This is a genomic window from Streptomyces cadmiisoli, assembly GCF_003261055.1.
GTDB classification, from domain to species: domain Bacteria; phylum Actinomycetota; class Actinomycetes; order Streptomycetales; family Streptomycetaceae; genus Streptomyces; species Streptomyces cadmiisoli.
On record NZ_CP030073.1, the window covers coordinates 7,791,334 to 8,019,508 of the forward strand.

202 protein-coding genes and 2 pseudogenes (2 of these 204 running past the window's edge) are annotated in these 228,175 nt (G+C 72.2%); 90 read left to right on the top strand and 114 right to left on the bottom strand.

Features of this window, described 5'->3' with window-relative positions:
• The 5 genes from DN051_RS34345 to DN051_RS34365 form a co-directional block, all read left to right on the top strand.
• A protein-coding gene (locus tag DN051_RS34345) for a thiolase domain-containing protein (RefSeq protein WP_053761809.1) crosses the window boundary here: on the top strand, positions 1-1,152 show its 3' portion. 15 nt of this gene lie to the left of the window's left edge; the window shows 1,152 of its 1,167 coding nt (coding positions 16-1,167); the start codon falls outside the window, past its left edge; its stop codon occupies positions 1,150-1,152.
• Between the two features lie 82 nt (positions 1,153-1,234).
• A complete protein-coding gene (locus tag DN051_RS34350) occupies positions 1,235-1,477 on the top strand; it encodes a DUF397 domain-containing protein (protein ID WP_053761810.1) in 243 nt (80 codons plus the stop codon).
• Between the two features lie 161 nt (positions 1,478-1,638).
• The gene (locus DN051_RS34355; RefSeq protein ID WP_112440550.1) at positions 1,639-2,544 is read left to right on the top strand and encodes a universal stress protein; all 906 of its coding nucleotides are present in this window, start codon (positions 1,639-1,641) and stop codon (positions 2,542-2,544) included.
• A gap of 172 nt (positions 2,545-2,716) precedes the next feature.
• Positions 2,717-3,316 carry a CGNR zinc finger domain-containing protein gene (locus tag DN051_RS34360; RefSeq protein ID WP_112440552.1) on the top strand — a complete coding sequence of 200 codons (600 nt, stop codon included), beginning with the start codon at positions 2,717-2,719 and terminating at the stop codon, positions 3,314-3,316.
• A 67-nt stretch (positions 3,317-3,383) separates the two neighbouring features.
• The gene (locus tag DN051_RS34365) at positions 3,384-3,881 is read left to right on the top strand and encodes a hypothetical protein (protein WP_053761813.1); all 498 of its coding nucleotides are present in this window, start codon (positions 3,384-3,386) and stop codon (positions 3,879-3,881) included.
• A gap of 114 nt (positions 3,882-3,995) precedes the next feature.
• Here DN051_RS34365 and DN051_RS34370 read toward each other — a convergent pair whose 3' ends face one another.
• Positions 3,996-5,879 carry an N-acetylmuramoyl-L-alanine amidase gene (locus DN051_RS34370; RefSeq protein WP_079001519.1) on the bottom strand — a complete coding sequence of 628 codons (1,884 nt, stop codon included), beginning with the start codon at positions 5,877-5,879 and terminating at the stop codon, positions 3,996-3,998.
• A 335-nt stretch (positions 5,880-6,214) separates the two neighbouring features.
• Positions 6,215-7,393, bottom strand: coding sequence for an aminoglycoside phosphotransferase family protein (locus DN051_RS34375; RefSeq protein WP_112440554.1), 1,179 nt, complete (start codon positions 7,391-7,393; stop codon positions 6,215-6,217).
• A gap of 233 nt (positions 7,394-7,626) precedes the next feature.
• On the opposite strand from DN051_RS34375, the gene DN051_RS34380 reads away from it, so the two are divergent.
• Complete coding sequence (locus DN051_RS34380) at positions 7,627-9,123, top strand: DNA-binding protein NsdB (protein ID WP_053761816.1); 1,497 nt, start codon at positions 7,627-7,629, stop codon at positions 9,121-9,123.
• A gap of 8 nt (positions 9,124-9,131) precedes the next feature.
• Here the strand turns inward: DN051_RS34380 and DN051_RS34385 are convergent, their stop codons facing one another.
• The 4 genes from DN051_RS34385 to DN051_RS34400 all read right to left on the bottom strand — a co-directional run bounded on the left by DN051_RS34385 (position 9,132) and on the right by DN051_RS34400 (position 14,727).
• Entirely contained in the window at positions 9,132-10,580 is a 1,449-nt protein-coding gene (locus DN051_RS34385) for a PP2C family protein-serine/threonine phosphatase (RefSeq protein ID WP_053761817.1), read from the bottom strand.
• A gap of 275 nt (positions 10,581-10,855) precedes the next feature.
• Positions 10,856-11,881, bottom strand: coding sequence for a Gfo/Idh/MocA family protein (locus DN051_RS34390; protein ID WP_112440556.1), 1,026 nt, complete (start codon positions 11,879-11,881; stop codon positions 10,856-10,858).
• A gap of 81 nt (positions 11,882-11,962) precedes the next feature.
• Positions 11,963-13,057, bottom strand: a complete 1,095-nt coding sequence (locus DN051_RS34395) for a baeRF3 domain-containing protein (protein ID WP_053761819.1) — start codon at positions 13,055-13,057, stop codon at positions 11,963-11,965.
• 65 nt (positions 13,058-13,122) lie between these two features.
• Positions 13,123-14,727, bottom strand: a complete 1,605-nt coding sequence (locus DN051_RS34400) for an alpha/beta fold hydrolase (protein ID WP_112440558.1) — start codon at positions 14,725-14,727, stop codon at positions 13,123-13,125.
• 302 nt (positions 14,728-15,029) lie between these two features.
• Between DN051_RS34400 and DN051_RS34405 the strand changes: the two genes are divergently transcribed.
• Complete coding sequence (locus tag DN051_RS34405; RefSeq protein ID WP_112440560.1) at positions 15,030-15,701, top strand: chaplin; 672 nt, start codon at positions 15,030-15,032, stop codon at positions 15,699-15,701.
• A 73-nt stretch (positions 15,702-15,774) separates the two neighbouring features.
• Here the strand turns inward: DN051_RS34405 and DN051_RS34410 are convergent, their stop codons facing one another.
• Together DN051_RS34410 and DN051_RS34415 are read right to left on the bottom strand one after the other, a co-directional pair.
• On the bottom strand, positions 15,775-16,254 hold the full coding sequence (locus tag DN051_RS34410) for a nucleoside deaminase (protein WP_112440562.1): 480 nt from the start codon (positions 16,252-16,254) through the stop codon (positions 15,775-15,777).
• Between the two features lie 102 nt (positions 16,255-16,356).
• Positions 16,357-16,617 carry a GlsB/YeaQ/YmgE family stress response membrane protein gene (locus tag DN051_RS34415; RefSeq protein WP_053761823.1) on the bottom strand — a complete coding sequence of 87 codons (261 nt, stop codon included), beginning with the start codon at positions 16,615-16,617 and terminating at the stop codon, positions 16,357-16,359.
• A gap of 127 nt (positions 16,618-16,744) precedes the next feature.
• On the opposite strand from DN051_RS34415, the gene DN051_RS34420 reads away from it, so the two are divergent.
• Positions 16,745-17,512 (top strand): ArsR/SmtB family transcription factor, encoded by a 768-nt coding sequence (locus tag DN051_RS34420; RefSeq protein WP_112440564.1) that lies wholly within the window; start codon positions 16,745-16,747, stop codon positions 17,510-17,512.
• A 116-nt stretch (positions 17,513-17,628) separates the two neighbouring features.
• On the opposite strand, the gene DN051_RS34425 is transcribed toward DN051_RS34420, so the two are convergent.
• Complete coding sequence (locus DN051_RS34425; RefSeq protein WP_053761825.1) at positions 17,629-18,069, bottom strand: SPW repeat protein; 441 nt, start codon at positions 18,067-18,069, stop codon at positions 17,629-17,631.
• 265 nt (positions 18,070-18,334) lie between these two features.
• On the opposite strand from DN051_RS34425, the gene DN051_RS45950 reads away from it, so the two are divergent.
• On the top strand, positions 18,335-18,502 hold the full coding sequence (locus DN051_RS45950) for a hypothetical protein (RefSeq protein ID WP_199314740.1): 168 nt from the start codon (positions 18,335-18,337) through the stop codon (positions 18,500-18,502).
• A gap of 34 nt (positions 18,503-18,536) precedes the next feature.
• Here the strand turns inward: DN051_RS45950 and DN051_RS34430 are convergent, their stop codons facing one another.
• The 7 genes from DN051_RS34430 to DN051_RS34460 form a co-directional block, all read right to left on the bottom strand.
• A complete protein-coding gene (locus DN051_RS34430) occupies positions 18,537-19,580 on the bottom strand; it encodes an acyl-CoA dehydrogenase family protein (RefSeq protein WP_112440566.1) in 1,044 nt (347 codons plus the stop codon).
• 285 nt (positions 19,581-19,865) lie between these two features.
• Entirely contained in the window at positions 19,866-20,558 is a 693-nt protein-coding gene (gene urtE, locus DN051_RS34435) for an urea ABC transporter ATP-binding subunit UrtE (protein ID WP_053761827.1), read from the bottom strand.
• Complete coding sequence (urtD, locus tag DN051_RS34440; RefSeq protein WP_112440568.1) at positions 20,558-21,331, bottom strand: urea ABC transporter ATP-binding protein UrtD; 774 nt, start codon at positions 21,329-21,331, stop codon at positions 20,558-20,560. The genes urtE and urtD overlap by 1 nt, the downstream gene beginning before the upstream one ends.
• Entirely contained in the window at positions 21,328-22,413 is a 1,086-nt protein-coding gene (urtC, locus tag DN051_RS34445) for an urea ABC transporter permease subunit UrtC (RefSeq protein WP_053761829.1), read from the bottom strand. Before urtC ends, urtD begins: the two co-directional genes overlap by 4 nt.
• A complete protein-coding gene (urtB, locus tag DN051_RS34450; protein ID WP_053761830.1) occupies positions 22,410-23,306 on the bottom strand; it encodes an urea ABC transporter permease subunit UrtB in 897 nt (298 codons plus the stop codon). Before urtB ends, urtC begins: the two co-directional genes overlap by 4 nt.
• An 85-nt stretch (positions 23,307-23,391) precedes the next feature.
• Positions 23,392-24,648, bottom strand: coding sequence for an urea ABC transporter substrate-binding protein (gene urtA / locus DN051_RS34455; protein ID WP_425471688.1), 1,257 nt, complete (start codon positions 24,646-24,648; stop codon positions 23,392-23,394).
• 214 nt (positions 24,649-24,862) lie between these two features.
• The gene (locus DN051_RS34460; protein ID WP_053761832.1) at positions 24,863-25,975 is read right to left on the bottom strand and encodes a substrate-binding domain-containing protein; all 1,113 of its coding nucleotides are present in this window, start codon (positions 25,973-25,975) and stop codon (positions 24,863-24,865) included.
• Positions 25,976-26,236: 261 nt separating this feature from the next.
• On the opposite strand from DN051_RS34460, the gene DN051_RS34465 reads away from it, so the two are divergent.
• The 4 genes from DN051_RS34465 (at position 26,237) to DN051_RS34480 (ending at position 30,866) form a co-directional block, all read left to right on the top strand.
• A complete protein-coding gene (locus tag DN051_RS34465) occupies positions 26,237-26,674 on the top strand; it encodes a MarR family winged helix-turn-helix transcriptional regulator (protein WP_053761833.1) in 438 nt (145 codons plus the stop codon).
• Positions 26,675-26,760: 86 nt separating this feature from the next.
• On the top strand, positions 26,761-28,506 hold the full coding sequence (polX, locus tag DN051_RS34470; protein WP_053761908.1) for a DNA polymerase/3'-5' exonuclease PolX: 1,746 nt from the start codon (positions 26,761-26,763) through the stop codon (positions 28,504-28,506).
• A gap of 204 nt (positions 28,507-28,710) precedes the next feature.
• The gene (locus DN051_RS34475) at positions 28,711-29,421 is read left to right on the top strand and encodes a chitinase (RefSeq protein WP_112440570.1); all 711 of its coding nucleotides are present in this window, start codon (positions 28,711-28,713) and stop codon (positions 29,419-29,421) included.
• A gap of 74 nt (positions 29,422-29,495) precedes the next feature.
• Positions 29,496-30,866 carry a PI-PLC domain-containing protein gene (locus DN051_RS34480; protein WP_112440573.1) on the top strand — a complete coding sequence of 457 codons (1,371 nt, stop codon included), beginning with the start codon at positions 29,496-29,498 and terminating at the stop codon, positions 30,864-30,866.
• A gap of 82 nt (positions 30,867-30,948) precedes the next feature.
• On the opposite strand, the gene DN051_RS34485 is transcribed toward DN051_RS34480, so the two are convergent.
• Positions 30,949-31,638: a sphingomyelin phosphodiesterase gene (locus DN051_RS34485; protein ID WP_484419733.1), complete on the bottom strand. Its 690-nt coding sequence runs from the start codon at positions 31,636-31,638 to the stop codon at positions 30,949-30,951.
• Positions 31,639-31,789: 151 nt separating this feature from the next.
• Between DN051_RS34485 and DN051_RS34490 the strand changes: the two genes are divergently transcribed.
• Positions 31,790-32,182 (top strand): VOC family protein, encoded by a 393-nt coding sequence (locus DN051_RS34490; protein WP_053761836.1) that lies wholly within the window; start codon positions 31,790-31,792, stop codon positions 32,180-32,182.
• A gap of 104 nt (positions 32,183-32,286) precedes the next feature.
• Complete coding sequence (locus tag DN051_RS34495; RefSeq protein WP_053761837.1) at positions 32,287-33,357, top strand: adenosine deaminase; 1,071 nt, start codon at positions 32,287-32,289, stop codon at positions 33,355-33,357.
• On the opposite strand, the gene DN051_RS34500 is transcribed toward DN051_RS34495, so the two are convergent.
• Together DN051_RS34500 and DN051_RS34505 are read right to left on the bottom strand one after the other, a co-directional pair.
• A complete protein-coding gene (locus tag DN051_RS34500) occupies positions 33,339-33,854 on the bottom strand; it encodes a mycothiol transferase (RefSeq protein ID WP_053761838.1) in 516 nt (171 codons plus the stop codon). The two genes, DN051_RS34495 and DN051_RS34500, sit on opposite strands and share 19 nt — an antisense overlap.
• Before the next feature lie 28 nt (positions 33,855-33,882).
• Entirely contained in the window at positions 33,883-34,758 is an 876-nt protein-coding gene (locus DN051_RS34505; RefSeq protein ID WP_053761839.1) for a LysR family transcriptional regulator, read from the bottom strand.
• Positions 34,759-34,884: 126 nt separating this feature from the next.
• Between DN051_RS34505 and mgrA the strand changes: the two genes are divergently transcribed.
• A complete protein-coding gene (gene mgrA, locus DN051_RS34510; RefSeq protein WP_053761840.1) occupies positions 34,885-35,874 on the top strand; it encodes an L-glyceraldehyde 3-phosphate reductase in 990 nt (329 codons plus the stop codon).
• 61 nt (positions 35,875-35,935) lie between these two features.
• Here the strand turns inward: mgrA and DN051_RS34515 are convergent, their stop codons facing one another.
• Positions 35,936-36,223 (bottom strand): DUF1905 domain-containing protein, encoded by a 288-nt coding sequence (locus DN051_RS34515; RefSeq protein ID WP_053761841.1) that lies wholly within the window; start codon positions 36,221-36,223, stop codon positions 35,936-35,938.
• 329 nt (positions 36,224-36,552) lie between these two features.
• Here DN051_RS34515 and DN051_RS34520 point away from each other — a divergent pair, with 329 nt between their 5' ends.
• Both DN051_RS34520 and DN051_RS34525 read left to right on the top strand, forming a co-directional pair.
• Complete coding sequence (locus tag DN051_RS34520; protein ID WP_053761842.1) at positions 36,553-36,963, top strand: hypothetical protein; 411 nt, start codon at positions 36,553-36,555, stop codon at positions 36,961-36,963.
• A 69-nt stretch (positions 36,964-37,032) separates the two neighbouring features.
• The gene (locus tag DN051_RS34525; RefSeq protein ID WP_112440575.1) at positions 37,033-39,366 is read left to right on the top strand and encodes an ABC transporter ATP-binding protein/permease; all 2,334 of its coding nucleotides are present in this window, start codon (positions 37,033-37,035) and stop codon (positions 39,364-39,366) included.
• A gap of 107 nt (positions 39,367-39,473) precedes the next feature.
• Here the strand turns inward: DN051_RS34525 and DN051_RS34530 are convergent, their stop codons facing one another.
• Positions 39,474-40,733 (bottom strand): streptophobe family protein, encoded by a 1,260-nt coding sequence (locus DN051_RS34530; protein ID WP_112440577.1) that lies wholly within the window; start codon positions 40,731-40,733, stop codon positions 39,474-39,476.
• Positions 40,734-40,948: 215 nt separating this feature from the next.
• Here DN051_RS34530 and DN051_RS34535 point away from each other — a divergent pair, with 215 nt between their 5' ends.
• Positions 40,949-41,404, top strand: coding sequence for an ATP-binding protein (locus tag DN051_RS34535; protein ID WP_053761845.1), 456 nt, complete (start codon positions 40,949-40,951; stop codon positions 41,402-41,404).
• Between the two features lie 93 nt (positions 41,405-41,497).
• Here the strand turns inward: DN051_RS34535 and DN051_RS34540 are convergent, their stop codons facing one another.
• Entirely contained in the window at positions 41,498-42,385 is an 888-nt protein-coding gene (locus tag DN051_RS34540) for an RNA polymerase sigma factor SigF (protein ID WP_053761846.1), read from the bottom strand.
• 307 nt (positions 42,386-42,692) lie between these two features.
• Between DN051_RS34540 and DN051_RS34545 the strand changes: the two genes are divergently transcribed.
• Positions 42,693-43,154, top strand: coding sequence for a helix-turn-helix domain-containing protein (locus DN051_RS34545; RefSeq protein WP_112440579.1), 462 nt, complete (start codon positions 42,693-42,695; stop codon positions 43,152-43,154).
• A 34-nt stretch (positions 43,155-43,188) separates the two neighbouring features.
• On the opposite strand, the gene DN051_RS34550 is transcribed toward DN051_RS34545, so the two are convergent.
• The 3 genes from DN051_RS34550 to DN051_RS34560 all read right to left on the bottom strand — a co-directional run bounded on the left by DN051_RS34550 (position 43,189) and on the right by DN051_RS34560 (position 45,777).
• Complete coding sequence (locus DN051_RS34550; RefSeq protein WP_053761848.1) at positions 43,189-43,791, bottom strand: ClpP family protease; 603 nt, start codon at positions 43,789-43,791, stop codon at positions 43,189-43,191.
• A 1-nt stretch (position 43,792) separates the two neighbouring features.
• Positions 43,793-44,446, bottom strand: a complete 654-nt coding sequence (locus DN051_RS34555) for an ATP-dependent Clp protease proteolytic subunit (RefSeq protein WP_112440580.1) — start codon at positions 44,444-44,446, stop codon at positions 43,793-43,795.
• Positions 44,447-44,568: 122 nt separating this feature from the next.
• Entirely contained in the window at positions 44,569-45,777 is a 1,209-nt protein-coding gene (locus tag DN051_RS34560) for an epoxide hydrolase family protein (RefSeq protein WP_112440582.1), read from the bottom strand.
• Between the two features lie 285 nt (positions 45,778-46,062).
• On the opposite strand from DN051_RS34560, the gene DN051_RS34570 reads away from it, so the two are divergent.
• Positions 46,063-46,545 (top strand): VOC family protein, encoded by a 483-nt coding sequence (locus tag DN051_RS34570; RefSeq protein WP_053761851.1) that lies wholly within the window; start codon positions 46,063-46,065, stop codon positions 46,543-46,545.
• Positions 46,546-46,740: 195 nt separating this feature from the next.
• The gene (locus DN051_RS34575; RefSeq protein ID WP_112440586.1) at positions 46,741-47,940 is read left to right on the top strand and encodes an esterase-like activity of phytase family protein; all 1,200 of its coding nucleotides are present in this window, start codon (positions 46,741-46,743) and stop codon (positions 47,938-47,940) included.
• Between the two features lie 46 nt (positions 47,941-47,986).
• Here the strand turns inward: DN051_RS34575 and DN051_RS34580 are convergent, their stop codons facing one another.
• From DN051_RS34580 to DN051_RS34595, 4 genes are all read right to left on the bottom strand, one after another.
• Entirely contained in the window at positions 47,987-48,862 is an 876-nt protein-coding gene (locus tag DN051_RS34580) for a geranyl diphosphate 2-C-methyltransferase (protein WP_112440588.1), read from the bottom strand.
• A 49-nt stretch (positions 48,863-48,911) separates the two neighbouring features.
• A complete protein-coding gene (locus tag DN051_RS34585; protein ID WP_112440590.1) occupies positions 48,912-49,976 on the bottom strand; it encodes a family 2 encapsulin nanocompartment cargo protein terpene cyclase in 1,065 nt (354 codons plus the stop codon).
• An 18-nt stretch (positions 49,977-49,994) separates the two neighbouring features.
• Positions 49,995-51,431 (bottom strand): family 2B encapsulin nanocompartment shell protein, encoded by a 1,437-nt coding sequence (locus DN051_RS34590; protein WP_053761855.1) that lies wholly within the window; start codon positions 51,429-51,431, stop codon positions 49,995-49,997.
• Between the two features lie 241 nt (positions 51,432-51,672).
• Positions 51,673-52,680, bottom strand: a complete 1,008-nt coding sequence (locus DN051_RS34595) for a zinc-binding alcohol dehydrogenase family protein (protein ID WP_199315011.1) — start codon at positions 52,678-52,680, stop codon at positions 51,673-51,675.
• A 157-nt stretch (positions 52,681-52,837) separates the two neighbouring features.
• Between DN051_RS34595 and DN051_RS34600 the strand changes: the two genes are divergently transcribed.
• Together DN051_RS34600 and DN051_RS34605 are read left to right on the top strand one after the other, a co-directional pair.
• Positions 52,838-53,638, top strand: a complete 801-nt coding sequence (locus DN051_RS34600; RefSeq protein ID WP_053761857.1) for a VOC family protein — start codon at positions 52,838-52,840, stop codon at positions 53,636-53,638.
• A gap of 74 nt (positions 53,639-53,712) precedes the next feature.
• Positions 53,713-54,402 carry a ribonuclease H family protein gene (locus tag DN051_RS34605; protein ID WP_112440592.1) on the top strand — a complete coding sequence of 230 codons (690 nt, stop codon included), beginning with the start codon at positions 53,713-53,715 and terminating at the stop codon, positions 54,400-54,402.
• 64 nt (positions 54,403-54,466) lie between these two features.
• On the opposite strand, the gene melC2 is transcribed toward DN051_RS34605, so the two are convergent.
• Both melC2 and melC1 read right to left on the bottom strand, forming a co-directional pair.
• Complete coding sequence (gene melC2 / locus DN051_RS34610) at positions 54,467-55,294, bottom strand: tyrosinase MelC2 (protein WP_112440594.1); 828 nt, start codon at positions 55,292-55,294, stop codon at positions 54,467-54,469.
• A 31-nt stretch (positions 55,295-55,325) separates the two neighbouring features.
• Positions 55,326-55,703 carry an apotyrosinase chaperone MelC1 gene (gene melC1, locus DN051_RS34615; protein ID WP_053761860.1) on the bottom strand — a complete coding sequence of 126 codons (378 nt, stop codon included), beginning with the start codon at positions 55,701-55,703 and terminating at the stop codon, positions 55,326-55,328.
• A 441-nt stretch (positions 55,704-56,144) separates the two neighbouring features.
• On the opposite strand from melC1, the gene DN051_RS34620 reads away from it, so the two are divergent.
• Both DN051_RS34620 and DN051_RS34625 read left to right on the top strand, forming a co-directional pair.
• Positions 56,145-57,128, top strand: coding sequence for an aldo/keto reductase (locus DN051_RS34620; protein WP_112440596.1), 984 nt, complete (start codon positions 56,145-56,147; stop codon positions 57,126-57,128).
• A 128-nt stretch (positions 57,129-57,256) separates the two neighbouring features.
• Positions 57,257-57,754 carry a DUF6328 family protein gene (locus DN051_RS34625; protein ID WP_053761862.1) on the top strand — a complete coding sequence of 166 codons (498 nt, stop codon included), beginning with the start codon at positions 57,257-57,259 and terminating at the stop codon, positions 57,752-57,754.
• 90 nt (positions 57,755-57,844) lie between these two features.
• On the opposite strand, the gene DN051_RS34630 is transcribed toward DN051_RS34625, so the two are convergent.
• The 5 genes from DN051_RS34630 to DN051_RS34650 all read right to left on the bottom strand — a co-directional run bounded on the left by DN051_RS34630 (position 57,845) and on the right by DN051_RS34650 (position 63,604).
• Complete coding sequence (locus DN051_RS34630) at positions 57,845-58,270, bottom strand: SsgA family sporulation/cell division regulator (protein WP_112440598.1); 426 nt, start codon at positions 58,268-58,270, stop codon at positions 57,845-57,847.
• Positions 58,271-58,430: 160 nt separating this feature from the next.
• Positions 58,431-60,032: a serine/threonine protein kinase gene (locus tag DN051_RS34635; RefSeq protein WP_112440600.1), complete on the bottom strand. Its 1,602-nt coding sequence runs from the start codon at positions 60,030-60,032 to the stop codon at positions 58,431-58,433.
• A 116-nt stretch (positions 60,033-60,148) separates the two neighbouring features.
• Positions 60,149-61,108, bottom strand: coding sequence for a threonine/serine dehydratase family protein (locus DN051_RS34640; protein WP_053761864.1), 960 nt, complete (start codon positions 61,106-61,108; stop codon positions 60,149-60,151).
• A gap of 372 nt (positions 61,109-61,480) precedes the next feature.
• Positions 61,481-62,158 carry an AIM24 family protein gene (locus DN051_RS34645; RefSeq protein WP_112440602.1) on the bottom strand — a complete coding sequence of 226 codons (678 nt, stop codon included), beginning with the start codon at positions 62,156-62,158 and terminating at the stop codon, positions 61,481-61,483.
• A 63-nt stretch (positions 62,159-62,221) separates the two neighbouring features.
• Positions 62,222-63,604: a CAP domain-containing protein gene (locus tag DN051_RS34650; RefSeq protein WP_112440604.1), complete on the bottom strand. Its 1,383-nt coding sequence runs from the start codon at positions 63,602-63,604 to the stop codon at positions 62,222-62,224.
• A 222-nt stretch (positions 63,605-63,826) separates the two neighbouring features.
• Here DN051_RS34650 and DN051_RS34655 point away from each other — a divergent pair, with 222 nt between their 5' ends.
• The 4 genes from DN051_RS34655 (at position 63,827) to DN051_RS34670 (ending at position 70,557) form a co-directional block, all read left to right on the top strand.
• Positions 63,827-65,023, top strand: coding sequence for an ROK family transcriptional regulator (locus tag DN051_RS34655; RefSeq protein ID WP_053761867.1), 1,197 nt, complete (start codon positions 63,827-63,829; stop codon positions 65,021-65,023).
• A gap of 23 nt (positions 65,024-65,046) precedes the next feature.
• The gene (locus DN051_RS34660) at positions 65,047-66,903 is read left to right on the top strand and encodes an alpha-galactosidase D (RefSeq protein WP_053761868.1); all 1,857 of its coding nucleotides are present in this window, start codon (positions 65,047-65,049) and stop codon (positions 66,901-66,903) included.
• A 64-nt stretch (positions 66,904-66,967) separates the two neighbouring features.
• The gene (locus DN051_RS34665) at positions 66,968-69,346 is read left to right on the top strand and encodes a glycosyl hydrolase family 95 catalytic domain-containing protein (RefSeq protein ID WP_053761869.1); all 2,379 of its coding nucleotides are present in this window, start codon (positions 66,968-66,970) and stop codon (positions 69,344-69,346) included.
• Positions 69,343-70,557 (top strand): SGNH/GDSL hydrolase family protein, encoded by a 1,215-nt coding sequence (locus DN051_RS34670; RefSeq protein WP_112440606.1) that lies wholly within the window; start codon positions 69,343-69,345, stop codon positions 70,555-70,557. Before DN051_RS34665 ends, DN051_RS34670 begins: the two co-directional genes overlap by 4 nt.
• A gap of 55 nt (positions 70,558-70,612) precedes the next feature.
• Here the strand turns inward: DN051_RS34670 and DN051_RS34675 are convergent, their stop codons facing one another.
• Genes DN051_RS34675 through DN051_RS34685 form a run of 3 tightly spaced genes read right to left on the bottom strand, consistent with a single transcriptional unit; the run spans position 70,613 to position 74,093 of the window.
• On the bottom strand, positions 70,613-70,963 hold the full coding sequence (locus DN051_RS34675) for a UBP-type zinc finger domain-containing protein (protein WP_053761871.1): 351 nt from the start codon (positions 70,961-70,963) through the stop codon (positions 70,613-70,615).
• Positions 70,960-72,420 (bottom strand): ATP-binding protein, encoded by a 1,461-nt coding sequence (locus DN051_RS34680; RefSeq protein ID WP_053761872.1) that lies wholly within the window; start codon positions 72,418-72,420, stop codon positions 70,960-70,962. Before DN051_RS34680 ends, DN051_RS34675 begins: the two co-directional genes overlap by 4 nt.
• Entirely contained in the window at positions 72,417-74,093 is a 1,677-nt protein-coding gene (locus tag DN051_RS34685; RefSeq protein WP_053761873.1) for an NAD(P)/FAD-dependent oxidoreductase, read from the bottom strand. The genes DN051_RS34680 and DN051_RS34685 overlap by 4 nt, the downstream gene beginning before the upstream one ends.
• 246 nt (positions 74,094-74,339) lie before the next feature.
• Between DN051_RS34685 and DN051_RS34690 the strand changes: the two genes are divergently transcribed.
• A complete protein-coding gene (locus DN051_RS34690; protein WP_053761874.1) occupies positions 74,340-75,209 on the top strand; it encodes a universal stress protein in 870 nt (289 codons plus the stop codon).
• 10 nt (positions 75,210-75,219) lie between these two features.
• Here the strand turns inward: DN051_RS34690 and DN051_RS34695 are convergent, their stop codons facing one another.
• From DN051_RS34695 to DN051_RS34705, 3 genes are all read right to left on the bottom strand, one after another.
• A complete protein-coding gene (locus tag DN051_RS34695) occupies positions 75,220-76,455 on the bottom strand; it encodes a DUF4032 domain-containing protein (RefSeq protein ID WP_053761875.1) in 1,236 nt (411 codons plus the stop codon).
• A gap of 9 nt (positions 76,456-76,464) precedes the next feature.
• Complete coding sequence (locus tag DN051_RS34700; protein ID WP_053761876.1) at positions 76,465-77,211, bottom strand: MBL fold metallo-hydrolase; 747 nt, start codon at positions 77,209-77,211, stop codon at positions 76,465-76,467.
• Between the two features lie 227 nt (positions 77,212-77,438).
• Entirely contained in the window at positions 77,439-78,065 is a 627-nt protein-coding gene (locus tag DN051_RS34705) for an alpha-ketoglutarate-dependent dioxygenase AlkB (RefSeq protein ID WP_053761877.1), read from the bottom strand.
• A gap of 145 nt (positions 78,066-78,210) precedes the next feature.
• Here DN051_RS34705 and DN051_RS34710 point away from each other — a divergent pair, with 145 nt between their 5' ends.
• Complete coding sequence (locus tag DN051_RS34710) at positions 78,211-78,849, top strand: TetR/AcrR family transcriptional regulator (RefSeq protein ID WP_053761878.1); 639 nt, start codon at positions 78,211-78,213, stop codon at positions 78,847-78,849.
• A 17-nt stretch (positions 78,850-78,866) separates the two neighbouring features.
• Positions 78,867-80,540, top strand: coding sequence for an FAD-binding dehydrogenase (locus DN051_RS34715; RefSeq protein WP_112440608.1), 1,674 nt, complete (start codon positions 78,867-78,869; stop codon positions 80,538-80,540).
• A gap of 22 nt (positions 80,541-80,562) precedes the next feature.
• Here DN051_RS34715 and DN051_RS34720 read toward each other — a convergent pair whose 3' ends face one another.
• Both DN051_RS34720 and DN051_RS34725 read right to left on the bottom strand, forming a co-directional pair.
• Positions 80,563-80,913, bottom strand: a complete 351-nt coding sequence (locus DN051_RS34720; protein ID WP_053761880.1) for a DUF488 domain-containing protein — start codon at positions 80,911-80,913, stop codon at positions 80,563-80,565.
• A gap of 137 nt (positions 80,914-81,050) precedes the next feature.
• Positions 81,051-81,953 carry a LysR family transcriptional regulator ArgP gene (locus tag DN051_RS34725; RefSeq protein ID WP_112440610.1) on the bottom strand — a complete coding sequence of 301 codons (903 nt, stop codon included), beginning with the start codon at positions 81,951-81,953 and terminating at the stop codon, positions 81,051-81,053.
• Between the two features lie 98 nt (positions 81,954-82,051).
• Between DN051_RS34725 and DN051_RS34730 the strand changes: the two genes are divergently transcribed.
• A complete protein-coding gene (locus DN051_RS34730) occupies positions 82,052-82,672 on the top strand; it encodes a LysE/ArgO family amino acid transporter (protein ID WP_053761882.1) in 621 nt (206 codons plus the stop codon).
• A gap of 79 nt (positions 82,673-82,751) precedes the next feature.
• Positions 82,752-84,044 carry an MFS transporter gene (locus tag DN051_RS34735; protein WP_053761883.1) on the top strand — a complete coding sequence of 431 codons (1,293 nt, stop codon included), beginning with the start codon at positions 82,752-82,754 and terminating at the stop codon, positions 84,042-84,044.
• 16 nt (positions 84,045-84,060) lie between these two features.
• Here DN051_RS34735 and DN051_RS34740 read toward each other — a convergent pair whose 3' ends face one another.
• Both DN051_RS34740 and DN051_RS34745 read right to left on the bottom strand, forming a co-directional pair.
• Positions 84,061-84,519 (bottom strand): cyclic nucleotide-binding domain-containing protein, encoded by a 459-nt coding sequence (locus tag DN051_RS34740; RefSeq protein WP_053761884.1) that lies wholly within the window; start codon positions 84,517-84,519, stop codon positions 84,061-84,063.
• Between the two features lie 388 nt (positions 84,520-84,907).
• A complete protein-coding gene (locus DN051_RS34745; protein WP_112440612.1) occupies positions 84,908-85,129 on the bottom strand; it encodes a hypothetical protein in 222 nt (73 codons plus the stop codon).
• 253 nt (positions 85,130-85,382) lie between these two features.
• Between DN051_RS34745 and DN051_RS34750 the strand changes: the two genes are divergently transcribed.
• Complete coding sequence (locus DN051_RS34750; RefSeq protein WP_112442620.1) at positions 85,383-85,757, top strand: ATP-binding protein; 375 nt, start codon at positions 85,383-85,385, stop codon at positions 85,755-85,757.
• Between the two features lie 183 nt (positions 85,758-85,940).
• On the top strand, positions 85,941-86,795 hold the full coding sequence (locus DN051_RS34755) for a SigB/SigF/SigG family RNA polymerase sigma factor (protein ID WP_112440614.1): 855 nt from the start codon (positions 85,941-85,943) through the stop codon (positions 86,793-86,795).
• Between the two features lie 120 nt (positions 86,796-86,915).
• On the opposite strand, the gene DN051_RS34760 is transcribed toward DN051_RS34755, so the two are convergent.
• On the bottom strand, positions 86,916-88,280 hold the full coding sequence (locus DN051_RS34760; protein ID WP_234388977.1) for an NAD(P)/FAD-dependent oxidoreductase: 1,365 nt from the start codon (positions 88,278-88,280) through the stop codon (positions 86,916-86,918).
• Between the two features lie 328 nt (positions 88,281-88,608).
• Here DN051_RS34760 and DN051_RS34765 point away from each other — a divergent pair, with 328 nt between their 5' ends.
• Both DN051_RS34765 and DN051_RS34770 read left to right on the top strand, forming a co-directional pair.
• Complete coding sequence (locus DN051_RS34765) at positions 88,609-89,211, top strand: hypothetical protein (protein WP_053761888.1); 603 nt, start codon at positions 88,609-88,611, stop codon at positions 89,209-89,211.
• Positions 89,212-89,221: 10 nt separating this feature from the next.
• On the top strand, positions 89,222-89,938 hold the full coding sequence (locus DN051_RS34770) for a fibronectin type III domain-containing protein (RefSeq protein ID WP_112440616.1): 717 nt from the start codon (positions 89,222-89,224) through the stop codon (positions 89,936-89,938).
• Positions 89,939-89,943: 5 nt separating this feature from the next.
• Here DN051_RS34770 and DN051_RS34775 read toward each other — a convergent pair whose 3' ends face one another.
• From DN051_RS34775 to DN051_RS34810, 8 genes are all read right to left on the bottom strand, one after another.
• A complete protein-coding gene (locus DN051_RS34775) occupies positions 89,944-90,378 on the bottom strand; it encodes an ATP-binding protein (protein WP_112440618.1) in 435 nt (144 codons plus the stop codon).
• A gap of 143 nt (positions 90,379-90,521) precedes the next feature.
• Complete coding sequence (locus tag DN051_RS34780) at positions 90,522-92,426, bottom strand: AMP-dependent synthetase/ligase (RefSeq protein ID WP_112440620.1); 1,905 nt, start codon at positions 92,424-92,426, stop codon at positions 90,522-90,524.
• A gap of 133 nt (positions 92,427-92,559) precedes the next feature.
• A complete protein-coding gene (locus DN051_RS34785; RefSeq protein ID WP_053761892.1) occupies positions 92,560-93,648 on the bottom strand; it encodes a glutamate--cysteine ligase 2 in 1,089 nt (362 codons plus the stop codon).
• Positions 93,649-93,756: 108 nt separating this feature from the next.
• Complete coding sequence (gene glgB, locus DN051_RS34790; RefSeq protein WP_053761893.1) at positions 93,757-95,994, bottom strand: 1,4-alpha-glucan branching enzyme; 2,238 nt, start codon at positions 95,992-95,994, stop codon at positions 93,757-93,759.
• Positions 95,995-95,998: 4 nt separating this feature from the next.
• Positions 95,999-97,381, bottom strand: coding sequence for a maltokinase N-terminal cap-like domain-containing protein (locus DN051_RS34795; protein ID WP_053761894.1), 1,383 nt, complete (start codon positions 97,379-97,381; stop codon positions 95,999-96,001).
• 28 nt (positions 97,382-97,409) lie between these two features.
• Entirely contained in the window at positions 97,410-99,128 is a 1,719-nt protein-coding gene (gene treS, locus DN051_RS34800; protein ID WP_112440622.1) for a maltose alpha-D-glucosyltransferase, read from the bottom strand.
• On the bottom strand, positions 99,125-101,122 hold the full coding sequence (locus DN051_RS34805; RefSeq protein ID WP_112440624.1) for an alpha-1,4-glucan--maltose-1-phosphate maltosyltransferase: 1,998 nt from the start codon (positions 101,120-101,122) through the stop codon (positions 99,125-99,127). The genes treS and DN051_RS34805 overlap by 4 nt, the downstream gene beginning before the upstream one ends.
• Positions 101,123-101,191: 69 nt before the next feature.
• Complete coding sequence (locus DN051_RS34810) at positions 101,192-101,488, bottom strand: DUF5133 domain-containing protein (protein WP_053757850.1); 297 nt, start codon at positions 101,486-101,488, stop codon at positions 101,192-101,194.
• A 303-nt stretch (positions 101,489-101,791) separates the two neighbouring features.
• Here DN051_RS34810 and DN051_RS34815 point away from each other — a divergent pair, with 303 nt between their 5' ends.
• A complete protein-coding gene (locus tag DN051_RS34815) occupies positions 101,792-102,304 on the top strand; it encodes a hypothetical protein (protein ID WP_053757851.1) in 513 nt (170 codons plus the stop codon).
• Positions 102,305-102,330: 26 nt separating this feature from the next.
• Positions 102,331-104,448: a glycogen debranching protein GlgX gene (gene glgX / locus DN051_RS34820; RefSeq protein ID WP_420709144.1), complete on the top strand. Its 2,118-nt coding sequence runs from the start codon at positions 102,331-102,333 to the stop codon at positions 104,446-104,448.
• Between the two features lie 21 nt (positions 104,449-104,469).
• On the opposite strand, the gene DN051_RS34825 is transcribed toward glgX, so the two are convergent.
• Entirely contained in the window at positions 104,470-105,273 is an 804-nt protein-coding gene (locus tag DN051_RS34825; protein WP_053757853.1) for a VOC family protein, read from the bottom strand.
• Between the two features lie 128 nt (positions 105,274-105,401).
• Here DN051_RS34825 and DN051_RS34830 point away from each other — a divergent pair, with 128 nt between their 5' ends.
• Entirely contained in the window at positions 105,402-105,734 is a 333-nt protein-coding gene (locus tag DN051_RS34830; RefSeq protein WP_053757854.1) for an ANTAR domain-containing protein, read from the top strand.
• 5 nt (positions 105,735-105,739) lie between these two features.
• Here the strand turns inward: DN051_RS34830 and DN051_RS34835 are convergent, their stop codons facing one another.
• A complete protein-coding gene (locus tag DN051_RS34835; RefSeq protein ID WP_053757855.1) occupies positions 105,740-106,534 on the bottom strand; it encodes a SigB/SigF/SigG family RNA polymerase sigma factor in 795 nt (264 codons plus the stop codon).
• A 270-nt stretch (positions 106,535-106,804) separates the two neighbouring features.
• On the opposite strand from DN051_RS34835, the gene DN051_RS34840 reads away from it, so the two are divergent.
• The 4 genes from DN051_RS34840 to DN051_RS34855 all read left to right on the top strand — a co-directional run bounded on the left by DN051_RS34840 (position 106,805) and on the right by DN051_RS34855 (position 109,625).
• Positions 106,805-107,266 (top strand): MarR family winged helix-turn-helix transcriptional regulator, encoded by a 462-nt coding sequence (locus DN051_RS34840; protein ID WP_053757856.1) that lies wholly within the window; start codon positions 106,805-106,807, stop codon positions 107,264-107,266.
• A complete protein-coding gene (locus tag DN051_RS34845; protein WP_053757857.1) occupies positions 107,263-108,108 on the top strand; it encodes an ABC transporter ATP-binding protein in 846 nt (281 codons plus the stop codon). The genes DN051_RS34840 and DN051_RS34845 overlap by 4 nt, the downstream gene beginning before the upstream one ends.
• Complete coding sequence (locus DN051_RS34850) at positions 108,068-108,925, top strand: ABC transporter permease (RefSeq protein WP_053757858.1); 858 nt, start codon at positions 108,068-108,070, stop codon at positions 108,923-108,925. The genes DN051_RS34845 and DN051_RS34850 overlap by 41 nt, the downstream gene beginning before the upstream one ends.
• 178 nt (positions 108,926-109,103) lie before the next feature.
• Positions 109,104-109,625, top strand: coding sequence for a hypothetical protein (locus DN051_RS34855; protein WP_053757859.1), 522 nt, complete (start codon positions 109,104-109,106; stop codon positions 109,623-109,625).
• Between the two features lie 9 nt (positions 109,626-109,634).
• Here DN051_RS34855 and hemC read toward each other — a convergent pair whose 3' ends face one another.
• The 4 genes from hemC to DN051_RS34875 all read right to left on the bottom strand — a co-directional run bounded on the left by hemC (position 109,635) and on the right by DN051_RS34875 (position 113,354).
• Complete coding sequence (hemC, locus tag DN051_RS34860) at positions 109,635-110,570, bottom strand: hydroxymethylbilane synthase (RefSeq protein ID WP_053757860.1); 936 nt, start codon at positions 110,568-110,570, stop codon at positions 109,635-109,637.
• A gap of 120 nt (positions 110,571-110,690) precedes the next feature.
• The gene (locus DN051_RS34865; protein WP_053757861.1) at positions 110,691-111,467 is read right to left on the bottom strand and encodes an NPP1 family protein; all 777 of its coding nucleotides are present in this window, start codon (positions 111,465-111,467) and stop codon (positions 110,691-110,693) included.
• 142 nt (positions 111,468-111,609) lie between these two features.
• A complete protein-coding gene (locus DN051_RS34870; RefSeq protein ID WP_199314745.1) occupies positions 111,610-112,593 on the bottom strand; it encodes an ATP-dependent DNA ligase in 984 nt (327 codons plus the stop codon).
• 71 nt (positions 112,594-112,664) lie between these two features.
• Positions 112,665-113,354 (bottom strand): response regulator, encoded by a 690-nt coding sequence (locus DN051_RS34875; protein ID WP_112440626.1) that lies wholly within the window; start codon positions 113,352-113,354, stop codon positions 112,665-112,667.
• Between the two features lie 706 nt (positions 113,355-114,060).
• On the opposite strand from DN051_RS34875, the gene DN051_RS34885 reads away from it, so the two are divergent.
• The 4 genes and pseudogenes from DN051_RS34885 to DN051_RS34900 all read left to right on the top strand — a co-directional run bounded on the left by DN051_RS34885 (position 114,061) and on the right by DN051_RS34900 (position 117,449).
• The gene (locus DN051_RS34885; RefSeq protein ID WP_053757863.1) at positions 114,061-114,582 is read left to right on the top strand and encodes a MarR family winged helix-turn-helix transcriptional regulator; all 522 of its coding nucleotides are present in this window, start codon (positions 114,061-114,063) and stop codon (positions 114,580-114,582) included.
• Between the two features lie 198 nt (positions 114,583-114,780).
• On the top strand, positions 114,781-115,251 hold the full coding sequence (locus DN051_RS34890; protein ID WP_112440628.1) for a peroxiredoxin: 471 nt from the start codon (positions 114,781-114,783) through the stop codon (positions 115,249-115,251).
• A gap of 348 nt (positions 115,252-115,599) precedes the next feature.
• A pseudogene (locus DN051_RS34895) lies at positions 115,600-116,322 on the top strand (alpha/beta hydrolase family protein).
• 161 nt (positions 116,323-116,483) lie between these two features.
• The gene (locus tag DN051_RS34900; RefSeq protein ID WP_053757866.1) at positions 116,484-117,449 is read left to right on the top strand and encodes a TauD/TfdA dioxygenase family protein; all 966 of its coding nucleotides are present in this window, start codon (positions 116,484-116,486) and stop codon (positions 117,447-117,449) included.
• 30 nt (positions 117,450-117,479) lie between these two features.
• Here the strand turns inward: DN051_RS34900 and DN051_RS34905 are convergent, their stop codons facing one another.
• From DN051_RS34905 to DN051_RS34920, 4 genes are all read right to left on the bottom strand, one after another.
• A complete protein-coding gene (locus DN051_RS34905; RefSeq protein WP_112440630.1) occupies positions 117,480-118,985 on the bottom strand; it encodes a metallophosphoesterase family protein in 1,506 nt (501 codons plus the stop codon).
• Between the two features lie 100 nt (positions 118,986-119,085).
• Entirely contained in the window at positions 119,086-120,276 is a 1,191-nt protein-coding gene (locus DN051_RS34910; RefSeq protein WP_162625026.1) for a glycoside hydrolase family 64 protein, read from the bottom strand.
• Between the two features lie 176 nt (positions 120,277-120,452).
• Complete coding sequence (locus DN051_RS34915; RefSeq protein ID WP_053757972.1) at positions 120,453-121,208, bottom strand: dienelactone hydrolase family protein; 756 nt, start codon at positions 121,206-121,208, stop codon at positions 120,453-120,455.
• 119 nt (positions 121,209-121,327) lie between these two features.
• Complete coding sequence (locus DN051_RS34920) at positions 121,328-121,948, bottom strand: L-threonylcarbamoyladenylate synthase (protein ID WP_053757868.1); 621 nt, start codon at positions 121,946-121,948, stop codon at positions 121,328-121,330.
• A gap of 262 nt (positions 121,949-122,210) precedes the next feature.
• On the opposite strand from DN051_RS34920, the gene DN051_RS34925 reads away from it, so the two are divergent.
• On the top strand, positions 122,211-123,707 hold the full coding sequence (locus DN051_RS34925; RefSeq protein ID WP_112440634.1) for a helix-turn-helix domain-containing protein: 1,497 nt from the start codon (positions 122,211-122,213) through the stop codon (positions 123,705-123,707).
• A gap of 170 nt (positions 123,708-123,877) precedes the next feature.
• Here the strand turns inward: DN051_RS34925 and DN051_RS47325 are convergent, their stop codons facing one another.
• Positions 123,878-124,126: a hypothetical protein gene (locus DN051_RS47325; protein ID WP_053757870.1), complete on the bottom strand. Its 249-nt coding sequence runs from the start codon at positions 124,124-124,126 to the stop codon at positions 123,878-123,880.
• Positions 124,127-124,438: 312 nt separating this feature from the next.
• On the opposite strand from DN051_RS47325, the gene DN051_RS45240 reads away from it, so the two are divergent.
• Positions 124,439-124,663: a hypothetical protein gene (locus DN051_RS45240; protein WP_159053987.1), complete on the top strand. Its 225-nt coding sequence runs from the start codon at positions 124,439-124,441 to the stop codon at positions 124,661-124,663.
• Between the two features lie 4 nt (positions 124,664-124,667).
• Here the strand turns inward: DN051_RS45240 and DN051_RS34930 are convergent, their stop codons facing one another.
• The 3 genes from DN051_RS34930 to DN051_RS34940 all read right to left on the bottom strand — a co-directional run bounded on the left by DN051_RS34930 (position 124,668) and on the right by DN051_RS34940 (position 130,744).
• A complete protein-coding gene (locus tag DN051_RS34930) occupies positions 124,668-125,135 on the bottom strand; it encodes a hypothetical protein (RefSeq protein WP_053757871.1) in 468 nt (155 codons plus the stop codon).
• 194 nt (positions 125,136-125,329) lie between these two features.
• Positions 125,330-127,933, bottom strand: coding sequence for a SpoIIE family protein phosphatase (locus DN051_RS34935; protein WP_053757872.1), 2,604 nt, complete (start codon positions 127,931-127,933; stop codon positions 125,330-125,332).
• Positions 127,934-128,233: 300 nt separating this feature from the next.
• Positions 128,234-130,744, bottom strand: a complete 2,511-nt coding sequence (locus DN051_RS34940) for a SpoIIE family protein phosphatase (protein WP_112440636.1) — start codon at positions 130,742-130,744, stop codon at positions 128,234-128,236.
• A gap of 295 nt (positions 130,745-131,039) precedes the next feature.
• Here DN051_RS34940 and DN051_RS34945 point away from each other — a divergent pair, with 295 nt between their 5' ends.
• Entirely contained in the window at positions 131,040-132,023 is a 984-nt protein-coding gene (locus DN051_RS34945; protein ID WP_053757874.1) for an alpha/beta fold hydrolase, read from the top strand.
• 11 nt (positions 132,024-132,034) lie between these two features.
• On the opposite strand, the gene DN051_RS34950 is transcribed toward DN051_RS34945, so the two are convergent.
• A complete protein-coding gene (locus DN051_RS34950) occupies positions 132,035-132,721 on the bottom strand; it encodes a lipoprotein (protein ID WP_112440638.1) in 687 nt (228 codons plus the stop codon).
• 150 nt (positions 132,722-132,871) lie between these two features.
• Positions 132,872-133,753, bottom strand: coding sequence for a fructosamine kinase family protein (locus DN051_RS34955; protein ID WP_199314747.1), 882 nt, complete (start codon positions 133,751-133,753; stop codon positions 132,872-132,874).
• A gap of 255 nt (positions 133,754-134,008) precedes the next feature.
• Here DN051_RS34955 and DN051_RS34960 point away from each other — a divergent pair, with 255 nt between their 5' ends.
• The gene (locus tag DN051_RS34960) at positions 134,009-134,644 is read left to right on the top strand and encodes a class I SAM-dependent methyltransferase (RefSeq protein WP_053757876.1); all 636 of its coding nucleotides are present in this window, start codon (positions 134,009-134,011) and stop codon (positions 134,642-134,644) included.
• Between the two features lie 115 nt (positions 134,645-134,759).
• On the opposite strand, the gene DN051_RS34965 is transcribed toward DN051_RS34960, so the two are convergent.
• Both DN051_RS34965 and DN051_RS34970 read right to left on the bottom strand, forming a co-directional pair.
• Positions 134,760-135,755: an aldo/keto reductase gene (locus DN051_RS34965; RefSeq protein WP_053757877.1), complete on the bottom strand. Its 996-nt coding sequence runs from the start codon at positions 135,753-135,755 to the stop codon at positions 134,760-134,762.
• The gene (locus tag DN051_RS34970) at positions 135,742-135,960 is read right to left on the bottom strand and encodes a hypothetical protein (protein WP_159053988.1); all 219 of its coding nucleotides are present in this window, start codon (positions 135,958-135,960) and stop codon (positions 135,742-135,744) included. Before DN051_RS34970 ends, DN051_RS34965 begins: the two co-directional genes overlap by 14 nt.
• A gap of 137 nt (positions 135,961-136,097) precedes the next feature.
• Here DN051_RS34970 and DN051_RS34975 point away from each other — a divergent pair, with 137 nt between their 5' ends.
• On the top strand, positions 136,098-136,271 hold the full coding sequence (locus DN051_RS34975; protein WP_079000647.1) for a CsbD family protein: 174 nt from the start codon (positions 136,098-136,100) through the stop codon (positions 136,269-136,271).
• 124 nt (positions 136,272-136,395) lie between these two features.
• Here DN051_RS34975 and DN051_RS34980 read toward each other — a convergent pair whose 3' ends face one another.
• The 3 genes from DN051_RS34980 to DN051_RS34990 all read right to left on the bottom strand — a co-directional run bounded on the left by DN051_RS34980 (position 136,396) and on the right by DN051_RS34990 (position 141,357).
• Positions 136,396-137,952: an APC family permease gene (locus tag DN051_RS34980; RefSeq protein WP_053757879.1), complete on the bottom strand. Its 1,557-nt coding sequence runs from the start codon at positions 137,950-137,952 to the stop codon at positions 136,396-136,398.
• A gap of 327 nt (positions 137,953-138,279) precedes the next feature.
• Complete coding sequence (locus DN051_RS34985) at positions 138,280-139,653, bottom strand: alpha-lytic protease prodomain-containing protein (RefSeq protein ID WP_053757880.1); 1,374 nt, start codon at positions 139,651-139,653, stop codon at positions 138,280-138,282.
• A gap of 246 nt (positions 139,654-139,899) precedes the next feature.
• Positions 139,900-141,357 carry an alpha/beta hydrolase family protein gene (locus tag DN051_RS34990; RefSeq protein WP_425471690.1) on the bottom strand — a complete coding sequence of 486 codons (1,458 nt, stop codon included), beginning with the start codon at positions 141,355-141,357 and terminating at the stop codon, positions 139,900-139,902.
• A 234-nt stretch (positions 141,358-141,591) separates the two neighbouring features.
• Between DN051_RS34990 and DN051_RS34995 the strand changes: the two genes are divergently transcribed.
• The 3 genes from DN051_RS34995 to DN051_RS35005 all read left to right on the top strand — a co-directional run bounded on the left by DN051_RS34995 (position 141,592) and on the right by DN051_RS35005 (position 145,569).
• Complete coding sequence (locus DN051_RS34995) at positions 141,592-143,331, top strand: tetratricopeptide repeat protein (protein ID WP_162625027.1); 1,740 nt, start codon at positions 141,592-141,594, stop codon at positions 143,329-143,331.
• 98 nt (positions 143,332-143,429) lie between these two features.
• A complete protein-coding gene (locus tag DN051_RS35000; RefSeq protein ID WP_053757882.1) occupies positions 143,430-144,488 on the top strand; it encodes a right-handed parallel beta-helix repeat-containing protein in 1,059 nt (352 codons plus the stop codon).
• A gap of 52 nt (positions 144,489-144,540) precedes the next feature.
• Entirely contained in the window at positions 144,541-145,569 is a 1,029-nt protein-coding gene (locus DN051_RS35005; protein ID WP_053757883.1) for a methyltransferase, read from the top strand.
• A gap of 84 nt (positions 145,570-145,653) precedes the next feature.
• Here the strand turns inward: DN051_RS35005 and DN051_RS35010 are convergent, their stop codons facing one another.
• The 12 genes from DN051_RS35010 to DN051_RS35060 form a co-directional block, all read right to left on the bottom strand.
• On the bottom strand, positions 145,654-145,986 hold the full coding sequence (locus DN051_RS35010; protein ID WP_053757884.1) for a TcmI family type II polyketide cyclase: 333 nt from the start codon (positions 145,984-145,986) through the stop codon (positions 145,654-145,656).
• A 21-nt stretch (positions 145,987-146,007) separates the two neighbouring features.
• A complete protein-coding gene (locus tag DN051_RS35015) occupies positions 146,008-146,487 on the bottom strand; it encodes an SRPBCC family protein (protein ID WP_053757885.1) in 480 nt (159 codons plus the stop codon).
• Between the two features lies 1 nt (position 146,488).
• Positions 146,489-146,746 (bottom strand): acyl carrier protein, encoded by a 258-nt coding sequence (locus DN051_RS35020; protein WP_053757886.1) that lies wholly within the window; start codon positions 146,744-146,746, stop codon positions 146,489-146,491.
• A 29-nt stretch (positions 146,747-146,775) separates the two neighbouring features.
• The gene (locus DN051_RS35025; RefSeq protein WP_112440642.1) at positions 146,776-148,023 is read right to left on the bottom strand and encodes a ketosynthase chain-length factor; all 1,248 of its coding nucleotides are present in this window, start codon (positions 148,021-148,023) and stop codon (positions 146,776-146,778) included.
• The gene (locus tag DN051_RS35030) at positions 148,020-149,288 is read right to left on the bottom strand and encodes a beta-ketoacyl-[acyl-carrier-protein] synthase family protein (protein ID WP_053757888.1); all 1,269 of its coding nucleotides are present in this window, start codon (positions 149,286-149,288) and stop codon (positions 148,020-148,022) included. Before DN051_RS35030 ends, DN051_RS35025 begins: the two co-directional genes overlap by 4 nt.
• Positions 149,285-149,746 (bottom strand): cupin domain-containing protein, encoded by a 462-nt coding sequence (locus DN051_RS35035; protein ID WP_381282424.1) that lies wholly within the window; start codon positions 149,744-149,746, stop codon positions 149,285-149,287. Before DN051_RS35035 ends, DN051_RS35030 begins: the two co-directional genes overlap by 4 nt.
• 67 nt (positions 149,747-149,813) lie before the next feature.
• Entirely contained in the window at positions 149,814-150,971 is a 1,158-nt protein-coding gene (locus tag DN051_RS35040; RefSeq protein WP_053757889.1) for a SchA/CurD-like domain-containing protein, read from the bottom strand.
• A 234-nt stretch (positions 150,972-151,205) separates the two neighbouring features.
• The gene (locus tag DN051_RS35045) at positions 151,206-151,910 is read right to left on the bottom strand and encodes a class F sortase (protein WP_079000651.1); all 705 of its coding nucleotides are present in this window, start codon (positions 151,908-151,910) and stop codon (positions 151,206-151,208) included.
• A gap of 116 nt (positions 151,911-152,026) precedes the next feature.
• A complete protein-coding gene (locus DN051_RS45245; protein WP_053757890.1) occupies positions 152,027-152,545 on the bottom strand; it encodes a hypothetical protein in 519 nt (172 codons plus the stop codon).
• A 317-nt stretch (positions 152,546-152,862) separates the two neighbouring features.
• Positions 152,863-154,515, bottom strand: coding sequence for an FAD-dependent oxidoreductase (locus DN051_RS35050; protein WP_112440644.1), 1,653 nt, complete (start codon positions 154,513-154,515; stop codon positions 152,863-152,865).
• 1,077 nt (positions 154,516-155,592) lie between these two features.
• On the bottom strand, positions 155,593-156,918 hold the full coding sequence (locus tag DN051_RS35055; protein ID WP_112440646.1) for a lipase family protein: 1,326 nt from the start codon (positions 156,916-156,918) through the stop codon (positions 155,593-155,595).
• A gap of 303 nt (positions 156,919-157,221) precedes the next feature.
• Entirely contained in the window at positions 157,222-158,373 is a 1,152-nt protein-coding gene (locus tag DN051_RS35060) for a S1 family peptidase (RefSeq protein ID WP_112440648.1), read from the bottom strand.
• 222 nt (positions 158,374-158,595) lie between these two features.
• Here DN051_RS35060 and DN051_RS35065 point away from each other — a divergent pair, with 222 nt between their 5' ends.
• Positions 158,596-159,141 (top strand): hypothetical protein, encoded by a 546-nt coding sequence (locus DN051_RS35065; RefSeq protein ID WP_053757894.1) that lies wholly within the window; start codon positions 158,596-158,598, stop codon positions 159,139-159,141.
• Positions 159,138-159,710 carry a hypothetical protein gene (locus tag DN051_RS35070; protein WP_112440650.1) on the top strand — a complete coding sequence of 191 codons (573 nt, stop codon included), beginning with the start codon at positions 159,138-159,140 and terminating at the stop codon, positions 159,708-159,710. The genes DN051_RS35065 and DN051_RS35070 overlap by 4 nt, the downstream gene beginning before the upstream one ends.
• A 94-nt stretch (positions 159,711-159,804) precedes the next feature.
• Here the strand turns inward: DN051_RS35070 and DN051_RS35075 are convergent, their stop codons facing one another.
• Positions 159,805-161,694: an ATP-binding cassette domain-containing protein gene (locus tag DN051_RS35075; RefSeq protein ID WP_112440651.1), complete on the bottom strand. Its 1,890-nt coding sequence runs from the start codon at positions 161,692-161,694 to the stop codon at positions 159,805-159,807.
• Positions 161,695-162,101: 407 nt separating this feature from the next.
• Positions 162,102-162,743: a hypothetical protein gene (locus DN051_RS35080; RefSeq protein WP_053757897.1), complete on the bottom strand. Its 642-nt coding sequence runs from the start codon at positions 162,741-162,743 to the stop codon at positions 162,102-162,104.
• A 219-nt stretch (positions 162,744-162,962) separates the two neighbouring features.
• Here DN051_RS35080 and DN051_RS35085 point away from each other — a divergent pair, with 219 nt between their 5' ends.
• The 7 genes from DN051_RS35085 (at position 162,963) to DN051_RS35115 (ending at position 171,781) form a co-directional block, all read left to right on the top strand.
• Positions 162,963-164,345: a diacylglycerol/lipid kinase family protein gene (locus tag DN051_RS35085; protein WP_112442627.1), complete on the top strand. Its 1,383-nt coding sequence runs from the start codon at positions 162,963-162,965 to the stop codon at positions 164,343-164,345.
• 121 nt (positions 164,346-164,466) lie between these two features.
• Entirely contained in the window at positions 164,467-164,643 is a 177-nt protein-coding gene (locus DN051_RS45955) for a hypothetical protein (RefSeq protein WP_107093870.1), read from the top strand.
• 117 nt (positions 164,644-164,760) lie between these two features.
• On the top strand, positions 164,761-165,867 hold the full coding sequence (locus DN051_RS35095) for an acyltransferase family protein (RefSeq protein WP_112440653.1): 1,107 nt from the start codon (positions 164,761-164,763) through the stop codon (positions 165,865-165,867).
• Positions 165,868-166,054: 187 nt separating this feature from the next.
• On the top strand, positions 166,055-166,885 hold the full coding sequence (locus DN051_RS35100; RefSeq protein WP_112442629.1) for a PP2C family protein-serine/threonine phosphatase: 831 nt from the start codon (positions 166,055-166,057) through the stop codon (positions 166,883-166,885).
• 50 nt (positions 166,886-166,935) lie between these two features.
• Positions 166,936-167,949 (top strand): MASE1 domain-containing protein, encoded by a 1,014-nt coding sequence (locus tag DN051_RS35105; RefSeq protein ID WP_199314749.1) that lies wholly within the window; start codon positions 166,936-166,938, stop codon positions 167,947-167,949.
• A 171-nt stretch (positions 167,950-168,120) separates the two neighbouring features.
• Positions 168,121-169,566 carry a glyceraldehyde-3-phosphate dehydrogenase gene (locus DN051_RS35110; protein WP_112440657.1) on the top strand — a complete coding sequence of 482 codons (1,446 nt, stop codon included), beginning with the start codon at positions 168,121-168,123 and terminating at the stop codon, positions 169,564-169,566.
• A gap of 241 nt (positions 169,567-169,807) precedes the next feature.
• Entirely contained in the window at positions 169,808-171,781 is a 1,974-nt protein-coding gene (locus tag DN051_RS35115; protein ID WP_425471797.1) for a DUF1996 domain-containing protein, read from the top strand.
• 71 nt (positions 171,782-171,852) lie between these two features.
• Here the strand turns inward: DN051_RS35115 and DN051_RS35120 are convergent, their stop codons facing one another.
• Positions 171,853-172,368 carry an MOSC domain-containing protein gene (locus DN051_RS35120; RefSeq protein ID WP_112440661.1) on the bottom strand — a complete coding sequence of 172 codons (516 nt, stop codon included), beginning with the start codon at positions 172,366-172,368 and terminating at the stop codon, positions 171,853-171,855.
• 39 nt (positions 172,369-172,407) lie between these two features.
• Positions 172,408-173,124 (bottom strand): TetR/AcrR family transcriptional regulator, encoded by a 717-nt coding sequence (locus tag DN051_RS35125; protein WP_053757904.1) that lies wholly within the window; start codon positions 173,122-173,124, stop codon positions 172,408-172,410.
• Between the two features lie 154 nt (positions 173,125-173,278).
• Here DN051_RS35125 and DN051_RS35130 point away from each other — a divergent pair, with 154 nt between their 5' ends.
• The 3 genes from DN051_RS35130 to pgm all read left to right on the top strand — a co-directional run bounded on the left by DN051_RS35130 (position 173,279) and on the right by pgm (position 176,756).
• A complete protein-coding gene (locus tag DN051_RS35130; protein ID WP_112440663.1) occupies positions 173,279-174,514 on the top strand; it encodes a saccharopine dehydrogenase family protein in 1,236 nt (411 codons plus the stop codon).
• A gap of 75 nt (positions 174,515-174,589) precedes the next feature.
• Positions 174,590-174,976, top strand: a complete 387-nt coding sequence (locus DN051_RS35135; RefSeq protein WP_053757906.1) for a DoxX family protein — start codon at positions 174,590-174,592, stop codon at positions 174,974-174,976.
• A 139-nt stretch (positions 174,977-175,115) separates the two neighbouring features.
• Positions 175,116-176,756 carry a phosphoglucomutase (alpha-D-glucose-1,6-bisphosphate-dependent) gene (gene pgm, locus DN051_RS35140; protein WP_112440665.1) on the top strand — a complete coding sequence of 547 codons (1,641 nt, stop codon included), beginning with the start codon at positions 175,116-175,118 and terminating at the stop codon, positions 176,754-176,756.
• A gap of 65 nt (positions 176,757-176,821) precedes the next feature.
• Here pgm and DN051_RS35145 read toward each other — a convergent pair whose 3' ends face one another.
• From DN051_RS35145 to DN051_RS35160, 4 genes and pseudogenes are all read right to left on the bottom strand, one after another.
• Positions 176,822-177,595 carry a type 1 glutamine amidotransferase gene (locus DN051_RS35145; RefSeq protein WP_246040695.1) on the bottom strand — a complete coding sequence of 258 codons (774 nt, stop codon included), beginning with the start codon at positions 177,593-177,595 and terminating at the stop codon, positions 176,822-176,824.
• A gap of 112 nt (positions 177,596-177,707) precedes the next feature.
• Positions 177,708-180,383 (bottom strand): SpoIIE family protein phosphatase, encoded by a 2,676-nt coding sequence (locus DN051_RS35150; RefSeq protein ID WP_112440667.1) that lies wholly within the window; start codon positions 180,381-180,383, stop codon positions 177,708-177,710.
• 167 nt (positions 180,384-180,550) lie between these two features.
• A pseudogene (locus tag DN051_RS35155) lies at positions 180,551-180,943 on the bottom strand (DUF742 domain-containing protein); the annotation flags it as partial.
• 176 nt (positions 180,944-181,119) lie between these two features.
• The gene (locus DN051_RS35160; protein ID WP_246040696.1) at positions 181,120-181,476 is read right to left on the bottom strand and encodes a hypothetical protein; all 357 of its coding nucleotides are present in this window, start codon (positions 181,474-181,476) and stop codon (positions 181,120-181,122) included.
• Between the two features lie 463 nt (positions 181,477-181,939).
• On the opposite strand from DN051_RS35160, the gene DN051_RS35165 reads away from it, so the two are divergent.
• The 3 genes from DN051_RS35165 to DN051_RS35175 all read left to right on the top strand — a co-directional run bounded on the left by DN051_RS35165 (position 181,940) and on the right by DN051_RS35175 (position 185,228).
• Complete coding sequence (locus tag DN051_RS35165) at positions 181,940-182,617, top strand: flavodoxin family protein (RefSeq protein WP_112442635.1); 678 nt, start codon at positions 181,940-181,942, stop codon at positions 182,615-182,617.
• Between the two features lie 78 nt (positions 182,618-182,695).
• Positions 182,696-184,189, top strand: coding sequence for a HEAT repeat domain-containing protein (locus tag DN051_RS35170; RefSeq protein ID WP_112440669.1), 1,494 nt, complete (start codon positions 182,696-182,698; stop codon positions 184,187-184,189).
• Between the two features lie 172 nt (positions 184,190-184,361).
• Positions 184,362-185,228: an LLM class flavin-dependent oxidoreductase gene (locus DN051_RS35175; RefSeq protein WP_053757911.1), complete on the top strand. Its 867-nt coding sequence runs from the start codon at positions 184,362-184,364 to the stop codon at positions 185,226-185,228.
• 33 nt (positions 185,229-185,261) lie between these two features.
• Here DN051_RS35175 and DN051_RS35180 read toward each other — a convergent pair whose 3' ends face one another.
• A complete protein-coding gene (locus DN051_RS35180) occupies positions 185,262-186,005 on the bottom strand; it encodes a class I SAM-dependent DNA methyltransferase (protein WP_053757912.1) in 744 nt (247 codons plus the stop codon).
• Positions 186,006-186,261: 256 nt separating this feature from the next.
• Here DN051_RS35180 and DN051_RS35185 point away from each other — a divergent pair, with 256 nt between their 5' ends.
• Entirely contained in the window at positions 186,262-187,035 is a 774-nt protein-coding gene (locus DN051_RS35185) for a class E sortase (protein ID WP_112440671.1), read from the top strand.
• Between the two features lie 60 nt (positions 187,036-187,095).
• Here the strand turns inward: DN051_RS35185 and DN051_RS35190 are convergent, their stop codons facing one another.
• Together DN051_RS35190 and DN051_RS35195 are read right to left on the bottom strand one after the other, a co-directional pair.
• Positions 187,096-187,332, bottom strand: coding sequence for a hypothetical protein (locus tag DN051_RS35190; RefSeq protein WP_053757914.1), 237 nt, complete (start codon positions 187,330-187,332; stop codon positions 187,096-187,098).
• Positions 187,329-187,964 carry a ParA family protein gene (locus tag DN051_RS35195; protein ID WP_234388724.1) on the bottom strand — a complete coding sequence of 212 codons (636 nt, stop codon included), beginning with the start codon at positions 187,962-187,964 and terminating at the stop codon, positions 187,329-187,331. Before DN051_RS35195 ends, DN051_RS35190 begins: the two co-directional genes overlap by 4 nt.
• 305 nt (positions 187,965-188,269) lie before the next feature.
• On the opposite strand from DN051_RS35195, the gene DN051_RS35200 reads away from it, so the two are divergent.
• The 3 genes from DN051_RS35200 to DN051_RS35210 all read left to right on the top strand — a co-directional run bounded on the left by DN051_RS35200 (position 188,270) and on the right by DN051_RS35210 (position 191,918).
• Complete coding sequence (locus DN051_RS35200) at positions 188,270-189,766, top strand: APC family permease (RefSeq protein WP_053757915.1); 1,497 nt, start codon at positions 188,270-188,272, stop codon at positions 189,764-189,766.
• Between the two features lie 154 nt (positions 189,767-189,920).
• Positions 189,921-190,337 carry a universal stress protein gene (locus DN051_RS35205; protein ID WP_112440673.1) on the top strand — a complete coding sequence of 139 codons (417 nt, stop codon included), beginning with the start codon at positions 189,921-189,923 and terminating at the stop codon, positions 190,335-190,337.
• Positions 190,338-190,523: 186 nt separating this feature from the next.
• Complete coding sequence (locus tag DN051_RS35210) at positions 190,524-191,918, top strand: FAD-binding oxidoreductase (RefSeq protein ID WP_053757917.1); 1,395 nt, start codon at positions 190,524-190,526, stop codon at positions 191,916-191,918.
• Here DN051_RS35210 and DN051_RS35215 read toward each other — a convergent pair.
• Entirely contained in the window at positions 191,915-192,241 is a 327-nt protein-coding gene (locus tag DN051_RS35215) for an antibiotic biosynthesis monooxygenase family protein (RefSeq protein ID WP_053757982.1), read from the bottom strand. The genes DN051_RS35210 and DN051_RS35215 overlap by 4 nt on opposite strands.
• Positions 192,242-192,385: 144 nt before the next feature.
• Positions 192,386-193,279: a S1 family peptidase gene (locus DN051_RS35220; RefSeq protein ID WP_053757918.1), complete on the bottom strand. Its 894-nt coding sequence runs from the start codon at positions 193,277-193,279 to the stop codon at positions 192,386-192,388.
• Between the two features lie 336 nt (positions 193,280-193,615).
• On the opposite strand from DN051_RS35220, the gene DN051_RS35225 reads away from it, so the two are divergent.
• Both DN051_RS35225 and DN051_RS35230 read left to right on the top strand, forming a co-directional pair.
• Complete coding sequence (locus DN051_RS35225; protein ID WP_053757983.1) at positions 193,616-194,113, top strand: hypothetical protein; 498 nt, start codon at positions 193,616-193,618, stop codon at positions 194,111-194,113.
• A 264-nt stretch (positions 194,114-194,377) separates the two neighbouring features.
• Positions 194,378-194,845 carry a hypothetical protein gene (locus DN051_RS35230; protein WP_053757919.1) on the top strand — a complete coding sequence of 156 codons (468 nt, stop codon included), beginning with the start codon at positions 194,378-194,380 and terminating at the stop codon, positions 194,843-194,845.
• Between the two features lie 24 nt (positions 194,846-194,869).
• Here the strand turns inward: DN051_RS35230 and DN051_RS35235 are convergent, their stop codons facing one another.
• A complete protein-coding gene (locus DN051_RS35235) occupies positions 194,870-195,991 on the bottom strand; it encodes a CapA family protein (RefSeq protein ID WP_112440675.1) in 1,122 nt (373 codons plus the stop codon).
• A gap of 149 nt (positions 195,992-196,140) precedes the next feature.
• Between DN051_RS35235 and DN051_RS35240 the strand changes: the two genes are divergently transcribed.
• From DN051_RS35240 to DN051_RS35250, 3 genes are all read left to right on the top strand, one after another.
• On the top strand, positions 196,141-196,812 hold the full coding sequence (locus DN051_RS35240) for a dienelactone hydrolase family protein (protein ID WP_053757984.1): 672 nt from the start codon (positions 196,141-196,143) through the stop codon (positions 196,810-196,812).
• 127 nt (positions 196,813-196,939) lie between these two features.
• Positions 196,940-197,698: an IclR family transcriptional regulator gene (locus DN051_RS35245; RefSeq protein ID WP_053757921.1), complete on the top strand. Its 759-nt coding sequence runs from the start codon at positions 196,940-196,942 to the stop codon at positions 197,696-197,698.
• Positions 197,699-197,803: 105 nt separating this feature from the next.
• Entirely contained in the window at positions 197,804-198,994 is a 1,191-nt protein-coding gene (locus DN051_RS35250; RefSeq protein ID WP_199314751.1) for a PP2C family protein-serine/threonine phosphatase, read from the top strand.
• A gap of 55 nt (positions 198,995-199,049) precedes the next feature.
• Here DN051_RS35250 and DN051_RS35255 read toward each other — a convergent pair whose 3' ends face one another.
• Positions 199,050-199,496 (bottom strand): ATP-binding protein, encoded by a 447-nt coding sequence (locus DN051_RS35255; RefSeq protein WP_112440677.1) that lies wholly within the window; start codon positions 199,494-199,496, stop codon positions 199,050-199,052.
• Between the two features lie 197 nt (positions 199,497-199,693).
• Between DN051_RS35255 and DN051_RS35260 the strand changes: the two genes are divergently transcribed.
• Together DN051_RS35260 and glpK are read left to right on the top strand one after the other, a co-directional pair.
• Positions 199,694-200,461: an IclR family transcriptional regulator gene (locus DN051_RS35260; protein ID WP_053757923.1), complete on the top strand. Its 768-nt coding sequence runs from the start codon at positions 199,694-199,696 to the stop codon at positions 200,459-200,461.
• A gap of 40 nt (positions 200,462-200,501) precedes the next feature.
• On the top strand, positions 200,502-202,016 hold the full coding sequence (glpK, locus tag DN051_RS35265) for a glycerol kinase GlpK (RefSeq protein ID WP_112440679.1): 1,515 nt from the start codon (positions 200,502-200,504) through the stop codon (positions 202,014-202,016).
• A 133-nt stretch (positions 202,017-202,149) separates the two neighbouring features.
• On the opposite strand, the gene DN051_RS35270 is transcribed toward glpK, so the two are convergent.
• On the bottom strand, positions 202,150-203,301 hold the full coding sequence (locus DN051_RS35270; protein WP_112440681.1) for a glutathione-independent formaldehyde dehydrogenase: 1,152 nt from the start codon (positions 203,299-203,301) through the stop codon (positions 202,150-202,152).
• A gap of 306 nt (positions 203,302-203,607) precedes the next feature.
• A complete protein-coding gene (locus DN051_RS35275) occupies positions 203,608-205,119 on the bottom strand; it encodes an MFS transporter (RefSeq protein WP_425471691.1) in 1,512 nt (503 codons plus the stop codon).
• Between the two features lie 109 nt (positions 205,120-205,228).
• Here DN051_RS35275 and DN051_RS35280 point away from each other — a divergent pair, with 109 nt between their 5' ends.
• The 3 genes from DN051_RS35280 to DN051_RS35290 are packed head-to-tail and all read left to right on the top strand — an operon-like array spanning position 205,229 to position 207,888.
• A complete protein-coding gene (locus DN051_RS35280) occupies positions 205,229-205,543 on the top strand; it encodes a helix-turn-helix domain-containing protein (RefSeq protein WP_079000659.1) in 315 nt (104 codons plus the stop codon).
• Positions 205,540-207,273: a helix-turn-helix domain-containing protein gene (locus DN051_RS35285; RefSeq protein ID WP_112440683.1), complete on the top strand. Its 1,734-nt coding sequence runs from the start codon at positions 205,540-205,542 to the stop codon at positions 207,271-207,273. The genes DN051_RS35280 and DN051_RS35285 overlap by 4 nt, the downstream gene beginning before the upstream one ends.
• Before the next feature lie 39 nt (positions 207,274-207,312).
• Positions 207,313-207,888 (top strand): transcriptional regulator, encoded by a 576-nt coding sequence (locus tag DN051_RS35290; RefSeq protein ID WP_112440685.1) that lies wholly within the window; start codon positions 207,313-207,315, stop codon positions 207,886-207,888.
• Between the two features lie 109 nt (positions 207,889-207,997).
• Here the strand turns inward: DN051_RS35290 and DN051_RS35295 are convergent, their stop codons facing one another.
• The 3 genes from DN051_RS35295 to DN051_RS35305 form a co-directional block, all read right to left on the bottom strand.
• Positions 207,998-208,558, bottom strand: coding sequence for a CGNR zinc finger domain-containing protein (locus DN051_RS35295; protein WP_053757928.1), 561 nt, complete (start codon positions 208,556-208,558; stop codon positions 207,998-208,000).
• A gap of 141 nt (positions 208,559-208,699) precedes the next feature.
• Positions 208,700-208,894, bottom strand: a complete 195-nt coding sequence (locus DN051_RS35300; RefSeq protein ID WP_053757929.1) for a hypothetical protein — start codon at positions 208,892-208,894, stop codon at positions 208,700-208,702.
• Positions 208,895-209,026: 132 nt separating this feature from the next.
• Entirely contained in the window at positions 209,027-210,079 is a 1,053-nt protein-coding gene (locus tag DN051_RS35305; protein ID WP_112440687.1) for an alpha/beta fold hydrolase, read from the bottom strand.
• 376 nt (positions 210,080-210,455) lie between these two features.
• Here DN051_RS35305 and DN051_RS35310 point away from each other — a divergent pair, with 376 nt between their 5' ends.
• The gene (locus tag DN051_RS35310) at positions 210,456-210,701 is read left to right on the top strand and encodes an OsmC family protein (RefSeq protein WP_246040697.1); all 246 of its coding nucleotides are present in this window, start codon (positions 210,456-210,458) and stop codon (positions 210,699-210,701) included.
• Between the two features lie 105 nt (positions 210,702-210,806).
• Here the strand turns inward: DN051_RS35310 and DN051_RS35315 are convergent, their stop codons facing one another.
• The 4 genes from DN051_RS35315 to DN051_RS35330 all read right to left on the bottom strand — a co-directional run bounded on the left by DN051_RS35315 (position 210,807) and on the right by DN051_RS35330 (position 215,607).
• Positions 210,807-211,721, bottom strand: a complete 915-nt coding sequence (locus tag DN051_RS35315; protein WP_053757931.1) for a YceI family protein — start codon at positions 211,719-211,721, stop codon at positions 210,807-210,809.
• Positions 211,722-211,854: 133 nt separating this feature from the next.
• Positions 211,855-212,946 (bottom strand): maleylacetate reductase, encoded by a 1,092-nt coding sequence (locus DN051_RS35320; RefSeq protein WP_112440688.1) that lies wholly within the window; start codon positions 212,944-212,946, stop codon positions 211,855-211,857.
• Positions 212,943-213,812 (bottom strand): intradiol ring-cleavage dioxygenase, encoded by an 870-nt coding sequence (locus tag DN051_RS35325; RefSeq protein ID WP_112440690.1) that lies wholly within the window; start codon positions 213,810-213,812, stop codon positions 212,943-212,945. The genes DN051_RS35320 and DN051_RS35325 overlap by 4 nt, the downstream gene beginning before the upstream one ends.
• 46 nt (positions 213,813-213,858) lie before the next feature.
• A complete protein-coding gene (locus tag DN051_RS35330; protein WP_199314753.1) occupies positions 213,859-215,607 on the bottom strand; it encodes an FAD-dependent oxidoreductase in 1,749 nt (582 codons plus the stop codon).
• Positions 215,608-215,764: 157 nt separating this feature from the next.
• Between DN051_RS35330 and DN051_RS35335 the strand changes: the two genes are divergently transcribed.
• Entirely contained in the window at positions 215,765-217,480 is a 1,716-nt protein-coding gene (locus DN051_RS35335) for a helix-turn-helix domain-containing protein (protein WP_112442639.1), read from the top strand.
• A 55-nt stretch (positions 217,481-217,535) separates the two neighbouring features.
• On the opposite strand, the gene DN051_RS35340 is transcribed toward DN051_RS35335, so the two are convergent.
• The gene (locus DN051_RS35340) at positions 217,536-218,027 is read right to left on the bottom strand and encodes an SRPBCC family protein (RefSeq protein WP_053757935.1); all 492 of its coding nucleotides are present in this window, start codon (positions 218,025-218,027) and stop codon (positions 217,536-217,538) included.
• On the bottom strand, positions 218,024-218,413 hold the full coding sequence (locus tag DN051_RS35345) for an ArsR/SmtB family transcription factor (RefSeq protein WP_053757989.1): 390 nt from the start codon (positions 218,411-218,413) through the stop codon (positions 218,024-218,026). Before DN051_RS35345 ends, DN051_RS35340 begins: the two co-directional genes overlap by 4 nt.
• A 164-nt stretch (positions 218,414-218,577) precedes the next feature.
• Between DN051_RS35345 and DN051_RS35350 the strand changes: the two genes are divergently transcribed.
• On the top strand, positions 218,578-228,175 hold the 5' portion of the coding sequence (locus DN051_RS35350; RefSeq protein WP_112442641.1) for a non-ribosomal peptide synthetase/type I polyketide synthase. The gene runs 3,026 nt beyond the window's last position; the window shows 9,598 of its 12,624 coding nt (coding positions 1-9,598); the start codon lies at positions 218,578-218,580; its stop codon lies beyond the right edge, outside the window.

Consider the following 228,175-nt stretch of genomic DNA (forward strand, 5'->3'; position numbering starts at 1 on the left):
GTGGCCGTCGTCGGAATCGGCCAGACCAAGCACGTGGCCGCCCGCCGGGACGTCTCGATCGCGGGCCTCGTCCGGGAGGCCGCCGTGCGCGCCCTGGCTGACGCCGAGCTGACCTGGGCCGACATCGACGCCGTGGTGATCGGCAAGGCGCCCGACTTCTTCGAGGGCGTCATGATGCCGGAGCTCTACCTCGCCGACGCGCTAGGGGCCGTCGGCAAGCCGATGCTGCGAGTGCACACCGCCGGATCCGTCGGCGGATCCACCGCGCTGGTGGCGGCGAACCTGGTCGCGGCCCGCGTGCACGGCACCGTCCTGACCCTCGCCTTCGAGAAGCAGTCCGAGTCCAACGCCATGTGGGGGCTGTCGCTCCCGATCCCCTTCCAGCAGCCGCTGCTGGCCGGCGCGGGCGGATTCTTCGCGCCGCACGTGCGCGCGTACATGCGGCGCAGCGGAGCGCCCGACGCCGTCGGCTCCCTGGTCGCCTACAAGGACCGGCGCAACGCCCTGAAGAACCCGTACGCCCATCTGCACGAGCACGACATCACCCTGGAGAAGGTCCAGGCCTCGCCGATGCTCTGGGACCCGATCCGCTACTCGGAGACCTGCCCCTCCTCCGACGGCGCCTGCGCCATGGTCCTGACCGACCGCGCCGGGGCGGCCCGCGCGCCCCGGCCGCCCGCCTGGATGCTGGGCGGAGCGATGCGCAGCGAGCCGACCATGTTCGCCGGGAAGGACTTCGTGTCGCCGCGGGCCGGCCGGGACTGCGCCGCCGACGTGTACCGGCAGGCGCACATCGCCGACCCGCGCCGCGACATCGACGCCGTCGAGATGTACGTGCCGTTCTCCTGGTACGAGCCCATGTGGCTGGAGAACCTCGGCTTCGCCGCGGAGGGCGAGGGCTGGAAACTCACCGAGTCCGGTGTGACCGAACTGGACGGTGACCTGCCCGTCAACATGTCGGGCGGAGTGCTGTCGACCAACCCGATCGGCGCCTCCGGCATGATCCGGTTCGCCGAGGCGGCGCTCCAGGTGCGTGGACAGGCCGGGGAGCACCAGGTGGACGGCGCCCGCAGGGCGCTCGGGCACGCCTACGGCGGAGGGTCCCAGTTCTTCGCCATGTGGCTCGTGGGGGACCAGCCCCCGGACGCCTGAAAGGTCCCCCCAACGTGGCCTGTTGGCCTCGGGAACCGATCGCTAGGCTGGCCGCGGACGACGACCCGGGAGGAGCACGGACGTGGCCGAGAGCACCATCCAGCAGCAGCCGCTCATGGGCTGGGACAAGCCGGAACTGGACCTGAGCAATGCCCAGTGGCAGTCCAGCAGTCGCGGGCTGGGGGATGTCCAGATCGCTTTTGTCGAGGGCTTCATCGCCATGCGCAACAGCGGCAGCCCGCAGAGCCCTTCCCTGATCTTCACCCCCGCCGAATGGGGCGCGTTCGTCTCGGGCGCGCGGGAGGGCGAATTCGATCTGACCTGAGCCGGCCCCGGCCCGGCGGCCTGTCCGCCGCCCGGCCGGACCGCTCCGGAGGTGTTCCGCCCGTGTTTCCGGACACGCGGCCCGGTGAACACTCCCCGGGCCGCCGCGCGAGCGCTTCGGCCCAGAGGAGGGACGGGTCGCCGTCCGGAGGTGAGCAAGCCATGGACACCCTGCCGGTCGTCGCGGCGTTCGACGGCTCGGACGACAGCCTGCGTGCCCTCGACTGGGCCGTCGACGCCGCCCGCCGGCGTGCGGCACCGCTGCGGGTCGTCCATGTGCGGCAGTACGCCACCCCGACGGCGCCCGCCGGTGCGAAGGAGGCCGGGCCGCCGGAGCCGGACGACCCGGTGCCGGCGAGGGCGCGGACGCACCTCGCGGAACAGGGCGACGGCACGGCCGTCGAGTACCTGGCGCCGGAAGGCACCCCGAGCGCCGTGCTGTCCGAACTGAGCGGCGGAGCCGAGTTGCTGGTGCTCGGTTCCCGGGGACGCGGCGGTTTCGCCCGGCTGGTGCTCGGCTCCACCGGGCTCGCCGTCGCCCGCGACGCCGGGTGCCCGGTGGTCGTGGTGCCGCGGCCCGGCCGTACGGTCGCCGACGTGCCGCTCCAGGAACCAGGACCCCGCGTGGTCGTCGGCCTCGACGTGGACGGCCCGGACGACGCCCCGCTCGCCTTCGCCGTGGCCGAGGCCGCCCGGCGCGGCGCCCGGCTCCAGGTGATCGCCGCCTGTCCGTGGCCGATGCAGCTGTGGGCGGGAGCCACCGGCGAGCTGCTGCCCACCGGTGTCGACCAGGACGTGGTGGAGGCGGAGACGCGGGCGCTCGCGGACGGCCTGGTGTCCGCGCACCGCCGGCGCCACCCCGGCGTCCGGATCGAGCTGTCCGTGGCGCCGGGCGACGCGGCCGGACTCCTGGTCGCCAACTCCGTGGACGCCGATCTGCTCGTGGTCGGCCGCCACCGCCGCCGACTGCTCGCGCCCGCCCGCATGATCGGCTCGGTCACCCACGCCGTCCTGCTGCACGCGGCGGGCCCGGTGGCCGTCGTACCACCGTCCCCGCCCGAGGAATGACGGGCACCGCCCCGCCGCCCTGCCCGGCGGGGTTCGCCCGACCGCTCCCCGTCCTGCCCGGTGGGGCGCGGCGGGGGTTCGCCCGACCGCTCTTTCATGAGCATGGCGAGGAGCGGCGTAGGCATCACCGGGCACTCCCTAATGGATGGGCCGGGTTCGTATCATTAGCCGCATGCGGGACTCCCTCAGCACGGACACCCGACTGGCCCTGGACCTCGCCCTGACCGTCCGGCACGACGGGCACGGCGGGGTCGCCGACGACCTGACCGATCCGGCGGCGCTGACCGCCTGGGTCCGCGCCCGTCCCGCCGCCGTGCCGTCCGCCGCGGACTTCACCGCCGACGCGGTCACCCTCGGTGCGGTGCGCGACCTGCGTGTCGCCGTCCGCGCGCTGTTCGCCCGCGCGGTGCACCCCGCGGCGCCCAGCTCCGCCGACGCCGGCCGCCTCCCGCCCGCCGCCGAGGCGCTGGCCCGCCTCAACTCCGCCGCCGCCCGCACCCCTTCCGTGCCGGTCCTGACCTGGGGCGACGGCGCCGAACCGAGGGCGCGCCGGCAGCCCGTGGGCGGCGAGGAGGAACTGGTCGCCGTCCTCGCGCAGGCCGTCATCGCCTTCCTCGCGGGCCCCGACCGGCCGCGGCTGCGCGCCTGCCACGCGCCACGCTGCGTCCGCTACTTCCTCAAGGAACACCCCCGCCAGGAGTGGTGCGAACCCTCCTGCGGCAACCGAGCCCGGGTCGCCCGGCACCACGAACGCCACCGCGGGCACGGCTAGGATCCGAACGCCGTATGTGACGCCGCCCACCCGACGCCGACGACCTGCGGGCACGTACCATGTCGGCATGTCGTTCCTCCGCCGCCGCAGCGCCACCCCCGCCGGGCCAGACTTCGACGTGCTGGCCATGGATCCGGGAGACTGGCCCGGCAATCTGGGCGCCGGCCTGCTGCCCGCCCCCGACGGCACCTGCCAGGGCGTCTTCCTGCGCTATGACCTGTTCGGCGGCCGCGGCCCCGCGATGATCATCGGCAATCTGCCGGAGGGCTCACCGGCCCGCGAGGTCGGCGAGGGACAGGTCCCGTTCGAGGTGGCCCAGCTGCTGCTGGCCCTGGAGAACGAGGAGGAGGTGTCGGTCGTCGGTACCGAGGACGTGCCGGTCATGCAGGGCGACAACCTCCTCATCGTGCGCCGCCTGAAGCTCTCCGAGGGCCGGATCTCCTGCGTGCAGTTCGACCGCAGCGACAACGTCCTGGTCACCATCGCCGCCTGGGACCGCCCCATCACCGACGACCTGTACACCCTGCTGAAGCCACTGCCCGCCGAGCTGTTCCAGCAGGGCTGAGGCCCCGGGCCCCGGCTGACGACTCCGGTCCGCCTCGCGACGCCGAGCACGTGCTCTCGTACCCGACGCCGCGAGGCCGCCCCGCGGGCGACGACACGAACGGCCGGCCGGCCCCTACCGCACCGACGACACGGTGACGTCCGCCGCCCGCACGAACGCCACCCGGTGGCCGTACTGGATCTGGTAGTACAGGTCCTCACCCGTCACGACCCGGTGCGCGTCGGTCGCGAAGGTGACCGCGTAGTAGTACTGGCCGGGAAGCTTGTCGCCGACGACGTACCTCTGCCCCTTGGGCAGCTTGTACGACAGCGGAGACACCGCCTGCACGGGCACCCCCGCCGGGTACGCGGACGCCTCGGGATAGGCCCGCCCGTACACGGGAACGCTGTCCAGGCCCTCCTTCGGCGTGATGACGAGCCCCTTCGCGGGCACCGCCGTCGGCGCCTTCTTCGTGTTCTTGAACCAGGCCTTCTGACCCAGGTACCAGATCGCCGTCCAGTCGCCCCGGCGTTCGGCCACCGCGTACTGCTGGCCCGTGGAGACCCGGGAGCCGATGTCGTTGACCCCGGTCGTCGAGTCCCCGCCGCCGGGGCGCAGACCGATGTCCTTGACGAGCGGGTATTCCTCCCCGGGCCCCGTGTACAGCCGGACGGCGCTCGAACCGTGCACCGCGCACGGTGTGCCCGCCGAGGCGCAGCCCGTGAACTCGGGCCGGTTCGTGGCGTAGTGCGGCAGGATCGTCACCACGCCGCTGCCGGGCCGCGCCGTGGGGCCGAACGGACGGCCCAGCAGCGAGAAGTAGTGCCGCCAGTCCCAGTAGGGGCCGGGGTCGGTGTGCATACCGGGGACCGTGGCCGTCGTCGTACCGGGCACGGTGTCGTGGCCGAGGATGTGCTGCCGGTCCAGCGGGATGTCGTACTTCTTCGCGAGGTACTTCACCAGCCGGGCCGACGAGCGGTACATCGCCTCCGTGTACCAGGCGTCCGGCGACGCGAGGAAGCCCTCGTGCTCCAGGCCGATCGACTTGGCGTTGACGAACCAGTTGCCCGCGTGCCACGCCACGTCCTTCGCCTTCACGTGCTGGGCGATGTGGCCGTCCGTGGAGCGCAGGGAGTACTGCCAGGACACGTAGGTGGGGTCCTGCACCATGTCGAGCACGCCCTCCCAGGCGCCCTCGGTGTCGTGCACGACGATGTACTCGATGCTCTGCGACGCCGGCCGCTGCCCCTTGTCGTGGTTGCCGTAGTCGCCCTCGCCGAACTCCTCGTACGGCGCCGGGATCCACTCGCAGGACACGGTCGCCGGGCACTCGGTCCCCGCGGCGGCCGCCCCGCGCAGCCCCGCCCGCGCCAACTGCCCCGTCTCCGGCGCGAGATCCGGGCGGGCGGCCAGCGAGACCCGCTGCCCGGCGTCCGTCAGGCGCTCCTTGCCGGTGCGGATCACGTCGAACACGTCGTCGGCGTAGGTCGCGGCCGTCGCGCTGTCGTCGGCGCCCGAGAAGCGGGCCACCGCTCCGTACCACCGCGCGGGATCGTCGCTCGGCGGCTCGCCCAGCTCCTCCTGCGCGGCGGCCAGCAGCGCGGCGCCGCCCGCCACGTTCGCCGCCGGATCCGTGCGCAACTCCTCGGCGCTCAGGCCGGTCAGCTCGGCGGCCTTCGTCAACGTCTCGAGCCGCACCGGGAGTTCGGTGTCCTGCGAGATCGGCGCGGCGGGGTGCAGCGGCGGGCGGGCGCTGTCGCCCCGGGGGTCCTCCGTGCCCTCGCTGTGGTGCGGTGCGGAGGCCAGAGCGGCGCGGGCGTCGGTGAGGTGCATCGGCCCGTAGCCGCCGGACACGCTCGCCGCGCCGCCGTGCTCGTCCCAACGGGACTGGAGGTAGGAGACGCCGAGGAGCACGCTCTGCGGCACGTCGTAGGCGGCGGCCGCCGCGGCGAACGCCTCCTGCAGCGGAGCGGTGGGCCCGGCCTCGGACGGGGCGGCGCCGAGCAACGGCAGCAGCATCGCCGCCGAGGCCACCGCGCCGGCGGCCCGGCGCGTGCGTTTCGACCCCGGGACACGGCCGGGGTCGATGGCGGATCGTGGCAAAGCAGCCTCCTGTGACGGTCGTGCGCGGTGAGCCGTGCGGGGCCGGGCGTGTCAGTGGTACCGGCTCTCCGACGATCCGTCAATCATGCTGCTCGCTCGATGATTTCCCATGTCAGGGCGGGGTGCGAGGAGTTTCGCGACGCGGGCCCGCGGGCCTGCGGCGCGTCAGTGGCGTACACCAATGGTGCCGTCGGGAAGACGACGACCGCGGTGCGCCCGCCGCTGCGGCGCACCGCGGTCCGTCATCCCCGTCAGCGAGTGCCGACCGCCGCGCGTACGGCCCGGCGGGCCAACTGGCAGTCGTCGTGCAGCCGCCGCAGCAGCAGCCGCTGTTCCTCGCCGGACGGCGCAGCACCCGGGTGGGCCGTTCCCGGTGCCGCCGGGGTCATGTCGTGCATGGAACGCTGCACGGCCGTCTCGTAGGTACGGATCTCCCGGGTCAGCACGAGCATCAGGTTCACCAGGAAGGCGTCCCGCGAGGCCGGGCCCGCGGACTGGGCGATCTGGCTGATGTGCCGCCGCGCCGCGGGCGCGTTGCCGAGCACCGACCACAGCGTCGCAAGGTCGTAGCCGGGCAGGTACCAGCCCGCGTGCTCCCAGTCCACCAGCACCGGTCCCGCCGGGGAGAGCAGGATGTTCGACAGGAGCGCGTCCCCGTGGCAGAACTGGCCCATCCCGTGCCGCCCGGCGGTCTGTGCGATGCCGTGCAGCAGCTTCTGGAGGTCGCCCAGGTCCCGGTCGGTGAGCAGACCCAGCTCGTGGTACCGGGAGATGCGCGCCGCGTAGTCCAGCGGGGCGTCGAACGTGCCCGCCGGCGGGCGCCAGGCGTTCAGCCGGCAGATCGCGCCCAGCGCGGCCCGGATGTCCGTGCGCGGCGGTGCCTCCAGCGGGTGCCGTTGGAGGGCCGCGACCCGCCCCGGCATCCGTTCGATCACGAGTGTGCAGTTGTCCGGATCCGCCGCGATCAGCCGGGGCGCACGCACGGGCGGGCGGTGCCGGACGAACGAGCGGTAAGCAGCTATTTCGTGGCGGATCCGCTCGGCCCAGGCCGGCGATTGGTCCAGTAAGCACTTGGCGACGGCCGTGCTGCGCCCGGTCGTACCGACCAGGAGCACCGACCGTCCGCTGCGCCGCAGCACCTGCACCGGGGCGAACTCCGGACAGATCCGGTGCACCGAGGCGATCGCCGTGCGCAGTTGGGCGCCCTGAGGGCCGGACAAGTCGAGTCTCCCGCTGAGCGGTGGAGTGCCGAGCCCCGCGGGGCGCTGCGTCCGGCCCGCGCCGAGCACGGGTGCCGGCGGGCGCGCCGGGGCGAGATAGGGGCCGCCGCCCGACAGCGGCGCCTCACCCGGTCGCGGGGAGACGGGAGCCGGGGGGTGGGGGCGCAGCGGCCGGGGCGGGGCGGACACGGAAGACGATGCTGCGTACATGGGCGAAACAGATCCCTTCGTGTGCCTGCGACGTCATTGCGCCACCCGGCCCGACCTCCCGGGTGCACCCTGGGGAATGTCCCTCGGCGACCGGGTCGGGGTGGCGCGTTCCTACCTGACACCCGTTGCCCAGTGGCACACCATCTGGCGCACCCTGGCGAACCGTGGCGAATAGTCGCCCGGCAACCGTCACGGGGCTACTGTCAACTCAGCCGAGAACCTGGGGGCTTGACGTGAGCGGTGAACCCAACACCCGCCTGGCGGACCTGTTCGGCCTGACCGGCTGGTCCAAGGGAGAGCTCGCGAGGCTGGTCAACCGGCAGGCGGCGGCCATGGGCCACCCCCAGCTGGCGACCGACACCTCACGGGTGCGGCGGTGGGTCGACATGGGAGAGATCCCGCGCGATCCCGTGCCGCGGGTGCTGGAGGCACTGTTCACCGAGCGTCTCGGCCGTGTCGTGACCATTGAGGACCTCGGTCTGGTCCGGCACGGGCGTACAGGGAAACGGCAGGGCGGCGGGAGCATGGAGCATCCCGACGGCGTGCCGTGGGCGCCCGAACGGACTGCCGCGGTCCTCACCGAATTCACGGGAATGGACCTCATGCTCAACCGACGCGGCTTGGTGGGCGCGGGTGCCGCGCTCGCCGCGGGATCCGCACTCAGCAGCGCCATGTACGAATGGCTGCACACCGATCCGGCCCTGACCGCCGACGCTCCCTCGACCGACAACCCCCTGCACGCCGACCCCGCTGGGTTCGACCGCTACGAGGCCGCCCCCATCGGGTCGCAGGAGATCGAGGAACTGGAACGCTCCGTCGAGGTGTTCCGAGCCTGGGACGCCGCTCGTGGTGGCGGGCTCCAGCGCAAGGCGGTCGTGGGTCAACTCAACGAGGTGGGCGGCATGCTCGCCTACCACCACCCACCCCATCTCCAGCGCCGCCTGTGGGGCGTCGCCGCCAACCTCGCCGTGCTCGCCGGCTGGATGTCCCACGACGTCGGCCTGGAGCCCACGGCCCAGAAGTACTTCGTCATCGCCGCCCATGCCGCGCGTGAGGGCGGTGACCGGCCCAGGGCCGGCGAGGCGCTCTCCCGAGCCGCCCGCCAGATGGTGCACCTGGGACGGCCCGACGACGCGCTCGACCTGATGAAGCTCGCCAAGTCCGGCTCCGGCGACCAGGTGCTGCCCCGCACCCGGGCGATGCTGTACACCATCGAGGCCTGGGCTCAGGCGTCGATGGGCAAGGGCCAGGCCATGCGCCGCACCCTGGGGCGGGCGGAGGACCTGTTCGTCTCCGACAAGGGCGACGTACCGCCGCCGAGTTGGATGCAGACGTTCAAGGAGGAGGACCTGTACGGCATGCAGGCCCTCGCCTACCGGACGCTGGCGGAGTACGAGCCGGACGCGGCCGCGCACGCACAGCACTTCGCGGAGAAGGCGCTGGCGCTGAGGATCGACGGAAGGCAGCGCTCGAAGATCTTCGACTTCCTGTCCATGGCTTCCGCCTGCTTCATCGCGGACGACCCGGAGCAGGCGGACCGGTACGCGCGCCTGGCCCTGATGTCGATGGGATCGAACTCCTCCCACCGCACCTGGGACCGGTTGCGCGAGATGTACCGGCTCACCGCCCAGTACGCCGGATTTCCGAGGATCCAGGAGCTGAGGGAGGAGATCGAACTCGCGCTGCCCAGGACGAAGGGCAACGGTGGCAAGAGCAGCTCACAGGTGTGATGTGGCTGTCATGAGGTGATCCTGGCGATGAGTACGCAGGCGTCGTCCTGACGTGCGGACTCGCCCAACTCCTCCACGACCGTGCGTACGCAGTCGTGCGCGCTGTGCGTCTCGGCGAAGCGCGGGGCGAGGTCGAGGAGGCGGTGCACGGTGGCCGCCCTGCCCGCGCCGTCGGTCCCGCCCGACCCGGCTGAGCCGTGTCCGGGTACCAGCCCGTCGGTGTGCAGCAGGATCAGATCGCCGGCCTCCAGCGTCACCTCGGCCTCGCCGTAGGCGGCGCCCGAGGAGGCGCCGAGCAGGACGCCGTCCGGAGTGTGCAACGTGCGCCCCGTCCCCCTGCGGAACAGCAGCGGGGCGGGGTGTCCTGCTTGGGCCCACACCAGCGTCCGGGTCTCGGGACGGTAGCGGCAGCAGACGGCGCTGCCCAGGGCCGGTTGCACGGTGGTGTCGAGGAGCTGGTTGAGCCAGGCCAGCAACTGGGCGGGCCGGGTGCCCGCCATCGCCATGCCGCGCAGCGCCCCGAGCAGCATCGCCACGCCCGAGGTGAGCGCGTCACCGTGCCCGGTGAGTTCGCCGACGCTCAGCAGGCTCTCGCCGCCCGGAAGCTCGACCGCGTCGTACCAGTCGCCGGCGGCCGGCGTGCCCGTGCCGGACGGCAGACGGGCGCCTGCCAGGTCGAGGGCGGGTGTGCCCTGGAGCGGGAACGGCAGGGTGCTGTGCCAGGGCGCCGCCCCGGCCTCCCGGAGCTCGATCCCGAGCCGCTGCTCGGTCCGCGCGCGGTCCCGGTCGCCGCGCAGCGAGTCCCGGGTCTCGCTCACCGCCCGCTGGCTGCGCCGCAGTTCGCTGACGTCGCGCAGCACGGCCCACATGGAGGCCGTACTGCTGTCGGCGCCGAGCACGGGCTCGCCCATCATGTGCACCGTACGGACCTCGCCGTCGGGGTGCACGATCCGGAACTCGCCGTCGATGCGCTTGGCGTCGACCAGGCAGTCCGTGACCATCGAGGTCAGCTTCGGACGGTCCGCGTCGAGCACCACGGAGGGCAGCTCGTCGAGGGTCAGCGGCGCGGCGGCGGGGTCGCGGCCCAGGATCTCGTACAGCTCTCCGGACCAACTGGCCTCGTCCGTCAGCAGGTTCCACTCCGCGCTGCCGACCCGGCTCAGCAGCGAGCCGTGCGCCGGGGCGGCCGGTGTCGCCGTGCCGGCCGGCGCGGCCGTCGTCGGCGGGCCCTCCCGCAGCTGGGCCAAGTGCGCGTCGAGGTCTTCGAGTTGGTGCAGTGCGAGGTCGTAGAGCGCGCGCTGCCAGCGGTCCTGAGGGGCCGATCCGTCGCCCTGCGCGTCCCGCCGTACGGCGTTCACGTCCCCCTTGAGCCGCCGCGTCTGTGTTATCAGCGCGTCGACCGGGCCGCCTCCTGGCGGCTGGGCCGCTGGGCGGTCCGCGGAGAGATGGGACGGCATGACGTACTCCGATGAGGGGACGGTACGACCTGGGGGGCGGAGGGACCGTTATGACTGTTGCACAGCCCGCGACGCCCCGTAAGGGATTTGGCAACACACGATACGGTGGTGCTTCTGGCATATGCCACAGTCTTCACGGAGTGGTCATGGCGTAGCCGGGGCGTACATCGTCCGCTGCTGCGAGGCGTAGGGCGCGTACGCGATTTGACGGACCGTCGGATGTTTTCCGACGCTGTCATTCGCGTGTTCGACGCGCTGGTGTTCGAGAGGCCATGTTACCGGTGGGCGCCGTCGTACAGCTCGGGGCGCGGTGCCTGTTCGACACTCGTGCGGGCGCCGCTCTCCAGTGCCCGGACGCCGGCTTCTGCCACCACCGAGGCCGCGTATCCGTCCCATGCGCCGGGGCCGGTGACCCGGCCCCGCCGCGTGGCGTCGACCCAGGCCTGGACCTCGCGGTCGTAGGCGTTCGCGAACCGTACGAGATAGTCCTGCGGGACCTCGGAGCGGGCGTCGCCGGCCGTCGTGACGACCATGGAGTGCTCCTCCCCGATCCGCGCGCCGCCCCGCTCGCACACGGCCTCGCAGCGCACCTGGTAACCGAAGCCGCAGTTGACGAACACCTCGACGTCGACGAGGGCGCCGCCGGAGGTCTCGAAGACCACGAACTGCGGGTCGACCAGTCCGGCGGGGGCGTGCGCGGAGGATCCGGGGCGCAGCACGGTCACGGCGGTCAGCTCCTGCCCGAGCAGCCAGCGCGCGGCGTCGATCTCGTGCGAGACCGAGCTGTTGATCAGCATCGCGCTGGTGAAGCCGGGCGGTGAGGAGACGTTGCGGTGGGTGCAGTGCAGCATCAGCGGGCGCCCCAACCGGTCGCCGTCCAGGAGGGACTTCAGCCGCGCGTACTCGGTGTCGTAGCGCCGCATGAAGCCGGTCTGCGTCAGTCGCCGGCCGAGCCGCACCTCCGCCTCGACGACGCGCAGCGCACCCGCCGAGTCGGGCACCAGGGGCTTCTCGCAGAGCACCGGGAGCCCGCGGGCGAAGGCCGCCAGCAGGGCCTCCTCGTGGGCGGGGCCGGGGGAGGCGATCAGTACGGCGTTGACGCCGGGGGCCGCCAGCGCGGCCTCCGCTTCCGCGTGCACCGAGACGCCGTCGATCCCGGCCGTCGCCTCCTTCGCCCGCTCGGTGTCGGGATCGGCGACGGCGGCGACCCTGGCGCCGTTCACCACACGGTCGAGTCGCCGTATGTGGTCGGCTCCCATGTGTCCCGCGCCCAGTACCGCCACACCCAGCAGGTCACCCACGTGCGCACTCCCTCGTCGCCGGCAGTCCCGGCGTAGCGTAGAGGGCCGGGCGCGGGGCGCCGGGAGCGGGGTGCGGGCGGCTCAGTAGCGCAACACGCCTGCGATCCCGTCGGCGTCGCCCAACGTGCCGTCGGGCACGAATCGCACGTCGGCGCCGGTCTCCAGGCACCGTTCGACGATCTCGTCCACGATGTCCTCGCGGGCGTCGAGGTCGTCGCCGGACGCGGGTACGAGGTGGTCGCCGTCGTCGCGCACGGTCACGCGGAAGTTCTCCTCGACGGCGAGCAGCCGCACCCGGGCCTCCCGGGCGTTCTGCCAGACCTCGTCGACCCCGGCCGCGAACTCCTTGCGCCCGCGGGCCGCGACGAGTTCCTTGGCCACGGCTTCGACGGTCCGCAGGGCCTCGTCGTCGAGCACGGGCCGTACCGCCTGCCACACGGCGTCCGGCGTCGCCTGCGCCAGACCGCCGTGCGGTACGTGCACGGCCTGTCTGGTCACGTCGCCGATCTCGTCCAGGCAGGACAGCGCCGCCTGCTCACCGGTCACGTACAGTGGCCGCGGACTCTCGCGCAGCATCGCGCCGATCGCCGTGTCCGCCTCGCGCAGGAAGTGACGGGTGTCCTCGTCCCGGAAGGTGCTCGGCATGTCGCCGATCCGCTCCACCCGCTCCGGGTCGAAGTTGTCGGCGGTCCTGATCAGCGGGAAGACGCCGGTGTGCTGCTCGGTGACGCGGTCCACGCCGCCGTTCCACAGCGTGACGCGGTCGGCGGACACCGACAGCACCCAGAACGGCCGCTCGGACACCTGCGCGGAGACCAGGTTGCGGGTGAGGAAGGTGTCCGAGAGCACCACCCGCTCGGGCACGGAACGGGCCAGCGACCACACCTGGTGCTCGCCGGGCGCCGCGAAGATCACCAGGCCGTCCTCGGTGTGCGTCAGATCGACCTCGCTGAGCGCCAGGTCGAGCTGCGCCTCGACATCGGTACGCCGCTCCCGGGTCACCGCGGGATCGGCCTCCAGCTGCTTCTTGGCCTCGGCCACCACATTGCGCAGCCGGACCCGGTCCTGCGCGTTGTAGGGCTCCCGGCGGTGTGTCGGCGTCAGCACGGACACCGCGGGGTAGGGGCGCGGGCGGCGCAGCTCGGAGAGGGTCGTGGGACTGAGTGCGTGCTCCATGACAGAACCATAGGGCCGATTTACGTATGGGGCATTTGGGGTGATCGCGACATGTCGTGGATCGTTCATCCGTCGTCCTCCGAACCGCAGGAACTGCCGCTCGGCGGCAGGGTCCCGTACAGGAGGAAGGCGTCGACCGTGCGGTGCACGCAGGTGGACGCCGCGTACCCGGTGTGTCCCTCGCCCTTGTTGTCGAGCACCACGGCCGACGGCCCCAGCCGCTTCGCCGTCTGCGTGGTCCAGCGGTAGGGCGTCGCGGGGTCGCCACGTGTGCCGACCAGCAGCATCCCGGGTGTGTCGAGGTCCTTGACCTCGTCGCGGATGTAGTCGGTGCCCTTGGGGCGCCCGTAGCACATGAGCACCTGGGCGAGCCGGTGCCGGCCGAAGATCGGGGAGGCCTCCTCGTAGGCGGCGCGCAGTCTGCCGAGGTTCCGGGTGATCTGCTCGGCCGTGGGGCGGTCGGGATCGTCCGCGCAGTTGATCGCCATGAGCGCCGCGGGGAGGTTGTCGAGCGGGACCTCCTCGTAGTCGACCAGCGTTCCGTCGCCGGTCCGTGTGGTCCTCGGCCGGGGCTCCCGATGGCCGGCGGGCGCCATGCCGCCGGTGGCGAAGGCCTCGATGTGCCGGGTGTCCCCCTCCTCGACCAGTGCGGCGAGGGCGCGCTCCAGCGTCGGCCAGTGGTCCTTGCTGTACAGCGCCTGACTGATCGCCGCCACCAGGTCCTGGCCGGTCAACTCCCCGCTGAAAGCCGTCGGTACGGGTGCCTCGTCCAGGGAGCGGACCAGCCGCTGGACCTCTTCCCGGGCGGCGCGCGTGTCCTGGCCGAGCGGGCAGGACGCGTGCCGTACGCACCAGCGGAGGAAGTCCTCCAGCGCGGCCTGCTGTCCCGCGGCGCCCGCGACACCCTGCTCGCTCAACGGCTCGGTCAGCGTGTCCACGCCGTCCAGTACCAACCGCCCCACCTTGTCGGGGAACTGGGCCGCGTACACCGCGCCGAGACGGGTTCCGTAGGAGAAACCCAGGTAGTTGAGCTTCTTGTCGCCGAGCGCCTCGCGTATGACGTCCAGGTCCCGTGAGGCGTTGACCGTGCCTATGTACGGCAGTACGGGCCCGGAGTTCTCGGCGCACGCGTCGGCGGCGGTGCGCACCTGCCGCAGGGCGGTCTGCGGATCGCGCAGCGTCTCGTCGGTCCCGCCCATGGCCGCGGCGTTCTGGAACAGGCCGTCACCGCAGCTGACGGGGGAGGACCGGCCGACGCCGCGCGGATCGAAGCTCACCACGTCGTAGTTGTCGGTGAGATCCATGAAGTCGTCGCCGCCGTGGGCGAGTTCCACGACGCCCGGCCCGCCCGGACCGCCGAAGTTCAGCACCACCGAGCCGCGCTTGTCACCGGTGGCCCGGTAGCGCGCCAGGGCCAGGTCCAGTGTTCCCTTGCCTGGACGCGCGTAGTCGAGGGGCACGGTGACCTTCCCGCACTGGAGATCCTCGGGGGCGTCCGCCTCCTTGCACGCCGTCCATCTGATCCGCTGGTCGTAGAACCGGGTCAGATCGGGCTCCGCGTCGCGTGCGGAGGCCGTCGTGGGCAACCCGGCGCCCACCAGCGCGAGACCGACCGCTCCGGTGAGCGCACAGCGCCGGGCCATGTGCCGCGGTGACAGCTTGGCCAGCATCGATGCCTCCAGGGGCGCCCCGCTGCGCACCGCAGGACGGCGCCCTCGATCACGATAAGCGGGCACCGCAGGGCACGCCTCCCGGCGAGCGCGACGGGTCGCCGAGCCCTACTCTTCCGCCGTCGCGCCCGCAGCCGGAGCGATCCGTAGCGATACGGCGGGTTCGGACGGTTTTACTGCCAGTTCGACATCTGTGTCGCTCGATGGGGTGAAAGGCGGATAAGCCATAACTCGGATGGTTCACCTGCGTTTTATCCGGTGCGGGTGAGTGCCCGCGACCATGTCTGGAAGGCAGTGAACCTATGAGACGGGTTACCCGGAACAGTGTGATCGGCTTTGTCGCCGCCTCGGGCGCGATGGCTGTGACGCTGCCGGCGCACGCCGCGTTCGCGGCCGGCGGGGGCTCCTCGGCGGACGGCGCCGCGGCCGGCTCTCCCGGTCTGATCTCCGGCAACACGATCCAGCTCCCGGTGAACGTACCGGTGAACGCGTGCGGGAACACCGTGAACGTGGTGGGCCTGTTCAACCCCACGGCGGGCAACCGGTGCGCCAACGAGGGCGGCGCGACCGTCCAGGGCACCGCGCCCGCGGGTGGGACGAGCGGCGGGTCGAGCGCGACGGGCAGCGAGTCGAACTCGCCGGGAGTGCTCTCCGGCAACGGTGTGCAGCTCCCGGTCGACCTCCCGGTCAATGTCACCGGGAACAGCGTGAACGTCGTCGGTGTCGGCAACGGCACCTCGGGAAACGAGTCCGTCAACACGCCGGGCGACCCCGTGCAGCCGGCGCCGCGGCCGGCGCCCTCCACGCCGCCCGAGGCGCTGCCGGAGCCGAGGCCGGCCCCGTACGCCCCGCAGCCCACCGCGCTGGCCGAGACGGGCGCGGACGCCGTCCTGCCCGCCGCCGCGGGTGCCGCGGCACTGCTTCTGGGCGGTGCGATGCTGTACCGGCGCTCCCGCGCACAAGGGGGGCACTGACCAGGGCGCTCTCGCCCCTGCTCCCGGTCCGTGAGCCACGGACGACGCACCACCGGCTCACGGACCGGGGCGGTCATCGGCGCTGATGGAACCGCCGGTGCAGTGCGTGTACCTGATCGGCCAGTTCCGGTACCGGTCCGTCCACCGGCACCCCGGGCGCGATCTCGTTCACGGGCAGTGTGCGCACCGGAGGCGCCGGCACACCCAGCTCGCCGAGCCAGGAGGCGAGCTGCCCGCAGGACGCCACGTACACGATGCGCCCGAGGCCGACCCAGGCGTGGGCGGCGGCGCACATCGGGCAGTGCTCGCCGGAGGTGTACACCGTCGCCGCCGTACGCTCCCGCGGTGTCAGGTGCGCCGCGGCCCAGCGCGCCAGCTCGAACTCCGGGTGGCGGGTGCGGTCACCCGAGGCCACCCGGTTCCGGTCCTCGGCGAGCACCTCGCCGTCCGCGCCGACCAGTACCGACCCGAACGGCTCGTCCCCGGCGTCCAGTGCCGCCGCCGCAAGCTCCACGCAGCGGCGCAGATACGGCAGATCGTCGTCCTGCACCATGAGGCACGGTCCTCCTCCATCCGTGCGGCCATGATGCCCGGGTGGATCGCGGGACGCAGCCCATGTGCGTCGCCCCGGTCCGACGACCCGACCGCCCCCCGGTCAACGGCGCTTGGCCCGGTCCAGTGCGGCGACGCCCAGTGCCGCGAGAGCGATCTGTATGAGCCACTCGACCCAGTCGACGCCCCTGGTGTCGGACACGTCGAGCCCGGCGGCGATCGCGGTGCCGACGAGTGCGGCGGCGATCCCGACGAGGATCGTCCACAGAATGCCGATGCGCTGACGGCCCGGAACGACCAGCCGGCCCAGTACACCGATGATGATGCCGATGACGATGGCACTGATGATGCCCGAGATCTCCATCTCCACCCCTCTTTGTCGGGACCCCCGCTGCTCTCCTTGTGCCCACCGGCGGCGAAGACAGTCCGCGCTTGACATGCAGGTATTTCCCTGCATAACGTCGAGTGTGCGATCAGAGGACGACTCAGGGATGGACCAGGTCTTCAAGGCACTCGCCGACGAGACCCGCAGAAGGCTGCTGGACCGGCTGCACGAGCACAACGGGCAGACGCTCGGCGAGCTGTGCGAACGCATCGACATGACACGTCAGTCGGTGACGCAGCATCTGGCCCTCCTGGAGGCGGCCAACCTGGTCAGCACGGTGCGGCGGGGGCGGGAGAAGCTGCACTACCTCAACCCGGTCCCGCTCCACGAGATGCAGGAGCGGTGGATCGACAAGTTCGAGCGCCCGCGCCTGAGCGCGCTCGGCGCCGTGAAGCGACGAGCCGAGGAAGCCATGACCGACAAGCCCACGTTCGTGTACGTCACGTACATCGCCGGCACGCCCGAGAAGGTGTGGGACGCCCTCACCGATGCCGACCTGACCGCCGCCTACTGGGGCCACAGCAATGTGTCCGACTGGCGCCCGGGATCACGCTGGGAGCACGTCCGCACGGACGGATCCGGCATCGCCGACGTGGTGGGCACCGTCACCGAGAGCGACCGCCCCACCCGGCTGGTGACGACCTGGGCGGCGCCCGAGGACGAGGCGGACGCCGCCAGGCACTCGCGGGTCACCTTCGACATCCAGCCGCACGGCGACATCGTCCGGCTCACCGTCACCCACGAGGATCTCGCCGACGAGGACGAGCGGTCCGATGCGGCCTCCGGCTGGGCCGCCGTGCTGTCCAACCTCAAGTCCCTCCTGGAGACCGGCAGCCCGCTGCCCGAGGAGCCGTGGTCGGTGCCGAACCGCTGAGCACGCCGGCGGTCGAACCGCTGAGCACGCGGACGGCCGGCCCGCGGGACCCGCGGACCGGCCGTTTCCCCGCTTCTTCCCCCGTTCCCCTTTCGCTTTTCCCTTCCCGGCGTCTCCTAGCGCTTCGGGACGCTCTTCGCCGCCGTACCGGCGCACACGAGTCCCAGGATCAGGGCGAGGGCGCCGATGACGATGTTGTTCCACACGACGCCGGCGTCCGGGTTCCGTCCGACGACCCAGGGCGAGATGATCATCCAGACGCCCAGTGCGCACATGGCCCAGCTGAGGCCGTACATGCGTTCCGGGGCCCTGGTGAACCCGAGGGCCAGCAGGCCGATCGCGATGCCGACGATCAGGTTGTGGGGCACGAGGGCGGGCTGACTGGTCGTGTAATGGACGACCCACGGTGATACGGCGCAGTACAGACCGAGCAGGAACACCGGTCCGTCCACGAGCGCCACATCACGGCCGCCGAGCACACGGTCGTAGCGAGCCCGCATTTCGGATGCATCAGGATGGCTGGTTATGTCACCTCTGGTGGGCGAGACGTTGGCCATGGTCGATCTCCTTCTTGCTGTGCTGGCCTGACCGCGTCTGGTGCGGTGTGCGGTGAGCGCCGCGCACGTCCATTTTGCACTTATTTCTCCCTTATGTGTAGTGGTCGGATCGCCGTACGGCGGCGGCTTCACGGACGGTCGGCGCCCGGTCGCGTGGAGTTCGCCCCTTCCCTCACATGAGCGCGGCGATCCAGGGCAGACGGGTCCCAAGAGAGCGGTCCCTGCGAGGACTTGTCGACGAATCGACCGGGAGGTGCCTGCCGCTATGGGAGCGAAGGTGTTGGAGCGGTTTCCGGCCGGGGCTCCGCGGGGCTCGTGGCCGGCCGAGGAGTACGCCGCGACGCTGCGCGCCGAGGGTGAGCCCGCGACGGTCGTGATGGATCTGAAGTCGGACGCGTTCCTCGTGGTGGTGCCGCTCGGCGAGGAGGAGTGACCCCCCGCCCCGGGGCCGGTGCGCAACCCTGGCCCTAGGCGAGCGAGGCGAGGTGGGCCCTGCGTACGTCGTCCGTCTGGCCCTGGACGAGCAGGAACATCCCCTCGCGGGCGAGCCGTTGGGCCCGGCTGCCGAGATCCATGGAACGGCCCCCGCCCGCGACGACCGCCGCGGCCGTGGCCGCGCGCAGCACGTCGTAGGCCCGGGTCTTGAGCGCCAGGCGCTCCTCGATGTGCTCGTGCGGGACCGGGTGGTCGGCGAGGGCGTACGCCCCGCGGCGGACCTCGTCCAGGCGGACGCGCAGCGCCTCCGCGGTCTCCCGCCCGTCCCGGGACCCGGCGACCACGTCGAGCGCCGCGTCCGCCACCCCGAAGACCGCCGGTGACGCGTTGGTGTTCTTGGGCCTGTCCAACCGCGCGAAGTCCTTCCGCGGGAGGCGCAGCACAACGGCTTCCTCCGGGAGCCACAGCCCGTCGAGGGCGAGGGACACCGTGCGCGCCGCGGTCAGCGCCGCGAGCCGCAGGGGCGGCGACGGGCGCAGCCCGGGCTGTTCACGCGCCTCGGCGCAGACGAACACCACCTCGTCCTCGTCGGTCACGCCCGCCAGCACCATCACGTCGTTCAGACCCCAGCCGGTGTACCAGGACACCGTGCCGTCGAACCGCCAGCCGCCGCGGTCCGGAACGGCCCGGACCGGCACCCGGGGGAAGGCGCGCAGATGGGTGTAGGCGATACCGGCGAGGAGTTCCCCGGTGGCCAGCGGGCGCAACAGGCGGTCCCGCACCGGCAGTTCGCTCTCGGTGAGCAGTTTCACCGGCCGGTGGTGCTGCGTCTGCACGAACCAGGTCGAGCAGCACGCCCCCGCCAGGATCTCCTCCGTCTCGCGGAACACCGCCACCGGCGCGGCCGAACCCCCGTACTCCACGGGCGCGCCCAGTCCGAGCAGTCCCGACCGCTTGACCGCCTCCACATGGCTCCCGGGCACCCCCTCCTGGTCCACCTGCTCGGCGTGCGGCACGAGGAGGTCGTCCGCCAGGCGCCGGGCGCGGGCGACGAGCGCGTCTGCTGCGAGGGTCATGGGACCGATTCTCACCCGCTCCGCGTGATCCGGCCGGTCGGTGGGCCGTCGCGGCGCCGGGACTCCGCTCCGCGCGGTGCCTTCAGCCGTCGCACCACCGCGGGCGGGGGAGCGGCAGGGCGGCGGTCGCGGCGCCCGCCCCGCGAGGGATCCCGGCCCTCGCCCGGGACGCGGTGCGGCCGTCCCGGTGCGCGTCCGGCGCGGACCGCGGCGAGCGGGCACCCGCATGCCCGCCGTCCGCGGACCGCCCCGGACGGGCACCGGTCCGCACGCCGGCGCCGGGCCTCATACGCTCAGCGCCTCCCGCACCGAGCGTTCGGCCTCCTGGCCGCCCTCGCCCGCCGAGGTGACCCGGCCGGCCTCCAGCACGTAGTACCTCTGTGCCGCCCGCATCGCGAAGCCGACGTGCTGTTCGACCAGGAGCACCGAGAGCCCGCCGCGGGCGGCCAGGGCCAGGATCGTCTCCTCGATCTCCGCCACGACCGACGGCTGGATGCCCTCGGTCGGCTCGTCGAGCAGCAGCAGCCGCGGCTCGGTGACCAGGGCGCGGGCGATGGCGAGTTGCTGCCGCTGCCCGCCGGACAGCAGCCCGGCCCGGCGGTTCGACAGGGCCCGCAGCGCCGGGAACAGGTCCAGCGCCGCGTCGACCGCCGCCCGTCCGCGCCGGCGGCCGTCCGCGACGAGCTGGAGATTCTCCGCGGTCGTCAGATGCGGGAACGCCTGCTGCCCCTGCGGGACGTACGCCATCCCGCGTGCCACCCGCTCGTGCGGCCTGCGGCGGGTGATGTCCTCGCCGTCCAGCAGGACCGTGCCGCTCGTCGGGGTGAGCAGTCCGACGGCGGCCCGCAGCAGCGTGCTCTTGCCCGCTCCGTTGTGCCCGAGCACCGCGGCCACCCCGTCGGCGGGCACCTCGACGCTCACCCCGTGCAGCACACTGCTGCGCTGGTAGCCGACGCACACCTCGTCGATCCTCAGCATCACACCTCCTGTACGGCGACGTCGGCGGCGGCCTCCCGGGGCGCGTGCCCGAGGTAGACCTCCTGCACCTTCGGGTCGGCCTGCACCTCGGCCACCGTCCCCTCGCTGAGCATCCGGCCCGCGTGCAGCACGCTCACACTGCGGGCGAAGGAGCGCATGAAGTCCATGTCGTGCTCGATGACGACAACGGTCCGCTCCGTGCTGATCCGCTCCAGCAGCTCGCCGGTCGCCAGGCGTTCGTCGTGGCTCATCCCGGCCACCGGCTCGTCGAGCAGCAGCAGCCGTACGTCCTGCACCAGCAGCATGCCGATCTCCAGCCACTGCTTCCGGCCGTGCGCGAGGGTTCCGGCCGGGGAGTCGGCGAGGTCGCCGAGCCCGATCGTCTCCAGCGCGCGGACGACCGGCTCGGGGGTGCTCCTGCGCCGCCGCAGCATGGTCCACGCGCCGCGGCCCGCGCCCGCCGCGATGTCCAGGTTCTGCAGAACCGTCAGCTCCTCGAAGACGGTGGCCGTCTGGAAGGTGCGGCCGATGCCCGAGCGGGAGATGCGGTGCACGCTGCGCCCGAGCAGCTCCGTGCCGTCGAAGCGCACCGAGCCGTGGGCCTTCACCAGACCGGTGACGGCATCGACGAGGGTCGTCTTGCCGGCGCCGTTCGGCCCGATGAGGAACCGCAGGTCCCCGGGCCGCACCTCGAGGTCCACTCCGTCGACGGCGGTGAACCCGTCGAACGCCACCCGCAGCCGACGTATCTCGAGTCCGGCGGGCCCGCTCATGCCGCTTCTCCCGTCGTCAGGGCGGTCGTCCCGCGGCGGTCGGCGCGGCGCCGCCGTACCGTCCCGGCCAGCGAGGCGATGCCGCCGGGCAGGAACGCCAGGGCCACCACGAACAACAGGCCCTGGAAATAGGTCCAGGCGGCCGGGAACTCCTCCGACAGCGCGGTCCGGGCCCAGGCGACGCCGACCGCCCCGAGCACCGCGCCCGCCAGGCTCGCCCGTCCGCCGACGGCGGCGCCGACGACGAACTCGATGGAGGGCACGATGCCGATCATCGCGGGCGAGATGATGCCGACGGCCGGCACGAACAGCGCGCCCGCGAGCCCCGCCATGCCCGCCGCGACGACGTACGCGACCAGCTTGACGTTGGCCGGGTCGTAGCCCAGGAAGCGCACCCGCTCCTCGGAGTCGCGCACCGCCACGAGGAGTTCGCCGTACCGGCTGTGGATCAGTTGGCGGGCGACGACGATCAGGAGCAGCAGTGCGGCGGCGATGATGAAGTAGACGGTTCGCTGGTTGACCGGGTCGTCGAGGTCGTATCCGAAGAAGCCCTGGATGTCGGTGAGCCCGTTGGTGCCGCCCGTGGTGGCCTGCTGGCCGATCAGCCAGAGCGCGAAGGCGGCGGCGAGCGCCTGGCTGAGGATCGCGAAGTACGCCCCCTTGACCCGGCGCCGGAAGACGAAGGAACCGAGGAGCGCCGCGACGGCCATCGGCAGCAGCACGGTCGCGGCCAGCGCGACCACCGGGTTCGCGAACGGCCGCCACCACCAGGGCAGTTCGGTGGCGGTGCCGTACAGCTGCATGAAGTCGGGCAGATTGCCCGGCCCGGCGTCGGCGATCTTCAGATGCATCGCCATGGCGTAGCCGCCGAGCCCGAAGAACACGCCCTGGCCCAGGGTCAGCAGTCCGCCGCGGCCCCAGGCCAGGCAGATGCCGACCGCGACCATCGCGATGCACAGGTACTTGGCGAAGAGGCCCAGCCGGAAGTCGGACAGGGCGAGCGGCGCGACGGCGAACAGCAGGAGCGCGGCGCCCGCCAGGGCGGCCCAGGCGCGTGCGGAGCGCCCTTGCGGAAAGGTCATACGAGACTCCTCGTACGGAGTGTGTACAGCCCCTGGGGGCGCCACTGGAGGAACGCGACGATGGCGACGAGCACCAGCACCTTGGCGACGCTGACCGTGGTGGAGTACTCCAGGACGGACTGGAGGACGCCCAGCACGAACGCGACGATCACGGTGCCCCTGAGCTGCCCGATCCCGCCGACCACGATCACCAGGAAGGCGTCGATGATGACGTTCGTGCCCATCGTCGGGCCGATCGGTCCCACCAGGGTCAGCGCGACGCCGGCGATGCCCGCCAGACCGGAGCCGAGGAAGAAGGCGGTGCGGTCGACGCGGGCGGTGGAGATGCCGGACACCTCGGCGAGGTCCCGGTTCTGCACGACCGCCCGGATCCGGCGGCCGAGCGGCGTCAGCCGCAGGGTCAGGGCGAGGGAGGCGACGGCCGCGACGGCGAGGCCGAGGATGAACAGCCGGCTGTTGGCGACGGTGAGGGGATCCGCACCGCCGATCAGCGTGATGTTCCCGGTGAGCCGTTCGGGGGCCCGGGTCTGCACGTTCGGCGCGCCGAAAACGTCCCGGGCGAGTTGCTGGAGCATCAGGGAGACGCCCCAGGTGACCAAAAGAGTGTCAAGTGGCCGCAGATACAGGCGTCGTATCAGCAGCCACTCCAGAAGTGCCCCGAGGGCACCCGAGACGAGAAAGGCGACGGGCAGCGCGACCAGCAGCGAGATTCCGGCGCCGGCGATGGATTTCTGAAGGACGTAGGTCGTGTATGCGCCCGCCATGATGAACTCGCCGTGGGCCATGTTGATGACGTTCATCTGGCCGAAGGTGAGCGACAGGCCGAGCGCGATGAGCAGCAGGACGGCACCGATGCTGATGCCGGTGAAGGTCTGACCGAGGATCACGGTCATGGGGCGGCTCCGGGAGTCGGTCGCCGCGGGCCCAGCGGGGCCCGCGGCCGGTGACGGCGTCGGTGACGGCGTTGGTGACGGCAGGTCACGACAGGTCGGAGGCCCAGGAGTAGTCCTTGAGATAGGGGTCCGGCTCGATCGGCCCGCCGGAGTCCCAGACCTCCTCGATCAGCCCGTCGGTGCCGATGCGGCCGATGCGGGCCGTCTTGTGGATGTGCTGGGTGGGGCCGTCCACCGTGACCTCGCCCTCGGGCGCGTCGAAGGTGATGCCGTCGGCGGCGGCCTTCACCTTCTCGGGGTCGAAGGAGCCCGCCTTCTCGACCATGGCCTTCCAGAGGTGGACCGAGGTGTAGGCGGCCTCCATCGGGTCGCTGGTCGGCTTGTCCTGGCCGTACCTGGCCTTGTAGGCCTTCACGAACCTGTCGTTCGCGGCGCCCTCGGTGGTCTGGTAGTAGTTCCAGGCCGTCAGCTGGCCGGCCAGGTACTGGGTGCCGATCGACTTGACCTCCTCCTCGGCGATCGACACCGACACCACCGGCATGGACTTCGCGGTCAGACCGGCCGACTTGTACTCCTTGAAGAAGGCCACGTTCGAGTCGCCGTTCAGGGTGTTGAAGACGGCGTCCGCCTTCGACGCCTTCACCTTGTTGGCGATCGTGCTGAACTCCGTGGAGCCGAGCGGCGCGTAGTCCTCGCCGAGGATCGTCATGCCGTTGGCCTCGGCGTACGCCTGGATGATCTTGTTGGCGGTGCGTGGGAAGACGTAGTCGCTGCCGACCAGATAGAGCTTCTTGAGGCCCTTGCCCTTGAGGTAGTCGAGCGCCGGGACGATCTGCTGGTTCGTCGTCGCGCCGGTGTAGAAGATGTACGGCGACTGCTCCAGGCCCTCGTACTGCACGGGGTAGAACAGCAGCGACCTGTTCTTCTCGAAGACGGGCTTGACGGCCTTGCGGCTGGCGGAGGTCCAGCAGCCGAAGGTGGCGGCGACCCGGTCGTTCTGGATGAGTTTCTGCGCCTTCTCGGCGAACGTCGGCCAGTCGGAGGCGCCGTCCTCGCTGATCGGCTGGATCTTCTTGCCGAGCACTCCGCCGGAGGCGTTGATCTCGTCGATGGCCAGGCGCAGCGAGTCGCGGACGGTCACCTCGCTGATCGCCATGGTGCCGGACAGCGAGTTGAGCAGCCCGACCTTGACCGTGTCACCGCTGACGTCGGCCTTCACTGCCTTCTCGGACGAGCCGGCCGCGTCGGTCTTGGCACCGCACGCGGACAACGCCACGACGGCCGCGAACGCGGCGCCGCAGGCCAGGACGCGGCGGCGCGGAAAACTGGAAGCGCTGGACAAATGGACCCCCTCGGGTGTGGAGGACGACAACCTCCTGAAGTGCGGTCCACAGCCTCAAGTCGCGCTGTTTCCAAGGTGTTTCGCGGGACTTTCCCCGAGGCAACAAAAAACGCCCCGGAGCCTTGTGAGGGGGATTCGGAAACCCAATTCACAATTCGCCCGAGGCATTCTAGTTATTTTCTGCGGGAAGTATCTTGGCGTCGGTGCGGAGATGTCAAGGGTGGGGGTCGGGCTGATCGAGTTCGGTGAGCACGTCGAAGTCGCAACCGTCCGCGCGCGCCAGGTAGATGCGCTGCCGCACATGGCTGCCGTGCAGCCGCAGCAGCCCGCGCGGCCCCTCGTACGACACCGTGCCCGCCGTCGCCACGATCGCCGGGACCTCCGGCGTGCCCGCCCCGCCGATGAGCGCGGCCAGCAACAGCACGCCCTCGTAACAGGATTCGCCGAGGCTGCCCGGGGCCGGCGCGTCGACGCCGTAGCGGCCGGCGTACTCGCCGTGGAAGTCGAGCGTGTTCCGGTCGGCGAGCGAGGCGAAGAACCCGGCGGTGCTGTAGAGGTCGGTGGTGGCCGACGGGCCGCTCGCCATCAGCATGTTCTCGTCCATCAGCGTACTCAGCCGCAGGCAGCGGGTGTCCAGTCCCCGGTCCGCGAACGCCCGGTTGAAGCGCACCGCGTCGCTGCCGACCAGCAGCATCAGCACCGCGTCCGTGCCGGACCGCTCGATGCGCCGCAGGACGGGCTCGAAGTCATGGGTGCCCAGCGGGAGATGGACCTCGCCGACCACCGCGGTGCCGGACTCGCGCGCGAACCTGCGGGCCGCCCGGGCCGTGCGCCGCGGCCAGACGTAGTCGTTGCCGACGACGAACCAGCGGCGCACCCGGCGCTCCAGGGCCAGCAGGAGCATGGCGGGGCGCAGTTGGCCGCGCGGTGTCTCGCTGGTCAGGAACACGCCCGTGGTGTGCTCACCGCCCTCGTACAGGGCGGTGTAGACGTACGGCACCCGAGCGGCGATCCTCGGCGCCAGCGCCTGCCGCACCGAGGAGATGTGCCAGCCGGTGACGCCCTGGACGACGCCCAGGTCCACCAGGGCCTCGACGTGGTCCGCGACCTGCCGCGGCGGCCCACCGCCGTCCACCGGCACGAGCCGCAGCTCCCGGCCGAGGATCCCGCCCGCGCGATTGACCCGCTCCGCGGCCAGCAGGGCGCACAGTTCGCAGGCCGGTCCGAAGATCCCCGCCGGACCCTGCATGGGGAACACCAGGGCCACACCGAGCGTCGAGGCATCGGCCGTGAACCACTCGGGAACGAGGGAATCGTGCCGGAACATGGCGTCATGATTTCGGGTCCGACAGGTGAACTCCAGTCCGTCTCATACCATGTACACACCCCCGCGACCGGGACCCGTCCGACGGGTCGGCCCGACTTCGGGACACGGGTCCGGGCCGGGGTGAGCGGGGTGCCGGACGCGTACGGCCGTGGGGCGGCGGGAGTCGACGGGGAGCGTCGGCGGCCTGTCGCGACACGTCGGACGCGCGTTGCGTCTCCCGCGGCCCCGGGAAGATCCGAGAAGACCGGCCCTAGGAGCAGGATGCCCACCCCTTCGCGTCGGCCCCAAGACCTGGTGCAGCTGCTCACCAGGGCCGAGCGGACGGCCGCGCGCCGTCTTCAGGCCGTGCTGGACGACGAGGGCTGCTCGGTGGAGACCTGGCGAGTGCTGGCCCTGCTCTCCGACGGCTCCGGCCACCACATGACGGCGGTGGCCGAGGCGGCCTTCCTGCCGGCCCCGAGCCTGACCAAGCTCGTCGACCACCTCGTCGACCGCAACCTCGTCCACCGGCGGGTCGATCCTCTCGACCGCCGTCGCATCCTCGCCCACCTCACCCCGCGCGGCCAGGAGTACTGGAGGCGGGTCGACCGGGCGGTGCGCGCCGACTGGCCGTCACTGGGCGACGGCGACGAGGAACTGCTGCGCACGCTGCTGGACCGCTTCTCGGCGACCCTGGACGGGACGGCGCACCGCGTCTGACCCCTCTTGCGGCACATGGCCGGCCGTTCGGGGCAGCGGGACGCGGCGGAGCTGAGCGCGGGCCGGACCGCGCCTACCCTGGAGGTGTGGCTCGTGCCAACGACGAGGTCGCCGCGCTGTTCGCCGAGTACGCGGATCTGATCTCGATCACCGGAGGAGACGCGTTCAAGGCGCGCGTGTACGAAAAGGCCGCCCGGGCGATCGGCGGCCACCACGCCGACGTGTCCACCCTCGACGTCAAGGGCCTCCAGCAGATCCCCGGGGTGGGCAGGTCGATAGCGGAGAAGGTCACCGTGTACCTGCGGACCGGCAGCGTCCCGGCCGTGGAGGAGCTGCGGGCGCGCATTCCCGCCGGTGTGCGGCGGCTGACCGCCGTCCCCACCCTCGGCCCGAAGAAGGCGCTCGTGCTCTACGAGGAACTGGGCGTCTCCTCGATCGAGGAACTGACCGACGCCATCCACCAGGAGCGACTGCGGGATCTGAAGGGTTTCGGCCCCAGGACCGAGGAGAACATCCTGCACGGCATCGAGCTCCTTCGGTCCTCCGGGGACCGGGTGCTGATCGACGCCGCCACGGACGTGGCCGAGGGCATCGTCGCGGAGCTGTCCCGGGTCGAGGGCTGCCGCAAGTGCGCGTACGCCGGGTCGCTGCGCCGCGGCCGCGAGACCATCGGCGACATCGACGTCCTGGCCGCCGCGTCGGACTCCGAACCCCTGATGCGCGCGTTCACCGAGCTGCCCGACGTCACGGAGGTCATCGCGCGCGGCCGGACCAAGACGTCGGTGCGGACCACCAAGGGCCTCTCCGTCGACCTGCGGGTCGTACCGCCGGACTCCTGGGGTGCCGCGCTCCAGTACTTCACCGGTTCCAAGTCGCACAACATCCGGACCCGGGAACGGGCCGTGCACCAGGGGCTCAAGCTCTCCGAGTACGGGCTGTTCGACGCCGAGAGCGGCGAACGCGTCGTCTCCCGGACCGAGGAGGAGGTGTACGCCCGGCTCGGGCTGCCGTGGATCGCGCCGGCCCTGCGCGAGGACCGCGGCGAGATCGAGGCCGGGCTGCGCGACGAACTGCCCGAGCTGGTCCAGGAACGCGACATCCGGGGAGACCTGCACACCCACACCGACCTCACCGACGGTCTCGCCCCGCTGGAGGAGATGGCCGCCGCGGCAGCCGAACGCGGTTACGCCTACTACGCGATCACCGATCACGCCCCCAACCTCTTCATGCAGCGGATGACCGACGAGCGGATCCTGGCGCAGCGCGAGCGGGTGCGGGAACTCGACGGCGAGTACGGCCGGCGGGGCCGGCGCGGTGGCATGCGGCTGCTGCACGGCGCGGAACTCAACATCGACGCCGAGGGCGCGGTGGACTGGCCGGACGACTTCCTGGCCGGTTTCGACCTGTGCGTGGCCTCGGTGCACTCCCACTTCAACCAGGACCGCGCGGCCCTCACCCGCCGGCTCGTACGGGCCTGCGAGAACCCGTACGTCCACATCATCGGCCACCCCACCACCCGGCTGATCGGCAGGCGGCCCGGCATCGACGCCGACCTAGACGAGGTCTTCGCCGCCTGCGCGCGCACCGGCACGGCCCTCGAGGTCAACGCCCACCCCGACCGGCTCGACCTGAACGACGAGCACATCCTGCGGGCCAAGCGGCACGGGGTGAAGTTCGCCATCGACACCGACGCCCACTCCGTCCTGCATCTCGCCCACATGCGCTTCGGCGTCGGTACGGCACAGCGCGGGTGGCTCACCGGGGACGACGTGATCAACACGTGGTCCCTCACGCGGCTGCGGCGCTTCCTGAGGAAGACGCCGTCGAGCTGAGCGTTCCCCGAACCGCCCGGGATTCCGGACAGCTTGACTGGTCTACACCCTTGACTGGTACAGACCAACGCGGTTGAGTGTGCCTCCAACCCCCCACCACGGCCGCCCCCACGCCTGGCCGGCAGCACCGGCTCGTGCGCACGAGGACCGGCTCCGCCCTGCCCTCGGCCGGGAGCGGCCGTGCACCGCAAAGGAGCTGATCCTGTGCCGAGGCGCCGTATCGCCGCACTCCTGAGCTCGCTCGCCCTCGCGGGCGCAGCCCTCGCCCTGCAGCCGGCCCCCACCGCTTCCGCCGCCGGATTCGTCGTCAGCGAGGCGCAGTTCAACCAGATGTTCCCGGGCCGCAATTCCTTCTACACCTACGGCGGCCTCACCGCCGCCCTGAGCGCGTACCCCGGCTTCGCCAACACGGGCGGCGACACGGTGAAGAAGCAGGAGGCCGCCGCGTTCCTCGCCAACGTCAGCCACGAGACCGGCGGCCTGGTGCACATCGTGGAGCAGAACCAGGCCAACTACCCGCACTACTGCGACTGGAGCCAGTCCTACGGCTGCCCGGCCGGCCAAGCCGCCTACTACGGGCGCGGTCCCATCCAGCTGAGCTGGAACTTCAACTACAAGGCGGCGGGCGACGCGCTGGGCCTCAACCTGCTGGGCGATCCCTGGATGGTGCAGAACAACGCCTCCGTCGCCTGGAAGACGGGCCTGTGGTACTGGAACACCCAGTCCGGACCGGGCACCATGACCGGCCACAACGCGATGGTGAACGGGGCCGGCTTCGGCCAGACGATCCGCTCCATCAACGGTGCCCTGGAGTGCGACGGCAAGAACCCCGCACAGGTGCAGAGCCGGGTGTCCAACTATCAGCGGTTCACACAGATCCTCGGGGTTTCACCGGGTGGCAACCTCTATTGCTGAGGCCGGTCGGCGGGGCATGGTGGGCTCCGAGATGTCATGCACCTGATGATCTGACCCCGACGGAGGGCAACGCGATGCGCACCCCCCACGCCCTGCTCGCCACGACCGCCGCGCTGGCCGCGGCGGTCGTGGCACCCACGCCCCCGGCCGGGGCCGTGGCGGCGGCCCCGGCCTCCGGAACGTACTACCTCCAGAGCGCCACGACCGGCCTCAACGCGGCCGACGCCCAGGGCGCGATCGAACAGCACAGACCCAAGGGCAACGAGGACCGCCAGCAGTGGAACCTGCGGCCGAGCGGATCGTCGTACGTCCTGGACAGCACCGACGCCGCCGGCAACTGCCTCGGCCGCTCCGGCGACCAGGCGCGCACCGTCCCCTGCGCGAGCGCCGACGCGGCCTGGGACGTCACAGCGACCGGCGGCGACCGGTACACGCTCAAAGCCCCGGGCACCGACCGGCACCTCACGGTGGCCGCCAAGCCGCCGGGCGCCAACCACCCCGCCCAGCTGACGATCGGCACCCCGGGCACCCTCGCCTCCTGGTACCTCACCCCGGTCGACCCGTCCACCGGCCCGATGCCGCCGCAGGATCAGCGCACCCTGGACCAGGTCACCTTCCTCACCTCTCACAACGCCTACGCCAACGGCGTCGACGGAGGCTTCGCCCCGCCGTTCGTGAACCTGGCGCCCAACCAGACGCGCGGCATCAACCAACAACTCGGCGACGGCGTACGCGGATTCATGCTGGACATCCACCAGACGCCGGACGGCGCGATCCTCTGCCACAACAGCTGCACCCTCGTCAGCCGACCGGTCGCCCTGTGGGTCGACCTCCAGCGCATGGTCGATTTCCTGGAGGCCAACCCCGACCAGTTCGTCACCGTCTTCCTGGAGGACTACGTCGACCCGGCCGTACTGCGCGCCGAACTGGCCCGTGTGGACGGCCTGGAGAACGTCCTGTACCGCCCGGACCGGACCGGCGTACGACAGAACGGCTGGCCGCGGCTCGCCGACCTCGTCTCCCGCAACCAGCGACTGCTGATCTTCACCGACCGCAGCCGCTCCTCCGACGAGTCCGCGGGCCTGACCCGGGACAGCTTCGGAGTGATGTACCAGCGGGAGTGGACCGTCGAGAACCACTGGTCCATGGGCTCGGGCCTCGGCTCCTCCGACTGGTCGTGCTACAGCCGCTGGTACGACGCCAACACCAACATCCCGCTGACCCGCACGGAGCCCGGGTTCCGCCCCCTGTTCGTCATGAACCACTTCCGGGACGTCCCCCTCGCCACGACCGCGCGCACGGACAACACCAAACTCGCCGACCGGGCCGACCGCTTCTGCCGGCCGGCCGCCCGCAAGAAGCCCAACTTCCTCGCCGTGGACCGCTACGACCTCGGAGACACCGCCTCCGCCGTGAACAAGCTGAACACCTACACGTATCCGTGACGGTGACGGCCCCCGGCGGGGTACCGCCGGGGGCCGTCCGGCCGGACCGGGGAGGGCGGTCACCGGGTGGCGGCGCCTTCGATCACCGGTCGGTGGCGAATCCCGTCACGGGACAGTGGTCCGACAGGTCCGTACAGGTGTGGTCCGTGCACCAACTCGTGAGCGTCCAGGGCGCGCACCGCTCCGCGACGACCTTGTTGCGCCAGCCCGCCGGGCGCGCGTGGCCCGCCCGGTGCGGGACGTGGTCGAGGTCCTCGCGCGGGCCGTCCGGGTGGCGGTCGCGGGCCACCGAGTTCTCCTCGGTGTCGAAGGAGTAGGGGTGCCCGGTACGCGTGTCGGGCCCGACCAGCCCGCCGTCGGCCAGCATCGCGGCGTACTCCGGACCACGCGAGTCGACGTTCAGATCACCGGAGACCACGACCTGCTCGTCGGCCGGGATCCGCTCGGCGTCCAGGAACGCGTCGATGGCCTTGAACTGCCGGCTGCGCGTCGCGGCGGCCTCACCGGCGCCGCACCCCGGGTCCGTGGACTGCGCGGGGGTGCCGACCACGTGCACATCCGTGCCGCCGACGGCCAGCACGGCGAACGCGACTCCCTTGTCGGACCACCAGTCCGACCCGCAGGCGTCCTCGCAGACGTACTGCTCCTCAAGTCGGGTGACGAAAGGGGGTGCTTCACGGGAAGCGGGCGCCGCCCCCGGGTCGCCGGCCGCGGCAGGAGCCGGCCCCCGCCGCGGCGCTGATGCCCGGGTCCGCGGGGCCGCGCCGGTCACATAGACCGAGGTGCCGCCCCGCCTGGCGACACCGCCGCCCAGGTGTCCCGTGCCCGTGTCTCCGGCCTCCCGGGAGGGGACTGGCGTTCGCCGAGTTTTACGTATAACCTCTCCGGTCAATCAGCTCTCCCAGCTCTCCCGAAAGGCGCCGATGAGACGCATCGCCCTGGTCACCCTCGTCGTCGACGACTACGACGAGGCGATCCGTTTCTACACCGAGGCGCTCGGTTTCCGCCTGGTCGAGGACGCGCCGCGTCCGGACGGTTCGCGCTGGGTCGTCGTCGAGCCCGGGACGGAGGGGACCGGCACCGCCCTGCTGCTGGCCCGCGCCAAGGGTGACGCGCAGCAAGTGCGGGTCGGCGACCAGACCGGTGGGCGCGTCGGCTTCTTCCTGCACACCGACGACTTCGCCCGCGATCACGCCCGGATGTCGGCCGCCGGCGTGACGTTCCTGGAGGAGCCGCGGCACGAGCCGTACGGCACCGTGGCCGTCTTCCAGGATCTGTACGGCAACCGCTGGGACCTGCTCCAGCCCGCCGGCTGACCCTCTTCTCCCGCCGTCCTGTCGTATTCTCCCTTTCTCCCCCTTCTCTGCCATCTCTGTTTTCTCTGCGCCCCGCCGAAACCCCGCCCCAGGAAAGATCCGCCATGACTGCTACGCGCGTAGACCATGAAACGCTCCGCCGGCTGCCCAAGGCCGTGCTGCACGATCACCTGGACGGCGGTCTGCGCCCCGGGACCGTGGTGGAGCTGGCGGACGCGGTCGGCCACACCTTGCCCACCACCGACCCCGCGGCCCTCGCAGCCTGGTACTACGACGCCGCCAACTCCGGCGACCTGGTCCGCTACATCGCCACTTTCGAGCACACCCTGGCCGTCATGCAGAACCGTGAGGGCCTGCTGCGCACCGCCGAGGAGTACGTCCTCGACCTCGCCGAGGACGGCGTCGTCTACGGCGAGGTCCGGTACGCGCCCGAGCTGATGGTCCGCGGCGGGCTCACCCTTCCCGAGGTCGTCGAGACGGTGCAGGAGGGCCTGGCCGCGGGCATGGCGAAGGCGGCGGCGGCCGGGACGCCGGTCCGGGTGGGCACGCTGCTGTGCGGTATGCGGATGTTCGACCGCAGCCGCGAGATCGCCGATCTCGCCGTCGCCTTCCGTGACGCCGGCGTCGTCGGCTTCGACATCGCGGGTGCCGAGGACGGCTTCCCGCCGGCCGGCCACCTCGCCGCGTTCGAGCGCCTGCGCCACGAGAACGTGCCCTTCACCATCCACGCGGGCGAAGCGCACGGGCTGCCGAGCATCCACCAGGCCCTCCAGGTGTGCGGTGCCCAGCGGATCGGCCACGGCGTGCGCATCACCGACGACATCGTGGACGGCAAGCTCGGCCGCCTCGCCGGCTGGGTCCGCGACCGCAGGATCGCGCTGGAGATGTGCCCCACCTCCAACCTCCAGACCGGCGCGGCCACCTCCATCGCCGAGCACCCCATCACGGCCCTGAAGGACCTCGGCTTCCGCGTCACCCTGAACACCGACAACCGGCTGGTGTCGGGCACCACCATGACCCGGGAGATGTCGCTGCTGGTCGAGCAGGCGGGGTGGACGGTCGAGGACCTGCGCACGGTCACCGTGAACGCCGTCAAGAGCGCCTTCGTCCCGTTCGACGAGCGCAACGCCCTCATACGGGACGTGATACTTCCGGGTTACGCCGCGGAGCTCTGAAGCAGCCCCCGGACATAGGCGGCCTGTCCGACGTGCTGGAGATCGTCGGACAGGACGCTCACCAGGCGCACGCCGAGACTGACCGGGGGGTCCCAGCCCTCGTCCACGATGCGTTCGAGGTCCTTGGCGGTCAGCCCGTGCAGGAAGTGGAGCGTCCGCTCGTGCACCGCGTCGTAGTACCCGGTCAGCAGGTCGCCCGAGTCCACCCGCACCTTGGCGACCTCCGCGGAGCTGTGTCCGTACCCGGTGTCCGGTCGCGGCAGGTCCAGTCCGAAGCGCTTGTGCCAGCCCTGCTCCGTCCAGACCTGGTCGAGCCCCGCCGCGTCGGACACATGGTCGTCCTGGACGCGGGTGAGGTGCCAGACCAGCCAGGCGACGGAGTTGGCGTCGGCGGACGGGCGGGCGTCGAGTTCGTCGGCGGTCAGCCCGTCGACGACGGCGTGGACCTCTTCCTGGATGCGGCTGTGGGCGTCGCTGAGGATGTCCTTGGCATGCATACGTCCCACCATCGCGCATCGCCGGGCATCACGCCTCCAGCACGGACATCAGCGCTCGGGCGGCCGGGCTGGTGGCCTGCGGGGGCGGGAGCAGGGCGACCGTCTCGTACACGGCGTCGCCGATGCCCTTGAGGGGGAGGGCGGTGAGCGTGCCGCGCTTGTACTGGAAGTGGTGCGGTACGACGGCGACGCCCAGGTTCTCGTCCACCAGGTCGAGCAGGCTGTGCACGTCGTTCACCTCCAGCGACACGGTCCGCCGTACGCCCGCCGCGGTGAACACGGCGTCGGTGGCGCGCCGCGGACCCCAGTCGGGGTGGAAGTCGACGAAGACCTCGCCGCCCAGTTCCTCGGGCGTGACCGCCGCGCCGGCCACGGCGAGCCGGTGCGTCGGATGGCACAGCACGGTCATCGGCTCGTCGGCCAGCGGAACGCAGCGCAGCTGGTCGGTGCCGTCCTGCGTGCGCACCGCGAAGGCGAGGTCGAGGCGCCCGGCGTCGACCTCCTCCGCCAGCGCCCCGGAGCCCGCCTGGCGCAGCCGGATCTCCACGTCCGGGTGGCGCCGCCGGAACGCGGCCAGCAGCCCGGCGACGTTCACACCGGCGATGCACTGTTCCGTGCCCAGCGCCAGTGTGCCGCGCAGCACGCCCTGTACGGCGGCCACGGCCTCGTGCGCCGAGCGCACCTGCGCGAGAATGCGTTCCGCCTCGCCGAGCAGCGCGCGCCCCGCCTCCGTCAGCGTCACCCGGCGGGTCGTGCGCACGAACAGCGGGGTCTGCAACTCCCGCTCCAGCGCCCGGATCGAGGCCGACAGCCCGGACTGGGACACCATCAGCCGTTCCGCGGCGCGGGTGAAGTGCTGGTCCTCGGCGACCGCGACGAAGTGCTGGAGGTGGCGCAGTTCCATGATTGAGAAGCGTACTCGCTGAATTCCATCGGACTCTTCTGTTGGACTGCTGCCGACAGGCCACGAAAGATGGGGAGCGGATCTTTCCGGATCCCCATCCCCCGGGACAACCCCTCTGGAGTCGCGTTGTACACCGCACACCCCGACCGCTACGCGGACATGCCCTACCGGCGCACCGGACGCAGCGGCCTGAAACTCCCCGCGCTGTCGCTCGGACTGTGGCACAACTTCGGCCCCGACCGGCCGGTGGAGACCCAGCGCGCCATCCTGCGCCGCGCCTTCGACCTCGGGGTCACCCACTTCGACCTGGCCAACAACTACGGCCCGCCGCCCGGTGCCGCCGAGTCCGCGTTCGGCGACGCGCTGCGCGCCGACCTCGCGCCGTACCGCGACGAGCTGGTGATCTCCACCAAGGCCGGCTATCTGATGTGGCCCGGCCCGTACGGCGAGTGGGGCTCCCGCAAGTACCTGCTGTCCTCGCTGGACCAGAGCCTGGGGCGGATGGGGCTGGACTACGTCGACATCTTCTACTCGCACCGCCCCGACCCCTCCACCCCGATGGAGGAGACGATGGGTGCCCTGCACTCGGCCGTCCAGCAGGGCAAGGCGCTCTACGTCGGTGTCTCCAACTACTCTCCCGAGGAGACCCGGGAGGCCGCCCGCATCCTCGGAGAGCTGGGCACCCCGCTGCTGATCCACCAGCCCCGCTACTCGATGCTCGACCGGCGTCCCGAGGAGGGACTGCTGGACGCGCTCGACGAGCTGGAGGTCGGCTCCATCGCGTACTCCCCGCTGGAGCAGGGCCTGCTCACCGCCCGCTACCTCGACGGCATCCCGGAGGGCTCGCGGGCCGCGAGCGACAGCCCGTTCCTGAACTCCGACGCGGTGACCGAGGACCTCGTGGAGCGGCTGCGCGGCCTGAACGACCTCGCCGGGTCGCGCGGCCAGTCCCTGGCCCAGATGGCGCTGGCGTGGGTGCTGCGCGGTGAGCGGGTGACCTCGGCGCTGGTCGGCGCGAGCAGCCCGGAGCAGTTGGAGGACAGCGTTTCGGCGATCCGCAACCTGGACTTCGAGGCGGACGAGCTGGCCAGGATCGAGGAGCTCGTCAAGGCGTGACGCGGTGAGCGGTGCCCGGAGGCGGCTCGGCCCCTCCGGGCACCGCTGTGTCCGGGCGGGCTCAGGGGCCGAGCCGCTCCTCCAGGCGCACGGTCACCGTGTCGCCCTCCTCCTTGCCGATCGCCTTGCGGACCTCGGCCTTGACCGGCAGCTTGTGGGTGCCGTCGCCCAGTGCCATGAAAGAACTCCGGAATGGATGTCCGTCGATCGTCCCGCGGATCTTGACCAGCCCCCGGGTACCGAAGAATGCGACGGATTCGGGCCAGACGAGATAAGTCCAGCCGCCTTTGGCGGTGCTCTTGCGCAGCACGGCCGTGAATTCCGTGTCGAGGTTTCCGGTCGCGGTCATGGCGCCCTCCGTTTGTGGTGATCCCGTGGTGCTCATCGAGAAGACCTGGTAAACCGGGAAAACTCATCGCGGCTGTCCCCCGACCCCATCGCGGCCGCCCGCCGACCCGGCTCCGGCGGGTGATCACAGCCGTCCGGCCTGGGGTCCTCACCCGACGCGTTCCGGCCAATACGCGCGGTGAATATGCCAGGAGACTGGCCGGAAAGACGTGGTGACAGTGTTTCAAGAGTGAAGATACTCGAACCTCAGGGACAGTTTTCAACAACACCGGAGCCGCACCGAAAGCGAGGCACCACCGGCAGGCGAGCAACGCAGCGGGGGAGGCGTACGTGCACGACGAATTCCTGTGCCACGTCACGGCATACGGCACGTGTGACGGTCGGCGTATCGGCGTACCCCTCGGCACCTATCGCGCGCCCACTCTGGCCCTCGCGCTGTGGTGGCTGCGGGACCGGGCCATCTGGATCGCCGAGCGGCTCGACCCGCAACCCGAGGGCGCGCCCTTTCCGCCGAACGCGCTCGTCCCGGTCGGCGACAGCGTGGCCGACGTGCCGGCCCTGCTGCGCGCCTGGTGCGCGGACGTCGGCCAACAGGAACTCGTCGCGGACGAATTGACCAACGGGCGGCTCGTCCGCGTGGCCACCCATGACGACACCACGGAGTACGAACTGCTCGCCGAGTCCGTCGACGCCCTGCGGATGCAGCGCACGGTCCCGCCGCTGGTCGTGCCGGTCGCCTGACACGTGTAGGCGAGGTGTTCCGCAGGGACCAGGCCAGCGTATATGTCACTGAATCGGTAGAATTTCGACATGGTGGAGCGGCCGATCGCGTCGAAGGCGCCCGAGCTCGTCCTGGAGACCGAGACGGGCGCCACCGTGATGAACCCCGAGCGCGACTACAGCGTCGGACGCGATCCGCTCAGCGACATCGTCCTCGACGACGACCGGGTCTCCTGGCACCACGCGGTGCTGCGGCCCGTGGCCGGACAGTGGACACTGGAGGACGAGGACAGCGCCAACGGCACCTACGCGGGCGGCCGGCGCATCCACGAGTTCGGTGTGGGCCCCGGAAGCGTCATCCGGTTCGGCAACCCGACCGACGGCCCGCGCGCCGTCCTCGTCGGCCTCTCCCGGCCGGCCGACCGCCCCTCGGCGGTCTCCCGGCCCGCGCTCACGCACATCTTCCGGCAGCCCACATACGTACGCCCGCTGCCCCACAAGACCATCCGCATCGGCCGCGACGAGGACAACGACCTCGTCGTCGACGACCTGCTCGTCTCGCGCCGGCACGCCGAACTGCGCGCGCACATGGACGGAACCTACGAGATCGTCGACCTCGGCAGTCACAACGGCACCTACCTCAACGGCCAGCTCGTCACCAGCGCCCTGATCGGCACCGGCGACATCGTCGGCGTCGGGCACTCGGACTTCTGTCTCGTCGGCGACGAACTCCAGGCGTACGTCGACACCGGGGAGATCACCCTCGACGTGCAGGACCTCACCGTCGTCGTCGACCAGGGACGCAGGACGCTCCTCGACGACGTGTCCTTCCCGGTGGGGGAGAAATGCCTGCTGGCCGTCGTCGGGCCGAGCGGCGCGGGCAAGTCCACCCTGCTGAACGCCCTGACCGGGCAGCGCCCCGCCGACCACGGCACGGTCCTGTACGACGGGCGCGACCTGTACCACGACTTCGCCGAGCTGCGGTACCGCATCGGGCTCGTCCCGCAGGACGACATCCTGCACACCCAGCTGACCGTCCGCGGCGCCCTGACCTACGCCGCCGAACTGCGTTTCCCGCAGGACACGGCCAAGGCCGAGCGGCTCGCCCGGGTCGACGAGGTGATCGGGGAACTGGGACTGGAGCAGCGGTGCGGGCAGGCGGTCCACAGTCTCTCCGGCGGCCAGCGCAAACGGGTCAGTGTGGCCCTGGAGCTGCTGACCAAGCCCTCACTGCTGTTCCTCGACGAACCGACCTCCGGCCTCGATCCCGGCATGGACCGCTCGGTGATGCACATGCTGCGCGGTCTCGCCGACGACGGCCGGACCGTCATCGTCGTCACGCACAGCGTCCTCAGCCTCGACGTCTGCGACCGGCTCCTGGTCCTCGCGCCCGGCGGCAAGGTCGCCTACTTCGGCCCGCCCGGCGACGCCCTCGCCTTCTTCGGCTTCACCCAGTGGCCGGAGGCCTTCGAGGCGTTCGAGCGGGACCGGGACCGGGACTGGGCGGGGGAGTACCTCGCCTCGCCCTTCCACCGGCACTACATCGCCGACGCGACCGCGCAGCCGCGGCTGGACCGCGACGGCCCGTTCGTCGTCGCCCCGCCACCGAGGCCGCGCGGCTGGGTCGCCCAACTCAGCACGCTGGTCCGCCGCTACACCTCGGTGCTCAGCTCGGACCGCACGTTCCTCGTCGTCATGATCGCGCTGCCCTTCGTGATGGGCGCCATGGCCCGGGCCCTCGCGGGCGGTGAACTCACCCGCCGGTCCGCGCTCAACGCGCTGCTCATCCTCTGCGTCGGCGCCGTGCTCACCGGCTCCGCCAACGCGGTGCGCGAGATCGTCAAGGAACGTGTGATCTACCGGCGTGAGAGAGCCGTCGGCCTGTCCAGATCGGCGTACCTGATGTCCAAGGTGGTCGTTCTGGGCCTGGTCACCGTGGTCCAGTCCGTGGTGCTCACCCTGGTCGCCCTGCTCGGCGTCGACCTGAACGCGCCGGACGGCCGGGGTGTGCTGATGCCGCCCCTGGTCGAGATCACCGTGGCCGTCGCCCTGCTCGCCTTCACCGCGATGATGCTCGGCCTGGTGGTCTCCGCGCTGGTGCGCAAGGAAGAGGTCACGATGCCGCTGCTCGTGCTCCTCGCCATCGTCCAGATGGTCTTCTGCGGCGCGCTGCTGCACCTGGACGGCGTGCCCGGTCTCGAACAGGTCGCCTGGCTGGTGCCCGCCCGATGGGGGCTCGGCGCCATGGCGGCCACCATCGGGCTCGCCCAGGTGTCACCGGGGGAGCTGACCAGTGATCCCCTGTTCCAGCACTCGGTCGGAGTGTGGCTGCTCGACGTCGGCATGCTGGTCGCGCTGTCCGCGGTGTACTGCCTCCTGGTGGGCTGGCTGCTGCGCAGCCGCGAACCCTCCGTGATGCGCTAGCGGACCTGCCCGCGCCGGCGCCCGGCCCCTGCCTGTCGCCCGTCGCCCGTCATGTCTCGCGCCGCCGTGCGGTCCCGCGGGCGACGACCCCGCGTCGCCGAGAAGTCCTAGCCCGCGCCTTTCCGCCGCAACCCTTTCGCGAGCAGCGCCCCGAGAAGACCGGTCACCAGGCCCCACAGCACGGCCAGGCCCAGCGCCGACCAGATGCGGGGGCGCAGGAACAGTTCGCCCGCGAGATCGCCGCCCAGCTCGCCGATCCCGAGGACGGACAGGCCGTAGGACGCGGAGACCCGCCCCAGCAGGCAGATCAGCAGCACGGTGAGCGCGAGTGCCACGGCCATGTGCACGGCGTGCCGCCACAACGGCATCCCGGCCGGCGAACCGGCCGCCGTCACGAACGCGGCCGCGAGCACCAGCACAGCGGCGACCGGTACGAGCCACCACACCCGGCCGTCGTGCTCGGCGAGCGTCCCCACGTTCACCGCGGAGACGTCCGAGGAACGCAGCACCTGGTCGAGCACGTGCGGCATGGGCAGGGCGAACGGCCCCTCCACCCTGCCGTCCCATGTCGCGCCCAGTCCGAGGGTGAGCGCGAGCCACGCCAGGTTCGGCAGACCCAGCAGCAGCACGGCGAACGTCTCCGCCGGATGTCCGCGCGTCGTCGCCGCGACCAGGCCGACGACGAGCCCCAGTCCGACGCAGACGAGGAGCAGCATCACCATGGCGTACGCGGCCGGGCGGACCGCCTCCTGGAAACGCGTCAGGGAGCCCGGCAGGGGAGCCCCGCGGGACGCCAGCGGCGCCAGCACGAGCACGACGGCGAGCCACAGGAGCCCGCAGAGCAGGGTGAGCGGGACGTCGGCGGCGAACCCGACCTCGGGGGTGATGCCGAACAGGTCGCCGATGTCGCTGATCATGCCCTCGCCCAGGGAGATCGTAAAGGTCTGCCGGGCCCCGAGGGACAGACCGAGCAGCGCGAGCAGCCACGGAACGGCGATCCGCACCGCCCACCCGGCCAGCTCCCCGGCACCGGACACCGACCCCTGCCGCAGCGGTCTGACGAAGCCGGCCGCGATCACCAGGGCTCCGGCCAGCGTCACCGACAGCGGGATGACGTCCACCCCCGCCCTGGTCTCGGCGAGGCCCCCGGCGTCCCCCGACATCCGGACGACGCCGCCCACCGCGGTGACCACGGTCGCGGCGACGACCCGCGGGAACGCGCCGTCCGGCAGGTCCCCGGCGCCGGCCGCCCACAGGCCCAGAGCCGCGACGACCCCCATGGCGAGCAGCCCGGCCAGCACGGTGGCCACGGCCTGTCCCCAGCCGGGACGGGCGACGGCCGGGGCGGACGGGGTGCGCGAGCTCACGGTTTCACGCTAGGCAGCCCCCGGACCCGGCGCGCGCCGGGAGGTCCGTCCGCGTCGCCCCGCACCGTGATCGGCGGGGAACCGGGTCCCCGAAATTTGTCCGCTCCGGCTCCGCGAATGTGACGAGCCCGGCACTATGGACTGCGGCGCCCGGCTCGGGGTACGAGGACAGGTGCAGCAACGTCCGGCCAAGCCGGCTTCGGAGAGAGACACGCATGATCGAGTACCGGGACGGGTCCGTCGTACCGACTGGTTTCGACGTGCCCGTGGAACCGCTGCGGCGGGCGGCGCACTACACCGGCGAGCCGGGATGCATAGCCGAGGCGCGCACCCTCGCCGCACACTTCCTCGAGCAGCTCAGGACCGAGTGGTGCGCCGAGATCGGGGCGCGCGCGGAGGAGGCGGTGCTCCTCGTGGTGAGTGAGCTCGTCACCAACGCGGACCGGCACAGCAACGGGCCGTACATCCTGGAGCTGGAGGGCACCGACAGCTCCATGAGGGTGTGCGTGTGCGACAGCAGCGCCGCACTGCCGCGCCGGTTTCCACGCGACCCGGCCCGGGTCGGCCGGCACGGTCTGGAGATCGTCCACGCACTGTCGTCGCAGGTGTCCGTGGAACTGGTGCCGGTGGGCAAACGGGTGAGCGCCGTCGTCCGGCTCAACGGTGGGTGAGCCCCCGGCGGTGTGCCGGGGACTCACCCGATCCGTCCCGCCCCCGAGTCCTCGGCGGGTCGCGGCTCCCGCGGGCCGCGACCGTGCCTGCCGTCAGGCGTAGTCGAGTTCCCCGAGCATGCCCTGCCGCAGCCGCACGATGATCCGCTTGAGCAGCCGGGACACATGCATCTGCGAGCAGCCGAGCCGTGCGCCGATCTCGGCCTGGGTGGCCTCCTCCACGAACCTCATGTGCAGGATCTGCCGGTCGCGTTCGTCCAGCTCGGCCATCAGGGGAGCGAGCGACTGGAAGTCCTCCACCAGGCGCAGCCCGTGTTCCTCGACCCCGATGAAGTCGGCGAGCACGGCCTCGCCGCTCTCCGGTCCGTCGCCGGTCAGGGCGGCGTCCAGCGACGCGGAGTTGTAGCCGTTGGCGGCGAGCTGGGCCTCGATCACCTCGTCCTCGGAGATGTTCATCAGCGTGGAGAGCTCCGCCACGGTCGGTTCGCGGTCCAGCCGGCTGGAGAGCTCCTCGCGCGCCTTGGCCAGTTCCACCCGCAGCTCCTGGAGGCGGCGCGGCACGTGCACGGCCCACGTGGTGTCGCGGAAGAACCGCTTGATCTCGCCCATGATGTAGGGCAGCGCGAACGACGTGAACTCGACCTCGCGCGCCAGCTCGAACCGGTCGATGGCCTTGATCAGGCCGATCATCCCGGTCTGGACGATGTCCTCCATGTCGTCGCCGCGGTTGCGGAACCGCCCGGCGGCGAACCGCACGAGGGACATGTTCATCTCGATCAGCGTGTTGCGCGCGTACTGGTATTCGTGCGTGCCCTCCTCGAGCTCCGCCAGGCGTTCGAAGAACCTGCGGGACAGCTCGCGGGCGTCACGCGGCGCCACGGACCTGGGGTCCACGACTTCCGGAACCGACCCCTCGCCCGTCCTGGTCCTGGCGCTGTCCTCGACGACCTTTGCCTCCGACCGGATCACGGCGGTGTCCATTACCTCTCCCACGAAAGTCATGGTGCGACGTCTGCTTCTCACGGCTTCAGTTGTGTACGGTCCTGCGCGGCGCGCCCCTGCGGGTACCCCCGACGCGCTTGCGTATCCCTGCGGGTACCCGGGCTGCGCGAGGTCATGCCCCCGACCGCCCGAGCGGCGGAAAACGTCGGCGCACCGGGTCCGAGTGACCGTCAGTTCCCGCCGCCACGGCGGGTTCGGGGAATCCGGTTGGCGGCGCGGCCGCGATTCCACCGAGGGCGGAATGCCGCACCCTTGCCGGGGCGTCCGGGGCTCATACGCTGAACGGGTGAGCAATCGAGCGCCGAACGAAGCCCGCGTCATCCCGCTGCGTCCGCCCGCCGGGCGCCCCGCGGCGTCCCGCCCGGTCGCCGAGCGCCCCGCCGGTTCGTCACCGCGGCCGGCCCTCGCCGCCGGGCCGCCGTCCCGGCCGGCGCGCGCCGCCCGGGAACCGCTCTGGCGGGACCTGGTCGGTGACGTCCTGCGCCGTGAACGTCTCGCGCAGGAACGCACGCTGAAGGACGTCGCGGAAGCGGCCCGGATCTCCATGCCGTATCTGTCGGAGATCGAACGCGGCCGCAAGGAGGCCTCCTCGGAGGTCCTCGCGGCCGCCGCCCGCGCCCTCGGCCTCGGCCTGGGCGACCTGCTGGGGCTGGCCCAGGGGGAGCTGGTCCGGCTCACCACGCGGCCCTCCGACCGGGCCCGGCCGAGGACGAGTTCGCCGTACGACGGGCTGTGCCTGGCGGCCTGACGCCCGCGCCGGCGGACCGTGCCGGGCCGGCGTCTCAGACCCGCGCGAGACGCCGGCCGAGCACCTCGTCGGCCAGTCCGTACGCCACTGCCTCCCGCGCCGTGAACACCTTGTCGCGGTCCATGTCGGCGCGCAGCGTCGCGATGTCGTGGCCCGTGTGCCGGGCCAGTACCTCCTCGACCTGGGAGCGGATCCGCACCATCTCCTTGGCCTGGAGAGCCAGATCGGAGACGGTGCCCTGGCGGCCGCCGCTGGCCGGCTGGCCCAGCAGCACGCGTGCGTGCTCCAGCACGAACCGGCGCCCGGCGTCCCCGCCGGCCAGCAGCACGGCCGCGGTCGAGGCGGCCTGCCCGACGCAGAACGTCGAGACGGGGGCCTGCACGAACGTCATCGTGTCGTAGATCGCCATGAGCGAGGTGAACGAGCCGCCGGGGGAGTTGATGTAGATGGCGATCTCGCTGTCCGGTGCCGCCGACTCCAGATGGAGGAGTTGCGCGATGACGACGTTGGCGACGCCGTCGTCGATCTCGGTGCCGAGGAAGACGATCCGCTCCGACAGCAGCCGGCTGAACACGTCGTAGGAACGCTCGCCCGCGGGGGTGCGCTCGACGACGTTCGGAATCGTGTACGTCCCCATGTCACAGCCCCGTCCGTCGGCGGGACGTGACCGGGCGGACGTCGGCGAACGACTGGACGACCCGGTCCACGATGCCGTACTCCCTGGCCTCCTCTGCCGTGAACCAGCGGTCCCGGTCGCCGTCCCGGGAGATGGTCTGCGCGCTCTGGCCGGTGTGCTCCGCGGTGATCTGCTCGACGGTCTGCTTGGTGAAGGCGAGATTGTCCGCCTGGATCTCGATGTCGGCGGTGGTGCCGCCGATCCCCGCGGACGGCTGGTGCATCATGATCCGCGCGTTGGGCAGCGCGAACCGCTTGCCCGGCGCGCCCACGGTGAGCAGGAACTGCCCCATGCTCGCCGCGAACCCCATGGCGAGCGTGGCGACGTCGTTGGGGACGAGCCGCATCGTGTCGTGGATGGCGAGGCCCGCGTGGACCGAACCGCCCGGACTGTTGATGAACAGGCCGATGTCGGTGTGCGGGTCCTCCGCCGACAGGATCAGCAGTTGCGCGCAGACCCGGTTGGCGGACACCTCGTCGACCTGTGTGCCCAGCAGGACGATGCGCTGCCCGAGCAGTTGGGCGGCCAGATGGTCGTCGAACCGGGTGGGCGAGGTGCCGCCCTCCTCGGCCCGGGGCAGCAGGTCCGGCCAGGGGCCGGCGGTGAACGGGGACATGGGCGCTCCTCGTGGTCGCTCGTCGAGTCGCGGCTGGCGTTGCCGCGCACTCCACTGTGGGCCGCGATCCGGCGCCCGGGCCGTCCGCTCTGCCCGCGGCAGATTCGCCACGGGCAGAGCGCTCATCCGGCCTGGCCGTCCCGCACCTGCCGGAAGAACGCCCGTACGTCCTCGACCAGCAGATCGGGCTCCTCCAGCGCGGCGAAGTGCCCGCCGCGGTCGAACTCCGTCCAGCGCACGATGTTCTCGGTGCGCTCCGCCAGGTGCCGCAGCGGGATCTGCAGTTCCGCCGGGAACAGCGCGACCGCGGTCGGTGCGGACGACGGCTCCTTCAGCGCGACTTTGCGGCCGGTGGCGTGCGCCCGCTCGTAGTAGATCCGGGCGGACGAACCGGCGGTCCCGGTCAGCCAGTACAGCATCACGTTGGTCAGCAGGCGGTCCCGGTCGACGGCCTCCTCGGGCAGCTCGGCCGAGTCGGTCCACTCCTTGAACTTCTCGACGATCCAGGCGAGCTGGCCGACGGGGGAGTCGGTGAGCGCGTACGCGAGGGTCTGCGGCCGGGTGGCCTGGAGGACGGCGTACCCCGTGCCGTCCGCCGACCAGGCGCTCCATCTGCGCCAGGAGGCCAGTGCGCGTTCCCGCTGGTCGGGAGCGAGCTCCGCGAGCTGCTCGGGGGTGGGTTCGGTGGCCGCCTGCGCTCCGGGCAGCAGGTTGAGATGGACGCCGATCACGCGGTCGGGGTGGGCGCGGCCGAGCTCGCGGGAGATCGCCGCGCCCCAGTCGCCGCCCTGCGCGCCGAACCGCTCGTAACCGAGCCGCGCCATCAGCTCCGCCCACGCGTCGGCGACCCGCCCCGCCTCCCAGCCCGTGTCCCGTGTCGGCCCGGACAGACCGAAGCCCGGGATGCCGGGTACCACGACGTGGAACGCGTCGGCTCGGTCCCCGCCGTGTGCCACCGGATCGGTCAGCGGCCCCACCACGTCGAGGAACTCCACGACGGAGCCGGGCCAGCCGTGCGTGACGACCAGCGGCGTCGCGTCCGGCTCGGGGGAGCGGACATGCGCGAAGTGGACGTTCGCCCCGTCGATCGTGGTCGTGTACTGCGGCCACTCGTTGATCCGGGCTTCGGCGGCGCGCCAGTCGTACTCCTGCCGCCAGTAGCGCGCCAGGTCGCGCAGGTACTCCAGGGGCACGCCGTACGCCCAGCCCACGCCGGGCAGCTCCTCAGGCCAGCGGGTCCGGTCGAGCCGGTCGTGGAGGTCGTCGAGGTCGCGCTGCGGGATGTCGAGGCGGAAGGGCCGAATACCGTCGGCGGGCACTGACGTCGTCATGACCCGGATGCTAGTGCCGCGGCAGGCAACGTTTGCCTGTCAAGGAGCGGCGTCCGGTGCGTGCTTTCGGTGTGCCGGCCGGAAGTCCTCGTACTGGACGTACTCGGGCTTTCGGCCGGTGCGGCGAGAGGGCGTGCCGGGCGTCGCGACGGGGCGAACGTTGCCTGCCGCGGCACTGGTGCCGCGTCCACCGGGCCCTCCGGATCGACGGGGTCCCGACCGATGAGTTTCGCGGGCCGTCGCGGTCGACAATGGGACCGTGTTCCATGCCCCCAGGAGGTAGCGATGACGACCGACGGCTTCACCACGTGTCTCTGGTTCGACGGCCGGGCCGAGGAGGCCGCCCACTTCTACGTCTCGGTCTTCAAGAACTCCAGCATCGGCCGCATCGCCCGCTACAACGACGCCGGGCGGGGCACCGCCGGTGACGTGATGACCGTGGAGTTCACGGCGAACGGGCAGAAGTTCGTCGCGCTGAACGGCGGACCGCAGTTCAGCTTCAACGAGGCGATCTCCTTCCAGATCGGCTGCGCCGACCAGGCGGAGGTCGACCACTACTGGTCCAAGCTGATCGACAACGGCGGCGAGCCGGGTCCCTGCGGCTGGCTGAAGGACAAGTTCGGCGTGTCCTGGCAGGTCGTGCCTGACCGGCTGATCGAGCTGGTCACCGACCCGGACCCGCAGAAGGCGGGCCGTGCCACCGAGGCGATGATGTCGATGGGCAAGCTCGACATCGCGGCCCTGGAGAAGGCGTACGCGGGCAGCTGAGCCGCCTGGGTGCCGCGGACCGGGCGGTCGGCCCGCGGCAGGCGCGCGCCCGGCTCCGGGGAGCGCACCGGCGCGTCGGCGCTCCGGACAGCGGACACCGGGCGACCCGGGTCGTACACCCGTGCCGTGCGTCTGTGCGGGTTCCGACTTCCGGTGTTGGGGTGCCCGTCATACTGTGTCCCTACGGTGCCCGCCATGAGAAGATCTTCGATCCTGCTCGGCGCCGCCGTTCTGACGGTGGCGCTGGCCGTTCCCGCCACGGCCCGCGGCGGCCACCCGGACGGCGACTTCGGACGGGCCACCCTCACCGGGTTCGCGTCCCTGCCGGCCGAGACCTACGTCCCGCACAGCGAGCCGTCCGGCGCGCTCATCGGCGAAGGCCCGTTCAACGGCATCGCCGCGCCCTTCCGGGACCAGCCCGTCCAGGGCTTCAGCGGCATCGTCAACCGCCACGACGGCACTTTCGACGTGCTGTCCGACAACGGTTACGGCAACAAGGCCAACAGCGCCGACTACCTGCTGCGCGTGCACCGCGTGAAGCCGGACACCAGGTCCGGGAAGGTCGAGGTGCTGGGCGGGTTCAACCTGAGCGACCCGTACCGCAAGGTGCCGTTCCCGCTCACCCGCTCCGACCGCGTGCTGACCGGCGCCGACTTCGACGTCGAGTCGATCGTGCGGGTCGCCGACGGCACGTACTGGGCGGGCGACGAGTTCGGCCCGTTCCTGCTCCACTTCTCCGCCACGGGGCGTCTGCTGGAGGCCCCGATCGCGCTGGACGGCGTGCAGGCGCCCGAGAACCCGTACCTGAACGGTGCGCAGCCGACCATCGGCAGCAGCAAGGGCTTCGAGGGACTGGTCCGCTCCGTCGACGGCCGCCGCCTCCACCCGCTGCTCGAAGGCAGCGTCGCCGGAGACACCCCCGGCGACCTGCGCTTCAGCGAGTTCGACCTGAAGTCCCGCGCCTACACCGGAAAGCGGTTCGTCTACCGGCTGGAGTCGACCGCCAACGCCATCGGCGACGCCGTCGCCGTGGACCGGCACCGCTTCCTGGTCATCGAGCGCGACGGCGGCCAGGGCGACGACGCCAGGTTCAAGCGGATCTACCTCGCCGACAGCCGTGACCGCGACCGCGACGGTGTGATGGACAAGACGCTGGTGGCCGATCTGCTCGACATCGCCAACCCCAAGGGTGTCGGCGGCTTCGGGGAGACCTTCCGGTTCCCGTTCACCACCATCGAGGACGTCGTCCTGCTGGACGACCGGACCCTGGCCGTCCTGAACGACAACAACTTCCCCTTCTCGTCGGGCCGTACGCCGGGCAAGGCCGACGACAACGAGTTCATCACCGTCCGGCTCACGGACCGCCTGCACGCCGACCCGCGCGCGCTCCGCTGACGCACACGAGGGGTCCTGCCACCCGCACGTGGCAGGACCCCTCGTCTCACACGCGGTCCGCGGCGATCAGCAGATACTGGAAACTGCCGTTGCGATAGGCGGTCAGGAACGTTTCTTCGATGCCCGTCACCAGATGGTCGGCCTGACTGCGCAGCTCCCAGTAGGGAATCGTGGCCTCGGTCAGATCCTCGACGTGGACCGGCACCAGCCGGTTGCGGGCCATCGCCCGGAAGTACTCCGACCGGGGATGGATGTCGCAGATGTAGTGCGCGTTGATGAGGGACACCTCGCGGGAGGCCCGGCCGTAGGTGTCGTTGTAGCAGCCGGTGATGACGACGTAGCGGCCACCGCGCCGCAGCAGCCGCGCGTGCTCGGCGAACAGCAGGTCCAGTTCGACGTACATGGTGGACTCGTTGTTCCAGGACGCCGCGTACGCCCCGGTGGTGAATCCGGTGTCGAGCATGTTGCGGTGGTGGTACCGCACCTGCTCGTCGATGCCCCGCTCCCGGGCCTGGGCGTTGGCGAAGTCGGCCTGCTTGGCGGAGATCGTGACCCCGTCGGCGTGGCAGCCGTGGCGCAGATGCGCGACGACGCTGCCGCCGCCGCGTCCGCAGCCGGCGTCGAAGACCCGGTCGGCGGGCGTGAGCGGGCCGAGGTGCCCGGCGAGGAGTTCGGCCTGGGCGTGTTCCAGCCGGTGCAGTTCACCGGTGACCCGCTCACGCCGGCGGGCCCGGTCGGGCTCGTCGAGGACCGACCAGTCGACGTCACCGACGCCGTAGTGGTGGTGATAGAGGTCGTCGATCTTTCCGAGTTCGAGGTTGACCGGGTTCTCCTCGGCGTTCCAGTAGTCCGCGACGCGGTTCTGGTACGTGGACTGGGTCGGCACCGGTGCAGTCGTGGTGCCGGCGTGGGCGATCGTCAACAGTGACTCCTCGTGGTGGTGCGACCGACGCGAGGTCGGCTGACTCGGGTTACCAGTAGTCGGGCAGGTGGTAGCGGTGGGTGTTGGTGGCGTGCCACTCGTGGTTGCCGGACACCCAGTCGGACAGGCCCCGGGCATAGCGTTCGACGAGGGGCGAGGTGGCGGACAGCAGCGCGGACTCGGCTTCGAAGGCGTCCATGACCTGGTTGTGGATGTCGACGCTCTTGAGGTACGCCGCCCTCAGACCGCACCGCTCGTTGGCGGCGACGACCTGCGGCAGGTTGAGGTGCGTCGGGTCGTTCGCCAGCTCCTTGGTGAAGGAGTACAGGTCGTTGACGATCGTGGTGGCGTTGCAGGCCAGCGCGGTGATCCGCTGGATCTCGGGCCGGGCGTAGACCACCTCGGGCAACTCGTAGCCGTCCACGGCGTCCACGATCGACAGACAGGGGCGGAAGTTGTTGAACTGGCGCATCACCAGGTACTCCCAGACCCGCGGCACGTACCCGGACTCCGCCCACGCGGCCTCGCCGAGGTAGCCGAGGTGGAGCCGGGCCATGTCGTGCACGAAACGGTCGGTCTGGCTGGGCGTGGCGAGGGCCGCGAAGTCCTTCAGCGCCCAGTGGTAGGAGCGCAGCGGGCCGTCTGCCTGCACACCGGCACGCCATTCCTCCTCCGACTCCGGTGTGCCGTGGTACGGATCGAGGGCGGACTGGGCGATGACGAGCCGGCCGCCCAGCCCCCGGTGCGATCCGCCCCGGTCCTCGCTCTCCTCGCAGTAGCAGTCGTCGACGATGTTCTCGGCGAGCAGCAGCTTGCCCGCGACGGTGAGGCGCTCCGGATCGGCCGCGCCCGGATGCTGGAGGACCACGGCCCGGCCGAACTGGAACCCGGCGAAGTCCCCGCTCCACTCCTTCGGGAACAGGTCCAGGCGGCGGGCCCAGTCCTCCAGCCTGCGGTCGATCTCCCGCACCTTCTCGGGATCGGCGGGGGCGGCGGGCCGGTACTTCAGCCCGGGGACGGCTCCGCCGCGCCGGCTGCGCACGGTGCGGGCGAGGTTCGGCGGTCCGGGCAGCGTGAACGGCGCCGGGACCGCGGCCTGCGGGGACGAACTCATGGTGCGTACTCCACCCGGTCAGTCGGCGCTCCGGCCGAGCTGGACGTTCTCAAGGACTCCGGCCGCGTCGGGCACGAGGATGGCCAGCGAGTAGTAGGCGGTGACGAGGTAGTTGATGATGGCGGCGGTGTCGATGCCCATGAACCGGACGTTCAGACCCGGCTGGTACTCCTCCGGGATGCCGGTCTGGCGCAGGCCCACGACGCCCTGGTCCGCCTCCCCCGTGCGCAGCGCGATGATGCTGCTGGTGTGCTGGTCGGAGACGGGGATCTTGCTGCACGGGAACAGCGGGACACCGCGCCAGGCGGGGATCTCGTGCCCGTTCACGGTGGCGGTGCCGGGCACCAGTCCGCGCTTGTTGCACTGGCGGAAGAAGGCCGCGATCGCCTTCGGATGCGCGAGGAACAGCCGGGTCTTGCGGCGCATGGCCAGCAGCTCGTCCATGTCGTCCGGGGTCGGCGGGCCGGTGAACGAGCTGATGCGCTGTCCGTAGTCGATGTTGTGCAGCAGCCCGAACTCGCGGTTGTTGACCAGTTCCCACTCCTGGCGCTCGCGGATCTCCTCCACGGTCAGGCGCAACTGCTGCTCGGTCTGGTCCATCGGGTCGTTGTAGAGGTCGGCGACCCGGGTGTGCACCCGCAGCACGGTCTGGGTGAGGGACAGCTCGTACTCGCGCGGGGCCAGGTCGTAGTCGACGAATCCGCCGGTCAGGGTGGGCTCTCCGACGTGTCCGGCCTGCACCGGGACGTCGGCCTCGCCCTTGCGGTTCATCGGGAGCCGCTGCCGCTCGGCGTACTCCGTCAGATGCGCGGCCAGCGACGGCACCCGGTCGGTGAACTCCCGCACCACGTCCCAGGGCAGCACCATCACCACGCCCGCGGTCTCGGCGCGCATCGAGCTCAGCCACAGCGGGTCGGCCTGGCCGATGGCCTCGTCACCCATCTGGTCGCCGTCGGTGACGACCCCGAGGATCTCCTCCTCGCCGTACTTGCCGGTGGCGAAGCGGGTGAACCGGCCGTGCACGACGAGATAGGCCTCGGTGACCGGCTGGCCGGCCTCGTACAGGACCTGGCCCGCGCGGACGTCCCGCACCCGGAAGCGGCCGGCGATCTCCTTGAGGACCTCGGTGTCGCCGTAGCCGCGCAGCACCGGCAGCTCGGTGAGCGTCCGGGGGATGACCCGGATGTCGTCGGCGCCGTTCTGCTCGAACTGCACTCGACCGCGGCCGACGCGGAGCTGCAGCCGCCGGTTGACCCGGTAGGCGCCGCCCTTGACGTCCACCCAGGGCAGGGCCTTGAGCAGCCATCGTGAGGTGATGGCCTGCATCTGGGGTTCGGACTTGGTGGTCGTGGTGAGTTGGCGCGCGGCGAGGGTGCTGAGGCTGGTGAGCGGATGGTCGGCTGCGGTGGTGAGTTCTTCGGTGGCGGGACCGGTGGCGCTGTCCGGTGCGGACACATTCCCTCCCGGGAGGTGGACAAGGGTGAGCGGAACGGTCGGTGGGGTGCCTGGTGGCCGTGCGCAGAAACAAGCCAAACAGCCGTGGGCGCGCCACGGTACGGCGCGAAAGGGGCGCTCTCAGGCCCGGGACGTTGCAAACATCCCGGACGAAGCGGACGGCTCACTGCGGCTTCCCCGCACGCCGCCCGAACACCTCGCGCCCCGGGCGCGCAGGCCCGCCGGCCGCCCGGCCCGCCGCTCAGTCCAGGTCGTCGACCAGCACCGCCGCTCCGTCGAAGCGGCCCGCCTTCAGATCGGCGAGCGCCCGCGGCGCCTCCGACAGCGGATAGACGTGCGTGGTGGCACGCACGCCGTGCCGGGCGGCGATCGCCAGGAACTCACGGGCGTCCTCACGCGTGTTGGAGGTGACGCTGCGCAGCTCCCGCTCGTAGAACAGCTCGCGCTCGTAGTTCAGCGGCGGTACGTCGCTCAGATGGATACCGGCGATCGCCAGCACCCCGCCCCGGTCCAGGGCCCGCAGCGCCACCGGGACCAGCTCGCCGACCGGAGCGAACAGGATCGCGCTGTCCAGCGGCTCCGGTGGCGGGTCGGAGGCCTCCCGCGCCGAGGCGGCCCCCAGCTCCAGCGCGAGCCGCCGTGCCGCCGCACCGCGGGTCAGGACGTGCACCCGGGCGCCCTCGGCCAGGGCCACCTGCGCGCACAGGTGGGCGCTGCCCCCGAACCCGTACAGACCGAGCCGTCCGCCCGGCGGCAGCGCGGCGCGGCGCAGCGCGCGGTAGCCGATGATGCCGGCGCACAGCAGCGGAGCGGCGGCGACGTCGTCGAGGCCGCCGGGCAGCCGGTGGGCGAACGCGGCCGGTACGGTCGTGTACGGTGCGTAACCGCCGTCGGCGTCCCAGCCCGTGTAGCGCGAGGCCGGGCAGAGGTTCTCGGCGCCGCGGGCGCAGTAGGCGCAGGTGCCGTCGGTGCGGCGCAGCCAGGCCACGCCCACCCGGTCGCCGACCGTGAATCCGCGCACCGCCGTCCCGAACCCCGCCACCGTCCCGACCACCTGGTGACCGGGCGTGACCGCGGGCCGGTGCACCTCGAGGTCCCCCTCGACCACGTGCAGGTCGGTCCGGCACACCCCGCACACCCGCACACGCACCAGCAGCTCGTCCTCGCCGGGCGTCGGCACCGGCTTCTCCACCAGCCGCAGCGCCCCCTCCTCCACCGGCCCCGGCGCGACCACCGACCACGCCCGCATCGTCCTGTCCGCCATCCGCTGCCCCGCTCCGTCGGTCACCGGCCGCCTTCCGCAGCCCAGTCTGGAACGGAAGCGCGTGTTCGGCGCGCGGGCGGCCGACCGCGTCGCTAGCGTGAGAATTCGGACGACAGACACCCGAACCGGAAGGTCCGCACCGATGGCCGTGAAACCCGAGGGAATGCCCTGCTGGGCCGACGCGATGTTCACGGACGTCGAGGGGGCCAAGACCTTCTACGCCGACGTCCTCGGCTGGACCTTCGGCGAGGCGTCGTCGGAGTTCGGCAACTACACCCAGGCCTACGCCGACGGCAAGGCGGTCGCGGCCGTCGTACCACCCATGCCGGGTGGTGAGGAGCAGTCGCAGTGGTGCCTCTACTTCGCCTCGCCGGACGCCGCGGCCACGGCCGCCAGGATCCGGGACAACGGCGGTGAGGTGCTGATGGGGCCCATGCAGGTCGGTGACTTCGGCACCATGTGCCTGGCCCGCGACCCCGGTGGCGTCGCGTTCGGCGTGTGGCAGAGCGGCACCCACGAGGGGTTCGAGGCGCCGATGGAGCAGCCCGGCGCGTACTGCTGGGCGGAGGTCTTCACCCGCGAGCCGGAGACGGCGGACGCGTTCTTCCCCGCCGTGTTCCCGTTCACCGCCCAGCAGATGGACGACGACGGCATCGACTTCCGGATCTTCAACCTCAGCGGGAACCCGGTGCTGGGCCGGATGAAGATGACGGACGACTTCCCGCCCGAGGTGCCGGCGTACATCAATGTCTACTTCAGCGTCGCCGACTGCGACGCGGCCGTGGCCAAGGCGACCGAGCGCGGCGGTGTGCTGCGCTTCGGACCGATGGACAGTCCCTTCGGCCGGTTCGCGGCACTGAGCGACCCGCAGGGCGCGAGCTTCTCGGTGATCGACACCACCACCACCGAGGGTGAGATGCCGGACCTCACCGACATCGCCTGACCGGCACCTCCCGGCGTCCCCGCCCGAGCGACGCCGTGGCCGTTCGGGTGTCCGGGCCGTGGCATGATCGGACCATGCGTGAACGAGTGGTGGCCGCGTGCGACGGGGCTTCGAAGGGAAACCCCGGGCCGGCGGGCTGGGCATGGGTCGTCGCCGACGAGTCGGAGTCCCCGACCCGCTGGGAGGCGGGGCCGCTGGGCAAGGCCACCAACAACGTCGCCGAACTCACCGCCCTGGAGCGGCTGCTGGCGTCGACGGACCCCGGCGTGCCGCTGGAGGTCCGGATGGACTCGCAGTACGCCATGAAGGCCGTCACCACCTGGCTGCCCGGCTGGAAGCGCAACGGCTGGAAGACCTCCGCCGGCAAACCCGTCGCCAACCAGGACCTGGTGGTGCGCATCGACGAACTGCTCGACGGCCGCTCCGTCGAGTTCCGCTACGTCCCGGCCCACCAGGTCGACGGCGACCCGCTGAACGACTTCGCCGACCGCGCCGCCAGCCAGGCCGCCACCGAGCAGCAGTCGGCCGGCAGCGGCTTCGGCTCCCCGGAACCGCCGCCCGCGTCCGGCGCCGCGTCGGCCGCCCCGCGCCGCGGTCCGGCCGCGGCCAAGCCCGCCCGGCAGCGGTCCGGCACCGCGGCCCGTACGATCAAGGCCAAGTTCCCGGGCCGCTGCGCGTGCGGCCGCTCCTACGCGGCCGGCGAGGCCATCGCCAAGAACCCCCAGGGCTGGGGCCACCCCGAGTGCCGGACGGTGGACGCCTAGCACCGGTACCGGTCCGGTCCCCGGCGCCCGTGGGCGGCCCCCCGCACCGTCGGACAGGCCCCGGCTACGCGTCCGTGTCGAACGTGTAGTGGGGAGTGTGGTCCAGCATGTCCGCCGGGGTCGTGTCGTTCCACGGCTTCATCGGATCGTTCAGGTCGACCACGTCCCGTGTGCCGGCCGCCGGCAGGTAGCCGGAGCGGGGGTGCCGGCGCTGCCACCGCGCCCACAGCTTGTCGACGAAGGCGTGCGTCAGCCAGAACACCGGGTCGTTGGGCGAGACACCCGTGGCCATCTGGCCGCCGACCCAGACGTGCACCCGGTTGTGCAGATTGACGCCCCGCCAGCCCTCCAGATGATTGCGGAAGCCGTCCGACGCGCTGTTCCAGGGCGCGGTGTCGTACCGGCTCATGGCCAGTACGGACTCGACCTCGGCCGGTGTCGGCAGCTCACGTACCGCCCCGGCGAGGGCCCGCCGCAGATACGTCCGGCCGTCGACGCGCACGGTGATCGGCCAGTTGCCGGCCGACTCGGTGAAGAGGCCGTCCGTCACCCGGCCGTCCCGGGCGCGCCCGCTGCCGCCGAGGAAGTCGGGCGCCCACAACGAGGACCCTGCGGTGCGGTCGGCGGACCAGTCCCAGTACGGCAGCGCGACCGACGCGTCCACGGACTGAAGCGCGCGCTCGAAGTCCAGCAGGAATCTGCGGTGCCAGGGCAGGAAGGACGGCGAGCGGTGGCCGGTGCGCTCGCCGTCGTCGACGTCCCCCATGATGAAGGCGTTGTGGGTCGTGACGAACTCGTCGTAGCGGCCGCTGCGCTTGAGCTCCAGGACCGCGGCGACAAAACGCCGCTTCTCGTCGGCGGACAGGCTCGCCTGGTTCTTGCGGACGGTCATGCGCTGTTGCTCCAGGTGCTGGTGGTCGGGATCAGCCGGCGGCGGGGAACGGGACGAGCCGGGCGCCCCGCAGCTCGTCGACCGCGGCACGTGCGGCGGCGCGTGGTGTCGGCACCGGCGCGTAGTGGTTGACGACGCTGATCCAGCTGCCGTCCGCGTTGCGCATCATGTGCAGTTCCGCGCCGTCGATGTGCACCTCGTAGCCGGCGCCGCCGTGGTGGCGGCCCGCTCGGGCGACCGGCCTGCCCTGTATCAGGCGGCCGTTGTAGACCTCGTCGAAGGCTTCCGGGTCCGGGGTGCCGTGCCGCCGGGCGGTGGCGGCCATGCCCGGGGCGATCGAGAGCGTTCCGGCGGCGGCGGTGAGCGCGGCGCCCGCGGCGAGTGCGCGACGGCGGCTGAGTTCGGGCATGCGGACCTCCTGGGTCGGGGAAGGACGGGACGTCGGCCGGGTCGTGCGACCGGCCGGCCCCGCATGCCTATCGGTCCGGCGGAGAGCGGGTGAAATCCCCCGTGCGCGACGGGTCGTGATCAGGACAAGTACCTATATCTCGTGCAAGCTTGAACGAAGATGATCTTGCCGCGAAGAGGGTGCCGCCGGTCCCGGAAGGGGGAATTCCTTCCGTCGGGCGCGCTCGTCCGCACGATCCTTGGCGGACGGGCGGTTCGCCGGTGGTGCGGCTCACCCCGGGAAACTGACGCGTTCGAAAGCCTCGTCGACGCCCTGTCGAAGCGCTGCTGACGCTCCGCCGAGGCCCGGTCGACGGGCCGCCGGCGCGGACGGTCGGGCCCTGCGGCGGCTGTCGGAGTGGGGCGTTCCGCGTACCGGCGCGGCGGGTGACAGACTGTGGTCATGGATGAGCGTGAATTCGGCAGATCTGGTCAGCATGCGTCGGTCGTCGGTCTCGGTACCTGGCAGCTGGGTGCCGACTGGGGTGACGTCGACGAGAAGGACGCCCTCGCGGTGCTGGAGGCGGCGGCGGAGTCCGGCGTGACCTTCTTCGACACCGCCGACGTGTACGGCGACGGACGCAGCGAGCAGACCATCGCCACGTTCCTGGGCGGCCGGCCCGACCTGCACGTGCTGGTCGCCACCAAGATGGGCCGGCGCGTCGACCAGATCCCCGAGAACTACGTGCTGGACAACTTCCGTGCCTGGAACGACCGGTCCCGGCGCAACCTCGGCGTCGACCGCGTGGACCTGGTTCAGCTGCACTGCCCGCCCACCGCGGTCTACTCCAGCGACGCGGTGTTCGACGCCCTGGACACCCTGGTCGAGGAGGAGCGCGTCGCCGCCTACGGCGTGAGCGTGGAGACCTGCGCCGAGGCGCTGACCGCGATCGCCCGGCCTCATGTGGTGAGCGTGCAGATCATCCTCAACCCGTTCCGCATGAAGCCGCTGCGCGAGGTGCTGCCGGCCGCCCGGGAGGCGGGCGTCGGCATCATCGCCCGGGTGCCGCTGGCCTCCGGCCTGCTGTCCGGCAAGTACACCAAGGACACCGTCTTCGCCGAGAACGACCACCGCACCTACAACCGGCACGGCGAGTCCTTCGACCAGGGCGAGACCTTCTCCGGCGTCGACTACGCCACCGGCGTCGAGGCCGCCGCCGAGTTCGCCGCCCTCGCCCCCGAGGGGTACACCCCGGCTCAGCTGGCGCTGCGCTGGATCATCCAGCAGCCCGGCGTCACCACGGTGATCCCCGGTGCCCGCTCCGCCGAGCAGTCCCGCGCCAACGCGGCGGCCGCCAAGCTGCCCGCCCTGTCCGACGCCACCCTCCAGGCGATCGAGGACCTCTACGACCGGCGGATCAAGGAGCAGGTGGAGAGCCGCTGGTAGCCGTCGAGCGCATGTCCGGGGCGGCCGTCGCAACAGCGGCGCAAAAAGGGGCCGGCCGCCCCGGAGACTTCCGGCGGTCCCGGGGAACCCGGTGGGAAGGAGCCCGGTCTTTCTCACCAGGAGGAGCCGTGTCGGTCGCCGACGACAGCCCGAGCAGGTCCAGGGGGCGTGACGAGACCGAGGAGGAGAGAGCCGACCGCATGTGGGGCGAGCTGATCCAGGAGGTCCGCATCACCCAGATGGGGGTCCAGATCCTCTTCGGTTTCCTGCTGACCGTCGTCTTCACCTCCACGTACCACGCGCTGGACGACACCGACCAGACCATTTACATCGTGACCGTCGTCCTCGGGGCGACGGCGACCGGCGCTCTGATAGGGCCGGTCGCCCTGCACCGCATCGTCTCCGGGCAGCGGATCAAACCGCAGGCGGTGGTCTGGGCGTCACGGCTGACCTTCGTGGGCCTGCTCCTGCTGCTCGCCACGATGACCTGCTCGCTGCTGCTCATCCTCCGGGTGGCGACCCACAACGACTACGTTCCGTGGCTCGTCGGTGGCGTGTTCGCCTGGTACCTGCTCTGCTGGTTCGTGCTGCCGGCCTGGGCGCGACGGCACCACACCGGTCGCTGACGGACGGCGCCCCGGAGTTCCGCTCCGCCCGGCCGCCGGGCGGAACCCGTGCACGTACCGGCAGGTCCCCGGCGCGCGTTCCGCTCGGTCTCAGCTCTCGGCGAAGACCTCCGCCAGGAAGTCGTCCACATACGGTCGCTCCCGCCCCGGCGCGACCATGTCGTGGGTCCGGGACAGGAACGACTCGACCGCCGACGCCCGGGCGAACACCACCGCGTGCCGGCATCCGCCGTCCGGCCGGGCGTCGCCGAAGAACTCCATGCGCAGTTCCTCCCACCTCCCCGCGGACACCGGGCGGAACCGCACGTCGCCCGCGCCGACGGGTCGGCGCAGTCCCGTCCGGAGCATCTCCCGGTCCAGCCGCCACCGCGCGAGCACCCGGCCGTCGTGGCTGAACACCACGGTGACGGCGTACGGGTCCCGCGCGTCGTAGTTCAGGCGGGCGAGCACGGGGAAGCGGTCCGTGGCGCCCGTCCGGAGCTGCATCACCAGGGTCTTGTGCACGCTGGGTTTCACGAGGGGGGCCTCCGAGGAGAACGGTCGTAGAGCTCCCTGGTACCCCGTCCTGCGGTCGCTGCGCAGCCGCGCGACGGGGATTCCCCGACGCCGCCGATCCCGCGTCGGGCAGCGCCGACTGAGGCCCCGTCGCCAAACGGCGCCCCGCGCCGGGCACCGCTCAGTCCGACGGCGGGCGGAAGGTCCGCAGGAACGTGTCCAGGGCCTGCCGGTTCTCGGCGGCCTCCCACTCGTCGGCGGGCGTCGTCCAGCGCAGCGAGTAACCGCGGCCGTCGCCGATGAGGAAGCCGCGGCCGAAGGTGCGTACCCGCGTCCCGTCGACGTCGGCGAGCCACTGCATGTCGGCGGCCTCGCGCCCGCGGTACATCGTCGCCTGGATCCCGCCGACCCGCCGGTAGTCGTCCGCCTGCTGCTTGAGGTCGGGCTCGACGTCGTCCCGCCACACCGCGACCGGGTCGGTGCCGACCCGTTCGCTGTAGGTCACGGCGAGCGTGCGCGGGTCGTCCTCGGCGCCCAGGACCACGCGGTAGGCCAGGTCGGACACCCGGTCGGTGCTCAGCGGCCGCCAGCCGTCGGGCAGGGCGACGGAGAAGCCCTCCGGCGAGCTGTAGCCGCGGAAACCGGGCGGCAGTCCGGTGGCCGAGGCCGAGGCCGAGGGGGAGGAGGCGGTGGGCGGTGCCGTCGGAGCGGGTGCCGGGGCGGACGGTGCCGAGCCGTTCGCCGGAGGCGTGGCGGTGGTGGACGGACCGGGCTGCGTGCCGGTCGCCGAGTGTTCGTCGTCGGAGAGGCCGACCGTCGCCGCGAGGATCGCGACGCCGACGGTGACGACGGCGAGCGTCGTGCCGACGATCATGGCCCGTCTGCTCCACCCCGGCGCTGAGGCATGGCAGGCGAAGGCGTACGCGCGGCGCAGGCGGGGTGTCGGTGCGGCCGGCAGGGCCGCCTCGGCGTCCTCCTTCAGCACCCGGGTGAGTGCCTCGCGCGCCACGGTCCGGGTCAGCCGTTCGCGGCTGTTCTTGCGCAGCAGGCCCTGGACGACCTGGGCGAGGGGGCCCGCGCGCTGCGGGGTGCGCAGCGGCAGCCGGTCCACTCCTTTCAGCGTGGTCTCCGGCCGGTCCCGGTCCCGGAACGGCGGGCGTCCTTCCACCATGGTGTAGAGGATCGCGCCGAGCGCCCACAGATCCGCCGCCGGGCCGATCCGCTCGTCGCGGGCCTGTTCCGGGGAGGCGTACGAGGGCGCCGTCAGACGCGGTGCCAGTGTCGCGCCCGCGAGGCCGAAGCCGGTGACGACGACCGGACCCTCCTCACGCACGAGCACCTGGCCGGGGCTCAGCTCGCCGTGGGTGATGCCCTGATCGTGCGCAGCGTCCAGCACGTGGAGCAGCTCCAGCCCGATCCGGGCCGCCCGGACGTAGTGGAACGGGCCCTGCTGGCCGAGCAGCTCACCGAGCGGGGTGCCCCCCACCCATTCGGTGACCGTCCACAGTGAACCCGCCTCCTCGACGACGTCGACGACGGGGGCGACCCGGCCCGGGCACAGCTGGCCCATCGTCTCCGCCGTGCGCATGACGCGGCCGACGGCCCGGCGCGCGCTCTCCTCGCCGGGCTCGCCGGGCAGCCCGACCTGGGTCACCAGGCAGGGCCGCCCGGCTTGTACGTCCTCCCCGTACCAGCAGATCCGGTTCGACTCGTGATGGACGGCTTCCAGGAGCCGGTATCTCCCGGCGACCGACCGGTGTGCGGAGACGTGCGCCTTGCCCATGGCCATCCCTCGTTGAACCCCTGGCTCTCACCTTTGCCAGTGGTACGCGGGGTGCGACGGCGCGCGTTCAACGCGCCGGGCGCATATTCGGGCAGGACCGTATTTTTGACGTTCCGTCAGTGCAGTTCGAAGCGGTCGGCCCAGGTCATCACGTCACGGGGCGAGGCGTTGCCCCCGCACACCACCAGCCCGATGCGGCAGTCCTCGCCGACCCGTTCCACGACCTGCCGGGCGGCGGGCAGCAGACAGCCGGCCGCCGGCTCCGCCCACACCTTGGCGTGCTCGGCGAGGTCGAGACAGCCCCGTACGGCGTCCCGGTCGGGAACCACGAGCACCTCAGTGACCAGCGCGGACACATGGTCGTACGTCAGTGCCGACACCGTGGGGGCGCTCAGCGTGGACGAGATGGACGACAGCGGGACCTGCACCGGGCCGCCCGCCCGCAGCGCCTCGGACATGGCCTCGGCACCCTCGGTCTCCACGCCCCAGATCCGCACCCCCGGGCGGCGGGCCCGCAGCGCCGCCGCCACACCGGCGATCAGCCCGCCGCCTCCGATGCTGACCAGTACGTCGGTCACCTCGTCCGCGTCGTCCGCGAACTCCAGCCCGACCGTGCCCTGACCGGCGACGACCAGAGGGTCGTCGAAGGGGTGCACCAGTGTCAGACCCTCGTCCCGCAGTTCGGTCACGAGGCGGAAGGCGCCGCCCATGTCCTCGGTGATCCGCACCGTCGCACCGGCCTCCCGGGCGATCTCGACCGCGCGGGTGGGCGCCGAGCGCGGCATGACCACCGTCGCCTTCACGTCGAGGGCGGCGGCCATGACCGCGAGCGCGATCCCGTGGTTGCCACCGCTGACCGCGACGACCCCGGCGGCCCGCTCGGCCTCGCTCAGCGACAGCAGCTTCGCCGTCGCCCCACGGGCCTTGAAGGAACCGGTGCGTTGCAGGAGTTCGAGTTTCGCGGTCACCGGGACACCGAGCAGCCCGGACAGGCCGGGGCTCGGCACGGTGGGGGTGCGAAGGACATGTCCGGCGATCCGCTCGGCGGCGGATTCGATGTCCGAGATGCCGATCAAGGAGCTCACCCTTCCGGCGCGGCGGCTTCGATGGTGGAACCGCGCCGTGTCGAACCCTGACGCGGTACACGCCGCAGGTCAACACGGTTGCCGGTGCCGTGGCCCGGTCCGCAGCGGCGCGCGTCGCATCAGGATGTCCTGCGGCGGCCGCGGCTGGGCCGCGGCGCACGCCTCCCAGCCTGTGCCGCCGAGGTCCGCGCCGACCGCGGCGAGGTGCCGGCGGGCCCCGGCTGCCACCGCCGTACGCCCGCCTCGCCGTACGCCCGCCCCGTGATCGGCGCCGCCGGAGGTGCCACCCGTCGACGATCACGGCGTGGACGCGGCGCGGAGGGGTGCCCGTGAGGCGCAGATCACCTCACGAGCCGCCCCCGGTCAGTGCTGCTGGGCCTTCGGGGGTGTCGCCTCGCTCGGACGCACCACCACGTACCCCTCGCCTTCCAGGACCAGTTGCACGGCCTCACCGGAACCACCGCGCAGCATCGACCCGATCGACTGCGAGCGGTGCAGCGAGGTGCGCAGTCCCGCGGTCCAGCCGACCACCGCGTCCGTGTCCACGTGCACCGGCTGCTGCGCCGAGACGGGGATGACCAGCGGATTGCCGTCGCACACCAGGCCCAGGCTGCCGTGCCCGGTGAAGACGCTGTTGAACAGGCCGCCGCCCGCGATCCCCGCGCCCTTCACCGTGGCGATCCGGTACGCCAACGTGGCGTCGAAGCACAGGATGTTGCGGCCGTTCACGGTGAACTCGTCGCCCGGCTCGACCTCGACGATGAAGCAGTTCTGCGCCTCGTGGGCGAACCAGGCTTCCCCCTGGCCGCGCACCGCCATCAGCGGAAGCCCTTCGCCGGTGACCGCACGCTTCAGCATGCCGCCCACGCCCTGGCTCTTGCGTTCGAAGGCGAGGGTGCCGCGGTAGGCGATCATCGCGCCCTGCCGGGCCAGCATCTCGCCGGACACCGCGTATCTGATGCATTTGGCGTTCTCGACGGTCATCCCCGGCGCCGTGGCCGGCTGCACCATGTGCTCGCTGGAAAACAGGTCACCCTTCATGCATGCATCCTGTCCGGAGGATTGCGTTCCGCCAAGATCGCGGGTGCCGCGGGCGGACTTTCGTCAACCGCCGAAGAGTTGGGTCCAGTACGTCCCGGCCCGGCCGCCGCCCTCGAAGCCGATCCCGATGCGGGTGAAGCCGGGCTTGAGGATGTTGGCGCGGTGCCCCGGGCTGTTCATCCACCCGGTCACCACCTCGGCGGGGGAGCGCTGGCCGCAGGCGATGTTCTCGCCGATGGAGCGCAGGGTGGAGCCCGCCGCGGCGGCCCGGTCCCAGGGCCGGCTGCCGTCGGGCGCCGTGTGGGAGTAGAAGTCCCGGGCGACCATGTCCGCGCTGTGCGCCTGGGCTGCCGCGGTCAGCGGGCCGTCGACGGCCAGCGGTGGCAGCCCGGCCCGGTCGCGCTCCCGGTTGGTGAGGCCGACGACCTCGCCCGCCACACGGGTCAGGTCGCCGGGGGCGAGGGGTCTGGCCCACAGGACGGTCCAGTGGACCGTCCCGGAACGGCCGGCGGTGGCGTACGCCCACCCGGTGTGGGTGAAGGCCGGGTCGCGCAGGGTGCGGCCGGGACCTTCCGAGCGCAGGCAGTGGTCCATGAACTCGGCGGGGGAGCGCGGGCCGGAGACCAGGTGTTCGCCCACGGTGACGTACGCGAACCCGGTGCTGGTGACGCGCCGGTACACCGAGACGCCGTCGCGGGTCTCGACGCCGAGCCGGCCGTCCGCCGCCATGGCGGCGGCGTGCGCCCGCGCCGCGCCGGTCAGCCGGGTGTCCGGGCTGACCGGCGGGGAGCTCGCCCGCGCGCGTGCGGAGTTGACCAGCGCGAGGAAGCCGTCCGGGTCGGCGGCGCCGCGCGGCGGGTGGGAGGGCGACGCGGGGACGGTGGCGGGGAAGCGCGGCGAGGGGGCTGCCGGGGCGGACGACGGGGGCGCCGACGATGACGCGGAGGGCGCCGGTGCGGACGGCGTGTCGTCCAGAACGTCCACGCCGAAGTCGCGCGCGAGTCCCGCCAGTCCGTCCGCGTACCCCTGCCCGAGCGCCCGCAGCTTCCAGCCCGCGCCGCGCCGGTACACCTCGGCGAGCAGCAGCACCGTCTCCCGGCCGGGGCGGGCGGGAGCGAAGCGGACGAGCGGGCGGCCGGTCCGGTCCGCGACGTGCAGCGTGGGGGCGGGCAGCCGGCCCAGGGGCGTGCCCGGGTCGGCGGGGGTGACGGCCACGGTGACGCGGGTGGCTCCGGCACGCAGCCGCGGCGGATCCAGGGTGAGGGTGCCGCCGTGCAGCCGGGCGCCCGGAGCGGACGGCTGGTTGTAGAACACGAAGTCGCCGTCGTCCCGGACCCGGCCGCTGTCGTCCGTGATGAGCGCGGACACGTCGAAGGGCCCGGGCACCCGCACGGTCAGGGCGCCGCCCGGCAGGGGAGCGTTGCCGCCGGGGACCAACTCGTCCATGGTGTCGCCCTGTTGTAGTCCGCCGTCTCCGACTCCGGTGCGTCGACCTGAGAACGTCCGCCGGGACGATGTCGGTTCCCGGCAGGACGGCGCCTTCATTCACAAGCTCAAGTGGCGCTCATTGCCTGGCCTTTGAATGTTTCAATCCAGTCCTGGTGGATCTTTCGTGGAGTTCTGCTTCTTTCATTGACACCGGAAAATAAGACTCATAGGTTCCGGGCCATGCGCTCCACCTCACCTGCCGAGGCGTTCCCCGCCGCCACACCCGCCGCCTCGCAGATCTTCACCACCGTCCTGTCCCACGGCCCGCTCACCCGATCGGAGACGGCCGAGCGGACCGGCCTGTCCGCGGCGGCGGTGACCAAGGCGGTCCGGCCCCTGATCGAGGCCGGGTACCTGGTCGAGGACGTCGACGAGGAAGCGCGCGGCGCGCTCGGCCGACCCGCGAACCCGGTGCGGGTCGAAGGAGGCCGGGCCCTGTTCATCGGCGTCAAGGTGACCGGCGACGAACTCATCGGCGTCCTCGCCGACCTGTGCTGCCGCATCCGCGTCGCCCGGCACGTGCCGCTGCCCGACCGCGACCCCAAACCGGTGCTGGCGGCCATCGCCGACCTGGTGCGGGAACTGCTCATGGAGGCGGACGGCTTCGGCGTGCAGGTGCGAGGACTCGGCCTCGCCGTCTCCGGAGACGTCGACCGCGCCGCGGGCACCGTCCGCTACTCGCCCTTCCTGGACTGGCGGGATGTGCCGCTCGCCGAACTCGCCGCGATGACCACCGGGTTGCCGGTGACCGTCGAGAACGACGTGCGCGCCCTGACCGTCGCCGAGCAGTGGTTCGGCGCCGGAGTCGGGCTGTCGGACTTCGCCGTCGTCACCGTCGGCGCCGGTATCGGCTGCGGCCTGGTCGTGCACGGACGCGTGGTCGCCGGGGCGCACGGCGTGGCCGGGGAGATCGGCCACGTGGCGATCGACCCGGCGGGCCCCCCGTGCCACTGCGGCAACCGCGGCTGCGTCGAGGCGATCGCGGGCGACACGGCCATCCTCGCCGCGATCAGGGAGGCGACGGGTGCCGAGGTCGCCGACGCGGCGGACGCGCTGGCCCTCGCCCACCGGGGCGACGCCGGGGCACGCGCGGTGTACGCGCGCGCCGGTGAGGCCATCGGCCGAGGCATCGCCACCGTGGCCAACCTCCTCGGTCCCGAGCTGGTGATCATCTCCGGCGAGGGACTCGCCGCCTACGACCTGTTCGCCGAGCAGATCCGCGACGCCTTCGCCGCGGCAGCGTTCGGCTCCGCCGCGCGCTGCGACGTACGCACCCGCCCGCTGCCCTTCGAGGAATGGGCCCGGGGCGCCGCCGCCACCGCCATCCAGAGCTTCATCGACACGGACCGGACCCAGCCCCAACCCACCCGCAGCTGAACCGACCCCAGGAGGTACGACCCATGCGGTCATCCTCGTACTCCGCCCTGCCCGGACGCGGCCTGAGAGCCCTGGTCGTCATGGCCGTCACGGCGGCCCTCGCGACCGCCGGAACGGCCGTGCAGGCGGCCCCGGACACCGACGGCTCGCAGGCGACCACCGCGTCGGCCGCCGCGCCGGCCCCGGAGACCGCCACCGCGCCCGCCCTCGCGGCCAAGCCCTACATGGGCTGGTCGAGTTGGAGCATGCAGTCGTCGAAATACCCGGGGCTCAACCCGAACGGCGACTACAGCTACCTGACCGAGGCCAACGTCCTCAAGCAGGCCGACGCGATGGCACGCAAGCTCAAGCCCTACGGCTACGAGTACGTCAACATCGACGCCGGCTGGTGGCGCGACCAGGCCTGGAAGCCGGAATTCGACGAGTTCGGCCGCCAGAAGGCCGACCCGGTGCGCTTCCCCCGCGGTATGAAGGCGGTCGCCGACCACGTCCACGCCAAGGGACTCAAGGCCGGCATCTACCTGCCCGTCGGCCTGGAGAAGGAGGCCTACGGCGAGGGCAAGGTGCCGATCTGGAACACCGAGGACTGCACCACCGCCGACATCGTCCACGGCGACCTGCGCACCACCAACGGCTGGGACAGCGCCTACAAGATCGACTTCTCCCGTCCCTGCGCCCAGAAGTACATCGACTCCCAGGCCCGGCTGTTCGCCGACTGGGGCTACGACTTCCTCAAGCTCGACGGCGTCGGTCCCGGCTCCTTCAAGAACGGCGACCAGTACAACAACGTCGCCGACGTGGCCGCGTGGCAGAAGGCCATCGCCGCCACCGGCCGCCCCATCCACCTGGAACTGTCCTGGTCGCTGGACATCGGGCACGCCGAGGACTGGAAGAAGTACTCCAACGGGTGGCGGATCGACACCGACGTGGAGTGCTACTGCAACACCCTCGTCACCTGGGAGAACTCCGTCGACGACCGGTGGGACGACGCCCCCGCCTGGACCCGCCACGCCGGCCCCGGCGGCTGGAACGACCTCGACACCCTCAACGTCGGCAACGGTGAGATGGACGGCCTGACCAAGGCCGAACGCCAGAGCTACGCCACCCTGTGGGCCATCGCCAAGTCCCCGCTGTACACCGGCGACGACCTCACCCGCCTCGACTCCTACGGCCTGTCCCTGCTGACCAACCGCGAGGTCATCGCCGTCAACCAGGGCGACACCCCGCCCGCGAAGCCGGTCACGCCCTCCGACCCGCAGCAGGTGTGGGCCGCGAAGAACCCCGACGGCAGCCACACCGTCGCCCTGTTCAACCTCGCCGACTCCCCGGCCGCCGTCACCGCCGACTGGGCGACGCTGGGCTTCACCGGCAAGGCGAGCGTGCGCGACCTGTGGAACCACGAGAATCTCGGCACCCACCAGAACAAGATCACCCAGGCTCTGCCGGCGCACGGCTCCCGGCTGTTCACCGTCGAGCCGCGCGGCAGCGCGGTGACCGCCACCGGCATCGAGGCCGAGTCGGCGGCGAACACCCTGAGCGGCAACGCGTCCGTGGCCGGCTGCTCGGCCTGCTCCGAGGGACACAAGGTCGGCGGCCTCTACCTCGGCGGCAAACTGACGTTCAACGACGTCGTAGTCGCCAAGGCCGGCACCTATCAGATCAAGGTCACCTACGTCAGCGGTGACGCCCGCTCCGCCGACGTCCTGGCCAACGGCGGCGGCGCCACCCGCCACAAGTTCGCCGCCACCGGCGACTGGGGGACCGCGAACAGTGTGTACGTGCCGGTGTCGCTGAAGGCGGGCGCCAACACCATCACGTTCGACAGCGGTTCGAGCTACGCACCGGACATCGACCGGATCGACGTGCCGAAGACCGCCTGACCGACCTTCCCGGGGCCCGGCCCCCGCGCCGGGCCCCTTCCCGCCGACGTCCCCGGAGCCGCACATGAACCCCAGCCCGAACGAGCCCAGCAGAAGAACGCTGCTCTCCGCCGCCGCGACGGCCGGCCTCACCGCGGCCCTCGCCGGCCTGCCGGCCTTCACCGCCTCAGCGGCGCCCCGGCGGCCCACCGCCGCCGAGCCGGCGGCCGCCGGCACGTCGCGCGACCGGCTGTGGTGGCAGGCCCCCGCCGACGAAGGCTCCATGATCGAACAGGGCCTGCCGGTCGGCAACGGCCGGCTCGGCGCGCTCGTGAGCAACGACCCGGGCCGCGAGCTGCTGCTGATCACGGACGCCACGATGTGGACCGGCGGCCTCAACGACACCCTCGACGCCGACGGGCAGTTCCCCTACGGGCGCGCCGACTTTGGCTCCTTCACCCTGCTCGCCCGCCTCACCGTCGACATCCCCGACCACGACCTGTCCGCCGTCAACGGCTACCGGCGCACCCTCGACCTCGCGCAGGGCCTGGTCGACAGCTCGTACGTCCGCTCCGGCGTCACCTACCGTCGGCAGATCTTCGCCAGCCGGCCCGACGACGTCATCGTGCTGCACTTCACCCAGAGCGGAGGCGGCCGCTACACCGGCTCCCTGACATTGGAGGGCACACACGGCGAGAAGCCGTCGCGGGCCGATTCCTTCGGCGGGTCCTTCACCAACGGCCTGCGCTACGGCGCGGCCGTCCGGGCGTACGGCACCGGCGGCAAGGTGGCCGTCGACGGCACACGGATCGACTTCGCCGGCTGCCGGGACCTCACCGTGGTGGTGAGCGGCGGCACGAACTACGCCCCCGACGCGGCGGCGAACTACCGCAACCCCTCCCTGGACCCCGAGGAGCTGGCCCGCACCAAGGTCCGCGACGCGGCCGCCCACTCGGCCGCCGCACTGGCCCGCACCCATGTGGCCGACCACCGCGACCTGTACGGCCGGCTCGATGTCTCGCTCGGCGCCTCCACCGACGCCCAGCGCTCCCTGGACACCTGGGAACGCCTCAAGGCACGCCACCGCGACGGCACGCCCGACCCCGAACTCGAGGCGGCCTACCTCCAGTTCGGCCGCTATCTGATGATCTCCGGCTCGCGCGGCAGCCTCCCCCTGAACCTGCAAGGCCTGTGGCTGGACGGCAACGACCCGGACTGGATGGGCGACTACCACACGGACGTCAACATCCAGATGAACTACTGGATGGCCGACCGGGCCGGTCTGTCCCAGTGCTTCGACGCCTTCACCGACTACTGCCTGGACCAGCTGCCGTCCTGGACCGAGCTGACGCGGTCCCTGTTCAACGACCCCCGCAACCGCTACCGCAACTCCACCGGCAAGATCGCCGGCTGGACGGTCGCCATCTCCACCAACATCCACGGCGGGATGGGCTGGTGGTGGCACCCGGCGGGCAACGCCTGGCTGTGCAACAGCCTGTTCGAGCACTACGAGTACACCCAGTCACGTCAGCACCTCGCCAGGATCTACCCCCTGCTCAAGGGCGCCTGCGAGTTCTGGGAGGCACGGCTGCTGACCACCACCCTGCCCGGCACCTCGACGGAGGTGCTCATCGCCGACAGCGACTGGTCACCGGAGCACGGCCCGCTCGACGCCAAGGGCATCACCTACGCCCAGGAACTGGTGTGGGCGCTGTTCGCCAACTACGCGACCGCGTCGGCCGTGCTGAAGAAGGACGCCGCGTACGCCGGCACGATCGAGGGCCTGCGCAAGCGCCTGTACCTGCCGCGGGTCAGCCCGAAGACGGGCTGGCTGGAGGAGTGGATGTCGCCCGACAACCTCGGCGAGACCACCCACCGGCACCTGTCCGGGCTGGTCGGCCTCTTCCCCGGCGACCGCATCCGCCCCGACGGCTCGACCCCGAAGGAGATCGTCGACGGCGCCGCCGCCCAGCTCACCGCGCGCGGCATGAACAGTTTCGGCTGGGCCAACGCCTGGCGCAGCCTGTGCTGGGCCCGTCTGAAGGACGCGGACAAGGCCTACCAGCTGATCGTCAACAACCTCCGCCCCTCCACCGGCGGCAGCAACGGCACCGCCTTCAACCTGTTCGACATCTACGAGGTCGAACAGGGCCGCGGCATCTTCCAGATCGACGCGAACTTCGGCACCCCCGCGGCGATGATGGAGATGATGCTCTACTCCCGCCCCGGCCACATCGAACTCCTGCCCGCCCTTCCGGGGGCCTGGGCGGAATCCGGCTCCGTCTCCGGTGTCCCGGCGCGGGGCGGATTCGTCGTGGACCTCGCGTGGCGGGACGGGCGACCGACCTCCGTCCGGATCCGCAGCGTGGGCGGCCGGACCACCGAGGTGGTCTTCGCGGGAACCTCCCGCACGGTGACGGTGCGGCCCGGCGAGTCCGTCTCCCTGAAGGACCTCACCCGGTGACGGCCCGGTTCGCCCGCGCGGTGCGGCCGGCCGCCGTGCTGCTCCTCGCCGCCGCGGTGCAGGTGCCCGCGGCGGCCGAGGCGGCGCCGGCCCGGCACGACGTCGTCACCTGGGGAGCCGCCGCCGACCGCATGGGGGAGGGCACCGCCGACCGCAGCTACCGCCTCGTCGTGCGCACCAGTGCCGGCGGGGACGGTCTGCGGGTCCGGCTCTCCAACGCCTTCGGCGACCGGCCGGTGACTTTCGGCAGCGTGCACGCCGGCGTGCGGCTGACCGGCGCCGAACTGGTCCCCGGCAGCAACCGCCCGCTGACCTTCGGCGGCGCGCGCTCCGTCACCGTCCCCGCGGGCGCCACCGTCCGCAGCGATCCGCTGCCCGGCAAGGTGCCGGCCGGGACGGATCTGGTGGTCAGTCTGCACACCCCGGACGCCGCGGGACCGGCGACCGGCCATGGGATGGCCATGCAGACGTCGTACGCCGCCCGGGGCGACCACGCCGCCGAGGAGAGCGCCGCCGCCTGGACGGACACCATCGGCTCCTGGTTCTACCTGGACGCCGTCACCGTCCGTACGAGCGCGACGACCGGCGCGGTCGTCGCCCTCGGCGACTCGATCACGGACGGCTGGCAGTCGAGCACCGACCTCAACCGTCGCTGGCCCGACTATCTCGCCCGCCGGCTCCGCGCGGCGGACGGTACGAGCGTCAAGGGCGTGGCCAACGAGGGGATCTCCGGCAACAAGGTCCTCGCCGACGGTGCCGGGCAGAGCGCCCTGAACCGGCTGGAGCGCGACGTGCTGTCCCACCCCGGCGTGCGCACCGTGTTCCTCTTCGAGGGCGTCAACGACATCAAGGCGCACACCGGGGTGACGGCCGGGGACCTCATCGCCGGCTACCGGCAGATCGTCGACCGGGCGCACAAGGCCGGCAAGTGTGTCGTCGGCGCCACCGTGGGGCCCTTCAAGGGCTGGTCGGAATGGGATCCGGCCGCCGAGGCGGTGCGTCAGGAGGTCAACGCGTTCGTCCGGGACAGCGGGGAGTTCGACGCCGTCGCCGACTTCGACCGCATCCTGCGCAGCCCCTACGACCAGGAGCGAATCCTGCCGTTCTTCGACAACGGCGACCACCTGCACCCCAACGACAAGGGGATGCAGGCACTCGCCGACGCCGTGGACGTCGAAGCCCTCGACTGCGCGGCCCGGCGCCTCGAATGACGGGTGTGCCCGCCGCGGGACGGGTGCGCTCCCGCACCCGTCCCGCGGGCGGCGCTCAGTCCAGCGTTCTCGCCCAGTCCACGGGCACCCGCCCGGCCGGTCCGGGCGTCGGCTGGTCCAGTGGGTGGGCCTCGGGTCCGGCCAGATGGGGCCCGGACTCGTACAGCTCGTCCGTCGCGAAGTTCCAGAACCACGCCTCGCCGGGTTCGAAGCTCTGCATCACCGGGTGCCCGGTGGCCTCGTAGTGCGCCGAGGCGTGCTTGGCGGGGGAGGAGTCGCAGCAGCCGATGTGACCGCACTGGGCACAGCGCCGCAGGTGGAACCACCATCCGCCGTCCGCGTTGCATTCCATGCAACCGGTGCCGCTCGGCGGGACGCTGGGGTCGATTCCGGTGTCGCTGGTCATGCCGTCTCCTCCTGAGGTGTCTCGTCGTCCGTGGCGGTCAGCGGAAGAAGCACCTGGAACCGCGTGTCGCCCGGTACGGACTCGACCTGGAGATGGCCGTGGTGCTTGTTGACGACGATGCGCCACGAGATGTCCAGACCGAGCCCGGTGCCCTCGCCGACCGGCTTGGTGGTGAAGAAGGGGTCGAAGATACGGCCGCGGATCTCCTCCGGCACGCCGGGCCCCGTGTCGCGGAACTCCACCAGCAGCCGGTCGTGATCGAGTTCCGTGCGCACGGTCAAGGTGCCGTCACCGCCCGCGCTGTTGATCGCGGACACCGCGTTGTCGATCAGGTTGGTCCACACCTGGTTGAGCTCCGCCGGATAGGCGGGGATCTCGGGGAGCGTACGGTCGTACTCCTTGACGACCTTGATCCGCTGTCCGATCTTGCCCGACAGCATCACCAGGGTGCTGTCGAGGAGTTCGTGCACATCGGCCATCCGGTACGGCGCGCGGTCCAGCTGCGAGTACTGCTTGGCGGCGTCCACCAGATGCGAGATCCGGGTGGTGGAGTCCTCGATCTCGTCCATCAGCAACTCGGTCTCGACCGTGTAGTTGAGCCACCCGATCGCGCTCGGCAGGACCTCCTCGTCGACGGCCGCCGCGACCTGCTCCAGCCAGTCCACGTCGAGACCGGCCTGCACGAAGGTGGGCGCCATCCGCCAGCCGTCGGCGATGTCGTGGTCGTCGAGCCAGTCCGTGAGGGCGTCCTCCCGGTCGGAGGCCTCCAGCGGACTCAGCGTGGGCGCCTTGGCGACACGTTCGGCCGTGCGCTCCTGGATCTCGATCAGGTTCGCCAGCTTCTCCCGCGGGTAGGGGCCCGCGGAGATCACACCCAGCTTGTGCCGCATCTTGGCCACCCGCTCGCGCAGCGTCGAGGTGGCCCGCACCGCCGCGGCGGCCGGGTTGTTCAGCTCGTGGGTGAGGCCGGCGGACAACGACCCGAGGGCCAGCAGCCGTTCCCGCTGCCCGACCGTGCGCTGGGTGTTCTTCGACCCGAAGAACAGCCCCTCCAGCAGGTGGACCGCCATCGGGAACCACTCCTGCATGATGTCTGAGAAGGTGTCCGCGGGCACCACGAAGAACCGTGTCGGCTCCGTCACGCGCATCGAGTTGTTGTAGACCTGCCGCACTCGGTCAGCGAGATACGCCTGCATGGCCCCGGCGTACACCCCGCTCTGGGAGGTCCGGGTCACCTCGACGTCGTCGCCGCCCACCCGCCGGTACAGCACGACGGTGCCCTCGATCATCACGTAGAAGCAGGTCGCGGCGTCGCCCTCGCCGTACACCGGCCCGGGCTCGAACCGCTCCACACTGCCCGCGGCGCACAGGCGCGCCAGCTGCTCCGGGGACAGCTTCTCGAACAGGAAGAGCGAACCGATCTCCTCCGGGTTGCACGGCAGGACCTGCCCGCTCATGACTGCTCCAGGTATCGGTGGACGAGCATCACGGCCATGGCTCCCTCTCCGACGGCGGACGCGACGCGCTTGGCGGACTGGGCACGCGCGTCACCCGCCACGAACACGCCGGGAATGTTGGTCTCCAGGTGGTAGGGCGGCCGGTCCAGCTCCCACCCCTCGGGCGGCCGCCCGTCGGGTGAGAGGTCGGGGCCGGCCAGGATGAACCCGCGTTCGTCGCGCAGCACCGTGCCGTCCAGCCAGTCGGTCAGCGGCGCCGCGCCGATGAACACGAACAGCCACTGCGCGTCGACGAGTTCGGTCTGGCCGTTCGCCGCGTCGCGCAGCGTCAGCTGCTCCAGGTGGTCGGAACCGTGCGCGGCCTCGACGACCGTGGCGCAGCGCACCGAGATGTTCGGCGCTTCCTCGATCTGCTGGATCAGGTAGTACGACATCGACGCGGACAGCGACTCCCCGCGCACCAGCAGGGTCACCGACTTCGCGCCCCGCGACAGGTACATGGCCGCCTGCCCCGCCGAGTTGGCGCCGCCCACGATGTACACGTCGTGGCCCTGGCAGGAGGACGCCTCCGTCAGCGACGACCCGTAGAACACCCCGCAGCCGTTCAGGTCGTCCGCGCCGGGCGCGCGCAGCTGCCGGTACGACACGCCGGTCGCCAGGATCACGCTGTGCGCGGCGACCGCGGACCCGTCGGAGAACCGCACGACCCGCGCGGCGCCGTTGATCTCCAGTCCGGTCACCTCGCGCGTGGTCAGGATCTCCGCGCCGAACTTCGCCGCCTGTCTGCGGGCCCGGTCGGTGAGCTGCGCGCCGGACACGCCGTCGGGGAAGCCCAGGTAGTTCTCGATGCGTGAGCTCTGGCCGGCCTGACCACCGGTCGCCGACCGCTCCACGAGCACCGTGCGCAGCCCCTCCGACGCCCCGTACACGGCCGCGCCGAGCCCGGCGGGGCCGCCGCCGATGACGACCAGGTCGTAGAACTCGGCGGTGGGTGTCGTCGCCAGCCCGACCCGGGCGGCGAGGTCGGGGGCCTCCGGTTCGACCAGGGCGGTGCCGTCCGGGGTGATCACCAGGGGCAGCCGCTGCTCGTCCGCGCCGGCCGCGACCAGCAGCCGGCGGCCTTCGGGCTCGTCGGCCGAGTACCAGCGGTAGGGCACCTGGTTGCGCGCGAGGAACTCCCGCACCTCCGACGAACGCGCCGACCAGCGGTGCCCCACGACCTTGGTGCTGGGCACCGGCCGGTAGTCGCTGCACCGCCAGGCCTGGAGCAGGTCGTCCAGCACCGGGTACAGCTTCTCCTCGGGCGGGTCCCACGGCTTGAGCAGGTAGTGGTCGAGATCCACCACGTTGATCGCGTCGATCGCCGCGTTGGTGTCCGCGTACGCGGTCAGCAGCACCCGCCGCGCGCCGGGATACACGTCCATGGCCTGTTCGAGGAACTCGATGCCGTTCATCTGCGGCATGCGGTAGTCGGCCAGGAGCACGGCCACCAGCTCGCCGCGCAGCTTCAGCTCCCGCAGCGCTTCGAGCGCGGACTCGCCGGACTCCGCGCGGACGATCCGGTACGACTGGCCGTAGCGCCGTCTCAGATCGCGGGCGACGGCGCGGGACACCCCCGGATCGTCGTCCACGGTCATGATGACGGTCCGCGCTGTCTCGGCGGCCTGTGCCATATGTCTCCCACCCCGGGCGGTCGGAATCAGGGCACGGCGTCACCCTCGTCACCGCGCCGGTTCTGGCCATCGTATGTTCGATCGCTTTGCTTCGCCCGGGTATGCCGTGCGGCGCCCACGGTCGGCGCTCTCGTGACCACGGAACGGAGCAGGAGACGGCCGTTTCGAGGCTCGTGGCGAGAGGGCCGGGAAGGGTAGGGAACACTGAGCCGCGAGTAAGTGATCACGACATGAGGAGACAGCCGCATGACACGCCCGATCACGGCAGGGGTCGACGGTTCGCAGGAAAGCCTCGCGGCGGTGGCCTGGGCGGGCCGTGAGGCGGTCCGCCGCGGGCTGGCGCTGCGGGTGGTGCACGCCTGGCGTCACGAGCCGCACGAGGCGGTCGAGGGGGACCGCGAGACCCAGGCCCGTTGGGTGCGCGGCTCGACGGCGGAGGCGGTGCGGGCCGTGACAAGTCGTCACTCGGGACTGGAGGTCTGCGTCGACGTCCTGGAGGGCGACGACGTCGAGACGCTGGTCGAGGCGGCGGACGGGGCCGAGATGCTGGTGCTCGGCTCGCGCGGGCACGGCGCGGTCGTCGGTTTCCTGCTGGGCTCCGTGGGGCAGCAGGTGATCGCCGCGGCCACGCGCCCGGTGGTGCTGGTCCGCTCCGGGGACCGGCCGGTGGCCGAGGTGGGCGGCCGGGAGATCGTCGTCGGTCAGGAGGGCGGCCCCGAGGACAGCGCCGGGCCGCTGGCCTTCGCGTTCGAGACGGCCGCGGCACGCGGCGCGACCGTCCGCGCGGTGCGGGCCTGGACGCTGCCGCCCGTGTTCGCCTACAGCCCCGGTTCGCTGCGTCTGCTCGACGAGGCGGGCGGGCCGGAGGGCTACGAGAAGAAGGCGCTGGCGGAGGCGCTGGCGCCGTGGCGGGAGCGCTACCCGGACGTGCCGGTTGTCGAGCACGTGGAGATGGGCAGCGCGGGGCAGGTGCTGCTGTCGGTCGCCGGTCGGGCCCAGTTCATGGTCGTCGGCCGCCGGGCCCGGCGCACCGCCGTGGGGGCCCGGATCGGCTCGGTGGCCCACGGCGTGCTGCACCACGCCGACTGCCCGGTGGCGGTGGTCCCGCCCGTCTGAGTCCGGCCGCTCACTCCGACGCCGGGGACTGAAGCGAGGTGCGGGCGCCGGGCAGGATGTTCTTGACGTAGTCCTCGACGGCCATGTCGAGGCCGATGTCGTGCTGGGCCCGCTCCGAGAGGTACCAGCGGTGTTCGAGGAGCTGGTGGTAGATCTCGGCGGGGTCGATGCCGGCCCGCAGCCCGGCGGGCACCCGGCGCACCGTCGGCCGGAAGACCTCCCGCACCCAGCGGTGGGCGAGCACCTCCGGACGTGCCGCGAGGGGGTCGCCCGGGGCGTGGTCGTCCTGGGTGACCATCCAGCTCTCCAGGTCGGTCAGCAGCCGCCGGGCCTGGTTCTCCTCGGTGTCCAGACCCGTCAGCCGCAGCAGCTGCCGCTGGTGGTGGCCGGCGTCGACGACCTTGGGCACGAACGTGACCGTGTCGCCGTTGGAGGAGTGGTCGATCTGCATCTCCGCCACGTCGAACCCGAGGTCGTTCAGCCGGCGTATCCGGCGCTCTATGTAGTGGTACTTGCCCGCCGGGTAGACGGAGGTGCGGGTCAGTTCCTGCCACAGACCCTGGTAGCGGGCGCAGATCTCGGTGCCGAACTCGACCGGGTCGACGGAGGGGTGCAGCGCCCCCGAGGCCTCCAGGTCGAGCAGCTCGCCGCTGATGTTGACGCGGGCGAGGTCCAGGTCGTAGTCGCGCTGCCCGGTGCTGAGCCGCGGGTGCAGCTCGCCCGTCTCGGCGTCGACGAGGTAGGCGGCGTAGGCGCCGGCGTCCCGCCGGAACAGGGTGTTGGACAGCGAGCAGTCGCCCCAGGCGAACCCGGCCAGATGCAGACGCACCAGCAGCACCGCCAGGGCGTCCATGAGCCGGTGCATGGTCGCCGGGCGCAGCGTCGTCTCGAACATGGAGCGGTAGGGCAGCGACCCGTTCAGATGCCGGGTGATCAGCACCGGTTCCAGCGGGGCGCCGTCCGAGTCGGTGCGGCCGGTGACGACGCCGAGCGGGTCCACCGCGGGAATGCCCAGCCGGTCCAGGTCGCGCAGCAGCTCGTACTCGCGCAGGGCGGGGCGCTCGGCGAGTTCCTTCACGGCGACGACCTCGCCGCCCGCCTGGGCGTAGCGCACCACGTGGCGGGAGATGCCGCGCGGCAGCGGGACGAGATGCTCCTGCGGCCAGTCCTCCAGCGGCACGTGCCACGGCAGTTCCAGCAGGAGGGCCGGGTGCTCCGGATTGGTGGCGCTGATCTGCAATGCCATGGCGCGGCCCTAGACCGCCCGCTCGCGTGCCTGACGTGCGGCCTCGCGCACCGGACCCCGGTGGACGGGGCCGTGTCCGGGCAGCAGCAGGTCGGCCTCGAGGCCTTCGAACAGCTCCAGTGAGGCGAGGGCCCGCCGGCGCTCGTGGTGGAACATGTCGGGCAGCAGCTGCGGCCCCTTCGGCCGGGCCGTCGGGTGGCCGCTGACCAGGGCGTCCCCGGAGATCACCACGCCGGTCTCCGGCAGGTGGAAGGCGCAGTGCCCGAGGGTGTGGCCCGGCGTGTGCACCGGTACGGGGCGGCCCGGCAGGTCCAGGGCGCCCTCGGCGGGGAAGGGCTGGGGCGCGGTCACGGGGTGGTGCGCGGTGCCGCCGGAGCGGAGCGCGTGCACGGCCCACGGCAGCACGCCAGGCCGCCAGCCGTTGCGCAGGACCTGGCCGACGGTGACCTGGTGCTGGAAGTCCCGGCGTGCGTGCGGGACTTCCGCCTCGTGCAGGTAGACGGGGGTGCCGTACGTGGCGCGCAGATACTCCGCGGAGCCCAGGTGGTCGTTGTGGGCGTGGGTGATGAGCACGGCCGCGACCGCCTCGGGCGAGCTGCCCACCGCGGCGAGGGAGTCGAGGACCTTGTCCCGGTCCCCGGGGTAGCCGGTGTCGACCAGCGTGACGGCGTCCCCGTCGCCGAGGATCACCCAGTTGGTGTTGCTGCCGTGCACCAGGTAGGTGCGGTCGGCGACTTGCTGAACTTCTGCACGCATCATCGTCTCGTTCGCTGAGGGCGGTGCCCGACCTGGACAGCAAAGCAGATCAAGGTGCCGGTCTCGACGGAGGGGCGGGAGCGTCTCAGAACCCGGACGTGCTACCGGCGTGGGGTGTCCCCGGACGGCGGGCCCGGGGCAAAAGGGCTGCCTCCGGCACCGTCCGCCGGAGGCAGCCGCCGGGCGCCACCGGAGCTGCCGCCTCCGTGCCCCGGCGCGCTCCGCCGTCAGTTCACGCCGTGCGGGCGGAACTGGATGCTGATGCGGGGGCCGCTCGCCCGGGTGCTCTTGGGTATGCAGTGCTCCCATGTCCGCTGGCAGGAGCCGCCCATCACGATGAGGTCCCCGTGGCCCAGCGGCCGTCGGACGGTGTCGCCGCCGTACCGGGGGCGGAGCAGCAGGTCCCGGGGAGCGCCCACGGAGAGGATGGCGACCATGGTGTTCTCCCGGGCGCCCCGTCCGATGCGGTCGCCGTGCCAGGCGACGCTGTCCCGGCCGTCGCGGTAGTAGCAGAGTCCGGCGGTGGTGAACGGCTCGCCCAGTTCAGCGGCGTAGTGCGCGCCGAGCGCGGTGCGGGCCTCGGCCAGCACCGGGTGCGGCAAGGGGTCGCCCGCCCCGTAGTACGCCAGCAGCCGGGGCACGTCGACGACGTGGTCGTACATCGTGCGGCGTTCGGCCCGCCAGGGCACCTCGGCCGCCAGGTGTTCGAACAGCGCGTCGGCCCCGCCCAGCCATCCGGGGAGCAGATCGATCCAGGCGCCGGAGCCCAGCTCGGTGCGGCGCAGCCCGGCCAGGCCGCCGAGCCCGAGCCGGTCGCTCTGGTCGAAGAGGGAGCTCTGGAGGTGCGTGGCCATGGATCCAGCGTACCCCTGATTCGAAAATCTGTTCCATAAGTGTGGGCGGGGGCCGGAAACTGCGGCTGTCACGACCCTTTGGATGCATTCCCGTATCGGATACATTCACGTATCGAACGGGCCGGGGCGAACGGGGGGCCGGGACATGGGGGCGGAGCGCACGAGCGGGCGGGTGACCAGGCGCCGTGTCCGCACCCGCGCCAATCTCCTGGACGCGGCGTTCGCGGTGTTCGCGGCCAAGGGGTTCGGCCGGGTCTCGATCGAAGAGGTCTGCGAGGCGGCCGGCTACAGCCGCGGCGCGTTCTACTCGAACTTCGACAGCCTGGACGAGTTGTTCTTCGCCCTCTACAGGCAACGGGCCGATCTGATCGCCGAGCAGGTCTCCGGGGCGCTCGCGCTGGACGGGCCGGACCTCGACCTGCCCGCCGCCGTCGACCGGGTCACGGAGGTGCTGCTCCTCGACCGGGACTGGCTCCTGGTGAAGACGGACTTCCTGGTGCACGCCGCCCGCGACCCGGCCGTGGCGCGGACCCTGCTGGAGCACCGGGGCAGGCTGCGTGCCGCCATCGCGCACCGGCTGGCCCGCGCCGTGCAGGGGCACACCGAACTGCCCTCCGTCCTCGGCGGCACCGACGGGGCCGCCCACGCGGTGGTCGCCGCGTACGACGGAGTCACCACCCAACTGCTGCTGGACAGGGACGTCGAGCACGCGCGCGCGTGGCTCAAGCAACTGCTCACGGCACTGCTGACCGACGGCAGCGGTCATCCCGAACGAGCCGAATGAGAAAGGGAACGGTCGCCATGGATGCGGACGTCATCGTCGTCGGAGCCGGCCTCGCCGGTCTGGTCGCCGCGCACGAACTCACCAGCCGGGGCCGCAAGGTCGCGCTGGTCGACCAGGAGAACGCCGCCAACCTCGGCGGCCAGGCCTTCTGGTCCTTCGGCGGGCTGTTCCTCGTCGACTCCCCGGAGCAGCGACGCCTCCGCGTCAAGGACTCCTTCGACCTCGCGTGGAACGACTGGCAGGGCAGCGCCGGTTTCGACCGGCTGGACGACGAGGACTCCTGGGCGGTGCGCTGGGCACGCGCCTACGTCGAGTTCGCCGCCGGGGAGAAGCAGTCCTGGCTGACCGGGCACGGCATCAGCTTCCTGCCCACGGTCGGCTGGGCCGAGCGCGGCGACCTGCGCGCGCACGGACACGGCAACTCCGTCCCGCGCTTCCACGTCGCCTGGGGAACCGGCACCGGCGTCGTCGAGCCCTTCGTCCGCCACGCCGAGCAGGCCGCGCGCGACGGACTGCTCACCTTCCACCACCGCCACCGGGTCGACGAACTCGTCATCGAGGAGGGTGCCGCCCGCGGCGTGCGCGGCACGGTCCTCGCCGACGACGACTCGCCGCGCGGTGTCGCCTCCAACCGCGACCGGACCGGCGACTTCGAACTCACCGCCCAGGCCGTGGTCGTCACGACCGGCGGGATCGGCGCGGACCACGACATCGTCCGCCGCCACTGGCCCGAGCGGCTCGGCACGCCGCCCGCCCGGATGGTCACCGGCGTCCCCGCCTACGTCGACGGCCGGATGCTCGACATCAGCGCCGCGGCGGGCGTGCGACTGGTCAACCGGGACCGGATGTGGCACTACACCGAGGGCATCCGGAACTGGGACCCGATCTGGCCCGGCCACGGCATCCGGATCCTGCCCGGACCGTCCTCGATGTGGTTCGACGCGCTGGGCCGCCGCCTGCCCGCCCCGTGCCTGCCCGGATACGACACCCTCGGCACCCTGAAGCACCTGCGCACCACCGAGGACATCGCCGGCCACGACCACTCCTGGTTCATCCTCACCCAGAAGATCGTCGAGAAGGAGTTCGCGCTGTCGGGCTCCGAGCAGAACCCCGACATCACCGCCAAGGACCGCCGGGCGTTCCTGCGTGAGCGGGTGCTCGGAAAGGGCGCCCCGGGCCCCGTGGCCGCGTTCCTGCGCGAGGGCGCCGACTTCGTGACCGCGCCCGACCTGGAACGGCTCGTCGAGAAGATGAACGCGCTGACCGACAAGCCGCTCCTCGACGCGGCCGCGATCCGCGGCCAGATCGAGGCCCGCGACCTCCAGATCGCCAACCCCTACGGCAAGGACACCCAGGTGCAGGGCCTGCGCAACGCGCGCCGCTACATAGGCGACCGGCTCGGCCGGGTCGCCACCCCGCACCGCATCCTCGATCCCGGGGCCGGACCGCTGATCGGCGTCAAACTGCACGTCCTGACCCGCAAGACCCTCGGCGGCATCCAGACCGACCTCGACTCCCGCGCCCTGGGCGCCGACGGACGGCCGATCGAGGGCCTGTACGCGGCGGGCGAGGTGGCCGGCTTCGGCGGCGGCGGTGTGCACGGCTACAACGCCCTGGAGGGGACCTTCCTCGGTGGCTGCCTCTTCTCGGGACGCGCGGCGGGCCGGGCCGCCGCGCAGCAGACCGCCTGAGCCGACGCGGCGGCCCGTCTCCTCAGGTGCCGAGGAGGCGGGCCAGCACCGCCGCGTGGCTCCGCTCGGGGGACTTGGACGCGGTCAGCAGGGTCAGCGTCGTCCCGCCCGCGGTCGTGCGCAGCCCGTCGAGGAGGCGGGCCGCTTCGGGCTCGGCCAGCTCCGCCTCGTAGCGGCGGGCGAACTCCTCGTACGACGGCTCGCCCGTGTGGTACCAGCGGCGCAGCCCGGTGGACGGGGTGAGCGCCTTGGGCCACTCGTCCACCTGCGCCGCGTCCTTCGACAGCCCGCGCGGCCAGAGCCGGTCGACCAGGACACGTACGCCGTCGTCGGGTTCGGGCCGGTCGTAGACACGGCGCACGCGGACACTCACACGCGGGACCTTTCTCGGGGCGGGTCGTCCGGGGAGCGTACGCCGGGCGGGCGGCCGCGGCCGTCGAAGCGGCCGGGGTTCCGCGGCTGTGTCGGCCGGATCCCGGTCGGGACGGGGCGGCCGATTCGGCAATGGGGTCAGCGCGGGCGCAGCGTCTGCTCCGCCGTGCGCGTCACGGCCTCCGCCACCGCCGCCAGGGCGGGGGAGTCGAGCTTCCACTGCTGCCAGTACAGCGGGACGTCCACCGCCCGGTCGGGCGCCAGGTGCACGAGCCGGCCCGAGCGCAGCAGCGGTTCGGCCTGGACCTCGGGCACCATTCCCCAGCCGAGGCCGGCGGCGACCGCGTCGACGAATCCCTCCGAGGTGGGGACGTAGTGCCGCAGCGGGCCCGCGCCGCCCGCGCCGCCCAGCAGTCTGCGCACGAACCCGTCCTGGAGGTCGTCGCGCCGGTCGAAGACCACCACCGGCGCGTCCGGCAGCGCCTGTTCCACCGGTCCGCGCAGGTACCGTCCGGCGAAGTCCCGGCGGGCCGCGGCGACGTAGCGCATCGTGCCGAGCGGATGCACGGAGCAGCCCGCCACCGGCACGGACGACGACGTCACCGCGGCCATCACCAGACCCTCGCGCAGCAGCGCCGCCGTGTGGTCCTGGTCCTCGCGGCGCAGTTCGAAGCAGAGCCGCAGTTCGGCGGGTACGCGGGCGAGCGCGGGCAGGAACCAGGTCGACAGCGAGTCGGAGTTCACCGCGATCGACACGCGGGTCGGCTCCCCCTCGCCGCTCATGCCGAGATCGGCGCGCGCGTCCCGCTCCAGCCGGGCCAGCTGCCGCGCCAACCGCACCACGACCTCACCGGACTCCGTCGGCCGCACCGGCTTCGTGCGCAGCAGCAGGACCCGTCCGGTGCGCTGCTCCAGAGCCTTCACGCGCTGGCTGACCGCCGAGGGCGTCACGTGCAGGGCGGCCGCCGCCGCGTCGAAGGTGCCCTCGTCCACCACGGCGAGCAGGGTACGCACCTGGTCGAGCGGTAGCTCCGCTGTCATCCGCGCCGCTCCGTTCCTCAGGCATGCATTAGCTGCATTAAGGATACGTAAGAATCTTTAGCTGTACCTCTTGTGATCGCTTACGTAGCGTCGAAGTCATGTCCCAGGCTCTTACCGCCGCCGCCGCAGGATTCGGCACCGGCCTCTCGCTCATCGTCGCCATCGGCGCCCAGAACGCGTTCGTCCTGCGTCAGGGCGTCCGCCGGGAGGCGGTCCTCGCCGTCGTCGGCATCTGCGCCCTGTCCGACGCCGCCCTGATCGCCCTCGGTGTCGGCGGAGTCGGCGCGGTGGTGGTGGCCTGGCCCGGCGCGCTGACCGCGGTCGGCTGGATCGGCGGCGCCTTCCTGCTGGGGTACGGCGCGCTGGCGGCGCGCCGCGCCCTCCGGCCCGGCCGGGAGGCCGCCCTGCGCACGGACGGGGAGGCCGCGGGGTCGCGCAGGCGGGCGGTGCTCACCTGTCTGGCGATGACCTGGCTCAACCCGCACGTCTACCTCGACACCGTCTTCCTGCTCGGCTCCGTCGCCGCCGACCAGGGCCCGTTGCGCTGGACCTTCGGCATCGGGGCCGCCACGGCCAGCCTGTGCTGGTTCGCCGCGCTGGGGTTCGGGGCCCGGCTGCTCGGCCGCTGGCTGTCCCGCCCGGCCGCCTGGCGGGTGCTGGACGGCCTCGTCGCCGCGACCATGATCGTCCTCGGTGTCACGCTCATCGCCGGAAGCTGACCGCACCGCGCCGGCCGCCGGACCCGGCTGCGATAGTGATGCCCCGATCCGAAAGATGTAGTGAACAACCAGGACACACGTGGACACGAGCGAGAGCAGCCCCGAACCGCAGACCGCGACCCCGGTCGAGGCTGCCCGCGGCGGCTGGCGCCGCTGGGCGATGGACACCCGGCCCCTGCGGCGCCCCGCCTACCGGCGGCTGTGGGGCTCGACCATCGTCACGGCGGTCGGCAGCCAGCTGACCGCGGTGGCCGTGCCCAAGCAGATCTACGACATCACCGGCTCGTCGGCCTGGGTGGGGTACGCGAGCCTCGCCGGCCTGCTGCCGCTGGTGGTGTTCGCGCTGTGGGGCGGCGCGGTCGCCGACAGCATGGACCGCCGCAAGCTGCTGCTGATCACCAACAGCGGTATCGCCGTCACCTCGGTGCTGTTCTGGCTCCAGGCGCTCGCCGGTCTCGACTCGGTCGCCGTGCTGATGGTCTTGCTCGCCACGCAGCAGGCCTTCTTCGGACTGAACGCGCCCGCCCGCAACGCCTCCATCGCCCGGCTGGTCCCCGAGCACGAACTGGCGGCCGCGAACGCCCTCGGCTCGACCGTGATGCAGACCGGCCTGGTCGCCGGCCCGCTGCTGGCCGGCGCCCTCATCCCGGTCATCGGGCTGCCCGAGCTCTATCTCATCGACGCCCTCGCCCTGTGCTTCGCCGTCTGGGCGGTCCTCAGGCTCCCCGCGCTGCCGCCGCTCACCACGTCGTCGACGCGGCGCGCCGGGCTGCGCGAGATCGCCGCGGGGTTCCGTTACATATCCCTGCACAAGGTCCTGCTGCTGTCCTTCCTCGCCGACATCGTGGCCATGGTCCTGGGCATGCCCCGGGCCCTGTTCCCGCAACTGGCCGCGCAGACCTACGCCCCGTACGGGGAGGGCCTCGCCCTCGGTCTGCTCTTCGCGGCGATCCCGTTCGGCGCCGTGGCGGGCGGCCTGTTCTCGGGCACCTTCTCCCGGGCCCGCCGGCACGGCTGGATGGTGATCGGCGCCGTGGTCGCCTGGGGTGTCGCGATCACCGGCTTCGGGCTGAGCACCAGTCTGTGGGTCGCGGTGGCGTTCCTGATCGCCGCCGGTGTCGCCGACATGGTCTCGATGGTGTTCCGCGGCGCGATCCTGCTGTCCGCCGCCACCGACGAGATGCGCGGCCGTATGCAGGGCGTCTTCACCGTCGTCGTGGCGGGCGGCCCACGGCTCGCCGACGTCCTGCACGGCACCGCGGGCTCCGCCTTCGGCCCGCGTACGGCCGTCGTGTGGGGAGGACTGCTGGTCGTGGGCGTCATGCTGGCGCTGGCCGCGGCGGTCCCGGACCTGCGCCGGTACCGCGTCTGACCGGAAGGCCCCGGACCTACAGACCGCCGCCGCGCCGGCGCACCGTGTACTGCTCCATCAGCTGGCCGCGGGTCATCTCCAGCCGGTGGGCGAGGATCTCGGCGACGGTCCGCACCAGCAGCATGCCGAGCTGGGGGTCCTCGTCGCACAGCGCGAGCACGGGCTCCGCCTCGAACTCGTAGGCGCGCACGGGGCTGAAGGCCACCGCGCCGAAGTCCCACCGGTGCGGCGGGAACAGCCAGGACCAGCCCAGGAGATCGCCCGAGCCGAGACTCGCGACGGTCACCCGCTGGACCGACGTGACCTGCTGGTCGAGCGAGACCGCCCCGGAACGGATGACCCAGAAGCGGTCGGCCGTGCCGCCCGCCTCGAAGATCCGGGTGTCCTCGGCGAAGGACACCTCACGGCCGACTTCCATCAGGCGCCGGCGCTGCGGAGGGGGAAGGGCGGTCAGCAGTTTCGTCGCTTTGGTCATGGCGCGGAGCTCCTCGCCGGCGATCGGTCCCGGTGCTGTTCCTATGCCCATTTCAGCCGCTCGGGGCGCGCCGAGCACCTCGGCGGCTCCGGCACCGGGCGCGCGACGCGGTGGACGACCGCCCGGTGGGCATGAAAAAGCCCTGGCTGGACGGGGGAGGCCAGCCAGGGCCGTTCGCGGTGATGTGCGGGGGACGCTGCGGTCGACCCCGTTCATCACGTATGGATGAACGATAAACCATCACAGGGTGATCGTTGAACATGAAACCCGGGCAGGTGACCTGTTTCACTTCGGCCCCACCACTCCCGCGAGGGCGCGGCCCGGAGCGGGCCGGCGGCGGGCGGTGGTGCGCAAGTGCCGTCCCGTACGCCCGCGTCCGAGGCCGAGGTCAGCCCACCTCGGCGTGCCGGCCGGGGGTGAGGATCTCGTCCAGCACCTTCAGCACGACCTCGTAGGCCAGCCCGCGCGCGGCCGCGTCGCGGGCGGCGTCCGGGTCCTCCGCAGCCAGGGCGGCGCCCCGCGACCGCCACGCGCCCCGCTGCTGCTCCGCGAAAGCCCTGCCGCGCCGGATGCGCCTCAACAGTTCGTCTGAGTCCACGACATCGGTCATGTCCTCCGCCTACCCCCGTGGTCCGGATCGATGACCAGAATCCGGGACCCATGAGGTGCGCCCGGGGTGTTTGGCGGGTCCATCCGGGGTCAGCCGAACAGTGCGGGCGAAGCGGGCGAACGTACCCCGTTTCCATGTGACTCAGGAGTTCTTCTCGACCATTCGATCCAACAGGGAGGGAAAAGTGAGTGCGCAGCACTGGACCGAGCCCACCGGCGAACCGACCGGCCAGGGTCCCCCCGCGCCGGGCGGGATGTCTCGCCCCGCCGACGTCCGCCGGGCCGTCCGGCACGCGGTCGTGAGCCGCTGCCGGACCACCGGCACACCCTGTGACGAGGAGGTGCTCGCGGACGCGCTGCTCGTCGCGTCGGAGCTGACCTCCAACGCCATCCTGCACGGCGGCGGCATCACGGACGTCGACGTGGACGTGGACGGCCGCGGCGTGCGGGTCTCGGTCAGCGATCGCAGCGAACGGCTGCCCGTCGTCGCGGCCGGGGCCGACGCGCAGGAGCGATTCCGTCCCGGCGGCCGAGGCTGGCCCATCGTGTGCCGGCTGGCCCGGGACGTCATGGTGGCCGGGCTGCCGTCGGGCGGCAAGCGCATCACCGCCGTCGTGCCGCTGTGCTGAACGGCGTCGGCACGGCGGGTGTTTGCCGCCCAGGCGCCGGGGCAGGCGCACTTTCGTGCTTCGGACCGGAGGCGCGCCCGTGGGGAGCGGTACGCGCTCCGGGGTCTCCGGGATTCCGGACCGCCACCCTTCCCGCGGAAGTCCCCTGAAGTCCCTCAGAAGACCGTTCAGGAGCGAATCCGCATGCTGATCGACATGTCGACAAGCCGTCACGGAACCTCCGACCGCTCCGCCGCGAGCCGGCGTCGGCGCCGGCGCCATGACGACGCTCCCGACACCGCCCGCCTGTTCACCCGTCTGCACGGCCTGGAGGAAGGCCCCGAGCGGGACGCCGTGCGGGACGAACTCGTCACCGTCTGGCTGCCGATGGCCCATCGCATCGCGGGCCGGTTCCGCGACCGCGGCGAGTCCCTGGAGGATCTGCGCCAGGTCGCGGCGCTCGGCCTGGTCAAGGCCATCGACCGCTACGACCCCGACCGGGGCGCCTTCGAGAGTTACGCGGTTCCCACCGTCACCGGTGAGGTCAAGCGGCACTTCCGGGACCGGATGTGGGCGCTGCGCGTGCCCCGCCGGGTCCAGGAACTGCGCAACAAGGTGCGGGTCGCCCGCCGGGAGCTGACCCAGAGCCCTGGTGCGCCCGAGCCGTCGGTCGCCGACATCGCGGCCCACACCGGCCTGACCGAGGACGAGGTCACCGCGGGGATGGAAGCGCTGGAGAGCTTCAGCACCCTCTCGCTCGACGCCGAACTCTCCACCGAGGACGGCTACAGCCTGGCCGACACCCTCGGCGCGCCGGACGCCTCCTTCGACGTCGTGGTCGACCGCGAGTCGGCCAAGGCGAGCCTGCGCAACCTGCCGGAGCGCGAACGCGCCATCCTCTACATGCGCTTCTTCGAGGACATGACGCAGAGCCGGATCGCCGACCTGCTGGGCATCTCCCAGATGCACGTCTCCCGCCTGATCAGCCGCAGTTGCGCCCGGGTGCGGGACGAGGCCATGGGACGGCGCGGCGCGCGCCGCGGCGACACCGCGGCCTGACCCGGCGCCACGTCGGGTGGCGCCACGTCGGCCGGGGCCGCGCCCGCTGCGGGTGGCGCCACGTCGGCCGGGGCCGCGCCCGCTGCGGGTGGCCCCGGCGGGCGCGGCCCCGGCGCTGTCTCACCCGGCCCGGCCCGTCCCGTCGACGTGGGCCCGCACCTGCTCGGGCGTCAGATACGCGTCGGTGTACTCGAAGTTCTTCAGCTTGGCGGCGCGGCGGGCCTGGAAGCCGGTGCGGACGAAGTCGTCGCCGGCCACCGCGTTGAGCAGCCAGTTGGTCATGACCCGGGTCTTGGCGACATTGGTGCGCAGCGCCGACCAGTGGTAGCCGCGGGCCACGGCCTGGGCGGGCAGCCCGCGCAGTTCGACCCCGAGCGGCTTGGAGACCGCGTCGCGCCCGCCGAGATCGACGACGAGCCCGAGGTCCTTGTGCACATAGGGCTTCAGAGGCTGGGCGCGCAGCGTCGCGATGACGTTGTCGGCGACCTTCTTGCCCTGCCGCATGGCGTGCTGGGCGGTGGGCGGGCAGACCGCGCCCTCCTCGCCCTCGGCCAGATCGGGTACCGCGGCGGCGTCACCGAGCGCGAACACGCCGTCGTGCCCCGGCAGCGTCATCTCGGCGTTCACCGCGAGCCGCCCTCGCACCGTCTCCGCGCCCAGCGTGGCGATCAGCGGGCTCGCCACCACGCCCGCCGTCCAGATCAGGGTGCGGGTGGGCACGACCCGGCCGTCGGTGAAGGTCACCTCCTCGGGGCCCGCCTTGGCGATGGAGACGCCCAGGGAGACCTCCACTCCGCGCCGGCGCAGGATCTCCTGCGCGCTGAGGCCGAGCTTCTCGCCCAGTTCCGGCATCAGCCTAGGCGCGATGTCGATCAGGTGCCACTTGATCAGGCCCGGATCGATCCGGGGATACCGCCTGACGGCGCAGCTGGTCAGACGCTGCAGACAGGCCGCCGTCTCGGTGCCCGCGTAACCGCCGCCGACGACCACGAACTGGAGGCGGGAGGCGCGCTCGGCGGGGTCGTGGCTGGCGTCGGCGAGGTCCAGCTGCGAGATGACGTGATCACGGACGTAGGCCGCCTCGGCGAGCGACTTCATGCCGAAGGCGTTGTCCAGGAGCCCGGGGATGTCGAAGGTGCGGGTGACGCTTCCGGGCGCCAGCACGATGTAGTCGTACGGCTCGTCGACGATCTCGTCCGTGATGGTGCGGATCACGCACACCTTGGCCTTCAGGTCCACGCCGATCGCTCCGCCCGGGATGATCCGCGTGCGGTACTTGCTGCTGCGGCGCAGTGACACGGCGATGGACTGCGGTGTCAGCACACCGGAGGCGACCTGGGGCAGCAGCGGCAGATAGAGCTGGTAGGCGAACGGCGTCACCAGGGTGACGGTGGCCTCCTCGGGGGAGAGCCGGCGTTCCAGACGCCGTACGCACTCCACCCCCGCGAAGCCCGCGCCCACCACCAGGATCCTGGGTCGTGTCACGATGTTCTTCCCTTCCGCGGTTCCGGGCGGTTCGATCCCGACGCCATGCGCGTGCCCGTTGATCGCGGCTTCGCACCTCATCGATCCCATCGCGCCCGGAGCCGCCGCGCCAGTCGGGCACGGCAGGCAGCTGTACGGCCGGAGCACCAGGATGCACGCACGGGCCGTGAAACGCGCCGGAGGGAAGTGAACGAGCCGGTGCGCACGATGCCTTGACGGGGCAATGGTCCAGTCCTACGGTCTGGCAGTGTTCATCCTTGGAGTCATCGTTCACGTACATGACCAGTGCGTGATGGTGCCCGACCCCCCACCCCTCTGAGGAGGCAGGATGCACGCACGCCTGCGCACACTTGTCGTGACCACGGCGGTCTGCGGCTCGTCGCTGCTCGCCGCCCCGCACGCCCTCGCCGAAGTGGAGCCCGGCGGCTGGCAGTCGGTCTCGCCCACCCACACCGTCCAGGAGCGCGGCTGCGGACAGGTCGACGGCCTGACGTTCCGGCTCACCTGCTCGACCGCGAGCGGAGACCAGCGAGCCGAACGCCGCTACGCCACCTACACCGGAGGGACCCGCCAGTTCGAGGGCTCCTTCCGCGTCACGAGCCTCAGCGGCACCCGGATCAGCCTGAAGCAGACGTTCCACGAATCGGGCTCCGGACCGTACTTCATGCTCGCCGTCGAGCGCGGCGGCAGGCTGTACGCCGTGCACGGCGGCGCCACCCTGTCCACCGCGGGGACCGTCGGGGCGACCGTGCGCGTGAACACGGTTCACGAGGTCGGCCGGGAGCACCGCACGTACATCAACGGCTCGCTCAAGCACACCTACGCCAGCCCCGGCGGCAGCTTCTACGACAAGTTCGGCGCCTACCGCACCAACAGCGGCAGCGGTCCGGCCACCGTCGAGTGGAGCGGCATCCGCTTCTGGCGCAAGTAGCGGCCGCGGTATGCCCGCGAGGACGCTTCGCGCAGCGCCGGCAGTGCTGTTCCTGGCACTGGCACTGCCGGCCTGCTCGGCCACGGCCCCGACGCCGGCCCCGTCGCAGCCGCTGCGGGCCGCGCTCGTCACCCCGACCGACATCGACCTGAACTGGACGGACGGCCGTCCGGACGTGGCGGGCCATGTCCTGGAGTTCGCCACCGCCGAGACCGGCCCCTACACCCCTCTCCAGTACCTGGCCCGGCACGTGACGACGTACCGTCACCCCGACCTCATGCCGCACACGACCTTCGTCTACCGGCTGCGGGCCTACCGCGGCCCCGCCTCCGCACCGGTCCGGGTCGACCTCCCGCCCGGAAAGCCCACCGCGGCCGACGAGAACTCCCCGCACGACTGGCTGCCGCCGCGGGACCGCCCCGGCCCGCGCGGCGCCCGGCACGCGCTGCGGACCGGCTCGGCGGCGCCCGGCGAGCTGAGGGCCGTGATCAAGCACGCCAACGGCATCCACTTCACCTGGCGGGACAACTCCTCCGACGAGGACGGCTTCCTGCTGGAGATCCGCAGGACCGGGGGCGGCGCCTACGAGCCCGTCGCGGTCCTCGACCCGGACGTCGACTCCACCGGGCTGATCACCCTGCCGGACGAGAAGCACGCGTCGTACCGGGTGCGCGCCCTCGTCCTCGGTGAGCGCTCCCAGGCAGTCCGGCTCACCACCGGGGAGTAGCCGCCTCACCAGGGCATGAACGCGTGCACGTCCTTGCCCTGCTCATCGGTCACCACGCTGACCTGGTCGCACAGGGCCTGCATCAGGTGCCAGCCGATGCCCCCGCCGCCCTGGCTGGGCCGGAACGGCCGCGGCTCGGGCGCCGTGCTGCTCGTGTCGTGCAGGGTGACATGGACACCGTCGTAGGTGCGGCGTATCCGCAGCCGGAACGGTCCGGGCGCGTACTGCACCGCGTTGGCGGCCAGCTCCGTCACCACCAGCAGCACGTCGTGCCAGTGCTCCCGGGAGGCGGGCGGGGAGACCCGCGCCAGGTCGCGCAGATATCTCTCCGCGACCAGGCGCGCACCCGTGACATCGTGCGGCTCGCCCGCGAACCCGGTCGTGCAGGGCGGGATGCCCTGGGCGGGCAGTGTGTCGTCCCAACGCGGCTCGGTTGCCATGTCGCCCTTCCAGCCCTTCCTCTTACAGGGCTGTCCCCGTCTCTCAGTGTCCTCACTTGTGTGGGTTCCCGGGCGCGCCGAGGCTACGCGTCCGACGGCCGGCCGGTCGGCGGTCTCAGCGGAAGACGTTGTCGTCGGCACTCTCAGCGGAAGACGTTGTCCGAGTCGTCCCATCCGGCGGGTTCCTCGGGAACACCGCTCCCGGACGGCCGCGAGCGCGTCTGGTACATCACGTCGATCTCTGCGGCGTAACGCTCCACGATCGCGTCCCGGCGCAGCTTCATCGACGGCGTCAGCAGCCCGTTCGCCACGTCGAACGGCTCGGGCAGCAGACGGAACACCCGGATCGACTCCGACCGCGACACCGTGCTGTTCGCCGCCGCGATCGCGCGCGCGACCTCCTCGCGCAGCGCGTTCTCCTCCCGGGCCTCGCGCACCGACGCGTCGCCCTGCATCATCAGCCCCGCCTGCCAGTGCGCCAGGAACTCCGGGTCCAGGGTGATCAGGGCTCCTACACAGGGCCGGTTGTCGCCCACCACCACCGCCTGGTGAACGAGCGGATGCATCCGCAGCCGCTGCTCCAGCGCGGCCGGGGCGACACTCTTGCCGCTGTTCGTGATGATGACGTCCTTCTTGCGGCCGGTGATCGTCAGATAGCCCTCGGAGTCCAGCCGCCCCAGGTCGCCGGTGGCCAGCCAGCCCGCCCAGAGCGCGGCCCGCGTGGCCATCCGGTCGTGGACGTAGCCCTGGAACACCGCCGGGCCGCGCACCATGATCTCGCCGTCCGCGGCGACCCGGATCTCCATGCCCGGCAGCGCCTGCCCGACGGTGCCGGACTTCTCCCGGCCGAGCGGCTGCATGGTGAGCCCGCCGCTGGTCTCGGTCAGCCCGTACCCGTCGTGCACATAGATGCCGATGCCCTCGTAGAAAAGGGACAGTTCACGGCTGAGCGGCGAGCCGCCCGACGTCGCCCGGCCCACCCGGCCGCCGAACGCCGACCGCAGCCTGCGGTACACCGTCCGCTCGTACACCGCGTGTTGCAGCCGCAGATCGAGTCCCGGCCCCGACCCCCGGCCCAGCCGCTGCCGTTCCGTGGCCGCGGCGAAGTCCCGGGCGGTCTCCGCGGCCCGCTCGAACAGCGCGCCCCGGCCCGACTGCTGCGCCGCCCGCAGAAAGTTCTTGTAGATCTTCTCGAACACCGACGGCACGCCGTAGAAGTAGGTGGGCCGGAAGCTGCGCAGCGCCGACGACATGGCCTGGGCGCTCAGATCGGGTTCGTGGCCCATCAGCAGTCCGCCGCGGATGCACAGGCCCTGGATCATCAGGCCGTACACGTGGGAGAAGGGCAGGAAGGCCAGGATCCGGCCCTGCTCGCCGGGCGGCGCGGCGGTGTGGCCCCAGCCGGCGAGGAGCGTGTCGCAGGGGCTCGCCAGGCCTCGATGGCTCAGGGCGCAGCCCATCTGCCGGCCCGAGGTGCCCGACGTGTACGCGATCACCGCGGTGGCGTCGGGCAGCACGATCCGGCGCAGCGAGTCGACCGTGGCCGCCGGGAGGAACTCGCCCCGGGCGGCCAGGTCCTCCAGCGCGCCCGCGTCCAACTGCCACACGTGCCGCAGCCCCTTGAGCGTGGCGCAGACGGAGCCGACCGTCATGACGCCCTGCTCGTCCTCGACCACCACGGCCACGCAGCCGGCGTCCCGCAGGATCCATTCGACCTGGTCGCGTGAGGACGTCGGATGGATCGGGACGACCTCCGCCCCGACCGTCCACAGGGCGTAGCTGAGCACGGTCCACTCGTAACGGGTCCGGGCCATGATCGCGACGCGGTGACCGGGCGAGATGCCCGACGCGACCAGGCCCTTGGCCAGATCCACCACCTCGTCCCGCAGTTCGACCGCGGTGATCTCCTCCCAGACCTCCGACGAGGGATCGGAGCGGTGCGCGATCAGCGGAAGGGTGGGATTCCGGGCCGCCGTCTCGAAGAGACTGTCGGCCAGCCCGCCGGTGAGCGGCTGGACCGTCGCGGGAGCGAGGGCGAAGTCGCGCATGCGCTGCTCCTGAGGTGTACGGGCTGTGACTCCGCCGACGAGCACTGTTATCAACGGTGGTCGAATGTAGCCCAGGTGGGACCGGTTCGTGCCACAAACCGAGAACTGAATCCGTCTTGTTGATCTCGGTGGCTCAGCCCTGCGTGCGGCGTACGCACTCCACGACGACGTCCCGCAGCCGCCCGGTGCGTTCCAGCAGCTCACGCTGTACGCGGGCGCCGTTGCCGTGCCGCAGCAGCGCCTCGCAGGACGCCCGCGCGAGATCGAGGTCCCCGCTGTCGGCGAGCGCGTCCCCGGTGTGCTCCAGCAGCGCCCGGACGACCGTTTCGGCGGGCGCGGGGCGCAGCGCCGCCGGGTGGAGGAGGTCCCCGGTCAGCCCCGAGCGGGCGGCCCGCCAGGCCGCCAGCCGGAGCAGGCTCACACTGTGCCCGGCCGGCTCCCGCCCGGCGCGCCATTCGCGCGCGGCCGTCTCGACCAGCCCCCGGGTCAGGACCGCGATCAGGACGGCGGTGTCCGCGTGCAGACACACGTCCGCGACCCGGACCTCCACCGTCGGATAGCGACGGGACAGCCGGACGTCGAAGTAGACCATCGCCTCGTCGAGGACGGCACCGGTGGCCACCATGTCCGCGACCCGCCGGTGATAGCGCGCGGCCGAGCCGAACACCTCCGTGGGCCCGGCCGACGGCCAGCGCTGCCAGACCCGGCTGCGGTAGCTGCTGTAACTGGTGTCCGTGCCCTGCCAGTAGGGGGAGTTGGCGCTCAGCGCCGACAGCACCGCGAGCCACGGGCGCATCCGGTCGATCACCGCCACGCCCTCCTCGTCGTCCGCGACCGACACATGGACGTGACAGCCGAGCACGAGCTGTTCCTGGGTGGCGATCCCGTACTGCCGCGCCATCCACTGGTAGCGCCGGTTCTCGCCGACGGAGGGGCTGACGGGCAGCGGCGACGTGGCGAGCGCCGCCACGGTGCAGCCGATCTCGCCGGCGTGCCGGGCGGCCTCCTCGCGGCACCGGCCGATCTCCGCGCGGAGGGCGGCCATGTCGGACTGCGGGTGCGTGGCGAACTCCAGCATCTGCTCGTGGAGTTCCTTCTCGAACACGTCCTGGTCCGGTTCCTCCTGCGCGGCCTGGGCGAGCACGGCGGCGGACCGGGCCCGGGGGTCACCCGTCTCCGGGTCCACCAGGAGGAGTTCCTCCTCCACTCCGACGGTGCGCACCTGATGCGGCCCTTCCACGACCCTGCACGGCGACGGAGGACTCCCGTCGTACGTCCCCGACTGCCCTCCACGGCCGTTCGGACACCTGACTGCCGGGATCCGGTCCGTTCAGACGGGCCGCAGCCAGACCGTGGCGAGGGGCGGCAGGGTCAGCCGGATGCTCGTGGGGCGTCCGTGCGCCTTCTGCGCCTCGGACTTGAGGGGGTCGGGGTGGGTGATGCCACTGCCGCCGTAGGCGAGGTCGTCGGTGTTGAGGACCTCCCGCCAGGCCGGGACGTCGTCCGGGACACCCACCCGGTAGTCGTGGCGGACCACCGGGGAGAAGTTGCTGACCGCGAGGAGCGCCTCGCCCTCGGCGTCCAGACGCAGGAACGCGAAGACGTTGTCGTCCGCCGAGTCGCACGCCACCCACTGGAACCCCGCGGGGTCGGTGTCGCGCTGCCACAGCGCCGGGGTGCGCAGGTACCGGGAGTTGAGATCGCGCACCAGGTCGCGGACGCCGCGGTGGTCCGCCTCGGCGGCGTACTCGGGGTCGAGCAGCCACCAGTCGGGACCGTGGGCCTCCGACCACTCGCCGCCCTGCGCGAACTCCTGTCCCATGAACAGGAGCTGCTTGCCCGGATGGGCCCACATGAAGCCGAGGTACGCACGGTGGTCGGCGCGCTGCTGCCACCAGTCGCCGGGCATCTTCGACACCAGGGCCTGCTTGCCGTGGACGACCTCGTCGTGCGAGATGGGCAGCACGTAGTTCTCGCTGTACGCGTAGATCATCGAGAAGGTCATCTCGTGGTGGTGGTACTTGCGGTGCACCGGCTCGTGGCTCATGTACTGGAGCGAGTCGTGCATCCAGCCCATGTTCCACTTCAGCCCGAAGCCCAGCCCGCCGCTCTCGGTCGGCCGGGTCACCCCGCCCCAGGCGGTGGACTCCTCGGCGATCGTCACCACTCCCGGCACCCTCCGGTACAGGGTCGCGTTCATCTCCTGGAGGAACGCCATCGCGTCCAGGTCCTCCCGACCGCCGAAGACGTTCGGGGTCCACTGGCCCGAGTCCCGTGAGTAGTCGAGGTAGAGCATGGAGGCCACCGCGTCCACGCGCAGGCCGTCGATGTGGAACTCCTCGCACCAGTACACGGCGTTGGCGACGAGGAAGTTGCGCACCTCGGTCCGGCCGAAGTCGAACTCGTACGTCCCCCAGTCGGGGTGCTCGGCCCGCTGCGCGTTTCCGGGCTCGTACAGCGGGTCCCCGTCGAACCGGGCCAGCGCCCAGTCGTCCTTCGGGAAGTGCGCCGGCACCCAGTCCATGATCACGCCGATGCCGGCCCGGTGCAGCGCGTCGACGAGGTACCGGAAGTCGTCGGGGGTGCCGAGCCGGGACGTCGGGGCGTAGAAGCCGGTGACCTGGTAGCCCCATGAGCCCCCGAAGGGGTGCTCGGCCACCGGCATCAGCTCGACATGGGTGAAGCCGAGGTCCTTGACGTACGCCGGCAACTGCTCCGCCAGCTCGCGGTACGTCAGGCCCGGCCGCCAGGACGGCAGATGGACCTCGTAGACCGAGAACGGCGCCTCGTGCACCGGAGTGTCGCCGCGATGGGCCAGCCACTCCTGGTCCCGCCACTCGTGGTGCGCGGCCGTCACCACGGACGCCGTCGCCGGCGGCACCTCCGTGCGCCGCGCCATCGGGTCCGCCTTCAGGAACCGGCCGCCGTACTGGGAGGTGATCTCGAACTTGTACCGGGTGCCCTCGCCGATGCCCGGCAGGAACAGCTCCCACACACCGGACGAGCCGAGCGACCGCATCGGGAAGGCCGTGCCGTCCCAGCAGCAGAACTCCCCGGTGACCCGGACGCCCCGGGCGTTCGGCGCCCACACCGTGAAGCGGGTGCCGGTGACGCCCTGGTGGGTCATCGGCTCGGCGCCGAGCGCCTGCCAGAGCTGCTCGTGCCGGCCCTCCCTGATCAGGTGCAGGTCGAACTCACCCAGGGACGGCAGGAACCGGTACGGGTCATGGGCCTCGTGCTCCTCGTCCCCGTAGGCGACGAGCAGCGTGTAGTCCGGGACGGTCTCGGCCGGGAGCAGACAGGAGAAGAGACCGTCGCCCTCCGGGGCCAGCTCGATCCGCTCCCCGCCGGCCAGCACGCTCACCGAGCGGGCGAACGGCCGCAGCGCCCGTACGGCGATCCCGCCGGGGACGGGGTGCGCGCCCAGCAGGGCGTGCGGATCGTGATGGGCGCCCGCCAGCAGGCGCTCGCGGTCGGCCGGGTCCATGGGCGGTGCGCCGCGGGCCGCGTCCTGTGCGGACGGGAGCGGGCCCGAGGGCTCCGGGATTGAGGTGTCGTGCAGCGCCACGGCGTCAGTCTCCTCTCACGGCGAGTCGTTCGATCGCCGCCATCGGTACGGGGAGCCAGTCCGGACGGTGCCTGGCTTCGTAGAGCACCTCGTAAACGGCCCGGTCGGTCTCGTAGGCACGAAGCAGCCCGTGCTTGGTGCGCGGGTCCCAGCCGGCCCGGGCGGCATAACCCGCACAGTAGGCCTCGCGGCAGCGGCTCGCCCACCGGGGACGCCACGGGCGGCGCTGCCGGGCCGCGTAGTCGAAGGAGCGCAGCATCCCGGCGATGTCCCGGACCGGTGACTGGGCGCTGCGCCGCTCGGCGAGCGGACGGGAGGGCTCGCCCTCGAAGTCGATGACGAACCACTCGCGGCCCGCGCGCAGCACCTGCCCGAGGTGCAGGTCTCCGTGGATGCGCTGGGCCGGAGGCCCGGGATCGCAGGTCAGCAGCGCGCTGAACGCGGTCCGCAGTCCGGGTACGAACGGCCGCAGCTTCGGGACGCTGTGCGCGGCGGCGTCCAGCCGCTCCGCCATCGCCGCCGCCGTACGGCGGTTCTCGCAGCGGCCGCCGGCCGGGAAGGCGGCGGCCAGCGCGAGATGGACCTCCGCCGTGGCCCGGCCCAGCTCGCGGGCCTCGGCGGTGAACTCGTCGCCGGTGGCGAGCGCGTGCAGGGCCAGGGCCCAGCCGTCGGACGCGTCCGGCAGGAAGGGTTGCAGCACGCCGAGCGTCGCCTGCTGGGGCTGGGTGGTGCGGAACCACGCCACGGGCGCGGGGACCCGGTCGCAGCCCTGTCCGGCCAGCGCGCCCGGCACTTCCAGATCGGGGTTGACGCCGGGCTGGATACGGCGGAAGACCTTCAGGATGAACGCGTCGCCGTAGATCAGCGAGGAGTTCGACTGCTCGGCGTCCAGCAGCCGGGGCACCAGGCCGGCGGGCACCGGACTGGCCGGGTCGGCCTCGAAGCGCAGCGGGCCCGCCGAGCCGGGGTGGCGCAGCCGTTCCAGCAGCAGTTGTGCCGTGCGCGGGTCCTGGAGGGCGTCGTAGACCGTCATGCCGGCCAGCGGGCCCTCCTGGGCTCGGCCGATCAGGGCCCGGCCGAGGCGCGGGGTCGGGTGCTCGCGGACCCCGAGGAGCAGTTGGTAGCAGTCACCGGGCGGGGGAGTGCCGCCGGGGGAGGGCACTCCTGCGAGACCCGCGTGTCCGCCCGAGTGCCCGGCGTGCACCAGCAGATGCAGACACCCCGGGAACAGTTCCGTCATCGACAGCAGGATCAGGTCGGTGACGGGCCGGTCCTTGCCGGCGAACCAGCGCTGGCGGGGCAGCCACTCGCGCAGCAGCCCGTCGAGCGAGGCCATGGACCGGGCGAGTCCACAGACGCTCGGGCGCAGGGACGCGGTCTTCGTCATGGAGACGCCTCCTTTCGTCGGCGCACTCTCACTGTCGGCGGCCGATGCGAGAGGCGACGCGGACGAGCCGGAACCAGTAGAAGCCGTGGCCCCCGAGGGTCAGCAGGTAGGGCAGTTCGCCGATGGCGGGGAAGCGGACCCCGCCGAACAGCTCGACCGGATGGCGCCCGGCGAACTCGCGCAGATCCAGCTCGGTCGGCTGGGCGAAACGGGCGAAGTTGCTCACACACAGCACCAGGTCGTCCTCGTACTCCCGCAGGAAGGCGAGCACCGCGGGGTTGGAGGACTGGAGTTCGGTGTACGAGCCGAGGCCGAAGGCGGGGTTCTGCTTGCGGATCTCGATCATGCGGCGGGTCCAGTGCAGCAGCGACGACGGCGACGACATGGACGCCTCGACGTTGGTGACCTGGTAGCCGTAGACCGGGTCCATGATCGTCGGCAGGGAGAGCCGGCCGGGGTCGCACGACGAGAAGCCGGCGTTGCGGTCCGGCGTCCACTGCATGGGGGTGCGCACCGCGTCGCGGTCGCCGAGCCAGATGTTGTCCCCCATGCCGATCTCGTCGCCGTAGTACAGGATCGGGCTGCCCGGCAGGGACAGCAGCAGCGCCGAGAACAGTTCGATCGTGTGGCGGTCGTTGTCCAGCAGGGGGGCGAGCCTGCGGCGGATGCCGATGTTGGCGCGCATGCGCGGGTCCTTGGCGTACTCCGCGTACATGTAGTCGCGTTCTTCGTCGGTGACCATTTCGAGGGTGAGCTCGTCGTGGTTGCGCAGGAAGATGCCCCACTGGCAACTGGTGGGGATGGCGGGTGTCTTGGCGAGGATCTCGGAGACCGGGTAGCGGGACTCGCGGCGGACCGCCATGAAGATGCGCGGCATGACCGGGAAGTGGAAGGCCATGTGGCACTCGTCGCCGCCGGAGCCGAAGTCGCCGAAGTAGTCGACCACGTCCTCCGGCCACTGGTTGGCCTCCGCCAGCAGCACCGTGTCCGGGTACATCGTGTCGATCTCACGGCGGACCCGCTTGAGGAACTGGTGCGTGGGCGGCAGGTTCTCGCAGTTGGTGCCCTCCTCGGCGTAAAGGTAGGGCACCGCGTCCAGCCGGAATCCGTCGATGCCCAGGTCCAGCCAGAACCGCAGGGCGGCCAGGATCTCCTCCTGCACGGCCGGGTTCTCGTAGTTGAGGTCGGGCTGGTGGGAGAAGAACCGGTGGAAGAAGTACTGCTTGCGGACCGGGTCGAAGGTCCAGTTGGAGGCCTCGGTGTCGACGAAGATGATGCGGGCGTCCTGGTACTGCTTGTCGTCGTCGGCCCACATGTAGTAGTCGCCGTAGGGGCCGTCGGGGTCCTTGCGGGACTCCTGGAACCACGGGTGCTGGTCGCTGGTGTGGTTCATGACGAAGTCGATGATGACGCGCATGCCGCGCTGGTGGGCGGCGTCGACGAACTCCACGAAGTCGGCGAGGTCGCCGAACTCGGGCAGTACGGCGGTGTAGTCGGAGACGTCGTAGCCGCCGTCACGCAGGGGTGACTTGAAGAACGGGGGGAGCCAGAGGCAGTCCACGCCGAGCCACTGGAGGTAGTCGAGTTTGGCGGTCAGGCCCTTGAGGTCGCCGACGCCGTCGCCGTTGCTGTCCTGGAAGGACCTGACGAGGACCTCGTAGAACACGGCGCGTTTGAACCAATCCGGGTCCCGGTCCTGGGCCGGGGTGTCCTCGAAGGTGTCCGGGACGGGCTCGTTGACGGTCATGACGCTGCTGACCCTCCGTTCTGCGGCGAGGCGGGCGACCGCTGGACGTGGAACACATGGGCCGGAGCCCGGCCCGGGTCCAGGCGCACATAGTTGGTGCTGCCCCAGTGGTAGGTCTCACCCGTCAGTTCGTCGCGCACCGGTACCGACTCGTACCGGTCCAGGCCGAGTTGCGGCATGTCCAATGAGACCGTGGCCTCCTGGGTGTGGTGGGGATCGAGGTTGGCGACCACCAGGACGGTGTCGGCGCCCGTGCGCTTGCTGTACGCGATGAGGGCGTCGTTGTCGGTCCGGTGGAAGTGGAGATTCCTGAGCCGGCGCAGCGCGGGGTGCTCCCGGCGGATGGTGTTGAGGGTGGTGATCAGGGGGGCGATGGTGCGGCCCTCGCGTTCGGCGGCGTCCCAGTCACGGGGTTTGAGCTGGTATTTCTCCGAGTCGAGGTATTCCTCGCCGCCGTCCCGCAGCGGGGTGTTCTCGCACAGTTCGTAGCCCGAGTACACGCCCCAGGTGGGCGAGAGGGTGGCGGCGAGCACGGCCCGGACCTCGAAGGCGGGACGCCCGCCGTGCTGGAGGTAGGCGTGCAGGATGTCGGGCGTGTTGACGAAGAAGTTGGGCCGCATGTAGGAGGCGGCCTCCCCCGACAGTTCGGTCAGGTACTCCGTCAGTTCCTGACGTGTGTTGCGCCAGGTGAAGTAGGTGTACGACTGCTGGAAGCCGATCTGCGCCAGCGTGTGCATCATCGCGGGCCGGGTGAACGCCTCCGCCAGGAAGATCACGTCCGGGTCGGTGCCGTTGACGTCCGCGATCACCCGCTCCCAGAACACCACCGGCTTGGTGTGCGGATTGTCCACCCGGAAGATCCGCACCCCGTGCGCCATCCAGTGCCGCAGCACCCGCACCGTCTCCGCCACCAGCCCCGCCATGTCCCGGTCGAACGCGACGGGGTAGATGTCCTGGTACTTCTTCGGCGGGTTCTCCGCGTACGCGATCGACCCGTCCGGGCGGTGGTGGAACCACTCCGGATGCTTGTCCACCCACGGATGGTCCGGCGAGCACTGCAACGCGAAGTCCAGCGCCACCTCCAGCCCCAGCGCCGCAGCCCGGGCCACGAACCGGTCGAAGTCCTCGATCGTGCCCAGCGCCGGATGCAGCGCGTCGTGCCCGCCCTCCGGCGAACCGATCGCCCAGGGCACCCCCACGTCCTCCGGCGTGGGCGACAGCGAGTTGTTGCGGCCCTTGCGGAACGTGCTGCCGATGGGATGCACCGGCGGCAGGTACACCACGTCGAACCCCATCGCCGCGATCGCGGGCAGCCGGCGCGCCGCGGTCCGGAACGTCCCGTGCGGCCGCTCCGCGGTGCCCTCGGAACGCGGGAAGAACTCGTACCACGACCCGAACAGCGCCCGCTCCCGCTCCACCAGCAACGGCAACGGATCCGACGCTGTCACCGACTCCCGCAGCGGATACCGCGCCAGGACACCCGACACCTGCGGCGTCAACGCCGCCGCGAGGCGGGTCGCGACCGGCAGCGAGTCGTCCCGTAGCGTTTCGGCCGCCGCCAGCACCAGCGCCCGCGCCGCGGGCTCCGGCACCTCCCGCGAGGCCCGCTCGTACAGATCGGCGCCCTCTTCGAGGACCAGCCCGGTGTCGATGCCCGCGGGCACCTTGATCCGGGCGATCCGGCGCCAGGTGGTGAGCGGATCGCTCCACGCCTCCACGGTGTAGGTCCAGTGTCCCTCGGCGTCCGGCGTCACCTCGGCGCCCCAGCGGTCGGTGCCGGGGGCGAGTTCGCGCATCGGCGTCCACGGCCCGGCCCGGCCCTCCGGGTCCCGCAGCACGACGTTGGCCGCGACCGCGTCGTGTCCCTCACGGAACACGGTCGCGGTGACCTGGAACGTCTCGCCCGTGACTGCCTTCGCCGGACGCCTGCCGCACTCCACCGCCGGGTGGACGTCCCGGACGGGGATGCGGCCGATGGCCTCGGTCGTACTCATGGATCTCACCTCCGCCGTCATCAAAGCCGGGCCCCTCGGCCCGGCTCGGGATCCTGCACCGGAAGGGGACTACAGCCCCGCCCGGGAACGCCTGCCCGCAGGGGGGCCTCGCCGATGGACACGACGGCGGCGTGGACGGCCCAACTGCTCACGCAGATAACCGGCCTGGCCGGCGCGCAGATAGTGCTCGGCCGCCTCGGCGGCCTCGCGTGCGCAGCGCTTTCCCATCAGCACGCAGAGGGTGTAGCCGGAGTCCTCGAAGGTGGCTCGCACCGCGAGGTCGGCGGGGGAGGCCAGCATCACGCGTTCCCAGGCCCGGTAACGCCGCAGTTGCCGGGCGACTTCGGCTCTGGCGGGTAGCAGCATGGCGCCGTGTCACCTTCCGGGCGCTCGATGGGCACGTTCCCGACGGTCGGGCCGGCGGCCGTGCGCGCACAGGGGCACGGATCCGTTTGCGGCGATCGAGGCCTTTACTCATGGTGCACGGTTGGTGACTGAACGTCTTGTTAGAGCTTCAACCATCCGGGGTCTTCTGCTCGTGTTGCACGGATGGGCTAGCAGCCCCACTGTTGAGATGACTCAGAAGCGATCAATGTTCACGCTTCGTGTCCGGGGGTCGGCCCGCTAGGGCGAGGGAAGCGAGAGCCTCGCTGGTGAGGAGCCACGACGATGAAGACCGCAGTGCCCTGCTACTACCACCTGGACGTGGAAGTGAGTCCGGAACGTGTCGGACAGGTCAGCCGCATCCTGGCCGCCCACCTCAGGTACTGGAACCTGGAGATGCTCGCCGAGTCCGTCTGCGGCGGTGCGGAACTGCTGCTGAGGGCCATCGACCGGCACGCGACCGACAAGCACACGTCGATCGAGATGTGGTGGAACCGCCAGCACCTGATCACCGCCGTCGGCGGCGACGACCGCGACCTGCGTCCCGACCAGGACCTCCGCGCCTGCCTGGAGCACATCGCCGCCACCAGCGACGGCTGGGGCTGCTGCGCCACCGACACCGGCAGCAAGGTCATCTGGTTCTCCCAGCGGGCCCGTGCCGGCCAGCGTGTCCCGCTGGTGCCGAAGGCGCCCGCGCCGAATCTGCGCGAGGGGCTCCAGGTGCCCCGCGAACTCCCGGCCGTCACACTGGCCGGCCCGACGAACCCGGCGCACGGCGCCCTGGAGGACGCCCGGTGACGAAGCAGCCGCGCCGGAAGAACGGGGTGCCGGCCTGGAGCGGGCACCCCTATCCGCTGGGTGCCCACCACGACGGCAACGGGACGAACTTCGCCCTGTTCAGCGAGGTCGCCGAACGGGTCGAGCTGGTCCTGGTCGACGACCGCGGACGGCACCGCGAGGTCCCGCTGACCGAGGTCGACGGCTTCGTCTGGCACTGCTACCTGCCCGGCGTCGGACCCGGGCAGCGCTACGGCTACCGGGTGCACGGTCCCTGGCACCCGGCCATGGGCCAGCGGTGCAACCCGGCCAAGCTGCTGCTCGACCCGTACGCCACGGCCGTCGACGGGCAGATCGACAACCACCCCTCGCTGTACGAGCGTTCGGCGAGCGGCCCCGACCCGGCGGACAGCGCCGGGCACACCATGCTGGGCGTGGTGACCGACGCGGCGTTCGACTGGGGCGACGACCGGGCGCCGCAGCGGTCGTACGCCGACACGGTGATCTACGAGGCGCATGTGCGGGGGCTGAGCCGCACCCACCCGGACGTGCCGCCCGAGCTGCGCGGCACCTACGCCGGACTCGCCCACCCCGCCGTCGTCGAGCATCTGGTCTCGCTGGGCGTGACCGCGGTGGAACTGATGCCGGTGCACCAGTTCGTGCAGGACGGTCACCTTCAGGACCGGGGCCTGTCCAACTACTGGGGCTACAACACGATCGGCTACTTCGCGCCGCACAACGCCTACGCCGCGCACGGGTCGCGGGGCCTGCAGGTCGCCGAGTTCAAGTCGATGGTCAAGGCGCTGCACGCGGCCGGGCTCGAAGTGATCCTCGACGTGGTCTACAACCACACCGCCGAGGGCAGCGAGAAGGGCCCGACGCTGTCGTTCCGCGGCATCGACAACGCCTCGTACTACCGCCTGGTGGACGGCGACTGGGGGCACTACTACGACACCACCGGCACCGGCAACAGCCTGCTGATGCGGCATCCCTACGTCCTTCAGCTGATCATGGACTCGCTGCGGTACTGGGTCACCGAGATGCACGTCGACGGCTTCCGCTTCGACCTCGCGGCCACGCTGGCCCGGCAGTTCCACGAGGTGGACCGGCTGTCGGCGTTCTTCGACCTGATCCAGCAGGACCCGGTGATCAGCAGGGTCAAGCTCATCGCCGAGCCGTGGGACGTGGGGGAGGGCGGCTACCAGGTCGGCAACTTCCCGCCGCTGTGGTCTGAGTGGAACGGCAAGTACCGCGACGCCGTACGGGACTTCTGGCGGGGCGAGGAGCACACGCTGGGGGAGTTCGCCTCCCGCCTGACCGGCTCCTCCGACCTGTACCAGCACAGCCGGCGCCGACCGCGCGCCAGCGTCAACTTCGTCACCGCGCACGACGGGTTCACCCTGCGCGACCTGGTGTCGTACAACGACAAGCACAACGAGGCCAACGGCGAGGGCAACCGGGACGGCGAGAGCGTCAACCGGTCCTGGAACTGCGGTGCCGAGGGCGAGACGCGCGACCCGGCGGTCCTGGAGCTGCGCGGCCGCCAGCAGCGCAACTTCCTCGCCACGCTGCTGCTGTCGCAGGGCATCCCCATGCTCGGCCACGGTGACGAGATCGGCCGCACCCAGCGAGGCAACAACAACGCCTACTGCCAGGACAACGAGGTCTCCTGGATCGACTGGCGGCTCACCGACACCCAGCGCGAGCTGCGGGACTTCACGCGCTACGTCATCGCCCTGCGCGCCGCGCACCCCGTACTGCGCCGCCGCCGCTTCTTCCGGGGCGAGACGGTGACGCACGCGGGACAGCCGCTGCCCGACCTGGTGTGGCTGCTGCCCGACGCCGGCGAGATGACCGACCAGGACTGGCGGCGCTCCGACGCGCACTCCGTCGGCGTCTTCCTCAACGGCGACGCCATCGCCGAACCCGACGCCCACGGACGCCGCGTGACCGACGACTCCTTCCTGCTGCTCCTCAACAGCTACTGGGAGCCGATGGACTTCCGGCTGCCCGACGTCACGTACGGCGAACGCTGGACGGCCCTGATCGACACGGCCGATCCGCAGGGCACCCCGGACGAGCGGGAGCACAAGGGCGGCACCCTCGTACCGGTCGAGGCGCGCAGTCTCGTCCTGCTCTCGCGGCCGTCGCGCAACGCGGGCTGAACGGGCCGCTCCGGCCCGGTGTCACGGCGACCGGTGCGACGTCACGGTGAACTGCGCACCGTCGGCGTCGCGCAGGATCGCCTCGTCGTCCGTCTCGCGCAGGACGCTGCCGCCATGGGCCTCCGCGGCCCGGGCGCACGCCGCGACGTCGCTGACCGTGAAGTGGACCTGCCAGTGCGGACGGATGGTGGGGTCCGGGGCGGCTCCCAGCGCGCCCGACTCGATCCGGGCCATCACGTCCCCGTGGCTGCGCAGGACCACCTCGTCGCCCTCGTAGGTCACCTCGCAGCACCCCTGCGGCGCGGAGGCCCAGCCGAGCACCTCCCCGTAGAAGATCGCGGCGTCGAAGGCGTCACGGGTGTGCAGCCGGATGAAGGCCGGTGCGGAGCGGCGCCACCTCTCCCAGTTGGGGACGAGCGCCCCCTCCCAGATGCCGAAGGTCGCACCGTCCCGGTCGGCCAGCAGGGCCGCCCGGCCCGGCGGCAGGGAGATCGGCCCGACGGCCGCCGTACCGCCCCGCTCCTGGGCCCGGCCCACGGCCTCGTCGGCGCTGCGGACCGCGAAGTACGGCGTCCAGGCCACCGCCATCTGCCACATCGCGGCCACCGCCGCGATCCCGGCGACCGGCGAGCCGTCCGCCAGGGCGATCCGGAAATGGTCACCGAGTTTGGCCTTGCGCCACTGCCAGCCCAGGACGGCCGTGTAGAACTCCTCGGTGGCCCGCACGTCGCGGCTGGTCAGGCTGACCCAGCAGGGCGCACCGTAGATGTGGTGCGTGGAGAGGACTTCCGCCGAGCGAGAGGCGGGCGTCGTGTCGTGTCTCATGGCAGTCAGTCGTCCTCGTCTCGTGGACCGGCAGCCACCGGTCTGCGTCCAGTGTCCAACCGGAACCGGTCCGCCCGCCTGCCGAGTACCCCGGTGGCACTGCACGGCCCCGATGGGACCATGGACGGGTGACGCGAGTACCACCCGACCCCGGTGACGCCGGGGACCGGCTGCGGGAACTCCAGGAGGAAGTGGCCCAGCTGAAGGAAGCCCTCGCCTCCCATGCCGTGGTGGACCAGGCCATCGGCATGATCGTCGCCCTGGGCCGGGTCACGCCGGATCAAGGGTGGGCCGTGCTGAAGCAGGTCTCCCAGCACACGAACATCAAACTCCGCAATGTCGCGGAACTCATTCTGATCTGGGGCCGGAAGGGGGAACTGCCGCCGGAGATCCGCGTCGAGCTGGAGGAGGCGCTGGACCGGCGCGGTCCCCGACAGGTTCCCGGCGCGCCGCCCGAGTGAGGCCGTCAGCGCGGCGTCCCGGTCAGCAGCTCCTCACGCAGCCGCGCGAAGCAGGCGCTCAGCAGCCGGGAGACGTGCATCTGCGATATGCCGAGCTGCTCGGCGATGCAGCTCTGCGTCATGCCGCGGAAGAAGCGCAGGTAGAGGATGGTGCGTTCACGCTCCGGCAGGGCCTGGAGGCAGGGCGCGACGGCGACCCGGTCCACGACGACGTCGTAGCGCGGGTCGGGGCCGCCGATCGCGTCCGCGAGGGCGTAACCGTCGGTGCCGGGCATCTCGGCTTCGAGGGACAGGGCCGTGAAGCACTCCAGGGCCTCCATGCCGACCCGCACCTCGCTCTCGGTGAGCTGTGCGTGCTCGGCTATCTCGGCGACCGTCGGGGCGCGCCCCGAGGTGGTCTGGGACAGCTCCTTGGAGGCGCGGCGCACCCGGTTGCGCAGGTCCTGCACGCGGCGCGGCACGTGCAGCGTCCACATGTGGTCGCGGAAGTGGCGCTTGATCTCACCGGTCACGGTGGGGACGGCGTACGCCTCGAAGGCGCGGCCCCGGGCCGGGTCGTAGTGGTCGACGGCCTTGACGAGTCCCAGCGCCGCGACCTGGTACAGGTCCTCCAACGCCTCGCCGCGGCCGCGGAACCGGACGGCGATGCGTTCCGCCATGGGCAGCCACAACCGCACCAGTTCGTCGCGGAGCGCCTTGCGCTCGGGACCTTCCGGGAGCTGCTGGAGCCGTACGAAGTCGGCCGCCGTGTCCGGGGCGTCGTCGTGGGGATGTTGCCTTGTTCTGCTGGCGGTACGCATGACGCGCGCCTCCCTCAGCAGGTGCCGGGTGGACAGACACCGTGGGGGCGCGATCGGACGCACGAAACACAGGGGTCGGCGAGCCGGCTCCCACGGAACGTGCCTCCTGTCCGAAGCACTTATATGGGAATTCCCCGGAAAAACCGGACGAAACGCATTTCGCGAATAGAGCGACGCCCTGTGACGGCCCGGCTCCGCACCGTCGACCTCCCGGCAGCCTTGACCCGCTCTTGGAGCATTTAGCTCTGACACAGACGTAATCTGGGAAGCATGGACCGGGACCGGGAGACCTTCCCCGAGGAACTGGCAGACACGCTCGTCGGGGTCCAGCGGCTGATCCGCCGCCGGCTGCGCGGCGAGATGCCCGACCCGCCCCTGCGCGGTGCCGAGGTGGAGCTGCTGCGGCTGGTCGCGAACCGTCCCGGCATCGGGATCTCGGACGCCGCGCGTGAGCTGTTCCTGGCCGGCAACTCGGTCTCGACGCTGGTCAACCGGCTGGTCCGGCAGGGTTACCTGCTCCGCGGGACGGACCCCGCCGACCGCCGGGCCGCCCGGCTGCTGCCGACCCGAGCCGCCGAGGCCCGGCTCGGCGAGTGGCAGCGCCGGCGCGCCGCCCTCGTGCGCCGGCAGGTGGCCGGCCTGGACGAGGCGGACCGGGAGGCACTGGGGGCCGCCCTCCCGGCGCTGCGCCGGCTCGCCGCCGGACTGCGGGAGGAGGAGCGGGACCCATGACGAGGGAACCCGTCGAGGCGCTGACCTGCCAGGGACTCACGTACGCCTTCGGCGGCACGAAGGCGGTAGACGGGCTCGACCTGACCGTGCGGGAGGGCGAGGTCTTCGGACTGCTCGGCCCCAACGGCGCCGGGAAGACCACCGCGATCCGCTGCGTCACCACCCTGCTGCCGCTCCCGCCGGGAACGGTCCGCGTCTTCGGGCACGACGCAGCCACCGAGCGCATGGCGGTCCGGCGGCTCCTCGGCTACGTACCGCAGCAGCTGTCCGCCGACGCCGCGCTCACCGGACGCCAGAACGTCGCCCTGTTCGCCCGGGTCTTCGACGTGCCCCGCCGTGAGCGGGCCGAACGCGTCCGGCAGGCGCTCGCCGCGGTCGATCTCGACGACGCCGCCGACCGGCTCGCTGGCACCTACTCCGGTGGCATGGTGCGCCGGCTCGAACTGGCCCAGGCGCTGGTCAGCGCGCCTCGCCTGCTGATCCTCGACGAGCCCACGATCGGCCTCGACCCGATCGCCCGCACGAGCGTCTGGGACCGCATCAACGCCGTCCGGGCCGCCACCGGCATGACCGTCCTGGTCACCACGCACTACATGGACGAGGCCGACCAGTACTGCGACCGGGTCGGTCTGATGCACCGCGGGCGGATCCGGGCCCTCGGCACCCCCGCCGCGCTGCGCCGTGGCCTGGGCGAGCGCAGGCGGGCCGAGGGCGGCACGGCCGCGGCGGCAGCCACCCTCGAGGACGTCTTCCGCGACGTGGCCGGCCGGGGCCTCGATGAGCTGTCAGGAGGGTTCCGCGATGTCCGAAGCACCCGCCGCACCGCCCGCCGCGTCGGCTGACCACGACCGCAGCGACCTCGGGCTGCTGGTCAGCCCGCCCGCGCCGAGGCCCGGCTGGCGGCTGCTGCCCGCCCGGGTCGTGGCGATGTGCGCCGTGGAACTCCAGAAACTCAGCCACGACCGCACCGAGCTGTACACCCGGGCCGTGCAGCCCGCCCTGTGGCTGCTGATCTTCGGCCAGACCTTCACCCGCATCAAGGCGATCCCGACCGGCGGCGTCCCCTACATCGACTACCTCGCACCCGGCATCATCGCCCAGTCCGCCATGTTCATCGCCATCTTCTACGGCATCCAGATCATCTGGGAGCGCGACGCCGGCGTCCTGAACAAGCTGCTGGTCACCCCCACCCCGCGCTCCGCCCTCGTCACCGGCAAGGCCTTCGCGTCCGGGGTGAAGGCGCTCGTCCAGGCGGTCGTCGTCATCGTCATCGCCGCCCTGCTCGGTGTGAGCCTGACCTGGAACCCGCTGCGGCTGCTCGGTGTCGCGGCCGCCGTCGTCCTCGGCTCGGCCTTCTTCGCCTGCCTGTCGATGACCATCGCCGGCATCGTGCGCAGCCGGGACCGCCTGATGGGCATCGGACAGGCGATCACGATGCCGCTGTTCTTCGGCTCCAACGCCCTCTACCCGGTCTCCGTCATGCCGGACTGGCTCCAGGTGGTCAGCAGGATCAACCCGCTGAGCTACCAGGTCGACGCCCTGCGCGGACTGCTGCTCGGCACCCCCGCGCATCTCGGACCGGACTTCGCGGTGCTGGCCGTCGCCGCCGCGCTGGGCATCGCCGCGGCCTCCTCGCTGCTGGGCCGGCTCGCCCGCTGATCACCCGACCGGACGTGATGTGCGGCACGCCCGCCGACCGGCACTCGCGGATTCTCCCAGCGCAGCGCTTGATCAGCGATCATTCGGGCGAAATCCCTGGCCACAGCGCATTCTGCTCATTTGACAGTGCGCTGAGCCCACGGATAGGAAGCAGCTTCGAGAGTTCGAGAGGTGCACCGTGTACGAGCCGAACGTGGTCGGGGACTGGCAGGAGTACGACGAGCATGCCGGCCTGCGCGTCCGCGTCCACCGCCTGGAGCCGGCCGAGCCGCCGCGAGGACGCGACGACGCCGCCGAGGGGCTGACGTACTTCCGGCTCCGCGTGACCGTCGAGAACCGCGGTGACAGCCGCTTCTGCGTTCATCTCGAGGACGGCCAGATCGACGTGCGGATCGGCCCCGACGGGGAGAGCGCCTTCCTGGACTGGCGCAACTCCCAGTTCATCGAGGGCTACGACGTGTACCCGCTGCGCCGCGCCACCGCCGTCCTGTACGCCGCCGGACCGGAGGCGGCCCTGGAGCGGGTGGACGTCCAGGTGCAGCTGAGGGTGGACGAGGACTGGACCGAGCGCCGGCTGTGGGCGGGCGGCACGGGACTGCCCGAGGGGGCCGGGCGCGCACCGTCCGCCGCGGGCCGGGAGAGCCTCGCCCACCAGGTCAGCAACTTCCTGCGCGGCCAGGCGGAGGGCGGCACCGCCTGACCGTCCGGTTCAGTGCGGGATGCCGTCGATGATCTCGCGGGCGCCCTGACGCAGCAGCGCCACGGCGACCGAGGTGCCGAGGGTGGCCGGGTCGAGGCGGCCGGCCCACTCGTGGGCGTTGAGCCGGGTCTTGCCGTCAGGGGTGAAGACGCAGGCCCGCAGCGACAGCTCGCCGCCGTGGTCCACCCGTGCGAAACCGGCGATCGGGCTGTTGCAGTGGCCCTGCAGCACGTGCAGGAACATGCGTTCCGCCGTCGCCTCCCGGTGGGTGGCGGGGTCGCCCAGTGCGCTGACCGCGTCGATGAGGTCCAGGTCGCCCTCACGGCACTGCAGCGCGAGGATGCCCGCGCCGATCGGCGGCATCATCGTCTCGGGGGAGAGGACCTCGCTGATCACGTCGGGGCGTCCGATGCGCTCCAGGCCGGAGACGGCCAGCAGCAGCGCGTCCGCCTCCCCGGCGGCGAGTTTCGCCAGCCGCCGGTTGGCGTTGCCGCGGAAGGGGACGCACTCCAGGTGCGGGTGGGTGGCGGCCAACTGCGCCACCCGGCGCACCGAAGAGGTGCCGATCCGGGTGCCGGGCGGCAACACGTCGAGGGCGAGTCCGTCCGGATGCACGAGGGCGTCGCGGATGTCGTCGCGCTTCAGGAACGCGGCGAACACCGTTCCCGCGGGCAGCGGCCGGTCGGCGGGCACGTCCTTGACGCAGTGCACCGCGAGATCGGCCTCGCCGGCCAGCAGCGCGGCGTCGACCTCCTTGGTGAACGCGCCCTTCCCCTCGACCTTCGCGAGATCGCCCATCCACTTGTCGCCGGTGGTCTTCACCGGCACGACGGTGGTGCGCACCTCGGGGTACAGGGCGGCGAGTTCGGCACGCACACGCTCCACCTGGGCGAGCGCCATGGGCGAGTCGCGGGAGACGATGCGGATCACTTCGGGGACGGACATGCGGACACGATAGTGGCTGCGGCGCACCCCCGGAGACGTATCCCCGGGGGTGCGCGAAAGCCGGCCGGGCCACCGTTCCGCCTCGGCCGGCCGACCGGACCGGGGCGGCCGAGGGTCCCGTCAGCCGTTCGGGTCGAACGGGATGCCCGACGGCTTCGCCGTGGCGAGGTGGGAGTTGAAGCTGCCGTCCTTCAGCCCGAAGTTGGCGCTGCCGAAGTTGTACGAGGTCAACTTGTCGCGCAGGCCCGCCGGGTAGCCGTTCCAGCCGACCAGCGGCGGGTACTGCCACGTTCCCTTGTGGTTCTCCGGCGGCTCGTCGTTGGCGGTCGCGGCACGGAAGCAGTGCGTGCTGATGCCGTCCTTGTGGTAGACGACCTTCGCGTGGGTGCCCTCGAAGCGGATCTGCGAGGCGTTGTGCACGGTGAACGAGCCGTGGTTGGACGTCGAGACGTACCGCACCTGGCTGTTCTGCACCCACACCACGACGTGCTCCCAGTCGTGGCGGTGACCGCCGAGGCTGGTGCCCGGCAGCGCCTGGTCCTTCTCGAAGTACAGGCCGTACAGGTAGGCGCACCAGCCGTTGTTGCACTTGTAGCGCGAGTAGCTGTTGGTGTTGTCCAGGTCCGAGGCGTCCCGGCAGTTGCCGTTGAGTGCGCCGGTCGGGTTGAGGCCGCTGTTGACGGTGCCGTCGACACCGATGGCGGGCGTGGAGTAGCAGCCGTCCGTGTCGTAGTCGAAGGCCGGCTGGTAGGCCAGTTCCTGGGCGTCGGCGTTCACCGGCAGCCCCGGCGGCGGCGCGGCGAACGCGGTGGCGGGGAAGGCGATGACCAGCGCGGCGGCGCCGGCCACGACGGTGAGCCACCTTCTGCGGTGGGTGGCGGATCTCTGAGACGACACTGCGTCCTCCTCCAGGTGCGGGCGCAGCCCAACGGCTGTGGGGGAAAGGGCAGTTCAGCTTCCCCGCATTTCCCTCCCGCGCCAAGAGGTCGCAGGCGTCACCCTGGTGAAGGACAGCCCAATAGTTGTTCCTGAGGCAGTGTCAGAGCAGATGCTCCGGCAGGACGGCCGTGGATTCCTCGGGCGTGAGGTCGGGCCGCAGTCGCAGCCAGGACGGCTGGCGCAGCAGCCCGTTCCTGGTGCGTGTGCTGTAGCGGACCTCGCCGACCAGCCGGGGCAGCGTCCAGTGCGCGCCCGCCACCGCCGGGACGGGATCGAAGGGGCAGGTGTCGCTCGACTGCGTTCGCAGCAGTTCGGCCAGCTCGCTCCGCTCGGTCTCGCTCCAGCCGGTCCCCACGTTGCCGACGTAGCGCAGCCGGCCGGCTCCGTCGTACTGGCCGACCAGCACCGAACCCGGCAGGCCGGTCAGCCGCCCCTTGCCGGGCAGCCAGCCGCCGACGACGACGTCCTCCCCCTTCATGTTGCGGATCTTGATCCAGGCACGGGAGCGCACACCCGGTTCGTACACCGAGTCCAGCCGTTTGCAGACCAGGCCCTCCAGGCCGTGTTCGAGGGTGGCGCGCAGGGCCTGCTCGCCGTGGCCGACCAGCGCGCCCGGCGTCGACCAGAACGGACCGTCGAGGCCCAGCCCCTCCAGCCGCGCCCGGCGGCGGACGTAGGACTGCCCGACCAGCGGGTCACCCGCCAGGTGCATCACGTCGAACAGCACGAGGTGGACCGGCTGCTGCGCCGCGCGGCGGGCCGCCCGCGCCGGTGCGTGGGCGAGGCCCATCCGCGACTGGAGCAACTGGAAGTCGGCGCGTCCCCGTTCGTCCAGGGCCAGCACCTCGCCGTCCAGCACCGCCGGCGTGGTGCCGAGGGCGCCGCCCAGCGGCAGCAGCTCCGGGTAGGCGGCGGTGATGTCCTCACCCGAACGGGCGCGCAGCAGCACGCTGCCGTCACCGGGCAGATAGACCACGGCGCGCTGGCCGTCCTGCTTCGTCTCGTACGCCCACCGCGCGTCCTGCGCGGCGGGCGGCAGCGTGCCCGGCGTGGCGAGCATGGGGGCGATCAGCGGCAGGGTCACGGCCTAGATCTCGACGGGTCGGGGCGGCGTCACGCGCCCCGGCCGCGAGGTTCCCCTGAACGGCGGTGGGCTCACAGGGCGGTGAGCAGCGGCGGCGCGGCTCCCAGCAGGCCCGACTGGTGGGCGATGACGACCAGTTGCGCCCGGTCCCGGGCGCCCAGCTTCGTTCTGACCTGGTGGATGTGCGCGCGTACCTCCGCCGCGTCGAAGCCGAGCCGTTCGGCGATCTCCGTGTCGGAGCGGCCCTCGGCCACTCGGCCGAGCACCTCGCGTTCACGGGCGCTGAGCGCGACGAGGTCCTCGGGGGTGGCGAGCCGGAACTCGTCGGTGGGGTTGGCCAGGAAGCGGGTGATCAGCGCGCGGGTCGCGAGCGGGGAGAGCAGCGCCTGTCCCGAGGTCACCGTCCGTACCCCTTCGAGGAATGCGTCAGCGGTGACGTCCGTGCCCAGGAAGCCGCTCGCGCCGGCCGCCAGCGCCCGCGCGACGTCGCGGTCGAGTTCGGAGGTCGTCAGGATGAGCACCCGAACGGCGGACAGCTCCGGGTCACCGCAGAGCGCGGACGTGACGGTCAGGACGTCGGTGCCGGGCATACGGACGTCCAGCAGGACGACGTCGGGCCGGTGGGTGCGGGTGAGTTCGATCGCCTGGGCACCGTCGGTGGCCTCGTCCACCACCTCCATGTCGTCGCAGGAGTCGATCAGAAGGCGCAAGGTGGCCCGCAGCAGGGCCTGGTCGTCGGCGAGCAGCACACGGATGGTCATGTGATCTGTTTTTCCCGTGCCCGGGGGTCGGGGTACGGCGGCAGTCGGGTGGTGCCCCGGGATCCGCTCGCGGCGAGGTCACCCGACCGGAGCAGCCGCGGCGGCTCCGGCGCGTCCGCGGGACGACAGCCCTTCGCGCATGATGGCTCCGTCCACGGCGATCGCGGGCCACGGGAGTGGACCACGAGCCGACAGGAACGACGGACCGTGCTGTCGGGGCGACGACGAAACCGAGACGTCGAGGAGACGAGGCCCGGGGAACGACGCCGACGGACGGCCGACGGCCGATGACGGATGACGGATGCCGATCGACGAAGGACGAACCGGGAGAACGGCGTGCGTGTGTCACTCCACGAGCCGGAGCACTTCGCGCCACGGCGCTGTCTGATCACGACGGAGCTGCCGTCGTGGAGGGCGACCTGGCGGAACGCCGGTTCGTGGCGGCGTACCGCACCGGCTACCGGGTGGCGGGGTGCTCTCCGTCGGGATGCCGCGGCGGACGGTCCGGGTGCGGCGGCAGGCTGTCGCGGCGGGCGCGAGCCGGCGGGAGCCGGTGTCCGCGCCCGGGTCCCGGGAGGCGGTGCCGGGCGCCGGTCCCGTCCGACCGGACCGCGGTGGGGCGGCGGGCCCGGTGCCCCATGTGCGGCCCGGCTTTCCCGAGCCGCAAATTACTTGAGTTACGCAACAAGATGGTAGAGTGGTTGCCATGTCGTCGCCGCCGCTCCCCCCTGCCTCCGCTTCCCCCGAAGTGATCGAGATCGAGCGGGCGCTGACCAGAATCACTTACCTCAGCACCCGCGCCCGGCAGCACGACCGGCTGATGGCCCTGGCGGAGGTTCCGCTGGACCGGGCCGCCGTCGCGCTGCTGCGTCAGATCGCGGACTCGGAGCCGCTGCGCCCGGGGGAGTTGGCCAACCGGCTCGGCGTGGAGGCGTCGCACGTGACGCGTACCGTGCAGCAGCTCCAGAAGGCCGGGTACGTCTCCCGGGTGCCCGACCCCGACGACCGCCGCGCCCAGCGCATCGAGCTGACCTCGGCCGGCCGGCAGGCCATCGCGCGGATCCGGGACGTCGGCGCCCGGGGCATGCAGATGGCCCTGGCCCACTGGTCGCCGGAGGAACTGCGGCAGCTCGCGACCCTTTTCCACCGCATGGTCGACGACTTCCTCGCCGTGACCTCCGACGACGACACCGAGCAGCGTTCCGCCGCCGAGGCGACCACCCCCTGATCCGCCGACTCGGGACGGGCACCCGGCGACCGGCGCGTGCCGCGTCGTCCTCCGCCGCTGCCTGCGGCCGCACACCGAGGACGCACGACCGCCGGGCCCGGCCCGCGCGGCGAGGAGCCCCCCGCTGTTCGAAGCCTTCCTCCCCGTCAGTAACATCCTCCGTCAGGTACTCGGAGGAGGACCGCCGAAGGAGGAACCGTGCCCCCGTCCCAGCCGGTCACCGGAGACAAGGTCGAGGACTTCGAGTTGCCGGACGAGACCGGCACACCGCGCCGCCTGTCCGAACTCCTCACCGAGGGGCCGGTGGTGCTGTTCTTCTACCCCGCCGCCCTGACTCCCGGGTGCACCGCCGAGGCCTGCCACTTCCGTGATCTCGCGGCCGAGTTCGCCGCCGTCGGCGCCCGGCCCGTGGGTGTCAGCGGCGACCCGGTGGACCGGCAGCAGGAGTTCGCCGGACGCCACACGCTCGGGATGCCGCTGCTCTCCGACACCGAGGGCACGGTCCGGGAACGGTTCGGAGTCAAGCGGGGATTCCAGCTGGCCCCCACCAAGCGGGTCACGTTCGTGATAGCGCAGGACCGCACGGTGCTGGAGGTCGTCCGCAGCGAACTGCGCATGAACACGCACGCCGACCGGGCACTGGCTGCACTGCGCGCCGCGCGGACCTGACCGCGCCGGACCCTGACGCGGGCCTGCCCCACCGGTGATACCGGCGGCATGCGGTTGCTGGGCAAGGACTGCGTCACCGTCTGCCTGGTGCTGGCGGCCGGGACCGGATGCACGGGCGGCGGCGCCGGCCCCGAGCACACCGCGCCGCCGCCGACACCCACGCCCACGCGAAGCACGGTTCCGGAGACACCCGGCGCCGAGCCGCCCCATTTCGTGTCGATTCCCGGCCTCGTCGCGCGGGAGCACCGCGGATCCGGGCTCCGGCTCGGCACGGTACGGCTGCGCACCGACGCCTACACCCAGTACGCGGTCACCTACGAGGCAAACGGTCTGACCATCTCCGGCCTGATGAACGTCCCCGCCGGCAAGGGCCCCTTCCCGGCCCTCGTGCTGGCGCACGGCTACATCGATCCCGACGTGTACACCACCGGCCGCGGACTCGCCCGGGAGCAGGACCTGCTGGCCCGCAACGGCTATGTCGTCCTGCACACCGACCACCGTAACCACGTCGGCTCCGACGACGACCCCGACAACGACGTCGACCTGCGGCTCGGCTACACCGAGGACGTCATCGCCGCGGCGCGCGCTGCGTTCGTCGGGCCGCCGGAGATCGACGGCGACCGGATCGGCCTGCTGGGCCGGTCGATGGGCGGCGTCGTCGTGTACGACACGCTGGTCGTGGCGCCGGGACTGGTGGACGCCGCCGTGGTCTACGCGCCGGTCAGCTCACGACCCGACGAGAACCTCGACCACTTCCAGCGCCGCGACGGAGACCCGGTCGTCGCGCGTATCGAGGCCGAACACGGCAGCCCGCGGGAGAATCCCGTCTTCTGACGGGAGATCTCGCCCGCCACCTGTGTCGACCGGGTCACCGAACCGCTGCTGATCCACCACGGCACCGCCGACGACACCTGCCCCCTGAGGTGGTCAAAACGGACCGCCGCGGCGTTCGAGGCGGCGGGCAAGGACGTCCGTCTGGTGAAGTACGCCGGGGAGGGCCACACGTTCTACGCCCGCTGGCGGGACTCGATGACCACCATCATGGACTTCTTCGAGCGCCGGCTGCGCTGAACCGGCCCCGGTCCGTTCGGCCGTCGGCGACGACCCGGGCGAGCGCGCGACCGCGGCGTACCGGGTGGCTCGCCGCCGGCGGGCGAGGCACCGTCGCCACACCGCGGTTTCGCTGTCACGATCTTCCGTGGGGCCCGACACGGACGACCATCGGAGCGCGTATGACGACGGACAAGGCCACGGCGGAGCAGACCGCGGGCATCGGAGTCAGCCCGGTCGCCGGGCACATCGGGGCCGAGATCACGGGGGTGGACCTGGCCGCCGGTCCGGACGACGACCAGGTGAGGGCGATCCGCGCGGCGGTGCTGCGCTGGAAGGTCGTTTTTTTCCGCGGGCAGCGGCTGGACCACGCCGGGCACGTGGCGTTCGCCCGCCGGTTCGGGGCACCCGTGGTCCTCGGCCGGCGCGGGGGAGCGTCCCCGGCGGGCTTTCCCGAGGTCGAGACGACCGCGGACCGGCTGGAACTGGGCGGGCGGTTCGGCATGGAGCACGACGAGTGGCTGCGCCGCCGCAGGCACACGCCGCTGCGCGGCTGGCACTGCGACCACGGCGCCCGTGTCGACCCGCCGGCCGCGACCATCCTGCGCGCGGAGACCGTGCCGCCCTACGGCGGCGACACCACCTGGGCGAATCTCGCGGCGGCCTACGCCGGACTGTCCGCGCCGGTGCGGGAGTTCGTCGACGGGCTGCGCGCCGAGCACCGGCTCGGCGTCGGCTACCAGTCGCGTCCCGGCGACGACGCCTACCTCCGGCACCTGCTGGATCACCAGGTCGCCGCAGAGCATCCCCTGGTGCGCGTCCACCCGGAGACGGGGGAGCGGGTGCTGTTCGTCAACGGGTACTACCTGGAGCAGATCGCCGACGTCTCCCGCGCGGAGAGCCGGCTGCTGCTGGAGATGCTGCTGGAGCAGGCCACGCGACCCGAATACACGGTCCGGTTCCGCTGGGAGCCGGGCAGTGTGGCGTTCTGGGACAACCGGGCCACCATCCACCTCGCGCCCGGCGACACCGCACATCTCGACCACCCCCGGATCATGCACCGGGTGATGCTCGCGGGCGACGTGCCGGTCGGGGTGGACGGCAGGCCGTCGGTACCCGTCGTCGGCACCGAACCGGGACGCTGGTGACACCGGCCGTCCCGGTCAGGGCAGGCCGGATCAGGCCAGGGGGATGACGACCTCGTCCTCGACCGGGGGGTCGACCTCCTGCGCACGGCTCCCGGTGGCGGCGAAGCAGCGCAGCCGGACCGCCTCCGGGGAGACGTCCAGCCGCAGGAACGACTTGAAGAACGGCGGGCTGTACGTCGCCGAGCCCGGTGAGAACAACTGCGTGTAGATCTTGCGCACGGGCAGCCGGAACCGGGCCGTGCGGTCGGGCCGGCGGCCCGCGCCCAGCAGCGAGGCGACCAGCCTGGTGCGCCGGGTGACACGGGCCGCCGGGCTCGGCGCGCGGGCCGGGGTGATGCCCAGGCGGTCGGCGACGACGGTGGTCGCCTCGTCCTCGGTGAGGGTGAAGAAGCGGCGCAGGCGCAGCCGTCGGCCGTAGAGCCCGCTGTAGAAGGCGAGGGAGTCGCCGCGCAGCGGGTAACAGCGGAACTCCTCCTCGGTGACGTTCGCGACGTCCACGCGCGCGATGGTGTGGGTGGCGTGCATGAACGCCCCGCCGCCGCCCGCCACGACGTACTGCACGGTGCGGTCGCCGTCGACCCTCACCGGATAGCGCTGGTAGTTGTGGATGTCGCCGCCGACAGCCGCGACGTAGCGGTGCCGCGGGTCACGGACGATCTCGTCGACGGTGCCGCCGCCCTCGATGGCGCAGGGACGGTGCTCGCCGTCCACGTACAGCGGCTGACCGGTGATCAGGATCTTCGGCCGGGGGTCCCGGGACACCTCCCGCAGCCATGCGCCCTGCTCGGCGTCGAGGGTGCCGAGCAGTCCGGTGTCGATGCCGATGATCCGCACCGGTCCCGCGTCGATCGCCCAGTACGGGCCCGGCTGGACGGCCCGCTGCTCCGGTGCGGACCGCAGCTTCCGCGCCTCGGCGAGCCGCTGTTCGTCGGCGGGCTTCGACCGGTGCCACAGCAGTGAGCGCAGCCAGGCCCGGGTGAGGGGCCGGGGCGCGGGTCCCGGCGGCAGGGGCGGGGCGTCGTCGCAGAAGACGCGCATGAAGCCGTCGAGGTCCTCGTACCAGTCGTGGTTGCCGGGTATCGCGTAGATGGGCGCCCGGTAGTCCTGGTAGGGGCGGAAGAACTTGCTGCCGTAGTCGTCGATGCCGCCCGCCGGGTAGATCACGTCGCTGGCCAGGATCGCGAACCGGGTGTCCTGACCGGCCTTCAGCAGGCCCGGTACGACCGCGTACTGGGGCTCGTCGCCCTCGCCGGTGTCACCGATGACGAGGAAGGAGAAGCGGTCCGGGTCCTCGCGCCGGATCACCTTGTCGGCCGGTGCTCCCGCCGCCGCCCGCTGGGCGACCCGGCGGCCGCGGGTGACGCCCGTGGGGTCGCCGAACCACGACGCGAGCACGCCGTTGCGGGCGGGCCACATGGTCCTCGGGTCGAGCCAGTGCAGCTTCTCGATCCGATGCGGCAGGAGCCGCTTGTAGGAGCCGGGTTCGGCGCTGCCCCAGCCGGCGCCGCTGACGGTATCGCGCGAGGATTCAGACACCGATGCACCGTAACAACGCCGAGCCGATCAGGAACGGGCGAGTCCCGCACGCGGCCGGTGCCGCGTGCGGGACGCTACCTCGAGCGATCGACGGGACGGTTCAGTTGAAGGGATCGAGGGTCAGATAGGCCTGTTGCGGGGCGCCGTCGTGGACGAGCGACTCGTGGTGCCCGACGTCGTCGAAGGCGAACGCGTACGCTTTGCCGTCGGCCATGCGGTCATGGATGATCCGGGCGTAGTGGTTGGTCACGGCGTCCTGGTAGAAGTTCGCCGCCGAGGCGTCCGGCTGGTCGGGGTTGGTGAGCAGCGTCGAGCGGTTGAATCCCGCGCACAGGGTGCGGGAGATCGGGCCGCGGACCTGGTCGTTGGGGGCGTCCAGCAGCCGATGGCAGCCGAAGACGCTGCCGGCGTCGGGTTTCTGGAAGCTGGTGACGACCGCCCCGGAGCTGTTGGTGAAGTTCATGACGTTGCCCGAGACCCGCCCGAAGTACTTGGTGCCGGGCTGGTTCGCGAACGGGGTGACGGTCAGCGTGGTCGTGGCGTACTTCTGCCAGACCCGGTTGATGTAGTCGTTCATCACCGACGCCGGGAGCGCCCCGGTCTCCACTCCGTACAGCGGCGAAAGGGCCCGCAGTACGGTTCCGTCGGGGCGGGTCTGGACGAGTCCGCCCCAGCCGCCGGACTGGGCGCGCAGGGCGTTGAACACCCCGTTGTAGCCTCCCGGTTCGAGCCGGCCGGTGCTGCTCAGACCGCCGTCCCCGCGCCGCACGCCGACCGTGTACGGCGCGGAGAACATGTCGACCTGGGTGCTGTTGAGCCACAGACCGGCGTCGTTGAGCGTGTACTCGGACCAGTTGAAGAGGATGTTGCGGTTCGGGTCGCTCGGGTTCTGCACGGCCGGCTGAACCAGACCGCCGGTGGTGAGCCGGAAGTCCAGCTTCTGGCCGTAGGAGAAGTAGATCCGGCCGGAGAGCTTGGGGATCCGGATCGTTCTGGACTGTCCGGCGGACGGCCCCGCGATGGAGGCGTCCGGGGCGGGGGTCGGCGGGTTGCCGCCCGCCGGCCACGGGTGGAACGTGCCGTTCGCGTCCGCCCAGCCCTGCTGACCCGTCGTCAGTGACGTGCCGAGGGTGTAGATGTGGAGCGCCTCGCCCCGGCCCGAGTCGTTGGTGATCTGGAGCGGGATCGTGGCGGGCACCGCCGCGTCCGCGGGCGGCGACGTACCGAATGTGAGCAGTGCGCCGAGCAGGGCCGCCGCCGCGGACACGGCCGGCCATCGGTGTTTGGGCATCGTGAGCACTCTCCACCTCCGTGCGGGTGTGGGGGGGGGATTGGTCCGTACCTGGTGTTGAGAGCGCTCTCAGGGTTGCGTTACGGCGCGGTCATGTCAATGAGTAGGACAGGAAAGGAAGTCGGCGGCTCCCGCGGACCGGGGGCGCGGCAGCCGCCGAAGGGGCGGACGGTGGGTCAGAAGGTGCGGTCCAGGAGGTCGAGAAGGGCCGCCCAGTGGCGCTTGTCCCCCTCGGCGTCGTACGACGAGGTGTCGGACTGGGTGAATCCGTGCCGGGCGCCGGGATAGACCTCGCACCGGTGCCGGACGCCGTGTGCGGTCAACGCCTCCTCCAGGCGCCGGATCTGCTCGGGAGGCAGGGACGGGTCCTCGTCGGCGTGCCCGAAGTACATCTCAGCGGTGATGCGGTCCGCCAGCAGATGCGGGCTGTCCGGCGCCTCCGTCGCGAGCTGCCCGCCGTGGAAACCGGCCGCCGCAGCGACGCGCTCCGGATAGCTGCCGGCGGTGAGCAGCACCAGACGCGCGCCCATGCAGTAGCCGGTCAGGGCGACCGGGCCGTCGGCGGCCTCCGGCCGGTCCGCCAGCCAGTCCAGACAGGCGCCCGCGTCGCGCATCGCGCGCTGCGGCGTCAGCTCCCGCATGACCGGCCGGATGTGCCGGAACAGTTCGCCGCGTGACGCGTCGTCCATGAACTCCGGCAGGTCGAACAGCGGAGTGCGCCCGCCGCGGTAGAACACGTTCGGCACCAGGACGGTGTAGCCCGCCGCCGCCAGTCGGTCGGCCATCGCCCTGAGTGCCGGCCGCAGCCCGAAGGCGTCCATGTAGAGCAGTACCGCCGGATGCGGCACGCCGTCGGCCGGGTGGGTCAGATAGGCGTCGGCGATGCCGTCCGGGGTGGGGATGTCGACGTCCGTTCCTTGCACGGCGTTCATGGCTGGGCTGCCTCTCTCGCGTTCGGCGACGAGGAACCCGTCGGCCCGACGGGCCCCGATCACCGTCATCGTGACATGCGTCCATGCCATCGCGACGGTTGCCCCGCCCGCCCGCCGGCCTACTCGAACCGGGTGACGTCACCCGCCCCGCGCCGGACGACCTCCGCCTCTCCCTCCGAGAAGTCGATCACCGTCGTGGGCTCGGTGCCGCAGTCCCCGGAGTCGACGACCGCGTCCAGTACGTGGTCGAGCCGGTCCTTGATCTCCCAGCCCTGGGTCATCGGCTCGTCCTCGTCGGGCAGGAGCAGGGTGCTGGACAGCAGCGGCTCGCCGAGTTCGGCGAGCAGGGCCTGCGTCACGGCGTGGTCGGGGATGCGCACGCCGACCGTCTTCTTCTTCGGGTGCTGGAGCATGCGCGGCACCTCCTTCGTCGCGGGCAGGATGAACGTGTAGCTGCCGGGCGTCGACGCCTTGACCGCGCGGAAGACGTCGTTGTCGACGCGGACGAACTGGCCGAGCTGCGCGAAGTCCTGGCACATCAGCGTGAAGTGGTGCCGGTCGTCCAGCTTGCGGATGGCCCGGATCCGGTCGATGCCGTCACGGCTGCCGAGCCGGCAGCCGAGCGCGTAGCAGGAGTCCGTGGGGTATGCGATGAGTGCCCCCGAGCGGATGCTTTCCGCGATCTGGGCGATGGCCCGCGGTTGGGGGTTGTCGGGATGCACGTCGTAGTACTTCGCCATCCGTCGAGCTTATGCCGTTCGCCGGGCACCGCAGACCAGGGTCCGGACTGTTCCCCCGGCCGGGTCGCGATCGGCCGCCTCCGCCGTGCGGGGAGCCCGGCCCCGCGTGCGCCGCCCGGTCGGCGTGACGTCCGGCCGCGACAGCCCCGTGCCCGTCGACCGGCCGTGAGGTAACGTCCCGAGCGGTATGTCTGAGATAAGGACGCAGCAGCGAGAAGGGGGCAGGTCCGACGTGGCTGGCCGAGGGGACGAGGGCCGTCGCATGCACGTGGCGGACGGTACGGATCCGGGGTGGGAGCGGGAACTGCTCGACCACCTGCGGCCGGCCGGGCGCGATGTGCGCAAGGTCGTGGCCTGGCTCGCCGAGGTCGCCCGCGCCGACGTGTCGCTCCAGGACGACACCGGGGCCCTGCTCGCGGGAGCCCGCGCACCCCTCGACGAGGCGGTCGTCGCCGACATCGCCGCCGGCCGGATCGCCTCCGCCGCCCTCCAGGACCGGGACCGGCATCTGCGCCTGGTCAGGGTGGAACTCCCGCAGGGCACCTCGGCCGGAGTGCTGGCCGTGTCCCGGCCCGCCCCCTTCGACCGGCGCGCCTCCGACATCGTCACCCACACCGCCGGGGTGCTCGAACTGCTGCTGCGGGCGCGGGGGAGCGCCGCCGCCGGACACCGGCTGCGCCGTGCCACCTCGGATCTGCGCCTGGCGATCCTGCAACTGCTCATGGTCGAGGACATCGTCTCCGCGCGCCGGGTGGCCGCCGGCCTCTGGCCCGGCCTCCTCGACACCGAGACCGCCTGCGTCTACGTGGCCGAGAGCCGCCCCGAGGACCGCGACCGGTTCGCCGAGGAGTGCGTGAGCGCGACCTCGGAACAGGCCCTCGTCGTGCGCTGCCCGGCCGTGGACGCGCACGTCATCGTCGTCACGCCCGACGACGCGGCGGCGGCGGAACTGCGCTCACTGGTGCACGACCGCCCGGACACCTACATCGGCGGCAGCTCCCGGCACAGCCTCGCCCAGACCGCCACCGCCTACGGCCAGGCCGTCAGCGCCCTCGCCGTGGCGCACTTCCGCCCGGACAAGTCGGCCGTCTACGCCGAGCGCACCCACCCCGAACGCCTGATGGACCCCGGCGTCCTGCGCGGCTGGACGGTCCGCCTGCTGCGCCCTCTCGACAGGCTGCCGCACCACACCCGCGCCGAACTGCTCGCCACCACCCGGCTGGGCCTGGAGTTCACCGCCGTCAACGCGGCCAAGGTGCTCGGCGTCAGCCGCAACACGGTCCGCGCGCGGATGGAGCGCGTCGAGGGCATGCTGCGCACGGACCTGTCGGACCTGACGGTGCGGGCCGCCGTGCACCTTGCGCTGAACACCGAGGCGGGTCTTGTGGAGGTGCCGGGCGACCGGGACGGAGCGGCCGGGAACGGGTTCGGCGAGCTGCTGGCGGGCCCCGCCCTGCGGACCTGGGCCGGCGACCTGCTGGGCCGTCTCGCCACCGATGCCCGGGACCTGCGCCGCACCCTGCGCACCTGGATCGCGGCCGGCGGCAACGCCGAGCGGGCCGCACAGCTGCTCGGTGTCCACGCCCAGACCGTGCGCGAGCACGTGCGCAGCGCCGAGCCCGTCCTCGAACGTCAACTTCTGGACGGCGGCTGCGACCTCTACGAGGTGGTGCTGGCCCACCTCGCCCTCGGGGACCTGGACCAGTCAGGTCTGCCGGGGGCGAATCCGGGCCATCCGGACTCACCTGTGCACGGTTGAGTCCTCCGCCGCGCGAAACGGGCATGGACACGATTCACAAGGCCTCCGCCCTGCACGTAGTTTCGAGGAACCGCGGGGGCACGACCGGAACGGGGGACCGGTCGCGCCCCGGCGGCGTTCGTGTGACGCGAGGACGCCGCCCGTGCGCCGTCTCGGTCCGGGCCGGTGGGTCAGCCGCCGAGCCGCACCGGCGGTTCCTGCCATCCGAACGCGATGAACGACGGCACCTGCCGCAGCTTGCCGACGGCGGCCGCAGCCGGGGAAGCGGTCGAACAGCGCCGGGAGCGCACAGGGCGGTCGTCTCGGCCCCGGAGCAGGGCCTGTTGCCGGCGTGCGCGCAGCAGACCGGTGCCGAGGGCGAGCGCGGACAGCGTGCCGGCGGCCGGACCACCGACGACCGGGACCGGAAATTCGATCATCGAATGGTTCCGGGGGAGGTCGGGGCAGGACAGGGCCCGAAGCCCCGCCGTGAGCACACGCGCAGCACACTGCAACCGACGGTGACCGATCTCGCCCGAAGTGATAGGAGTTCGCGCCGAAACTGCTCACCGGCTGTTCACTTCGGTGGCAAGCGAAACAATCGGCAGGTGGCGACGGCGAGTTGACGTGCCGATGCGCGAGGTCACCTCACCGTGCCGTGGTGCAGGGCCATTTGGGGGATACGCTCACCCGGTCCGGTGAGCGGCCGAGGGCGCGCGTGCCACCCGCCGGGTCCGGCCGTTGCGTCGGTCATGGACCGACCCTCCCGCGCGACGCTGCCGCGTCCGACGAGTGATCCCGCGCCCGACTCCTACGCCCAACTCACCAACGGGGGCTGGTGCCACGTCCCGGCCCACACCCGACTCGCCCTGCAGCGGCGCTCGGTGGAAGGCGGCCTGCCCGCGCCCTCCGAGGTCCAGTGGGTCTCCTTCGCCGCGCTGCCGGTGAGGGCGTGCGCGGCGGAGCGGTGCCCATGACGCGCTACTGACCGCACAGGGGCGCCAGCACGGACAGCGTGCCGTTCGCCTGGCGCAGCGCCAGCTCCAGGGTGGTGGGCGCGTGCAGCGAGCCGGTGCCGTCCGGCGGGATCAGCCACTCCAGGTACCGGGCCGAGCGGTACGGCGGCGGTACCGCCACCCAGGAGCCCTTGCTCGCGTGCCGCAGGCCCGCGCCGATCCACCGGCTGCCGGGGTCCGGCGGCAGCAGGAACCCCACCCGGTGCGCGGCGGTGTCCACCAGGGTCGGGCCCGGGATCGGCAGCGAGGGCCGCCACAGCAGGTCCAGGGTGAGCAGGCCCAGTTGATCGGGCACGCTCACCACGTCCCAGAACCGCCCGGCTTCGAGGAGCGCGATCCCGTCGCCGTGGTCCCACTGCCGCTTGCACTCCTTGGGGTCGGGTGCCGCCGCGGCGAGCCACTCGACTCCGCGCGTCCAGATCAGATCGGTCATCTTCCGCTCCGGGGGTGTCCGCTGGGTCCGTGCGGAACCCAGGGCAGGACAGGGGATGCCGGCGACGGCCGTCGTCGGCATGCCGATCCGGCATATGCATGCTCGTAGATATTTCTATGGCGCGGAAGGGGTGGCGCGGGCTGGCGTTTCAGGGCGCTTTGTTCGGCTTGCGGCCTCACGTTCGATCGATCGCCTCACGGCAGTGGCTGTTCGGCCCAGATGACCTTGCCGCCCGGCAGATAGCGCGTGCCCCAGCGGTCGGCCAGCTGCGCGACCAGGAACAGGCCGCGCCCGCCCTCGTCGGTCATCCCCGCGTACCGCAGGTGCGGTGCGGTGTTGCTGCTGTCGAACACCTCGCAGATCAGGCTCCGGTCGCGCAGCACCCGGACGCGGATGGGTTCACCGCCGTACCGGATGGCGTTGGTGACGAGCTCGCTGAGGATGAGCTCCGCGGTGAAGGCAAGGTCCTCCAGCCCCCATTCCGTCAGCTGCCGGATGACCGAGGCGCGCAGCTCCGCGACGGCCGCCGGGTCCGACGGGACGTCCCAGACGGCGACCCGGTCCGGCCCCAGCGCCCGGGTGCGCGCGACGAGCAGGGCGACGTCGTCGCTGGGCCGGTCCGGCAGCCCGGAGTCCAGCACCGCCCGGCAGGTGTCCTCGGGCGACGGACCCGCCTGCTCCAGAGCGGCGCGCAGCTGCTCCAGGCCGATGTCGATGTCCCGCTCCCGGTCCTCCACCAGCCCGTCGGTGTACAGGACCAGCCTGCTGCCCTCCGCGACCTCCACGTCCGTCGTCTCGAACGGCAGGCCGCCCAGCCCCAGCGGGGGACCGGCGGGCACGTCGAGGAACTCCACCGTGCCGTCCGGCCGGACCAGCGCGGGCGGCGGATGCCCGGCCCGGGTGATCGAACAGCGGCGGGTGACCGGATCGTAGATCGCGTAGACACAGGTCGCGCCGGTGACCGTGGCGCCGCCGGTCTCCGCCGCGTCGTCGATCTCGTCCTGGTCGATGCGGGCGATCAGTTCGTCGAGCAGCCCGAGCAGTTCGTCGGGGGCGAGGTCGAGGGCGGAGAAGTTGTGCACCGCGGTCCGCAGACGGCCCATCGTGGCCGCGGCGTGCAGTCCGTGACCCACCACGTCTCCCACGACGAGGGCGACCCGGGCCCCGGACAGCGGCAGTACGTCGAACCAGTCGCCGCCGACGCCGGACTGCGCCGGCAGATAGCGGTAGGCCAGCTCCAGGGCGCTCTGCTCGGGCAGCCGGCGCGGCAGCAGACTGCGTTGCAGCGTCACGGCCATGGTGTGCTCGCGGGTGTAGCGGCGCGCGTTGTCGATGGACACCGCGGCACGGGCCACCAGTTCCTCCGCGAGAGCCAGGTCCTCCGCGTCGAACGGCTCCGGACGGTCCGAGCGCCAGAAGGTGACGATGCCGAGGATCAGGGACCCCGCCCGCAGCGGCGCGGCGATCAGGGAGTGGATGCCGTAGTCGAGCACCTGTGCGGTGCGTTCGAGGTCCTGCGCCTGCCAGCCCGGTGCCTCCCGCAGCCGGGCCGCGACGACCGCCCGCTGCGTGCGGATGCTGTGCGCCTGCGGTGAGGACGGGACGAACCTGATCAGCCGCCCCACCGGATACAGCGGCGGCTCGCCGCGTATGCCGGCGAAGGCCGTGCGGCGCAGGTGGGTACCGGGCTCGGGCTCCTCACCGATCAGCACGGCGTTGAAGAGGTCCACGGTGACGAAGTCCGCGAGGCGCGGCACCGCGAGCTCGGCCAGCTCCTCCGCGGTGCGGGTGACGTCCAGGCTGGTCCCGATACCGACCCCGGCCGCGTACAGCATGTCGAGCCGTTCCCGCGCGACGTCCGCCCGGCCGGACAGGGCCCGCAGTTCCGTCGAGTCGCGCAGGGTCGTGACACTGCCGGCCGGACCGCCGCGCAGGTCGGTGGGCCGCTGGTTGACGGCCAGCAGCCGGTCCTTGACCCGGTGGACCTCGTCCGTGGCGAACCGTCCCGACGCGAGCAGTTCGGCCGTGCCGGGCTCCAGACCCAGGTCCCGGACATGACGGCCCTCGGCGTCGTCCGGCAGACCGAGCAGCCGGCGTGCCTCGTCGTTGGCGAGCAGCAGCCCGCCGTCCCCGCCGAGGATCAGCACGCCCTCCCGCACGGCGTGCAGCACCGCGTCGTGGTGCTCGTACATCCGGGTCATCTCACGCGGGCCGAGGCCGCGGGTCTGCCGCAGCAGACGGCGGCTCACCAGCGCCGTGCCGACGGTCGCCACGGCCAGTGCGCCGGCCATGCTGAACAGCACCAGCGGCAGCTGGCGGTTGGCCGCGCCGCCCACGCGCTCGGTGGTCACGCCGGCCGACACCAGGCCCACCACCTCCCCGTTCCGAGCCTCGACCGGCACGATGGCCTGCACGAGCGGGCCGATGGTGCCGTGCACCTCCTCGGTGACGCTGCGCCCGGCCAGCGCCGGCTCGATGTTCCCGACGAACTTCTTGCCGATGCGGTCCGGCAGCGGATGGGTGTAGCGGATCCCGTCGGTGTTCATGACGACGACGAAGTCGACGTGGGTCGCCTTCCGGGTCGCCTCGGCCCGCGGTTGCAGCACGGCCGTGGGATCCGGGCTGCGCAGCGCCGCCGCCGTGCCCGGCGCGTTGGCGAACGTCTCCGCGACGCTCAGCGAGCGGTTGCGGGCCTCCACGGCGCTGTCGTAGCGGGCCTGAAGGACCAGGGCGACCACGGCCACCACGACCAGCAACAGCACGATGACGACCTGGAGGACGAAGACCTGCCCGGCCACACTGCGTCCGCTCAGGGCCGACCACACCGCTGCCCACGGCCGCCGCCTCGGGCGGCCGTTCCCCGATGGCTTGCCCTCCGGTGAGCCGTCCGGCGCGGGCCGCGAGGACCATGTCCGCCACTCGCGCACCCGCGACCGGCGGGCAGCGGTGCGCGGGGTGCGTACCGCTCGGAGTGGGCTGGTGGACCAGGGCCCGGATCGACCCAATTGTCGGACCATGAGCCCTGTCTACACTCCCGCGCCCCGGGAGGCGAGGGACGTCACGCACGGTGGTGGGGCATACGCGGGCGGCCCGGCGCCTCAGCGGGGCGGCCGGGCGCGGCGGGCGGCGAGCAGCAGCGCGATGTCGTCGGGCCGGTCGGCGGCGTGCCGGGCCCCGACGGTGAGCCGGTCCACCACGGCCGGCAGCGAGCGGCCACCGGGCCGTCCGGCCGAGGCGCCCGCCCTGGCCAGCGCCACCCGCAGGGTGCTGATCCCCTCGTCGATGTCGGCACCGGGCCGCTCGACGAGCCCGTCCGTGTACAGCGCGAGGACCGCGCCGGGCTCCATCGACAGCTCCGTCACCGGGTACTGGGCGAGCGGGTCGACCCCGAGCACCACACCACCCGGGATGTCCACGATGTGGGTGCGGCCGTCCGCGTGGCGCAGCAGCGGCGGCGGATGGCCGGCGCGGGCGACCCGGGCCAGACCGGTGCCGGGGTCCAGACGGACGTAGCAGCAGGACGCGAACTGGCCCGGATCGAGGTCGATGAGCAGATGGTTGGTACTGCTCAGGACCTCGTCGGGCGGCCGGTCGTCGAGCGCGAACGCCCGCACCGCGCTGCGCAACTGCCCCATGGTGGCGGCCGCCTGCACCCCGTGACCCTGAACGTCCCCGATCACCAGGGCGACACCGTCGCCCGCCTCGACGACGTCGTACCAGTCCCCGCCCACGTCCATGCCCTGTGTGCCGGGCAGATAGCGGCCGGCGGTCTCCAGCTGCGGGTGATCGGGCAGCCGGCGGGGCAGCAGGGCGCGCTGGAGTCCGCGGGCGAGCGCCGCCTCGCTCTCGTAGCGCTGCGCCTTCTCCATGGCGTGCGCGATCAGCCCGGCGAGCGCCGTGAGGACGGTGCGCTCCTCCACGCTGAAGCTGCGCGACCGGTCGAAACCCAGGATGCAGGAGCCCACCGGGCGTCCCGAGGCGATCAGCGGCAGGAAGGCACGGGCGCCCTCCGTCGCGTCGAGGGGGATGCCGGGATAGGCGGCGGACAACTGCTGCATCGAGTCGAAGAACAGCGGCTGACCCGTGGCCAGTGTCTCCACGCCGGGCAGACGGGCGTCCAGGCCCACGCCCTCGAACGGGGCGAGGAAACCGGGCGGGAACCCGGTCTCCCAGGCCAGGAAGAGGTGCCGGTCCTGCAGCAGATAGATGGCGAGGCGACGCCCGCCGAACGCGGGCAGCAGCTCCTGCATGACGACTGCCGACACCTGCCGGGCGGTGGCCGCCTCCGTCAGCGCGATGGCGAGCACGATCGGGCGGTGGACCAGCGACGTCGCGTCCACCTCGACACCGGCGGCGTCTGCGTGCCCGGGTGCGTCGCAGGCTTCCTCGGCGTCCTGGTCCGCCGGGACGACGGTGCAGGTCAGGAGGTCCGGCCCGGGGTGGACGGAAACGGCCAGCCAGACCCCGTCGTGCGGATCGTCCGGCGCACCGCCGCGGTCGGGCCGGTGCACGTGGAAGTGCACCGGTTCGGGCGACAGCAGCGCCGCACGCAGATGGTCCTCGCAGGCCGCCCGGCCCAGCCACGGCACGCCGTCCCACAGCGGCCGGCCGAGGAACCGGGCCCGCGGCTCCCCGAGGAGTTCCGCGGCGCGCGGATTGGCGTAGCCGATCAGGCCCAGCCGGTCCACGCAGAACACGCCCTGGGGGAGCTGGTCGGCGACCGTCTCGGCCACCGAGCCCGCGTCCAGCACGATCCCGCCGACGGCGTGACGGGCCGACGCACCGGTGTCGCGGTGGGTCACGACCGGATTCCACAGCTCCACCAGCCGCGCAGCGCCGTCCAGGGTGTGCACGCGCAGCGGCTCGGGCGGTGGTCCGCCGCCGGCCGCCCGCCGCAGGGAGAGGAACAGCAGGTCCGCGTCGTGCGGTCCCACCGCAGAGGTCAGGGTCGCGGCCGGGCACGCCAGGTGCTCCCGCGGCAGCCGCAGCAGGTCCCGCGCGGTGTCGTCCGCGAGGAGCGCCTCGCTCGCCGGGTCCCACGTGAAGCGCCCGATCCGGCACTCCGCCGGCCTGGCGCCGGGCGGCCGTACGTTCAGCGGCTCGTCGTCCCAGACGAGGGGCTCCCCGCCCTCCTCCAGACGTCGTACCGCCACCCCCAGGTCCTCGGCCAGCTCCGCCAGGCGATCGCGGTCGGCCAGCAGTTCGGTGGCGTCCGGCGCCGCCGGTCGCATCAGTGTCAGCACACCGAGGCGTGAGGTCCGTCCGCTGACCGGCAGGCAGATCGTCCCCACCGGGATCGGCAGACCGGCCGCGAACTGGGGGTAGCGGCGCATGGCTTCGGTGGCGTTCGGCAGTACCACCTGGACCCCCAGCCGGTAGGCGTCGGCCACCGGGAAACTGCGGTGCACGTGCAGCCGCCACCAGGGCCGGAACAGCGGCCCGGGCAGCCCCACCAGGGCCGCGAGCCGCAGTACGCCGGGAGCCGTGGACCGCAGGTAGATGCCCGCCGCCCGACCGCTGGTGACGCGGACCGCCTCGGCCGCGGCGTCGGCCAGCAGCTCGGCCGGCCGCCCGGCCGTTCCCTTCCGGTCCTCGGCGCTCCCAGTCATCGGACCCACCTCGTCCCCCGCGCCGTCGCGCGGGTGACACAGCAAGAATGCGTCAGGACGCCCCCTGTCCGCACCCGGGCGGGTCCGCGGCCCGGGCGAGGCGCACAGCCGCTCCGGGCGCCCGGTCGTGCCCCGGTCGCGTTCCCGGTCACTTTGCCGGTCACTTTGCCGGAACGGCAACGGACTTCGCCCCGTCCCGTCCTCGGCCCGGATGATCGGTGGGTACCGGCCGACCGCAAGGCGCCGGTCGCGCCCGCTTTCACCGCCGCAAGAGCCACCGCTCGGGGAGTGACCCATGACGAACCCGCCCGCCGACACCCTCGTCCACCGCTCGGTGCCCGCACCCGCCGGCCGGATCCACCTGGTCGAGCAGGGCAGCGGGCCGCTGGTGCTGCTCGTCCACGGCTTCCCCGAGGGCTGGTACTCCTGGCGCCACCAACTGCCCGCCCTGGCCGCGGCGGGCTTCCGCGCCGTGGCGGTCGACGTGCGCGGCTACGGCCGGTCCTCCCGGCCGGAGGCCGTCGACGCCTACCGGATGGTGGAGCTGGTCGAGGACGCCGTCGCCGTGGTCGCGGCCCTCGGTGAGCGGTCCGCGTCCATCGTCGGACACGACTGGGGCGCGAGCATCGCCGCCACGTCCGCGCTGCTGCGCCCCGACGTCTTCCACGCCGTGGCCCTGCTCGGCGTGCCCTACAGCCCGCCCGGCGGGCCCCGCCCGAGCGACGTCTTCGCCGCGATGGGCGGGCAGGAGGAGTTCTACGTGTCGTACTTCCAGCAGCCGGGCCGGGCCGAGGCGGAGATCGAGCCCGACGTGCGCGGCTGGTTGGCGGGCTTCCACGCCGCCCTGTCCGGCGACACCATGCCGGGCCCCGACGATCCCTCCCCGTACTTCGTCGGGCCCGGCGGCCGGCTGCGCGACCGGTTCCCGGCGGACCGGCTGCCCGCCTGGCTCGGCGAGCCGGAACTCGACCGTCTCGCCGGGGAGTTCGAGCGGACCGGTCTGAGCGGAGCGCTCAACCGGTACCGCAACGTGGACCGGGACTGGGCGGACCTGGCCGGCCACCGTGGCGCGCCCCTCACCCAGCCGTCCCTGTTCATCGGCGGCGCCCTGGACGCCTCCGTGTCGTGGCTCGCCGACGCGATCGCGGCGTTCCCCGACACCCTGCCCGGTCTGGTCGCCTCGCATCTGCTCGACGACTGCGGCCACTGGGTCCAGCAGGAGCGTCCGGACCGGGTCAACCGGATCCTGGTGGACTGGCTGACCGGGCTCGCCCGCTGACCCGCCCCGGCTCAGCTGCCGCGCAGCGTCCTCTTGGCGAGTTCGTACGCCGGGAGCATCGCCTCGTGCTCCGCGGTGTCCATCCCGCCGAGGTGCACGACGACCGGGCCGCGCGCGGTGACGACCGCGAAGGCGCGCTCCGCCTTCGGCTCCTCCAGCAGTTCGCTGGTGTACAGGTACTCCACCTCGGCGCCGGTGAGGCCGCCCGCCTCGAAGGTGCCGTAACGCTCCTTGCTCGCCTCGACCTCGGCCTCGACGAAGCCCTTCAGGACGGTGCGTGCGTCGTCCTCGCCCGGATCGGCGGTGAAGACGCGGAGGAAGCCGATGTGCCCGGCGGGCTTGGCGTCCACCTCGCAGGCGGCGGTGACCGGGCCCTGGCGGAGGAGGGCGTCGGCCACTTCCTCGGCCAGCTCGCCGTCCGCCTCGCCCGAAGCGCCCTCCACGGCCTCGGCCGTCCACTTCTCGGCGATGTCGAACGTCACCGGCAGCTCACAGGCCGATCCCGTGGCTCCGATGGTGCCGCCGCTCCTGGCGGTGCCACCGCCGTCGGCCGCGCCCGCGTCCTTCGACGCCGACGCCGACGGGTCGGCGGACGCTCCGGCATCCTCCTGCGCCCCGTCCGCGCACCCCGTCAGCAGACCCGCCGCCACGGCCGCGGTGATCAGTCCCCGCCGCGCTTTCCCCACCCCGACCTGCACCGCACTGTCTCCTCTCGGTTGAGCCGGGTCACTGTATCCGAGGCGTCGGCAGGGCGACGGACGCAGGCCGGGGCGGCGCAGCGGGCCGGTCGACGGGCCGTGAGCGAGGCGTCCGCGCGCACGGCGGACACCGTGACCGGGAGCCTCCGGTCACAGGGCGAGAGTCCGGCGCGCCGCCACCACGGCCTGCGTCGCGTAGGAACGTCCGAACAGCACGGTGTGGACGAGCAGCGGGAAGAGCTGGTGCAGCGGGATGCGGTCCCGCCGGCCGGCAGGGAGCGGAGCCGCCTCGGCATAGCCGTCGAGCACCTCGTCCAGGCGGGGGCAGCCGAAGAGGTGCAGCATGGCGAGGTCGGTCTCCCGGTGGCCACCGTGCGCGGCGGGGTCGATGAGCCGGACCCGTCCGTCCGCGCCCCACAGCACATTGCCGTTCCACAGGTCGCCGTGCAGCCGGGCGGGCGGTTCGGCGGGGCCCGCCAGTTCGGGCAGCCGCTCGCAGACCCGCTCGATCGCGGCCGACTCCGCCGGCCGCAGCGTGCCGTCGTCCACGGCACGGCGCAGGTAGGGCAGTACGCGGTGCTCGGCGTACCAGGACGGCCAGTCGTCGCCGGGGACGTTGCGCATGGGGGCGAGCCCGATGGACGCGTCCGCCGGGCCGCCGGGCGGCGGCGACCCGAACGCGCTCGCCCCGGCGGCGTGCAGCGCGGCCAGTTCCCGCCCGAAGCGCAGCGCGGCCGGCCCGTCGGCTCGCCCGGCCGGAACACGGTCGGTCACGAGCCACCGTCCGTCGTGTCCGCGCACGGCCGGCACACCGACCGCTTCGGCCTGACCGAGCCAGCGCAGCCCGGCCGCCTCGGCGGCGATCCCGCCCGGCGCGTCCTGGCGCTTGACCATCACCACCTGCCCGCCGTCCAGGGTGACTTCGGCCAGCGTCGCGGACAACGGACGGACCTCCGTCACCGCACGCCCGGTCATCCGGGCCGCCACGGCGTCCGGCCCTTCCTGTCCGGCGCGGGCGGTGCGAGCGGTCATACGGCGTCCTTCTCACGGTCGGTCCGGGGCGAGCGAAGGAGCCGGAGCGGTACCCCGCGGTTCCCCGGGAGCGGATCCGCGCGGTCCGGCGGAGCCGTACGCCCCCACCAAGGTACGACGCGCACCCGGTTTGCGGGACCGGCAAAGTTGTTTGTCGCCGGGGGCGGTCCGGCTCCAAGCTCGGTCGTGCGCGCCGAACCGTCGCACGGTCGCGCGCCGAGCCGACGACCGACACCGACGACCGCAGGAGTCACCATGGCCGAAGTCCCCACGCCCACCCGGCCCGCAGAGTTCTGGGAGGCCCGCTACCGGGACACCGGGCGGGTCTGGAGCGGCCGCCCCAACCGACTGCTCGTGGACGAGGCCACGGACCTGGCGCCGGGCAGCGCGCTCGACCTCGGATGCGGCGAGGGCGGGGACGTCGTGTGGCTGGCGTCCCGCGGCTGGCGGGTCACCGGAGTCGACATCTCGGCCACCGCCCTGGAACGCGCGGCGCGGCACGCCGCCGAGGCCGGTGTGGGCGAGCGCACCGCGTGGGAACGCCACGAGCTCGGCGAGACCTTCCCGGACGGCTCGTTCGACCTGGTGAACGTCCAGTACCTGCAGTCCCCGGTCGGCCTGGACCAGCGGTGGATCCTGCGGCGCGCCGCCGAAGCCGTCGCCGAGCGCGGCACACTCCTGATCGTCCTGCACGGGGACTGGCCGTCCTGGCAGGGCGAACCGCCCTTCGACGCCGCCTTCCCCACCCTCGACGGCCTGCTCGCGGAACTGTCGCTGCCCGAAGCGGAGTGGACCGTCGAGTCGGCGCGGACGGCGCGTCGCGCGTGTGCGTCCCCGGACGGGGTCGAAGGACACCGGAACGACCACGTGTGGCGCCTGCGACGCCACTGACTTCGCCCGCCACCCGACGAGAGCGGCGCGCCGACTCGCCCGCAGGGCATGGCGGTCGCCCTCGTCCGGGCCACCGGTCCGGCTGACCGCCGGCCGCAGCGGGGGAGTTCCGGCCCTACTCCTCCGGCGTCGGCGCCTGTTCCGGGAGCAGGCCGGCCGCCTTGACGGCACGCCAGAACCGGGCCGGAACGGGGTGGTTGAAGACGTCCACGCTGCCGGTGACCTCCTGCGCGGAACGGGCGCCGACGACGACGCTGGTGACGGCGGGATGTCCGAGCGGGAACTGCACCGCCGCGGCGAGCATCGGCACGTCGAAGGCGTCGCACACCTCCCGCCACGCCCGCAACCGCCACTGGAGCCGTCGCGGAACGGCGCCGTACCCGTGCGGCGCGCCCGGACGGGGGTCGGCGAGCAGCCCGCTCTGGTACACACCCGCCGCCATGACCGCCACGCCCCGCTCGGCGCACAGCGGCAGCAGCTCGGCCAGGCCGGACTGGTCGAGCAGGTTGTAGCGGCCGGCCAGCAGCACGCAGTCGGGTCCGGGCGGAGCGGCCTCGCGCAGGAAGCGGGCGGCCACGGAGGCGTGGTTGACGCCGATCGACACGGCCCCGACGGTGCCCGCGTCCCGCAGGTCCGCCAGGGCCCGGTAGGCCTCGCGCACGGCGGTCGGGAAGTCCTGCTCGGGGTCGTGGACGTGGAGCACGTCGATCCGGTCGAGCCGCAGCCGTGCCAGGCTCTCCTCGACGCAGCGCAGCACCCCGGCGTACGAGTAGTCCAGCCGGGGTCCCAGTCCGGCCGGCGGGTCCGCCCAGATCGGCTGGGTGTCGGGGCCTCCCGGCTCGATGAGCCTGCCCACCTTCGTGCACAGCACGTACGCCGCGCGCGGCCGGTTCGCCAGCGCCGCTCCGGCGCGGACCTCCGAGCGCCCGTACCCGTACACCGGCGCCGTGTCGAACAGCCGTACCCCCGCGTCCCAGGCCGCGTCGATCACCGTGGCCGCCTCGTCGTCCGACACCGGCGCGAAGAGGCCGCCCACCGAGGCCAGGCCCAGCCCCAGTCGGCTGACCCGGAGCCGGGTACGGCCCAGCGTCACCAGCTCATCCGCCCGCACGGCCGCTCACCCCCAGGAGGTCCGCCCCGGTGCCCGCGAACGGCGCGGCGTCGCCGGGCCGCGGGGGACGGCACAGCGCGTCGCCCGGCTCCCCGAGGCAGGCGGAGGTCCGCGCCGGACCGCCGGGCGGACGGAGCAGGGGTGGGCCCTCTCCGGCGGCGTGCTGGGCGAGCCGGGTTCCGTCGTGCGCGGGAAAGACGGGCATGGTCGCGACCCTGTCACCGGCTTCCGGCGGCGGCAACCCGCTTTTCCCGGGTGCGGGCCTTCGCGTTTGAGCTGCGCGTTCCTGGCCACACGGTGCGAAGACATCGAAGGACGAACCAGGACATGAGGTGAACGACCGTGGCGCGAGAGCAGAAGGCCAAGGCCAAGGTGGAACAGGCCAAGGGAAAGGCCAAGGAGGCGGCCGGCCGCACGGTGGGCAACGAGCGCCTGACGGCCGAGGGCAGGGCGGAGCAGATGAAGGGCGATGCTCGTCAGGCCAAGGAGAAGACCAAAGATGTGTTCAAGGACTGAGTCCCGCACCGGCCGGTGACCGGCCCTCGGCGGGTTCCCCCGTGCGACCGCACGGGGGAACCCGCCGTTCTTTCCAGCGACGGCGACGGTGTCGGCGCCGAGGCCCTGACGCCGGCCGGTTCGGTCAGTCCTGCGCGATGAGCGCGGGCGTGGACTTCGTCAGCACCTCGCCGCGGAAGAAGGCCGGACTGCGCCACCGCATCGCGGCCATGACGACCAGCCCCAGCGCCAGCAGCCCGACGCCGATGACGAACACCGACCCCACCCCGAACACGGACGATCCGCTGCCGTAGGCCGGGTCCCACATGTCGATCAGTGTCTTGGTGAACACGGCGGCCAGCAGCAGTCCGCCGACCACCGGGAACAGGCCCTTGAACAGCAGGTCCCGCCCGGATCGCAGCAGGTCCGCCCGGAAGTACCAGGCGCAGGCGAAGGCCGTCAGGGCGTAGTAGAAGCAGATCATCAGGCCGAGTGCGTAGATCGTGTCGACCAGGACGTGCTCACTGACCAGGGTCATCACGGTGTAGAACACCGCCGTCGCGACGCCCGCGGTGACGGTGGCGCGCCCGGGGGTGCGAAAGCGCGGATGGACCCGCGCGTACGACGCGGGCAGCGCCTCGTACGCCGACATGGCCAGGACCGTGCGGGCCACCGGGATGAACGTGGTCTGGAGGCTGGCCGCGGCGGAGGCGAGGACCGCCAGGAAGAGCAGGATGCCGAGCGCCGGGCCCATCACCGGACCGGCCAGCGCGGCGAAGACGTTGTCGGAGGTCTCGGGGTTGGCGAGGCCGAGACCCTGATCGCCCGCGCCGACCACCATCTGGGCCGCCACTCCGGTGGCGAGGTACGAACCGACCAGCACCACCATGGCGACCAGTGCCGCCCGGCCGGGGGTGCGGCTGCTGCCGCTGGTCTCCTCGTTGGCGGTGAGACAGGCGTCCCACCCCCAGTACATGAAGATCGACAGTGACAGTCCGGCCGTGAACGCGGCGAACGACTGGACGGCGAACGGGTTCAGCCACGACCAGGAGAACTCCGCCGAGGTCGGGAACTGCGCGCTCCCGGCCTTGGTGAAGGCCATGGCGACGAAGACGCCGAGGACCACCAGCTGGAGCGCCACCAGCGCGTACTGCAGGCCTTTCGTCGCGGTCATGCCGCGGTAGCTGATCACCGTCGCGATCGCGATCAGGGCGAGGCAGGTGAGGATGTGCACGGCTTTGTCGTCGTCCAGCGCGGCCACCGCGTCGCTGCCCGTGATCTCCCCGGCGAGAAGCCAGAAGTAGGAGGTCGCCACGCCCGCCAGGTTCGACAGCACGATGATCGTCGCGATCACCAGTCCCCAGCCGCACATCCAGCCCACCTTGGGCCCGAAGGCCTTCACCGTCCAGGTGAACGAGGTGCCGCAGTCCGGCATCGCCTTGTTCAGCTCGCGGTAGGCGAAGGCGACGAGCAGCATCGGCAGGAAGCCCGCGAGGAACACCGCGGGCATCTGCACGCCCACTTCTCCCGCGGTCGAACCCAGCGTCGAGGTGAGGCAGTAGACGGGCGCCACGGTGGAGACACCGATGACGGCGCTGCCCAGCAGTCCGACGGAGTTCCCGCTCAGGCCCTTGGCGCGCATGCCCCCGGCGGGGGTGGCACCGGTGTCTTCGGCCTCAGGCCGTGCGTCCAGCTGAGTCATGAACAGGACGTTAAATCCTGCGGTTTCCGTGGTGACTTCACACGACTTTCCATGCGGCCACGGCCCGATACTCGCCTGTTCGATGGTGGATCAACTAAGCGTCCTGTGATTCCAAGGTCCATCATCGGGGCTGAGTGACGCATCCAAAGCAGGTCGTGCGGTGTTCGATATTCGGTAATCGCAGCGAGGGCCGATGCCGCGCACGTGAACCGTTCCATGTGATCTGCGCCACGGCGGCGCGCGCGAAGCCCGCCGGACCGGAGCAGCGACGGCACCGGACGCGACGTGGAGCCGCGTCCGGCGCCGGGGACTTCCGCCGGGGAGCGGTCAGAGGCGCTGCCACAGCGCCGGGGTGGCCGAAGGCCGCCAGGAGCCCTGAGCCTGGTGGGCCTGGAGGCACTGGTAGCGGACCCCGCCCTGGCTCACCGTGGCGCCCACGCCGTAGACGCGGCCGGAGGCCCAGGCGTCGGCCCCGCTGTCCTGCGGGTCCGGGGTCCCGGCCGCACCCGCGGCCGTCTTGAGGGTCAGGCCGAAGTCTTCGAGCACCGCGTTGATCGGCTGGTAGTACGTCGTGCCACCGGTCCGGCAGTCGCCCGAACCGCCGGAGGTGAGTCCCTGTGCCTGGGCGCCGGCGAGGAACGGGCCGCCGGAGTCACCCGGCTCGGCGCACACCGTCGTCCGGGTGAGGCCGCTCACCACGCCCTGCGGGTAGCTGACACTCGTGCCGTACTGCTGGATGGTGCCGCAGTGCCAGCCGGTGGTGGAGCCGGAGCGGCACACCGACGCGCCGACCAGCGCCTCGACCGATCCGGCGATCTGCACCCGCTGGGCCGACTGGCCCTTGACGTCGGCCGTCGCGGTCCAGTCCCCGTTCACCGCCACCCAGGCCATGTCCTTGCCGGGGAAGGTGGAAGCCCGGAAGGTGCCCTGGGCGCTCTGGTCGTGGCCGGTGGTGGTGTGGCCCGCGGCACCGCAGTGACCGGCGGTGGCGAAGCCGTCGACCGCGGCCCTGGTGACGGAGAAACCGACCGAGCAGCGCGCCGAACCGTTGATGTAGTAGGGATCGCCGCCGACGATGTCCTTCAGCAGGCGCGGCCGGTCCGCGGAGACCTGTACGGCCACACCGTCGTTCGTGGCGCCCGCCGCCTTCACGAACGCCGTCGCGTGCGCCCGGCTGCGGGCCTCGACCACGACCCGGTTCCTCGGGACGTCGACGTACCAGACCGGCGCGTCGGTGGTCGCGGCGCGCCGCGCCGCCGCGTCCAGTTTGTCCCGGACGCCCGTGAGTCCCGCCAGGGACTTCTTGACCACGGCGGCCTTCGCGCCCTGGCCCTGGATGGCGGGCAGGTCCGCACGGTCGGTGGTCGCCACGGTCAGGTCCTGCGACGTCGGACCGGTCACCCAGGCCCCGCCGAACCGCTTGCCGAGCGCGTTGCGCAGGCGCCCGGCGCGGGTCCCGGCCTCGGCCTCGTTCACCAGACGCTGCGCCGCCTGGGCGGGGGTCAGGCCGAGGTCGCGTTCCAGCGCGCGCAGTACCTCGGCCGACGGCCTGTTGGCCCCCAGCGTCTGGGCCGCGGTGGGGCCGGGCCCGCCCGCGGGCGGCGGCTCGGCCCCCGCCACCGAGCAGACTGCGCTCAGAAGCAGGGTGCCGAAGGCGATCAGGCCCGCGCGGCGTGCGGCCGGGACTCGTCTGTGGACCATACGAATGGATTCCTTCCAGTCCGATGGGCATGAAGCTGCCACGAGGCCAGGGCTTGCCTGGAAGGAAGGAAGCAATGTCACCGCACTGCCGCTTTCGCGCTTTGGAGACGCAAAGGGGCCGCCAAGTGCAGTAGGCGCCGGCGGGGCCCCGAGCCGGGCGGACCCGGTCCGGCGGCCGACCGCCGTCGAGCCGGCCGCCGCGACCGCCGGGCCGGGACCAGGGCCCCGGCCGCGGGGCCGTCGGTGTCAGGGGGCGATCCCGACCCCCTCCACCCGGCTCCATGTCCGCTCCTGGGCGGCCGTCATGGCGGGCCAGTGCAGCTCGCCCGGCCGTGGCCGGACACGAGAGGCGTACGGCAAGGGCCGGAACGCGGCGTCGTAGAAGCATCCGGAACCGTAGGCGCGGTCGAACGCGGCGCAGGAGTCGGCGATGGCGCGCGCCGTCGGCTTCCGTCCGCTGCGCACCCAACGGTCCAGCGCCGCCACGGAGTTGGCGTACTCGGCGTCGCTCAGCTCGCTGTGCTCGGACTCCCGGGTGAAGGTCTGCACGAGATGCCCGTCCCGGTGCGCGCCGCTCAGTGTGGCGCGGTAGGCCGCCTCGTGCTCGACGAAGGCGGTCGGGTCGTCGATCGCGTGGAGCGTCAGGACGGGGATCGCGACCCTGCCCGTGAGATCGCTGTCGTAGGACAGGTCACGGACGGCGGCCGGGTCGGGGGAGAAGCGCTCCACACCGGCGTTGAGGGCCGCGTCGTCGTGCGACCCGGAGTAGCGCACGCCCCGGTTGCCGAACGGATTGCGGTCGCCCAGCCGCTCGTGCACGATGTCGCGGAACGTGAAGACCGAGAAGCGCAGATGGGACTCCAGGGTGCGCTCCGGGATCCGGGTGACGGCCAGGATGTCGTCGAGGTTGCGCTGCTGGAGGGCTGTCCGGTCCTCGGGGGCGGAGTCGTATCCGGTGCACTCCTGCAACCGCGCCCGCAGTCCGGCGGAGGTCAGGGTCGACCCGGGGCGCAGCCCCTGCCACAGCGGGTACTGCGGCTCGGAGGGCCGGGGCAGGTTCCGGCAGTAGTACTGGTAGACCACCCGCAGGTCGACCCGGTAGTCGTAACCGCGGGACCCGCCACCGAGCACGCCGTTGGTCAGCAGCGCCCCGTCGTAGGGGCCGCTCCGGCCGCCGTACACCTCGGCGGCCTTGGCCGCGACGTTCCCGCCCCACGACTGGCCGTGGACGTAGGTCCGTTCCGGCTCGCCGAACGCGGACACGAACAGGCGGCGCACGTTCTCGGTGTCGGCCGCGGCCATGCGCGTGCCGTAGCCGCCGCGGCGGTAGGACGAACCCGCCCACGCGTAACCCTGGTCCACCATCACCGACCAGCGCCCCAGATCGTCCAGGCTGCGCTGCGGGTCGGAGGCGGCGCCGAGGTCGGGACCGCCGTGGGCGTGGACCACCAGCTTCCCGTTCCAGTCGTCGGGGACGGCTATGGCGAAGTGGGCGCCGTTGCCGTCCTGACCGGTGTAGCAGGCGGCTTCGCCGGCGAGGTCCGCCGGGCAGTCGACGGACGCCGGACCCGAATCCGCCCGGGCGGCGGGGGCTCCGGCGAGCACACCCGCGACCAGGGCCGCGGCACCGGCGACCGCCCCCGCGCGTCCCCGTGCGCGGCGGCGGAGGGGTCGGCGGATCCGGGGGGTTCTCCATGTCTTCACGATGCGGCTCCTCGTCCGGGCTGGCGCTTCGTCGCGCTGTGCGCCGCGATGCTAGGGAGCGGCCGGAGCAAGGGCCATGCACTTGATCGTTGCGTTCATAGTGTTCGGCGCGCGTCCGTTCCGCGCCGCCCCGGTGCGGGGGCAAAGGGGAGCATCCCCGTCGAAAGATCGCGACTAGGCTGCAAAGGGTAGGCATCCCTCGTCGTACGGCGGTCGATGATGGAGGAGACACGCATGGACTACTACGACCTCGGCACTCACGGCCGCCGCGTGACGACCTCGTCGCCCGAGGCCCAGACGTGGTTCGACCGCGGACTGGTCTGGACGTACGCCTTCAACCACGAGGAGGCCGTCGCCTGTTTCGAGGCCGCGGCCGCCGCGGACCCGGACTGCGCGATGGCCCGGTGGGGCATCGCCTACGCCCTCGGCCCCAACTACAACAAGCCCTGGGAGGCGTTCGACACCGAGGACCTCGCGCGCACCGTCGACCGCACCCACGCCGCCGTACGACTCGCGCACGACACGGCGGCGGTCGCCGCCACCCCAGTCGAACGCGCCCTGATCGACGCGCTGAGGGCGCGTTATCCGCGGGCCGAGCCCGTCGCCGACTGCGCGGTGTGGAACGCGCCCTACGCCGAGGCCATGCGCGCCGTGTACGAACTGGCCCCCGACGACCTCGATCTCGCCACCCTGTACGCCGACGCCCTGATGAACCTCACCCCCTGGCAGCTGTGGGACATCCGGACCGGTGAGCCCGCCGAAGGCGCCCGCACCCGCGAGGCCCGGGCCGTCCTCGAGCGGGCCCTGGCCACCGCGGAGGGCGCCCGGCATCCGGGTGTGGTGCACATGTACATCCACCTGATGGAGATGTCGCCGACCCCCGAGGCGGCGCTCCCCGTCGCCGACCGGCTGCGCGGCCTGGTGCCCGACGCCGGCCACCTCCAGCACATGCCCACCCATCTGGACGTGCTCTGCGGTGACTACCGGCGCGTGGTGTCCGACAACAGCGCCGCCATCGCCGCCGACGAGAAGTACCGCGCACGAGCCGGCGCGATGAACTTCTACACCCTGTACCGCTCGCACAACTACCACTTCAAGATCTACGGCGCGATGTTCCTCGGCCAGTCCCGTGTCGCCCTGGAGACCGCCGCCGCGCTGGAGGAGTCGATCAGCGAGGACCTGCTGCGGGTGCAGAGCCCGCCCATGGCCGACTGGCTGGAGGGCTTCCTCGCCATGCGGGTCCATGTGCTGATCCGGTTCGGCCGCTGGGCGGAGATCCTGGACCTGCCACTGCCCGCCGACCCGGAGCTGTACAGCGTGACGACCGCGATGCTGCGCTACGCCCGTGGTGTCGCGCTGTCGGCGACCGGCCGGATCGCCGGGGCGGAGGCCGAACGCGAGCTGTTCCGGGAGGCGCTCACCAGGGTCCCCGGTACACGCATGCTGTTCAACAACACCTGCGCCGACATCCTCGCGGTCGCCTCGGCGATGCTCGACGGCGAACTGGAGTACCGCAAGGGCCGGTACGACGCCGCTTTCGCCGCGCTGCGGCGCGCGGTGGAACTCGACGACGACCTGCCCTACGACGAGCCGTGGGGCTGGATGCAGCCCACCCGGCACGCCTACGGCGCCCTGCTGCTGGAGCAGGGCCGCGTGGAGGAGGCCGCGGCGGTCTACCGGGCCGACCTCGGTCTCGACGACACCCTGCCGCGCCCCTTGCAGCACCCCGGCAACGTCTGGGCCCTGCACGGCCTGCACGAGTGCCTGGTCCGTCTCGGCAGGACGGGGGAGGCGCGGATCCTTGCCCAGCAGCTCAAGATGGCCGCCGCTGTGGCGGACGTGCCCGTCGAGGCGTCCTGCTTCTGCCGCCTGGAACGCGTCGCCGCCCCGCTGGGCGGGGGCGACTCCCCGGGCGACTCCACGGGCGGCACCGACCCGGTGGGCGCCGGCGACTGCTGCGGCGCGGAGGGCTGACCGCGCCCGGCGCGAGTCGTGCCGACCGGCGTGGTGTGACACGCCCCCGGTCGGACCATCCCTCAATTCGCACCAATTTGTGGCTTAGCGTACGGGATATGATGAAAAGCCAACTCGCGTACTTGGCATGCGCGGCAGCCGTCATCGGTACGACCCTCGGCGCCGCACCACCGGACGCCATCCACCGGACCCATCTGGTCCATGCGGGGCAGTCGATCCAGAAGGCCGTGGACGCCGCCCAGACGGGCGACACCGTTCTGGTGGCCCCCGGCACCTACCGCGAGAGCGTCAAGGTGACCACGCCCGGCCTGACCCTGCGCGGCATGGGCCGGAGCACGGTGATCGAGCCGGCCACGCAGAGCGCCGGCAACAGCTGTGCCACGGCCGGCAACGGCATCTGCGTGGTGGGCACGAAGGACAACATGCTCAAGGGCGTCACGATCGCCTCCCTGACCGTGGCCGGCTTCGCCAAGTCAGGTGTGTCGGCGGTCGCGACGGACCAGCTGACCGTGCGCAACGTGACGGCCGTGCGCAATGGCGTGTGGGGCATCGCCGAGGAGCACTCGGTGCGCAGCGTGTTCCGCGGGAACACCGCCCGGGACAACGGCGACGCGGGTTTGTTCCTCGCCAACACGATCACCGATGAGGCCGGGGCGCTGGACACGCGGGGAACCGTGGTCGAGGCCAACCGGTTGTCGGGCAACCGCATCGGTGTCACCGTCCGCCGCCTGCGGAACCTGGTCGTCGAGCGCAACCTCGTCACCGGCAACTGCGCGGCCGTGTTCGTCGTCGGCGATGAGAACAAGCCGAAGGCCGGTGACCTCGCCGTCCGCGACAACCACATCGAGCAGAACAACAAGTTCTGCCCGAAGACCGAGCGGCTGCCGTTCCTCCAGGGCTCGGGCATCGTCCTGACCGGCGCCGAGAAGACCCTGGTCACGGGGAACGTCGTCAAGGACAACATCGGAGCGTCCCCGCTGTCGGGCGGCATCGTCGTCTTCCAGAGCATGGTCGGCGTCACCAGCGAGGACAACCGGATCAGCGACAACGAGCTGGAGGGCAACGCCCCGGCCGACCTCGTGAACACCGACAGCGGCAAGGGCAACACCTTCGCGAACAACTCCTGCTGGGCGTCCAAGCCCACGGGAATGTGCTGACCGGACGGCTGTAGCCCTCATTTTCTGACCCACGAAGGAAGGGAAGCGGCACATGACGACCGCTGAGACTGCTCCGCCGCCGTCCATGCGGCTGAGAGAGCTGGTGTTCGGGGCGGCGTGTGCCGCTGCCCTCCGCGCGGCCGCCCGGCTGGGGGTCGCCGACGCGCTGGGCGACCACCCCATGGCCGTGGAGGACCTGGCGTCCGCGGTGAAGACCGAACCCAAGCCGCTGCGCAGGCTGCTGCGTGCCATGGCCTGCTACGGCGTGTTCGCCGAACGGCACGACGGGACGTTCGAGCACACCGACATGTCCCGGCTGCTGCGCGAGGACGACCCCAACAGCCTGCGCTACATCACGCTCTGGTGCACCGAGCCGTGGACCTGGGACGCCTGGCCGAAGCTGGACGAGGCGGTGCGCACCGGCCACAACGTGGTGGAGGGCCTGTACGGGAAGGAGTTCTTCGAGTACCTCAACGAGGACGCTCCGGAATCCGCCGTCGTCTTCAACCGCGCCATGACGACCTCGAGCATGCAGTCCGCCCGGGACGTCGCACAGTGCCTGGACCTGTCGGGCGCCTCGTCGATCGCCGACATCGGAGGCGGTCAGGGGCATGTGGTGGCGAGCCTGCTGGAGAAGTACCCCTCGCTGCACGGCACCCTGCTCGACCTGCCGCGCGTGGTCGAGAACGCCGATCCACGCCTGCGCCCGGGCGGCGAACTCGCCAACCGGGTGCACATCGTCCCCGGCGACTGCCGCGTGGACATCCCGGTCCGGGCCGATGTGTACATCATCAAGAACATCCTGGAATGGGACGACGAGAGCACCGCCCGCACCCTGCGCAACGTCATCCACGCGGGCGGCCCCGGCGCACGGGTCGTGGTCATCGAGAACCTGGTCGACGACTCGCCGTCGATGAGGTTCAGCAGCGCCATGGACCTGCTGCTGCTCCTCAACGTCGGCGGAGCGAAGCACACCCGGGACAGCATGGTCGGCCGGCTGACCGAAGCGGGTCTGGTCATCGACGAGTTCCGCGAGGTCAACCCCTACCTGCACGCGTTCGACTGCACCGTGCCCGCCTGATCCTGCCCGCGGCCGCGCACGGGAACACCGGACGCCGGGCCCGAGACATTCGCGGGCCCGGCGGCCGGTGGCCGAGTGGGTGGTTCAGGCGGTGGCGTTCCGCTCCCAGCGGTAGAAGCAGTTCGCCATCGCGTCCTTCGGGGAACGCCAGGTCGCGGGGTCGTACGCGCTGACGTACGCCGACAGCCGCTCGCTGATGTCGCGGAACTCGGAGTGCCCGGCGAGCTTGGCGATGGCCGGGGAGGGGTCCCGCTCGGCTTCGATGAGGTGCAGGTACACATCATCGAACTGAAACAGACTGCGCCGGGAGACGCCCACCAGGTGCGGCAGCTCCCCCCGGTCCGAGTCCTCGAACACCTGGGCGATGTCCGGGGCCGAGCCGGGCTTCATCCGGGCGACGATCAGGGTGTGGTGCATCGTCGTGTCCTCCGTCGGGGCTCAGTCGGTGAGGGTCGGCACGCGCCCGTGCCGGGCGGCGGCCTGCTCGATGCGGTCCCGGATCAGGGCCATCTGGACCTTGGAGTTCCGGTTGATGTTGTCCGTCATCCACGCGTCGTCGACCGGTGCGTCGGGCTTCATCGCGAAGTCCTGCGTCCACACCATCCGGGTGCCCGCGGGCACCTCCTCGTACTGCCAGTGGATGTTCATGTGGTCGAAGGGACCCGTCTCGACCCGGCGGGCCCTGACGCTGAGCGTGTCCCGGTCCGTCTCCCGCTCCGACACCCAGCTCCACACCGTGCCGTTGTCGTCGGGGTGCATGGTCAGCCGGAACGTCGTCCTGTTCCCTTCCGTGGACAGGATGTCAGCCGAGGCGTACTCGCTGAACAGCCGCGGCCAGTTTGCCACGTCGTTGGTCATGTCCCAGACCAGGTCCACCGGTGCGCCGATGGTGATCTCGTTCTGTGTGTGTCCGGTCATGTCACGCTCCTGTCATGAGGGCACTGTTGACGAGGTCGAGGAACTGACGCGGGGTCTTGGAGCGCTCCGCGTCGGGAGGCATCGGCGTGCCGTACCTGTTCTCCAGTTCGCCCACGATGCCCAGCAGCCCCAGCGAGTCGATGCCGATGGCGTCGAAGCCGGTGTCGGACCGCTGCTGGAGGTCCTGCGGGGCGACGGTGATGCCGGCCGCCTTCTTCATGAGCTCGGCCAGCTCTTCCACGGTGATTCGTTCACTCATGCGGTTACTCTCCTTTGCTTGCCGCCTCGTCAGGAGGCGTCGGCGACGCCGTGCCGCAGCACCAGCGCCGAGTTCGACCCCATCAGTCCGCGGCTGAGGACCAGCGCCGTGCGCAGCTCGGCGGAGCGGGCCCGACCGGTCACGAGGTCGATGTCATGGCAGATGTCGAAGACGTTCGGCGTGGGCGGAACCACGCCGTTCTCCAGGGCGAGCACCGCCGCCGCCACGTCCAGCACGGGCGCCGCGCAGTAACCCCGGCCGATACCGGTCTTCGGCGCGGTGACCGGAACGCTCCGGCCGTGCGCCCCGAGAGCGTCGGCGATCGCCAGCGCCTCGGCCCGGTCCGCCTCCGGTGTCCCGAGGGCGTCGGCGAAGACCACGTCGACCTCCTCGGGAGCGCACCGGGCCTCGTGCAGGGCGCCGCGGATGGCCTGGGCGAGGCCCTCGCGGGACTTCTCCCAGCAGGAGGCCCCGGTGAACGTCGCCGCGTGCCCGGCGATGACGGCGCGCAGGGGCACGCCTCGCACCCGGGCCGAGGTCTCGCTCTCCACCACGAGCATCGCGCCGCCCTCGGCGGGCACGAAGCCGCAGGCGCCCTGCGTGAACGGGCGGTACGCCCGCGCCGGGTCCTCGACGGTGCTCAGTTCCTTGTAACCGAGCTGGCACACCACCGAGTAGGGGGCGAGCGGCGCCTCGGTCGAACCGGCCACGATCACATCGGTGCCGCGCCGCACGGCCCGTGCCGCGTGGGCGAGGGCGTCCAGGCCGCCGGCCTCGTCGGAGGCGACGACCGAGCAGGGGCCCTTGAACCCGCGGCGGATCGAGATCTGCCCGGTGCTCGCGGCGTAGAACCAGGCGATCGACTGGTACGGCCCGACGAAGCGGCTGCCCTTGCCCCACAGCTGTTGCAGCTCCCGCTGACCGAACTCGCCGCCACCGGAGCCGGCGGCGGTGACCACGCCCACGGAGAACGGCGAGTCGCCGTCGGCCTGCCCGAAACGGGCGTCGTCCAGCGCGAGGTCGGCGGCGGCCATCGCGAAGTGCGTGAACCGGTCCGTCTGGACGACGAAGCGCTCCTCGACCGCCGACGTCGCCTCGAAGTCCCGGACCTCGCCGGCCACCCGGAGCGGCATGTGCTCACAGCCCTCGCGGGTGACCGGGGCGAGAACGCTGATGCCCTCCTTGGTGGACTTCCAGAAGTTCTCGGTACTGGCTCCGTTGGGCGCGACCACACCGATTCCGGTGACGGCCGCGCGCCGCGGATGTGGTTCGCTCATCGTGTCCTCTCCCTTGGCCGGGTCAGGATCACCGCGGACTGGAAGCCGCCGAAGCCGCTGCCCACGGAGAGCACGCTGTTCAGCCTCCGCTCGCGTGCGACGCGCGGGACGTAGTCCAGGTCGCACTCGGGGTCCGGGGTCTCGTAGTTCGCGGTGGGCGGTACCACCTGATGGGCCAGCGCCAGCACGCAGGCGACGACCTCGATCGCACCGATCGCGCCGAGGGAGTGACCCACCATGGACTTGATGGAGCTCATGGGTGTGTCGTACGCGTGCTCTCCCAGGGCCCGTTTGACGGCGGCCGTCTCGTGGCGGTCGTTCTGCTGGGTGCCCGACCCGTGGGCGTTGACGTAGTCGATCGCCGTGCGGTCGAGCCGGGAGTGGTCGAGGGCCGTCTCTATCGCCCGCGCCATCTCCAGTCCCTCCCGGGTCAGGCCGGTCATGTGGTAGGCGTTGCCGAAGGTGGCGTAGCCGCTGAGCTCGCAGTACACGTGTGCGCCGCGGGCCCTGGCGTGTTCCAGTTCCTCCAGGACGAGCACCGCACCTCCCTCGCCCATCACGAATCCGTCGCGGTCGGCGTCGAACGGCCGCGACGCGTGGGCCGGGTCGTCGTTGTTGGACGACGTCGCCTTGATCGCGTCGAAGCAGGCCATCGTGATCGGGGAGATCGGCGAGTCCGAGGCCCCGGTTATGCAGACGTCGGCCCGGCCCTCCTCGATCGTGTGGAAGGCGTACCCGACGGCGTCGAGCCCGGAGGTGCAGCCCGTCGACACGGTCTGCACCGGGCCGCGCGCTCCGAACCCCTCCGCCACCGTGGAGGCCAGCGTGCTGGGGGAGAACGCGCGGTGCAGATGCCCTTCGGCCTCGCGGTGGTCCACGTCCCAGCGCTGCCCGTGGTGGCTGACCAGGACGTAGTCGTGCTCCAGACGGGTGGTGCCGCCGACCGCGGTGCCCAGCGACACCCCGACCCGCCAGGGGTCCTCCCGGGCGAGGTCGAGGCCGGCGTCCCGGACCGCTTCTCCTCCGGCCGCCAGGGCGAACTGGATGTACCGGTCGCAGCGTGCGACCTGTTCCTCGTCCAGCCCGTGGGCCGCCGGGTCGAAGTCGCACTCGGCCGCGATCCGGGAGCGCAGCCCCGCAGGGTCGAAGAAGGTGATGCCGCGGGTCGCGGTCCGCCCCTGGGTCAGCAGATCCCAGAACGCGGGTATGCCGATACCGCCCGGAGCGACGATGCCTATGCCGGTGACTGCCACACGCCTGGTCATGATCGCACCTTTCGTCGTTCGGTTGTCAGGGCCGCGTCCGCAGGGGCCTGGACCGCCGTGGCCGGTGCGGAGTCGGTTTCCTCGGTGTCGACGTGGCCGAGCGGCGGGCTCGGGGCCAGGGGGCCGAGGTGGAAGACGATGCGCGCCTCCTCGGTGCCCACGTTGCGGAAGCGGTGCCGCATGTGGGCCGGGATCATGAGTCCCTGCTCGGGACGCAGCGGGTGGGGGTCGCCGTCCAGGTCGACCTCCAGCTGCCCACAGATCACGTACACGAACTCCTCGGAGTACGGGTGGTAGTGCTCGGCGATGCGGTCGCCGGGCTGCACGATGGCGACGCCCATGAAACCGCTGGTGGAGCCGACCGTGGTGGGGGTGAGCATGGCGCGCAGATCGCCGCCGCGCCGGGTGTTGGGCTCGACCTCGCTGAGTTCCACGATGTTGAGACGGGGTTTGATCACGACGTTGCTCCGATCGTGTGCTGTGTCGACTGGGGGCCGCTGCCGCCGCGCCCGCGAGCGGGACGAGTCAGGCTCGGGGCGAGCGGCGGTCGGTGACGAGTTCCATGCGGGCCAGGGTCAGGAGGCCCGCGGGCGCGCTGTCCAGGAGTGCGGCGGCGTCCGCCCCGAGGACGTCGCCGTCGAGGAGCGCGGTCACCTCGGCAGCCCGGGCACGGTCGGTGAGCCCCAGCACCTGGACGGGGTCCGTGTCGATCGCGTCCCGCACGTCGACCAGCCGCACCACGACGTCGTCCCGCTGGAAGATCGTGCTGTGCAGCACGGGGCTGTGCGGATCGCGCGCAGCCACCTCGTCCTGCTGGGCGAGCAACTCGGCCAGCCGCATGCCGCCGCCCTCGACAGCCGGGTAGTACAGAGCGTGCCGCACCGCGTCAGGGCTCGCCTCGTCCGACGTCACATGGTGGACGGCGGGCAGCGCCGCACGGGTGAAGAAGACCCGCGCCGACTCGGGGTCGTCCAGGTCCCGGTGCTGCTCCAGATAGGGGTTGATGGCCTCCTCCACGGCCCGCACCTCGGGCTGCCGGGCGACGTGGCGCAACGCGGCGAGCAGGTCGCCCCGCACCTCGATGGCCCGAACGACCCGGTTGCCGTGCATGAACAGAGAGGTACGGATCAGCCGGGTGGCGTCGTCCACCTGCGGGTCGGGTGACGCGTAGTCGGCGAGGATCTTGGCGACGGCCTTCTCGCTGCCCGGCTTGACGGTGAAGGTGAGCGCGTGGCGGATGACGCCGTCACCGATGCGGGGCGACGTCTGGAGCCGGCGGTCGCCGGACTCGGCGCTCGCCGCCGGGCCGCCGGTCTCGCGGACGATGTGGAAACGCAGCGACCGGGTGTCCCGGACGCAGCTGTGCAGCGGCTCCACCATCCGCACGTGCTCCTCGCTGTTCACCCAGGTGAGGAACGGCGGGGCCGACTCCCACTCACTTGTGATGAGCCACTGGGAGGGGTTCTCGATCGACTGGCACAGCTGGTCGCTCACATGCCCGGGAACCGAGGCGACCTGGTTGCAGAGTTGCTCGTACGCCTCCAGGAACTGCTGCTGCGCTCCGTCGTTGACGTCCACCAGAAGGACGACCCGGAGCCTGGAGCCGTCGAAGACGGACTGGGAGACATGGTGCGACACCTGTCGCGTGAGCGGTTCGGAAGCAGGTGCAGACGTAGTGGTCATCCTGCGCACATCTCCTTCGTGAAAGGGGAGCCGGACATCGATTGCGGTGATGCGAGCCGAGCGTGCCTCGATCTTGTGTCGCTCCCCCCAAGCGCGCGACTCGGATGGACTACGTGGGTGACTGGAGCCGCCGATCCGTACCCGAAGGGCAGCAGAACCACGACGTGTTCCCCCCGCCGGCCGGGGTATCTGACGGTCAGCCAGGTTCGTCCCGGCGCGGAATCCGGCACGGGATCAGCCGAGATGGGCGAAGACGACGAGGTTGTCCGTGTAGTCCCGCACCGTGCGGTCGTAGTCACCCGCACAGGTGATGAGCCGGACCTGTGGCTGGGCCGTGTCGCCGTACACGCGCTCGTCGGGGAAGCGGTCCTTGGCGAACGTCTCCACGCTGTCGACCACGAAGGACGCCGTGCTTCCGTCCGCCCGGTCGACGTGGAAGACGTCACCCTTCTGGAGTTCACCGAGATCGGCGAACACGGCCGCGGACGTCGCCGTGTCGACATGCCCGGCGATGATCGAGGTGCCGGCCTCACCGGGGGAGGCACCCTCGGCGTGCCAGCCGACGAGGTTGATGTCGTGGGCGGGCGGTGGTTGGAGCTGCCCGTTGGCGCCGACGCGGAGGTCGGTGAAGGGGGCGTCCACCGAGATCTTCGGGATCAGCAGCCGCACCGGCTTCGACCGCGGCAGCGAGTCGGCGATCGGCCGACCGGCCGGCGGTTCCGGCGCCGGGGCCTGCGGCGCGTGAGCCGGCAGCGGCGCCTGACGCGGGTTGGCGCTGTCGGACGAGGTGCCGTCGCCACCGATCAGATGGGCCGCCAGCAGCAGGAGAGCCACGGCGCACAGGATGATCACGCCTCCGCGGGGCCCGTGGGCGGGCTGCGCCTGCTCGTCTTCGGCGGGTGTCTCGGTGGGGTTCGGGGAGGAGGGTTCGGCCGGCAAAGGAGACCACCTCACTAGTGCGCGGCAGCAGGGAGGGCGGGGCGGATGGACGCCAGCCGGGCCGCCACACGGCGCTCGGGTGTGGCGGCCCCGGCTGCTATCGCGTCAGGCATCGGTCAGGCCATGCCGGGGGCCGACTTCTTGCGGCGCACCGCGTACATACCGGTCGCCGCGACGGCCAGAACGGCGAGACCGCCCGCGGTCACCGCCGGCGCGTCGAGCGCACCGCCGCCGGTGTGCATGCCACCGCGGGGCTTGTCGCCGCCGCCGCCGCCCCAGGAGCCCTTCTCCTCGCCGCCGCCGCCCCAGGAGCCCTTCTCCTCGCCGCCCCCGCCCCAGGAGCCCTTCTCCTCACTGCCGCCGCCCCAGGAGCCCTTCTCCTCGCCGCCGTTCTTGTAGGAGGAGTCGTGCTTGTCCTCGGAGCCGCCCCAGGTGTCCTCGGCCGCCAGCGCCAGCGCACCGCCACCCGTGTGCATGCCACCGCGTGGCTCGCCGCCCTTGCTTCCGTTGTCGTGGTCCTTGCTGTAAGACGAATCATCGTGGTCCCAGTCACCGGCTGCCCACGCACCGGGTGCGCCGATGGTGAGGACGGCCGAGGCCGCCGCGGTGGCCAGGAGCATGCGTGCAGAGCGCATACGAGTGTCCTTTCGCCACGGCCTGGGCAGCTGGCGTGTCGTCAGCTGTGAAGACCCGGCCCTGACGTGATCAACCGTCAATCAGGCATCCGCCTCCCACCACTCAAGGCGGTCACCCGGGTGAACCCACCCGGGTGTACCGGCACCCCTCGACGCCCGGATTCCGCCCGTGCCTGCGCCCCCCGGTCGGCAAGAGGCCGAAGGGCACGCGCTGGTGACGTCACGCCAGAGGCGCGCACGCGCGCGACGTCGCGCCGGCGGCAGGGCCGCCGGCGCGACGTCGCGTGTGCTCATGCGTCGGTCGACGCGTCCACGGGTCAGCCCAGCGCGAGCACCGTGGTCAGGACCTGACGCAGTGTCGACTCGGCGTCCTCGACCGGACCCGGTGAGCGCCAGGCGACGAACCCGTCGGGGCGGACCAGCACGGCGCCGCCGTGGGCCGTGCCGTGGATGTCCCGCCAGTCCGAGCCGTCTTCGGGCGTCAGTTCGCAGCCGGGTCCCGTCCCCACCCGGTACGAGACGAGCGGGACGGTCATCTCCTCGGCGAGCCGGATGGCGGCGGTGTGCCAGCCGTCGTGGCCGTCGGCGTCGCTCAGCAGGACCAGGGACCGCTCGTAGAGGTCGAGGGTGGAGACCCGCTCGCCCTCGTGCCGGACCCACTGGTGGGGTGCCCTGGTGCCGGGCTCGCCCGCCAGCGTGAGGTCCTCCGGAACGACCGGGGTGGCCGGGTCGGTGCCGACCACGGCGCCCTGCGGGTAGCGGTAGCCGAGGGAGACATTGAGCAGCCCCCGCTTGGGGGCGGCGCCGGCACCGGGCGGCGGGGCGAAGCCGGGGTGGCTGTGCTCGGCGGACCGGTCGGCCGCGCGTGCGCTGGTCTCCTCCGCCACCGGACGGCGCTCGGCCTCGTAGCTGTCCAGCAGTCCGTCCCCGCCCCAGCCGCCGAGTACCGCGGCGAGCTTCCAGGCCAGGTTGTGCGCGTCCTGGATGCCCGTGTTGGAGCCGAAGGCTCCGGTGGGGGACATCTCGTGCACCGAGTCGCCCGCGAGCAGGATGCGGCCGGACCGGTAGCTGCGGGCGACACGCTGCGCGGCGTGCCAGGGCGCCTTGCCGGTGATCTCGACGTCGATGTCCATGTCCCCGACCGCGCGGCGGATGTGCTCGGCGCACCGCTCGTCCGTGAACTCCTCGGTGGTCTCGCCGTGTTCGGGGTGCCAGGGGGCGTGGAAGACCCAGTTCTCCCGGTTGTCCACAGGGAGCAGCGCGCCGTCGGCGTCCGGGTTGGTCAGGTAGCAGACGATGAAGCGGCGGTCGCCGACCACATCGGCGAGGCGGCGGGAGCGGAAGGTGATGCTGATGTTGTGGAAGAGCTCGCCGGGACCGCTCTGGCCGATCCCCAGCTGCTCGCGGACGGGGCTGCGGGGGCCGTCGGCGGCGACCAGGTAGTCGGCGCGGATGGTGGAGTGCTCGCCGGTGTCCCGGCTCTTGACCACGGCGGTGACACCGTCCCCGTCGGCCTCGAACGACATGAGTTCGGTGTGGTAGCGCAGATCACCACCGAGCTTCGCGGCATGCTGGAGCAGCACCGGCTCCAGGTCGTTCTGGCTGCACAGGCACCATGTCGTGGGACTGAACCGGGCCAGCCGGTTCCCCGGGTCGATCTCCTTGAACAGCCATTCGCCCGCGTCACCGACAAGGGTGGGTGTCTGAAGGATGCCGTGATTGTCGGCCAGCGTGGCCGCCGCCTCGTGGATCCCCGGTTCGACGCCGGCCACCCGGAACAGCTCCATCGTGCGGACGTTGTTGCCACGGCCGCGGGGGTGGATGGAGGTGCCGGAGTGGCGCTCCACCAGGGTGTGCCGCACTCCGAGCCGGCCCAGGAACAGCGAGGTGGACAGGCCGACCAGGGAACCGCCGACGATGAGGACCGGGACCTCTTCGGTCCGATCGTCTTGATCGGCTCTTACGTTCATCACTCGCCTCCAGCTCGTCTCCGCGGATCCGGCCGGAATGCGGCCGGGGTTCCTCATGCATGCCCCGCAAGGCCGAAGGCGTCTCACGCGTCACCCACTTAGGGCCTGTCCGGCGGACGGTGCCGCCGACCCGGGCGCGGCGCGTGGAGCTGCAGCGATGTCGTCGCAGGCCGGGCCGCTGACTCCGGCGTCGCCGGCGCGCGGGACGTCCCGTCGCGTCACCGCCCTCCGTCCGCCTCGCCGCTCGCCGCACCGGACCCGGCTCACGCCCGCTCAGGAGCCACTCCCCGCAGCCGTGATGCGATCCGTCGGACAGGCTCTGACCTGCCGCTTCGGGGTGCGAGTGATGAGGCGTCAGGGCGCGGCGGGAGCGCCGGCCGACCGGGTCCGCACGGGTCCGGCCGCCGGGGGCGCGACCGCCCCGGCGGAATCCGCCGTGCGGCGGACGGCCGACCGGGCCCGGGGTGCCCTGCCGGCCGCGGGTTGCTCCGCCCGGGTGGATTCGAGCGCCCGTCGGGTGAAGCGTGCTCCGGCGCGGTGCTGACCGGTACTCATGTCCCGGCGGCCGCCGCCCGGGCGCGCTCCACGGCTGGACGCGCACGGGTGCGCACGTGCGCCGGGTCTCGGTGGCCGAGATGCGCCGAGACATCGAGGCGCCGATGGAGGACGCGTCGCGTCCGGCCGGGCGCGCCGGGAGCCGGATGCGTGCGGGGGCCGTGATGTGCCGTCAGGTCCGCCCGCCTCCGGGGGCGGACCGAGGCCGGCTCGATCGGGTGCCGGGATCCCCCATTCGAGGCCGAGGGGACTCGGATCTCCTCGAGGGTGAAGGGGCGGGGATCCCCGCCGGGGCCGTCTGGGCGGGATCCCCTTCCGCGAAGGGCGAACGGGCTGGGACCCCGTCAGGGATGAAGGGCTGGGATCCCATCGAGAGCCGAGAGCCGAGAGCCGAGAGCCGAGAGCCGAGAGCCGAGAGCCGAGAGCCGAGAGCCGAGAGCCGAGAGCCGAGAGCCGAGAGCCGAGAGCCGAGAGCCGAGAGCCGAGGATCAAGGGCCAGGACCAAGGGCGTCGAAATCCCCCTCAAGGCTGAAGCGGCATGCTCCAGCAGTTGGAGGTGGCCGGTTTGCCCGACAGTCGGTCGGTGAGCCAGTCGATGGCTGCCCCCTGGTCGGTGAGCAGCGGAGTGACGTGGTTCAGCAGTGCCCGGCCCACGTCGGGCAGCAGCACGGGTACGTAGCTGACCGCGGCCCCCTTCCGGCACCACGCGACGGCGAGGTCACGTGCCTGCCCGTGCGGGACGAGGTCGTCGTGGACGCCGGTGGCCACGCGGATCGGACCGGTCGGCTCCAGGGTGCCGATCCGCTGCCGGTCGAGGAAGTCCCGCAGGACGGGTTCGGCGTCGATGACGTCGTTGACCGACTGCCCGGTGGTCGTCCACCGTGTGCTCCGGGCGGAGCTGTAGGCGAAGATCGCGTCACCGACGCACATCGTCGACAGATCCTGCAGAGCGGCCCTGCCCGCCGCGTTCAGGTACTCGTCCGCGATGGGTTCGAGCGCCGGGTCGGACTGGAGGAAGCCGTTCAGCGACCAGCCGAGAGCCCCGGCGAGATCGCTGCCGTCGATCGCCCGTGTCACCTCCGTCAGGTCGGCCGGCGGAGCGCCGGAGTAGGTGCCCGCGAGCGGGACGTCCGGGGCGTAGCCCGGCTGGAGTTCGGCGGCGGCCGCCGTCGCTCCGCCGCCCTGGCTGTAGCCGAACAGGCCCACGGGGGAGTCGGTGGTGACGGTCGCCGTGCCGAGCGCGCGGGCCGCCCGTACCGCGTCCAGTACGGCGTGGCCCTCGTCGACGCGGTTGACGTAGGTGTGCAGCCGGTCGGTGGTGCCGAGCCCGGCGTAGTCGGTGACGACGACCGCTACGCCCCTGGCCAGCAGCCGATAGATCGCCAGATCCTCGTAACCGACCGAGACCGTCTCGCCGTTGAGCCGAATCGGATGCTCCAGTCCCATCGAGGCGGCGCACTGGTCGCCCTGGCCCATGGTGCCGGGAGCGAGCGCGACCAGGGGGCGCGGTCCGTTGCCCCGCCAGGCCGCGGTGGGCTCGAGGTACGCCCCGGTCACGGCCATCGGCTGCCCGGTGGAGTCGGTCGACCGGTACATCAGGCGGGTGGCCCTGCCCGGCAGGGGGCCGTCGAGGCCGGGCAGGCTCAGGGCGAGGGGCAGCGGTTCGCTGCGGATCAGAGCGCCGTTGGTGTCCGGGAGGGTGGCGGGCGGGGTGTAGAAGGCGGGGATCTCCACCCCGCGGGACACCTCTGCGGCCGAGGCGGTGGCTGCCGTGGCGGGCAGCGCCTGCGCACCGAGGCAGGTCGCGACGGTGACGGCGGCGACGAGCAGGTGCGTGCTTGCGGGCATGGCGGACCTCCGGTGGAGGGTGACGGAATCGGCCGTCCCGGCCCGGCGGCAATCGGCGGCGGAGCGCGGGTCATGGGCGTGGGACGGCACGTTCCGACCGTCGTCCCACGCCGCTCCATGGCGGGTAGACGGAACGTACCGGGCAGTAGGTTACCCGGGGTAGCATCGTGCGGGTCACGGTTGAGTAACTGGACCCCGTGCCCCATGACCTGTGGGCGGCGCACCGGCGTACGCGTGAGAGGGTTCCGCCGGGCATCCGGCGGAACCCCCGGCTCGCGAGGTGGATCAGGCGGTGTGGCGGGGTCAGGCGGTGTGCAGGGTCAGCCCGTAGCGGTTGAGTATCTCGTTGACCGGCTGGAACCACGTCTCGCCGCCGCCGGAGCAGTTGCCCCAGCCGCCCGACGTGACCCCTTGCGCCTGGTCGCCGCTGATGTAGGAGCCGCCCGAGTCGCCCGGTTCGGCGCACACACTGGTCTTCGTCATCTGGTGCACCGCGCCCTGGCTGTAGTTGACGGTCTCGTTCTTGGCCAGCACGGTGCCGCAGTGCCAGCGTGTCGTCGAGCCGGAGCGGCAGATCGACGCGCCGACCGGCGCCTCGGCCGAGCCGCGCACCAACCGGTCCGGGACCGTGCCCCAGCCCAGCACCACCGGTACGGTCCACCAGCCGCTGCCGACGCTGACCCAGGCGTAGTCGTCACCGGGGAACGAGGAGCCCTGGAAGGTGCCGATGTGTGTGCCGTCCCAGCCCCGGACGGCGGCGCCGGCCCGACCGCAGTGCCCGGCCGTGACGAACCCGCCGTGCACCGAGAAGCCGATCGAGCAGCGGACGTTGCCGGTGTAGTAGGGGTCGCCGCCGACCGTCCCCGCAGCGAAGGTCTCCGGTGCGCCCGGGACCGTCGCCACGGTGACCGGGCCGGTCGCCCGTGCCTCGGTGAGGAAGCGCCGGACATCGTTGTCGGCGCGCCGGTCCTCGACCACGTTCACCACGACGGAGTTGGCGGCGGGGTCGACGTGCCAACTGCTCACGCCCGAGGGCGCGGACAGGCGGTCGATGCGCGCCTTGGCGGCGCCGAGCTCCCGCGCGCTGTGCTCGACGGTGCGCACGGTCGCGCCCGCGGACGTCACGGCCCGCCGGGTGGCGGCGGAGGCGTCGGAGGTGACGGCCACGGTCAGACGCCGGGTTGCCGCGTCGAACCACGAGCCGCCGTAGGCCGCTCCCGCCGCCCGGCGTGCGGTGGGTGCGATGTCGCCGGCCGTTCGCTCGGCCGCCAGCCGTTCCTTGGCCTCGGCGCTCGACAGGCCGAAGTCCCGCTGCATGGCCCGCAGCAGCCCGTCGGAGGCCGGCGCGGGGGCCGAGTCGTCGTCCGCCGAGGCCGGGAGGGTGCCCGCCGCGGTCCAACTGCCCAGGATGAGGAGGGCGGCCAGGCCGGCGCGCAGGAGTCTGATGCGTCTCACGGATGTTGTCCTTCGTCGTTCCAGCAAGGTGGGGGTGGAACAACCGCAATTGAGAGCGCTCTCACAGGGGTTGGGGCGAGCGTAGCTCCGACAGCCCGTCAGGTCCATGCCAATGCGGGGTTTGTTCGCCGGCGTCGGGCCCGCGCGGCGTCGAACGGTCCTGGCACCGGGCGGGCGTGCGGGCGTGACGGACTGTCAGTGCCCCCGCCTAGGGTGCTCGGCATGACTCACTGGATACACGGTTCCGTCCCCGGTCATGAGGTGAATGTCGTCTTCGCCCGTGGCCTGTCCGTCGACGAGTTGTGCCGCCGTCTGCGCGGGCTGCGGCGAGAGCCCCTCGCGCGGGGCGGACAGGACGGCTGGGCCTGGGCGGTGCACGACATGCTGAACGGGGACGCCGAGGACTTCGACCCGGTCGACTACCGCGCCCTGTGCGCGGACGGCGCGGAGATCGTCGTGTTCGTGACCGAGCCGTGCAGCCCGAAGGGATTCCCCCCGGACTTCGAGTACTACCGCGACGGCCGGACCGTCCTCCGCTTCAGCTTCGAGGACCTGGGCCGGCGGATCGGTGACGACCCCGACCACCTCTCCGCCGAACTGCTGGCCGCCAACCTCATCGGCCCCGATGCCGCCTGCGCGCATACGAAGGACGGCGGCCGCGACTGCCTCGACCACTACTACGACGACCACGAGCGCCTGGTGCGGACGATCGCCGACCACTTCGCGCTGCCGTCGCTGCCGACCCTCGTGGAGGCGACGGCGATATGACCTGGCTCGCCCCGGACACGTTCCTGACCTTCTGCAGAGGCATGGACCTGAGCACGCTTACCGGCATCCTCTCCGAAGTGCAGCGCCCGGCCCGCAGCTCCGGCAGTTCGGCGGGCTGGAGTTGGGTGACCCACGACGCCTACGCCGCGCCCCGCGGGCAGGGGGCCCGGGACCTGGCACGCGACATCACCGGACACCGCTACGCGGGCCGTGCCGCGCAACCGGACCGTGTGGAGACGGTGTTCCTGGCCTCCACGCCCGCCTGCGCCTGCCCGTACGGCCGGGACCATCAGGTCCCGCACTGCGACGAACATCCCTTCCAGTTCGCCTACCACCGCGGCGGGCTCGAGCAGACCTTCTTCAACTTCGGCCGGCGCCGGGAGTCACAACGGGGCGGAGCCGCGGCGGACCTGCTGGTCCGCGAGTTGCTCGACGCCGCGATCGTCGGCCGGGACGCCCCGGACCCCGGCGCCGGTCCCGACCGCAACGACGACGGCGCCCACACGGTCCGGATCATCGCCGCTCACTTCGGGCTGCCGTCGCCACCGCTCCATCTGCCCTCGCTGTGAAGGCGGCCCCGGACCGATGCGCGGTGCCGGCCGGGTCGCCCTGCCGGCCTGTTCGCCCGGCAGGGCGGGTCCGTCGCCGGGGCGGCCGGCCGGGCTACCGGTCCTGGGAGAGTTCCAGCAGCTCCGCGAAAGTGCCGCCGGCGTGCACGAGGTCGTCGTACCGGCCCTGCTCCGTGATCCGGCCCTGTTCCATGACCACGATGTGGTCGGCGAGTCTGGTGTTCTCCAGGCGGTGGGTGACGACGATCGTGATCCGGTCGCCGGCGATGGACTTGATTCGTTCGAAGATCTGGTGCTCGCCGCGCGGATCCATCTGGGAGGTGGGTTCGTCGAGGATCAGCAGGGCCGGTCGCCGGTACAGGGCCCGCGAGCAGGCGATGCGCTGCCACTGGCCGCCCGACAGTTCCGCACCGCCGAAGACCTCGCGGGCGAGGAGGGTGTCGAGGCCGGCCGTCAGGTCCTCGACGGGACGGCGCATGCCGACGGCGTCGATCGCGTCCCACACCGGCCCGTCGTCCCGCGAGCGCGGCTGGCCGAGGGTGACGTTCTCACGGACGCGCAGCGGCCACTGCGCGAAGATCTGCGGCACGAGTCCGGTGTGCCCCCAGACGGTTGCCGGGTCGGTCTCGGCGAGATCCATCCCGTTCCAGGTCACCCGGCCCTTGTCGGCCAGATAGATGCCGGTGATCAGCCGGGTGAGCGTGGACTTGCCGGAGCCGTTCGCCCCCACGACGGCCAGGATCTCTCCTCTGCGCAGGGTGAGCGAGACGCCGTCGACGGCGGGGCGGTCCTTGCCCGGGTACTGGTAGACGGTCTCCTCCAGGCGGATCTCCTCCACCGGCAGCGCCACCGACAACGTGCCCCGCACGGTCGCCCGTGCCGACGCGTCGTCGAGGAACGCCTGCATGTCGCTCAGGTAGAGGCTGGTGTGGAAGAGGGCGGCACCGTTGATGATCACCTGGGAGAGTCCGGCCAGGGTCGTCTGCACGGCGACCACGGCGGTCGCGGCGAGCGCCAGAACGATCCGGTCCGTCGCGGCCAGCCAGACCAGGGCGCCCCAGGTCGCGACGAGGAACACACCGGCGACCAGCGAGGAGGCCAGCGCGATGCGCAGCGTACGCGGCGCCGCGGCCAGCGTGCGCCGGTCGCAGCGCTCGGACAGCGACCGGTACCAGAAGATGAGGTACGCGGTCATGGAGTTGGCGCGGACCTCGTCGCCGTACTTGGGCGTGGTGGACCACCAGCGCATCATGCCCCGGACGTTGCGGTCGGCGATGTTGGCGTAGTGGATCTCGTAGTCCACACGGGCCGTGAGGATCGCGCCGACGCCGGCCGGCAGCACGGCGAGGAGCAGCAGGGGCAGCAGCAGCGGGTTGAGGACCGACAGCGCGCCGGCCGCGGTGACCATCCGGACCAGGGCGGACAGGAACCGCTGGGCGTCCGTGACCATCACGTGAGTGCGCATCACGCCCATTTCCGCGGCTTCCTGACGGTCGGAGAAGCCGTCCACGGCGTAGGCCGAGGCCTCGACCCGGCACACCGCCTCCACCAGAGCAGTGTCCGCCTCGGTGGTGAGCAGAGGGGTGATTCTCCGTTCGGCGTACATCGCCACCACGCCCGCGACCCGGGCGACCCCGGCGGCGATGCCGATGACGACCAGTGCCGGAAGCGCCTCCCGGAGGCGGTCGCCCACCGTGCCGGCGCCGAGCAGCGGGCCCATGGCGCGTGCGGTCGCGGCCAGCAGCAGGGCGGCGGCGGCCCCGGTGACCACGGGGCAGGCCAGCAGCAGGACGACGGCCCGCCGGTCGATGCGCCAGGCCATGACGATGATGCGGCCGAGGACCCTGGGGAGTTGCGCGCCGAGCCTGCGGAAGGAGGCTTGGCCGAGCGGGTTCACCGAGTACTCGCCCGCGTATTTGATCTCGGCGGGGGGTGGCGGGGGAAGAGGCTCCGACGCCCTCTCCCGGGATTCTGCTGAGGCCAACGGGCTTCCTCCGCTTCTGGCGTGGGGACGACACCGGGCTCAACGACGTGACCCGTGTCATCGAACACACGTGTTTCGGCCGGACCGGAATCCGCACGGGCGGCGGAGGGCGGGCCGCGCGGAGGCCGTGGACTGCCGGGCCGCCGGGCTGTTCCGCTGCGGGGGAGTGGCCGAAACGCCGACGCGGAGACGCATGTGACAGATGGGTTTGCGGCCCGGCGCGGAGGGTGCCGCCCGACCACGGCCGGCGGGGGCGTGGTCGGGCGGCGGTGTTCCTCGACCCGGGGAATGCCGCGGCTCCCGGGCAGCCGAGGGGGACGGGCCGGCGGCAGTAGCACCGGCGCCTGCTCGGTGAGGGCCGTCACGGACGAGGCGGCGACCCGGACCGCCGCGGACGTACGACGGGTTCAGTGAAGCTTGTCGACCGCCCGGACGGTCGTCTTCCTGAAGTCGGCCACCTGGGCGTGCTGGAAGGTACCCATCTGCGCCCACTTCACCACCGTCACGGTCCTGCCGTCCCGGCCGACCGAGAACAGCGCGATGTCGGAGGAACCCCAGGCATGGGCGGTGTGGATGCCGTAGACGTGGGCGCCGTCCTCGACGGCGAGCGAGCCGTAGTACTTCTTGCTCGCGGTCATGTCCGGGTCCTGCTGCATCAGCCGCCGCGCGCAGTCCGCGAGGTCCTTGCGGAGCAGCGCGGCGAACGCCGCGGCCCGGCGCTCGTTGCGCTCGACGACGGTCACCTGCAGGGCGCTGGTGTCGAACTCGGTCCCGTAGGCGCGATGGGTGGCGATCGACGGCAGCGCGTCGCCCACGCAGATCGGCAGCGGATCGGGCTGTCCGGCGGTGACGGGCCCGGCGTACCACGGCGACGTGGGGTGCGGGGGCAGCTCGCCCGGCTTCAGGAACCGGGGCGTGCCGGCGGAGGCCGTCCCGGCGGCGGCCGGGACGGAGGTCAGGGCGACGGCGGCGCCGGCCGTCACCGCGGCGGCGGCCACGGCGATCCGGACGCGTCGTGTGTGTCGGGCGGGTCGGGTGCGAACCTTCATGATTCCCCCAGGGCGGTCGGTCACTGTGTCCGGTACGACCTGCGGGGATGCGTATTCGTTGCCCTCGGCCGCCGGTACAGATCTGTTCCATGTGTCCGTGCGGAGTAACGGCCGGATGGGGGCATGAGACTGAGAGCGCCTTCCGCCTCGGGCACGGGCGCCGGGCTTGATCTGATGGCGGTGTCGGCCGGAGCCGACCGGCGGCGTGTGGAGGGACCCATGGGATCGACGGCGAGTGAGCGGTTGCACCGCAAGCAGGTCTGGGCCGCCAGGGGTGCCCTGGCGTCGGCCGCCGCGGCGGCCCTGTTGCCGCTGGCCGGTGGTGGCGTGCGGGGGGTGCTGCTGCTCGTCGTCGGGCTGGCGGGTCTCATCGTGACGGTCGCCGCGTTGTGGTGGGTGCTCTCGCGCCGCGGGGTCGTCCGCGCCGGGGCCGCCCTGCTGGCCGCCGTCGCGCCGATCAGCGTCGTCGTGCTGTTCGTCTGGGAGAGCATGGTGTGGGTGATCGCGGTCTCCGGGCTGCTGTGGTGCGCGGCGGTCTGGAGCGGCCGGTACGCCCTGCGCAGTACGGGCCTGCGGCAGGGGAGGACCAAGGAGTACCGCACACCGTCCCCGAAGCGGCCCTTTCTGCTGCTGAACCCGCGCTCCGGGGGCGGCAAGGTGGAGAAGTTCGCCCTGCGGGAGAAGGCCGAGGAGCTCGGGGCGCGGGTCGTCCTGCTGGATCCGGAGCGGCACCAGGACGTGGCCGCCCTCGCGCGGGAAGCCGTCGCGGACGGGGCCGACCTGCTGGGCGTCGCGGGCGGGGACGGCACCCAGGCCCTGGTCGCCGCCGTGGCCGCCGAGCACGACCTGCCGTTCCTGGTGATCTCCGCGGGCACCCGCAATCACTTCGCCCTCGACCTCGGCCTGGACCGCGACGACCCCGCCACCTGCCTGGACGCCCTCACCGACGGCGTCGAACTCCGCGTGGACCTGTGCTTCGCCGGCGACCACCCGTTCGTCAACAACGCTTCCTTCGGTGTGTACGGCACGGTCGTGCAGAGCCCCGGCTACCGGGACGACAAGGTGGGGACCGCGCTGGACCTGCTGCCCGACCTGCTGACCCGTCGGCGCGGGGCGCGTCTGACCGCGCACGCCGACGGCACCACGTTCGCCGATCCGCAGGCCGTCCTGGTGAGCAACAATCCCTACCGCGTCGACGACCCCCTCGGGTTCGGCCGGCGCCAGCGCCTGAACTCCGGGCGGATGGGCGTGCTCGCGGTGAAGGTGGACAGCGCCGTCGAGGCGGCCGAACTGCTGCTGGACCCCCACGGGTTCGGCGCGGTCACGGCCCGCGAAGTGATCATCGACGCCGACGAGGCGGAACTGGAGGTCGGCCTGGACGGCGAGGCGGCCACGCTGGCCACCCCCGTCCGCTGCCGCATCGCACGCCGGGCGCTGCGGGTACGGGTCCCGCGCGAGCGGCCGGGCGTCCCCGACCTGCCGCCCCGCCTGGACTGGCGCCGTCTGCGCAAGCTCGCGGCCACGGTGAGCCGGACGGCCGTGCCCCACCGCTCCGGACACACCTACCGCCCGCCGCGGGACGAGAACCGGCCGGCCGCCTGATCGGCCGCGCCGGAGCGCCGCTCGGCCGCGGCACGGAAGCGCGCGGGGTGTTCATCGCCGGTTCGGGGGCAGCCGGACGACAGGGCACCGAACGGTTCGGTGCAATGTAGGAGGGGACATCGTGCTTGCCATCGTGGCGGCGGTTCTGTTCTTCATCGCCTTTTTGATCAACGCGGCGGAGATCTCGACGAACGACGCCTTCAGCTCGACCAACATCATGCTTCTCGGCCTGACGGCGCTGGCCCTGCACGTGGCCGGAATCGGCAGCGGATGGGCGGCCCGGGGGCGCAGGCGCTGAGCGGACTGTACGAGTCCGCATTCCTGTGGTTAGTGTGCGCGCTGATGTTCACTACCAATACACCCCTAATTCAAGTAGGACGGCGAACGGCGGCCCCGGGTTGCCTCGGGAGGTCCGGTGAGTGACGCCGTAGAGGCAGTGGAACGCGCGGTCCCACGTACGCGGGCGGCGGCCACCGGGGCCGCCGCGGGGTCGGCCAAGCAGCGGGACGCGTTCTTCGACAACGCCAAGTATCTGGCGATCGTGCTGGTGGCGATAGGTCACGCGTGGGAGCCGCTGCGCAGCGAGAGCCGCACCGTCACCGCGCTGTACATGATCGTCTACTCGTTCCACATGCCGGCGTTCATCGTGATCTCCGGGTACTTCTCGCGCAGCTTCGAGGCGACCCCGGGACGGATCAAGCGCCTGCTGACAGGTGTCGCCCTGCCGTACGTCGTCTTCGAGGTGGCGTACACCCTCTTCACGCGCTGGGCGGACAACGAGCCGGACCGGTCGTTCAGCCTGCTGGACCCGCTGTATCTGACGTGGTTCCTCGCGGCGCTGTTCGTCTGGCGCCTGACCACCCCGATCTGGCGGGTCGTGCGGTGGCCGCTGCCGATCGCGCTGGGCGTCGCCATGCTCGCCACCCTCACGCCGTCCATCGGCAAGGACCTGGACCTTCAGCGCCTGCTCCAGTTCCTGCCGTACTTCGTGCTGGGCCTGTGCCTGAAGCCGGAGCACTTCCAGCTGGTGCGCCGCCGCGCGGTGCGCCTGGCGGCCGTGCCGGTCTTCGCGTGCGCCCTCGTCGTGGCGTACTGGGCGGTCCCGCGGATGAACTACGCGTGGTTCTTCCACCGCACCAGCGCGGAGCAGCTCGCGGCGCCCTCCTGGTACGGCCCGGTGATGACGCTGGCCCTGTTCGGCTGCTCGGCCGTCCTGACGGCGTGCTTCCTGGCCTGGGTGCCCGGACGGAACATGTGGTTCACCGCACTCGGCGCCGGCACGCTGTACGGCTACCTGCTGCACGGCTTCGGCATGCAGACCGTGAACCACTACCACGTGTACGACAACGCCTGGCTGCACCGCCCGCTCGGCGAGATCACCGTGACGATCGTCGCCGCGATCGTGGTGACCCTGCTGTGCACGGCACCGGTGCGGCGGGCCTTCCGGTTCGTCATGGAGCCGAAGATGGACTGGGCGTTCCGGCGGACCCCGTCCGTGCCGGAGCAGCGGCGTTCCGGATAACCGATGTGACGGGGCGGGCCTGAGGGTCCTTGCGGCAGGCGTTCGCACAGGCCCGCCCGAACGGATCGCAGGCCTCCTCCGGCCGTGGCGGCGCGTGGTGGTGCCAGGATGCGCTGTCTCTATCATCCCTTGAAGGGGAATATGCCCTTATGTCTTGATGAGGGCATCCGCCCTCGCCGGAGTGATCATGTCCCGCGCGCGCCCGACGGACCACGGCGACGAGCTGCTGGCCAGGCTCGACTCGCTCACCGCCCAGGCGCGCGTGCAGGCGGAACTCCAGCGGACCAGGGTGGAACTGGCCATCGCGCTCCAGCGCGGCATGCTGCCCAGGGATCTGCCCGACGCCCCCGGGTTCCACCTGGCGGTCGCCTACGCGCCCGCCTGCTACGGCCTGAACGTGGGGGGCGACTGGTACGACGCGTTCGTGCTGTCCGACGGGCGCATAGGGCTCTCCGTGGGTGACGTGCAGGGCCACAACATCGAGGCGGCCGCCTTCATGGGGCAGATCCGGGTCGGCCTGCGGGCGCTCGCCTCGGTCACCGGCGAGCCGGGCGACCTCCTCGCACGGACGAACGACCTCATCCTCTCCCTCGGCGGCGACCTGTTCGCCACCTGCACCTTCATACGGCTCGATCCCACCACGGGTGTGCTGGAGAGCGCGCGAGCCGGGCACCTGCCCCTCATCTGGGCCACGGCGGACGGCAGGTCCGGCATCGCCCGGGACGAGGGCGGACCGCCCCTCGGCGTGCAGGCCGGCACGCGGTACCCGGTGACCCGGTACCGGCTCACCACCGGCGGGGTGTTCATCCTGCTCACGGACGGTGTCGTGGAGGGGCCGACGCTGAGCCTGGAGGACGGGCTCGACCAGGTGGTTCGGCTGGCCGGCGTTGCCGCCGTGGCGGGCATGGACGCGGGCGAGCTCGCCGCCGCCGTGATCAAGGGTGCCGAGCGCGTGGGGCACGAGGACGACGCCGCCGTCCTGGTCGTCGGCCACGACGGGCTCCCGGTTCAGCCGTAGGGCCCGAGGGCGCGTCCCTCACCTCGCCGACCCGGCCGCACCGGTGTCTGATGGCTGCTGTGGTGGGTACCGAGGATCTCTGCCGGCCAGTCGTCTTCGCCCTCCTGACGTCGGCGGTCGCCGTCGGCTACTACGCGTCGGGACGACTGGGCCTGCTGCGGCAGCTCGCCGTCGAGGGCGCGGTGGTCACGCCCATCTGGCCGCCCACCGGCGTCGCGGTGGCCTGTCTGCTGATCCTCGGACTGCGTGCCTCGCTCGGCATCGCCCTCGGTGCCCTGCTCGTCCTGATGTCCCTCACCGTCCTGCGGCCCTCGTCGATCGCCATCCTGCTGGGCAACACGGCCGCTCCCGTCTGCGGATATCTCCTGCTGCGCAAGGTGGGCTTCCGTACCGACCTCGCCCGACTGCGGGACGGGCTGGCGCTGGTCTTCCTGGCGGCGCTGAGTGCCATGGCGGTGAGCGCGACCGTGGGAGCCGGTCTCCTCATCCTCGACGGGAAGCTCGGCGCGGGTGACTTCTGGCTGGTGTGGATGGCGTGGTGGGTGGGCGACGCGATGGGGGTCCTGATCGTCACCCCGGTCCTGCTACTGCTGCACGGGCTGCGCCGGCCGCCGCCCCTGGCGCGCTGGAAGGAGGCCCTGCTCCTGGCCGTCATCGCCTGCGTCGTCGTACCGCTCGCCACCCGCGCCTCCATCAGCATGCTGTTCCTCGTCTACCCGCTGCTGATCTGGGTGGTGCTGCGCTTCCGGCTCGCGGGCAGCATGCTGTGCGCGCTCTTCGCCTCGGTCATGGCCACGGTCTCGGCGACGGACGGCGTCGGACCCTTCGCGGGGCTCACCCCCGTGGAAGTGATGATCAAGCTCCAGGCCTTCAACGGGTCGATGGCCCTCACCGCCCTGCTGCTGTCGGCCGTGATCACCGAGCAGCGCAACACCAGACGGTCGGTGGAGCGGGCCTGCCAGGAACTGGCGGAGGTGCTGGAGCACCTCACCGCGGGTGACACCCTGCCCGGCGGTCGCCGCCCCCTGGACGAGGGGCGGCGCGGCGAGCCGGGGGTGAAGTGAACGGGTGTGCCCTGAGCCGGGCGTGAACGCCGAGCCTCCCGTGTTCGTGGGTTCTTTGGCCGCGGACCACCCGCGGGCGAAGCCCCCGAACCGGGCCCGCCGGTACCGGCCGAGGAGCCCGTCCGACGTGTGTCTATCATATGAGCGCCGCCTAGCTCGAAAGATGTTCCTGTGACTGTCAATGAAGACTCGTTCACCAACTGGAAGCACCGCGAGGAGATCGCGGAGTCGATGATCCCGATCATCGGGAAGCTGCACCGCGAGCGGGACGTCACCGTCCTGCTGCACAGCCGCTCCCTGGTGAACAAATCGGTCGTCAGCATCCTGAAGACCCATCGGTTCGCCCGGCAGTTCGCCGGTGAGGAACTCTCGGTCACCCGGACGCTGCCCTTCCTCCAGGCCCTGACCACGCTCGATCTCGGTCCCTCCCAGATCGACCTCGGCATGCTCGCCACGGCGTACCAGGCCGACGACCGGGGCCTGTCCGTCGAGGAGTTCACCGCTCAGGCGGTCGCCGGGGCGATGGGCGCCGACAGGATCGACCGGCGGGAGGGCCGGGACGTCGTCCTCTACGGCTTCGGCCGTATCGGCCGGCTCGTGGCCCGGCTGCTGATCGAGAAGGCGGGCTCCGGCAACGGGCTGCGCCTGCGGGCCATCGTCGTGCGCGGCGGCGGTGACCAGGACATCGTCAAGCGGGCCTCGCTGCTGCGCCGGGACTCCATCCACGGCCAGTTCCAGGGCACGATCACCGTCGACGAGGAGAACAGCACCATCCTCGCCAACGGCAACGAGATCAAGGTGATCTACGCCGACGACCCCTCGGAGGTCGACTACACGGCGTACGGCATCAAGGACGCCATCCTGATCGACAACACCGGCAAGTGGCGTGACCGCGAGGGGCTCTCGAAGCACCTGCGCCCGGGTGTCGACAAGGTCGTGCTGACCGCGCCCGGCAAGGGCGACGTCCCGAACATCGTGCACGGCGTCAACCACGACACCATCAAGCCGGACGAGCAGATCCTGTCCTGCGCCTCCTGCACCACCAACGCGATCGTCCCGCCGCTGAAGGCGATGGACGACGAGTTCGGCGTGCTGCGCGGACACGTGGAGACCGTCCACTCGTTCACCAACGACCAGAACCTGCTGGACAACTACCACAAGTCCGAGCGCCGGGGCCGCTCCGCGCCGCTCAACATGGTCATCACCGAGACCGGCGCCGCCTCCGCCGTGGCCAAGGCGCTGCCCGACCTCGAGGCGAGGATCACCGGCAGCTCGATCCGGGTCCCGGTGCCGGACGTCTCGATCGCGATCCTCAACCTCCAACTCGCCCGCGAGACCGACCGCCAGGAGGTCCTCGACCATCTGCGCGACGTGTCGCTGACCTCGCCGCTGCGGCGCCAGATCGACTTCATCACCGCGCCCGACGCGGTCTCCAGCGACTTCATCGGGTCCCGCCACGCCTCGATCGTCGACGCCGGCGCCACCAAGGTCGAGGGCGACAACGCCATCCTCTACCTCTGGTACGACAACGAGTTCGGCTACTCCTGCCAGGTCATCCGGGTCGTCCAGTACGTGTCCGGAGTGGAGTACCCCACCTACCCGGCTCCTGTGCACTGATCTCCCGGCCTGCCGCGGGCGGTTCGCCCCGTCCGCGGCAGGCCGTGCCGCAGCGCGCCCGCCGCGTGCCCCGGATCGCGGGATTCGAAACGCGGTTGAACATCCCGGCTCCCGGCTGCGTATGTCCCAGGAAGCAGCTTCCGGAACACGTCGGCCATCAGCCGTAGGAGTACCCGTGGGACGCAACACGCGCAGACGCCCCAAAGGCGCACAACGTGCGACTTTCGCAGCCGTCGCTCTGATGCTGGGCGGTGGCGGACTGGTGGTGGGGAATGTGTACGCCTCCGCCACCGACGGCGGTTCGGGAGGCGCGAACAACACCCTCGCCGCCGGGAGCGCCGGCACCATCGACTGCCCGGACGTCGGCAACAGGCTGACCGTGGTCCCGGACGACGCGCGGGCCGACGTGGACAACGAACTCGCCGCGCTCGACCAGCAGGTGACGGACGCTTACCAGCGGCTCCAGGAGTCGGTCGCCGCCGCGCAGGACGGCGGCTTCGACCCGGCGACGATCATGAACCCGCTGAAGGAGCAGCGCACGGAGACCATCGAGCGCATCGCCGCCGCCATCGACCGTACGGGCGACCGGCCGCAGGGGCTGGAGGACCTCGCGGAGTGCACGCTGCGGCCCGCGGAAGACCAGGCGGGCGACGGCGCCGACACCGGTGAGGGCGGCGACGACGGTGCCGGGGACGGCGGCGGCCAGCAGGAGGAAGGCCAGGCCGGCAATGGCGGGCAGGCCGGAAACGGCCCCGTGGCCGCGGACTTCGCCGACATCACCTCGGTGCAGCCGAACGCGCAGGACCCGTCCCGGCAGTCGGACGCGTCCGGTGGCTCCTTCACCACCAGCTGCGGTGTGAACGAGAACGGTCTGTTCAACTCGGACAACGTGATCGTCGCCCCCGGCGTCACCAACGGCGCCCACCACTTCCACGACTACATCGGCAACCAGGCCAACAACGCCTTCGCCAGCGACGACGACCTGGCGAACGCGGAGACCAGCTGCGAGAACCAGGACGACAAGTCCACGTACTACTGGCCGGTCCTGCGCCTGCAGAACGGGACGGTGGAGCAGGACGCCCAGTCGCCGGGCGGCGGTATCGAGGGCAACGCCGGTGAGATCGTGACGCCCGCGGAGGTCACCCTGACGTTCGTGGGCAGTCCGACCGGCGAGGTCACGGCCATGCCGCGTCTGCTGCGCATCATCACCGGTGACGCCAAGGCCTTCGTCAACGGCACCGCCAACGCCAACGCCTCCTGGAGCTGCACGGGCTTCGAGGACCGGCAGCTCAAGGACAAGTACCCGCTGTGCCCGTCCGGCAGTGACGTGGTCCGCACCTTCAAGTTCCAGAGCTGCTGGGACGGCCAGAACATCGACAGCGCCAACCACCGTACCCACGTGGCCTTCGCCGACGCCGCCGGCCAGTGCCCGAACGGCTTCCAGGCGATTCCGCAGCTGGTGCAGCGGATCGTCTACGACGTCGACGCGCCCAGCCTGAACGACGGGGGCCGGACGACGCCGCTGTTCGCGGTGGACTCGTTCCCGGAGCAGCTGCACAAGCCGGTCACGGACCACGGCGACTTCATCAACGTCTTCGAGGAAGACCTGATGGGCGAGATGGTCGACTGCATCAACGAGGGCCGGGAGTGCGACGCGGCTGATCTCCCGGCCCCCGGCGACCCGGACGGCGGAGCGGGCGAGCAGCCCACGGACAATCCCGAGGACCCCCAGGACGGCGACAACCCCGGGGAACAGCCCGGCGACGACAACGGGAACGAGCAGCCGGACGACAACGGGAACGAGCAGCCCGGTGACAACGGCAATGAGCAGCCCGGTGGCAACGGTAATGAGCAGCCGGACGACAACGGCAACGAGCAGCCCGGCGACAACGGCAGCGAGCAGCCCGGCGGCAACGGTGACGAGCCGACCGCCGACCCGTCGGCCGAGGCACCCGGCACCGACGGACCGAAGGTCTACTCGTCGCCCTCGGCCACGTCGCGGCCGTCCGGCGACACCGCCGGGCAGAACGACCAGGACGCCGAAGGCGGCGCGGCGCAGGGCGGATCGGGCGACGAAGTCGTCGCCGGCGGGCAGACCGAGCCGCAGGGCGGCCTCGCCGACACGGGCACGAGCCTGTGGCCGGCCGCGGCCGGCGCCGTGCTGCTGATCTCCGGGTTCCTCCTGCTGCGCCGTACCTCGCGGCGCTCGTTCTGACGGTCCGGCCACCGACGCCCCGGCCCCGGACGGCCCGCGATGCCACGCGGTGCCGTCCGGCCGGGGCACGGTCATCTCGGGCCCGGCTGCGCGGCGGGGGTCACGACGCTGAAGGTCGCTTCTCCGACGGCGAGGACACCGTCGGTCAGCGGTGTGGCCCGCACTCCGCCCTTGCCGCGCAGAGCACGATGCGCGCCCGGGCCGATGGTGACGTCCATCCACGCGCAGGGCCGGGCCGGACGGTTCAGCGAGAAGGTGACCGGCCCGAAGCGGCAGTCGAGCGTGACGGTCGAGCCCACCAGGGAGTCGATGTCGACGCCGCGCAGCAGAACGTTCCGGCGGGTCTGCCGAAGATCGACGTTCGTGTCGATGTCGAGGGGCAGATGCTCGGCCGACATGAACGTCACCGCAGCGTCGCGATGGACCCGCTGCCCGAAGTAGCGGTCGCCGACGAGCCCGAGGCCGCCGCGTACCTCCGCCCGCAGCACCAGTTCCTCGACGGAGACCGGGGACGGCCCGTCCGCGGGGCGTCCCGCGAGACGGTGCGTGGGCGACACCAGCAGCTGGACCACTTCGACCTCGGTCATGCAGCAAGCGTAACCAGTCGTTCCGGATAGACCCGGCGGTCACGCCGGGGCGGGCCCGCGACCGCCCCGGCGGGCCGCCGCGCTGTCGATCAGCAGGTCGAGCGCCGCGGGATAGGCGCTGACGTTCATCTCCGCGACGAGATGGCCGGCCGCGGCCGCGATGCGCGGGTGCGTGGACGCGGGCAGCCGCGCGTAGGTGGCCTGCCACACCGCCTCGTCGGCCTCCCGCGCCGAGGCGGGCAGCGCGAGCGTGGCCGCGTCGAGCGCGGCGAAGGCCAGTGTCTGGTCGATGAAGCAGTGGTAGATCCGCACCGCCTCGGCGACCGGGAAGCCGGCACGGTGCAGCACGTCGAGGACGATCTCGTCGGCGGCGATCTCATGGGCGCGCCCCGAGACGCGGCTGGCCGTGAGCACCGCCGCCTGCGGATGGGCGAGGTAGCCGCGGTGGATGCGCAGCCCGAGCGCCCGCAGGTCGGCCTGCCAGTCCCCGGTGGCCCGCCAGCCGTCGAGGGCACGCCCGATGAGTTCGTCGCCGACGGCCAGCACGAGATCGTCCATACCGCGGAAGTACCGGTACAGCGTGCTGGGGTCGGCGCCCAGGGCCAGCCCGAGGCGGCGCGCCGTGAGGCCCTGCCCGCCGTGCTCGCGCAGCATGCGCAGGGCGGTCAGCACGATGTGCCGCTCGGAGAGCACGGAGCCCTGCTTCGTGGGGCGTCGGCGTCGGCGTTCGCCCTCGGGCACGACGCGCTTGGCCATGGTGTCTCCCCTCGGTCGTCCGGCATCGCGGCGACCTTATGCCAACACCATTGACCAAGACGGTGCGGGTGGCGTTCGATCGGCGGTGACGGGGCGAACGCGCTGTTCGCCCTTTCTATGCTGTTCACCCCTTTTCTTGGCGAAAGGATCCACCATGCGCATCCTGTTGGTCGGCGCGGGCGGAGTGGGCACGGCCATCACGCGGATCGCGGCCCGCCGGGACTTCTTCGAGCGGATGGTCGTCGCCGACTACGACCTCACGCGCGCCGAAGCGGCCGTGGCCGCGGTGGCCGACGCCGGCGGAGCGCGCTTCGCCGCCGCCCGGGTCGACGCCTCCGACGAGGAGGCCGTGACGCGCCTGATGACGGACGAGCGGTGCGACGTGCTGCTGAACGCGACCGACCCCCGGTTCGTGATGCCGCTGTTCCGCGCCGCGCTGGCGGCCGGCGCGCACTACCTGGACATGGCGATGTCGCTGTCCCGCCCGCATCCGGAACGGCCGTACGAGCTGACCGGTGTCATGCTGGGCGACGAGCAGTTCGCCCTGGACGACCGCTGGCGGGAGGCCGGGCGGCTGGCACTGGTGGGCATGGGGGTCGAGCCGGGCCTCTCGGACGTCTTCGCCCGGTACGCGGCCGACGAGCTGTTCGACACGATCGAGGAGATCGGCGTGCGCGACGGCGCGAACCTCACCGTCGACGGGTACGACTTCGCCCCCTCGTTCAGCATCTGGACCACGATCGAGGAGTGCCTGAACCCGCCGGTCGTCCACGAGGCGGACCGCGGCTGGTTCACGACCGCACCGTTCAGCGAACCCGAGGTCTTCGACTTCCCGGCGGGCATCGGGCCGGTGGAGTGCGTGAACGTGGAGCACGAGGAGGTGCTGCTGATCCCGCGCCGGGTGAAGGCCGGCCGGGTCACCTTCAAGTACGGCCTCGGCGAGGAGTTCATCAACGCGCTGCGCGTCCTCCACCAGATCGGCCTCGACCGCACCGACCCCGTGACCGTCACGGCGAAGGACGGCACGCGGGTCGAGGTGTCGCCGCGGGACGTGGTGGCGGCCTGTCTGCCCGACCCGGCCGCCCTTGGCGACCGCATGCACGGCAAGACGTGCGCCGGCACCTGGGTGCGGGGCACCCGGGACGGACAGCCGCGCGAGGTGTACCTCTACCACGTGGTCGACAACGCCTGGTCGATGCGGGAGTACGGCTGCCAGGCGGTCGTGTGGCAGACGGCGGTCAACCCCGTGGTCGCCCTCGAACTGGTCGCGAACGGCACCTGGTCGGGAGCCGGTGTGCTCGGCCCGGAGGCCTTCACGCCCCGGCCCTTCCTGGACCTCCTGACGGCGTACGACTCTCCGTGGGGCATCCGCGAGCAGCGGAGCGCGTGACCCGGCTCCGGATGCCGGCCGCACGACTTCCTACCCTCCAGTAATATCGCCGGTCACGTCATCGGAGGAGGAACCGTGTCACCGAACCAGCGCTCCCCGCTGCTCCTGGCCGGCCTGCTGGCCGCCGCGGGTACCGCCCACTTCGCCGGCCCCCGCCGGTTCGACGCCATCGTGCCGCGCTTCCTGCCGGGCACACCCAGGGCCTGGACGTACGCCAGTGGCGCGGTCGAACTGGCCCTGGCCGCGGGTCTGTCCGTGCCCCGCACCCGGCGCGCGGCCGCGCTCGCCTCGGCGGCCTTCTTCGTCGGTGTCCTTCCGGCCAATGTCCAGATGGCCGTGGACTGGCGTCGGCGCCCCGCGCCGCTGAGGGCGGCGGCCCTCGCCCGGCTGCCGCTTCAGCTGCCGCTCGTGCTGTGGGCGCGCAGCGTCGCCCGCAACACGCCCGACAGGCCCGCGACGTGAGACGGCGACAGATCACCGGACCGCCGCCGCCGCGCACGCGGCGCGAACCGGCCCCGGCGGCGGCGCACTCGCGTACGAACCCCGCGGCAAGGAAAGATGAGGAGGCAAACCCAGGATCGAGCATGTGAGGAGCGGGCGTATGCAGCACGAGCGTGCGGGCAGGCCGGCCGAACCCGAAGACCTCGTCGACGTCGCCCGGTTGGTCACCGCGTACTACGCGCTGCACCCGGACCCCGCCGACCCGGGCCAGCGCGTCGCGTTCGGCACGTCCGGGCACCGCGGTTCGTCACTCGCGAGTGCGTTCAACGACGACCACATCGCGGCGACCAGCCAGGCCATCTGCGAGTACCGCGCCGGTCAGGGCATCGACGGTCCGCTCTTCCTCGGTGCCGACACGCACGCGCTGTCGGAGCCCGCGAGGGTCACCGCGCTGGAGGTGTTCGCCGCGAACGACGTGTCGGTGCTCATCGACAGCGCGGACGGCTACACACCCACGCCGGCCGTCTCGCACGCCATCCTCACCCACAACCGCGGCCGCACCACGGGCCTGGCGGACGGCGTGGTCGTCACCCCCTCGCACAACCCGCCCGCCGACGGCGGTTTCAAGTACAACCCGCCCAGCGGCGGCCCCGCGGCCTCCGCCGCGACGTCCTGGATCCAGGACCGGGCCAACGAGATCATCACCGGCGGTCTCAAGGACGTACGCCGCATCACCCTCACCCGCGCGCTCGCCGCACCAGGCACCGGACGCCACGACTTCCTCGGCGCCTATGTCGCCGACCTGCCCAGCGTGCTGGATCTCGACGCGATCCGGGCGGCCGGGGTGCACATCGGTGCCGATCCGCTCGGTGGGGCGTCCGTCGCCTACTGGGGGCGCATCGCCGAGGAGCACCGGCTCGACCTGACCGTGGTCAACCCGCACACCGACCCCACCTGGCGGTTCATGACGCTGGACTGGGACGGCAAGATCCGGATGGACTGCTCGTCACCGTACGCGATGGCCTCGCTGATCGACCGGCGCGACCGCTTCACCATCGCCACCGGCAACGACGCCGACGCCGACCGGCACGGCATCGTCACACCGGACGCGGGCCTGATGAACCCCAACCACTACCTCGCCGCCGCGATCGCCTATCTCTACTCCCACCGCGACCGGTGGCCGGCGGACGCGGCCATCGGCAAGACCCTCGTGTCGTCCGCGATGATCGACCGGGTCGCCGCGGACCTGGGCCGCCGGCTGGTCGAGGTACCCGTGGGGTTCAAGTGGTTCGTCGACGGTCTGGTCGACGGGTCGCTCGGGTTCGGCGGGGAGGAGTCGGCCGGCGCGTCGTTCCTGCGCCGGGACGGCTCGGTGTGGACCACCGACAAGGACGGCATCATCCTCGCCCTGCTCGCCTCCGAGATCACCGCGGTCACCGACCGGACACCCTCGCAGCACTACGCCGACATGACCGCCAGGTTCGGTGAACCCGCCTACGCCCGGATCGACGCCCCGGCCTCGCGCGAGGAGAAGGCCCTGCTCGGCAAGCTCTCGCCCGCCCAGGTCACCGCTGACACTCTCGCCGGAGAGGCGGTCACCGCCGTGCTCACCGAGGCTCCCGGCAACGGCGCTCCGATCGGCGGCATCAAGGTGACGACCGCCAACGCGTGGTTCGCGGCCCGGCCTTCGGGCACCGAGGACGTCTACAAGATCTACGCGGAGTCCTTCCTCGGACCGGATCACCTGGGGCAGGTACAGGAGGAGGCCAAGACGGTGGTGCTGGCGGCGCTGGGCGGCTGACCCGGCGGCACGTCACGACCGGGGCCCGGCCGGGTCCGGGGTAGTGGAGGGGGCTCGCGCTTCGCTCAGCCGGTGCGCGCGCCCGCGTCGCGGTGCGCGCGCACCACGGCGGCGAAGTTGGCCGCCAGGAGCCGGGCGGCCCCGGCGGAGACCGCCTCCACGGATTCCGCCCGGGCGCGCAGCAGATCCAGGTCGAGCCCCGAGTCCGCGAGGGCCGCCTCGTCCCAGTCCGCGAGCCGGTCCGCACCGACCTCCGGATGGAACTGCACGCCCCAGGCCCGCTGCCCGACCCGGAACGCCTGGACCGGGCACCGCTCGTTCTGGGCCAGGTGGACGGCGCCCGGCGGCAGGGCCGTCACCTGGTCGCGATGGTTCTGGATGGCCGGGAACCGGGTCGGCATCCCGGCCAGGAGCCGATCGTGCCCGGCCTCGGGGCGCAGCGCGATCGTGCACGACCCGCGTTCGGGCCGGCCGTGATCGCCGGTCACCTCACCGCCCGTCGCCACGGCCAGGATCTGTGCGCCGAGGCAGATGCCGAGCAGCGGTACACCGTCGTCGGCGCACCGGCGGGCGAGTGCCCGCTCGGCGGGCAGCCAGGGGGCGTGCGCGTCCGCGTCGGGCAGGAAGCCGCCGCCCAGCAGGACCACCGCGTCGTAGCCGCCGGGGGTGGCCGGCACCGCCGGTCCGGACACCTCGCGGGCCGTCACACCGTCCGCGCGCAGCCACTCCCGCAGCCGGCCCGGGCCGCTGCGCCTCGCGTTGCGCACCAGCAACACCTTCGGGGCGGTCGCCCGGTTCCGGTCGGGACCCTTCACTTCGGGACGCTTCGCTTCGGTCACGAGGCCAAGACCATCAAGCGAGCCGGGCGGGACGCAAGGGCCCGGCACCGCACGCACCGTGCCGCCGGCGGGCGGGCCGCCGCACCGTTGCGACGGCCGCGACAGCCGGTTGTCATGCCCGCCCGTCCAGGACGTCCAGCTGCTGTTCGGTCCAGATGACCTTTCCCTCGGAGGTGTAGCGGGTGCCCCAGCGATCGGCGAACTGAGCCACCAGGAAGAGTCCGCGGCCGCCTTCGTCCAGGGTGGTGGCGCGACGCAGATGCGGGGAGACGCTGCTGCCGTCGGAGACCTCGCAGATGAGGCTGCGGTCGCGGATCACCCGCACTCCGATCGGGCCGGTCGCGTGCCGGATGGCGTTGGTCACCAGCTCGCTGAGGATCAGCTCCAGGGTGAACGCCTCCTCTTCCAGACCCCAGTCCTGCAGGAGCTGGGCGGCGTTCGCGCGAACGCCCGCCACGGCCGCGGGATCGGTGGGGACCTCCCAGGACACGGTGTGCTTGTTGTCGAGCAGCCGGGTCCCGGCGACGATCAGCGCCACGTCGTCGCGGGCCGCCTCGGGCAGCATGGCGTCCATGGCCGCCCGGCACGTCTGGTCCGGTGTCAGACCGGGTTGCCCGACGGCGCGGCACAGCAGCTCGATGCCTTCGTCGATGTCACGCCGGCGGTCCTCGATCAGGCCGTCGGTGTAGAGCACGATGCGGCTGTCCTCGGGCAGCACCGTCTCGATCTTCTCGTACGGCATGCCGCCCAGCCCCAGTGGCGGACCGGCGGGTACTCCGGGCAGCTCCGCGTGGCCGTCCGGGTGCACGATGATGGGCTCCAGGTGGCCGGCCCGGGCCATGGTGCACCGGCCGGTGACCGGGTCGTAGACGGCGTACAGGCAGGTGGCGCCGGTGAGGGTCGGTGATTCGCTGCCGCTGTCGCGGTCCTGGTCGATACGGGTGACGAGCTCGTCCAGATGCCACAGGAGTTCGTCGGGCGGGAGGTCGAGCGTGGAGAAGTTGTGCACCGCCGTGCGCAGTTGCCCCATGGTGGCGGCGGCGTGCAGTCCGTGCCCGACCACGTCGCCCACCACGATGGCGACACGGGCACCGGGCAGCGGTATGACGTCGAACCAGTCACCGCCGACCCCGCCGAGCCCGGCCGTGGCCGGCAGATAGCGGTGGGCGACGTCGACCGCGCTGTGCTCGGGCAGCGCGTGCGGCAGCAGGCTGCGCTGCAGGGTGACGGCCAGGGTGTGCTCCCGGGCGAAGCGGCGGGCGTTGTCGATGCTCACCGCCGCGCGGGCGACCAGTTCCTCCGCCAGCGAGAGGTCCTCCTGGCTGAACGGTGTCGGTTCCTTCGAACGCCAGAACGTCGCCACGCCGAGGACGCCCCCACGGGCCCGCAGCGGGGCGACGATCATGGAATGGATCCCGTACGCCACCAGTTTGCGGGCCCGGTCGGGATCCTGGATCTGCCAGCCGGTGAAGGCCGGCATGTCGGCCTCCAGCACCATCCGGCCGGAACCGAAACCGGAGCCCTGCGGGGTGCCGGGATCGAAATGGATCAGCTCGCCGGGCGGGCTCAGCGGCACGCCCTCGCGGATGCCGTGCAGCGCGACGCGGCGCAGGTCGGCCGCGTTGACCCGGTTCGGTTCCTCGCCGTACAGCACGGTGTCGGCGAGGTCGACGGAGACGTAGTCGGCGAACCGGGGCACGGAGAACTCGGCCAGTTCCTGGGCCGTCTGCGTCACGTCGAGAGTGGTGCCGATCCGCAGCCCGGCCTCGTACAGCAGCTTGAGCCGGTCCTGTACCAGTTCCACGCGGCCCATCAGCGTGCTGAGTTCGGTGGTGTCGCGCAGCGTCGCCACCCAGCCTCCCGGGCCGCCGGGCCGGTGATCCATCGGGCGCTGGCTGACGGCCAGCAGCCGGTCGCCGACCTCCAGCACCTCGTCCGTGGTCGTCCTGCCGGACAGCAGCAGCCGCTCGGCCTCGGGCGCCAGCCCCAGTCGGCCGATGGGCAGGCACTCCCCGTCCGCCCCGAGCCCGAGCAGACGACGGGCCTCGTCGTTGGCCAGCAGCAGACGGCCTCGCGGGTCGACGATGAGCACGCCTTCGCGCACCGAGTGCAGAACGGCGTCGTGGTGCTCGTACATGCGCGTCATCTGCACCGGCCCGAGACCGTGCGTCTGGCGGCGCAGACGCCTGCTGATCAACGCCGTGCCGACGGTGGCCGCCGAGAGCACCACCCCGGTCACCGCAAGGACGAAGGGCAGATGACGCCCGGCCGCCAGACTGACATGATCGACACTGATCCCCGCGGACACCAGACCGACGATCTTCCCGTCACGGATGACGGGAACCACGGTCCGGACCGAGGGACCCAGTGTCCCCGTGGTCGTCTCGGTGACGGTTCCGCCCCGCTGCGCCCCGGCGATATCGCCGATGTAGTGGCGGCCGATCTGTCCCGGCGTCGGGTGGGTGTAGCGGATGCCCTGGGGGCTCATCACCACGATGAAGTCCACGGCGGAGCGTTTGCGGGTCTCCTCCGCCTGCTGCTGGAGGGCCGCGGTGGAATGCCCACCGGACAGTGCCTGACGGACGGAGGGAGAGGCGGCGACGGCTGTGGCGACGGCCAGTGAGCGGTTGCGGGCCTCGCGCTCGGCGTCGTTCCTGGACTGGAACAGCAGCGCGACGACCGCCGCCGCCACCAGAATCACGATGACGACGGCCTGCAGGAGGAAGACCTGGCCGGCGACGCTGCGGAGCCCGCTCCATGACCGCACACGTCCGATCAATCCGTGCATATCCCCCATATAACATGCGTCCTAGATGTATCCGACACCCTTTGCGAAAACCTTCCTCTCCGGTGACGCACTGTGTGACCGGATGTGCGCGTGAGGTGTGTGAGGGTGAGGGCGGGTGACTGCGGCGGAAGCGGGTCCGCGGCGATCGCCGGTCCGCCACCGGTCGGTCACAGCGCGCGAAGGCCGCTGAGCACACGTTCGAGCAGGGTCACGTCCGGTGCGCCGTCGCCGGACTGCCCGGAAGCGGCCTGGTGGACGGCGACCAGCCCGGCCTCGGCCAGGTCCGAGACGAGGATGCGGGCGACACCGAGCGGGACGGGCACCAGCGCCGATATCTCGGCGACGGAACGGACCTCCCGGCACAACTGGCAGATCTTGCGATGCTCGGGGAGCAGGTCGCGCAGCTGCCACGGGTCCGCCGTGCTGTGCACCAGGGTCTCGATGGCCAGTTCGTAGCGTGTCCGGGTCCGGCCGTGGGTCATGGCGTAGGGCCGGACCAGCGGAGTGCGGCCGTGGCCCGAGGGCCTGCCCTCGCCGGACGGTGTGCGGTGGGACGACTGGCCGGCTGCCCCGTCGTCGTGGGGTGGCCACGGCATCAGCTCGGCCTCACCGCGGTCGTGCGGAAGGACGTCACAGGGGGCTCACTTTCTGTTGCTGAGCGGAAAGAAGGCGGGCGAGGGAGCGGCGCGACCCGCCGCTCCCTCGGCTTCGGTCCCGAAAAGGGGCCGCAGCGATTTCACGCACGGTTCAGCCGTGCGGCGATCCCGTGGCCGATCAACAAATAAATCACGGCCGGTAGACCGTAATTGAGGATGATACGCAGGCCTTCTGTGTCCATTGTGAAAATATCCTGTGACCACCATGCCGGCCAGCCCGCGGTTTCCCGCACGAACTCCACGAAGACATTGGCCTGGTTGGCTTCGAGCAGATGGAGCAGGACCCACAGCAGCAGGAAGCCGGCCGCGACGTCGGCGACGGTGCAGACGGCCAGGGCGACCCGTCGCGAGGTGCCCCGCCCCTGGTCAGGCGGGGGTGGGGTGCTCTGTTGCTGGTCGTAGGTGTGGTATCCGGACACCGGGTCGGTGCTGTGCACGAGAAGTCCAATCCGCCATGTCGCCACAGGAAAACGCCCCGGCCCTCACGTCCCCCGCATTCTCGGCGGCGTGGTTCCTCGGGCGTACGGGCGTTTGCCCGCTCCTTGTATCTCTGCGCCATGCCGGTGTCACCGCGTTACTCGCAGGCCGCGATGCACCAATTATCGCCACCTATTCCGGCACTTCCCTAAATGCTTGCGCCCGTTGCCAATTTTGCGGACGACCCGGAAGCGCCCGGACGACCGCAGCCAGGGCACCGGCGACCCGTCCGGGCACCCACCGGCGCCGCTTGCCGCCTGGTCCATTCGGCTGCGCAGCGGTGGCGACCGCCCTGGTTGATCCGCAGGCTGGACTGCGAGCCACCGCCACGCACGAGGCAGCGGCGGGCTCCGGGAGGAACGTGTGACCGCTACTTCGCCCGCCGAGGACGCTGCGCCGGCCCGGTACGACGACCTGCGCGCGATGGTGATCAACTGCACCCTCAAGCGGTCGCCCGAGCGCAGCCACACCCAGGGGCTCATCGACCGCAGCAGCGCGATCATGAAGGCGCAGGGAGTCCGCGTCGACGTCCTGCGGGCCGTCGACCACGACATCGCCACCGGCGTATGGCCCGACATGACGGAGCACGGCTGGCAGTCCGACGCCTGGCCGGAGATCCACCGGCAGGTGATGGCGGCCGACATGCTCGTACTGGCCGGCCCCATCTGGCTGGGTGACAACAGCTCTGTGATGAAACGTGTCGTCGAACGCCTCTACGCCTGCTCCAGCCTGCTCAACGAGGCCGGTCAGTACGCGTACTACGGGCGGGTCGGCGGCTGCCTGATCACCGGCAACGAGGACGGCGTCAAGCACTGCGCCATGAACGTCCTCTACAGCCTCCAGCACCTGGGCTACACGATCCCTCCCCAGGCGGACGCGGGGTGGATCGGCGAAGCGGGCCCGGGCCCCTCCTACCTCGACCCCGGGTCGGGGGGCCCCGCCAACGAGTTCACCAACCGCAACACCACCTTCATGACCTGGAACATGCTGCACCTCGCCCGGGCGCTGAAGGACCTCGGCGGCATCCCCGCCTACGGCAACCAGCGCACCGCCTGGGACGCCGGCTGCCGCCGCGACTACGAGAACCCCGAGCACCGCTAGGGCCTGTCGTCACCGGGCCTCGTCGCCCCGGGCGCGCAACCTTCCCGCCCCCGAGGAGTCTTTCTGGCGGGGGGACTCATGACAGCGGGACATCAGATCGCCTTCTTCCTGCGGGAACTGACCGCTCCCGACCCGGGGCGGCGCGCCGCGGCCGCCAAGGGACTGGGCAGGATCGGCGGGGCCGAGCACACGACGGCGCTCGCGGCCGTCGCCGGTGACGCCGAGCCCGAGGTGAGGGCCGCCGCGGCGATCGGGCTGGGCCGGCTCGGCGTGCGGGAAGCGGCCGAGCAGGTGCTGCCGGCGCTGATGGCGGACGTGGACGCGCGGCCCCGCCGCAGAGCAGCGCTCGCCGCCATCAAGCTCGGGCTGGACGGCACAGCTGTCGTGACCGCCTTCGCGCGTCTGCTGCGCGACCCGGATCATCACGTGCGGATCAACGCCCTGGACGGGCTGGCGGCGCTGGGTGCGACCGGCGACGTGCCGGCGCTGGTGGCACTGTTCGGCGATCCGGACTGGGCCGTGTGGGGCCGGGCCCGGACACTGGCGTGGCGGCACCGGGACGACCCCGCGGTGAGGGCCGAGGTGGTCCGGACGGCTCGGCAGGGCATCGGCGCCGCCCGCGCACGGGCCCTGGACACGCTCCCGGACCGCTGCACCGAATCCCTCGCCGAGTCGCTGGTGGAGGGGCTGCGGGATCCCTCCGGCGAGGTGCGGATCCAGGTGACCCGGCGGTTGTCCGGCGTGACCCGGCCCGGGACGGGGGAGGCGCTGACGGCCGCCCTGGAGGCCGAGCGGGACCCGCGGGCCGCGGCGGCGCTGCTGCACGCTCTCGAACGGCAGGACGACGCGCGGGTGGCCGCCGCGGCCGTCCGCTGGCTGCGTGATCCCGTGGCGGGCGCGTCGGCCGCGGGCGTCGTGGGGGCCGTGGGCAGCCGGAGCGCCGTCGAGCGTCTGCGCGCGGTCCTCGGCGACGGCACGATGCCCGGCCGTACCCGGGCCGCCGCTGCCGTCGCCGTGGGGGAGTGGGGGCGATGGGACGCGGTGTGGCTGCTGCTGCCCCTGCTGGACGATCCCGACGCCGACGTGCGCACGGGTGCCACGGACGGGCTCGGCGCGCTGGTGGACGGCGGGCTGCGACCGTGGGAACGGGGTGCCGTGGCGCGGGCTCTGACGGGCCGTCTGGCCTCCGGCGCGGACCGGGTCTGGCGGACGCGCAACGCGTTGATCGGCCTCCGCGATGCGCTGCCCGCCGTACGCCGCCTGGCGGACGGCTCACCCCTGACCGAGGTGAGGGCCGCCGCGCTGTCGCTGCTCGAACCGGCACGGAGGCCGGACGGGAACGCCCGTCACGACGTGGGGCGCTTCGTGCGGGCCCTCGACGATCCGGAGGAGCCGGTTCGCTATCACGCGGCCCTGGGGCTCGGGGAGTGGATCGAGGCCGGCGGGGAGCCGCCGCGGGACCGTGAACGGGTGCGCGGCAGGCTGTGGGCCCTCGCCTCGGAGACCTCCCCCCGGCTGAGGCACGCCGCCGAGACCGCTCTGCGGGCCCTGGACGCTGTGCCGGGCGAGTGACCCCGGCCGGCGCTCCGAGCCTTCGCCACGGGCCGGAACGCCCCGGCCGCACCGCGCACCGCTCGGGACGTACGGGACGGCCACGACGGTGCACCGCCGCGGATTCCGCCGTGGAGCGCACCGCCGTACCGCATGGTGACATGGACTGTGTTCCCCACGAACGGAGGCACGGATGGACGTCGGGATCGGCCTTCCCAACACGGTCCCCGGAACCGAACCGCAGGCGCTCCTCGACTGGGCCCGGCGGGCCGAGGAAACGAACTTCAGCACCCTCGGGACCATCGGCCGGATCGTCTACCCGGGCTATGAGGAACTGATCGCCCTGACGGCCGCCGCGACGGTGACCCACCGGATCCGGCTGACGACCGGCGTCCTTCTCGCCCCGCTTTACACGAACACCGCGCTGCTGGCGAAGCAGGCGGCCTCACTCGACCGGCTCTCCGGCGGCCGCCTCGTTCTCGGCGTGGGCCTGGGCGGACGCGACGACGACTACGCCGCCAGCAAACTGTCCACCGAGGGCAGAGGGCGCCGGCTCGAGGAGCAGCTCGCCGAGATGAAGCGCATCTGGGCCGGCGAGGAACGCGGCTTCGCCGGCGCCATCGGACCGCGACCGGTGCGCGCCGACGGCCCCGAACTCATCCTGGGCGGTTCCACCGCGCTCACCTTCCGGCGGGTGGCCGAACTCGGCGACGGCTGGATCATGGGCGGCGGCACGCCGGACATGTTCGCCCGGGCCGCGAGCGGTGTCGACGCCGCGTGGGAGCAGGCCGGCCGCCGGGGCAGGCCGCGCAAACTGTCCCTGGCCTACTTCGCCCTCGGCTCCGATCCGCGGGCGCAGGCGGACGCCTATCTGCTGCACTACTACGCGAGTCTGGGCCGCGACGTCGCCGGCCAGATCGCGGCGGGCGCCGCGGTGAGCGCCGACATGGTCAAGTCCTACGTCGCCGCGTTCGAAGCGGGTGGCTGCGACGAGCTGATCTTCGTTCCCACCGCCTCGACGCCCGACCAGGTCGAGCTGCTGGCCGAGGCGCTCGCCTGACCGGTGCGCGTGCCGCCGGCGGTCATGGCGCGGCTACGGGGCGGACGGGAGGCGGTAGACGGAGACGTGAGAGCGTGACTCGGCCGTGAACTCGGCGCCGGACCAGTCCGCATGCCGGCTCTCCAGCTCGAATCCGCCGAGCCGGCCCATGAGGTCGAGTTCGCCCGGCCAGATGTAGCGGTGCGGGCTGCGGCCCAGCCGGGCCCGACGGGTGTCGTCGAAGTGGAAGTGGTGCGACACGACGTGCTGGCGCAGCACGTCGTACGTGTCCAGCCCGATGTAACCGGGCTCGGCCTGCCAGACGGTGGCGGTCCGGCCCGGTGGAAGCCGGCGCAGCTCCGGTACCCAGAGTTCGATCACGAACCGGCCGCCGGGAACGAGGTGGCGGGCCGCGTTGCGGAAGCAGTCCACCTGCTCCTCCTGGGTGAGCAGGTTGGAGATCGTGTTGTAGACGAGGTAGACGAGCTGGAACGTCCCGGGCACCACGGTGGTCGCCATGTCCCCCATGACCACGGGGATCGTCGCCTCGTCCGCCTTGGTCCGCAGCCGGCTCACCATCGGACGCGACAGCTCGATGCCGCTGACGGGCACCCCGCGCTCCGCCAGCGGAACGGCCACCCGGCCCGTCCCGACGGCGAACTCCAGCGCCGCTCCGCCCTCCGCCAGCTCGGCGAGGCGGTCCACGGTCGGTCCCAGGGTCTCGGGCGCGAACATGCCCTCACCGGGTGTGTCGTAACGCCGGGCCGCGTCGGCGTCCCAGATCTCGTCCTGCCGCATCCCGTCAACGTCCATCACCGGCCGCGACGATGTCCACCGATTTTCCGGGCGCGAGCCTCCCGTCCGGCGCCGGGGCGAGGCCCTCGCACTGCCCGCCGTCCCCCGCACGCGCGCATGTCTCGTCGTCCGTCCCGGGCCCGGCATATGCTCGATTTCGGCAGTTGTCCGCCCAAGGCGGTCCTGCCCGCTCGGCCGCGGCCGGCTCGTGTCCACGACCTGCCGATCCATCGATCCACCCTGAGCCCCCGGGAGTGCCATGGCCTCCATACGTGCCGTCGGCACAATTCTCGCCTTCGGGCTTCTGACCCTCGTGACCGGGTGTGCCGGCGCGGGCACGCCCAGTGCCTCCACGGCCGTACCCCACCCGGCCCCGCCCCGAGCCTCCTCACCGGCCGCCGCACCCCCCGCGCCCGCGGCGCCGGGGACGCCCGGGCCGCCGGGCTCGGCGGCCGGCTCCGCGTCGTCCGCGTCCAGCGCGGTGCCCGGTGTCGATCCCCGCTCCGTGTCGGCCTCGCTCAGCATCCCCGCCATCGGCGTCAAGGACCTCGAGGTCGTTCCGTACGAGGGCACCACCGACGACTGGCCCGGGACGCGGATACAGGACCGCGGTGTGGCCGCCAGCCCCTACGGCGACGAGGGCGGTATCGGACCCGGCGAAACGGGCAACTACCTGGTCACCGCCCACCGTCTGAGTGCCGGTGGCCCCCTGCGGGACCTGCCGGAACTCGACAAGGGCGACACCGTGCGCGTCGAACTGGGCGACGCCGTCTACACGTACGAGATCACGGCGAGCAGATGGACGTCGTTCCGCTCGGCACGCTCGCTGGAGGAGCAGCGGGCCGCCGTGCCCGGCAAGCCGGGTGTGACACCCACCCAGGCCATGATCACCATATCGACGTGCGCCACCCCCGAGGACAACGCGGCGGGCAACTTCTGGCGCGACGACCGGAAGAACCCCGAGCACCGCATAGACAGGGTCGGCGTTCTCGTGTCGACCGGGTCCGCGGGCGCCGGCGGCGCGCCGGGCTGATCCGGCCGGCCCCCGCTCCGGGTCACGCACGGGCGCCCGTCACGCGCGGGCGCCCGCTCCTCAGCCGGGCCCGTCCTGTGTGATTCCCAGCGGACGCAGCAGGACGTTGGCGGCTCGGACGAGCGCCGCCACCGGTGGCTCGGTCCAGCGGGTCAGCTCGTCCGTCAGGGCGGGGTCGACCTCGATGGTCACCCGCACATAGCGGGTGTGCAGCGTGGTGCTCTTGGCGGAACGGGGAGCGGCGACGTCGTGGGAGCGCTGAAGTGCCGCCCGGTAGGTGTCTTTTCGCTGGTTCACGCCTTGTCCTGACGTTTGATGAGCTCGTCCGCGAGTTCGATGTACGCGGACCCTTTCACCGCGACCGGGTTGCCGAACGACTGGGAGTACAGATCGAGCCGGGGAATGTGCGTCGACAGCACGTCGAAGCCCTGCTCGGTCAGAGCGTCCCGGGCGTCGGCATCCGGACCGGTGCGCGTGGCGGCGGGACGGTTCGTGCGGTTCAGCAGCACCGTGGCGCGGGCCGGCTCGGCGCGCAGGGACTGCACGTCGCCCATCTCGCCGCCGATGGGGGCCATACGGTCGAGTTCGATGGGCGACGGGGTCACCGGCACGATCCATTCGGCGGCGTACCGCATGATGCTCCGGGCGATATGGGCGTGGTCCTCGAGTTGGGGCGCGTCGAACACGACCGCCTGCCGGTTGCCGAGGAAGTCGTTCACGCGCCGGTGCACATCGCCCACCGGCAGGGCGACCACCGGGAAGGGGAAACCGCCCGCCATCTCGCTCCACCGCAGCGCGGAGGAGGCCGGGTCGCTGTCCACCAGCAGCGGTGAGATGCCGGACTCGTGGAGGGCGTGGGCCAGCCAGACCGCGCTGGTCGTCTTTCCCACTCCGGGTTTGAGGTTCACGAAGGCATAGCTCAGCAGCACGAGCGGCAACGCTAGGGGCCGCGGCGGAGCGGAGCGCCCGACGCGGTCGCGACGGTCGTGTGGTTCACCCTGCGGTGGCGGCCGGATCGTGCGAATGGCCCTCACCCGGCCCCGGCCCGCCGGTCGAGGCGTGCCGCGGGCGCGGTACCCGAGTGACAAGCTCCCGCCCCACGTGTCCCGAAGGGCCATCACCCCACCGACCTGTGGCCGGTCGGGTGACTTGTGCGGAGCGGAACGTCCCGTCGCCCCGATGCCCGTGCCACCGGCCTGTTCCATGGAGCCCCCCACGACGGGAGCGAGGGAGCATGGCAGCACGCACCGCCGACCCAGGGCCGCCCACCGAGCTGAAGGCCGGCGCGATCGGATTCGTCGACGCGCTCGTCATCGGACTGAACGCCACCTCCCCGGCGTACTCGCTCGCCGCGGTCATCGGCCCGATCGTGGCCCTCGTGGGCATCTACGCTCCCGGCGTCATGGTCGCCTCGTTCGTACCGATGCTGCTGATCGCCTCCGCTTTCTACTACCTCAACAAGGTCGACCAGGACTGCGGTACGACCTTTTCCTGGGTGACCCGGGCGATGGGCCCCTGGGCCGGCTGGCTCGGTGGATGGGCCATCGCCATGACCGGAGTCCTGGTGGTCGGTTCGCTCGCGGACGTCGCCGTGACCTTCGCCCTGCTCGCCTTCGGCCTGGACGGCTGGGCCGGGAACGAGGCCGTACGGCAGACGCTCACCGTGCTGCTCATCCTTGTGATGACGGCGGTGTGCGTCATCGGCACCGAGCTGTCGGCCAGGGTGCAGAACGTCCTGATCGTCGCGCAGGTCGCCTGTCTGCTCGCCTTCGCCGTCGTGGCCCTGTACCGCGTTTACACCGGCACCGGCACCCCCGAATCCGTCGAACCGTCGATCACCTGGCTGAACCCCTTCGGCTTCGGCGGCGCGCCGCTGACCGCCGCCCTGCTGCTGGGCGTGTTCATCTACTGGGGGTGGGAGTCCGCCGTCAATCTCACCGAGGAGGTCGAGGACTCCGCGACGGCTCCCGGCCTGGCCGCGGTCTGGTCGACGGTCGTCCTGCTGGTGACCTATGTGTCGGTCGGGTTCGCGGTCGTGGCCTACACCGGGACCGACTTCCTCGCCCGGAACGCCGGGGAGGAGGAGTTCGTCTTCGCGCTGCTCGCCGGGGAGGCCATGGGCGGCTGGGACTGGGTGGTGCTGCTGGCGGTCTCGTCGTCGGCGCTGGCGTCGACCCAGACGACGATCATCCCCGCGTCGCGCACGGCGCTGTCCATGGCGCGCCGGCACGCGCTGCCCGCGCCGCTGGCCCACGTCCATCCCCGGTTCCGCACGCCCGACGTGAGCACCTGGTGGGTCGCCGGCATCGCCATCGCCTGGTACGTCGCCGTGAACCGGATCAGCAGCAACGCCCTGTTCGACTCGCTCACCGCGCTGTCGCTGCTGATCGCCTTCTACTACGCGCTCACGGGTGTCGCCTGCGCGGTGTACTACCGCCGCCATCTGACGGACAGCGTCCGCCGGTTCGTGCTGATCGGCCTCGGCCCGCTCGTCGGTGCCGGACTGCTGACGTGGCTGCTGGTGGAATCCGTCGCCCACATGTCCGACCCGGCCAATTCCTACAGCGGCGTCTCCTGGTTCGGGCTGGGGCCCCCGCTGGTCATCGGCCTCGGCATCCTCGCCGTGGGCGTGGTCATCATGGTCGTGTGGCGGCTGAAGGCGCCCGCCTTCTGGTCGGAGCGTCCGAGTGTCGCCGACCCCACCCTCGTCCGGGACGAGGGGCCGCGCTGACGCCCGGTGATCAGCCGCCCCGGGCCTGCTTTCCCCGTCCCGCACTCGAAGAACCGGCCGCGGCACAGCTCACGGCGCGGCCCCCGCACAACTGACCGCGCCCCCGACCGCACACCTGGCGGCACAACTGACGCTCAACGGATGGAGTCCCCCGATGCCGGTCGTCCTCGGATACGACGAGTCCTCCGGTTCGAAGTGCGCGCTGCGGGTCGCGATCGAGATGTCGGCGGCGTTCGGTGAGCCGCTCGTCCTGGTCTTCGGCGCCGCGGTTCCCGGGTCCCTGGGCGAGGAGTACCACGCCCATCGCGAGGCCGTCCTGGAAGCCGGACGGCGGGCGCTGGACGAAGCCGTGGCGGTCGCCGAGACCGCCGGCGTGCCCACGACCGTCGAGATCATCGACGACAAGCCCGCCCCTGCCCTCCTCGCCGCGGCCGAACGGCACCGGGCGAGATTCGTCGTGGTGGGCAGCTGGGGCGAGAGCCCGATGCGCGGGGCGCTGCTCGGGTCCACTCCGCACAAACTGCTCCGCCTGTCGAGCATCCCGGTGGTGTGCGTGCCGACCCGGGAATGAAGGCGCGAAGGCGCACGGATTGCAGGTCCTCCGGGCAGGCGGGACGCTGGACATGTCAGCACCGCGGTGTCCGGCGGGCGAATGCTGGGCGGTGAACCTCCCCGGCACCGGCAGCCCAGCCCTTGCGGGATCGACACGGCCCTTTCGGCTGTGCGGCGGCTGAGTGCATCTCCCCGGGAGAATTCCATGGACACCTCAACGTTGGAAGCCATGAGGGCCGTGCTGCGCGGACCGGTCACGGGGCCGCAGGACTCCGACTACGACGAGAGCCGTACGGTCTACAACGCGATGATCGACCGGCGGCCCGCCGCCATAGCCCGCTGTGCGGACGCCGCGGACGTCATGGCCGCCATCCCCTTCGTCCGCGACCAGGGACTGGAACTGGCCGTGCGCGGACAGGGGCACAGCGGTCCCGGCCTCTGCCTGGTGGACGGCGGTGTCACCATCGACCTGTCCCTGATGCGATGGGTGCGGGTCGACCCGGTCGCCAGGACCGCCCAGGTCGGCGGGGGAAGTCAGCTGGGCGACCTCGATCACGCCACCCATGCCTTCGGGCTGGCGACACCCTCGGGCATCGTCTCCATGACGGGCGTCGGCGGCCTGACGCTCGGCGGCGGCCACGGCTACCTCACGCGCAAGTACGGTCTCACGGTGGACAACCTGCTCTCGGCGGACGTCGTGCTGGCCGACGGCAGCTTCGTCACCGCGAACGAGACCGAACACCCGGACCTGTTCTGGGCCCTGCGCGGTGGCGGCGGCAACTTCGGTGTCGTGACCTCTCTGACCTATCGCCTGCACCCCGTGGACACCATCGGATTCGGCATCACCGCGTGGCCGGTCGACCGTACCCGTGAGGTGCTGACGTGGTACCGCGAGTTCCTGCCGCAGGCACCGGACGACGTCTACGGCTTCTTCACCGTCTTCAGCCTGCCGCCGGCGCCGCCGTTCCCGGAGGAACTCCACGGCATGAAGGCGTGCGGCGTCGTGTGGTGCCACACAGGCGACCTCAACCGCTTCCAGGAGGCCATCGCCCCCGCGCAGGAGCCCGGACCGCCCGCCTTCCACTTCACGACCCCGATGCCCTACCCGGCGCTCCAGACCATCTTCGACGAGCTGATCCCCGCCGGGTACCAGTGGTACTGGCGCGGCGACTTCTTCGACAGCATCCCGGACGCCGCCGTCGACGTGCACCTGAAGTACGCCGAGAATCTGCCGACTCCGCTGTCGCTCATGCACCTGTACCCGGTCGACGCCGCCGCCCACCGGGTGGGCGCCGACGACACCGCGTGGGGCTACCGCGACGCCGTCTGGTCCGGCGTCTTCGCCGGTGTCGATCCGGATCCGGCGAACGCCGGGACCATCAGGCGGTGGTGTGTCGACTACTGGGAGGAGGAGCACCCGTACTCGATGGGCGGCGGGTACGTGAACTTCCTCGGCGAGGGGGAGGAGCCGGGACGGGTCCGGGCCACGTACCGCGGCCACTACGACCGGCTCGCGCAGGTCAAGCGGACGTACGACCCGGACAACGTCTTCCGCGCCACCCAGAACATCTCCCCGGCCGCGCAGCCGGGCGCTTCCTAGGCGTTCTTCGGCGCCGCCTGCTGCACGACGTCGAAGGACCACAGCGTGGAGCCGCTCGCGGCGGGCTTCGGGCGCTCGCCGCCTTCGCCGGTACCTTCGTGGGCGGCCTTCATGGAGCCCTCCATCCACGCCTGGAAGGACTCCTCGTCGCGCCAGCGGGTGTAGACGAGGTAGCTGTCGGTGCCCTCGACGGGCCGCAGGAGTTCGAACCACTCGAATCCGTCGGAGCTCTCGACGGCGTGGGCCCGGGAGGCGAAGCGCTTCTCCAGCGTCTCGCGCTGCTCGGCGGGAACGGTCAGTACGTTGATCTTGACTACGCTCATGGTCATCATCTTGCCGCACGCCGGCCGCGGGACGGACGACGGCCGGCCTTGTTCGCGCTGCGCCGCCGTCCCGGCGGCGCGGCGCTCTCCGGCTGCTTCGCGGCGCTGTCCGTGCCGGGGTGAGTGCCTCCGCTCCATGCGGCGTCAGTAGACGGACACGCCATAGGTGTTCAGCACTTCCTGGATCGGCTGGTAGTAGGAGGTCCCGCCGGTCGTGCAGTTCCCGGAGCCGCCGGAGAGGATGCCGATGACCTTGTCGCCCGCGTAGAGCGGGCCACCGCTGTCGCCGGGCTCGGCGCAGATGTTCGTCTGGATCAGCCCGTGAACGGTCGCGCCGCTCCCGTAGTTGACGGTCACGTTCAAGGCGGTGACCACTCCGCAGCGGACACCCGTGGTGGCGCCGCGACGGCAGACGCTCTGACCGACGAAGGCGGTCCCGGCCCCGGTCACATCGACCGTGCCGACGGTGCCGGGGTGCGGCACGGCGGGGTTGGCGTACCGGACGACGCCGAAGTCGTTGCCGGGGAAGCTGCTGCCGCCGGTGGGCCCGATCACCGTGGTCATGGCGGAGCTGGTGTACCAGGTGGGCGCGCCGTCCGCGCAGTGGCCGGCCGTGACGAAGTAGTACGTCGAGCCGGCGCGTACGTTGACCCCCGCCGAGCAGCGCCGCCCGGAGGCGTGGATGCCGTCGCCGCCCGACACGAGGGTGCGCAGCCGTCCGTCGAGCCGTTCGAGGACGACGGTGCCGGGGAGACGTCCGGTGGCGTGGCGGAGCGCGGCCAGATCGGCGTCGCCGACGGTGGCGTCGACGAAGACCCGTACCGCGCCGGTGCGTCGGTCCGCGGTCCAGGCCGTCCCGGCGATCCCCAGCGACGCGACGGCGGAGGCGGCGCGGTCCGCGGCGGCGACCGAGGCCGTTCCGGACCCGGGCGTCGCGGCGGCGCCGGTGCCGGACACGGCCAGGGCGGCCATGGTGAACATGCTCAGCACAGCGGCGATCAGCCGGGAGTGCCGGACGGTCGTACGGCGTGCTCTCATCACCGATTTCCCCCGAGACGGTTGGTCCAGTGCCGCGGCACTGGGTTCGCGACGGGCACACCCGGACGGTCACCGGGCGTACCGGGCTTGCTGTTCGGTGGCGCAGGTGCCGTGCGCGGTCCCGGTGAACGGGAGCCGATCCGGCGCCCATTGTGCCGGGCCGATCCGAGCGCGAACAGGCCAAGTCCGGTCGGGCTCCGGCCTTCCGCTCCGACGCGCATACGCGCGTAGACACGGGGGCACGATCTCCTGGCACCGTCCGCACAGTCACCCCACAGGAAACAGGACTTGTCGCAGGAAGGGTTCCGAATGAAGGTCGTCAACGTTGTGAAGGGCATGAGAATCAGGTCGATCCTGACCGCTCTCGCGCTGGTGATCGCGCCCGGCTTCGTCGTGGTCGGCGGCGCGGGTGAGGCGTTCGCCGCCACCAAGATCAGTCACGCCACCGCCACCTCGATGTTCCGGGACGCCGGCATCACCTGGTCGTCCTCCGGCGGTTGCTCCAACCGCAACAACCCCACGTGTACGTCCTTCGAGCAGCTCAACCTGGCCAGCGCCCAGGGTGCGCAGACCCTGAAGCGGGCCAGCGGATGCGCGCTCAACATCACCGGCGGCACCGAGACCGGACACGCCTCGGGCACGTACTCCCACTGGAACGGCTACAAGCTCGACTACAGCAAGATCGCGTGCGTCGGGAACTACATCAAGAACAACTTCACGTACATCGGTGTGCGCGGTGACGGCGCCCCGCAGTGGCGGTCCGGTTCCGGCAACATCTACGCGGACGAGGGCAACCACTGGGACGTCACGTACTACAACTGCGGCGGCTGCTGAGCCGCGGGACGCGTACGCGGCCCGGCCGTCCGGGATCGTGCTGCTTCCGTGCCCGCCGCGTCATGAGGACCGGGCGTGGCACCGCCTCGACGCGCCGTGATGCTCCGTTCGAGTGGTGCCCGCCTGGAGTCGGTCGTAGCGTCGAGACAGGTACGACCGCTCATGAGCGGACGGCGAAGCCGTCCGGTGTCCGTGTGTCGCCGTGGCCCCCGTCTCGGCCGGCGCACGGACAGCGGATGCGGACACGAACGGCCGGGAGCGGATATGCGGCAATTCACGATCAGCAAGGTGGTCACGTTCTGCGCCGCCGCCACTCTCGTGGCGGCCATGGGGACGGCTTCCGCCGCCCCTTCGGGCACGCCCTCCGCGGCGTCGGCCCCGGCGAAGTGGACCCACGCCCCTGTGCTCGTCGACTGCTTCTGGAAGTCCCAGGTGCGCCCCGAGGACTTCATTCTGGCCTGCGGTGACGGCAACAGCCGTCTCACGAAGCTCGATTGGTCGCACTGGAACCGCCGCTCGGCGGTGGCCAGGGGCCTCAACGCGGTGAACGACTGTCTGCCGTACTGTGCGGCGGGCCGGTTCCACTCCTATGCCGTCAAGGTCCGGCTCGACCGTCCCGAAGCGTGGGAGCGGCACCCTGACTTGAAGCACTACACGCGGATCACGCTCACCTATCCCCATGACAGGCCCGAGCGGGTGCCCCGTACGGTGACGTACTCGCTCTGGAACTGACAGGCCGTCAGAACCCTTCAGGGGTCACCGGGCGGCCCGCGCCTCGGGGCGCACGGTGAGTGTGCGGTCGGGGCGCAGCTCCACGCGAACGCCCGCGCTGATCCGGTCGAGCGTCGTCCGCAGCCACACCCGGTCCCGGTCGGCCGCGGGTTCCAGCCGCATCCGCCGGACCCCCAGCGGCACCATGCGCAGGCCGGTCAGGCGTCCGGTGCCCGCCTCGACCGTCACGAGGTAGGCGAGGCGGAGGTCGTCGCGGTACTTCTCGTACCCGGAGATGCCCTCGTAGTCGTCGATGAAGTCGCCGCAGCCGTGCAGGATCAACCGGTCCCGGTACACCTCCAGGGGGCGCGGGTGGTGCGAGGAATGGCCGTGGACGATGTCCGCACCGCCGTCCACCAGGGCGTGCGCGAACCGGATCTGGTCCCGGGGCACGCCATAGCCCCAGTTGGAGCCCCAGTGCACCGAGACGACCGTGACGTCCCCGGGTCGACCGGCCGACCTCATGCGGCGGGCCACGGCACCGGCCGCTTCCGGCGAGAGGTCGGGCAGACGGGCGACGCCGGGCCGGTCCGCCGTGGCCGCCCAGTCGGACGGGATCCCGCTGGACGCCGCTCCGAGGGCGAACACCAGCACGCGGCCGGCCGGGTCCAGGGGGACCACCGCGGGTGCGAAGGCCTCGGTGGCGTCGCGCCCCGCGCCCGCCGTGCGCAGGCCGGCGCGGGCCAGCGTCGACAGGGTCTCGGCCAGACCGGGGCGGCCGAAATCCAGTACGTGGTTGTTGGCCAGGACGCAGACGTCGGGCCGGGCCGCCGTCAGGGCGGTGACGTTGTCCGGGTGCATCCGGTAGTGGACCGCCTTGCCCGGGGCGAACCCGGCGCAGCGGGTGACCGAGGTCTCCAGGTTGATGATCCGGACGTCCGGTGCGGCGTCGGCGAGCACCCGAAGCGCCTCGCCCCAGGGCCAGGACGCGTCGACCGGCGCGGGGACAGGGCCGTTGACGGCCTCGGCCAGCGCCACGTAGGAGCGGGCGTCGGCGACGTGGTCCTCCCGCAGCGCCGGGTCACCGGGGTGGGGGAGGATCTGGTCGACGCCGCGCCCGAGCATCACGTCACCGCACAGGAACAGCGTCACCGCGCGGTCGGCCATGTCTCCACCGTAAGGCGGCCGCGTCACGGTTCCTGGCGCGATCCCGGTCCGTCGGCGTGACAGCCGGCCGCCGCGGCGGGTACCCGGTGCTGAGTGGCGAGGGCGCATCGGCCACGGGGCCGGCAGCCCTGAGGAAGAAGATGATGTCGATGATCTCCCGGGTGGTCTCGGTGCCCGCCGACGGCGCGTCGCTCGTGGGTGACCTCGTCGTCCCGGAGCCGGCGCGCGGAGTGGTGCTGTTCGCGCACGGCAGCGGCAGCTCGCGGCACAGCCCGCGCAACCGCATGGTCGCCGCCGAGCTGCACACCGCCGCACTGGCGACCTTGCTGATGGACCTGCTCACCGAGCGGGAGGACCGGTACGACGCGCGGACGGCCGAGTACCGGTTCGACATTCCGCTGCTGGGCCAGCGGCTGGTGGCCGCGATCGACTGGCTGGAGCGGCAACCGCAGGTCGGCGAGCTTCCGCTCGCCCTCTTCGGTGCCAGCACCGGCGCGGCGGCGGCGCTGGTGGCCGCCGCCGCACGACCGCACCGGGTACTGACCGTGGTCTCGCGCGGCGGGCGGCCCGATCTGGCCGGCGACGCCCTGGACGCGGTGCGGGCGCCGGTGCTGCTGATCGTCGGCGGCGACGACCGGCAGGTGCTGCGGCTCAACGAGGAGGCGGCCCGGCGCCTGCCGGCCCCGCACACGCTCCATGTGGTGCCCGGGGCCACCCACCTCTTCGAGGAACCGGGCGCGCTGGAGGAGGCCGCCGCCGTCGCACGGCAATGGTGCGCGCAGCGCGTGCGGGCCGCCCGCGAGGCCGCCCAGCGGCGTTGACCGACGCCGGACCGGCCCGCCGTGCGAGGTGCCCGGCGTGTCCGCGCCGCCCGAGACACGTGCTGCCACCCGGTGCGCCGCTCCCGGGCGCCTTGCCCGTGGCCGACGCCGGGCGCACCCTGGTCCTATGGGTGCTCCTGACGGCCCCACGCTCATCACGTCCGTACAGCGCGCGTTCCGCTTGCTGGAGGCGGCGAGCGCACACGAGAACGGCGCGCCGGCGAAGCAACTGGCCAGGGAGACCGGGCTCCCCCTGGCGACCGCCTACCACCTGCTGCGGACGCTGGTGCACGACGGCTACGTACGGAAGCTGGACGACGGCGGGTTCGTGCTGGGCGACAAGTTGCAGGCACTGCGGTCCTCGGGCCGCGGACAGGCGCTGCTCAGCCGCATCCGTCCCGCGCTGGCCGCGCTGCGGGACGAGCTGGCGACCGCCACCTACCTCACGTTCTACGAGGAGGGCGAGATCCGGGTCGCCGAGATCGTCGACGGGCCGCGGGCGCCCCGGGTCGACCTCTGGGTCGGCTTCGAGGACGCGGGGCACGCCACCGCGCTGGGCAAGTGCGTGCTGCGGGAACTGGACGACGAGGCGCGTCGGGAGTACCTCTCCCGGCACGCCCTCGCCGACCTCACACCGCGCACCATCACCAACGGGCCGGAGCTGCTGCGCCGGCTCGACACCTCGCCGGTGGCCCCGGCGGTCACGGACCTGGAGGAGTACGCCCTGGGTACGGTGTGCGTCGCCGTGCCCGTGTACAGCGGCGACACCCTCGGCTCGCTCGGTGTCTCCATGCCGGCCGACCGGCTGTCCCGCCTGGAGGAGGTCCGGGCCCGGCTGCTCCCGACGGCGAGTCGGGTGACCCGGAGCCTTTCGCTCACTATCTGAAAATCACGTCCTTGTGGCATCCGCACCGAACCAGTTTCCTGGATGAAACGGACAAGTCGGGAGAATCGCTCCTCCCGCGAGCACAGGTGAGGACTGCGGACACACATGACTCAGGCCCGAGCCCATGGTGGCGGACCCCGGCCGACGAGGACCTTCAACCGCCGACCGGCCTGTCTCCGAGACGCTTTCCGTGGGCGCGTGGCCGGCCGGCTGGGAGTGGGCGCCCCCGCACTGCCCGTGCTGATCGTCTCGGTCATCGTGTCCGTCGCCTTCTTCGGCGGCGCCGGAATGATCTGGTTGCCGCTGCTCGTGGCCGGACCCGCGCTGGCCGCCAGCACCAACGGACCGCACGGGGTCCTGTGCGTGGGTCTGTTCGCCACGGCGCTGGGCACCGCGCTCGGGCTCCGCGACGACGTGCCGAGCAGCGAACTGGCCGCCGTCCTGTCCGCCCTGGTGGCCGTCACCCTGGCGAGCGCCCTGGCCAGCGCGCTGCGCGGCCGTCGTGAGCGGGTGCTCGCGGCCGTCCGCTCGGTGGCGGAGGCCGCTCAGCACGCACTGCTGAAGCCGGTGCCGGACACCGTCGGGCCGTTCCGGGTGGCCGTCCGCTACAGCGCCGCGGCGGCGGAGGCCCGCATCGGCGGCGACCTGTACGCGCTGATCCCGACCCCCTTCGGCGTCAGGATGATCGTCGGGGACGTACGGGGCAAGGGACTGCCCGCCGTGGGGACCGCCGCCCTCGTGCTCGGTGTGTTCCGCGAGGCCGCCTACGACGAGCCCGACCTGCTCGCCGTCGTCGACCGGATCGAGCGGAGCCTGGCCCGCAACCTCGGTCACGACGACTTCGTGACCGCCGTGGTCGCCGGATACCGGGGGACGGGGCAGGTCGAAGTGGTCAACTGCGGACACGCGCCGCCGCTGCTGGTCCGCGGGTGCGGCAGCGTGCTGGCGGTGGAGCCCACCCTCCCGGCGCCGCCCCTCGGACTGCGCGCCCTCTCCGGCGAGGCCCCCGGCCTTCAGGTGCTGCCCTTCGCCGACGGGGACCAGCTGCTGCTCTACACCGACGGCGTCACCGAGGCGCGCAACCAGAGCCGGGAGTTCTACCCGCTCGCCGAAGGGCTTGCCCGGCATGTGTGCGAGGAGCCGGCCCGCACACTCACCGCACTGCACGACGAACTGCTGACGCACGTGGGCGGCCGGCTGCACGACGACGCGGCACTGCTCCTGCTGCGCAAACCGGGCCTGTCGGAGGGCGGTGAAGGGGCGCACGCGGGGTTGTCCGGCGCGGCCCTCAGCTAGTGCCGCGTCAGGCAACGTTCGCCCCGTCGCGACCGGTCCCACGCACCCGCGTCCGTCACATCGCGACGAGTTCCGCCCACCAGGTGACCCCGGCGGGGTGGACACGTATGCCGTGCCGGGTCGCCAGTGCCTTCACGATCTCCATCCCGCGGCCGTGCTCGTCCGGGTCGATCCCCTCCGGGCTCTGCCCCGGCGCGAGCCTGGGGCCGGCGTCGGTGACCTCGCAGCGAAGCGTGCCGCGGCCGTCGCTCCCGGCCCAGGACAGCCGCAGCTCCGCCGGGGGCAGGGCGTGCACGATCGCGTTGGTGAGCAGCTCCGACACCACCAGCAGGGCGTCCTCGAAGATCTTGGGGCAGACCCTCCACTCGTCCAGAACCGCCCTCACGCGTCGGCGCACCACGGAGACCGCCCCCGGAGCGTGCGGCAGCGGGCAGACGTCTTCCAGCGCCGCCAGGGGTTTCCTGTGGAGTGGTAGCGGCTGACTGTTGAGCTGTAGCGCCATCTGCTCTCCTCCGCTGTGCGCTGTGGGCCGGACGCCGGACCGCAGCGTGCAGGGCTGGGCCTCATGGCACGCTAGAGAGTGTGGCGTGAAGGGTCAACGAACATCGGTCGGCATTACCGAACGAGGCGGTCCTCGCCCCACCGGCCCGGCGGCCCGCCCGTACGGCGGACGCGCTCTCACCCGGCTAGGCTCGATTCATGGCCGGCCCAGTTCAGTCGATCGAACGGGCGGCGGCGATTCTGCGTCTGCTCGCCGGAGGGCCCCGCCGACTCGGACTCGGCGAGGTGGCCTCATCGCTCGGGCTGGCGAAGGGAACCGCCCACGGCATCCTGCGCACACTACAGCACGTGGATTTCGTGGAGCAGGACGAGGCGACCGGAAAGTACCAGCTCGGCGCCGCCCTGCTGCACCTCGGCACCAGCTACCTCGACGTCAACGAGCTGCGGTCGCGGTCGATCAACTGGGCCGACGCCCTGGCCGCGCGCAGCGGCGAAGCGGTCCGTCTCGGCACGTACCTGGAGGGCAGGGTCCTGATCGTGCACCACGTGTTCCGGCCGGACGACACACTCCAGACCCTGGACGTGGGCACGCTCCTGCCGCTGCACGCCTCCTCCCTCGGCAAGGTGCTGCTGGCCTACCGCGCCGCACCCCTGGACGCGGCCCTGGAGGCGGGTCTGGACGCCTACACCCGGCACACCCTGGTGACCCCGGAACAGCTCGCGCGGGCCCTCGCCGGGGTCCAGGAGCAGGGCTGGGCCGCCGAGGTCCAGGAAATGAGCATGGGCGGGGCCGGTATCGCCGCTCCCATCCGGGGTCATGGCGGCCTGGTGGTCGGGGCCGTCGGACTCTCCGGTCCGGTGGAGCGGATCTGCGACAGCCAGGACCGCCCCCGGTCGACTCTGGTGACCCTGCTCCGGGACGCCGCACGGGCGATCTCCAGAGACCTGGGTGCCACTCGCTGGTGATCCCACCGTCTCCGCGCCACCTCGGAAGGGAGCTCTGATCATGGTTGAGCGGTATGTGTTGTCCATAGATCAGGGCACCAACTCCACCCGCTGCATCCTGTTCGACCACCACGGGCGGCTCGTCTCGGTCGCCCAGCGGGAGCACCAGCAGCACTTCCCGCGGCCCGGCTGGGTCGAGCACGACGCCGTCGAGATCTGGCGCAATCTTCAGCGCGTCGTGCCCGAGGCCCTGTCCACCGCGGGCGTCGCGGCCGAGGAGGTCGCCGCCATCGGCGTCGCCAACCAGCGCGAGACGACGGTCCTGTGGGACCGGCGCACCGGCGCACCCCTGCGGCGGGCGATCGTCTGGCAGGACACCCGCACGGCATCGCTCGTCGACGGCCTCCGGCAGCAGCCCGGGGACGAGTTCTTCCTGGAGCGCTGCGGCCTGGCGCCCTCGACCTACTTCTCGGCGCTGCGCATCCGCTGGATGTTCGACGAGGTCGACGGGCTCAAGGAGCGTGCGGACGCCGGCGAGGTGCTGTTCGGCACGATGGAGAGCTGGCTGATCTGGAACCTCACCGGGGGCACGGAAGGCGGCCTGCACATCACCGACCCCACCAATGCCAGCCGCACCATGCTGATGAACATCCGCACGCTCGCCTGGGACGAGGAACTGCTGGCGTTCTTCGGCGTCCCCCGCGCCATGCTGCCCGGTATCCGGTCCTCCGCCGAGCACTACGGCGACGCCCGCTCCGTCCTGCCGGGCATCGGCATCACGGCCGCGCTCGGCGACCAGCAGGCCGCCCTGTTCGGGCAGACCTGCTTCTCCCCGGGCGAAGCCAAGTGCACCTACGGCACGGGCAGCTTCCTGCTGCTCAACACCGGCACCGACCTCGTGCGGTCCCGGCACGGGCTCCTGTCCACCGTCGCCTACAAGATCGGGGACCAGCCCCAGGCCTACGCCCTGGAAGGGTCGATAGCCGTCACCGGATCACTGGTCCAGTGGTTTCGCGACCGGCTGGGGCTGATCAGCAGCGCGGCGGAGATCGAGACGCTCGCGCGGACGGTGGAGGACAACGGCGGCTGCTACATCGTCCCCGCGTTCTCGGGCCTGTTCGCCCCCCGCTGGCGCAGCGACGCGCGCGGCGTCATCGTCGGCCTGACCTCGTACATCACCAGGGGGCACCTGGCCCGGGCCGTCCTGGAGGCCACCGGCTGGCAGACCCGCGAGGTCGTCGACGCGATGAACGCCGACTCCTCGGTGGCGCTGCGGGAGCTGAAGGTCGACGGCGGCATGACCGCGGACAACCTGCTCATGCAGTTCGTGGCCGACGTCCTCGACGTGCCCGTGGTGCGGCCCCTGGTCGCCGAGACCGTCTCCCTCGGCGCGGCCTACGCCGCCGGGCTCGCGGCGGGCTTCTGGCCCGACCTGGAAGTGCTGCGCCGCAACTGGCACCGCGCCGCCCAGTGGCTGCCGGACATGGATCCCGAGGACCGGGAGCTGGAGTACGAGAACTGGCAGCGAGCCGTGGAGCGGTCGCTCGGGTGGGTCAGACCCCCGAGGCCCACCTGAAGAGGCCCACCTGAAGGTCCGCGCCGCGGCCGTACGCGAGGGCGCGCACGCGAAGGGGTCCGGGCAACCGATGTGCCCGGACCCCGGTGTTCACGTCACCCGGCGCGCCGACCGTGCGGCGGCCGGGGACATCTCATGCGGCGAGCGCGTGGCCAGGGTGCAGTACGACCTTGGTGTAGCCCTCGATCCGCTTGTCGAACTTCTGGTACGCCCCGGGTGCCTGGTCCAGCGGCAGCTCGTGGGAGACCACGAAACTGGGCTTGGCCCGCCCGGCGATGATCAGGTCGCGGAGCTGGCGGTTGTACCGCTTGACGTTGCACTGGCCGGTGCCCATCTGCTGGCCCTTCTCGAACATCCTCCCGATGGAGACCAGCAGTTGGCCGTGCTTGGCGTGCTCGTCGGGGCCGCCCGGGTCGGAGGGCACGTACAGGCCCGGTACACCGAGCTTTCCGGTCGGCCGGACCGTTTCGACGAGCGTGTTGAGGACGACCGCGGGTTCCTCGTGGCTCGCGTCGTGGGCCTGGGCCTGGTAGCCGACGGCGTCCACTCCCTTGTCGGTTCCCTCGCCTCCGGTCTGTTCCTTGATCTGCTCGGCCGGGTCGCCCTGGGTGAAGTCGATCGGGATGGCCCCGATCTCCGCCGCCTTGGCGAGTCGCTCGGGCACGCGGTCGACGGAGAACACCTTCGACGCGCCGCGCAGCAGGGCCGAGTAGGCCGCCATCAGTCCCACCGGACCGGCGCCGAAGACCGCCACGCTCTCGCCGGGGGAGACCTCGGCGAGTTCGCAGCCGTGATAGCCGGTCGGGAAGATGTCGGCGAGCAGGACGAAATCGGTCTCGAACTGCTCTCCCGGCGGCAGCTTCAGACAGTTGAAGTCGGCGAAGGGCACCCGCAGCCGTTCGGCCTGGCCGCCGGTGTACGGCCCCATCGCCACGTATCCGTAGGCCCCGCCGGCGAATCCCGGGTTGACCGTCAGACAGAACGCGGTCTTCATCGCGAGGCAGTTCTTGCAGAATCCGCAGGCCACGTTGAAGGGCATCACCACGCGGTCACCCTCGGACAGGGAGGTCACGCCGGGGCCGACCTCCTCGATGATGCCGAGGTTCTCGTGCCCGAAGACGATGCCCGCCTGGGCGGCGGTGCGTCCCTCGTACATGTGCAGGTCGGATCCGCAGATCGCGCTGGACGTGATCCGTACGATCACGTCGTTCGGGTGCTGGATCTGGGGATCGTCGACGTCCCGAATGGTCACGTTGAAAGGCTTCTCGTAGACGACGGCTTTCACCTTGTCACCTCCGCGTCGGACGCTGGATGACGGCGGCGACGGCGGGCCGCGACTCGGGGGAACGCACACGAAGGGAACGCCCCGGCCCTGCGGGCGGGCGCATGACAAGGCGTGATCGCCGGCCCGAGCCGGTCGCGTTCCGTGGCCCCCGGGCCCTCTCGCTTCACCACCGGACCCTTCCAGGTAACGCCCGTACGGGGCGGGCCGCAACCCACGTCGGGGGCGGGAGCGCCGCCGTGGCGCGCCCGTGACGGCGTGGCGTCCGCGGCCACGTCGACGTGTCCCGCCCTGTGCCGCCCGTGGAGGTCAGGCGTGCGGTGTGGCCCGCGGGAGGCAGCGGAACGCCAGGGCGGCGGCCGTCAGGTACGCGGCCGCTCCGACGGCCATGCTGGTCCGCAGTCCGGTGCCGAAATCGGCCGAGGCGGCCAGCAGGGAGCCGCCGAGCGCGACACCGCAGGCGCTGCCCACCTGTCGGGTGGTGTTGAACAGGGCCGAGGCGGTGCCGGAGTACTTGTCCGGGGCCGCTGACATGACCGTGGTGGTCGTCCCGGTCAGGGCGAACGATGTGCCGAAGCCCGCGGCCATCATCGGCGCCACGAGCAGCGGGTAGGCCGGGTCCGGACCCGCGGCGGCCCAGCCCGCCAGCCCGGCCGCCCCCAGCAGCATGCCCGTGATCACCAGCGGGCGGTGCCCGGTGCGCCGAGCCAGCCGCCCGGACAGGACCGAGGCGAACATCGTCATGGCGACCGCGGGGAAGAGCGCGATCCCGGTCAGCAGCGCGGACAGATGGCGCTGATGCTGGAAGTAGAGGCTCGCGGTGAAGACCATGCCGTAGAAGGCGAAGTTGAACAGCAGGCCGATGACCGCTCCGGCGCTCATCGGTCGGGAGCGCAGCAGTTGCAGGGGCAGCACGGGGGCCCGGGCCAGGCGCTCGCGCAGTACGAACGCCCCTGCGGAGAGCAGGCACAGGCCCGCCCCGGTGAGGATCAGCGGATCGGTCCAGCCCAGCCGTCCGGCCTCGTTGAGGACGGCGGTCAGCAGCGCCACCGTGGCGACGAGCGCGCACTGGGCGGGCCAGTCCACGGGCCGGTCCGGGCGCCGGGCGGAAGCGGGCACCAGACGCAGCGTCAGCAACAGGCAGACGCAGCCGACGGGCAGGTTGACGAAGAACACCCAGCGCCAGCCCACCGTGGTCACCAGCAGGCCGCCCACCAGCGGCCCGGCGGAGGCGGCGATGCCCGCCATGGAGCCCCACAGGCCGAACGCCTTGGCGCGCTCCGCGGCCGAGGGGTACGCCTGCTGGAGCAGGGCGAGGGAGCCGGGGACGATCAGTGCCGCCCCGAGGCCCTCCAGAAGCCGGGCGGCGACCAGCATCTCCGTGCTCCGGGCCAGTCCGCAGCCGGCCGAGGCCACCGTGAAGACCACCACGCCGGTGCAGAAGATCCGGCGGTTGCCCAGCCGGTCGCCCAGCGCGCCGCCGGTCAGCAGGAAACCGGCGAAGACCAGGGTGTAGCCGTTGGTGATCCACTGGATACCGGTGAGCGATGCCGACAGCTCCCGGCCCACCACCGGCACGGCGACATTGATCACGGTCACGTCCAGGATGACCATGAAGTAGCCGGCGCAGACCGCGAGGAGCGGTGCGAGCCGGCGACCCGGGGCCGCCGGCGCGTCGGCGCCGTGGGACCGGTCCGTGCCGTCCGTGCTGTCGGCTCCGTTCGAGCCGCCCGGCGCATCGGGCCCATGGTGCCGGTCGTGCCGGTCGGGCCGATCCGGGCCGTCGGACCCTGTGGCCCCCGGGCCGTCGGCGCACATCATGGCCATACGGTATGCCCGGCTTGTGCGCATTCCATGGCTTGGGCGGTCCAGTGGCGTGCCGATGCGTTATTCGCATGGCCCATGAGAATCACATGGCAGAATCGGCGCCATGGGTATGAGCCTCGACGAGAGAGTGCGGTCCGCGGTGGCGGCTCTCCTGCATGCGGCGGGCGAGTCGCAGACCGGGCTGGCCGGCGCGTTGGGCGTGAGCCAGGCCCAGGTGAGCCGCCGTCAGTCGGGCACCGCCGCGTGGAGCCTGGCCGACTGCGACGCGGTCGCCGAGCACTACGGCATCGACGTGCTCGACCTCCTCGCGGGACCCACCCGGGCCACCGAAGCACTGCCCGCAGCACGACGCCGCGCTCCGCAGCGGCAGACAACCGCTGTGCGCCCCGCGGTTGTTGGGGACGGAGGAGCCCGGTGACGGATTTCGGTGCGATCGACGCCCTGCTGGCCGGGGCCCGCAAGGAGGTCCCGCTGCCGTCCGCCGAGGAGCGGCGTGCCCTGCGTGACGGGCTGAACCTCTCGCGTGCCCAGCTCGCGCAAGCCTTGGACGTCAGCCCCTCCACGGTCGGGGGATGGGAGTCCGGACGGGATCCGAGCGGCGAAGTGCGGGAGAAGTACGCGTACTTCCTCGAGGGAGCGCGGGCCAAGCTGGCCGCCGCGGCGCAGGAATCCGCGGACCGGGAAGCACCGGACGAGGAGCACTCGGCCGATGCGGACCCGGCCGAGCGGACCCTTGCCGATGGGCCCCCGGCCGAGGAGCCCCGGCCGAGGAGCCCCGAGCAGGGCGACTCCGTCGCGGCGCGGCCCGGCGCCGACGAGGACGACGTCGTGGCACTCGCCGCGCCCCAGCCCTGTGTGCTGTGCGGGCAACCCGCCCTGCATCAGGTCGCCGGTTTCCCGCAGCACCTGGACCCGGGTGAGTGCGGCTCGGCCGGGCCCGCGCGGCCGGAGGCGCCGGCACCGCAGCCGGAGACGTCGGCACCCCGGCACGCCCGCAACGAGCCCCCCGCTGCCGACGCGGAGGTCGCCGTGAAGCGCGGTGCGGGGAAGCGCGGTGGGCCGGCGGCCGGGGGTGCCACCCGTGGTGGGGCGGCACCCGGCGGTGCGGCGCGTGGAGGGGCCGCGCCCGGCGGCGCGAGTCGCGGGGTCAAGGTCGTGCCCGTCGGGCGGCGGCTGAAGACGGCCGACACGCCGGATCTCGTCGGGTCGGCCGTCGCAGCCGTGCTCGCCCGGCACGAGGGCGACGTGGAGGCGGCGACCCGGGCGCTGGTGAAGCGTGCGATCCCGGACGCCATGGCGCTGCTGGACGAGACACGCAAGGGCGGGCGGTACGACGTCATCGCCCACCCGTGGCTGCCCGAGATCCTGCGCAAGCAGAGCGCCCGCGGCAGCGACCAGATCTGGGAGGCGCGCCCCAAGTGGTCCCGGCACGAACTGCCGCCGGGCGAGCACGAGGTGACCGCTCTCGACATCAACGGCGCGTATCTGTCCGCCCTGAAGACGCATCTGCCGATCGGACAGCTGGAACACGCCACCGGCGACCACCACGACCGCCGCCGTGCCGGTGTCCATCTGATCACCCCGCCCGCCTGGGAGCACGACGACTACCTGCCCAACCCGATCGGCAGCCGGGACGAGCCCGGTCCGCTGTGGGTGACGGAGCCCACCCTGCGTCTGCTGCTGCGCCTGGCGGATCCGAGACACGGTCTGTGCGACCCGCCGGAGATCCACGAGTCGTGGACCTCGGGCGCCACCGAGAACCTGTTGGAGAAGTTCCGGGTGGCGCTCAAGGACGCCCGGGACCGGGCGATCGCCGACGCCGACGACGTGACGCTGGAGTACGTGAAGGCGATGTACTCGAAGTTCGTCTCCACGCTGGGCGAGTCGAACTACAACCGGGAGCTGTACCGCACGGATTGGATGCACCTGATCCGCTCCCAGGCGTTCGTGAACCTGTGGTGGAAGGCGCACCGCGCCTACGACGAGGGGCTGATGGTCGTTCGCGCGATGGGTACCGACGAACTCCACGTGATCGGCGACTGGCGAGCCGTGTTCCCCGAAGGGCGCGGCGTCACCGAGGTGAAGGTCAAGGACGTGTACCGGGTCGGGACGGACACCGGCGCGGAGAGTGACGGTGCCGACGACTGAAGCCGGTAGATTGCCCGCGCGAGGAAAGGAGCACCGGGGGTGCCTGAGCGCAACATCGAGTTCGGCAAGTACGGCGCACGCGGCATCAAGGGGCACGAAGCCGCGGCCCGGCAGCTCGACGCGCTCGCCGGGTTCGTCGTCACACCGATCACGGCCCGCCGAGGCCTGCTCGCGCGGCTGCATTACCTGACCCGCACCGACCACGCCCGCGCGGCGGCACGCGAGGCCGGTCTGACCGTCACCGACCGCACGCTGAGGGCGTGGCTTGAGGGCGGGCGCAGCCCGTCGGCGCGGAACCTCGCGCGTATCGAGACCGCCTACCGGACGGTCCGTCGGCACAACGTGGCCCGCTACCTCCTCGCCCGGCTCAACCGGGAGGGCCGCGGCACCCGCGTGGAGTTCCACCCGTTGAACCAGTCCCAGGTGGACCGGCCGCGCCAGCGCCCGATCGGCTACCGCACCGTCAACGTCCGCCACTGGGACCGGGTCGTCGAGGCCTGGGTGACGGACGACCTCGAAGCCCTGGACCAGGCCTGGGTCAGTGACGTGGTCGTCGACCTCGGCTCCGAATGGGGTCAGTACGAGTACGTCACGAACATCGGTTTCGCCGCGTAGCACCCGGCGGTCGCAGACCGTCACGGGTCGGTCGTCGCAGCGTCGTCATCGCCGTCGCGCGGGAGGCCCGGCCCGGCGGCGGGGTGTGCTCATGCCGTCGCGGTCCGTCTCAGAGGGCCGGTGCCTGCGCGGTCTTCTTGCGGGCGCGGTACGCGGCCGCCTTGATCTTGTTCCCGCAGGACTCCATGCCGCACCAGTGCCGTCGCATGCCCCGCGACCGGTCGATGTACGTGCGGGTGCACTCGGGGTTGGCGCACTCCTTGAGCAGGGGAGCGTCCTTGCCGCTGATGAGTTCCACCGCGTGGCGGGCCACCAGGGACAGAGCTTCGTCCGGGGTCGCCTGCGTCCACCGCCCGGAGGGGGTGAGCTGCGGCACCGCGGACGGCCGGCGTGCCGCGTTGTTCACCACGGTCAGTGCCGCTCCGGCGTACTCCTCACCGAGGCGGCGGGCCGTGATCAGTTCGTAGACCGCTTCCCGGACGGCTTTCGCCTGCTCCAGGTCGGCCTCCTGGCTGGGGGAGACCGCGTCCACGATGCCGGACTCCAGGTACCATGCGTTCAGCCTGTCCGGCGTCGTGAACATCTCAAAGCGCCTCGTACGGCGCGCGCGGAGTGTCGCGGCGAAGTCGAGGGCCGGATCCCCGCAGACAAAGGCGTGGTCGAGATTCACGTCACCATTCTGTCAGGTGATGAACGATGTGACAAGGGTCATCACCGCTTGACATGGTGACCGCCACCGAGGTGGGTTCCTCCGTGGCGGCCGCGTCGAGTTGTCCGCGTCGGCCTCGTGGCTGAGTCGTGGGGCGCGGGTTCAGAGGCCGAGGTCGTAGGCCAGGCAGTTGAAGGACGTCCAGGCTCCCTCGGGGTTGTAGGCGCCCCTCTCCGGCTGGTCCGCCGCGTCGGGCTTGTCCGCGGTCATGTCTTCGAGGCGGATGCGCTCGGGCAGTGTGCCGAAGCGTTCCAGGCGTGCCGCCGCAGCGCCGTCCATGGTGATCCGAATGTCCACAGTCGATCCTCCGCTCACTTCCAGGCGGACCGAGTCGTCCGACTCGGGGCGCCTCAGATTCGCATCCTGGTGCATCACCTGTCAAACAGGTGATTGGTTCTGCCGGGGGTGATGGCAGGGCCGGCCGACCGGTCAGAAGTGGTCCACGTCGACGACCGCCTGGGCGAAGGCGGCCGGCGCTTCCTGGGGCACGTTGTGGCCGATCCCCTTCAGGGTTCGGTGCTCGTACTTGCCCGTGAACCTGTCCCGGTACGAGGCGCCGTTGCCGGGGGCCGTGAAGGGGTCGCGCTCGGGATCCAGGGTGATCGTGGGCACCTCGATCACGGGCCGGGCGGCCAGTTGCTTCTCGACGCCGTCGTAGCGGCGCTCCCCCTCGGCGAGGCTCAGCCGCCAGCGATAGTTGTGGATCACGATGGCGGCGTAGTCCGGGTTGTCGAAGGCCGCCGCCGTGCGCTCGAAGGTGGCGTCGTCGAAGTCCCACGTCGGTGACACGTCGTCCCAGACGAGCCGGGTCAGGTCGTGCCGCAGGGTCTTGTCCTGCATGGCGAGCCGGCCCCGCTCGGTGGCGAAGTAGTACTGGTACCACCAGGTCTGCTCGGCCTTCGGCGGCAGCGGCTTCAGATTGGCCTGGAGGTTGGTGATCAGGTACCCGCTCACCGACACGAGGGCCTTGCAGCGTTCCGGCCAGAGCGCGGCGATGATGTCCGCGGTGCGCGATCCCCAGTCGAATCCGGCCAGGACGGCCCTGTCGATCTTGAGGGCGTCCATCAGGGCGACGATGTCGAGGGCGACGGCCGACTGCTGGGCGTTGCGGAACGTCCGGTCGGAGAGGAACCGCGTCGAGCCGTGGCCGCGCAGATACGGAACGATCACCCGGTAGCCCTCCGCGGCCAGCAGGGGGGCGACGTCGACGTAGCTGTGGATGTCGTACGGCCAGCCGTGCAGGCAGACGACCGCGGGGCCGTGGGCGGGGCCCAGCTCCGCGTAGCCGACGTTCAGCAGGCCGGCCCTGACCTGCTTCAGCCGCGGGAAGGACGCAAGCGTCCCGCTGCCACCGGCGGCAGCGGCAGGGGTCTCGGGTCCGCTCCGCGGGGCGGCGGAGGCGGCCGGCGCGCCGGGGCCGGCCAGGGAGGCCGCCGCCGCGCCCAGGCCCAGTGCCTTGCTGAAGGTACGCCTGTTGATCATGTGAAGCCCTCCGTGCGTTTCCGGGTGCCGACCCGCATTCCATGGTGATCGGGTTCGGACGTTTCCGCGTGACGTGGTCACCGCCGGCGTGCGTGATCGACTCTGGCACAGAGTCGATCACCGGTCAAACAAGTGACGAATGAGGCCGCCGTTCAGGCGGGTGCGCCTGCTGCCGCGCTTCTCTTGGGGGTAGTGCCATTCCTCAACCTTCTTGCATCACCATCTTGACCGGTGATGCGCTAAGGGTCACCATTGAGTGACCGCCTGAGCCGGTGACGCGACAGAGGTGTCCGGGGGCGGCAAGGTTCTTGATTCACGAGATGGAGAGCCAGCCATGGCAGTCAGCTAGGGCTGGGCCGCCTGCTTCCTGGGCGCCGTGCGCCGTGCCGCCGGGCAGCGCAAGGTGAGGCCGGCCGGCACCGCCATCACCGCGGAGATCACGCTCCACCACGGTGACGACGGCGAGTTCGGCCTCGCTGCCGTGCTCGACCTCGAACTCGGCGGTGTCGACCAGGCGACCGCGGAGGAACTCGGTGCCGCGGCCCACCAGCTCTGCCCCTACTCCAAGGCCACGCGGGGCAACATCCCCGTCACGGTGAACGCCACCGCCGTGGGGTGGTGACACACGCGTCGGCACGCAGGCCTGGGTCCGGCCCCCGTCGGGGAGCCGGACCCAGGCCGTTCTCTGTTTGTTCCTGCTGGTCCTGCGGGTGTCTCCGCGTGCTTCCTAGTTGGGCGGGGTCGGTGTGTCGGCGGTCCGGTACATGGCCTGGACGTCCAGCTCCAGTTGCACCGTCGGGCCCACCACCGCGATGCCGCGCGCGAGCATGGAGCGCCAGTTGAGGGTGTAGTCCTCCCGGTGCAGTTCGGCGGTCGCCAGGGCCGCGCAGCGCAGTTCCTCGCCGTAGCCGCCGTTGACCATGCCGAGGTAGGAGGTGTCCAGGGCGACCGAGCGGCTGACGCCGTGCATGGTCAGCGAGCCCTGCAGGGTCCACTTGGTGCCGCCCCGGTAGGCGAACCGCGTGCTGGTGAAGTCGATGTACGGGAAGCGGTCGACGTCCAGGAAGTCGCCGGAGCGCAGATGGTTGTCGCGGGTGGTGTTGCCGGTGGTGATGCTGGACGCGTCGATGCGGACGTGGACCCGTGAGTCGGCCATGTCCTGGGCGATCTGGATGCCGCCCTCGAAGCGTTCGAAGCGGCCGTGGACGTGCGCCATCCCCACGTGCTTGGCGATGAACCGGATCGCGGTGTGCGGCGGGTCGAACAGCCAGACACCGGGCACCGGCAGTTCCAGCGCGTCGGCCGGCTGGAGCCAGACGCGCTCGCAGGGTGCGGCGGTGTCGGCCACGGCTTCGATCGTCTCGCGGTGCGGGCGCAGTCCGTCCGCCGTGATCAGCAGGCTGTAGCGGCCGGGCGGCAGCGCGGCGAGGAAGTAGCCGTACGGGTCGGCGGTGCCGCGCGCGACGACGCGGTGGGTGTCCAGGGCCGTGACGGTCACCTCCGCGGCGGCCATGGGCGTGCCCACCGGGTCGACGATCTCGCGGGCGACGGCGCCGGCGCCGGGTGGGAGGGCGAGGGAAAGGCCCGCCGCCTCGGCCGGGGCGACCTTGGACCGCCGACGCCGGAGCAGTGCGAGGGCCATGATGTTCACCTTTCTTCACAGGTGGCGCGGCGGCACGCGAAGGCGTTCCCGGGCAGGCCGGAACGACCGCGCCTGTACAGCGGACACCCCCCTTCTTGATCTTGTGGCACGCGCCCACGGCGCGGGTGTCTCATTACGAGACGGTCGCCGCCGTGCCCGGCTCCCGTCCCTGGTGCGCCGCCCGTAGCAGCTCCAGGACTTCCTGCGTGGTCACCGGGCGCGGATTCGCGTAGGGCCGGCCCGTCACCTGCTCGGCGGCCGCGGCCAGGTCCTGCTCGCCGAGGCCGAGTTCGGCGAGGGTGCGGGGCGCGCCGAGGCGGCCGGCCAGTTCCCACAGGGCGTGCGGCACGTCCTGTGTGCCGAGTGCCCGGCGCAGAGCGGTGAGTGCCTGCGGCGCGGCGGGCGCGTTGTGGGCGAGTGCGTACGGCAGCACCACCGTGTGGGTCTCGGCGTGCGGCAGTCCGAAGGAGCCGCCGAGCACGTGGCACAGCTTGTGGTGCAGCCCCATGGTGGTCGCGCCGAGGCACGTCCCGCACAGCCACGCCGCGTACAGCGCCTGACTCCGCGCGTCGATGTCCTCCGGGTCCGCGGCGAGCCGCGGCAGCGCGCGCGTCATCGCCCGTACACCGTCCTCCGCCATCAGCCCGACCAGCGGCGAGGTGTCGGGTGCGTAGAGCGCCTCGACGGCGTGCGCGAGCGCGTTGATGCCGCTGGTCACGGTGAGGGCGACGGGGAGGGACAGCGTGAGCCGCGGGTCGTAGACCACGCTGCGGGGCCGGACCACCGGGTCCCGGCCGGTGTGCTTGACGCCGTCCTCGGTGCGGCCCCAGACCGGGGTCATCTCCGACCCCGAGTAGGTGGAGGGGATCGCGATCAGCGGCAGTCCGGTGTCCAGCGCGATCGCCTTGCCGAGCCCGATCGAGGAGCCGCCGCCGACCGCGACGATCCCGTCGGCCCGGACCTCACGGGCGACCTCCACCGCTCGGACGGCGATCTCGACGGGCACGTGCATCCGGGCGTCGGTGTGCAGTCCCGCACAGCGGTCGCCCAGGGAGTCCGCGACCGCCCGCGCCGTGGACTCACCGCGGCTGCCGCTGACCACCAGCAGACGCCGCAGACCGAGCCGTTCGGCCTCCTCCGGCGGCGCGGTGAGGGCCGCGCCGGGCCGGAAGACGACCCGCACGGGCGGGCTGTCGTAGGAGAAGTCCGTGGGGGACAGGCTCATGACGTCTGTTCCAGGACCAGGTCGAAGCGGGCGTGCCGGAACGGGTTCGGCACTCCGAACTCACCGGCCAGTGCCGGGTCGTCGGTGTCGGTGAAGTCCTGCACGAGGCTCTGCTTGACCGCGAACACGGCGTCGGAGTCCAGGTAGTCGCTGCCGGCCACGAAGATGTGCGTGGTGACGGGCGTGTGCCCCGGTGCCGTGGCGATGAAGTGGATGTGGGCGGGGCGGTAGGGATGCCGGCCGGTGGCGCGCAGCAGCTCGCCGACGGGGCCGTCGGTGGGGATCGGGTACGGCGCGGGCACGCAGGTGCGGAACCAGAACCGGCCCTTGTCGTCGGCGGTGAACACCCCGCGTCCGTTGCCCGGGGGCTGTGACTCCGGCTGCTGCACGTCGTAGTGGCCGTCGCCGTCCGCCTGCCACACGTCCAGGACCGCGCCGGGCAGCGGGGTGCCGTCCTCGGACAGGACCCGGCCGCTGATCACACAGGGTTCGCCGCCGCCCACCAGGTCGATGTCGTCGCCCAGTGCGCGCGGCGGGGACTCGGTCAGGTGGAAGGGGCCCAGCACGGTCGACTCGGTGGTGCCGGGCGGCCGTTCGCCGCCGAGGGTCTCCACCAGCATGGAGACACCGAACACGTCCGACAGCAGGATGAACTCCTGCCGGGTGTCGGTGCAGGCCTGTCCCGTCGCCGTGAGGAAGCCGATCGCCTGCTCCCACTCCGCCTGCGTCAACCGGGTCTCGCGCGCGAAGTCGTGCAGATGGCGGACGAGGCCGGTGAGCAGTTCGCGCAGTCGTGGGTCGGCGGTCGCGGCCAGACTGGCGACGGCCTCCCTCGTGACGCCGGTTCCGTTCACGTCGTCGGTCATCGCGGCTCCTCCTGTTCTGCGTTCGGTTCCGCTCCGGGTCATGCGGTCACGTGGTTCCGAGGACGCGCCGCAGTGCGTCCGAGAGGAGTGCGTGCGCCTCGTCGGCGTTCGCGGCGGCAGACGCGTGCCGGAAGCATACGAAGCCGTCGGGCCGTACGAGCAGTGCGCCGCCGTCGGACGTCTCCCGAAGGCGCGCCCAGTCGCCGTACGGGTCCTCGTGGTCCTGCCCGGGTCCGATCACCACGGTGGCGACCTCGATGTCCTGGGCCTTCGCGGCCCGTACCCAGTCGTCGCCGCCGATGCCCGTCAGCAGGGTGAACCGGCCCCCGTCGACCGTGTCGAGGGTGGAGAGGGTGCGGGAGCCCGAGGTGATCCAGGCGTGCGGGAGCTTGGCGCCGGGGCGGCTGGAGGGCTGGTGGAACAGCTCCGGGTCACGGTCGAAGCCCGGGTCGGGGGTGCCGTCGGACACGATCGCGTCCGAGACGTAACGCTGGTTCAGGTCGACGCCGTGCGCGTTGAACTCGTACACCTTGAAGGCGATCGCCTCGCGCAGGCGGGTGCGCTGCTTCTCGGCGGCCTCGGAGGCGTCCTTGCGGGCGGCGATGTTGGCCCACAACTGCTCGGGGGTCTGCGGGTCGAGCCCGTCGAGCGCCTCGAAGACGGGTGCGGTCTCGCGGATCGACTGGTTGGCGCGGGTGACGATCTGCCGGCCGATCGGGGCGCGTTCGGCCGTGTAGGAGTCCAGCAGCGCGGGCGCGGCGTGACCGTCGAGGACGTACTTGAGCTTCCAGGCCAGGTTGTAGGAGTCCTGGACGGAGGTGTTGGAGCCGAGGCCGTTGGACGGCGGGTGGCGGTGGACGGCGTCTCCGGCGCAGAAGACACGGCCGTTGGCGTACGTCTCGGCGTACATCTCGTTCACGGTCCATGCTGACGACGACTTGACGGTTATCGGTATGTCGTCGTCCCCGACGAGCTTGCGCACGATCGACTCGGCGTACTCGGTCGTCAGGTCGGGGGCACCGGCGGTGACGTCGTAGCCCCAGACGATCAGCCATTCGTTCCACGGGCGTACGCAGCGCACCAGGCCCGCGCCGATGCCGCCGACCGTGGCGCCGGGCGCGAGGACCCAGTACAGGGTGGACGGGCGGTGAGCCGTGTACTTCGTCAGGTCCGCGTCGAAGACGATGTTGATGCTGCCGGCCACGCCCATCTGTCCGCCCATCGGCAGGCCGGCGTCCTCGGCGACCCGCGAACGGCCGCCGTCCGCGCCGATCAGGTACTTGGCGCGGATCTCGTAGGTGTCGCCGCGCAGCCGGTCGCGGACCGTCGCGGTGACGCCCTCGGCGTCCTGGGTGTGGGAGAGGTACTCGGTCTGGTAGCGCAACTTGGTGCCGCGGGCCACGGCCGCGTCGACGAGCACCGGCTCCATGATGTGCTGCGGCATGTCGCACATCCGCGTGGGGCTGGCGAGTTCGTGCGCGGCCTGGACCAGCGGGTCGTTGCCCCAGGAGCGGACCCGGCCCAGTTCCTCGCCCGCCAGGCTGGTGCAGAACGTCGTGTCGCCCATCAGCGGCTGGGGCGTCGCCAGGGCGACGACGTCCTGTTCGACGCCGAGGTCGCGCAGTACCTCCATGGTGCGCTGGTTGGTGATGTGCGCACGGGGTGTGTCGGCGAGGCGCGCGTAGCGGGTGACGACGATGTTGGGCACGCCGTAGGTGCTCAGGGCGAGGGCGGCCGAGGCGCCGGCGGGGCCGCTGCCGACGATCAGGACGTCGGTCTCGACGACTGTGGACACGGGAACGCTCCTGGGGGAAACGGACATCGAACGCTCATGGTCACGGAGTCGGACGGGCCGTGGGTGTCTCATTACGAGACGCGCCGCACGCCCTCCGGTGCGGTACGGCGGCAAGGTTGTTGTTTGTTCAACTGAATCCGGTACGGTGGATGTCGCCGTGACCACCACACAACAAGCCCCCGTCGGCCTCGCGGTCCCCACACTGCGCAGGGCACGCGAGAGGTTCCTGGCTGGGCAACCGCTGCCCGACGGCGTACCCGACGAGGTCGTCGCCGCCTGGCGGCGCGCCCGGTTCTTCGGTGTGCCGCGCGATCTGCGGGAGACGTCGGCCGGGCCGCCGCCGCGCGAGCCGTCGGCGCTGCTCGCCGCGGCCCGCCCGGTACTCGAACGCATCGCCCCCGCCCTGGACGGCGACGGGACGCTCCTGTTGCTCACCGACGAGCGGCTGCGCGTGCTCTGGAGCGCGGGAAGCCTCGACGGGGAGGAAGCCTGCGCGGACCTGTCCGAGCGGGCGGTCGGCCACAACAGCGCGGCGCTCGCGCTGCGTACGAGGCGCCGCGGCGAGGTGCACGGACCCGAGCACTTCCTGGACCGCTGGCAGGAGGTGTCCGCGGTCAGCGTTCCCGTGCTCGCACCGGACGGTGCCCAGGCGCTCGGCACACTGACCGTCGCGACCGGGATGCGCGCGGGCTGCCGGCCGCACCCCCAGGCCGCACTCGTGGAGGGGGCCACCGCCGCGGTCGAGGCCGAACTGCTGGCCCGCGCGGGGCAGACCGAACGCGTCCTGCTCGACGCCTATCTGCGGGCCACCCGGACGCCGGACGGCGCAGTCGTCGCCGTGCTCGACGGCCGCAACCGCCTGATCAGCGCCGAGGCGGAGCGGGTGCTGACGCCCGAGGTGCTGCAGGCGCTGGAGCGTACGGCGGTGGCCGCACGACGCGGCAACGAGACGGCCGAGCCGGTGCTGCCGGACACGGCGGCATGCACCGCGCGCATCACGCAGGTGCGACAGGACGGGGCCGTCGTGGGGATCGTGGCGGCACTGCGGCCGCTGCGCGAACCGGTACGGGCGATCATGCCCTCCGCCGGGCTCACCCTGACCGGTTCCTCCGTCGCCTGGCGCTACGCGGTCGGACGCGCCGTCGAACTGGCCCGCACCCCCGAACCGCTGCTGCTGACCGGTGAGCGCGGCACCGGGAAGACGACACTCGCGAGGGAACTCCTGGCCGGCCACGCCGTACGGATCGTCGACGCGGCGGAGCGCGTCGAACTCGGCTGCCCGCCCGCCGACCTCGTGGACGGCCGCGCCCTGCTGATCCGGCACGCCGAGCGGATGGCGCAGCCCGCAGTCGCCGCCCTGAACTCGCTGCTCGACACGCACCCGCACATGTGGCTGCTGGTCACCTACACACCCGGCACACAGCCCGGCCCCTGCCTGCAACGCCTGCTGGACCAGCTCGGCGCCCGCTCGGTCACCCTCCCGGCACTACGGGAACGCGCCGAGGACATACGGCAGTTGCTGCGGGCCCTGACCCCGCGCTCCGCCCCGGGCCGACCGCCGCTGACCTGGACGCTGGACGCCCTGCGCGCGCTGGAGCGCTACCCGTGGCCCGGGAACGTCACCGAACTCGGCCGGGTCGTCAAAGCGTTGGCGGAGGACCGCCGGGTCACGGGACCGGTGCGCCGGTCCGAACTGCCGGAAGCCGTGCGCGAAGGGCCCGCCCCGCGGCAGCTCAGCCCCATGGAGCACGCCGAACGCGTCACGATCCTGGAGGCGCTGCACCGCCACGGGGGCAACAAGACACGCGCGGCGGCGGCGCTGGGGATCGGGCGCGCGACGCTGTACCGCAAACTGCGCGGCTATCTCGGCTGAGCCCGCACCGCCCCGGTCACCACCGCGCCGCGACGTGCCGGCGCACGGAGAAGGGTCAGCCCAGTGACTCGAAGTACGCCTTCTGCGCGGGGTAGTAGTCCGCGAAGTCGGGTCGGGGTCCGCCCGTGCGGGCCGCGGTGAGCATGTCCAGGTAGTACTCCCAGCCCGGTCCGGTCTCCCCGAGGTGTTCCCTGGAGGTGAGGTGGTGGACCAGTCGGAGCTCCGTGACGCCGTCGCTCTCGGCCACCAGCAGCTCCAGTGACCAGGAGCCGGATTCGCCCTGCGTCGAGACCGCGAGCCGGCGCGGTGCCTCGCAGGCGTCGATCCGGACCGGGATCCAGTCGTCCGACTCCTCGAACACCATCTGCACTTCGATGGTGCGGCCGGGAGCCCCCTCGCCGCGCCACGGGCCGAACCAGCGCGCGGTGCGCTCCGGCTCGGTGACGCTCGCCCAGACGTCCTCGGCGGAGGCGCGGTAGGTGCGGGTGAGGATCAGGTCGTGGCCCGTCGCCGTGGGGACGAGCCGGCCGGAGGGTTCGAGAGTCATGCGGTGTCCTTCTGTTGTGCTGTGCTCGGGGTGCCGGCGGGCTCGGATCGGCCGCGTTCCCGGCGTGCCCGGTGGACCTCGGTGTCCAGTGCCGCCAGCTGCCGGGACCAGTCCGGGGCCCGGCGGCCCTCGAACTGGACGAGCCACTCGCTGAGGCGGGCGAGCGGGACGTGGACGAGCGTGTAGCGCCGGTGGCGCCCGTGCTGCTCGTCCCGCACCAGCCCGCTCTCGCGGAGTACCCGCAGGTGACGGCTGACCGCCGGGCGGCTGATGGAGAACCGGGCGGCGATCTCGCCCGCCGTCAGCGGGGCGTGCCGCAACATGACCAGGATCTCCCGGCGCACCGGATCGGCGACGGCAGCGGCCACGTCGGTCAGTTCGTCCACGGGAAAAGCGTAACCCATGGGTTACGCGTCATCGCGTCGCACGGGTCGCGTCGCCCCGATCCGAGCCGGGACAGCGGGTGGCCGAGGGGTAACCCGCCGCCGCCCCGCACCCGATGCGTATGATCACGAACGGCTCGCAGGAGGCGGACGGGGGAGGGGAACGCATGGCCCGGCGCGCGGCGGCCGGCACGGCCACCACCCTGCTCGACACACTGCTGCACTCCGCCGAGCGCTCCCCCGGGCAAGTCGTCGTCCACCTCCGCGCGGACGGCACCGAGCGCACCGTCACCTTCGCCGATCTCCGCGACGAGGCACTGCGCGTCGCGGGCGCCCTGCACGCCGCGGGCCTCGCACCCGGTACCCCCGTCCCGCTCGTCGCCGGCCCGGGGGAGCGCTTTCAGTCGATGTTCTGGGGCGCGGTCGCGGCGGGACTCGTACCGGTGCCGCTGGCCGCCGACCCGCGCCGGGTCGGACCCGTGTGGGAACTGCTGGGTCGTCCGGCCGTGATGGTGGACGACACCACGGCCGACCTGCTCGGCGAGCTTCCCGGTCCCGTGCGGGCCCTGCCGCTGGACCTGCTGCGCGAGGGCCACCCGCCGCCCCGGCCGGTCAGGGCCGAGCCGCGGGACGTCGCGTTCCTGCAGTTCTCCTCCGGCAGCACCGGCGCACCGAAGGGCGTCGAACTCACCCACGCCGCCGTACTGGCGAACCTCCGGCAGATCCGCACCGCCATGGACATCGGCCCCTGCGACGTCGTGATGACCTGGATGCCGTACTTCCATGACATGGGCCTGATCGGCACGCACCTCGTGCCCATGGCGGCGGGTCTGAAGCAGGTCAGGCTGGAGCCGCTGTCCTTCGCCAAGCGTCCGGCCCTGTGGCTGGAGGCGGCGGCCCGGCACCGGGCGACCCTGCTGTCCGCCGCGAACTTCGCCCTGGCCCTGACCCTGCGGCGGGTGCCCGACACCGTCTGGCCCGGACTCGATCTGAGCGCGGTACGACTGATGCTGGTCGGCGCCGAGCCCATCGCGCCCCGCGTCTGGCGGGACTTCACCGCCGCGGCCCGGCCGTCCGGGCTGGCCGCCACGGCCCCGCTGCCCGTGTACGGGCTGGCCGAGGCCACGCTCGCCGTGACCGTGCCCCCGCTCGGGGAGGTCGCCGCGCCGCTGGTCCTGGACCGGGCGGAGCTGGGCCGGGGCCGGGCCGTGCTCACCGGACCGGGCCCGCACACGCTGGAACTGATGGATGTCGGACGTCCCGTGCCCGGCTGCGAGATCCGCGTCACCGACGACTCCGGCCGGCCGCTCGGCGAACGGCGGGTCGGCCACGTCGAGGTCAGCGGCCCGCAGGTGGCGCTCGGCTACCACCGGGCCCCCGAGGCGACCGGGGCCGTGTTCCGCGACGGCTGGCTGCGCACCGGCGACCTCGGCTTCCTGAACGGGGGCCGGCTCTGTGTCACCGGGCGGCACAAGGACGTCGTCTTCGTCGGCGGCCGTACCTTCCACGCGGCCGACATCGAGGAGACGGCCGCCACCACGCCGGGGCTGCCCGCGGGCAGCGCGGCGGCGATCGGCTCGACCGACCCGCACACCGGCGCCGAACGCGTCGTCGTGTTCGTGCAGTGGGCGCGGCCGTCGTGGGCGACCGCCCTGCCGGTGCTCAGCGCGGCGGCGGCCCGCGTCCGGGAGTCCCTCGGCCACGACGACGTGCGGGTGCTGCCCCTGCCGCCGGGCGCGTTCCCCCGCACGACCAGCGGAAAGCTGCGGCGCGGGCTGATGCGTGCGCGCTTCGAGTCCGGTGCCTACGGCGCGGTCCAGGAGCGCCTGACGGCGGCGAGGGCGTTGCACGAGGCGGCCCGGGAACGCCCGGCGGACGCGGGACGCGGGGCGGCCGGGGGCACATCGGACGGACCGGGGGAGCGGTCCGGCCGGGCCGACGGTCCGGAGGCATCCGAAAGCGGCCCGACGGTCCGGTCGCGGCCGGCACCCGAGGAGACGGCAGGCTCGGCCGTGACGGCCGCGCCGCGCTCACGCCGGGACGTCCAGGACGGCGTCCTCGGCATCTGGGCACGCGCTCTCGATCTGCCACCCGAACGGATCGGCCCGGACGACCGGTTCTTCGACCTCGGCGGATCGTCGCTCAAGGCGATGGCCGTGCTCGCCGAGATCGAGGACACCTTCTCCCTCACGGTGGAACCGCGCGTCCTGCGCGACCACGACACCGTCGCCGCACTCGCCGGACATGTGCTCGCCCTGGTCGCACCGCCGGTCCCGGGAGACCCGATGACGCCGGAGCCCGCCACCGGCAGCGCGCGGCGGCAGGACCGCACCGGAGAGGCACGACAGCACGGCTGCGGGGACCCGGGACCGCGGGGCTCCGCCGGCCGGGCCCGGCCCACCGTCTCGGACGCCGACCGAGCAACGTCCGACGGCGCGGCCCGGCCGGTCGTCGCGGTGCTCGCCACGGCCTGCCGGTTCCCCGGTGCGGAGACGCCGGAGGACTTCTGGGACCTGCTGGCCGCCGGCCGGGACACGATCACCGCCGTACCGGACGGCCGCTGGGACGACGCGCGCGAGGGATCCGCCGCGTCCACGCACCACGGGTCCTTCCTCGCCGACCCCGCGGCGTTCGACGCCGCCTTCTTCGGTATGGACGACGAGGAGGCGCGCGCCACCGACCCGCAGGCCAGGATCTTCCTGGAGCTGGCCCACGAAGCCCTGGAGCGCGCCGGATACGCCGGGCCCCGCCGAAACGGGCTCCGGGTCGGGGTGTTCGCCGCCCTCGGCGACAGCGGCCACCGCGAGGTCCTCACCGACGCGTCGGACGGCGACCTCGCCGCGCACCCGGCCGCGCTCACCGGCAACCTGCCGAACCTGATCGCCGCCCGCGTCTCCCAGGCGCTCGACCTGCACGGGCCCGCGCTCGCCGTGGACACCGCCTGCTCGTCGGCGCTGGTGGCGCTCCATCTGGCACGGCGCAGCCTGGAGTCCGGCGAGTGCGATCTCGCCGTGGTCGGCGGGGTCCAGCTGGCCCTGACCTCGACCGGCCACCGTCTGCTGGAACGCGCGGGCGCGCTGTCCCCGACCGGCGGCAGCCGGCCCTTCGGCGCCGCCGCCGACGGCATCGTGCCCGGGGAGGGCGGAGCGGCCGTCGTCCTCGCGCGCCTGGACGAGGCGCAGCGGTCCGGCGACCCGGTGCTCGCCCTGGTACGCGGCACGGCGGTGAACAACGACGGCCGGTCGCTCAGTCTGCTCGCCCCCAACCCCCGCACGCAGCGCCAGGTCATCACCCAGGCGTACCGCGACAGCGGCGTCGACCCGGACACCGTCTCGTACGTCGAGGCCCACGGAACCGGCACTCCGGTGGGCGACCCCGTCGAGGCGCAGTCGCTCGGACACGCCTTCCCGCCCCGCCCGGACGGCCGCCCGCGGCTGCTCGGCTCGGTCAAGGCGAACATCGGGCACCTGCTCAACGCCGCGGGCATGCCCGGTCTGGTCAAAGTGGTGCTGGCCCTTCAGCACCGGCAGGTGCCGCCCTTTCCACCGGGCACGGTGCCCGCCTCCTACCTGGAGCGTGTCGCTCCGGGCTTCGAACTCGTCACCGACCACAGGCAGTGGCAGGCATCCGGGCCCCTGGTCGCGGGCGTGAACGCGTTCGGCTTCGGCGGCACCAACGCGCACGCCGTCCTGGAGGAGGCGCCCCGGCGGGCGGCCCCGGCGCGCGCGGCCGACGCCCCGCACCTGCTCACCCTGTCGGCCCACGACGCCGACGCCCTGCGGGTCGCCGCGGACGACCTGGCGGCGCATCTGCGGGCACATCCGGAGCTGGACGAGGCCGACGTCTGCGCCACCGTGAACACCGCCCGCGACGACGGGCCGTTCCGCCTGGCCGTGGTCGCCGACGGCGACCTCGCCGACCGGCTCGGCCGTGCCGTCGGGCAGCGGGCCGGCCGGTCCCGCCCCCGCACCGTGTTCCTGTTCCCCGGTCAGGGAGCACAACGACCCGGGCAGGGACACGCGCTGTACCGGACGGCCCCGGTGTTCCGCGACGTCCTGGACGAAGCCGCCGCGGTGGCGGGACCGATTCTCGGGCGGACACTGACACGGTGGTGCCTGGACCCCGACGTGGATCCGGCCGGACCGGCGAGGACGGAGGTGGCGCAGCCGCTGCTCGTCGCCTTCGGGGTGGGGATCGCCCGGCAACTGGCCGCATGGGGCGCGACCCCGGACGCGGTCGCCGGGCACAGCGTCGGCGAGGTGGCGGCCGCGTGTGCCGCCGGTGCGTTCACCCTGGCCGAAGCGGTGGAGCTCGCCGTCGAACGCGGTCGGCTCTTCGCCTCCCTGAGCACCCCGGGAGCCATGGCCGCCGTCAGGGGTGACGAGGACACCGTCGCCGATGTCGTGGCCGCGTCCGGCGGCGCCCTGTGCGTGGCGGCGGTCAACGGGCCGACGCAAGTGGTGCTGTCCGGCACGGAGGGTGCCGTCGACCGGGCCGTGGCGGAACTGTCGAGGCGCGGGGTGGCCGCGCGCCGACTGCGCGTGTCCCACGCCTTCCACTCGCCGATGCTGGAACCGGTCCTGGATCAGCTCGGCGACGTGGCGAAGACACTGACGGCACGGCCGGCGGCCGTACCGATGCTCAGCACGGTCACCGGCGAGTGGCGGCCCGAACTCACCCCGGGGTACTGGCGGGAGCACGCGGTACGCCCCGTGAGGTTCGGCGCGGCCGTCGCGCGGTTCCTGGACGACGGTTTCGACACCTTCGTGGAGCTCGGCCCGGGGAACTCCCTGGGCGGCGCGGTCCGTTCGGTCGCCGCCACACACGCGTCGGCCGGCTCCGACGTGACGGTGCTGCCGGCGACGGCCGTACCGGCCGCCGGAGCCGAGGACGGCCCGGCCGCCGCGGGGGCGAGTGAACTGCTGGAGACGGTGGGCCGTCTGTGGACCCTGGGTGCGCCGCTGGACCGGACGGGCCGGCCCACCCGGCGGCCGCGGGCGACGGTGCCGACCTACCCGTTCCGCCGGAGCCGCCACCGGCCGCGCAGGACCGGCGCGCCGGCCGGCGCGTCCGCGGCGACGTCCGCGGCAAGGGCCGCCGAGGACCGGCCCGTTGCGCCCGCGCCGTCCGCAGTCACCCAGCGCCTCGACTGGTGTGACACGCCGCTGACGTCCGCCCCCGGACCGCGCGTCGTACGACTGGTGGGCGCGGACCACGCACTCGGCCGCGCCCTGGCCGCCCGGCTCACCGGGCGCGGACTGACGGTGCTGGGCCGGGACGGCACCGGAGCACCGGACCCGACCCCGGTGGACGCCGTGATCTGGCTGGACGGGGAGCCCACCGGGCCCCTCGACGGTCCGGAGTCCGTGGACGTCGCGAGCAGTTCCGCCCTCTCCGCACTGCGCCAGGTTCTGGACCAGGTGTCCGCCGGCTGCTCCCGGCTGCTGGTGGTCACCGAGGACGCGTACGCCATCGGTGCCTCGTCCGCATACCCCCGCCCGGCGGGGGCGCTGGCGCACGGCTTCGCGCTGGCCCTGCCCGAGGAGCATCGCGGACTGGCCTCCCGCGGTGTGGACCTGACCTCCGTCGACCCGCTCGACCTACGGGTCGACGCGGTGGAGAGCGAGCTTTGCGCGGTCCACGCGCCGGGCGCGGACGGCACCGTCGCCTGGCGGGCCGGCCGCAGGCTCGGCCGTACACCGGTCGACGTGACCGCCCCCACGACGGTCGAAGGGCTGCCGCCGCACGGCACGTACCTCATCACCGGAGGCGCCGGGGGGCTCGGCTCCGCCCTCGCGCGCGACCTGGCCGACCGCGGCGCCCGCGAGGTGATCCTCACCGGACGGTCCACCGCCGCGCCGCGGACACTGCTCGCCGACCTGCGGTCGCGCGGGGCACTGGTCCGCCACCTCACCGCCGACGTGTCCGACGCGGAGGCCGTCGACGCGCTGATGGCCGCTCTCCCGCCGCTGGACGGGGTCTTCCACGCGGCCGGCACGGCCCGGCCCGGGACGCTGCGCGGCAAGTCGGAACCGGAGATCGCCGATGTGCTCGCCGCCAAGGTGCGCGGCACCGTGCTGCTGGCCGACGCGCTGCGCCGGCACGGGCAGGAACCGGCCGTGCGCGTCGCCTTCTCCTCCGTCTCCTCCGTGCTGCCCGGCCTGGCGGGCGCGCTCGGCGACTACGCGGCGGCCAACGCCTTCCTCGACGCCTTCGCCGCCGCCGAACGCGCCGCGGGCGCGCCCTGGCAGGCGATCGGCTTCGGACCCGTCGCGGACACGGGACTCGCCCGCGGCATGGGGCCCGGTGCCGGGCTCCGCGACCGCGGCCTCACGACCACGACCGCGCGTGCCGCCCTCGCGGCGCTGCGGACGGCCGTCGCCATCGACGCGCCCCACCTGCTCGTCACCTCCCCGGCGCCCGCCGCGCCCGCCGCTCCCCGCTCCACCGAGCACATGCCGGCCACACCCGGAACCACCCCCGGCTCTGCACCGAAGGACACCACCGCCACCGCTGTCGCCCCCGCCGCCGTCGCGGATCTGGTGCGCCGGCTGCTGGCCGAGGCGCTGCACCGGGCCCCGGACGACATCGGCGACGACGAGCAGTTCCTCACGCTCGGTCTGGACTCGCTGACCGCCGTCGACCTCGCGCGCGGGCTGGAAGCGGAACTCGGCCGGGCGCTGCCCGCGACCCTGCTCTTCGAGTACCGCACGATCGGCGAACTGGCCGCGCACCTCGCCGCACAGCCCTCCGGGACGCCCGGCGCCGAGCGGCGGCCCGCGGCGACCGCATCCCCAGCCACCGCCGACGGTGAGGAGACCGACGCCCGGCGTCCACTCACGCCGCTCCAACTCGCCTTCCTCACCACGGAGACACTGCACGAGGGCGTCACCGCGTACGGCTACGTACGCCAGACCGTGCGCGGTCCCCTCGACACGGAAATCCTCGGCCGAGCGCTGGCACGGCTGGCCGCCCGCCACCCCATGCTCCGCCTGCGGATCACGGGCGACGTCACCGCGCCCCGCCAGTACACCGCGCAAGCCGGGCCCACCGACCGGGCGCCCCGCTGGTACGCGGTGCACGAGCCGGACGCGGGCGTGTCACCGGCCGGCCTGGAACGTGAGCTGTACAACCGTCCGTTCGACCTGACGGCCGAGGACCCCGTGCGCGCCGTCCTCGTCCGTGAGGACGCCCACCTCGCCCACCTGCTGCTGGTCGTCCACCACAGTGCGGCCGACGGCTACAGCCTGAAGATCCTCGGCGAGGAACTCTGGGAGTTCTACACCGCGCTCGCGCTCGGCCGCACCCCCGAACCCGCCCCGCCGCGCGGCCACTTCTCCGACTACGCCGCGCTGGTCGCGGACGAGCGGGCCTCGGCAGCCTTCGGCCGTGACCGGCGGTACTGGCGGGACAGGCTGGCCGGGCACGCAGCCGGGGAGAACACCGCCGACTCGGCCGCGAGCACGGCCCGGGCGCTGCCCTACGACGGTGATCCCGACGCGCCTCCCGTCCCGCCGCTGAGCCATCACCAGACCGCCGTCGACACGTCCCTGACGGCGGCGCTGCGCGAGACGGCCGCACATCACGGCGTCTCCCTCTTCCATCTGCTGCTCGCGGTGTACGGCCGCTGCCTGGCGCGCTGGAGCGGGCGACGGACCGTCGCCGTGAACGTGGCGCGTTCACGACGGGAGTTGCCGCTGCCAGGCATGGACCGGCTCGTGGGGCCGCTCGCGGACACCCTCCCGGTGTTCACCGACGTCGACCCGGGTGAGCCGGTGACCGCACTCGCGCAGCGGTTGCGGCGGATCTGGCACGAGGCGGAGTCCCACGCGACCCTCGGCAGCCCCGACCTGGCCGCACTGCTGCCCTCGGGCGGCCCCGCACCCCGCGCGGTGGCCCCGGCCGGCTTCAGCTTCGCCCGCTTCCCCGTGCGCCACGGTCAGGACTGGCCCGTCGCGGTGGCGCCGACCGCGGCGGCCACCGCGTCCGCCGCCACCCGGCTGGGACTGCTGTGCTGGGAAGCGGACGCGACGCTGCGCTTCTCGTGGAACCATCCCGCCCACCTCTTCCGCCCCGAGACGGTGGCGCGCCTCGCCGAGGACCACCTGAGCGAACTGCGGCGCGCCGTAGGCGGGTCCGGGACTCCGGCCGGATCCGGTACCGGGCCCGCCTCGATTGCGGCGGAGCCCCCGGCTTCCGGCTCGGCGGCGCCGTCCGCCCGCCCCGCCGCCAGTGTGGGAAGCGTGGTGGAACGCCTGGTCGCCCGGTTCCGGGCGACACCGGACGCCGTCGCCGTCGACACGGGCCGCGCCACGCTCACCTGTGCCGACCTCGACCGCGCCTCCCACGCCCTGGCCGAACGGCTGCGGGCGAACGGCGTACGCGCCGGCGACCTGGTCGGGCTGCTCACCGAACCCGGCCCGGACGCCGTCGTCGGCGTGGTCGGCATCCTGAGGTCGGGCGCCGGCTGGGTACCCCTGGACGCCACACACCCCCTCGCCCGCCTGAACGACCAGGTGCACCGAACCGGGGTTCGCGTGCTGGTCGCCGACGCGGCCGGCCGGGAGACCGCCGCCGCGCTGGACGACGTCACGACGGTTCCGGCGGCCGACCCGGCACCCGCCCGTGCCCAGGCCCTCACGTCCGAACCGCCGCCGCCCACCGACCCGGACGCCACCGCCTACGTCATCTTCACGTCCGGTTCCACGGGCCACCCCAAGGCGGTACCGCTCACCCACCGATCCCTGGCCAACTACCTCGACTGGTCGCTCGCCACGTTCGGCTACGGCCCCGGGGACCGGCTCGTACAGACGGCGTCGATCTGTTTCGACGCCTCCGTACGCCAGTTGCTGGCCCCCCTCTTGGCCGGTGCCACCGTCAGCACCCTCACCCGGGACCTGCTGCGCGACCCCGAGGCACTGCTGGACCGGGTCGTGTCGGACGGGATCACGGTGTGGAGTTCGGTGCCGACGCTGTGGGAACGGCTCCTGACCGCCGCCGAGACGCGGGCCCGGCAGGACGGTGTCACTCCCGACCTGGCGGCGCTGCGGTGGGTCCACGTCGGCGGCGAGGCCCTGCCCGCCGCGCACGTACGCCGCTGGTTCGATCTGCTCGACTCCGGCGAGGGCCGCCGCCGGCCCGACCACCGGGTGGCGAACCTGTACGGGCCCACCGAGGCCACCATCAACGCCACGTGCCACATCATCGACGGCCGCCCGGCCGACGACGTACGGCACCTGCCCATCGGCCGTCCGGTGGCCGGCTGCGAACTGGACGTCGTCGCCGAGGACGGCAGCGCGTGCCCGCCCGGCGAGGCCGGTGAGCTGCTGATCGGCGGAATCGGTCTGACACCCGGCTACCTCGGCCGGCCCGACCTCACCGCGGCGGCCTTCATCGAGCGCGACGGGCGCCGCTGGTACCGCAGCGGAGACCGCGTGCGGCGCACCCCGGACGGTGAACTGGAGTTCCTGGGCCGCCTCGACGACCAGGTGAAGGTACGCGGACACCGGGTGGAGCTCGGCGAGGTCGAGGCCGCGCTGCTCACGCACCCGGACATCTCCCGTGCGGCGATACTGCTCCGGGACGGCCGTCTCGAGGCGCACATCGAGCCCCGGCCCGGCTGCCGGGCGCCGGACGTCCGTGCGGTGCGCGGCTTCCTCTCCCGGGTGCTGCCGCCGTACATGCTGCCCGCTCGTATCCGTCCGGTCGCGGCGCTCCCGCTGACCGGCACCGGCAAGATCGACCGGCTCCGGCTGGCGCGGGGAG

Bases quoted from the DNA above. Each gene is read 5' to 3' on its own strand.
- DN051_RS34355 (WP_112440550.1), top strand. From the start codon at position 1,639: ATGGACACCCTGCCGGTCGTCGCGGCGTTCGACGGCTCGGACGACAGC.
- DN051_RS34360 (WP_112440552.1), top strand. From the start codon at position 2,717: ATGCGGGACTCCCTCAGCACGGACACCCGACTGGCCCTGGACCTCGCC.
- DN051_RS34365 (WP_053761813.1), top strand. From the start codon at position 3,384: ATGTCGTTCCTCCGCCGCCGCAGCGCCACCCCCGCCGGGCCAGACTTC.
- DN051_RS34370 (WP_079001519.1), bottom strand. From the start codon at position 5,879: ATGCTGCTGCCGTTGCTCGGCGCCGCCCCGTCCGAGGCCGGGCCCACC.
- DN051_RS34375 (WP_112440554.1), bottom strand. From the start codon at position 7,393: ATGTACGCAGCATCGTCTTCCGTGTCCGCCCCGCCCCGGCCGCTGCGC.
- DN051_RS34385 (WP_053761817.1), bottom strand. From the start codon at position 10,580: ATGCCGTCCCATCTCTCCGCGGACCGCCCAGCGGCCCAGCCGCCAGGA.
- DN051_RS34395 (WP_053761819.1), bottom strand. From the start codon at position 13,057: ATGGAGCACGCACTCAGTCCCACGACCCTCTCCGAGCTGCGCCGCCCG.
- DN051_RS34400 (WP_112440558.1), bottom strand. From the start codon at position 14,727: ATGCTGGCCAAGCTGTCACCGCGGCACATGGCCCGGCGCTGTGCGCTC.
- DN051_RS34405 (WP_112440560.1), top strand. From the start codon at position 15,030: ATGAGACGGGTTACCCGGAACAGTGTGATCGGCTTTGTCGCCGCCTCG.
- DN051_RS34410 (WP_112440562.1), bottom strand. From the start codon at position 16,254: ATGGTGCAGGACGACGATCTGCCGTATCTGCGCCGCTGCGTGGAGCTT.
- DN051_RS34415 (WP_053761823.1), bottom strand. From the start codon at position 16,617: ATGGAGATCTCGGGCATCATCAGTGCCATCGTCATCGGCATCATCATC.
- DN051_RS34420 (WP_112440564.1), top strand. From the start codon at position 16,745: ATGGACCAGGTCTTCAAGGCACTCGCCGACGAGACCCGCAGAAGGCTG.
- DN051_RS34425 (WP_053761825.1), bottom strand. From the start codon at position 18,069: ATGGCCAACGTCTCGCCCACCAGAGGTGACATAACCAGCCATCCTGAT.
- DN051_RS45950 (WP_199314740.1), top strand. From the start codon at position 18,335: ATGGGAGCGAAGGTGTTGGAGCGGTTTCCGGCCGGGGCTCCGCGGGGC.
- DN051_RS34430 (WP_112440566.1), bottom strand. From the start codon at position 19,580: ATGACCCTCGCAGCAGACGCGCTCGTCGCCCGCGCCCGGCGCCTGGCG.
- urtE (WP_053761827.1), bottom strand. From the start codon at position 20,558: ATGCTGAGGATCGACGAGGTGTGCGTCGGCTACCAGCGCAGCAGTGTG.
- urtD (WP_112440568.1), bottom strand. From the start codon at position 21,331: ATGAGCGGGCCCGCCGGACTCGAGATACGTCGGCTGCGGGTGGCGTTC.
- urtC (WP_053761829.1), bottom strand. From the start codon at position 22,413: ATGACCTTTCCGCAAGGGCGCTCCGCACGCGCCTGGGCCGCCCTGGCG.
- urtB (WP_053761830.1), bottom strand. From the start codon at position 23,306: ATGACCGTGATCCTCGGTCAGACCTTCACCGGCATCAGCATCGGTGCC.
- DN051_RS34460 (WP_053761832.1), bottom strand. From the start codon at position 25,975: ATGTTCCGGCACGATTCCCTCGTTCCCGAGTGGTTCACGGCCGATGCC.
- DN051_RS34465 (WP_053761833.1), top strand. From the start codon at position 26,237: ATGCCCACCCCTTCGCGTCGGCCCCAAGACCTGGTGCAGCTGCTCACC.
- DN051_RS34480 (WP_112440573.1), top strand. From the start codon at position 29,496: ATGCGCACCCCCCACGCCCTGCTCGCCACGACCGCCGCGCTGGCCGCG.
- DN051_RS34490 (WP_053761836.1), top strand. From the start codon at position 31,790: ATGAGACGCATCGCCCTGGTCACCCTCGTCGTCGACGACTACGACGAG.
- DN051_RS34495 (WP_053761837.1), top strand. From the start codon at position 32,287: ATGACTGCTACGCGCGTAGACCATGAAACGCTCCGCCGGCTGCCCAAG.
- DN051_RS34500 (WP_053761838.1), bottom strand. From the start codon at position 33,854: ATGCATGCCAAGGACATCCTCAGCGACGCCCACAGCCGCATCCAGGAA.
- DN051_RS34505 (WP_053761839.1), bottom strand. From the start codon at position 34,758: ATGGAACTGCGCCACCTCCAGCACTTCGTCGCGGTCGCCGAGGACCAG.
- DN051_RS34515 (WP_053761841.1), bottom strand. From the start codon at position 36,223: ATGACCGCGACCGGAAACCTCGACACGGAATTCACGGCCGTGCTGCGC.
- DN051_RS34525 (WP_112440575.1), top strand. From the start codon at position 37,033: ATGGTGGAGCGGCCGATCGCGTCGAAGGCGCCCGAGCTCGTCCTGGAG.
- DN051_RS34535 (WP_053761845.1), top strand. From the start codon at position 40,949: ATGATCGAGTACCGGGACGGGTCCGTCGTACCGACTGGTTTCGACGTG.
- DN051_RS34540 (WP_053761846.1), bottom strand. From the start codon at position 42,385: ATGGACACCGCCGTGATCCGGTCGGAGGCAAAGGTCGTCGAGGACAGC.
- DN051_RS34550 (WP_053761848.1), bottom strand. From the start codon at position 43,791: ATGGGGACGTACACGATTCCGAACGTCGTCGAGCGCACCCCCGCGGGC.
- DN051_RS34555 (WP_112440580.1), bottom strand. From the start codon at position 44,446: ATGTCCCCGTTCACCGCCGGCCCCTGGCCGGACCTGCTGCCCCGGGCC.
- DN051_RS34560 (WP_112440582.1), bottom strand. From the start codon at position 45,777: ATGACGACGTCAGTGCCCGCCGACGGTATTCGGCCCTTCCGCCTCGAC.
- DN051_RS34570 (WP_053761851.1), top strand. From the start codon at position 46,063: ATGACGACCGACGGCTTCACCACGTGTCTCTGGTTCGACGGCCGGGCC.
- DN051_RS34575 (WP_112440586.1), top strand. From the start codon at position 46,741: ATGAGAAGATCTTCGATCCTGCTCGGCGCCGCCGTTCTGACGGTGGCG.
- DN051_RS34585 (WP_112440590.1), bottom strand. From the start codon at position 49,976: ATGAGTTCGTCCCCGCAGGCCGCGGTCCCGGCGCCGTTCACGCTGCCC.
- DN051_RS34595 (WP_199315011.1), bottom strand. From the start codon at position 52,680: ATGCGGGCGTGGTCGGTGGTCGCGCCGGGGCCGGTGGAGGAGGGGGCG.
- DN051_RS34600 (WP_053761857.1), top strand. From the start codon at position 52,838: ATGGCCGTGAAACCCGAGGGAATGCCCTGCTGGGCCGACGCGATGTTC.
- DN051_RS34605 (WP_112440592.1), top strand. From the start codon at position 53,713: ATGCGTGAACGAGTGGTGGCCGCGTGCGACGGGGCTTCGAAGGGAAAC.
- melC2 (WP_112440594.1), bottom strand. From the start codon at position 55,294: ATGACCGTCCGCAAGAACCAGGCGAGCCTGTCCGCCGACGAGAAGCGG.
- melC1 (WP_053761860.1), bottom strand. From the start codon at position 55,703: ATGCCCGAACTCAGCCGCCGTCGCGCACTCGCCGCGGGCGCCGCGCTC.
- DN051_RS34620 (WP_112440596.1), top strand. From the start codon at position 56,145: ATGGATGAGCGTGAATTCGGCAGATCTGGTCAGCATGCGTCGGTCGTC.
- DN051_RS34635 (WP_112440600.1), bottom strand. From the start codon at position 60,032: ATGGGCAAGGCGCACGTCTCCGCACACCGGTCGGTCGCCGGGAGATAC.
- DN051_RS34645 (WP_112440602.1), bottom strand. From the start codon at position 62,158: ATGAAGGGTGACCTGTTTTCCAGCGAGCACATGGTGCAGCCGGCCACG.
- DN051_RS34650 (WP_112440604.1), bottom strand. From the start codon at position 63,604: ATGGACGAGTTGGTCCCCGGCGGCAACGCTCCCCTGCCGGGCGGCGCC.
- DN051_RS34655 (WP_053761867.1), top strand. From the start codon at position 63,827: ATGCGCTCCACCTCACCTGCCGAGGCGTTCCCCGCCGCCACACCCGCC.
- DN051_RS34660 (WP_053761868.1), top strand. From the start codon at position 65,047: ATGCGGTCATCCTCGTACTCCGCCCTGCCCGGACGCGGCCTGAGAGCC.
- DN051_RS34665 (WP_053761869.1), top strand. From the start codon at position 66,968: ATGAACCCCAGCCCGAACGAGCCCAGCAGAAGAACGCTGCTCTCCGCC.
- DN051_RS34675 (WP_053761871.1), bottom strand. From the start codon at position 70,963: ATGACCAGCGACACCGGAATCGACCCCAGCGTCCCGCCGAGCGGCACC.
- DN051_RS34680 (WP_053761872.1), bottom strand. From the start codon at position 72,420: ATGAGCGGGCAGGTCCTGCCGTGCAACCCGGAGGAGATCGGTTCGCTC.
- DN051_RS34685 (WP_053761873.1), bottom strand. From the start codon at position 74,093: ATGGCACAGGCCGCCGAGACAGCGCGGACCGTCATCATGACCGTGGAC.
- DN051_RS34690 (WP_053761874.1), top strand. From the start codon at position 74,340: ATGACACGCCCGATCACGGCAGGGGTCGACGGTTCGCAGGAAAGCCTC.
- DN051_RS34695 (WP_053761875.1), bottom strand. From the start codon at position 76,455: ATGGCATTGCAGATCAGCGCCACCAATCCGGAGCACCCGGCCCTCCTG.
- DN051_RS34700 (WP_053761876.1), bottom strand. From the start codon at position 77,211: ATGCGTGCAGAAGTTCAGCAAGTCGCCGACCGCACCTACCTGGTGCAC.
- DN051_RS34705 (WP_053761877.1), bottom strand. From the start codon at position 78,065: ATGGCCACGCACCTCCAGAGCTCCCTCTTCGACCAGAGCGACCGGCTC.
- DN051_RS34710 (WP_053761878.1), top strand. From the start codon at position 78,211: ATGGGGGCGGAGCGCACGAGCGGGCGGGTGACCAGGCGCCGTGTCCGC.
- DN051_RS34715 (WP_112440608.1), top strand. From the start codon at position 78,867: ATGGATGCGGACGTCATCGTCGTCGGAGCCGGCCTCGCCGGTCTGGTC.
- DN051_RS34725 (WP_112440610.1), bottom strand. From the start codon at position 81,953: ATGACAGCGGAGCTACCGCTCGACCAGGTGCGTACCCTGCTCGCCGTG.
- DN051_RS34730 (WP_053761882.1), top strand. From the start codon at position 82,052: ATGTCCCAGGCTCTTACCGCCGCCGCCGCAGGATTCGGCACCGGCCTC.
- DN051_RS34740 (WP_053761884.1), bottom strand. From the start codon at position 84,519: ATGACCAAAGCGACGAAACTGCTGACCGCCCTTCCCCCTCCGCAGCGC.
- DN051_RS34745 (WP_112440612.1), bottom strand. From the start codon at position 85,129: ATGACCGATGTCGTGGACTCAGACGAACTGTTGAGGCGCATCCGGCGC.
- DN051_RS34750 (WP_112442620.1), top strand. From the start codon at position 85,383: ATGTCTCGCCCCGCCGACGTCCGCCGGGCCGTCCGGCACGCGGTCGTG.
- DN051_RS34755 (WP_112440614.1), top strand. From the start codon at position 85,941: ATGCTGATCGACATGTCGACAAGCCGTCACGGAACCTCCGACCGCTCC.
- DN051_RS34765 (WP_053761888.1), top strand. From the start codon at position 88,609: ATGCACGCACGCCTGCGCACACTTGTCGTGACCACGGCGGTCTGCGGC.
- DN051_RS34770 (WP_112440616.1), top strand. From the start codon at position 89,222: ATGCCCGCGAGGACGCTTCGCGCAGCGCCGGCAGTGCTGTTCCTGGCA.
- DN051_RS34775 (WP_112440618.1), bottom strand. From the start codon at position 90,378: ATGGCAACCGAGCCGCGTTGGGACGACACACTGCCCGCCCAGGGCATC.
- DN051_RS34780 (WP_112440620.1), bottom strand. From the start codon at position 92,426: ATGCGCGACTTCGCCCTCGCTCCCGCGACGGTCCAGCCGCTCACCGGC.
- DN051_RS34795 (WP_053761894.1), bottom strand. From the start codon at position 97,381: ATGACGAAGACCGCGTCCCTGCGCCCGAGCGTCTGTGGACTCGCCCGG.
- treS (WP_112440622.1), bottom strand. From the start codon at position 99,128: ATGACCGTCAACGAGCCCGTCCCGGACACCTTCGAGGACACCCCGGCC.
- DN051_RS34805 (WP_112440624.1), bottom strand. From the start codon at position 101,122: ATGAGTACGACCGAGGCCATCGGCCGCATCCCCGTCCGGGACGTCCAC.
- DN051_RS34810 (WP_053757850.1), bottom strand. From the start codon at position 101,488: ATGCTGCTACCCGCCAGAGCCGAAGTCGCCCGGCAACTGCGGCGTTAC.
- DN051_RS34815 (WP_053757851.1), top strand. From the start codon at position 101,792: ATGAAGACCGCAGTGCCCTGCTACTACCACCTGGACGTGGAAGTGAGT.
- DN051_RS34825 (WP_053757853.1), bottom strand. From the start codon at position 105,273: ATGAGACACGACACGACGCCCGCCTCTCGCTCGGCGGAAGTCCTCTCC.
- DN051_RS34835 (WP_053757855.1), bottom strand. From the start codon at position 106,534: ATGCGTACCGCCAGCAGAACAAGGCAACATCCCCACGACGACGCCCCG.
- DN051_RS34840 (WP_053757856.1), top strand. From the start codon at position 106,805: ATGGACCGGGACCGGGAGACCTTCCCCGAGGAACTGGCAGACACGCTC.
- DN051_RS34845 (WP_053757857.1), top strand. From the start codon at position 107,263: ATGACGAGGGAACCCGTCGAGGCGCTGACCTGCCAGGGACTCACGTAC.
- DN051_RS34850 (WP_053757858.1), top strand. From the start codon at position 108,068: ATGTCCGAAGCACCCGCCGCACCGCCCGCCGCGTCGGCTGACCACGAC.
- hemC (WP_053757860.1), bottom strand. From the start codon at position 110,570: ATGTCCGTCCCCGAAGTGATCCGCATCGTCTCCCGCGACTCGCCCATG.
- DN051_RS34875 (WP_112440626.1), bottom strand. From the start codon at position 113,354: ATGACCATCCGTGTGCTGCTCGCCGACGACCAGGCCCTGCTGCGGGCC.
- DN051_RS34885 (WP_053757863.1), top strand. From the start codon at position 114,061: ATGTCGTCGCCGCCGCTCCCCCCTGCCTCCGCTTCCCCCGAAGTGATC.
- DN051_RS34900 (WP_053757866.1), top strand. From the start codon at position 116,484: ATGACGACGGACAAGGCCACGGCGGAGCAGACCGCGGGCATCGGAGTC.
- DN051_RS34910 (WP_162625026.1), bottom strand. From the start codon at position 120,276: ATGCCCAAACACCGATGGCCGGCCGTGTCCGCGGCGGCGGCCCTGCTC.
- DN051_RS34915 (WP_053757972.1), bottom strand. From the start codon at position 121,208: ATGAACGCCGTGCAAGGAACGGACGTCGACATCCCCACCCCGGACGGC.
- DN051_RS34920 (WP_053757868.1), bottom strand. From the start codon at position 121,948: ATGGCGAAGTACTACGACGTGCATCCCGACAACCCCCAACCGCGGGCC.
- DN051_RS34925 (WP_112440634.1), top strand. From the start codon at position 122,211: ATGCACGTGGCGGACGGTACGGATCCGGGGTGGGAGCGGGAACTGCTC.
- DN051_RS47325 (WP_053757870.1), bottom strand. From the start codon at position 124,126: ATGATCGAATTTCCGGTCCCGGTCGTCGGTGGTCCGGCCGCCGGCACG.
- DN051_RS45240 (WP_159053987.1), top strand. From the start codon at position 124,439: ATGGACCGACCCTCCCGCGCGACGCTGCCGCGTCCGACGAGTGATCCC.
- DN051_RS34930 (WP_053757871.1), bottom strand. From the start codon at position 125,135: ATGACCGATCTGATCTGGACGCGCGGAGTCGAGTGGCTCGCCGCGGCG.
- DN051_RS34940 (WP_112440636.1), bottom strand. From the start codon at position 130,744: ATGACTGGGAGCGCCGAGGACCGGAAGGGAACGGCCGGGCGGCCGGCC.
- DN051_RS34945 (WP_053757874.1), top strand. From the start codon at position 131,040: ATGACGAACCCGCCCGCCGACACCCTCGTCCACCGCTCGGTGCCCGCA.
- DN051_RS34955 (WP_199314747.1), bottom strand. From the start codon at position 133,753: ATGACCGCTCGCACCGCCCGCGCCGGACAGGAAGGGCCGGACGCCGTG.
- DN051_RS34960 (WP_053757876.1), top strand. From the start codon at position 134,009: ATGGCCGAAGTCCCCACGCCCACCCGGCCCGCAGAGTTCTGGGAGGCC.
- DN051_RS34970 (WP_159053988.1), bottom strand. From the start codon at position 135,960: ATGCCCGTCTTTCCCGCGCACGACGGAACCCGGCTCGCCCAGCACGCC.
- DN051_RS34980 (WP_053757879.1), bottom strand. From the start codon at position 137,952: ATGACTCAGCTGGACGCACGGCCTGAGGCCGAAGACACCGGTGCCACC.
- DN051_RS34985 (WP_053757880.1), bottom strand. From the start codon at position 139,653: ATGGTCCACAGACGAGTCCCGGCCGCACGCCGCGCGGGCCTGATCGCC.
- DN051_RS34995 (WP_162625027.1), top strand. From the start codon at position 141,592: ATGGACTACTACGACCTCGGCACTCACGGCCGCCGCGTGACGACCTCG.
- DN051_RS35000 (WP_053757882.1), top strand. From the start codon at position 143,430: ATGATGAAAAGCCAACTCGCGTACTTGGCATGCGCGGCAGCCGTCATC.
- DN051_RS35005 (WP_053757883.1), top strand. From the start codon at position 144,541: ATGACGACCGCTGAGACTGCTCCGCCGCCGTCCATGCGGCTGAGAGAG.
- DN051_RS35010 (WP_053757884.1), bottom strand. From the start codon at position 145,986: ATGCACCACACCCTGATCGTCGCCCGGATGAAGCCCGGCTCGGCCCCG.
- DN051_RS35015 (WP_053757885.1), bottom strand. From the start codon at position 146,487: ATGACCGGACACACACAGAACGAGATCACCATCGGCGCACCGGTGGAC.
- DN051_RS35020 (WP_053757886.1), bottom strand. From the start codon at position 146,746: ATGAGTGAACGAATCACCGTGGAAGAGCTGGCCGAGCTCATGAAGAAG.
- DN051_RS35025 (WP_112440642.1), bottom strand. From the start codon at position 148,023: ATGAGCGAACCACATCCGCGGCGCGCGGCCGTCACCGGAATCGGTGTG.
- DN051_RS35030 (WP_053757888.1), bottom strand. From the start codon at position 149,288: ATGACCAGGCGTGTGGCAGTCACCGGCATAGGCATCGTCGCTCCGGGC.
- DN051_RS35040 (WP_053757889.1), bottom strand. From the start codon at position 150,971: ATGACCACTACGTCTGCACCTGCTTCCGAACCGCTCACGCGACAGGTG.
- DN051_RS45245 (WP_053757890.1), bottom strand. From the start codon at position 152,545: ATGCGCTCTGCACGCATGCTCCTGGCCACCGCGGCGGCCTCGGCCGTC.
- DN051_RS35050 (WP_112440644.1), bottom strand. From the start codon at position 154,515: ATGAACGTAAGAGCCGATCAAGACGATCGGACCGAAGAGGTCCCGGTC.
- DN051_RS35055 (WP_112440646.1), bottom strand. From the start codon at position 156,918: ATGCCCGCAAGCACGCACCTGCTCGTCGCCGCCGTCACCGTCGCGACC.
- DN051_RS35065 (WP_053757894.1), top strand. From the start codon at position 158,596: ATGACTCACTGGATACACGGTTCCGTCCCCGGTCATGAGGTGAATGTC.
- DN051_RS35070 (WP_112440650.1), top strand. From the start codon at position 159,138: ATGACCTGGCTCGCCCCGGACACGTTCCTGACCTTCTGCAGAGGCATG.
- DN051_RS35080 (WP_053757897.1), bottom strand. From the start codon at position 162,743: ATGAAGGTTCGCACCCGACCCGCCCGACACACACGACGCGTCCGGATC.
- DN051_RS35085 (WP_112442627.1), top strand. From the start codon at position 162,963: ATGGGATCGACGGCGAGTGAGCGGTTGCACCGCAAGCAGGTCTGGGCC.
- DN051_RS35100 (WP_112442629.1), top strand. From the start codon at position 166,055: ATGTCCCGCGCGCGCCCGACGGACCACGGCGACGAGCTGCTGGCCAGG.
- DN051_RS35105 (WP_199314749.1), top strand. From the start codon at position 166,936: ATGGCTGCTGTGGTGGGTACCGAGGATCTCTGCCGGCCAGTCGTCTTC.
- DN051_RS35115 (WP_425471797.1), top strand. From the start codon at position 169,808: ATGCTGGGCGGTGGCGGACTGGTGGTGGGGAATGTGTACGCCTCCGCC.
- DN051_RS35120 (WP_112440661.1), bottom strand. From the start codon at position 172,368: ATGACCGAGGTCGAAGTGGTCCAGCTGCTGGTGTCGCCCACGCACCGT.
- DN051_RS35125 (WP_053757904.1), bottom strand. From the start codon at position 173,124: ATGGCCAAGCGCGTCGTGCCCGAGGGCGAACGCCGACGCCGACGCCCC.
- DN051_RS35130 (WP_112440663.1), top strand. From the start codon at position 173,279: ATGCGCATCCTGTTGGTCGGCGCGGGCGGAGTGGGCACGGCCATCACG.
- pgm (WP_112440665.1), top strand. From the start codon at position 175,116: ATGCAGCACGAGCGTGCGGGCAGGCCGGCCGAACCCGAAGACCTCGTC.
- DN051_RS35150 (WP_112440667.1), bottom strand. From the start codon at position 180,383: ATGCACGGATTGATCGGACGTGTGCGGTCATGGAGCGGGCTCCGCAGC.
- DN051_RS35165 (WP_112442635.1), top strand. From the start codon at position 181,940: ATGGTGATCAACTGCACCCTCAAGCGGTCGCCCGAGCGCAGCCACACC.
- DN051_RS35170 (WP_112440669.1), top strand. From the start codon at position 182,696: ATGACAGCGGGACATCAGATCGCCTTCTTCCTGCGGGAACTGACCGCT.
- DN051_RS35175 (WP_053757911.1), top strand. From the start codon at position 184,362: ATGGACGTCGGGATCGGCCTTCCCAACACGGTCCCCGGAACCGAACCG.
- DN051_RS35180 (WP_053757912.1), bottom strand. From the start codon at position 186,005: ATGCGGCAGGACGAGATCTGGGACGCCGACGCGGCCCGGCGTTACGAC.
- DN051_RS35185 (WP_112440671.1), top strand. From the start codon at position 186,262: ATGGCCTCCATACGTGCCGTCGGCACAATTCTCGCCTTCGGGCTTCTG.
- DN051_RS35200 (WP_053757915.1), top strand. From the start codon at position 188,270: ATGGCAGCACGCACCGCCGACCCAGGGCCGCCCACCGAGCTGAAGGCC.
- DN051_RS35205 (WP_112440673.1), top strand. From the start codon at position 189,921: ATGCCGGTCGTCCTCGGATACGACGAGTCCTCCGGTTCGAAGTGCGCG.
- DN051_RS35210 (WP_053757917.1), top strand. From the start codon at position 190,524: ATGGACACCTCAACGTTGGAAGCCATGAGGGCCGTGCTGCGCGGACCG.
- DN051_RS35215 (WP_053757982.1), bottom strand. From the start codon at position 192,241: ATGAGCGTAGTCAAGATCAACGTACTGACCGTTCCCGCCGAGCAGCGC.
- DN051_RS35220 (WP_053757918.1), bottom strand. From the start codon at position 193,279: ATGAGAGCACGCCGTACGACCGTCCGGCACTCCCGGCTGATCGCCGCT.
- DN051_RS35225 (WP_053757983.1), top strand. From the start codon at position 193,616: ATGAGAATCAGGTCGATCCTGACCGCTCTCGCGCTGGTGATCGCGCCC.
- DN051_RS35230 (WP_053757919.1), top strand. From the start codon at position 194,378: ATGCGGCAATTCACGATCAGCAAGGTGGTCACGTTCTGCGCCGCCGCC.
- DN051_RS35235 (WP_112440675.1), bottom strand. From the start codon at position 195,991: ATGGCCGACCGCGCGGTGACGCTGTTCCTGTGCGGTGACGTGATGCTC.
- DN051_RS35240 (WP_053757984.1), top strand. From the start codon at position 196,141: ATGATCTCCCGGGTGGTCTCGGTGCCCGCCGACGGCGCGTCGCTCGTG.
- DN051_RS35245 (WP_053757921.1), top strand. From the start codon at position 196,940: ATGGGTGCTCCTGACGGCCCCACGCTCATCACGTCCGTACAGCGCGCG.
- DN051_RS35250 (WP_199314751.1), top strand. From the start codon at position 197,804: ATGACTCAGGCCCGAGCCCATGGTGGCGGACCCCGGCCGACGAGGACC.
- DN051_RS35255 (WP_112440677.1), bottom strand. From the start codon at position 199,496: ATGGCGCTACAGCTCAACAGTCAGCCGCTACCACTCCACAGGAAACCC.
- DN051_RS35260 (WP_053757923.1), top strand. From the start codon at position 199,694: ATGGCCGGCCCAGTTCAGTCGATCGAACGGGCGGCGGCGATTCTGCGT.
- glpK (WP_112440679.1), top strand. From the start codon at position 200,502: ATGGTTGAGCGGTATGTGTTGTCCATAGATCAGGGCACCAACTCCACC.
- DN051_RS35275 (WP_425471691.1), bottom strand. From the start codon at position 205,119: ATGATGTGCGCCGACGGCCCGGGGGCCACAGGGTCCGACGGCCCGGAT.
- DN051_RS35280 (WP_079000659.1), top strand. From the start codon at position 205,229: ATGGGTATGAGCCTCGACGAGAGAGTGCGGTCCGCGGTGGCGGCTCTC.
- DN051_RS35305 (WP_112440687.1), bottom strand. From the start codon at position 210,079: ATGATCAACAGGCGTACCTTCAGCAAGGCACTGGGCCTGGGCGCGGCG.
- DN051_RS35315 (WP_053757931.1), bottom strand. From the start codon at position 211,721: ATGGCCCTCGCACTGCTCCGGCGTCGGCGGTCCAAGGTCGCCCCGGCC.
- DN051_RS35320 (WP_112440688.1), bottom strand. From the start codon at position 212,946: ATGAGCCTGTCCCCCACGGACTTCTCCTACGACAGCCCGCCCGTGCGG.
- DN051_RS35325 (WP_112440690.1), bottom strand. From the start codon at position 213,812: ATGACCGACGACGTGAACGGAACCGGCGTCACGAGGGAGGCCGTCGCC.
- DN051_RS35340 (WP_053757935.1), bottom strand. From the start codon at position 218,027: ATGACTCTCGAACCCTCCGGCCGGCTCGTCCCCACGGCGACGGGCCAC.